The organism is Neobacillus sp. plas4, assembly GCF_057221695.1.
This window is the reverse complement of sequence record NZ_CM170152.1, coordinates 4,294,094-4,524,779: the sequence shown is the minus strand read 5'-3', so window position 1 is coordinate 4,524,779 and position 230,686 is coordinate 4,294,094. Positions and strand designations below refer to the sequence as shown.

General features: G+C 38.1%; 249 protein-coding genes, 3 pseudogenes, 1 riboswitch and 2 other annotated features (2 of these 255 cut by a window edge). Of the genes and pseudogenes, 203 read left to right on the top strand and 49 right to left on the bottom strand.

What is annotated here, in order from left to right:
* A protein-coding gene (locus AC2TFD_RS22890) for a replication-associated recombination protein A (RefSeq protein ID WP_335511908.1) crosses the window boundary here: on the bottom strand, positions 1-1,220 show its 5' portion. 52 nt of this gene lie to the left of the window's left edge; only the first 1,220 of its 1,272 coding nucleotides appear in the window; its start codon is at positions 1,218-1,220; its stop codon lies off the left edge, out of view.
* A gap of 151 nt (positions 1,221-1,371) precedes the next feature.
* Between AC2TFD_RS22890 and cymR the strand changes: the two genes are divergently transcribed.
* The 6 genes from cymR to AC2TFD_RS22860 all read left to right on the top strand — a co-directional run bounded on the left by cymR (position 1,372) and on the right by AC2TFD_RS22860 (position 7,817).
* A complete protein-coding gene (cymR, locus tag AC2TFD_RS22885; protein WP_335568504.1) occupies positions 1,372-1,791 on the top strand; it encodes a cysteine metabolism transcriptional regulator CymR in 420 nt (139 codons plus the stop codon).
* Between the two features lie 193 nt (positions 1,792-1,984).
* Positions 1,985-3,127 (top strand): cysteine desulfurase family protein, encoded by a 1,143-nt coding sequence (locus AC2TFD_RS22880; protein ID WP_335568526.1) that lies wholly within the window; start codon positions 1,985-1,987, stop codon positions 3,125-3,127.
* 36 nt (positions 3,128-3,163) lie between these two features.
* Positions 3,164-4,282 carry a tRNA 2-thiouridine(34) synthase MnmA gene (mnmA, locus tag AC2TFD_RS22875; RefSeq protein ID WP_335510447.1) on the top strand — a complete coding sequence of 373 codons (1,119 nt, stop codon included), beginning with the start codon at positions 3,164-3,166 and terminating at the stop codon, positions 4,280-4,282.
* A 249-nt stretch (positions 4,283-4,531) separates the two neighbouring features.
* Positions 4,532-5,185, top strand: a complete 654-nt coding sequence (locus AC2TFD_RS22870) for a tetratricopeptide repeat protein (protein ID WP_335568503.1) — start codon at positions 4,532-4,534, stop codon at positions 5,183-5,185.
* Between the two features lie 33 nt (positions 5,186-5,218).
* Positions 5,219-7,618, top strand: coding sequence for an SF1B family DNA helicase RecD2 (recD2, locus tag AC2TFD_RS22865; protein WP_335510451.1), 2,400 nt, complete (start codon positions 5,219-5,221; stop codon positions 7,616-7,618).
* Between the two features lie 52 nt (positions 7,619-7,670).
* Entirely contained in the window at positions 7,671-7,817 is a 147-nt protein-coding gene (locus tag AC2TFD_RS22860; protein ID WP_335510453.1) for a hypothetical protein, read from the top strand.
* A gap of 87 nt (positions 7,818-7,904) precedes the next feature.
* On the opposite strand, the gene AC2TFD_RS22855 is transcribed toward AC2TFD_RS22860, so the two are convergent.
* From AC2TFD_RS22855 to AC2TFD_RS22820, 8 genes are all read right to left on the bottom strand, one after another.
* A complete protein-coding gene (locus AC2TFD_RS22855) occupies positions 7,905-8,102 on the bottom strand; it encodes a cysteine-rich CWC family protein (RefSeq protein ID WP_335510455.1) in 198 nt (65 codons plus the stop codon).
* A 447-nt stretch (positions 8,103-8,549) separates the two neighbouring features.
* Positions 8,550-9,104 (bottom strand): hypothetical protein, encoded by a 555-nt coding sequence (locus tag AC2TFD_RS22850; protein WP_484674027.1) that lies wholly within the window; start codon positions 9,102-9,104, stop codon positions 8,550-8,552.
* 166 nt (positions 9,105-9,270) lie between these two features.
* Entirely contained in the window at positions 9,271-9,381 is a 111-nt protein-coding gene (locus AC2TFD_RS22845) for a YjcZ family sporulation protein (protein ID WP_335510461.1), read from the bottom strand.
* Positions 9,382-9,899: 518 nt separating this feature from the next.
* On the bottom strand, positions 9,900-10,073 hold the full coding sequence (locus AC2TFD_RS22840) for a hypothetical protein (RefSeq protein WP_335568501.1): 174 nt from the start codon (positions 10,071-10,073) through the stop codon (positions 9,900-9,902).
* 81 nt (positions 10,074-10,154) lie between these two features.
* On the bottom strand, positions 10,155-10,271 hold the full coding sequence (locus AC2TFD_RS22835) for a YjcZ family sporulation protein (protein ID WP_335510463.1): 117 nt from the start codon (positions 10,269-10,271) through the stop codon (positions 10,155-10,157).
* Between the two features lie 64 nt (positions 10,272-10,335).
* Positions 10,336-10,464, bottom strand: coding sequence for a YjcZ family sporulation protein (locus AC2TFD_RS22830; RefSeq protein ID WP_335568500.1), 129 nt, complete (start codon positions 10,462-10,464; stop codon positions 10,336-10,338).
* A 512-nt stretch (positions 10,465-10,976) separates the two neighbouring features.
* Entirely contained in the window at positions 10,977-11,267 is a 291-nt protein-coding gene (locus tag AC2TFD_RS22825) for a hypothetical protein (RefSeq protein WP_335568499.1), read from the bottom strand.
* Positions 11,268-11,518: 251 nt separating this feature from the next.
* The gene (locus tag AC2TFD_RS22820; RefSeq protein ID WP_335568498.1) at positions 11,519-11,617 is read right to left on the bottom strand and encodes a YjcZ family sporulation protein; all 99 of its coding nucleotides are present in this window, start codon (positions 11,615-11,617) and stop codon (positions 11,519-11,521) included.
* 229 nt (positions 11,618-11,846) lie between these two features.
* Between AC2TFD_RS22820 and AC2TFD_RS22815 the strand changes: the two genes are divergently transcribed.
* Positions 11,847-12,086: a hypothetical protein gene (locus tag AC2TFD_RS22815; RefSeq protein WP_484674026.1), complete on the top strand. Its 240-nt coding sequence runs from the start codon at positions 11,847-11,849 to the stop codon at positions 12,084-12,086.
* Between the two features lie 169 nt (positions 12,087-12,255).
* Here AC2TFD_RS22815 and AC2TFD_RS22810 read toward each other — a convergent pair whose 3' ends face one another.
* On the bottom strand, positions 12,256-12,846 hold the full coding sequence (locus tag AC2TFD_RS22810) for a DedA family protein (protein WP_484674025.1): 591 nt from the start codon (positions 12,844-12,846) through the stop codon (positions 12,256-12,258).
* A gap of 360 nt (positions 12,847-13,206) precedes the next feature.
* Here AC2TFD_RS22810 and AC2TFD_RS22805 point away from each other — a divergent pair, with 360 nt between their 5' ends.
* The 16 genes from AC2TFD_RS22805 (at position 13,207) to AC2TFD_RS22730 (ending at position 27,702) form a co-directional block, all read left to right on the top strand.
* Positions 13,207-13,683, top strand: a complete 477-nt coding sequence (locus AC2TFD_RS22805) for a PRC-barrel domain-containing protein (protein WP_335568497.1) — start codon at positions 13,207-13,209, stop codon at positions 13,681-13,683.
* An 11-nt stretch (positions 13,684-13,694) separates the two neighbouring features.
* Entirely contained in the window at positions 13,695-13,886 is a 192-nt protein-coding gene (locus tag AC2TFD_RS22800) for a hypothetical protein (RefSeq protein WP_289343267.1), read from the top strand.
* A 79-nt stretch (positions 13,887-13,965) separates the two neighbouring features.
* Positions 13,966-14,100: a YrzQ family protein gene (locus tag AC2TFD_RS22795; protein WP_335509846.1), complete on the top strand. Its 135-nt coding sequence runs from the start codon at positions 13,966-13,968 to the stop codon at positions 14,098-14,100.
* Positions 14,101-14,190: 90 nt separating this feature from the next.
* Complete coding sequence (locus AC2TFD_RS22790) at positions 14,191-15,270, top strand: AI-2E family transporter (protein ID WP_335568496.1); 1,080 nt, start codon at positions 14,191-14,193, stop codon at positions 15,268-15,270.
* Positions 15,271-15,332: 62 nt separating this feature from the next.
* Positions 15,333-15,549, top strand: a binding site (T-box leader).
* 84 nt (positions 15,550-15,633) lie between these two features.
* Entirely contained in the window at positions 15,634-18,267 is a 2,634-nt protein-coding gene (gene alaS, locus AC2TFD_RS22785; RefSeq protein ID WP_484674024.1) for an alanine--tRNA ligase, read from the top strand.
* An 84-nt stretch (positions 18,268-18,351) separates the two neighbouring features.
* A complete protein-coding gene (locus AC2TFD_RS22780) occupies positions 18,352-18,618 on the top strand; it encodes an IreB family regulatory phosphoprotein (protein ID WP_045517822.1) in 267 nt (88 codons plus the stop codon).
* Positions 18,619-18,621: 3 nt separating this feature from the next.
* The gene (gene ruvX, locus AC2TFD_RS22775; protein ID WP_335509838.1) at positions 18,622-19,038 is read left to right on the top strand and encodes a Holliday junction resolvase RuvX; all 417 of its coding nucleotides are present in this window, start codon (positions 18,622-18,624) and stop codon (positions 19,036-19,038) included.
* Positions 19,039-19,051: 13 nt separating this feature from the next.
* On the top strand, positions 19,052-19,342 hold the full coding sequence (locus AC2TFD_RS22770) for a DUF1292 domain-containing protein (RefSeq protein ID WP_335509836.1): 291 nt from the start codon (positions 19,052-19,054) through the stop codon (positions 19,340-19,342).
* A gap of 188 nt (positions 19,343-19,530) precedes the next feature.
* The gene (mltG, locus tag AC2TFD_RS22765) at positions 19,531-20,664 is read left to right on the top strand and encodes an endolytic transglycosylase MltG (protein WP_335568494.1); all 1,134 of its coding nucleotides are present in this window, start codon (positions 19,531-19,533) and stop codon (positions 20,662-20,664) included.
* A gap of 164 nt (positions 20,665-20,828) precedes the next feature.
* Positions 20,829-21,476 (top strand): O-methyltransferase, encoded by a 648-nt coding sequence (locus AC2TFD_RS22760; protein ID WP_335568493.1) that lies wholly within the window; start codon positions 20,829-20,831, stop codon positions 21,474-21,476.
* Between the two features lie 6 nt (positions 21,477-21,482).
* The gene (locus AC2TFD_RS22755) at positions 21,483-22,412 is read left to right on the top strand and encodes a peptidase U32 family protein (protein ID WP_484674023.1); all 930 of its coding nucleotides are present in this window, start codon (positions 21,483-21,485) and stop codon (positions 22,410-22,412) included.
* A gap of 146 nt (positions 22,413-22,558) precedes the next feature.
* Complete coding sequence (locus AC2TFD_RS22750; protein WP_484674022.1) at positions 22,559-23,830, top strand: peptidase U32 family protein; 1,272 nt, start codon at positions 22,559-22,561, stop codon at positions 23,828-23,830.
* 1 nt (position 23,831) lies between these two features.
* Positions 23,832-24,467, top strand: coding sequence for a uridine kinase (udk, locus tag AC2TFD_RS22745; protein WP_484674021.1), 636 nt, complete (start codon positions 23,832-23,834; stop codon positions 24,465-24,467).
* A 161-nt stretch (positions 24,468-24,628) separates the two neighbouring features.
* On the top strand, positions 24,629-25,105 hold the full coding sequence (greA, locus tag AC2TFD_RS22740) for a transcription elongation factor GreA (protein ID WP_335509824.1): 477 nt from the start codon (positions 24,629-24,631) through the stop codon (positions 25,103-25,105).
* Between the two features lie 68 nt (positions 25,106-25,173).
* Positions 25,174-26,946: a peptidoglycan D,D-transpeptidase FtsI family protein gene (locus AC2TFD_RS22735; protein WP_484674020.1), complete on the top strand. Its 1,773-nt coding sequence runs from the start codon at positions 25,174-25,176 to the stop codon at positions 26,944-26,946.
* 66 nt (positions 26,947-27,012) lie between these two features.
* On the top strand, positions 27,013-27,702 hold the full coding sequence (locus AC2TFD_RS22730; protein ID WP_484674019.1) for a YrrS family protein: 690 nt from the start codon (positions 27,013-27,015) through the stop codon (positions 27,700-27,702).
* 22 nt (positions 27,703-27,724) lie between these two features.
* Here AC2TFD_RS22730 and AC2TFD_RS22725 read toward each other — a convergent pair whose 3' ends face one another.
* Positions 27,725-27,934, bottom strand: coding sequence for a DUF2536 family protein (locus tag AC2TFD_RS22725; protein ID WP_335509818.1), 210 nt, complete (start codon positions 27,932-27,934; stop codon positions 27,725-27,727).
* Between the two features lie 162 nt (positions 27,935-28,096).
* Here AC2TFD_RS22725 and mtnN point away from each other — a divergent pair, with 162 nt between their 5' ends.
* The 8 genes from mtnN to AC2TFD_RS22685 all read left to right on the top strand — a co-directional run bounded on the left by mtnN (position 28,097) and on the right by AC2TFD_RS22685 (position 33,511).
* The gene (gene mtnN, locus AC2TFD_RS22720) at positions 28,097-28,792 is read left to right on the top strand and encodes a 5'-methylthioadenosine/S-adenosylhomocysteine nucleosidase (RefSeq protein ID WP_335509815.1); all 696 of its coding nucleotides are present in this window, start codon (positions 28,097-28,099) and stop codon (positions 28,790-28,792) included.
* Between the two features lie 144 nt (positions 28,793-28,936).
* Complete coding sequence (locus tag AC2TFD_RS22715) at positions 28,937-29,185, top strand: YrhC family protein (protein ID WP_335509814.1); 249 nt, start codon at positions 28,937-28,939, stop codon at positions 29,183-29,185.
* Between the two features lie 421 nt (positions 29,186-29,606).
* Complete coding sequence (locus AC2TFD_RS22710; RefSeq protein ID WP_335509812.1) at positions 29,607-29,747, top strand: YrzI family small protein; 141 nt, start codon at positions 29,607-29,609, stop codon at positions 29,745-29,747.
* 24 nt (positions 29,748-29,771) lie between these two features.
* A complete protein-coding gene (locus tag AC2TFD_RS22705) occupies positions 29,772-29,912 on the top strand; it encodes a YrzI family small protein (protein WP_484674018.1) in 141 nt (46 codons plus the stop codon).
* Between the two features lie 23 nt (positions 29,913-29,935).
* Positions 29,936-30,079: a YrzI family small protein gene (locus tag AC2TFD_RS22700; protein WP_335509808.1), complete on the top strand. Its 144-nt coding sequence runs from the start codon at positions 29,936-29,938 to the stop codon at positions 30,077-30,079.
* 538 nt (positions 30,080-30,617) lie between these two features.
* Positions 30,618-31,334 carry an RNA polymerase sporulation sigma factor SigK gene (gene sigK, locus AC2TFD_RS22695; RefSeq protein WP_335509806.1) on the top strand — a complete coding sequence of 239 codons (717 nt, stop codon included), beginning with the start codon at positions 30,618-30,620 and terminating at the stop codon, positions 31,332-31,334.
* A gap of 109 nt (positions 31,335-31,443) precedes the next feature.
* Positions 31,444-31,605 carry a hypothetical protein gene (locus AC2TFD_RS22690; protein WP_335509804.1) on the top strand — a complete coding sequence of 54 codons (162 nt, stop codon included), beginning with the start codon at positions 31,444-31,446 and terminating at the stop codon, positions 31,603-31,605.
* A gap of 115 nt (positions 31,606-31,720) precedes the next feature.
* Positions 31,721-33,511 carry a M3 family oligoendopeptidase gene (locus AC2TFD_RS22685; protein WP_484674017.1) on the top strand — a complete coding sequence of 597 codons (1,791 nt, stop codon included), beginning with the start codon at positions 31,721-31,723 and terminating at the stop codon, positions 33,509-33,511.
* Between the two features lie 446 nt (positions 33,512-33,957).
* Here AC2TFD_RS22685 and pssA read toward each other — a convergent pair whose 3' ends face one another.
* A complete protein-coding gene (gene pssA / locus AC2TFD_RS22680; RefSeq protein ID WP_335509800.1) occupies positions 33,958-34,497 on the bottom strand; it encodes a CDP-diacylglycerol--serine O-phosphatidyltransferase in 540 nt (179 codons plus the stop codon).
* Between the two features lie 131 nt (positions 34,498-34,628).
* Here pssA and AC2TFD_RS22675 point away from each other — a divergent pair, with 131 nt between their 5' ends.
* Positions 34,629-35,426 (top strand): phosphatidylserine decarboxylase, encoded by a 798-nt coding sequence (locus tag AC2TFD_RS22675; RefSeq protein ID WP_484674016.1) that lies wholly within the window; start codon positions 34,629-34,631, stop codon positions 35,424-35,426.
* Positions 35,427-35,477: 51 nt separating this feature from the next.
* Here AC2TFD_RS22675 and sda read toward each other — a convergent pair whose 3' ends face one another.
* The gene (sda, locus tag AC2TFD_RS22670) at positions 35,478-35,618 is read right to left on the bottom strand and encodes a sporulation histidine kinase inhibitor Sda (RefSeq protein ID WP_335509795.1); all 141 of its coding nucleotides are present in this window, start codon (positions 35,616-35,618) and stop codon (positions 35,478-35,480) included.
* A gap of 427 nt (positions 35,619-36,045) precedes the next feature.
* On the opposite strand from sda, the gene AC2TFD_RS22665 reads away from it, so the two are divergent.
* From AC2TFD_RS22665 to AC2TFD_RS22630, 8 genes are read left to right on the top strand one after another with little or no spacing between them, the layout of a single operon-like run.
* Positions 36,046-36,561, top strand: coding sequence for a YqeG family HAD IIIA-type phosphatase (locus AC2TFD_RS22665; protein ID WP_335509793.1), 516 nt, complete (start codon positions 36,046-36,048; stop codon positions 36,559-36,561).
* A 30-nt stretch (positions 36,562-36,591) separates the two neighbouring features.
* Complete coding sequence (yqeH, locus tag AC2TFD_RS22660) at positions 36,592-37,674, top strand: ribosome biogenesis GTPase YqeH (RefSeq protein WP_335568524.1); 1,083 nt, start codon at positions 36,592-36,594, stop codon at positions 37,672-37,674.
* A gap of 26 nt (positions 37,675-37,700) precedes the next feature.
* On the top strand, positions 37,701-38,540 hold the full coding sequence (gene aroE, locus AC2TFD_RS22655; RefSeq protein ID WP_335509791.1) for a shikimate dehydrogenase: 840 nt from the start codon (positions 37,701-37,703) through the stop codon (positions 38,538-38,540).
* Positions 38,534-38,824, top strand: coding sequence for a ribosome assembly RNA-binding protein YhbY (gene yhbY / locus AC2TFD_RS22650; RefSeq protein ID WP_335509789.1), 291 nt, complete (start codon positions 38,534-38,536; stop codon positions 38,822-38,824). Before aroE ends, yhbY begins: the two co-directional genes overlap by 7 nt.
* A 16-nt stretch (positions 38,825-38,840) precedes the next feature.
* On the top strand, positions 38,841-39,410 hold the full coding sequence (locus tag AC2TFD_RS22645) for a nicotinate-nucleotide adenylyltransferase (protein WP_484674015.1): 570 nt from the start codon (positions 38,841-38,843) through the stop codon (positions 39,408-39,410).
* The gene (gene yqeK / locus AC2TFD_RS22640) at positions 39,400-39,969 is read left to right on the top strand and encodes a bis(5'-nucleosyl)-tetraphosphatase (symmetrical) YqeK (RefSeq protein ID WP_484674014.1); all 570 of its coding nucleotides are present in this window, start codon (positions 39,400-39,402) and stop codon (positions 39,967-39,969) included. Before AC2TFD_RS22645 ends, yqeK begins: the two co-directional genes overlap by 11 nt.
* A gap of 3 nt (positions 39,970-39,972) precedes the next feature.
* Positions 39,973-40,329: a ribosome silencing factor gene (gene rsfS, locus AC2TFD_RS22635; RefSeq protein WP_335509782.1), complete on the top strand. Its 357-nt coding sequence runs from the start codon at positions 39,973-39,975 to the stop codon at positions 40,327-40,329.
* Positions 40,326-41,084, top strand: a complete 759-nt coding sequence (locus AC2TFD_RS22630) for a class I SAM-dependent DNA methyltransferase (RefSeq protein ID WP_335509781.1) — start codon at positions 40,326-40,328, stop codon at positions 41,082-41,084. Before rsfS ends, AC2TFD_RS22630 begins: the two co-directional genes overlap by 4 nt.
* Before the next feature lie 52 nt (positions 41,085-41,136).
* On the opposite strand, the gene comER is transcribed toward AC2TFD_RS22630, so the two are convergent.
* Entirely contained in the window at positions 41,137-41,961 is an 825-nt protein-coding gene (comER, locus tag AC2TFD_RS22625; protein WP_335509779.1) for a late competence protein ComER, read from the bottom strand.
* Positions 41,962-42,048: 87 nt separating this feature from the next.
* Between comER and AC2TFD_RS22620 the strand changes: the two genes are divergently transcribed.
* The 3 genes and pseudogenes from AC2TFD_RS22620 to AC2TFD_RS22610 all read left to right on the top strand — a co-directional run bounded on the left by AC2TFD_RS22620 (position 42,049) and on the right by AC2TFD_RS22610 (position 45,611).
* A complete protein-coding gene (locus AC2TFD_RS22620; protein ID WP_484674013.1) occupies positions 42,049-42,678 on the top strand; it encodes a helix-hairpin-helix domain-containing protein in 630 nt (209 codons plus the stop codon).
* A gap of 78 nt (positions 42,679-42,756) precedes the next feature.
* Positions 42,757-43,203, top strand: a pseudogene (locus AC2TFD_RS22615) (ComE operon protein 2); the annotation flags it as partial.
* Positions 43,204-43,280: 77 nt separating this feature from the next.
* Positions 43,281-45,611 (top strand): DNA internalization-related competence protein ComEC/Rec2, encoded by a 2,331-nt coding sequence (locus AC2TFD_RS22610; protein WP_484674012.1) that lies wholly within the window; start codon positions 43,281-43,283, stop codon positions 45,609-45,611.
* 68 nt (positions 45,612-45,679) lie between these two features.
* Here AC2TFD_RS22610 and AC2TFD_RS22605 read toward each other — a convergent pair whose 3' ends face one another.
* Positions 45,680-45,814 carry a YqzM family protein gene (locus AC2TFD_RS22605; RefSeq protein WP_045517769.1) on the bottom strand — a complete coding sequence of 45 codons (135 nt, stop codon included), beginning with the start codon at positions 45,812-45,814 and terminating at the stop codon, positions 45,680-45,682.
* Between the two features lie 310 nt (positions 45,815-46,124).
* Here AC2TFD_RS22605 and holA point away from each other — a divergent pair, with 310 nt between their 5' ends.
* Positions 46,125-47,141: a DNA polymerase III subunit delta gene (gene holA / locus AC2TFD_RS22600; RefSeq protein ID WP_484674011.1), complete on the top strand. Its 1,017-nt coding sequence runs from the start codon at positions 46,125-46,127 to the stop codon at positions 47,139-47,141.
* Between the two features lie 176 nt (positions 47,142-47,317).
* Here the strand turns inward: holA and rpsT are convergent, their stop codons facing one another.
* The gene (rpsT, locus tag AC2TFD_RS22595; protein ID WP_335510439.1) at positions 47,318-47,578 is read right to left on the bottom strand and encodes a 30S ribosomal protein S20; all 261 of its coding nucleotides are present in this window, start codon (positions 47,576-47,578) and stop codon (positions 47,318-47,320) included.
* Positions 47,579-48,087: 509 nt separating this feature from the next.
* Between rpsT and gpr the strand changes: the two genes are divergently transcribed.
* The 13 genes from gpr (at position 48,088) to deoC (ending at position 63,347) form a co-directional block, all read left to right on the top strand.
* Positions 48,088-49,224 (top strand): GPR endopeptidase, encoded by a 1,137-nt coding sequence (gpr, locus tag AC2TFD_RS22590; RefSeq protein WP_335510437.1) that lies wholly within the window; start codon positions 48,088-48,090, stop codon positions 49,222-49,224.
* A gap of 94 nt (positions 49,225-49,318) precedes the next feature.
* Positions 49,319-50,512 (top strand): stage II sporulation protein P, encoded by a 1,194-nt coding sequence (gene spoIIP / locus AC2TFD_RS22585; protein WP_484674010.1) that lies wholly within the window; start codon positions 49,319-49,321, stop codon positions 50,510-50,512.
* A gap of 19 nt (positions 50,513-50,531) precedes the next feature.
* On the top strand, positions 50,532-50,858 hold the full coding sequence (locus AC2TFD_RS22580; RefSeq protein WP_335510433.1) for a DUF3679 domain-containing protein: 327 nt from the start codon (positions 50,532-50,534) through the stop codon (positions 50,856-50,858).
* A gap of 141 nt (positions 50,859-50,999) precedes the next feature.
* Entirely contained in the window at positions 51,000-52,835 is a 1,836-nt protein-coding gene (lepA, locus tag AC2TFD_RS22575) for a translation elongation factor 4 (RefSeq protein WP_335510432.1), read from the top strand.
* Between the two features lie 147 nt (positions 52,836-52,982).
* Positions 52,983-54,125 carry a radical SAM family heme chaperone HemW gene (hemW, locus tag AC2TFD_RS22570; protein WP_484674009.1) on the top strand — a complete coding sequence of 381 codons (1,143 nt, stop codon included), beginning with the start codon at positions 52,983-52,985 and terminating at the stop codon, positions 54,123-54,125.
* A 123-nt stretch (positions 54,126-54,248) separates the two neighbouring features.
* Positions 54,249-55,277, top strand: a complete 1,029-nt coding sequence (gene hrcA / locus AC2TFD_RS22565) for a heat-inducible transcriptional repressor HrcA (protein WP_335510427.1) — start codon at positions 54,249-54,251, stop codon at positions 55,275-55,277.
* Between the two features lie 160 nt (positions 55,278-55,437).
* A complete protein-coding gene (grpE, locus tag AC2TFD_RS22560) occupies positions 55,438-56,028 on the top strand; it encodes a nucleotide exchange factor GrpE (RefSeq protein WP_484674008.1) in 591 nt (196 codons plus the stop codon).
* Between the two features lie 33 nt (positions 56,029-56,061).
* Positions 56,062-57,894: a molecular chaperone DnaK gene (gene dnaK, locus AC2TFD_RS22555; RefSeq protein WP_484674007.1), complete on the top strand. Its 1,833-nt coding sequence runs from the start codon at positions 56,062-56,064 to the stop codon at positions 57,892-57,894.
* A gap of 383 nt (positions 57,895-58,277) precedes the next feature.
* A complete protein-coding gene (gene dnaJ / locus AC2TFD_RS22550; RefSeq protein ID WP_335516773.1) occupies positions 58,278-59,402 on the top strand; it encodes a molecular chaperone DnaJ in 1,125 nt (374 codons plus the stop codon).
* A gap of 17 nt (positions 59,403-59,419) precedes the next feature.
* Positions 59,420-60,361, top strand: a complete 942-nt coding sequence (gene prmA / locus AC2TFD_RS22545) for a 50S ribosomal protein L11 methyltransferase (RefSeq protein ID WP_335516780.1) — start codon at positions 59,420-59,422, stop codon at positions 60,359-60,361.
* A 107-nt stretch (positions 60,362-60,468) separates the two neighbouring features.
* Positions 60,469-61,221 carry a 16S rRNA (uracil(1498)-N(3))-methyltransferase gene (locus AC2TFD_RS22540; RefSeq protein WP_484674006.1) on the top strand — a complete coding sequence of 251 codons (753 nt, stop codon included), beginning with the start codon at positions 60,469-60,471 and terminating at the stop codon, positions 61,219-61,221.
* Between the two features lie 5 nt (positions 61,222-61,226).
* Complete coding sequence (mtaB, locus tag AC2TFD_RS22535; RefSeq protein ID WP_484674005.1) at positions 61,227-62,585, top strand: tRNA (N(6)-L-threonylcarbamoyladenosine(37)-C(2))-methylthiotransferase MtaB; 1,359 nt, start codon at positions 61,227-61,229, stop codon at positions 62,583-62,585.
* 87 nt (positions 62,586-62,672) lie between these two features.
* Entirely contained in the window at positions 62,673-63,347 is a 675-nt protein-coding gene (gene deoC, locus AC2TFD_RS22530) for a deoxyribose-phosphate aldolase (RefSeq protein WP_484674004.1), read from the top strand.
* Between the two features lie 425 nt (positions 63,348-63,772).
* Here deoC and AC2TFD_RS22525 read toward each other — a convergent pair whose 3' ends face one another.
* Entirely contained in the window at positions 63,773-64,699 is a 927-nt protein-coding gene (locus AC2TFD_RS22525; protein ID WP_335568470.1) for a Na/Pi symporter, read from the bottom strand.
* Positions 64,700-64,913: 214 nt separating this feature from the next.
* Between AC2TFD_RS22525 and rpsU the strand changes: the two genes are divergently transcribed.
* From rpsU to AC2TFD_RS22405, 24 genes are all read left to right on the top strand, one after another.
* A complete protein-coding gene (rpsU, locus tag AC2TFD_RS22520; RefSeq protein ID WP_075686208.1) occupies positions 64,914-65,087 on the top strand; it encodes a 30S ribosomal protein S21 in 174 nt (57 codons plus the stop codon).
* 15 nt (positions 65,088-65,102) lie between these two features.
* Positions 65,103-65,549: a GatB/YqeY domain-containing protein gene (locus AC2TFD_RS22515; RefSeq protein WP_335517993.1), complete on the top strand. Its 447-nt coding sequence runs from the start codon at positions 65,103-65,105 to the stop codon at positions 65,547-65,549.
* Between the two features lie 113 nt (positions 65,550-65,662).
* Complete coding sequence (locus tag AC2TFD_RS22510) at positions 65,663-66,298, top strand: NfeD family protein (protein WP_335517994.1); 636 nt, start codon at positions 65,663-65,665, stop codon at positions 66,296-66,298.
* A 46-nt stretch (positions 66,299-66,344) separates the two neighbouring features.
* Positions 66,345-67,310 (top strand): flotillin-like protein FloA, encoded by a 966-nt coding sequence (gene floA, locus AC2TFD_RS22505; RefSeq protein ID WP_335518026.1) that lies wholly within the window; start codon positions 66,345-66,347, stop codon positions 67,308-67,310.
* Between the two features lie 24 nt (positions 67,311-67,334).
* Positions 67,335-67,751, top strand: coding sequence for a hypothetical protein (locus tag AC2TFD_RS22500; RefSeq protein ID WP_335568469.1), 417 nt, complete (start codon positions 67,335-67,337; stop codon positions 67,749-67,751).
* Positions 67,752-67,845: 94 nt separating this feature from the next.
* Positions 67,846-68,148: a sporulation protein YqfC gene (gene yqfC / locus AC2TFD_RS22495; RefSeq protein WP_335518001.1), complete on the top strand. Its 303-nt coding sequence runs from the start codon at positions 67,846-67,848 to the stop codon at positions 68,146-68,148.
* Positions 68,145-69,338 (top strand): sporulation protein YqfD, encoded by a 1,194-nt coding sequence (gene yqfD / locus AC2TFD_RS22490; protein ID WP_335568468.1) that lies wholly within the window; start codon positions 68,145-68,147, stop codon positions 69,336-69,338. Before yqfC ends, yqfD begins: the two co-directional genes overlap by 4 nt.
* Positions 69,335-70,303: a PhoH family protein gene (locus AC2TFD_RS22485; RefSeq protein WP_335518007.1), complete on the top strand. Its 969-nt coding sequence runs from the start codon at positions 69,335-69,337 to the stop codon at positions 70,301-70,303. The genes yqfD and AC2TFD_RS22485 overlap by 4 nt, the downstream gene beginning before the upstream one ends.
* Before the next feature lie 186 nt (positions 70,304-70,489).
* Positions 70,490-72,655: an HD family phosphohydrolase gene (locus AC2TFD_RS22480; RefSeq protein ID WP_335518010.1), complete on the top strand. Its 2,166-nt coding sequence runs from the start codon at positions 70,490-70,492 to the stop codon at positions 72,653-72,655.
* On the top strand, positions 72,652-73,125 hold the full coding sequence (gene ybeY / locus AC2TFD_RS22475; RefSeq protein WP_335518013.1) for an rRNA maturation RNase YbeY: 474 nt from the start codon (positions 72,652-72,654) through the stop codon (positions 73,123-73,125). The genes AC2TFD_RS22480 and ybeY overlap by 4 nt, the downstream gene beginning before the upstream one ends.
* A complete protein-coding gene (locus AC2TFD_RS22470) occupies positions 73,103-73,507 on the top strand; it encodes a diacylglycerol kinase family protein (RefSeq protein ID WP_335518017.1) in 405 nt (134 codons plus the stop codon). Before ybeY ends, AC2TFD_RS22470 begins: the two co-directional genes overlap by 23 nt.
* A 182-nt stretch (positions 73,508-73,689) precedes the next feature.
* Positions 73,690-74,091, top strand: a complete 402-nt coding sequence (locus AC2TFD_RS22465) for a cytidine deaminase (protein ID WP_335518020.1) — start codon at positions 73,690-73,692, stop codon at positions 74,089-74,091.
* Positions 74,081-74,998 carry a GTPase Era gene (era, locus tag AC2TFD_RS22460; protein ID WP_335568467.1) on the top strand — a complete coding sequence of 306 codons (918 nt, stop codon included), beginning with the start codon at positions 74,081-74,083 and terminating at the stop codon, positions 74,996-74,998. The genes AC2TFD_RS22465 and era overlap by 11 nt, the downstream gene beginning before the upstream one ends.
* Before the next feature lie 350 nt (positions 74,999-75,348).
* A complete protein-coding gene (locus AC2TFD_RS22455) occupies positions 75,349-75,492 on the top strand; it encodes a YqzL family protein (protein WP_075686228.1) in 144 nt (47 codons plus the stop codon).
* 31 nt (positions 75,493-75,523) lie between these two features.
* The gene (gene recO, locus AC2TFD_RS22450) at positions 75,524-76,276 is read left to right on the top strand and encodes a DNA repair protein RecO (protein ID WP_484674003.1); all 753 of its coding nucleotides are present in this window, start codon (positions 75,524-75,526) and stop codon (positions 76,274-76,276) included.
* A gap of 49 nt (positions 76,277-76,325) precedes the next feature.
* Positions 76,326-76,509 (top strand) — a binding site (T-box leader).
* Between the two features lie 56 nt (positions 76,510-76,565).
* Positions 76,566-77,948, top strand: a complete 1,383-nt coding sequence (locus tag AC2TFD_RS22445; RefSeq protein WP_335520202.1) for a glycine--tRNA ligase — start codon at positions 76,566-76,568, stop codon at positions 77,946-77,948.
* Positions 77,949-78,003: 55 nt separating this feature from the next.
* Positions 78,004-78,639 (top strand): transcriptional regulator CcpN, encoded by a 636-nt coding sequence (ccpN, locus tag AC2TFD_RS22440; protein ID WP_335520199.1) that lies wholly within the window; start codon positions 78,004-78,006, stop codon positions 78,637-78,639.
* Between the two features lie 71 nt (positions 78,640-78,710).
* Positions 78,711-79,520, top strand: coding sequence for a pyruvate, water dikinase regulatory protein (locus AC2TFD_RS22435; protein ID WP_335520196.1), 810 nt, complete (start codon positions 78,711-78,713; stop codon positions 79,518-79,520).
* 218 nt (positions 79,521-79,738) lie between these two features.
* A complete protein-coding gene (locus AC2TFD_RS22430; protein WP_420489015.1) occupies positions 79,739-80,023 on the top strand; it encodes a DUF188 domain-containing protein in 285 nt (94 codons plus the stop codon).
* A gap of 98 nt (positions 80,024-80,121) precedes the next feature.
* Positions 80,122-81,930 carry a DNA primase gene (gene dnaG / locus AC2TFD_RS22425; RefSeq protein ID WP_335568463.1) on the top strand — a complete coding sequence of 603 codons (1,809 nt, stop codon included), beginning with the start codon at positions 80,122-80,124 and terminating at the stop codon, positions 81,928-81,930.
* A 41-nt stretch (positions 81,931-81,971) separates the two neighbouring features.
* On the top strand, positions 81,972-83,099 hold the full coding sequence (gene rpoD, locus AC2TFD_RS22420) for an RNA polymerase sigma factor RpoD (protein ID WP_335510533.1): 1,128 nt from the start codon (positions 81,972-81,974) through the stop codon (positions 83,097-83,099).
* Positions 83,100-83,673: 574 nt separating this feature from the next.
* On the top strand, positions 83,674-84,030 hold the full coding sequence (gene cccA / locus AC2TFD_RS22415; RefSeq protein WP_335568462.1) for a cytochrome c550: 357 nt from the start codon (positions 83,674-83,676) through the stop codon (positions 84,028-84,030).
* A gap of 266 nt (positions 84,031-84,296) precedes the next feature.
* Complete coding sequence (locus tag AC2TFD_RS22410; RefSeq protein WP_335510529.1) at positions 84,297-85,028, top strand: tRNA (adenine(22)-N(1))-methyltransferase; 732 nt, start codon at positions 84,297-84,299, stop codon at positions 85,026-85,028.
* A complete protein-coding gene (locus tag AC2TFD_RS22405; protein WP_484674002.1) occupies positions 85,006-86,121 on the top strand; it encodes a Nif3-like dinuclear metal center hexameric protein in 1,116 nt (371 codons plus the stop codon). The genes AC2TFD_RS22410 and AC2TFD_RS22405 overlap by 23 nt, the downstream gene beginning before the upstream one ends.
* Positions 86,122-86,143: 22 nt before the next feature.
* On the opposite strand, the gene AC2TFD_RS22400 is transcribed toward AC2TFD_RS22405, so the two are convergent.
* Entirely contained in the window at positions 86,144-87,082 is a 939-nt protein-coding gene (locus AC2TFD_RS22400) for a 4-hydroxy-3-methylbut-2-enyl diphosphate reductase (RefSeq protein ID WP_484674001.1), read from the bottom strand.
* A gap of 156 nt (positions 87,083-87,238) precedes the next feature.
* Positions 87,239-87,892 (bottom strand): VrrA/YqfQ family protein, encoded by a 654-nt coding sequence (gene vrrA / locus AC2TFD_RS22395; protein WP_335510525.1) that lies wholly within the window; start codon positions 87,890-87,892, stop codon positions 87,239-87,241.
* 250 nt (positions 87,893-88,142) lie between these two features.
* Between vrrA and AC2TFD_RS22390 the strand changes: the two genes are divergently transcribed.
* Together AC2TFD_RS22390 and AC2TFD_RS22385 are read left to right on the top strand one after the other, a co-directional pair.
* Positions 88,143-89,453 carry a DEAD/DEAH box helicase gene (locus AC2TFD_RS22390; RefSeq protein ID WP_484674000.1) on the top strand — a complete coding sequence of 437 codons (1,311 nt, stop codon included), beginning with the start codon at positions 88,143-88,145 and terminating at the stop codon, positions 89,451-89,453.
* 22 nt (positions 89,454-89,475) lie between these two features.
* The gene (locus AC2TFD_RS22385) at positions 89,476-90,369 is read left to right on the top strand and encodes a deoxyribonuclease IV (RefSeq protein WP_484673999.1); all 894 of its coding nucleotides are present in this window, start codon (positions 89,476-89,478) and stop codon (positions 90,367-90,369) included.
* A 62-nt stretch (positions 90,370-90,431) separates the two neighbouring features.
* Here AC2TFD_RS22385 and AC2TFD_RS22380 read toward each other — a convergent pair whose 3' ends face one another.
* The gene (locus tag AC2TFD_RS22380; RefSeq protein ID WP_484673998.1) at positions 90,432-90,686 is read right to left on the bottom strand and encodes a DUF2624 domain-containing protein; all 255 of its coding nucleotides are present in this window, start codon (positions 90,684-90,686) and stop codon (positions 90,432-90,434) included.
* Between the two features lie 159 nt (positions 90,687-90,845).
* On the opposite strand from AC2TFD_RS22380, the gene AC2TFD_RS22375 reads away from it, so the two are divergent.
* From AC2TFD_RS22375 to zur, 3 genes are read left to right on the top strand one after another with little or no spacing between them, the layout of a single operon-like run.
* Complete coding sequence (locus AC2TFD_RS22375) at positions 90,846-91,625, top strand: metal ABC transporter ATP-binding protein (protein ID WP_484673997.1); 780 nt, start codon at positions 90,846-90,848, stop codon at positions 91,623-91,625.
* Positions 91,622-92,485 (top strand): metal ABC transporter permease, encoded by an 864-nt coding sequence (locus AC2TFD_RS22370; RefSeq protein WP_335510515.1) that lies wholly within the window; start codon positions 91,622-91,624, stop codon positions 92,483-92,485. The genes AC2TFD_RS22375 and AC2TFD_RS22370 overlap by 4 nt, the downstream gene beginning before the upstream one ends.
* On the top strand, positions 92,482-92,892 hold the full coding sequence (gene zur / locus AC2TFD_RS22365) for a zinc uptake transcriptional repressor Zur (RefSeq protein ID WP_335510513.1): 411 nt from the start codon (positions 92,482-92,484) through the stop codon (positions 92,890-92,892). The genes AC2TFD_RS22370 and zur overlap by 4 nt, the downstream gene beginning before the upstream one ends.
* A 55-nt stretch (positions 92,893-92,947) precedes the next feature.
* Here zur and AC2TFD_RS22360 read toward each other — a convergent pair whose 3' ends face one another.
* Entirely contained in the window at positions 92,948-93,511 is a 564-nt protein-coding gene (locus tag AC2TFD_RS22360; protein WP_335510511.1) for a hypothetical protein, read from the bottom strand.
* A gap of 108 nt (positions 93,512-93,619) precedes the next feature.
* Here AC2TFD_RS22360 and AC2TFD_RS22355 point away from each other — a divergent pair, with 108 nt between their 5' ends.
* A complete protein-coding gene (locus AC2TFD_RS22355) occupies positions 93,620-94,000 on the top strand; it encodes a hypothetical protein (RefSeq protein ID WP_484673996.1) in 381 nt (126 codons plus the stop codon).
* A 215-nt stretch (positions 94,001-94,215) separates the two neighbouring features.
* Here AC2TFD_RS22355 and ispG read toward each other — a convergent pair whose 3' ends face one another.
* The 3 genes from ispG to AC2TFD_RS22340 all read right to left on the bottom strand — a co-directional run bounded on the left by ispG (position 94,216) and on the right by AC2TFD_RS22340 (position 96,633).
* Entirely contained in the window at positions 94,216-95,319 is a 1,104-nt protein-coding gene (gene ispG / locus AC2TFD_RS22350) for a flavodoxin-dependent (E)-4-hydroxy-3-methylbut-2-enyl-diphosphate synthase (RefSeq protein WP_484676359.1), read from the bottom strand.
* Positions 95,320-95,435: 116 nt separating this feature from the next.
* A complete protein-coding gene (locus AC2TFD_RS22345; protein WP_484673995.1) occupies positions 95,436-95,765 on the bottom strand; it encodes a hypothetical protein in 330 nt (109 codons plus the stop codon).
* Between the two features lie 88 nt (positions 95,766-95,853).
* A complete protein-coding gene (locus tag AC2TFD_RS22340) occupies positions 95,854-96,633 on the bottom strand; it encodes a DUF1189 domain-containing protein (protein WP_484673994.1) in 780 nt (259 codons plus the stop codon).
* Between the two features lie 137 nt (positions 96,634-96,770).
* Between AC2TFD_RS22340 and AC2TFD_RS22335 the strand changes: the two genes are divergently transcribed.
* Positions 96,771-97,253 (top strand): DUF456 domain-containing protein, encoded by a 483-nt coding sequence (locus tag AC2TFD_RS22335; protein WP_335510503.1) that lies wholly within the window; start codon positions 96,771-96,773, stop codon positions 97,251-97,253.
* Positions 97,254-97,298: 45 nt separating this feature from the next.
* Here AC2TFD_RS22335 and AC2TFD_RS22330 read toward each other — a convergent pair whose 3' ends face one another.
* The gene (locus tag AC2TFD_RS22330; protein ID WP_484673993.1) at positions 97,299-97,994 is read right to left on the bottom strand and encodes a Crp/Fnr family transcriptional regulator; all 696 of its coding nucleotides are present in this window, start codon (positions 97,992-97,994) and stop codon (positions 97,299-97,301) included.
* 300 nt (positions 97,995-98,294) lie between these two features.
* Between AC2TFD_RS22330 and AC2TFD_RS22325 the strand changes: the two genes are divergently transcribed.
* The 20 genes from AC2TFD_RS22325 to AC2TFD_RS22230 all read left to right on the top strand — a co-directional run bounded on the left by AC2TFD_RS22325 (position 98,295) and on the right by AC2TFD_RS22230 (position 118,360).
* Positions 98,295-98,903 (top strand): superoxide dismutase, encoded by a 609-nt coding sequence (locus AC2TFD_RS22325; RefSeq protein ID WP_484673992.1) that lies wholly within the window; start codon positions 98,295-98,297, stop codon positions 98,901-98,903.
* Between the two features lie 104 nt (positions 98,904-99,007).
* Complete coding sequence (locus AC2TFD_RS22320; protein WP_335510497.1) at positions 99,008-100,225, top strand: MFS transporter; 1,218 nt, start codon at positions 99,008-99,010, stop codon at positions 100,223-100,225.
* Positions 100,226-100,386: 161 nt separating this feature from the next.
* Positions 100,387-102,534 carry a peptidoglycan D,D-transpeptidase FtsI family protein gene (locus AC2TFD_RS22315; protein WP_484673991.1) on the top strand — a complete coding sequence of 716 codons (2,148 nt, stop codon included), beginning with the start codon at positions 100,387-100,389 and terminating at the stop codon, positions 102,532-102,534.
* A gap of 222 nt (positions 102,535-102,756) precedes the next feature.
* A complete protein-coding gene (locus tag AC2TFD_RS22310) occupies positions 102,757-103,719 on the top strand; it encodes a PstS family phosphate ABC transporter substrate-binding protein (protein WP_484673990.1) in 963 nt (320 codons plus the stop codon).
* 61 nt (positions 103,720-103,780) lie between these two features.
* Positions 103,781-104,746: a phosphate ABC transporter permease subunit PstC gene (pstC, locus tag AC2TFD_RS22305; RefSeq protein WP_335568452.1), complete on the top strand. Its 966-nt coding sequence runs from the start codon at positions 103,781-103,783 to the stop codon at positions 104,744-104,746.
* Positions 104,746-105,624 (top strand): phosphate ABC transporter permease PstA, encoded by an 879-nt coding sequence (gene pstA / locus AC2TFD_RS22300; protein WP_335513701.1) that lies wholly within the window; start codon positions 104,746-104,748, stop codon positions 105,622-105,624. Before pstC ends, pstA begins: the two co-directional genes overlap by 1 nt.
* A gap of 28 nt (positions 105,625-105,652) precedes the next feature.
* Entirely contained in the window at positions 105,653-106,450 is a 798-nt protein-coding gene (gene pstB / locus AC2TFD_RS22295; protein ID WP_420489191.1) for a phosphate ABC transporter ATP-binding protein PstB, read from the top strand.
* 12 nt (positions 106,451-106,462) lie between these two features.
* Positions 106,463-107,122 (top strand): phosphate signaling complex protein PhoU, encoded by a 660-nt coding sequence (gene phoU / locus AC2TFD_RS22290; protein WP_335513705.1) that lies wholly within the window; start codon positions 106,463-106,465, stop codon positions 107,120-107,122.
* A gap of 395 nt (positions 107,123-107,517) precedes the next feature.
* On the top strand, positions 107,518-108,192 hold the full coding sequence (locus AC2TFD_RS22285; protein WP_484673989.1) for a DUF4912 domain-containing protein: 675 nt from the start codon (positions 107,518-107,520) through the stop codon (positions 108,190-108,192).
* Positions 108,185-109,414, top strand: a complete 1,230-nt coding sequence (locus tag AC2TFD_RS22280; RefSeq protein ID WP_484673988.1) for a glycosyltransferase family 4 protein — start codon at positions 108,185-108,187, stop codon at positions 109,412-109,414. Before AC2TFD_RS22285 ends, AC2TFD_RS22280 begins: the two co-directional genes overlap by 8 nt.
* Positions 109,415-109,843: 429 nt before the next feature.
* The gene (gene rpmG, locus AC2TFD_RS22275) at positions 109,844-109,993 is read left to right on the top strand and encodes a 50S ribosomal protein L33 (RefSeq protein WP_015594975.1); all 150 of its coding nucleotides are present in this window, start codon (positions 109,844-109,846) and stop codon (positions 109,991-109,993) included.
* Positions 109,994-110,051: 58 nt separating this feature from the next.
* Positions 110,052-110,618 carry a 5-formyltetrahydrofolate cyclo-ligase gene (locus AC2TFD_RS22270; RefSeq protein ID WP_484673987.1) on the top strand — a complete coding sequence of 189 codons (567 nt, stop codon included), beginning with the start codon at positions 110,052-110,054 and terminating at the stop codon, positions 110,616-110,618.
* Positions 110,615-111,406, top strand: a complete 792-nt coding sequence (locus AC2TFD_RS22265) for a DUF92 domain-containing protein (protein ID WP_484673986.1) — start codon at positions 110,615-110,617, stop codon at positions 111,404-111,406. The genes AC2TFD_RS22270 and AC2TFD_RS22265 overlap by 4 nt, the downstream gene beginning before the upstream one ends.
* Before the next feature lie 126 nt (positions 111,407-111,532).
* Positions 111,533-112,483: an L-lactate dehydrogenase gene (locus AC2TFD_RS22260; RefSeq protein ID WP_484676358.1), complete on the top strand. Its 951-nt coding sequence runs from the start codon at positions 111,533-111,535 to the stop codon at positions 112,481-112,483.
* Positions 112,484-112,539: 56 nt separating this feature from the next.
* Positions 112,540-112,746: a hypothetical protein gene (locus tag AC2TFD_RS22255; protein ID WP_335513714.1), complete on the top strand. Its 207-nt coding sequence runs from the start codon at positions 112,540-112,542 to the stop codon at positions 112,744-112,746.
* Between the two features lie 130 nt (positions 112,747-112,876).
* Positions 112,877-114,442, top strand: a complete 1,566-nt coding sequence (locus AC2TFD_RS22250; RefSeq protein WP_484673985.1) for a rhomboid family intramembrane serine protease — start codon at positions 112,877-112,879, stop codon at positions 114,440-114,442.
* 111 nt (positions 114,443-114,553) lie between these two features.
* A complete protein-coding gene (locus AC2TFD_RS22245; RefSeq protein WP_484673984.1) occupies positions 114,554-114,766 on the top strand; it encodes a YqgQ family protein in 213 nt (70 codons plus the stop codon).
* A gap of 5 nt (positions 114,767-114,771) precedes the next feature.
* Positions 114,772-115,746, top strand: a complete 975-nt coding sequence (locus tag AC2TFD_RS22240) for an ROK family glucokinase (RefSeq protein ID WP_335513721.1) — start codon at positions 114,772-114,774, stop codon at positions 115,744-115,746.
* 102 nt (positions 115,747-115,848) lie between these two features.
* Positions 115,849-117,036 (top strand): M14 family metallopeptidase, encoded by a 1,188-nt coding sequence (locus AC2TFD_RS22235; RefSeq protein ID WP_484673983.1) that lies wholly within the window; start codon positions 115,849-115,851, stop codon positions 117,034-117,036.
* Positions 117,037-117,226: 190 nt separating this feature from the next.
* Positions 117,227-118,360, top strand: a complete 1,134-nt coding sequence (locus tag AC2TFD_RS22230; protein ID WP_484673982.1) for a YqgU-like beta propeller domain-containing protein — start codon at positions 117,227-117,229, stop codon at positions 118,358-118,360.
* A gap of 251 nt (positions 118,361-118,611) precedes the next feature.
* Here AC2TFD_RS22230 and AC2TFD_RS22225 read toward each other — a convergent pair whose 3' ends face one another.
* A complete protein-coding gene (locus AC2TFD_RS22225) occupies positions 118,612-118,788 on the bottom strand; it encodes a DUF2759 domain-containing protein (protein WP_335513728.1) in 177 nt (58 codons plus the stop codon).
* A 197-nt stretch (positions 118,789-118,985) separates the two neighbouring features.
* Here AC2TFD_RS22225 and AC2TFD_RS22220 point away from each other — a divergent pair, with 197 nt between their 5' ends.
* Complete coding sequence (locus AC2TFD_RS22220; RefSeq protein WP_335513730.1) at positions 118,986-119,621, top strand: MBL fold metallo-hydrolase; 636 nt, start codon at positions 118,986-118,988, stop codon at positions 119,619-119,621.
* A 2-nt stretch (positions 119,622-119,623) separates the two neighbouring features.
* Complete coding sequence (locus tag AC2TFD_RS22215; RefSeq protein WP_484673981.1) at positions 119,624-120,709, top strand: class I SAM-dependent methyltransferase; 1,086 nt, start codon at positions 119,624-119,626, stop codon at positions 120,707-120,709.
* Positions 120,710-120,758: 49 nt separating this feature from the next.
* Here the strand turns inward: AC2TFD_RS22215 and AC2TFD_RS22210 are convergent, their stop codons facing one another.
* Together AC2TFD_RS22210 and AC2TFD_RS22205 are read right to left on the bottom strand one after the other, a co-directional pair.
* Positions 120,759-121,001, bottom strand: a complete 243-nt coding sequence (locus AC2TFD_RS22210) for a DUF2626 domain-containing protein (protein WP_335513733.1) — start codon at positions 120,999-121,001, stop codon at positions 120,759-120,761.
* A gap of 80 nt (positions 121,002-121,081) precedes the next feature.
* The gene (locus AC2TFD_RS22205) at positions 121,082-121,777 is read right to left on the bottom strand and encodes a helix-turn-helix transcriptional regulator (protein WP_335513735.1); all 696 of its coding nucleotides are present in this window, start codon (positions 121,775-121,777) and stop codon (positions 121,082-121,084) included.
* Between the two features lie 292 nt (positions 121,778-122,069).
* Between AC2TFD_RS22205 and comGA the strand changes: the two genes are divergently transcribed.
* From comGA to AC2TFD_RS22165, 8 genes are all read left to right on the top strand, one after another.
* Positions 122,070-123,155, top strand: a complete 1,086-nt coding sequence (gene comGA / locus AC2TFD_RS22200) for a competence type IV pilus ATPase ComGA (RefSeq protein ID WP_484673980.1) — start codon at positions 122,070-122,072, stop codon at positions 123,153-123,155.
* Positions 123,142-124,173, top strand: coding sequence for a competence type IV pilus assembly protein ComGB (gene comGB, locus AC2TFD_RS22195; protein ID WP_484673979.1), 1,032 nt, complete (start codon positions 123,142-123,144; stop codon positions 124,171-124,173). The genes comGA and comGB overlap by 14 nt, the downstream gene beginning before the upstream one ends.
* 40 nt (positions 124,174-124,213) lie before the next feature.
* The gene (gene comGC, locus AC2TFD_RS22190) at positions 124,214-124,528 is read left to right on the top strand and encodes a competence type IV pilus major pilin ComGC (protein ID WP_335513741.1); all 315 of its coding nucleotides are present in this window, start codon (positions 124,214-124,216) and stop codon (positions 124,526-124,528) included.
* Positions 124,528-124,962 carry a competence type IV pilus minor pilin ComGD gene (gene comGD, locus AC2TFD_RS22185; protein WP_484673978.1) on the top strand — a complete coding sequence of 145 codons (435 nt, stop codon included), beginning with the start codon at positions 124,528-124,530 and terminating at the stop codon, positions 124,960-124,962. The genes comGC and comGD overlap by 1 nt, the downstream gene beginning before the upstream one ends.
* Positions 124,946-125,284 (top strand): competence type IV pilus minor pilin ComGE, encoded by a 339-nt coding sequence (comGE, locus tag AC2TFD_RS22180; RefSeq protein WP_484673977.1) that lies wholly within the window; start codon positions 124,946-124,948, stop codon positions 125,282-125,284. The genes comGD and comGE overlap by 17 nt, the downstream gene beginning before the upstream one ends.
* Positions 125,232-125,708 carry a competence type IV pilus minor pilin ComGF gene (gene comGF, locus AC2TFD_RS22175; RefSeq protein ID WP_484673976.1) on the top strand — a complete coding sequence of 159 codons (477 nt, stop codon included), beginning with the start codon at positions 125,232-125,234 and terminating at the stop codon, positions 125,706-125,708. Before comGE ends, comGF begins: the two co-directional genes overlap by 53 nt.
* Positions 125,705-126,088: a competence type IV pilus minor pilin ComGG gene (comGG, locus tag AC2TFD_RS22170; protein ID WP_335513749.1), complete on the top strand. Its 384-nt coding sequence runs from the start codon at positions 125,705-125,707 to the stop codon at positions 126,086-126,088. The genes comGF and comGG overlap by 4 nt, the downstream gene beginning before the upstream one ends.
* A 69-nt stretch (positions 126,089-126,157) precedes the next feature.
* Positions 126,158-126,343 carry a YqzE family protein gene (locus AC2TFD_RS22165; RefSeq protein WP_335513751.1) on the top strand — a complete coding sequence of 62 codons (186 nt, stop codon included), beginning with the start codon at positions 126,158-126,160 and terminating at the stop codon, positions 126,341-126,343.
* A gap of 305 nt (positions 126,344-126,648) precedes the next feature.
* Here AC2TFD_RS22165 and AC2TFD_RS22160 read toward each other — a convergent pair whose 3' ends face one another.
* A complete protein-coding gene (locus AC2TFD_RS22160) occupies positions 126,649-127,440 on the bottom strand; it encodes a YqhG family protein (protein WP_335513752.1) in 792 nt (263 codons plus the stop codon).
* Positions 127,418-129,106, bottom strand: a complete 1,689-nt coding sequence (locus AC2TFD_RS22155; protein ID WP_335568448.1) for a DEAD/DEAH box helicase — start codon at positions 129,104-129,106, stop codon at positions 127,418-127,420. The genes AC2TFD_RS22160 and AC2TFD_RS22155 overlap by 23 nt, the downstream gene beginning before the upstream one ends.
* 161 nt (positions 129,107-129,267) lie before the next feature.
* Positions 129,268-129,356, top strand: a riboswitch (glycine riboswitch).
* A gap of 166 nt (positions 129,357-129,522) precedes the next feature.
* Between AC2TFD_RS22155 and gcvT the strand changes: the two genes are divergently transcribed.
* From gcvT to gcvPB, 3 genes are read left to right on the top strand one after another with little or no spacing between them, the layout of a single operon-like run.
* The gene (gene gcvT, locus AC2TFD_RS22150; protein WP_484673975.1) at positions 129,523-130,626 is read left to right on the top strand and encodes a glycine cleavage system aminomethyltransferase GcvT; all 1,104 of its coding nucleotides are present in this window, start codon (positions 129,523-129,525) and stop codon (positions 130,624-130,626) included.
* A gap of 21 nt (positions 130,627-130,647) precedes the next feature.
* Positions 130,648-131,994, top strand: a complete 1,347-nt coding sequence (gene gcvPA / locus AC2TFD_RS22145; protein ID WP_484673974.1) for an aminomethyl-transferring glycine dehydrogenase subunit GcvPA — start codon at positions 130,648-130,650, stop codon at positions 131,992-131,994.
* Positions 131,987-133,447, top strand: a complete 1,461-nt coding sequence (gcvPB, locus tag AC2TFD_RS22140; RefSeq protein ID WP_484673973.1) for an aminomethyl-transferring glycine dehydrogenase subunit GcvPB — start codon at positions 131,987-131,989, stop codon at positions 133,445-133,447. Before gcvPA ends, gcvPB begins: the two co-directional genes overlap by 8 nt.
* A gap of 251 nt (positions 133,448-133,698) precedes the next feature.
* On the opposite strand, the gene AC2TFD_RS22135 is transcribed toward gcvPB, so the two are convergent.
* Entirely contained in the window at positions 133,699-134,082 is a 384-nt protein-coding gene (locus tag AC2TFD_RS22135; RefSeq protein WP_335518310.1) for a rhodanese-like domain-containing protein, read from the bottom strand.
* Positions 134,083-134,263: 181 nt separating this feature from the next.
* Between AC2TFD_RS22135 and AC2TFD_RS22130 the strand changes: the two genes are divergently transcribed.
* A complete protein-coding gene (locus AC2TFD_RS22130) occupies positions 134,264-135,100 on the top strand; it encodes a lipoate--protein ligase family protein (RefSeq protein WP_335568445.1) in 837 nt (278 codons plus the stop codon).
* Positions 135,101-135,376: 276 nt separating this feature from the next.
* Here AC2TFD_RS22130 and AC2TFD_RS22125 read toward each other — a convergent pair whose 3' ends face one another.
* A complete protein-coding gene (locus AC2TFD_RS22125) occupies positions 135,377-135,856 on the bottom strand; it encodes an SRPBCC family protein (RefSeq protein WP_484673972.1) in 480 nt (159 codons plus the stop codon).
* A gap of 390 nt (positions 135,857-136,246) precedes the next feature.
* On the opposite strand from AC2TFD_RS22125, the pseudogene AC2TFD_RS22120 reads away from it, so the two are divergent.
* Both AC2TFD_RS22120 and AC2TFD_RS22115 read left to right on the top strand, forming a co-directional pair.
* Positions 136,247-137,686: pseudogene (locus AC2TFD_RS22120) on the top strand (vitamin B12-dependent ribonucleotide reductase); the annotation flags it as partial.
* A gap of 176 nt (positions 137,687-137,862) precedes the next feature.
* Positions 137,863-138,972: pseudogene (locus AC2TFD_RS22115) on the top strand (vitamin B12-dependent ribonucleotide reductase); the annotation flags it as partial.
* A gap of 50 nt (positions 138,973-139,022) precedes the next feature.
* Here AC2TFD_RS22115 and AC2TFD_RS22110 read toward each other — a convergent pair.
* Entirely contained in the window at positions 139,023-140,204 is a 1,182-nt protein-coding gene (locus AC2TFD_RS22110; protein WP_484673971.1) for a chromate transporter, read from the bottom strand.
* A 215-nt stretch (positions 140,205-140,419) separates the two neighbouring features.
* Between AC2TFD_RS22110 and AC2TFD_RS22105 the strand changes: the two genes are divergently transcribed.
* From AC2TFD_RS22105 to AC2TFD_RS22085, 5 genes are all read left to right on the top strand, one after another.
* Positions 140,420-141,154, top strand: a complete 735-nt coding sequence (locus AC2TFD_RS22105) for an urease accessory protein UreH domain-containing protein (protein WP_484673970.1) — start codon at positions 140,420-140,422, stop codon at positions 141,152-141,154.
* A gap of 166 nt (positions 141,155-141,320) precedes the next feature.
* Positions 141,321-141,527, top strand: a complete 207-nt coding sequence (gene copZ, locus AC2TFD_RS22100) for a copper chaperone CopZ (RefSeq protein ID WP_335511744.1) — start codon at positions 141,321-141,323, stop codon at positions 141,525-141,527.
* Between the two features lie 88 nt (positions 141,528-141,615).
* Positions 141,616-144,030: a heavy metal translocating P-type ATPase gene (locus tag AC2TFD_RS22095; protein ID WP_484673969.1), complete on the top strand. Its 2,415-nt coding sequence runs from the start codon at positions 141,616-141,618 to the stop codon at positions 144,028-144,030.
* Between the two features lie 116 nt (positions 144,031-144,146).
* A complete protein-coding gene (locus tag AC2TFD_RS22090; protein ID WP_335568440.1) occupies positions 144,147-144,833 on the top strand; it encodes a response regulator transcription factor in 687 nt (228 codons plus the stop codon).
* A complete protein-coding gene (locus tag AC2TFD_RS22085) occupies positions 144,834-146,204 on the top strand; it encodes a sensor histidine kinase (protein ID WP_484673968.1) in 1,371 nt (456 codons plus the stop codon).
* Between the two features lie 43 nt (positions 146,205-146,247).
* Here the strand turns inward: AC2TFD_RS22085 and AC2TFD_RS22080 are convergent, their stop codons facing one another.
* Entirely contained in the window at positions 146,248-148,038 is a 1,791-nt protein-coding gene (locus AC2TFD_RS22080; protein ID WP_484673967.1) for an urease accessory protein UreH domain-containing protein, read from the bottom strand.
* 194 nt (positions 148,039-148,232) lie between these two features.
* Between AC2TFD_RS22080 and splB the strand changes: the two genes are divergently transcribed.
* Together splB and AC2TFD_RS22070 are read left to right on the top strand one after the other, a co-directional pair.
* Positions 148,233-149,258, top strand: coding sequence for a spore photoproduct lyase (gene splB, locus AC2TFD_RS22075; protein WP_335511734.1), 1,026 nt, complete (start codon positions 148,233-148,235; stop codon positions 149,256-149,258).
* Between the two features lie 89 nt (positions 149,259-149,347).
* Positions 149,348-150,232, top strand: a complete 885-nt coding sequence (locus AC2TFD_RS22070) for a patatin-like phospholipase family protein (protein WP_335511732.1) — start codon at positions 149,348-149,350, stop codon at positions 150,230-150,232.
* Positions 150,233-150,255: 23 nt separating this feature from the next.
* Here AC2TFD_RS22070 and AC2TFD_RS22065 read toward each other — a convergent pair whose 3' ends face one another.
* Positions 150,256-150,648 (bottom strand): SA1362 family protein, encoded by a 393-nt coding sequence (locus tag AC2TFD_RS22065; RefSeq protein WP_335511730.1) that lies wholly within the window; start codon positions 150,646-150,648, stop codon positions 150,256-150,258.
* A 332-nt stretch (positions 150,649-150,980) separates the two neighbouring features.
* Here AC2TFD_RS22065 and AC2TFD_RS22060 point away from each other — a divergent pair, with 332 nt between their 5' ends.
* The 7 genes from AC2TFD_RS22060 to AC2TFD_RS22030 all read left to right on the top strand — a co-directional run bounded on the left by AC2TFD_RS22060 (position 150,981) and on the right by AC2TFD_RS22030 (position 156,061).
* On the top strand, positions 150,981-151,478 hold the full coding sequence (locus AC2TFD_RS22060; protein WP_335568436.1) for a YqhR family membrane protein: 498 nt from the start codon (positions 150,981-150,983) through the stop codon (positions 151,476-151,478).
* Positions 151,479-151,584: 106 nt separating this feature from the next.
* Positions 151,585-152,646, top strand: coding sequence for a M24 family metallopeptidase (locus AC2TFD_RS22055; protein WP_335518622.1), 1,062 nt, complete (start codon positions 151,585-151,587; stop codon positions 152,644-152,646).
* A 20-nt stretch (positions 152,647-152,666) separates the two neighbouring features.
* Positions 152,667-153,227: an elongation factor P gene (gene efp, locus AC2TFD_RS22050; RefSeq protein WP_335518619.1), complete on the top strand. Its 561-nt coding sequence runs from the start codon at positions 152,667-152,669 to the stop codon at positions 153,225-153,227.
* Positions 153,228-153,402: 175 nt separating this feature from the next.
* The gene (locus AC2TFD_RS22045; protein ID WP_484673966.1) at positions 153,403-153,852 is read left to right on the top strand and encodes a PCYCGC motif-containing (lipo)protein; all 450 of its coding nucleotides are present in this window, start codon (positions 153,403-153,405) and stop codon (positions 153,850-153,852) included.
* 10 nt (positions 153,853-153,862) lie between these two features.
* Complete coding sequence (locus tag AC2TFD_RS22040) at positions 153,863-154,546, top strand: c-type cytochrome (protein WP_484673965.1); 684 nt, start codon at positions 153,863-153,865, stop codon at positions 154,544-154,546.
* Between the two features lie 205 nt (positions 154,547-154,751).
* Entirely contained in the window at positions 154,752-155,339 is a 588-nt protein-coding gene (locus tag AC2TFD_RS22035) for a YdhK family protein (RefSeq protein ID WP_484673964.1), read from the top strand.
* Between the two features lie 107 nt (positions 155,340-155,446).
* The gene (locus AC2TFD_RS22030) at positions 155,447-156,061 is read left to right on the top strand and encodes a nitrite reductase (protein WP_484673963.1); all 615 of its coding nucleotides are present in this window, start codon (positions 155,447-155,449) and stop codon (positions 156,059-156,061) included.
* Positions 156,062-156,118: 57 nt separating this feature from the next.
* Here the strand turns inward: AC2TFD_RS22030 and AC2TFD_RS22025 are convergent, their stop codons facing one another.
* Positions 156,119-157,234 (bottom strand): YncE family protein, encoded by a 1,116-nt coding sequence (locus tag AC2TFD_RS22025; RefSeq protein ID WP_484673962.1) that lies wholly within the window; start codon positions 157,232-157,234, stop codon positions 156,119-156,121.
* Positions 157,235-157,556: 322 nt separating this feature from the next.
* Between AC2TFD_RS22025 and AC2TFD_RS22020 the strand changes: the two genes are divergently transcribed.
* Complete coding sequence (locus AC2TFD_RS22020) at positions 157,557-158,930, top strand: sensor histidine kinase (protein ID WP_484673961.1); 1,374 nt, start codon at positions 157,557-157,559, stop codon at positions 158,928-158,930.
* Between the two features lie 31 nt (positions 158,931-158,961).
* Complete coding sequence (locus AC2TFD_RS22015; RefSeq protein ID WP_484673960.1) at positions 158,962-159,636, top strand: response regulator transcription factor; 675 nt, start codon at positions 158,962-158,964, stop codon at positions 159,634-159,636.
* 462 nt (positions 159,637-160,098) lie between these two features.
* Here AC2TFD_RS22015 and AC2TFD_RS22010 read toward each other — a convergent pair whose 3' ends face one another.
* On the bottom strand, positions 160,099-160,614 hold the full coding sequence (locus AC2TFD_RS22010; RefSeq protein WP_484673959.1) for a DoxX family protein: 516 nt from the start codon (positions 160,612-160,614) through the stop codon (positions 160,099-160,101).
* Positions 160,615-161,014: 400 nt separating this feature from the next.
* On the opposite strand from AC2TFD_RS22010, the gene AC2TFD_RS22005 reads away from it, so the two are divergent.
* Entirely contained in the window at positions 161,015-161,329 is a 315-nt protein-coding gene (locus AC2TFD_RS22005; protein ID WP_484673958.1) for a QcrA and Rieske domain-containing protein, read from the top strand.
* 259 nt (positions 161,330-161,588) lie between these two features.
* On the opposite strand, the gene AC2TFD_RS22000 is transcribed toward AC2TFD_RS22005, so the two are convergent.
* On the bottom strand, positions 161,589-161,846 hold the full coding sequence (locus AC2TFD_RS22000; RefSeq protein ID WP_484673957.1) for a hypothetical protein: 258 nt from the start codon (positions 161,844-161,846) through the stop codon (positions 161,589-161,591).
* Positions 161,847-162,112: 266 nt separating this feature from the next.
* Between AC2TFD_RS22000 and AC2TFD_RS21995 the strand changes: the two genes are divergently transcribed.
* Both AC2TFD_RS21995 and AC2TFD_RS21990 read left to right on the top strand, forming a co-directional pair.
* Positions 162,113-162,316, top strand: coding sequence for a hypothetical protein (locus tag AC2TFD_RS21995; protein WP_484673956.1), 204 nt, complete (start codon positions 162,113-162,115; stop codon positions 162,314-162,316).
* A 389-nt stretch (positions 162,317-162,705) separates the two neighbouring features.
* A complete protein-coding gene (locus AC2TFD_RS21990) occupies positions 162,706-163,032 on the top strand; it encodes a hypothetical protein (protein ID WP_484673955.1) in 327 nt (108 codons plus the stop codon).
* Positions 163,033-163,099: 67 nt separating this feature from the next.
* Here the strand turns inward: AC2TFD_RS21990 and AC2TFD_RS21985 are convergent, their stop codons facing one another.
* On the bottom strand, positions 163,100-163,459 hold the full coding sequence (locus AC2TFD_RS21985) for a rhodanese-like domain-containing protein (protein WP_484673954.1): 360 nt from the start codon (positions 163,457-163,459) through the stop codon (positions 163,100-163,102).
* A gap of 373 nt (positions 163,460-163,832) precedes the next feature.
* Here AC2TFD_RS21985 and AC2TFD_RS21980 point away from each other — a divergent pair, with 373 nt between their 5' ends.
* From AC2TFD_RS21980 to AC2TFD_RS21930, 11 genes are read left to right on the top strand one after another with little or no spacing between them, the layout of a single operon-like run.
* The gene (locus AC2TFD_RS21980) at positions 163,833-164,906 is read left to right on the top strand and encodes a hypothetical protein (RefSeq protein ID WP_484673953.1); all 1,074 of its coding nucleotides are present in this window, start codon (positions 163,833-163,835) and stop codon (positions 164,904-164,906) included.
* Between the two features lie 13 nt (positions 164,907-164,919).
* Complete coding sequence (locus AC2TFD_RS21975) at positions 164,920-165,384, top strand: cytochrome c maturation protein CcmE (RefSeq protein WP_484673952.1); 465 nt, start codon at positions 164,920-164,922, stop codon at positions 165,382-165,384.
* A gap of 15 nt (positions 165,385-165,399) precedes the next feature.
* Positions 165,400-167,382, top strand: a complete 1,983-nt coding sequence (locus tag AC2TFD_RS21970) for a heme lyase CcmF/NrfE family subunit (protein ID WP_335511301.1) — start codon at positions 165,400-165,402, stop codon at positions 167,380-167,382.
* A 1-nt stretch (position 167,383) separates the two neighbouring features.
* Positions 167,384-167,887, top strand: a complete 504-nt coding sequence (locus tag AC2TFD_RS21965) for a cytochrome c-type biogenesis protein (protein WP_335511299.1) — start codon at positions 167,384-167,386, stop codon at positions 167,885-167,887.
* 12 nt (positions 167,888-167,899) lie between these two features.
* Positions 167,900-168,277 (top strand): hypothetical protein, encoded by a 378-nt coding sequence (locus AC2TFD_RS21960; RefSeq protein WP_335568432.1) that lies wholly within the window; start codon positions 167,900-167,902, stop codon positions 168,275-168,277.
* Positions 168,274-169,269, top strand: a complete 996-nt coding sequence (locus AC2TFD_RS21955; RefSeq protein ID WP_484673951.1) for a hypothetical protein — start codon at positions 168,274-168,276, stop codon at positions 169,267-169,269. The genes AC2TFD_RS21960 and AC2TFD_RS21955 overlap by 4 nt, the downstream gene beginning before the upstream one ends.
* Before the next feature lie 24 nt (positions 169,270-169,293).
* Complete coding sequence (locus AC2TFD_RS21950; protein ID WP_335568430.1) at positions 169,294-169,998, top strand: ABC transporter ATP-binding protein; 705 nt, start codon at positions 169,294-169,296, stop codon at positions 169,996-169,998.
* On the top strand, positions 169,998-170,672 hold the full coding sequence (locus AC2TFD_RS21945) for a heme exporter protein CcmB (protein WP_484676357.1): 675 nt from the start codon (positions 169,998-170,000) through the stop codon (positions 170,670-170,672). Before AC2TFD_RS21950 ends, AC2TFD_RS21945 begins: the two co-directional genes overlap by 1 nt.
* 3 nt (positions 170,673-170,675) lie before the next feature.
* Positions 170,676-171,443, top strand: coding sequence for a cytochrome c biogenesis protein (locus tag AC2TFD_RS21940; RefSeq protein ID WP_335511289.1), 768 nt, complete (start codon positions 170,676-170,678; stop codon positions 171,441-171,443).
* Positions 171,444-171,455: 12 nt separating this feature from the next.
* A complete protein-coding gene (locus AC2TFD_RS21935; protein ID WP_335511287.1) occupies positions 171,456-171,581 on the top strand; it encodes a CcmD family protein in 126 nt (41 codons plus the stop codon).
* 22 nt (positions 171,582-171,603) lie between these two features.
* Positions 171,604-172,113 (top strand): TlpA family protein disulfide reductase, encoded by a 510-nt coding sequence (locus tag AC2TFD_RS21930; RefSeq protein ID WP_335511286.1) that lies wholly within the window; start codon positions 171,604-171,606, stop codon positions 172,111-172,113.
* Between the two features lie 46 nt (positions 172,114-172,159).
* On the opposite strand, the gene AC2TFD_RS21925 is transcribed toward AC2TFD_RS21930, so the two are convergent.
* Positions 172,160-172,834 (bottom strand): SIMPL domain-containing protein, encoded by a 675-nt coding sequence (locus AC2TFD_RS21925; RefSeq protein ID WP_335511284.1) that lies wholly within the window; start codon positions 172,832-172,834, stop codon positions 172,160-172,162.
* Positions 172,835-172,994: 160 nt separating this feature from the next.
* Here AC2TFD_RS21925 and spoIIIAA point away from each other — a divergent pair, with 160 nt between their 5' ends.
* From spoIIIAA to AC2TFD_RS21870, 11 genes are all read left to right on the top strand, one after another.
* Positions 172,995-173,918, top strand: a complete 924-nt coding sequence (gene spoIIIAA, locus AC2TFD_RS21920; protein ID WP_484673950.1) for a stage III sporulation protein AA — start codon at positions 172,995-172,997, stop codon at positions 173,916-173,918.
* Positions 173,919-174,434 carry a stage III sporulation protein SpoIIIAB gene (gene spoIIIAB, locus AC2TFD_RS21915; RefSeq protein ID WP_335568427.1) on the top strand — a complete coding sequence of 172 codons (516 nt, stop codon included), beginning with the start codon at positions 173,919-173,921 and terminating at the stop codon, positions 174,432-174,434.
* 11 nt (positions 174,435-174,445) lie between these two features.
* Positions 174,446-174,649 (top strand): stage III sporulation protein AC, encoded by a 204-nt coding sequence (gene spoIIIAC, locus AC2TFD_RS21910; protein ID WP_007084610.1) that lies wholly within the window; start codon positions 174,446-174,448, stop codon positions 174,647-174,649.
* A 16-nt stretch (positions 174,650-174,665) separates the two neighbouring features.
* The gene (gene spoIIIAD / locus AC2TFD_RS21905) at positions 174,666-175,055 is read left to right on the top strand and encodes a stage III sporulation protein AD (protein WP_095247152.1); all 390 of its coding nucleotides are present in this window, start codon (positions 174,666-174,668) and stop codon (positions 175,053-175,055) included.
* A 27-nt stretch (positions 175,056-175,082) separates the two neighbouring features.
* Complete coding sequence (gene spoIIIAE / locus AC2TFD_RS21900; RefSeq protein ID WP_335511280.1) at positions 175,083-176,282, top strand: stage III sporulation protein AE; 1,200 nt, start codon at positions 175,083-175,085, stop codon at positions 176,280-176,282.
* 11 nt (positions 176,283-176,293) lie between these two features.
* Positions 176,294-176,926: a stage III sporulation protein AF gene (gene spoIIIAF / locus AC2TFD_RS21895; RefSeq protein WP_335511278.1), complete on the top strand. Its 633-nt coding sequence runs from the start codon at positions 176,294-176,296 to the stop codon at positions 176,924-176,926.
* The gene (gene spoIIIAG, locus AC2TFD_RS21890) at positions 176,916-177,566 is read left to right on the top strand and encodes a stage III sporulation protein AG (RefSeq protein ID WP_335511276.1); all 651 of its coding nucleotides are present in this window, start codon (positions 176,916-176,918) and stop codon (positions 177,564-177,566) included. Before spoIIIAF ends, spoIIIAG begins: the two co-directional genes overlap by 11 nt.
* Positions 177,567-177,581: 15 nt before the next feature.
* Complete coding sequence (locus AC2TFD_RS21885; protein WP_484673949.1) at positions 177,582-178,184, top strand: SpoIIIAH-like family protein; 603 nt, start codon at positions 177,582-177,584, stop codon at positions 178,182-178,184.
* A gap of 131 nt (positions 178,185-178,315) precedes the next feature.
* Positions 178,316-178,828 carry an acetyl-CoA carboxylase biotin carboxyl carrier protein gene (gene accB, locus AC2TFD_RS21880; RefSeq protein ID WP_335511273.1) on the top strand — a complete coding sequence of 171 codons (513 nt, stop codon included), beginning with the start codon at positions 178,316-178,318 and terminating at the stop codon, positions 178,826-178,828.
* Between the two features lie 14 nt (positions 178,829-178,842).
* Positions 178,843-180,198 carry an acetyl-CoA carboxylase biotin carboxylase subunit gene (gene accC / locus AC2TFD_RS21875; protein WP_335511271.1) on the top strand — a complete coding sequence of 452 codons (1,356 nt, stop codon included), beginning with the start codon at positions 178,843-178,845 and terminating at the stop codon, positions 180,196-180,198.
* An 18-nt stretch (positions 180,199-180,216) separates the two neighbouring features.
* Positions 180,217-180,624: an Asp23/Gls24 family envelope stress response protein gene (locus tag AC2TFD_RS21870; RefSeq protein WP_335511269.1), complete on the top strand. Its 408-nt coding sequence runs from the start codon at positions 180,217-180,219 to the stop codon at positions 180,622-180,624.
* A gap of 641 nt (positions 180,625-181,265) precedes the next feature.
* Here AC2TFD_RS21870 and AC2TFD_RS21865 read toward each other — a convergent pair.
* On the bottom strand, positions 181,266-182,177 hold the full coding sequence (locus AC2TFD_RS21865; RefSeq protein ID WP_484673948.1) for a nuclease-related domain-containing protein: 912 nt from the start codon (positions 182,175-182,177) through the stop codon (positions 181,266-181,268).
* Positions 182,178-182,437: 260 nt separating this feature from the next.
* Here AC2TFD_RS21865 and nusB point away from each other — a divergent pair, with 260 nt between their 5' ends.
* The 11 genes from nusB to spo0A all read left to right on the top strand — a co-directional run bounded on the left by nusB (position 182,438) and on the right by spo0A (position 194,050).
* A complete protein-coding gene (gene nusB / locus AC2TFD_RS21860) occupies positions 182,438-182,827 on the top strand; it encodes a transcription antitermination factor NusB (RefSeq protein WP_335511265.1) in 390 nt (129 codons plus the stop codon).
* Positions 182,828-182,856: 29 nt separating this feature from the next.
* Positions 182,857-183,711 carry a bifunctional methylenetetrahydrofolate dehydrogenase/methenyltetrahydrofolate cyclohydrolase FolD gene (gene folD, locus AC2TFD_RS21855; protein ID WP_335511264.1) on the top strand — a complete coding sequence of 285 codons (855 nt, stop codon included), beginning with the start codon at positions 182,857-182,859 and terminating at the stop codon, positions 183,709-183,711.
* Between the two features lie 13 nt (positions 183,712-183,724).
* Positions 183,725-185,083, top strand: coding sequence for an exodeoxyribonuclease VII large subunit (gene xseA, locus AC2TFD_RS21850; RefSeq protein ID WP_335511262.1), 1,359 nt, complete (start codon positions 183,725-183,727; stop codon positions 185,081-185,083).
* Entirely contained in the window at positions 185,073-185,306 is a 234-nt protein-coding gene (locus tag AC2TFD_RS21845; RefSeq protein WP_335511261.1) for an exodeoxyribonuclease VII small subunit, read from the top strand. The genes xseA and AC2TFD_RS21845 overlap by 11 nt, the downstream gene beginning before the upstream one ends.
* Before the next feature lie 3 nt (positions 185,307-185,309).
* Positions 185,310-186,203: a polyprenyl synthetase family protein gene (locus AC2TFD_RS21840; protein ID WP_484673947.1), complete on the top strand. Its 894-nt coding sequence runs from the start codon at positions 185,310-185,312 to the stop codon at positions 186,201-186,203.
* Between the two features lie 324 nt (positions 186,204-186,527).
* Positions 186,528-188,423, top strand: coding sequence for a 1-deoxy-D-xylulose-5-phosphate synthase (gene dxs, locus AC2TFD_RS21835; protein ID WP_335568425.1), 1,896 nt, complete (start codon positions 186,528-186,530; stop codon positions 188,421-188,423).
* A gap of 7 nt (positions 188,424-188,430) precedes the next feature.
* A complete protein-coding gene (locus AC2TFD_RS21830; protein WP_335511254.1) occupies positions 188,431-189,270 on the top strand; it encodes a TlyA family RNA methyltransferase in 840 nt (279 codons plus the stop codon).
* Between the two features lie 147 nt (positions 189,271-189,417).
* A complete protein-coding gene (ahrC, locus tag AC2TFD_RS21825; RefSeq protein ID WP_335511253.1) occupies positions 189,418-189,867 on the top strand; it encodes a transcriptional regulator AhrC/ArgR in 450 nt (149 codons plus the stop codon).
* 14 nt (positions 189,868-189,881) lie between these two features.
* Positions 189,882-191,582, top strand: a complete 1,701-nt coding sequence (gene recN, locus AC2TFD_RS21820; protein ID WP_335511251.1) for a DNA repair protein RecN — start codon at positions 189,882-189,884, stop codon at positions 191,580-191,582.
* Between the two features lie 104 nt (positions 191,583-191,686).
* Complete coding sequence (gene spoIVB, locus AC2TFD_RS21815; RefSeq protein ID WP_420489190.1) at positions 191,687-192,985, top strand: SpoIVB peptidase; 1,299 nt, start codon at positions 191,687-191,689, stop codon at positions 192,983-192,985.
* A gap of 273 nt (positions 192,986-193,258) precedes the next feature.
* Positions 193,259-194,050, top strand: coding sequence for a sporulation transcription factor Spo0A (gene spo0A / locus AC2TFD_RS21810; RefSeq protein WP_335511250.1), 792 nt, complete (start codon positions 193,259-193,261; stop codon positions 194,048-194,050).
* Between the two features lie 59 nt (positions 194,051-194,109).
* Here spo0A and AC2TFD_RS21805 read toward each other — a convergent pair whose 3' ends face one another.
* A complete protein-coding gene (locus AC2TFD_RS21805) occupies positions 194,110-194,244 on the bottom strand; it encodes a YycC family protein (RefSeq protein ID WP_335511247.1) in 135 nt (44 codons plus the stop codon).
* A gap of 44 nt (positions 194,245-194,288) precedes the next feature.
* Between AC2TFD_RS21805 and AC2TFD_RS21800 the strand changes: the two genes are divergently transcribed.
* Positions 194,289-195,017: a glycerophosphodiester phosphodiesterase gene (locus AC2TFD_RS21800; protein ID WP_335511245.1), complete on the top strand. Its 729-nt coding sequence runs from the start codon at positions 194,289-194,291 to the stop codon at positions 195,015-195,017.
* 9 nt (positions 195,018-195,026) lie between these two features.
* Here the strand turns inward: AC2TFD_RS21800 and AC2TFD_RS21795 are convergent, their stop codons facing one another.
* On the bottom strand, positions 195,027-195,263 hold the full coding sequence (locus tag AC2TFD_RS21795) for a DUF2627 domain-containing protein (protein ID WP_335511307.1): 237 nt from the start codon (positions 195,261-195,263) through the stop codon (positions 195,027-195,029).
* A 185-nt stretch (positions 195,264-195,448) separates the two neighbouring features.
* On the opposite strand from AC2TFD_RS21795, the gene AC2TFD_RS21790 reads away from it, so the two are divergent.
* From AC2TFD_RS21790 to AC2TFD_RS21710, 17 genes are all read left to right on the top strand, one after another.
* Positions 195,449-197,524 carry a sigma-54 interaction domain-containing protein gene (locus tag AC2TFD_RS21790; RefSeq protein ID WP_484673946.1) on the top strand — a complete coding sequence of 692 codons (2,076 nt, stop codon included), beginning with the start codon at positions 195,449-195,451 and terminating at the stop codon, positions 197,522-197,524.
* Between the two features lie 135 nt (positions 197,525-197,659).
* On the top strand, positions 197,660-198,568 hold the full coding sequence (gene yqiS, locus AC2TFD_RS21785) for a phosphate butyryltransferase (RefSeq protein WP_484673945.1): 909 nt from the start codon (positions 197,660-197,662) through the stop codon (positions 198,566-198,568).
* Positions 198,569-198,610: 42 nt separating this feature from the next.
* Positions 198,611-199,705: a branched-chain amino acid dehydrogenase gene (bcd, locus tag AC2TFD_RS21780; protein WP_335511239.1), complete on the top strand. Its 1,095-nt coding sequence runs from the start codon at positions 198,611-198,613 to the stop codon at positions 199,703-199,705.
* Between the two features lie 100 nt (positions 199,706-199,805).
* A complete protein-coding gene (gene buk / locus AC2TFD_RS21775; RefSeq protein WP_335568420.1) occupies positions 199,806-200,909 on the top strand; it encodes a butyrate kinase in 1,104 nt (367 codons plus the stop codon).
* A 20-nt stretch (positions 200,910-200,929) separates the two neighbouring features.
* Positions 200,930-202,351, top strand: a complete 1,422-nt coding sequence (lpdA, locus tag AC2TFD_RS21770) for a dihydrolipoyl dehydrogenase (RefSeq protein ID WP_335568419.1) — start codon at positions 200,930-200,932, stop codon at positions 202,349-202,351.
* Between the two features lie 208 nt (positions 202,352-202,559).
* A complete protein-coding gene (locus AC2TFD_RS21765; RefSeq protein WP_335568418.1) occupies positions 202,560-203,555 on the top strand; it encodes a thiamine pyrophosphate-dependent dehydrogenase E1 component subunit alpha in 996 nt (331 codons plus the stop codon).
* Positions 203,556-203,567: 12 nt separating this feature from the next.
* Entirely contained in the window at positions 203,568-204,551 is a 984-nt protein-coding gene (locus AC2TFD_RS21760) for an alpha-ketoacid dehydrogenase subunit beta (RefSeq protein ID WP_335511231.1), read from the top strand.
* Between the two features lie 167 nt (positions 204,552-204,718).
* On the top strand, positions 204,719-206,029 hold the full coding sequence (locus tag AC2TFD_RS21755; protein WP_484673944.1) for a dihydrolipoamide acetyltransferase family protein: 1,311 nt from the start codon (positions 204,719-204,721) through the stop codon (positions 206,027-206,029).
* 110 nt (positions 206,030-206,139) lie between these two features.
* On the top strand, positions 206,140-208,023 hold the full coding sequence (locus AC2TFD_RS21750; protein ID WP_484673943.1) for a methylmalonyl-CoA mutase subunit beta: 1,884 nt from the start codon (positions 206,140-206,142) through the stop codon (positions 208,021-208,023).
* The gene (gene scpA / locus AC2TFD_RS21745; RefSeq protein WP_484673942.1) at positions 208,004-210,202 is read left to right on the top strand and encodes a methylmalonyl-CoA mutase; all 2,199 of its coding nucleotides are present in this window, start codon (positions 208,004-208,006) and stop codon (positions 210,200-210,202) included. The genes AC2TFD_RS21750 and scpA overlap by 20 nt, the downstream gene beginning before the upstream one ends.
* Positions 210,203-211,327: a methylmalonyl Co-A mutase-associated GTPase MeaB gene (gene meaB, locus AC2TFD_RS21740; RefSeq protein WP_484673941.1), complete on the top strand. Its 1,125-nt coding sequence runs from the start codon at positions 210,203-210,205 to the stop codon at positions 211,325-211,327.
* A 70-nt stretch (positions 211,328-211,397) separates the two neighbouring features.
* Positions 211,398-211,835: a BrxA/BrxB family bacilliredoxin gene (locus AC2TFD_RS21735; RefSeq protein ID WP_335509891.1), complete on the top strand. Its 438-nt coding sequence runs from the start codon at positions 211,398-211,400 to the stop codon at positions 211,833-211,835.
* Positions 211,836-212,058: 223 nt separating this feature from the next.
* Entirely contained in the window at positions 212,059-212,835 is a 777-nt protein-coding gene (locus AC2TFD_RS21730) for a transporter substrate-binding domain-containing protein (RefSeq protein ID WP_484673940.1), read from the top strand.
* A 74-nt stretch (positions 212,836-212,909) separates the two neighbouring features.
* On the top strand, positions 212,910-213,569 hold the full coding sequence (locus AC2TFD_RS21725; RefSeq protein ID WP_335568412.1) for an amino acid ABC transporter permease: 660 nt from the start codon (positions 212,910-212,912) through the stop codon (positions 213,567-213,569).
* Positions 213,562-214,284 (top strand): amino acid ABC transporter ATP-binding protein, encoded by a 723-nt coding sequence (locus AC2TFD_RS21720; protein ID WP_335568411.1) that lies wholly within the window; start codon positions 213,562-213,564, stop codon positions 214,282-214,284. Before AC2TFD_RS21725 ends, AC2TFD_RS21720 begins: the two co-directional genes overlap by 8 nt.
* Before the next feature lie 244 nt (positions 214,285-214,528).
* Positions 214,529-215,512 (top strand): aromatic acid exporter family protein, encoded by a 984-nt coding sequence (locus AC2TFD_RS21715; protein WP_484673939.1) that lies wholly within the window; start codon positions 214,529-214,531, stop codon positions 215,510-215,512.
* Between the two features lie 23 nt (positions 215,513-215,535).
* The gene (locus tag AC2TFD_RS21710; RefSeq protein WP_484673938.1) at positions 215,536-216,048 is read left to right on the top strand and encodes a L,D-transpeptidase; all 513 of its coding nucleotides are present in this window, start codon (positions 215,536-215,538) and stop codon (positions 216,046-216,048) included.
* A 48-nt stretch (positions 216,049-216,096) separates the two neighbouring features.
* Here the strand turns inward: AC2TFD_RS21710 and prli42 are convergent, their stop codons facing one another.
* The gene (gene prli42, locus AC2TFD_RS21705; protein ID WP_335519958.1) at positions 216,097-216,192 is read right to left on the bottom strand and encodes a stressosome-associated protein Prli42; all 96 of its coding nucleotides are present in this window, start codon (positions 216,190-216,192) and stop codon (positions 216,097-216,099) included.
* Positions 216,193-216,352: 160 nt separating this feature from the next.
* Between prli42 and mce the strand changes: the two genes are divergently transcribed.
* The 4 genes from mce to AC2TFD_RS21685 all read left to right on the top strand — a co-directional run bounded on the left by mce (position 216,353) and on the right by AC2TFD_RS21685 (position 220,870).
* On the top strand, positions 216,353-216,757 hold the full coding sequence (gene mce / locus AC2TFD_RS21700; RefSeq protein WP_484673937.1) for a methylmalonyl-CoA epimerase: 405 nt from the start codon (positions 216,353-216,355) through the stop codon (positions 216,755-216,757).
* Between the two features lie 6 nt (positions 216,758-216,763).
* A complete protein-coding gene (locus tag AC2TFD_RS21695; protein WP_484673936.1) occupies positions 216,764-218,314 on the top strand; it encodes an acyl-CoA carboxylase subunit beta in 1,551 nt (516 codons plus the stop codon).
* A gap of 72 nt (positions 218,315-218,386) precedes the next feature.
* Positions 218,387-219,508 (top strand): M20/M25/M40 family metallo-hydrolase, encoded by a 1,122-nt coding sequence (locus AC2TFD_RS21690; RefSeq protein ID WP_335510610.1) that lies wholly within the window; start codon positions 218,387-218,389, stop codon positions 219,506-219,508.
* 81 nt (positions 219,509-219,589) lie between these two features.
* Positions 219,590-220,870, top strand: a complete 1,281-nt coding sequence (locus AC2TFD_RS21685) for a DNA polymerase IV (protein ID WP_484673935.1) — start codon at positions 219,590-219,592, stop codon at positions 220,868-220,870.
* A 42-nt stretch (positions 220,871-220,912) separates the two neighbouring features.
* Here the strand turns inward: AC2TFD_RS21685 and zwf are convergent, their stop codons facing one another.
* Positions 220,913-222,382, bottom strand: a complete 1,470-nt coding sequence (gene zwf / locus AC2TFD_RS21680) for a glucose-6-phosphate dehydrogenase (protein WP_484676356.1) — start codon at positions 222,380-222,382, stop codon at positions 220,913-220,915.
* A 199-nt stretch (positions 222,383-222,581) separates the two neighbouring features.
* Between zwf and rnz the strand changes: the two genes are divergently transcribed.
* On the top strand, positions 222,582-223,505 hold the full coding sequence (gene rnz / locus AC2TFD_RS21675) for a ribonuclease Z (RefSeq protein ID WP_335568404.1): 924 nt from the start codon (positions 222,582-222,584) through the stop codon (positions 223,503-223,505).
* 221 nt (positions 223,506-223,726) lie between these two features.
* On the opposite strand, the gene AC2TFD_RS21670 is transcribed toward rnz, so the two are convergent.
* Both AC2TFD_RS21670 and proC read right to left on the bottom strand, forming a co-directional pair.
* On the bottom strand, positions 223,727-224,875 hold the full coding sequence (locus AC2TFD_RS21670) for a glycosyltransferase family 2 protein (protein WP_484673934.1): 1,149 nt from the start codon (positions 224,873-224,875) through the stop codon (positions 223,727-223,729).
* A gap of 60 nt (positions 224,876-224,935) precedes the next feature.
* On the bottom strand, positions 224,936-225,781 hold the full coding sequence (gene proC / locus AC2TFD_RS21665) for a pyrroline-5-carboxylate reductase (protein ID WP_335510618.1): 846 nt from the start codon (positions 225,779-225,781) through the stop codon (positions 224,936-224,938).
* Between the two features lie 190 nt (positions 225,782-225,971).
* On the opposite strand from proC, the gene AC2TFD_RS21660 reads away from it, so the two are divergent.
* Entirely contained in the window at positions 225,972-226,934 is a 963-nt protein-coding gene (locus AC2TFD_RS21660; RefSeq protein ID WP_484673933.1) for an MBL fold metallo-hydrolase, read from the top strand.
* A 10-nt stretch (positions 226,935-226,944) separates the two neighbouring features.
* Positions 226,945-227,742, top strand: a complete 798-nt coding sequence (locus AC2TFD_RS21655; protein WP_484673932.1) for an SDR family NAD(P)-dependent oxidoreductase — start codon at positions 226,945-226,947, stop codon at positions 227,740-227,742.
* Between the two features lie 33 nt (positions 227,743-227,775).
* Here AC2TFD_RS21655 and AC2TFD_RS21650 read toward each other — a convergent pair whose 3' ends face one another.
* Positions 227,776-227,970, bottom strand: a complete 195-nt coding sequence (locus tag AC2TFD_RS21650) for a YqzH family protein (protein ID WP_335510624.1) — start codon at positions 227,968-227,970, stop codon at positions 227,776-227,778.
* A gap of 212 nt (positions 227,971-228,182) precedes the next feature.
* Between AC2TFD_RS21650 and AC2TFD_RS21645 the strand changes: the two genes are divergently transcribed.
* Together AC2TFD_RS21645 and AC2TFD_RS21640 are read left to right on the top strand one after the other, a co-directional pair.
* On the top strand, positions 228,183-229,442 hold the full coding sequence (locus tag AC2TFD_RS21645) for a Y-family DNA polymerase (protein ID WP_335510625.1): 1,260 nt from the start codon (positions 228,183-228,185) through the stop codon (positions 229,440-229,442).
* Between the two features lie 16 nt (positions 229,443-229,458).
* Positions 229,459-229,794 carry a YolD-like family protein gene (locus AC2TFD_RS21640; RefSeq protein WP_335510627.1) on the top strand — a complete coding sequence of 112 codons (336 nt, stop codon included), beginning with the start codon at positions 229,459-229,461 and terminating at the stop codon, positions 229,792-229,794.
* A gap of 53 nt (positions 229,795-229,847) precedes the next feature.
* Here the strand turns inward: AC2TFD_RS21640 and AC2TFD_RS21635 are convergent, their stop codons facing one another.
* Positions 229,848-230,686: the 3' portion of a cupin domain-containing protein gene (locus tag AC2TFD_RS21635; protein ID WP_484673931.1), read on the bottom strand. The gene runs 286 nt beyond the window's last position; the window shows 839 of its 1,125 coding nt (coding positions 287-1,125); the start codon falls outside the window, past its right edge — the gene reads right to left on this strand; the stop codon is at positions 229,848-229,850.

The window sequence follows — 230,686 nt, the reverse complement described above, 5'->3', positions numbered from 1 at the left end:
TTACCTGTTTTCTTTGGCTTGTAATATTGTTTGTTCTTCAATTTGTTCGGCAAATACTGCTGTGGAACCCAGCCTGATTCATAATCATGCGGGTATAAATAGCCGATTCCTCTGCCAAGCTCTTTTGCGCCTTTGTAATGAGCATCACGTAAATGATCGGGTACCTCACCAATGATCCCCTTTTGGATATCAGCAATTGCCTCACCTATTGCGATGACCGCTGAATTGGATTTGGGTGACAAACAAAGCTCAATCACAGCGTTTGCCAGCGGAATCCTTGCTTCAGGAAAACCAATTCTTTCTGCGGTTTCAATCGCTGCCAGCGTTCTAGCACCTGCCTGCGGGCTGGCTAGACCTATATCCTCGTAGGCAATCACGAGTAACCGTCTGCTAATGCTTTGAAGGTCTCCAGCTTCAATTAATCTTCCTAGATAATGGAGTGCAGCATTCACATCGCTGCCGCGTATCGATTTTTGAAAGGCAGATAATACATCATAATGCCCATCACCATCTTTATCTGAACCAAAGCTTTTTTTCTGCATGCATTCTTCTGCTGTTTTTATTTCAATATGGATAACTTCTTCCTCATCTTTGTCGGTTGAAAGAACAGCAAGTTCAAGTGCATTTAAAGAACTACGAACGTCTCCATTTGAAGCTGTAGCAAAATGAATTAATGCTTCTTCCGAAATATTGATTTTCAGATTTCCAAACCCACGTTCTTCATCTTCAATGGCACGGGTTAGAGCATGCTTAATTTCATCTGGAGTTAACGGCTTTAGTTCGAAAATTTGACACCTGCTGCGGATAGCAGGATTAATGGCATGATACGGGTTACTTGTTGTTGCACCAATGAGCGTGATCATTCCATTTTCTAAAAAAGGTAATAGGAAATCTTGTTTACCTTTATCGAGGCGATGGACTTCATCAAGGAGCAGAATCACTTTCCCAGACATTTTCGCCTCCGCAGCAACGATTTCCATGTCTTTCTTATTACTTGTGACAGCGTTAAGTGTTCGAAAGGCATATTTTGTACTTCCGGCAATCGCACTGGCTATGGATGTTTTACCAATACCAGGCGGTCCATATAAAATCATCGATGTCAGCTGTTTAGCTTTCACCATTCTGGCAATAATCTTATCATCGGCCACTAGGTGCTGCTGTCCAACGACTTCTTCAATTGTTCTAGGCCGCATTCGAAATGCTAGTGGCTTTTGCTGCATCATCATCTCTCCAACTAAATATAAACTTATGGTATAACTCTACCATTTTTTCGCGAAAAAGCATATTAAAGTACAATATGATATAATAGCTAATGCCTATCAAATTACTTAGAATTTAAAGATATAAAATATAAATAGAGGTGCATAAAAAATGAGAATTTCTACTAAAGGCCGGTATGGTTTAACGATTATGATTGAACTGGCAAAAAATCAAGGGGAGGGGCCAACATCCCTAAAATCGATCGCCCAAGCCAACGACTTATCCGAACATTATCTTGAACAATTAATAGCTCCCCTAAGAAACGCAGGATTGGTTAAAAGTATAAGAGGTGCTTATGGTGGATATATATTAGCAAATTCACCTTCAAAAATTACTGCCGGTGATGTCATACGTGTACTAGAAGGACCCATAACTTTGGTTGAAGGGATTGAGGATGAAGGACAAGCTCAACGGGAGCTTTGGATTCGTATCCGCGATGCCATAAAGTCTGTTCTCGATCATACTACTCTCGAAGATCTTGCAAGTCATAGTGATGATGCGGAAGTCGACGGTTATATGTTTTACATTTAGGCTGTTTTCCTGAAGATTGTTGTTAAAATCTTAAAGCCGATTTTAACGCGGAAAAAGCTATTTTGTGCTTATGAATTTTGTTTGCAGTCTCTTTTCTTATAAATTTTGTTCCATAAAGCAATACTGGTAAAGAAAAGAGCCTTTTTTAATGTTAACAGTAGAAAAGAGAATTATTTTGAATGAAGGTGTAATGATGGAACGAATCTATCTTGACCATGCTGCGACAACTCCGATGCACCCCCAGGTAATTGAAAAAATGATGGAGATTATGAATACGAACTTTGGTAATCCATCGAGTATTCATTCTTTTGGCAGGGAAGCACGTCACTATATTGACTTAGCACGAGAAACGCTGGCTAAGAGTATTGGTGCAAGGGAAAATGAGATTATATTTACAAGCGGCGGTACGGAATCCGATAATATGGCATTATTTGGTGTGGCTGAAAACTATCAGGATAAAGGCAAACACATAATAACAACTGAGGTTGAACACCATGCTGTCCTGCATGCATGTCAACGATTAGAAAAAATGGGCTATGATGTAACCTATTTACAGGTGGATCAAACAGGTAGAATTTCAGTTGAAGATCTTCAAAGGGAATTAAGGGAAGATACCATCTTGGTTTCTATTATGTACGGGAATAATGAAGTGGGAGCCATCCAGCCTATTAAGGAGATTGGCGAGCTGTTAAAATCTCATCAGGCTCTGTTTCACAGCGACGCTGTTCAAGCCTATGGAATCGAAGAAATCAACGTGGATGAACTCCAAGTGGATCTATTATCTGTTTCCGCTCATAAAGTCAATGGACCAAAAGGAACGGGTTTTCTTTATGTGCGTGACAAGGTTAAATTGGTACCTCGTGCCTACGGCGGGGAGCAGGAACGAAAAAGACGGGCGGGAACGGAAAATGTTGCTGCCATCGTTGGTTTTCAAGAAGCTGCAAAAATCGCTTCAGAAGACCGGGTAGTGAAGCGAGAAAAGTATCAAGAATTTAAGAATATCTTTTTAGAGGTTTTGACTGAAAAAAATGTAGACTTTTCCATAAACGGATTACTTGAACAATCATTGCCTCATGTATTAAACTTAAGCTTTCCGGGAACGAACGTGGAGGCGATGCTGGTAAATCTTGATTTAGCTGGAATTGCTGTTTCAAGTGGATCTGCCTGCACCGCTGGTTCGATTGAACCTTCACACGTCCTGGTTGCCATGTATGGTAAAGAATCAGAGCGATTAATCAATTCAATCCGTTTTAGCTTTGGTTTTAATACAACAGAAAACCAAATCATCAAAACAGCTGAAGAGATTGCAAGAATTGTTTCTCGTCTGAAAAAATAAATGTACCTTATTTTTATAGGGAAGAGGGGTGAAAAAATGGAAAAGAAGGATCCGAAAGATATACGAGTGGTGGTCGGTATGTCAGGAGGCGTTGACTCCTCCGTCGCGGCGCTGTTGTTAAAACAGCAAGGATATGATGTCATCGGGATTTTCATGAAAAACTGGGATGATACCGATGACACTGGATTTTGTACCGCAACAGAGGATTATAACGACGTTATCCGTGTCTGCAATCAAATTGGTATCCCATATTATGCCGTTAATTTCGAAAAGCAATATTGGGATAAGGTATTTACTTATTTTCTAGAAGAGTATAAGGCTGGACGGACGCCGAACCCAGACGTTATGTGTAATAAAGAAATAAAATTCAAAGCCTTCCTTGAGCATGCTGTAAATTTAGGGGCTGATTATCTAGCAACAGGCCACTATGCTCAAGTAGAATACCGTGACGGCGAATATAAAATGCTTCGTGGTAAAGATGAAAATAAGGACCAAACGTATTTCTTAAACCAATTAACGCAAGAGCAGTTAAGTAAAGTAATGTTCCCTATTGGTAATCTTGAGAAATCAAGAGTGCGTGAAATTGCCAAAGAGGCAAACCTCGCTACGGCGACGAAAAAAGACAGCACGGGTATTTGCTTCATTGGCGAGCGCAACTTTAAAGAGTTCCTTGGCCAATACTTACCAGCGCAGCCAGGAAACATGGAAACGATGGATGGCGAAGTAAAAGGGAAGCATGAAGGCTTGATGTACCATACCATCGGTCAGCGCCATGGTTTAGGAATCGGTGGTTCAGGTGAACCGTGGTTTGCGATTGGAAAAGACTTGAAAAGAAACATCCTTTATGTGGGACAAGGTTTTCATAATGAAAAGCTTTATTCCGACTCCATCATTGCTGATAATGTAAGCTGGGTTTCAAATCGGGAAAAACCAGCAGAGTTTAGCTGTACCGCTAAATTCCGCTATCGTCAGGAAGATAGTAAAGTAAGTGTGCAAATTTTAGAAGATAATAAAGTCAAAGTCATCTTTGACGAACCAATTCGTGCAGTTACTCCTGGACAAGCAGTAGTATTCTACAATGATGACGAATGTCTCGGCGGCGGTACCATCGATGAAGTCTATAAAAATGGGCAACGATTGACATATGTTGGATAATAAATGCCCTGATTCCTGCTGGAATCAGGGTTTTTTTGATTGAAAAATAGTTCCTTTAAGGATGTTTTTGGATTTTGGACAATTTTCAATAAGTTATGGATAAAATTCAGAGGGTTTTGGACAATTTCCAATAGGTTTTGGACAATTAGAAAAAAATTCCATAAAATCAATCCGAACAAGCTACCCAATCATATCCCAAATCTCACTAAAAAATGTTATACTCTACAATTAGAACGGAGTGATTTTAACATGGATAAAAACCAATTAGGTGTTCAATACATGCAAGAAGGCAAATGGGAAGATGCAGCAAAAATCTTTAATGAAGTAATTGAAGAAAACCCCAACGACCCAATTGCCTACATAAATTTTGGTAACGTGCTTTCCGCTGTCGGCGATGACGACAAAGCGTTGAAATTTTATGAAAAAGCGATTCAGCTGGATGAAAATGCAGCAGCGGCTTACTATAGTACTGGTACAATTTATTTTAGTAACGATCAGTTTGAAAAAGCCAAAAAAATGTTTGAAATGGCTATGAAAAAAGGGCTGCACTCTAGTGATAATTATTTCATGCTGGGACTAACCCTTTTACAAATGGATCAGGGGAAATTTGCACTTCCTTATTTACAAAGAAGCGTCGAGCTAAATGAAGACGATGTAGAAGCGCGTTTTCAATATGGTTTATGTCTGGCGCAGTTAGAATTAATTGATGAGGCGATTGTGCAATTAGAAAAATGCATTGAATTAGATGAGAACCATTCAGATGCCTATTATAATTTAGGTGTTTCCTATGCCTTTAAAGAGAATGGAAAAAAAGCAATTGACATGTTTAATAAAGCACTTGAGATCCAACCTGATCATCTTTTAGCAGGACATGCGAAAAAATTAATAGAAGCAGCAAAATAAACCTTCACAAAATAAAGAAAGGAGGAAGCACCCATGGATAAACAAAGCTCGCTTGATTTGTTTGCTGAACAAGGTAAGTTCGTAAAAGGGAAGCATCTTGTTACGATTTTTCATAACGAGCAAAATCTTTACACGGTATTACGAATTCGTGTGGAAGAGACGAATCATGAGTATGAGGATAAGGAAGCGGTTATCACCGGATATTTCCCAAAAATTCATGAGCATGAAACCTATATATTCTTTGGTGAATTTAAAGATCATCCGAAATTTGGCATGCAATTTCAAACAAAGCATTTTCGGAAAGATATCCCACAAACGAAGCAAGGGGTAGCGGCTTATTTATCAAGTGAATTGTTCAAGGGGATTGGGAAGAAAACCGCGGAAAACATTGTGGAAACACTAGGAGAAAATGCGATTACAAAAATTCTAAATCAACCCTCCTTACTTGATTCTGTCCCAAAGCTTCCTCCTGATAAAGCAAAAATGCTCTATGATACCTTAATGGAGCACCAAGGTTTAGAGCAGGTTATGGTTGCTTTAAACCAATACGGCTTTGGTCCGCAGCTTTCAATGAGAATGTATCAAACCTATAAGGATGAAACCCTGGATATTATCCAAAAGAATCCTTATAAGCTTGTAGAGGATATCGAGGGAATTGGATTTGGCCGGGCGGACGAGCTTGGCTATCAGCTTGGGATATCAGGAAATCATCCCGATCGGATAAAAGCTGCATGCCTTTATACACTCGAGAACGAAAGTATGCAGACTGGTCATGTTTATGTGCACGTCGAAGACCTGCTTGTACAGGTGAAGAATCTGTTAGAGGAAAATAAACGCGACCAAATTGAATTTACCGACATCTCAACTGAAATCTTAAAGCTAGAAGAAGAAGGGAAATTAGTCGGTGAGGAAAAGCGTGTTTATTTGCCATCCTTGTATTTTGCAGAAAAAGGACTTGTCACGAGTATAAACAAAATCTTGAAGCAAACAGAATATAACGAACAATTTCCTGAATCCGAATTTTTGCTAGCGTTAGGAAATCTTGAAGAAAGATTAAAGGTACAATATGCCCCTACGCAAAGGGAAGCGATTCAAACTGCTTTAATGTCTCCAATGCTTATCTTAACAGGTGGTCCTGGGACAGGGAAAACTACGGTTATAAAAGGAATTGTTGAGCTTTATGCGGAACTGCATGGATGCTCTTTAGAGCCGAAAGACTACGATAAAAAGGGTGAGCCCTTTCCTTTTTTACTTGCTGCTCCAACAGGAAGAGCAGCAAAAAGAATGAGTGAATCCACCGGTCTGCCTGCTGTAACGATTCATCGTTTACTTGGCTTTAATGGTATGGAAGAATTTGATCAAAGTGAGGCTAGTCCGCTAGAGGGGAAGATTCTGATTGTGGATGAAACCTCAATGCTTGATATATGGCTGGCAAATCAATTATTTAAAGCCTTGCCTGATACTATTCAAGTAATTCTTGTTGGGGACGAGGATCAGCTGCCGTCTGTGGGACCTGGTCAAGTGCTTAAGGATTTATTGAGATCAGAGGTAGTTCCTACGGTTAGATTAACAGATATCTACCGTCAGGCTGAAGGTTCTTCGATTATTGAACTCGCACATGATATTAAAAAGGGGTATTTGCCTCCGAATGTAACCATGAAGCAGCCAGACCGTTCGTTTATCAAATGTTCAACTGCTCAAATTCCTCAAGTTATTGAAAAGGTTGCTTTGAATGCGAAAGGTAAAGGATACTCAGCCAGGGATATTCAAGTCCTTGCACCCATGTATAGAGGACCAGCGGGTATTGACCGATTAAATGTATTATTACAAGAAATTTTTAATCCTAACCCGGATGGCACTCGTAAGGAACTTATATTTGGGGAAGTAAAATATCGTATTGGTGATAAAGTACTTCAGCTCGTCAACCAGCCCGAAAGTAATGTCTTTAACGGTGATATTGGAGAAATTATTTCAATTATTTATGCAAAGGAAAATACAGAGAAACAGGATATGGTATACATTTCCTTCGAAGGAAATGAAGTCGAATATTCAAGACAGGATTTAAATCAAATTACGCATGCTTATTGCTGTTCTGTACATAAGTCTCAGGGAAGTGAATTTCCGATCGTCATTCTGCCCATCACAAGAAGCTATTATCGGATGCTGCGAAGAAATCTCATCTATACAGCCATTACAAGGAGTAAACAGTCATTGATCCTATGCGGTGAAGAAGAAGCATTAAGGATGGGAATTGAACGAGCTGATGAACAAAGCAGACAAACCACTTTATCTCTAAAGCTTCAAGAAATGATTTCGGTGGAAAATTCCAATGAAGAACACGAGGACGAACTGACGTTATCGGCTGAGGAAAAGTTAATGCAGGTTCATCCAATGATTGGCATGGAAAACATTACACCTTATGATTTTTTGTAGGAGGGTAGAAAAATCAGCATATAGAGCATAAAGAATAGCTAGGAAGAAACATTTGGGCAATTCGAAGATTAAGGATATCGATGTCTTGGACAAACGCTTAGATTTGATCGGTGAAGAAATAGATCAGGAAAGAACCTTATATATTCAAGGCAAAAAAGGACCCAATGGCGTAACTAACTGGTTCTGTTACCTATCGTAAACATTAAAATGTAACTTAAAATGAGTGCCAAATTGTATATGAATTTGGCACTTATTTTTTATTGATATAAAGCAATTTGTGCGGAAATTACGCTAAAATTTGTTCTTCCTGAAATTTAATTAAACATTTTTTACATATGCAATCTATTCTTATATTTTCGAAAGGAACTAATTCAAAGATTTCTTTAGGGAATTCCTCCATATCACACCAACAATTGCCGTGTTCTCCAGCACCAGACATACATCCATTAACTTCCCCGCATATAGGGCAATATTTATTTGCCAATTAAATTCCCCTCCAATTGTGACACAATAATAGTCTTTTGTTATATTCTATTTCTTCTTTATACTACCTCATTTTTACTTTTTTGGATAAAAAACTTAACAAAACTAGTATAAAAATGCTGTAAGCACGATTATTGGCAAAATGTCATTATTGTGCTAAACAACCCTTACCTATCTGTATGAACATCTTCTTCTTGTTTGAAAAAAATCAGCGATTTCCTTAAACAATTTCTAAAAATAAAAAGCGTCTGCAATACATGCAAACGCCTCTTAGGAGGTTTATATATAGAGCTGGAGGGCTTACTAATAGCATATGCAATCAGAATAAATCTGAATGGGACAAGTGCTGATTAAAGTAATTTAAGATTTTGGCACTACGACTTGTCGAAAATCAACAAAAAATTTAACATATCCAATAACTAAATAACTCAATTCTTAAAGAAAGAAACTACTTTTTAAATTTTTTATACATTTTACTAAAAAAAGGTGCTGCTTCTTTAATTAAGGGTTTAAATTGTTTAGATGTTGCAACTATGGTATCAAAGGTTTCCATAAGCAGTCCAATATCAACATTGTTAATGAAATGTTCTATTTTATTCTGAGTGTTTTGAGTCTGTTTCTGTCTGTTTTGATGACCCGATACAGATTCCTTTCTTCTACGACCAAAAAACCAATCATCAACATTAAAATTTGATCTGGTATCAAGATTTGATCTGGTATCAAGATTTGATCTGGTATCAAGATTTGATCCGGTATCAAGATTTGATCTGGTATCAAGATTTGATCTGGTATCAAGATTTGATCTGGTATCAAGATTTGATCTGGTATTAAGATTTGATCTGGTATCGAAAGATAATTGTTCTTTTTGTTCCAGAATTTCTTGTGAAATATTTTCGCTTTCTTTGTAAGTTTCTCTTGATTTACGGTTTCCAAACATTAATCTTGAAAAAGGGTCCATTTCTCTATTGGACTTATGTTTTTGATTATGATCATTACCCTCCAACAACTTCTTCCTCCCCTCTTTAATACTCTGTTAGGTAAGCTATGATTAGTTGTGTATTCTTGTGTGGATGCAGCCCATTAATAAAATAAAAAAGAAAATAGAAGCGTCGGTTGACGCTTCATACACTAAAGAAGTAGTGTGTTTTGTTATGTGATCCTTTTACAGGTTAGTACCCGCTCATGAAACTCGCACCAACAATAATTAAAAGAATGAATAAAACCACGATTAGTGCGAAGTTGTTTCTAGATCCACCATCATATCCGCCTTCGTAAGACATAATGTATCACCACCTCTTTATAGAATCTATATATATTATGGAACGATGGTAAATCTGAAATGGACAAACATGGAATTTTGAATATATTAGTTCAATCATTTAAAGAAACACCTTTAAAACTACGGAATATGATTAAAGCAGTAGATAATGAGCCGAGCGCTGCTGAAAAATGTCTAATTATTTTCTTATTCAAGAAACGGGGCAGGATTGGTAAATAAAATCTTAAAGGAGATTTGCTAATGTTAAAGAATTTTACAACATAAGCTATTTTGTAAAAAGAAAAAAGGAGAAAGATGGAGTTATTATGGTGATAAAGGGAAGATTTATCTGTATGAACAAGATAATATTCCATTCAAAGAATATTTAATTATAAATCCACAGGATAAAACGGGAGTTTCATGCAATAAACAATTTGCAAAAAATTAAATGTGGATTTTTTATTTAACAACAGATGTTCTTTCTCTATAAAAAAAATGGCCCGTAGGCCTATGGAAACACTGTTTAAATTATTTGCTTAATTAGAATCCGCGTCTTCTTCTTCTCTCGATTTCAAACCGTCTTCTTCTCTCGATTTCGATTTCGATTTCAATAGGGAAAAACCGTCTCCGTCTCCGTCTCCGTCTTCTTCTCTCGATTTCGATTTCAATTTCAATGGGGAAAAACCTTCTTCGTCTAAATCCAAAAAATGGCATTTAATTCACCCTCCTTTCATTTTAGAATTCTCTATATAACAAAGGGCAGTTTAACTTAACCTGCCCTTTGTTCCGTACAATTTAGTAGCCACTCATAAAAGAAACTCCTACAATGATCAGTAGAATGAACAATACAACGACTAACGTCTTACCGTCACCATGTTCGTGTCTATGTTCGTGTCCATGCCTTTCACTCATTAATAACACCTCCAGTCAATGCTTAAATAGGATTTTACTTAGCCAAAATCTGCCGTTTGGTTTATTAAACCACGGCAAGAACGATAATCAATAGAATGAACAATACAACGATTAATACAAAGCTGCTGCCGCCATAACCACCGCCGTAGTCACCACCATCGTAGCCACCGCCGTATCCACATGATCCCCACATATTCTCTCACCACCTATTTATTGGAATATTCATTGAGAAAATACTTCTCTATGTATATATATTTTCTTAGGACAAGGGTTGATTGGACAAACATCTTCCTGTCTGAAAAAAATCAGCGATTTCCTTAAACAATTTCTAAAAATAAAAAAGCGTCTGCAATACATGCAAACGCCTCTTCGGAGGTATTTAAATAGGCTGGCGGGCTTAATAATATCATATGCACCCAGAATAAATCTGAATGGGACAAGTGCTGATTGTTAAAGCCAAGCCCCTAAAAAGGGCTTTTATTTTTATCTTTTGAAAAACGTCTGCAATACATCTAAATTATTAAAGAAAGAAACTATTTTTTAAATTTTTTTAAAATTTTACTAAAAAAAGTGTTGCTTCTTAATTAATGGTTTAAATTGTTTAGATGTTGCAACTATGGTATCAAAGGTTTCCATAAGCAGTCCAATATCAACATTGTTAATGAAATGTTCTATTTTATTCTGAGTGTTTTGAGTCTGTTTCCGTCAGTTTTGATAACCCGATACAGATTCCTTTCTTCTACGTCCAAAAAACCAGTCATCAACATTAAAATTTGATCTGGTATCAAGATTTGATCTGGTATCAAGATTTGATCTGGTATCAAGAGTTGATCTGGTATCAAAAGATAATTGTTCTTTTTGTTCCGGGATTTCTTGTGAAATATTTTCACTTTCTTTGTAAGTTTCCCTGGGTTTACGGTTTCCAAACATTAATCTTGAAAAAGGGTCCATTTCTTTATTGGACTTATGTGTTTGATTATTATCAATACCCTCCAACAACTTCTTCCTCCTCTCTTTAATACTCTTTTAGATAAGCTATGATTAGTTGTGTATTCTTGTGTGGATGCAGCCCATTAATAGTGTATGAAGTAATCTAAACAAGGCAAAAATCAGCATGGGTCTCTTTTTTCTTCGTAATAAAAAATCTAATGTGGATTACTAAATAAAAAAGAAAATAGAAGCGTCGGTTGACGCTTCTATACACTAAAGAAGAAGTAGTGTGTTTTGTTATGTGTTCCTTTTACAGGTTAGTACCCGCTCATGAAACTCGCACCAACAATAATTAAAAGAATGAATAGAACCACGATTAGTACGAAGTTGTTTCTAGATCCACCATCATATGACATAATGTATCACCACCTCTTTATAGAATCTATATATTTTATGGAAATATGGTAAATCTGAAATGGACAAACATGGAATTTTGAAAGTTAATCATTCCTTCGTTATGATTTTGGTGTAATGCTGTTGGTAGGTATTTAGCATATTTTTAAACCACCTTCCTTAATGTCTAATCAATTGAAAAACACTAGTCATATGTTAGTTTGGAAAGAACTAATAGGAGGTGAATAAAATATGCCATTTTTTTCTCCCAATCCGGGAAGAAGACGATTCCCTTCAGGATCTAGGCAAAGGTTTGGACCACCTAATCATATGGGACAACAGCCTCGTCGTTTTTTTGCTCCAAATCAAAATCAACAAGCACCAACTTCTAAATTTAATGGATTAGGAACGATGATGGGACACGTGGGAAAAGTTACAAACGGAATTAATACGTTAAGGCAAATGGGATCAATTCTTAAGTTTTTTAAATAATTTTAAGTTGTCTTAGAAGCTGTTTTAAAGAAATCCTTGAATAACGGCTTCTTTTTTTATTTAAAAAATTTGGTTTAAAGGGATTCTTTTTACTTAAAGACGATCAATTATTAACCTTGAAGAGTCCGCTATTCAACACATAATGTGGGCAGCCATTTTTCTCCGCCTCTTAATTCTGCTTTTTTCTCCAATATAGATAAACCAATATCGCAATAATAATTACCAACAAAACTAAATACATGCTGTATTTTGATACATAAAGTCCAACTACATCCCATCTTTTTCCAAGTTCTCTACCTAATGTGATAAAAGTATAACTCCAAAGGATAGCACCAATGTAAGCATAAACAACGAATTTTCTAAAAGGGAACTTATTTAGCGTGGCAACATATGCAGTAAGGTGCCGTACGCCGGGAATAAAATAACCGAACAATATGAGTGGAGGCCCAATCTTTTCGAATAATTTATGTGTCTTATTGACCTTTTCTTCTGTAATGTAAATTTTCGGACCATACTTTTTTAATAAAGGTAATCCAAATCTATAACCAATGTAGTAACTGATAGAAATCCCTGCGGCAGAACCCACTACAGCGCTTATCAGAGAAATGATATAGGATAATTTGCCGTGGTATACGTTATAGCCAACATAGGTTAAAAGGACTTCATCAGGTATAGGAAGCCCAATAATTCCTCCGATTAACATGATAATGATGCCGAAGTAACCAAAATGCTCGATAAGATAATCAATGTGTTGTTCCACTTCAAAACCTCCTGAAGCAGTTCGCCAAAAATGAGAAGTCAAAATTCAGGTGACATTTTGTATATTTGCCAAAGCAAACGCTACTTTTAATATGACCAAAATAATGATTTCTTCTTTAGATAATACTGGCTAAACCAAAAGGATGTAAAGCAGAGGAACGTTCTACCCTATTTTTTTACATCTTACTTTTCTTTGTTAATCGCTTATACAGCAAAATAATAACTTGTTTAATCTTTCATTCATCTACACAAATTATGATTGGGTAGTTATCATTATTTCTACCCAATGGAAAACCTTTCTCCTTATGATTTTATGGTAAGTGAGTGAAACTATAAATGTTCACAGGAGGTGAGGCACTCTTTGCGAACATTTTCGTTATTAAAAGGTCAGCCAGTTTTTGATTCGAAGTCTGGGGCTAGAATTGGTGAAGTCACGGATTTATGTATCACGAATGAAGGGGTCGTAAAGGGCCTGATGGTTAAAAAAGGCGTTTTCTTCAAACAATCCTATTTTCTGGACATACAAGATGTAACATCGTTTGGCGGGGATGGGATCATGGTTGAAGATGATGATCACCTCAAAAAACGTAAAACAACTCCAGAATATACCCTTCACCATCAACACTCTTTAAATGGAAAAATGCTTATTTCTAAAAGCGGAGAGTCCCTTGGGTTGCTTAAGGATGTATATTTTCATGAAGAATTGGGCACAATCGTAGGGTACGAAATTACGGATGGTTTCTTTTCAGATATTACGGAAGGGAAGCAGATTATACAATCCGAGAAGCCCCCTGCAATCGGAAAGGATGCCATCATCGTAGACGTAAATCATACGTGAGGTGTCTTTTCATGCTTAAGTGTCCCAATTGTCAGAGCAAGGATATCGGGAAAATTGGAATAAACCAATACTATTGCTGGAATTGTTTTATTGAATTGTCTCTAGCCAAAGGCGTAATAAATACCCATCAAGTCGAAGAAGATGGTACACTCAGTTCATTAGATGACTTGTTTGAAGAAGAAGAACGTCGTTACACCATATAAAGTGGAAACACTTATGTACTGAAGGTAGACAGTAAGCACGTAACAAAAGCACTGTCAAACTACAGAAGAGGTGAGACGTATGAATAAAGTGATGACTTCCGTTGTGGCATTTGGGGTAGGCATGGCAGCATATAATCTTGCACAAAGAAACAACCTTATGTCTGAGCGTCAAATGAAAAGAATGTCAAGAAAAGTAAAGCGTGCTTTATTCTAAAAATTTATCCCCCTTATGATAGGGGGATTTTTGGTGTATAAATCCGATAACTGTCTCTAAGAATAAGTATGATAAGGAGGCAGTTTATCGGTGGAAATTCGTATTAAATGGTTTTATCGAATCGGATTTTTGCTTCTTTTACTTATTGCAATTTACGTTTTTTTAATTATTAGGTTTGTATGGTTACCCATTTTAAAAGCTGCATTGATAATCCTGCTCCCATTTCTTATTGGCGGGTTTATCACATATTTGCTTCATCCAATTGTTGAAAAGCTGAATGAAAAAGGCTTACATCGCGGGCTAGCAATTTTTTTAATCTATTTTCTTTTTTTTGGCGGGATTGGCTTTGGTATCTATAAAGGAATACCTGCATTTATTTCACAAGTCAGGGATCTTGCAGAAAGTGCTCCCATCCTTGCTGAACAATACCGAAACTGGATAAAGGAACTTCAAACACATACACGTGAATGGCCGGATGGTCTTCAAGAGCAAATTAATGAGGGAATCATGGGTTTTGAAAGGCGATTAGAATCTCTCTTGACTGTTATTGTAGATTCTTTATTAAACTTTTTGAATTTTGCTTTTGCGATCATGATTATCCCTTTTATTGCATTCTACATGTTAAAGGATTTTACGGTGATTAAAAGAGCCGTGTGGTATTTGACACCAAAATCATGGCGAAGAAAGGGAACTCGATTTCTTAGAGATATTGATGAATCGCTTGGAAGCTACATCAGAGGTCAGCTCCTAGTCTGTCTTATTATCGGCGGTCTTTCATCCCTGTTATTTTGGATTTTTCACTTAAAATATCCGTTACTATTAGGTCTAATCATTGGAGTCACGAACGTGATCCCTTATTTTGGACCGGTAATAGGTGCTGTACCCGCAGTCATTATTGCAGCAACCAGCTCCGTTAAATTAGTAATCATAACCATTGTCATTGTTTTTGGATTGCAATTTTTAGAAGGAAATATCTTGTCCCCCTATATAGTCGGAAAGAGTCTGCATATGCACCCGTTAATGATTATGGTTGCCTTAACGGCGGGTGGAGAAATTGGCGGGATACTTGGCATGATTCTAGCTGTCCCTGTTCTTGTAGTGCTGAAGGTCAGTATTCTTCATGCCAAAAATCATTTCATTCGTGAAAAGGTAAAGGAACCCGCACCATAATGCCTTTTCCGGATTGACAAACGTTTTTTGTGTAGCTATAATCCCTTTATAGAATATTTTGGATTAACATGTTGAAGGACCCTAGTATGTTGTAGTCCATCTTTAAGAGAGGAGCTTCCTTGGCTGTGAGAAGCTCTAGATGAAGGATAACAGAAGCTAGTCCAGAGTGCAGCTAACCACTGCCGTTTTTGCCGCGTTAAGGCAATTATTGAGAGATGAACACAGTCTTTTTGTGTTCATAATCAGGGTGGTACCGCGAGTAGAGCTCTCGTCCCTGTTCCGGTGAAGTTCCGCAAAAAGAAACTTCACCATGGGATGAGGGCTTTTTTGTGTTCTTTTTTAATAAGAGGGAGGTAGTAAAATATGAAATACCTAACAGGTTCAGAAATTCGTAAAATGTTTTTAGATTTTTTCCAGGAAAAAGGTCATGCTGTTGAGCCAAGTGCACCGCTTGTTCCACATGACGATCCATCTTTATTATGGATCAATAGTGGTGTTGCCACCTTGAAAAAATATTTCGACGGGCGCGTTATTCCAGATAATCCAAGGATTACCAATGCGCAAAAATCAATTCGTACCAACGATATTGAAAATGTCGGAAAAACGGCACGCCACCATACCTTCTTTGAAATGCTTGGAAACTTTTCCATTGGTGAATATTTTAAAGAAGAAGCGATTGAATGGGCTTGGGAATTTTTAACACATAAAAAATGGATTGGCTGGGACCCAGAACTTCTTTCCGTAACCATTCATCCAGAAGACCATGAAGCGTTTGACCTGTGGAATAAAAAAATCGGTATCCCCGAGGAGCGTATTATCCGTCTTGAAGGAAACTTCTGGGACATTGGCGAAGGTCCAAGTGGTCCGAATACCGAAATTTTCTATGATCGCGGTCCGGAGTATGGGGATGATCCCACAGATCCAGAATTATATCCTGGCGGTGAAAATGAGCGCTATTTAGAGGTGTGGAATCTTGTGTTTTCCCAGTTTAACCATAACCCGGATGGTACCTATACACCACTGCCAAAGAAAAACATTGATACTGGAATGGGTCTAGAAAGAATGGCCTCCGTGGTTCAAAATGTTCCTACAAACTTTGATACGGATTTATTTATTCCAATCATCAGGGCAACAGAAGAGCTTTCTGCCGTGAAGTATGGCACGGATAAAGAAAAGGATACGGCGTTTAAAGTGATCGCGGACCACATTCGTACTGTTGCCTTTGCAGTTGGAGACGGTGCATTACCTTCGAATGAAGGACGTGGGTATGTATTACGCCGGTTACTTCGCAGGGCCGTTCGTTATGCAAAGCAAATCAATATTAACCGTCCATTTATGTATGAGTTAGTTCCGGTTGTAGGAGAAATTATGCATGACTTCTATCCGGAGGTAAAGGACAAGACCGAGTTTATTCAAAAAGTCATTAAAAACGAAGAAGAGCGTTTCCACGAAACCTTACATGAAGGTTTATCAATCCTAGGAAATGTAATCAAAAAAGAAAAAGAAAAAGGCAGCAATACCATTTCTGGAAGTGATGTCTTCCGTCTTTATGATACGTATGGTTTCCCTGTTGAATTAACAGAGGAGTATGCAGAAGAAGAAGGAATGAAGCTGGATCACGCTGGTTTTGAAACAGAAATGGAATCGCAGCGTGAGCGTGCCCGTGCAGCTCGTCATGATGTCGGCAGCATGCAGGTACAAGGCGGAGTGCTTGGAGACATTAAAGCAGCAAGTGAGTTTGTTGGTTATGACCAGCTTCAAACAAACTCTAGCGTTGTTGCCATCATTAAAAATGGTGAGATAATCGATGAAGCATTTAGTGGAGATGAGGTCCAGCTTATTCTTGATGTAACACCATTTTATGCAGAAAGCGGCGGACAAATTGCTGACCGTGGAATGATTTATGGAGACGGTGTTGCTGCTAGCGTAAAAGATGTACAAAAAGCACCTAATGGTCAAAATCTTCATAAAGCATTCGTGGAGTCTGGGATTTTAAAGACAGACGCTAAAGTGACGGCAGAGGTTAATCAGGAAAATCGGGTACAAATTATTAAGAATCACACCGCTACTCACTTGCTTCATCAAGCATTAAAGGATGTACTGGGAACGCATGTTAACCAAGCAGGATCACTCGTGGAACCTGATCGTCTCCGTTTCGATTTCTCTCACTTTGGTCAAATAAAGCCAGAGGAATTGGAAGAAATTGAGAAGATTGTTAACGAACAAATTTGGAAGAATATCGAAGTGAATATTAGTTTAAAGCCAATTGCAGAAGCAAAAGCAATGGGTGCGATGGCTCTCTTTGGTGAAAAATACGGTGATATCGTTCGTGTGGTTAAAGTGGGCGATTACAGCCTAGAGCTTTGCGGCGGCTGTCATGTACCGAATACATCTGTTATCGGGCTGTTTAAAATTGTGTCTGAAAGCGGTATTGGTGCTGGTACAAGGAGAATTGAAGCTGTTACAGGTGAATCAGCTTATCAGCTGTTAAATGACCAAGTTGGTTCATTAAAGGACGCTGCAGACAAGTTAAAAACAAACCCTAAAGAAGTGGTAAACAGAATTGAAGCCCTAATGGCTGAAATAAAACAACTTCAACGTGAGAACGAATCACTTGCAGCTAAATTAGGCAATATTGAAGCAGGGAATCTCGTTTCGAAAGCAAAGCAAATCGACGGTGTCACGGTCTTGGCGGCGAAGGTTCAAGCAACTGACATGAATAACCTGCGAAATATGGCAGATGACTTGAAACAGAAAATTGGATCAGCTGTTATTCTTCTTGGAAGTGTGAATGAGGGGAAAGTCAATTTAATCGCAGCTGTGACGAAGGATTTAATGGATAAGGGATACCATGCTGGTAAATTAATTAAAGAGGTTGCAACACGATGCGGCGGGGGCGGCGGAGGTCGTCCAGATATGGCTCAGGCAGGTGGTAAAGATCCAGAAAAACTCGACTCTGCACTAAGATTCGTAGACGAATGGGTGAAATCGATTTGATAATGAGACAAAGTAGTGTAAAATGTAGATAAAATAGGTAATATTGGTAGATCTCTCCTCTACCAAAGATGCGAGGTGCGTTTGATGAGCTCATTTGATAAAACGATGAGGTTCAATTTTCCTGAAGAGCCTTTTGAACATGATGTAAACGATGTTCTTCTTCAAGTTTATGAAGCCTTACAGGAAAAAGGGTATAACCCAATTAATCAAATCGTCGGATACTTACTGTCTGGAGATCCTGCTTATATTCCCCGTCATCGAGACGCTAGGAATATCATTCGAAAGCTTGAGCGGGACGAAATTATTGAAGAATTGGTTAAATCCTATTTAAAACAACGACGTGAGGGTTAAGCAATGCGGATTATGGGATTAGATGTTGGCTCTAAGACAGTTGGTATTGCCATAAGCGACGAACTTGGCTGGACTGCACAGGGCCTCAAAACCCTCAAAATCGACGAAGAAAAAAATAAGTTTGGTTTTGATGAAATTGGTCAATTAATAAAAGAGTATGAAATTAGTCAGGTAGTCATCGGTCTGCCGAAAAACATGAATGGTTCTATTGGCCCGCGTGGTGAAGCAAGTAAACGATATGCTGAGGAAATTGAGAATCAGTTTTCAGTTTCAACGATTTTATGGGACGAGCGTTTAACCACAATGGCTGCAGAACGGGTTTTACTTGAAGCAGATGTCAGCCGTAAAAAGCGAAAAAAGGTCATTGATAAAATGGCTGCAATGATGATTTTACAAGGCTATCTTGATAGCAAAAATTAATGAGGTGACGTTAATGGAACACGGAGAAAATCAAATTACAATCGTAGATGAAAAAGGTAACGAACAATTATGTGAGGTACTTTTTACATTTGAATCAGAAGATTTTGGCAAGTCTTATGTTTTATTTCAACAGGTAGGGGAAGCGGAAAATGATGAAGAGGGTCCTGAGATTCATGCTTATGCTTTCAATCCAAATGATGAAGACGGAGAAGGCGAACTAATCCCAATCGAAACGGAAGAAGAATGGGATATGGTGGAAGAGATGCTCAATACCTTCTTTGATGAACAAGAAGACGAAGAATAAAATGTTGTGAAAACGATCCTGAAGAGGGATCGTTTTTTTATTTTTTTTGACTCTATTGAATGCGCTTTCGCAGAAAAATTGACATTTTTCGCTATTTATGCTGAAATAATATCTGATACGCATTTTATTAATTTGTAAAGAGAGTTTAAAAGATATATGTTTCACCGGCATATGGGAGGGGCAATTAGATGTCAACAGAAGAAACAAACTCGAAAAAAGAGATAATTCGAAAAAAAATGATTGAGCACCAAAGTGAAGCAAGAATTGTTCGTAAAATAGTTTTAACCATAACAATTTTAACCCTTTTAACCCTGGTGTTTATTGGTGGAGGGGGTTATCTCTATATCAAGTCAGCACTTCAGCCTGTTGACAAGGACAGTAAAGTACAAAAAAAGGTAGAAATTCCAATCGGTTCATCTGTTACCGGAATTTCTCAAAGATTAGAAGACAATGGGATCATTAAAAATGCTAAAGTCTTTAAGTACTATGTGAAATTTAAAAATGAAGCAGGTTTTATGGCTGGAGAATATGAACTGAGTCCCTCAATGGAGATTCCAGAAATTATTAATCGCTTAAAAACCGGTAAGGTACTGCAAAAAGCAGCGTTCCAGTTAACGATACCAGAGGGGAAACAGTTAAAGGAAATTGCTCAAATTATGGCAAAGGCTGTGAATTTACCAGAAGAGGAAGTTTTTAATCAATTAAATGATCAAACATTTATTCAAAAGATGATGGGGAAATATCCTGACTTATTAACATCAGACATTTTGAATCCTAACATAAAATATCCTCTTGAAGGATATTTATTTCCCGCCACCTATCCGTTTTATAAACAGAATCCAACTGTAGAAGAAATGGTTGTTACTATGCTAGATCAAACAAAAAAGGTGATAACACCCCTGCTTGCAGAATCTAGTAACGAGGAGTTGACGGCTCACCAGCTATTGACTATGTCCTCCTTAATAGAAGAGGAGGCAACGGAGCAAGCGGATCGTAAAAATATTTCGAGTGTATTTTATAACCGCATAGAACAGGGGATGCCTTTGCAAACAGACCCTACCGTTCTTTATGCACAAGGAAAACACAAGGAAAGAGTTTTATATGAGGATTTAGAAGTGAATTCGCCTTACAATACTTACAAAAATAAAGGTCTGCCGCCTGGACCGATCGCGAATGCAGGAAAAGAATCAATCGAAGCAGCAATGAGTCCTGCAGACACGAAATATTTATATTTCCTTGCTACGGGTGAAGGAAATGTACTTTTCAATACGACCTTGGATGAGCATAATGCCGATAAGGCGAAGTATATCACGAATAATTAATTTACCATGAAAGGAGAATGGTTTTCTTTCTTTCTCTTTTGTGGTAAAATAATTCAGTGTTTTATGAGCGAAAAAATAGCGTTTCTACGAACGCTATTTTTTCATGTCTAAAGAGCAGCATTATGGTTAGAATGTTTTAAAAGCTAGAGGCAGGTGATGGCAGTTTGTTGAATGATAAACTGCATTCTTATATTGAGGAATTAATTCCAGGACGTGAACCATTGTTGGTCGAAATGGAAAATTATGCGAAAGAAAATAAAGTACCGATTATGGAGCTCGTGGGAATTGAAGCTTTGCTGCAATTATTAAGGGTTCACAACTCAGAAAAAGTTCTTGAGGTAGGTACGGCAATTGGTTATTCTGCATTAAGGATGGCTCGTGCCCTTCCGAATGCATCGATTGTGACGATCGAAAGAGATTTAGATAGAATTCAGGTTGCGGAAGACTATATTGAGCGTTCTAAGCTTGGGGACCAAATTACTTTAATAAAAGGTGACGCGCTTGAAGTGGAGGAGCTTGTCCGTAATCAAGCACCATATGATGCTATCTTTGTTGACGCAGCAAAAGGACAATATCAAAAATTCTTTGAGATGTATTCGAAGTACTTAAAGGATGATGGAATCATCATAACCGATAATGTCCTATTCAAAGGACTCGTTACACTTACAGAATCTGATATTGAATCGAAGCGGATTCGTAACCTTGTGAAAAAAATAGATGGTTTTAACAAATGGCTGATGAAACACCCGGATTATCATACTGTCATTCTCCCTGTTGGAGATGGGATTGCCATTAGTAAAATGAAGAGGTGAATAGTGTTGAAAAAAACCGAATTATTAGTTACTCCATTAACAATCGACGATATTTCACCGCTGGCTGCTGCTGGTGCCGATGCATTTGTGATTGGTGAGCAGAGATATGGATTACGTTTAGCAGGTGAATTTGACCGTGATCAAGTTAGACAAGCTATTGAATTAGCACATGCACAGGGAAAGAAAGTGTATGTGGCAATCAATGCTATTTTTCATAATGAAAAAATGCCCGAGTTAAGTGATTATATTAAATTTGTTGATGAGGCAAAGGCTGATGGTATTGTTTTTGGGGACCCTGCAGTATTAATGACTGCTCGTGAAGTAGCACCAGATATGAAGCTTCATTGGAGCACGGAAACACTGGGGACGAATTGGTTTTCATGTAACTATTGGGGTCAAAAAGGCGCAAAAAGGGCTGTCCTTGCACGTGAAATTAATATGGATTCAATCGTTGAAATCAAAGAAAAAGCGGAAGTAGAAATAGAAGTACAGGTTCATGGTATGAGCTGTATGTTCCAATCAAAACGCTCCCTCTTAGGTAACTATTATGAGTTCCAGGGGAAAGCGATGGAGATTGAAAACCGCAAAATGGAAAAAAATATGTTTTTACATGATAAAGAAAGAGAAAATAAATATCCAATCTTTGAAGATGAGAATGGAACCCATATCATGAGTCCGAATGATATTTGTATCATCGATGAACTCCAGGAAATGTTAGAAGCTGGTGTCGACTCGTTTAAAATTGATGGGATCTTAAAGTCTTCAGACTATCTTCTTGCAGTAACAAAGGCGTATCGTGAAGCGATTGATTTATACTTTGAGGATCCAGAGCTATACGAGGACAAAAAAGATGAGCTGTTAGAGGCGATTGAAGAAATTCAGCCAGCTCACCGTAAACTAGATACAGGATTCTTTTTTAAAGAAACAGTTTATTAATAGAAAAGCGGAAGCGCCTTGCCCAAGGAAAAATGCAGTTGAATTTTTCCTTGGGGCGACAGGCATAAGACGAACCTTATTTATGGATTTGCTTATGACCCCAAGTCCCCTAGGCGCTGCAGCTAGACAATTAGGAGGGGTTCATTATGAATATTGTTAAAGATAATATTTCAGAAATCATCGATGGAAAACGCGTGATTGTGAAGAAGCCTGAACTCCTTGCGCCGGCAGGAAATCTTGAAAAATTAAAAATTGCTGTACAATATGGAGCAGATGCCGTATTTATTGGCGGACAGGAATATGGTCTTCGTTCAAATGCAGATAACTTTACATTTGAAGAAATGAAAGAGGGCGTAGAATTCGCAAAAAAATACGGAGCAAAAATATACGTTACTACAAATATCTTTGCTCACAATGAGAATATTGATGGTTTAGAAGAGTATATCCTCGGCTTAAAAGAAACAGGTATTGCCGGGATTATTGTTGCCGATCCATTAATTATTGAAACATGCCGCAGACTTGCACCAGAAATTGAAATTCATATTAGTACACAGCAATCCATTTCGAACTGGAAAACTGCTCAGTTCTGGAAAGAAAGCGGCGCAGAGCGTGTTGTTTTAGCGCGGGAGACAAGTGCAGAAGAAATTAGGGAAATGAAAGAAAAGGTCGATGTGGAAATTGAGATCTTTATTCATGGTGCGATGTGTATTGCTTATTCTGGACGTTGTACATTAAGTAATCATATGACAGCTAGGGACTCTAACCGAGGCGGCTGCTGCCAATCTTGCCGCTGGGATTATGACCTCTACCAATTAGAGGGAAGTACCGCAGAAATTCCACTTTACGGTGATAACGATGCACCTTTTGCCATGAGTCCTAAGGACCTTAATCTTATTCAAGCGATTCCTCAAATGGTTGAGCTCGGAATTGACAGCTTGAAAATTGAAGGACGTATGAAGTCCATTCACTATATTGCAACGGTAGTAAGTGTATATCGAAAAGTTATTGACGCCTATTGTTCAGACCCAGATAACTTTATAATTAAGCGTGAGTGGTTAGAAGAGCTGGATAAATGTGCAAACCGTGAAACGGCACCAGCATTTTTTGAAGGTGTTCCAGGGTATAAAGAGCAAATGTTTGGTAATCATAGCAACAAGACAAAGTTTGAATTTGTTGGTCTTGTGTTGGATTACAACGAAGAAACACAAATGGTTACACTTCAACAACGAAACCACTTTAAACCGGGACAGGAAGTTGAGTTCTTTGGTCCGGAAATTCAGAACTTTACACATGTGATTGATAAAATCTGGGATGAAAAAGGTAATGAATTGGATGCGGCTAGACATCCGCTTCAAATTGTACAATTTAAATTGGACAAACCGGTTTACCCTAACAACATGATGCGAAAGGAGAACTAGGTTGATGCGCAAACCGGTTGTTATTGGTGTTGCCGGAGGTTCCGGCTCTGGAAAAACGAGCGTTACAAAAGCAATTTATGAAAGCTTTAAGGGCCATTCTATAACCATGCTTCAGCAAGATTATTATTATAAAGACCAAAGCAATGTACCCTATGAAGAACGTTTGAAGACGAATTATGATCATCCGCTTGCGTTTGACAATGATTTGCTCATCGAACATATTCAGAAGCTGTTACGGTACGAGCCAATTGAAAAGCCTGTATATGATTACTCACTTCATACCCGCTCAAAAGAAGTTATTGAAGTTGCACCGAAAGATGTTATTATTTTAGAAGGTATTCTGGTTCTTGAGGATGAGCGGTTAAGGGATTTAATGGATATCAAGCTTTTTGTTGATACAGACGCTGATATTCGAATCATTAGGAGATTGTCTCGAGATATTAAAGAGCGTGGACGTACATTGGATTCTGTGATTGAACAATATACGAATGTTGTTCGTCCGATGCACAACCAATTTATCGAGCCAACCAAGAGATATGCAGATGTCATTATCCCTGAAGGCGGCCAAAATCATGTAGCCATTGATTTAATGGTCACAAAAATTCAAACAATTCTTGAACAAAAGTCATTTTTATGACACAATAGCGTAAAGATTAGTGTAATATGTATCAATAGTGGATGAATACAAGCTGCGCGCCCTTCTAAAAGGACGCGCTCCTATGTATTTATGTGATACCTACATAACATCAATAAACACAATCTATGGGGGATTGTGAAGACTAGAAGGAGTGAGAAGTTTTGGCGATAGATAAAGTATTTCCAATGACACAGGCAGGTAAGGACAAACTGATTCAAGAGCTTGAACATTTAAAATCAGTGAAACGTAAAGAAGTGGTAGAAAGAATTAAAATAGCAAGAAGTTTTGGGGATTTATCTGAAAACTCCGAATACGATTCTGCGAAGGAAGAACAAGCATTTGTAGAAGGCCGTATTACAACGTTAGAAAATATGATCCGCAATGCAAAAATTATTGAAGAAGGCGATATTGCTGGTGATTCCGTTACTCTAGGAAGCTCCGTTACTTTCGTTGAACTTCCTGATGGTGACGAGGAAACGTATACAATCGTTGGTAGTGCAGAAGCAGATCCGTTTGAAGGAAAAATTTCAAATGATTCTCCAATCGCAAAAAGCTTACTTGGTAAAAAAGTAGGCGATCAAGTCAATGTTCAAACACCAGGCGGCGATATGAGCGTCCGTATTGTGTCCATTAAGTAAGTAAGATTTTTCAACTTTATGTTTGAAATGGGAACACCTCGTCAAAACTCTTGACGAGGTGTTTTTTTATGATACGTATTCATAGACGAATAAAAGGATTACTCATCCTTTGTATGGCTGGACTTCTGCTTCTGACGGCAAGGTTAATTCAGATTCAGTTAGTCCAGACTGAAAGCTTTTCGAAGCACAATGTAAATCTATTAGAAGAAAGCGTAAAACAAAGAACACAGGAATTAGTGATTGATAATGGCCGAGGTAATTTTCTTGATCGAAATGGGGATTTGCTAACCCATAATAAGGTATCCGTCCTTGTCCTTTTTCCTTTCTTAAAAAATATAGAATGGGATATTGCAGCAGTTTCAGACATTACTGATATCTCAGAAGAAAGAATAACAGAGGCAGTGGAAGCTGCAAAAAAACCGTTTGCTTATGGAGAACCCCAGCCATTGGAGCTAACACCGTCACAAATGGAGAAAATTAATAAACTAGAGATACCTGGTGTATTTGCGATAGAAAAGAAATTCGAACGTAAGGTAATCCCCGCAGAGCAATTACTTGGTTTAACAGGAGAAAATGCAAAAATCCTAAAAAAACGGTATCCCGATAAGGAGTTATCAGAGAAAACACTTATTGGTGTTTCAGGTCTTGAAGAAAGCTTTGATGAATTCTTACTGCCTGAAGGAAACTCAAAACTTGTGTATCATGTTGATGGGGATGGAGCTCCGTTATTTGGAATAAATGTAAAGTATGTCGATCCTGCTAATCCGTTTTATCCTGTCAATGTAAGAACAACCATTGATAAAGGTTTACAACAAAAGTCTGAAGATTTAGTGGATAAGCACGGTGTCAAGAAGGGCGGATTAGTGCTCCTTGATATTGAAAGCAATAGTATCCTAGCCTCTGTTTCTCGTCCGGCTATTAATCAAAAGGATCCTTATAGCGGCTCAGGAATTACCAACCGAATGTTAAAGCAAGAAATTATGGGTTCTATTTTTAAAACAGTGGTTGCGGCGGCTGCCATCGATCAAAATCTTGATGTCCCCACTCGGGCTTTTAATTGCAGTCAGAAAATTAACGGGGAACCTGAATTAAAATATAACTACGGCATGCTTTCTTTTACTGAAAGCTTTGCGCGGAGCTGTAATCGGACTTTTGGGGAATTGGCAAAGGAACTGCAAAAGATTGATAAGGATTTATTGGAGGATTACGCTGAAAAATTGTCGTTAACAGGAACTGTCGGCTGGCAGGGAGAAGTCTATCATACCGATAATTTTAAACAGTTTGTTGACGAGGATAAAGGCAGAGTATTTTTGACAGATGAGGCTAAAAAAGATCCAAACTTCGCTGCGATGTCAGGTATTGGGCAGCATGAGGTGCGGGCAACCCCTTTGGCGATTGCCAATATGATGGCAACCATTGCGAGAGGTGGTAAGAAAGAAATGGTACGGATAGCTTCTAAAATAGAATATAAAAACGGAACGACAATGGTTACCTTTGAAAAAGAAGAATTACCTGGTGACACGATTTCCCCTTACAGTGCGATGAAACTTCAGAAAATGTTACGCGAGGTTGTGGTAAATCCAAATGGGACAGGCAGGTGGTTTCAGGATCTACCCTACGAAGTGGCTGGTAAATCTGGAACGGCCGAGACGGGAAAATATGAAAATGATAAACAACTTCATAATAAATGGTTCGCAGGCTATTTCCCGTATCAAAATCCTAAATATGCTCTTGTCGCAGTGAATCTGGATGTACTAGACACAGAAGGTGGTGTAAATATATTATTTGCCGATATGGTTAAAATGTTATACGAAAATGACAATGGATTACAAAACAATTAAAATCCTTCAAGTTCGACTCATTTCATGATAAGATGTTGACAGCCATATTTAATGGAGGGATAGTAAATGAGTAACGATTTCCAATCTGGCTCACGTTCTGGTTATAGGGCTAAAAGAAAGAAAACGAACCTCATCTTGAATAGTCTAATTGTTATTGTGCTAGCACTCATTTTCTTTGTAGCCTACACGATTTTTTTATCAGGTGACGATCAAGCAGCTTCAGAAAAGGAAGAAACAAAAACAGCAGCCAATCAAGCCTCAGAGAAAAAGGATAAAGCTGCTGACGATAAAGCTGCAAGTGATAAAGCAAATAAAGCTGCAAGTGATAAAGCTAAGGAAGAGACTGAATCAGAGGGAAGCACGGATGAAGAAAGTCAAGAAGCCGCAGCCCCAGAAAAGGAAGATGATTCCCAGGCAGTTGTGACGGAAGGGGATGGGTCTTCGAACGTAGTAAGGACGATTGAAAACCCTGCTTGGAAGCCTGTAGGGACCGTGCAAACAGGTGAACATTCACCAGTATACGAAAAGTCTTCTGTTGATTGGCAAGAAATGCTGAAGGCGATATCCTATGCCACTGGTTTGGAAGAAAGCAATATGACCGTATATTGGTTAGGACGAGATAAAGCATCCGGCAGCGGCTCCTTTAGTACGGTCGCGTCGAAGGATAAAACGCAAAAATACAATGTCTACCTTCAATGGGTGGATGGAGAAGGCTGGACGCCAACGAAAGTTGAAGAACTTTCCACAATAGAATAAAAAATAGGATGGAATCCCCATCCTATTTTTTTCGTTTAAAGTGTACCACAGCAGTATAAAACGTTTGCCCTTTTTCACTCACATACATTTGATGGGAAACTGAATGTACCCCTAATAGAATTGCTTTATTTTCCTCAATTTTTGCTTCGATTTTCTTTTCTAAAACTTTTAAATCCGCTGCGTCAAAAAATTCTACTTTATCCTCAATAAAATCAAGTTTAAAATTCAACATTGTATCATCCTTTCCCTATGTACATTTTAGTTAATTCCTGCGAATGAATCAATGTAATAATACCAACATCATGATAGGGAAAAACTCCTAACGTTGGAAGAATCCTGTCGAATGGTGGTAGAATACTTAAAGGTGCAAAAAAATAAAGAAAGAGGTTTAACTATGACAATTGCGATCATTGGAGCAATGGAAGAAGAAGTAAAACTATTAAGAGATCATATTAAGGGGCAAACCCAAGAAACCATTGCCGGCTGTGAGTTTACTTTTGGACAAATGAATGGCACAGATGTCATCCTGCTCCGGTCAGGAATAGGGAAAGTAAATGCAGCGATGTCTACAACGATTCTACTTGAAAAATATAAGCCTGATTGCATTATTAATACTGGGTCTGCTGGTGGCTTTAACCCTGATTTAAATGTAGGTGATGCGGTAATCTCAACAGAAGTACGTCATCATGACGTGGATGTAACAGCGTTCGGTTATGAATATGGGCAGGTACCACAGTTACCCGCAGCTTTTTTAGCGAATGAAAAATTAGTTCAAGCAGCTGAAAATGCCGCAAAGGAACTTGATAAATTCAAAATTGTTAAAGGGCTGATTGTTACAGGTGATTCTTTCATGGAAGATCCTGAACGTGTTAAATTTGTCCAATCTAAGTTCGAAAAATTACAAGCGGTTGAAATGGAGGCAGCTGCGATTGCGCAAGTGGCACATCGCTTTGGAGTACCTTTCGTAATCATTCGCTCATTATCTGACATCGCAGGAAAGGAATCAGAAATTTCTTTTGATCAATTTATCGACCAGGCAGCAACACATTCAGCAACATTGGTCATGAAAATAGTAGATGCATTAGGGTAAGGAGTTTATGATAGGGCAGCCAAAAGGTCCGGCGGAAACATCGCCGGATTTTTTGCCCTGTGTTTCTAGAATTTACATCCACATGAGAGCTCGCCTTTATGATAAACTAGCTTAGTAGATTCTAAGAAAAGCAGGTGACCAACAGTGGATAAACAAACAAAAAAGATTTATGAAAAAATGGTTGATTTAAAACACTTTGCTGTCGTATTACTCGCTGTCGGTGTATTTTTCTATTTAGGTGTTATCATTCCATCAGATTTAAAAACTGAAATGGATTTAAATATAATGATGATCTCTTGCATGTCCTTTTTAGCCTTTTCCCTTTTCCTTTTTATCAAAGCAAAACAATGCCAGTTAAAACTTATGGATATGGAAGATCACAAACAGAGATAAGTGTTCCTTTTGGGACGCTTATTTTTTTCATTCTGAATATCCAGGCAATTTCACTATTTTCAAAAAAATTCTAAAAAGTGGTTTACAAAGGGGAGGTTGATGGATATAATTACCGTAGTTAGTAAAAAATTCCGAAGGAGGTCGAAGAAAATGATGAAGTTAATGATGAAGTTAATGGTTGCTTACACATGGAGTGCTATTGGTATGACAACTGGATATTTGAATAAATTGCATTCGACCGATAGGAATGGATTGCTTAACTAATTTTTAGTTATCTTACATATCCATGCCGCAGGGAGTATGCTGCCCTGCGGTATTTTTGTGCTTAAAATTTGGCCGCAAGGGGGTAATTTCTTGCGGCCTTTTTGTGTCTTTAAAATGGATATATTTTACAAATTTACCTTTAAAAGGAAGTGATAGTATGACCTTAAATATTTTATTCTTTTCGATTACGTTCTCAAGACGCAATGAAAGTCTTCAACAAGCAGCACGCAATGAAATCGTTGAAAAGCTCTATGAACAGAACAAAGACCGCAATATGTCAGTCCATCAGTTATTATAAAAAAATCAAAGGAAGTGTATTGAAATGATTCTCAATATCTTATTTTTCTCGATTACTTTGAGAAAGCATAAAGTAAGTCTTGAAGAAGCAACACGCAATGAAACAGTTGAAAAGCTTTATGCGCAGCATAAAGATCGTCAACTTTCCATGTATCATTTACTTTAAACCCCTGGGTGGGAGGTGATCGTATGACCTTAAATCTAATATTTTTATCCATTACCATTAAAAAACGTGAGATGAGTTCTGAAGAAGCAGCGCACCAAGCGCAAATTAAGAAAATATATGAAGAAACAAAGGATCGGCAAATATCCGTTCATCGCATTATGTACTAATGATTTAACATGACAAAAAATGAAAGGTGGTTTTATAAATGATTTATTTAGTTCAAAAACAAGGAGCAATCATATGGAGTATGAAAGATACAACCTAGTTAAACTCGTTAAGGAGGCAGGAGATAATGCCAGTGCATAACTTTTTATTGTTTCTTTTCATAAAAGTAAAAAAGAAAAAATGATGTTATAATTAGTGATAAAAGATTGTTAACAAAACGTTCACATACCCCTAAGTTAGATACTGTGAAAATATGATAAATTCGAAGTAGTTAAAAGTATCTATCTAAAGGGGTGGATAATATGTTTATGATGGTGATGGCTTTAGTCATAACTGGAGCGATTGGTTGTGTAATCACTGCAGAATTGAGTGTTGAATAGTCAAAAAAGCATTGATCCTGCAAAGGTCAATGCTTTTTTTAGACATAAGCTATTAGACTCCATTTACAAATAAAATCTTTTGGACAGACACAATCCTCCTATTTCTAACATAGGAATTAGTTATAGGCAAAGCCCTAAAAAAGCACGGGGGTGGATGTGCATGGCAGGGATTTTTACAGCACTGGGTTATCTCATTAAGGAATTTTTATTTCTTGTCTCTTATGTAAAAAACAATGCTTTTCCGCAGCCCCTATCTGCTGCAGACGAAAGGAAATACCTACGATTGATGGCGGAAGGGGACTCACATGCCCGTAATATGTTAATTGAGCATAATTTGCGGCTTGTAGCTCATATTGTAAAAAAGTTTGAAAATACCGGTGAAGATTCAGAGGATTTAATTTCAATAGGAACAATCGGTTTAATTAAGGCGATTGAAAGCTTTTCAGAGGGGAAAGGAACAAAGCTGGCTACTTATGCCGCTCGATGTATTGAAAATGAAATTCTGATGCATTTAAGAGCTTTAAAGAAGACGAAAAAGGATGTCTCATTACATGACCCGATTGGACAGGATAAAGAAGGAAATGAAATCTCACTTATTGATGTTCTAAAGTCGGAATCAGAAGATGTTATTGATACCATTCAGTTAAATATGGAGCTCGAAAAAATTCGCAAATATATCGATGTCCTTGATGACAGGGAAAAAGAGGTAATTGTGGGTCGTTTTGGTCTAGACCTTCAAAAAGAAAAGACTCAGAGAGAAATAGCTAAGGAATTAGGAATTTCGAGAAGCTATGTTTCTAGGATTGAAAAAAGAGCATTAATGAAAATGTTCCATGAGTTTTATCGTGCAGAAAAAGAGCGTAAAAAGAGGAATTAGGTAAGAGTCGGTATTTTTCCGACTCTTTTTTTGTTTTTAAACGGCTTGTGCCTATACGGGAAGGGAGATAGGGACATAACCTATTATAAAAGGGAAAGGGGGTATTTATGTGTCATATGGTTATCTTAGTCCCTATTGCTGTTCAGCCCCTTATCCAGTATATCCTGTTCCTTACACAGCTGGCGGAGGAGGATGGTACGCGCTGTTTATCGTTTTATTGATATTAGTGCTTATCTTTGGCGGATGGTGGTATTATACGACGTGCTGTTAAACTAGTTCAAAACTTGTGCACCTTGAGCACAAGCTTTTTTTTATGAAATGCTAATAATAGAATTTTTTAACAAATATATTATAATGAAATGGTACATAGAAAAGGGGGTAACAAATTGACAGCTGCTACATATTCAGATGTTTGGAATCTTGAGGTATTTTTTAAGGGTGGAAGCAATTCAGCTGAACTGGCGGACCATCTAAAGGTTACGAAGGAATTAATTGAACAATTTGCAATAAAGGTACAGAATTGGAATCCAATCAATACTTCCGAGGATAAGGTCTATCTAAAAGAATTACTATCAGACTTCGAGCGGGCAGGTAAAAAGCTTCGTCAGGCATCCGCATTTGTTGGCTGCTTACAGGCGCAAAATACAGAAGATAAAAAGGCTTATGCCCTTGAGGCAACCGTTACAGGACTTAGTGCCACTTTCCAATCTGCACTAAGTGCATTTGACAATCTATTATCATCGATCCATGATGAGGCCTGGAATCAAGTGTTAGAGGATGAGTACCTGAAGGAACTGACGTTTTCGCTTAGCGAAAGGCGAGAACGAGCAAAAGATAAGTTATCAATTGAAGAAGAAGGATTAATTAGTGCTCTGGGCGTTGATGGCTATCATAGCTGGGGACAATTGTATGATCTAATTGTTAGTAAAATAAAGATACCAGTTGAAGAAAATGGAGAAATAAAGCAGCTTTCTATTGGGCAGGCAGCTAATAAGTTTTCCAGTTCGGACAGGAATGTGCGTGCATCCGTTTTTAAAAGCTGGGAGAAATCATGGAATGAACAAGCAGATTACTTATCAAAAACATTAAATCACCTATCAGGATTTCGCTTAAATGTTTATAAAAAACGTGGTTGGGACGATGTTTTGAAAGAACCGTTAAGTATTAATCGAATGAAAAAAGAAACATTGGAAACGATGTGGACAGTCATTTCAGATAATAAACAGCCGCTTGTTGAATATTTGAACCGAAAGGCCAGACTATTAGGGATTGAAAAATTAAGCTGGTTTGATTTAGACGCTCCATTTGGAAAAGCAGAGTCAAAGGTTTCCTACCAAGAGGGTGCTGAATTTATCGAACAAAATTTTGCTCTTTTTGGTGAAAAGATGTCTGCGTTCGCAAAGAAAGCATTTGAAGATCAATGGATTGAAGCTGAAGACCGCCCTGGCAAAGCACCCGGTGGCTTCTGTACTGGATTCCCTGAAAGTGAAGAATCTCGTATTTTCATGACGTATTCTGGTACACCTTCGAATGTCTCGACACTTGCCCATGAGCTGGGTCATGGATTCCATTCCTATGCCATGAGAGGGGTGCATTATCTAAATCGCGGGTATGCAATGAATGTTGCAGAAACGGCATCAACATTTGCTGAAATGATTGTTGCAGATGCAGCTGTAAAAAATGCTAAGGATGAAGAGGAAAAGCTTGCTCTGCTTGACGATAAAATTCAAAGAACGGTTGCTCTATTAATGAACATCCATGCTCGCTTTTTGTTTGAAACTCGTTTTTATGAGGAAAGAAAGCTTGGTCCTGTCTCTGTTGAATCCTTAAATGAATTAATGGAGAAAGCTCAGAAAGAAGCCTATTGTGATGCCTTGGATCAATATCATCCATTATTCTGGGCGTCTAAGCTTCATTTTTTCATTACCGGGGTACCGTTTTATAACTTTCCTTATACATTTGGCTATTTGTTCTCTCTTGGGATTTATGCACAGGCACTAGAGGAAGGTAAGGGGTACGAAGAAAAGTATATCTCATTATTAAGAGATACAGCTTCTATGACAGTTGAGGATTTGGCTTCTAAGCATTTGCAGGTTGATTTAAGTCAAAGAGATTTCTGGGAAAAGGCGGTTCGAATCTGTATTGACGATATCGATGAGTTCCTGAAATTAACGTGAAAATAAATAAAAATAAGGCCCAGCAGGATACCTGCTGGGCCTTACTATATGATATGATAAATTCTTTTGAACTTAGTTTACTGTTCAGCTCCACAAGAGTAAGCTTCGGAAGCGTTACTTCGCACGAAAGAAAAGCGTTAGCTTTTCTGAGGAGCGCCCTAGCGGCTAGTGTCCTTCGCTCTCCGCGAGTAAAAATCCCTTCAGGATTTTTACCTACCTACGATAAGTCAAGCACGAATGCGCCTCTGGCTCTTCGTGTTTCCTTTATCTCAGTTGGAGCGCTCCACAAGGGATGCTTCGACAGCATAGGGCTTCGCACGAAGGAAAAGCGTTAGCTTTTACGAGGAGGCCATACGCCGCTGACCACTAAGGAAAGCTCCTTCGAATAATCATCGCAGGACCAAGCTGCACTTTGGCTTGGTCCGAGGGCGCTTCCGCTTTTCGTTTTACATTTTTCTGAGTTTGAATGGACTAACCATTAGGAATGATAAAATGATGATGATAAATAGGAATGTCTGAGCTGGTAAATATGGAATAGCCAAAAAGCTCAAGGTTGCTAAGCAGCCTGCGGCTGTAATGGGAAGACCAGTAAAGTAACCATTGCTTTCCGTAATATTAAATCTAGCCAATCTAAACGCACCGCAGCCAATAAAGAAAACGGTAAAAAAGGAACCGGGTCCGCCAAATTCATTTAAAATTCCCTGATATAGTAATAGTGCAGGCGCTACTCCAAATGATATAATATCACTCATGGAATCTAATTGTTTGCCTAGATCTGATTCAATATTAAACTTTCTTGCAACCATTCCATCAAAGCGATCCGCTAATGCAGCGATAAAAATTAATAGTAAACTTAAACGTAAATTACCTTCCATAGCAAAAATAATGGCAAATCCACCAAAAGATAAATTTGTTAACGTAATGACGTTAGCAGTTTGGGACTTAAGTTTCTTAATTGTAGAATCAAAAACGTCTAATAAAAACATTTTGCTCCACCACTCCTTTTCAACAAAAGCCGGAAGAGAACTTTGTTTATTATACTTATTGTATGTATTTAATATTAAGCTTTTTAGTCGGTTTCGTAAAGAGTATTTTTACACTTTTTGGGGGTAATACGATGTTGAAGCATGTATATCGTTTCATGATAGAATTAACAAATGGAAAATGGTCATCTGTGATTTTAAAGGTATTTGCACGTTCTAGACTTAGCAAATTGGTTGTCCCTTCGTTCGCGAAGATTTATCACCTAAATCAGAGTGAAATGGATAAAGCAATACATGAATATCCTACCCTTCATGATTTATTTATTCGAACATTAAAGAAAGAAGTACGAAAAGTCGATACAAGTACTAAAACAGTGGTAAGCCCTGTAGATGCCGTCATTGAGGATGTGGGGACTATCAATCAAACGAGTGAAATGGTTGTAAAGGGTAAAACCTATTCCATTCAAGAAATGCTTGGAAGTCAGGAGTCTGCAAATAAATATTTACAAGGTACATATATGATACTCTATTTAAGCCCGAGTCATTATCATCGGATACATAGTCCTGTAAAGGGAACTATTGTTAAACAATGGACACTCGGATCAAAATCTTATCCTGTTAATAAAATGGGATTAAAATATGGAGTTCGAACTTTAGCAAAAAATTACCGAATGATTACAGAAGTAGATACATCCTATGGGTATACGGCTATTGTGAAAGTTGGAGCCATGTTTGTAAATTCAATTGAAAGAACGCATACAGGAACAGAGCTTGAAAAAGGTGACGAAATGGCCTATTTCAGTTTCGGCTCAACGGTTGTATTGTTGTTTGAAAAGGGGATCATTCAGCTGGATTCCTCTATTGAAACACCAAAGGATATTAGAATCGGTGAAAAAATTGGACTGCTGATTAAGGAAAATGGCGGTGATTAAATAACATCTCTTAAAAAAGAAAAAGCCCTCTAGGGGCATAGTATAAGATTCTTATGAAGAAATCTGCAATTTTTTAAATAGGGAACGGCGATGTATTTCTGTTTCAATAAGTTGAATAAACTCTGGACATAAATTTAATTCTCTTGCTTTAAAGTAGGATTCGATTAGTAACTCATCTGACAGTTTACGCAAGCCAGAATGCACCTCCATATAAAAAATAAATGGTACTAAAAATTTTAAAAGAAGCATAAAATGGTAGGTTCAATTGGTGTACCCTAAATCTACCAAATTAACTTGAATCGGACAACCTTTCCAATTATTCACAATTAGCCGTGGATAACTTGTGACTAATTTGTTTATAAATTATTAAAAAGTGACTGAAACAATGGGTATAATGTTAATAACTTTATCCACAGGAGTGGAAAGACTGGGGTTTTGTCGAAAAATATTTTTTAAATTTAGGATTTAAGGCAATATGTTTTCAATTCTCTGTAAAAAAAGTCCGGCTATGACAAATAATAAATCATACTATAATTAATTCGTTTTATTTTGATACAAAGGTTAAAATTGGTTATGATGGTACAGATAAACAGAAGTTAATTAATGAGGTGTAAGCTTAGTGTTAAAGAATTTTTTACCTAATGAACATGTTAAGAGCATATTAGATATTGATCCTGTAGAATTGAAAAAAAGAGGAATTAAGGGAATTATAACGGATTTGGATAATACGCTTGTGGAATGGGATCGACCAAATGCGACACCTGAGCTAATAAACTGGTTCGAACAAATTAAAAAACACAATATTCTCGTGACTATTGTTTCTAATAATAATGAAATGCGAGTAAAAGAATTCTCGGATCCTTTGCAAATACCATTTATCTTTCGAGCGAGGAAACCGACTGTACGTGCGTTTAATAAGGCTCTTTCTCAAATGGGTATTAGAAAGGAAAATGCTGTTGTTATTGGAGATCAATTATTAACGGATGTCTTTGGTGGAAACCGAAGCGGATTTCACACCATTCTGGTGGTCCCTGTTGCACAAACAGATGGTTTTTTTACAAAATTTAACCGATTTGCTGAACGAAGAATTTTGAATTGGTTCAGAAGAAAAGGCTTGATTCAATGGGAGGATTAAAGTGTGAGTGAACAAGAGCAAAATTTATGTATGGGGTGCGGTGTAAAGGTCCAAACTGAGAACCCGGCGGAGTTAGGATATGCACCGTCATCAGCACTTGAAAAAGAAGCGATTATTTGTCAACGCTGTTTTCGGCTTAAGCATTATAACGAGGTTCAGGATGTTAGTTTAACCGATGATGACTTTCTCAAAATTTTAAATGGGATTGGTCAGACGGATGCATTAATTGTGATGATTGTGGACATTTTTGATTTTAATGGTAGCTGGCTGCCTGGTTTACACCGATTTGTAGGAAAGAACAAAATCGTCCTGGTGGGGAACAAAGTTGACCTTCTGCCCAAATCAGTAAAACATAACAAATTGATTAATTGGATGAAACAAGAATCAAAAGAGCTGGGGTTAAGGCCAGAAGAGGTTTTCTTAGTCAGTGCAGAGAAAGGCAAGTTCATCAATGAAACGGCTGCTGCCATTGACGAATTGCGAAATGGAAAAGATGTCTATGTCGTAGGATGTACAAATGTAGGGAAATCTACATTTATAAATAGAATCATTAAGGAAGTTACGGGTGAAGAGGATATTATTACTACATCGCACTTTCCCGGCACTACTTTAGACATTATAAAAATCCCGCTTGAGGATGGAAAATCTCTGATTGATTCACCTGGAATTATCAATCATCATCAAATGGCTCACTTTGTAGATAAGAGAGATTTAAAAGTGATTACTCCCAAAAAGGAAATAAAACCAAAGGTATTCCAATTAAATGAAGGTCAAACTTTATTTTTTGGAGGATTGGCGAGATTTGACTTTATAAGCGGAGACAGAGCCTCATTTGTCTGTCACGTATCTAATGAACTGAACATTCATCGCACAAAAACAGAAAATGCAGATGAACTATATAGAACCCACATAGGGGAAATGCTAGCTCCACCGCGAAAAGATGAAGTAGATTCATTTCCTGAGCTAGTAAAACAAGAATTTGTGATTAAGGATGCCAAGACGGATGTTGTGTTTTCGGGTTTAGGGTGGATAACCGTTAACGATCCAGGGGTAAAGGTTGCGGCATACGTTCCTAAAGGTGTTCAAACACTAATACGTAAATCCTTAATCTAAAATAGAGTAAATGGGGGGAGAAACAGGTGGAAAAACTTTTAGCGGTTCTTGGAAATCCAATTGGTCACTCAATGTCGCCAGTTATGCTTAATGATGTAATAAAGGTAAATAATATTGAAGCTTATTATCTCCCATTTCATGTGAAAAATGACGATCTTCCAGCTGCTATCCGTGGCTTAAGAGCAATTGGCGTATTAGGTTTTAATGTGACAATTCCACATAAAACTGCCATCATTCCTTTGTTAGATGAAGTGGATAAACTGGCTTTAAGCATAGGGGCCGTCAACACGGTTGTAAATGAAAATGGAAGGTTAATTGGCTATAATACGGATGGATATGGATTTTTAAAGGGGCTAAACGCATATATTACTTCCTTATCGGATAAAAAAGTATTAGTCATTGGGGCGGGTGGAGCAGCAAGAGCTATTTATTTTACTATGGCAAAAATGAAGCCCTTAGCAATTGACATCGCTAATCGGACTATCGGCAAGGCAGAGGAGCTCATTGCGGCTTGTCCATTTGATACATCTTCCAAAGCTTTATCTTTAGTTGAGGCAGGAGATCAATTGGCGGAATATGATGTGATAATACAAACCACGATGATTGGGATGCACCCGAAAATTGAAGAGATACCGATTAGTCTCGAACATTTAAATCAACAGTCACTGGTTTGTGATATAATTTACAACCCGCTTGAAACCCAGTTTTTAAAAGAAGCTCGGGAAAAAGGGGCAACCATTCAGAATGGAATCGATATGTTTGTTTATCAAGGGGCACTTGCTTTTGAAAAATGGACTGGAATTTTCCCTGATGTAAATCGAATGAGAGAGAATGTATTACTACAGCTTGGAGGCGTGAAATGTTAACAGGTAAACAAAAAAGGTTTTTGAGATCAAAAGCTCATCATTTAGATCCCATCTTTCAAGTAGGAAAAGGTGGAGTAAATGAAAATATGATCAAGCAGGTAGCGGATGCTTTGGAAGCAAGAGAGCTATTTAAAATCAGTGTTCTGCAAAATTGTGAAGAAGATAAAAATGTTGTTGCAGAGCAATTGGCAGAAGGTACAGGAGCGGATATTGTCCAGATTATTGGAAATACTATAGTACTTTACAAAGAATCGGTGGAAAAGAAACAAATTTCGCTTCCATAGTAAAGGAGCTGTCATCATGACAAGGGTTGGGATTTTGGGAGGGACATTTGACCCGCCTCATTACGGACATTTATTAATTGCAAATGAGGTACTCTCTGAACTTAATCTTGATGAAATTTGGTTTATGCCAAACCAAGAGCCTCCTCACAAGCAAAAATCAGAATCTGTTGAAAATATCGACCGTTTGCAAATGCTAGAGCTTTCGATTGAAGGGAACCCTGCATTTAAAATTGAAAAGATTGAACTTGAGAGGTTAGGTCCTTCATTTACGGTCGATACCATGAAAATCTTAAATGAGCGATTTCCTGAACATCAATTTTACTTCATCATTGGTGCCGATATGATCGAATATCTGCCTAAATGGCATATGATTGATGAATTGATTGAGCTTGTACAATTTGTTGGTGTTGAAAGACCAAAATATAGCTCAGAAACAGAATATCCTATTACTTATGTGGACATACCTGCATTTGAAGTTTCGTCCAGTATGATCAGAAAGAGAGTCGAACAAGGCAGGAGTGTTCGCTATTTATTACCCGACCGGGTCATTGATTTTATTAGGGAGAACCATTTATATGGAACGTGAAGCAGCATTAAAAATTGTCAAAGAACAGTTAACAGACCATCGATACCAGCATACATTAGGCGTCATGGAAACAGCTATTGCTTTAGCGAAACAATATGGTGCCGATGAAAAAAAAGCGGAACTAGCGGCGATTTTTCATGATTATGCAAAGTTTCGTAATAAGGATGAAATGAGGCAAATCATTTTATCGGAAAAGTTTCCTGAAGACTTACTTCACTATCACTCAGAATTGTGGCATGCTCCCGTGGGTGCCTATTTGGTCGAAAAGGAAGCAGGAATCAAGGACAAAGAAGTACTGAATGCCATCCGCTTTCATACATCAGGAAGACCAGGAATGACGCTGTTGGAAAAAGTAATCTATTTAGCCGATTATATTGAACCAGGTCGACATTTTCCAGGTGTTGAGGATGTAAGAGCCTTAGCAAAACAAGATTTAGACAATGCTTTAATACAAGCAGTTAAAAACACCATCCTATTCTTAATGGAAAAGAATCAATCGGTTTACCCCGATAGCTATCAAACATATAATGATCTCGTAATGAAGAGACAGGAGGACTGATTAATGACTAATCAGGAGTTATTAAAAATTGCGGTAAAAGCAGCAGATGATAAAAGAGCAGAAGATATTCTAGCACTGAATATGCAGGGGATTTCCTTAATTGCCGATTATTTTATTATTTGTCATGGAAACTCTGACAAACAAGTACAGGCAATTGCTAGAGAAATCAAAGAGAAGGCAGAAGAAAACGGATATAATGTGAAAAGAATGGAAGGCTTCGATGAGGCAACGTGGATCTTAATTGACCTTGGAGATGTGGTTGCACACGTTTTCCACCGTGATGAAAGAAGTTATTATAAATTAGAGCGGTTATGGGGAGATGCTCCTCTAGAGGATATTCACAGTGAGTTGACCACATGAGTTATGAACAGTTCGCCTATCTTTATGACGAGCTCATGCAAGATGCTCCCTATGATGAATGGGTTCGATTTGTTAAAGATAAATTGAAAAAATATCAGGTTGATGGTAAAAATCTGCTTGATTTGGCCTGTGGCACAGGAGAGCTCTCCGTTCGCTTTGCTAAGGAGGGCTTTTCCGTTGTTGGAATAGACTTATCAGGTGATATGCTTGCCGTTGCCCAGGCAAAAGCACAGGAGGAAGGCCTGCAAATACCTTTTTTTGAGCAGGACATGGTAAGTATTGAAGGTCATGGAGAATTCGATATTATTGGGATTTTTTGCGATTCTTTAAACTACTTGGAATCAGATCATGATGTCATACATACTTTTTCTAGTGCTTTACATCATCTAAAGGATGACGGGATATTCTTTTTTGATGTTCACTCCACTTATAAAATTGCTGAGGTTTTTCTCAATCAAACCTTTGTATCTACAGAAGATCAAGTATCTTATATTTGGAATAGCTTTCCCGGTGAAAATCCGAATAGTGTTGAACATGAACTAAGTTTCTTTGTACTAGATGAGCAAACCGGCAAATACAATCGTTACGATGAGCTTCATATCCAAAGAACCTACCCAGTTGAACAGTATTCAGAATGGTTAGCAGAAGTTGGATTTGAACTCCTCGAAGTCTGTGCTGATTTCGACAATATCCAACCACAGCCGAATTCAGAGCGAATATTTTTTATTGCAAAAAAAAAGCCATCTTTTAAATAAAAAAGATGGCTTTTTTTGAAAAAAATAAAGGATTTTGTTAAATCTTAGCGAATTAATGTTTATAGAACTGCGTATTTACCTTTTCTATGTCTTCATTAAACTTTGAATGTGTCGCATGGAAAAGATGTTCAAAGACATCTCCAAGCTCTTCCTCCATCACTTTAATGCCCTCACCTGTAATACCGCCCTTAACACAAACTTTTTCTTGCAAGGAAGGTAATGTATAATGCCCTTGTTTTATTAGCTCCCCGAGACCTATAATCATTTCACTTGCCATAACAGTAGCCGTTTCTTCATCAATCTCCGTTTCTTTTACCGCCGCAAGAATAAATCGCTGCAGCAGGTAACTGAAAAATGCTGGACCACAGCTAACGATATCGGATGCCACTCTTGTGATTGTCTCATCAATAGTTACTGGTACCGAAATCTTCGTAAACAAACTCTCCACTTTTGTTTTCCAATTTTCACTACAATTTTCACCATAGGTTATGAGAGACACTCCCGCTAATGCCCTGTTTGTAATACTTGGAATAACCCTGGCAACAGAACAAGCTGTTAACGCTTCAAGTTGGTTTGTGTCAATAGGACTGGTAATGGAAATGACACATTTTCTGGTACCTAAATGGGGATTAATTTCAGTTAGAATAGAATGAACATCCAACGGTTTGACACAAACGAATACTAAATCGGATTGAGATGCTACCTCAGCAGCATTTTCTCCAACTCTTATATTTTTATATTTATCTTTAAGCAGCATCGCTTTAGTTTTTGTCCTATTCGTAATGACCATTGAAGAAGGGGATACTGCCTTTCCATCGATCAAAGCCTCGATCAAAATTGTCCCCATATTACCGGTACCGATGATACCAATTTTCATTATTCCGACCCTCCTTCGAATGCAGATTCTCTAATAACAATATGAGATTTAGTTGTGAAATATACCACTTGAAAGGATGGATTCATGTTGAAGGACTGGATTATAGAGCATAAGAAGTATGTAATGATTGCCGCGGTAATCGCTTTTGCTGCCATTTTTTATTTCTTAGAGGAAAGTAAATCATCTGTAAGTAATCTAGAAAATATCGTTCCACAAAGTATCACGGAGGAGAAAGAAACCGAGCTTTCGCCAGAACAAATAACTGAACCTCAAAGCATTATTGTAGATGTTAAAGGTCAAGTGAAAATGCCGGGTGTGTATTCATCAGCTGAGGGTGAACGCGTAATAGATGTGATAAATCGTGCTGGAGGATTAACGGAGAACGGTGATGAAAGTCAGGTGAACTTTGCTGAGCATGTACAAGATGCGATGGTTATTTATATTCCTGCGAAGGGAGAGGAGGGCATTGCTGGTGATGGGGGAACTGCCGGGTCTGTTATGAATATCGGTGGTGACAAACAGGCAAAAATAAATTTAAATAAAGCAGATGAAAATGAATTGCAAAACCTTCCTGGAATTGGTCCTTCAAAGGCTGCAGCGATATTGGAATACAGAGAGACAAATGGCGTATTTAAAAGTGTGGAAGATTTGAAAAATATTAGTGGAATCGGTGAAAAAACATTCGAAAAACTTAAAGATCTTATAACTGTTAAATAAGAATTACAATTGACCTTTTAAAGCCGCAGATATTACACTAAAAGAGAGAAAAAAATCGAATTTTGGGGAGTTGAGGAAGTGGAACGCATTTCATGGGATCAGTATTTTATGGCACAAAGCCATTTGCTGGCATTAAGAAGTACATGTACAAGGCTAACGGTAGGCGCAACCATAGTCAGAGACAAGCGAATCATTGCCGGAGGTTACAATGGATCAATTGCCGGGGGAGACCATTGTATTGATAAAGGTTGTTATGTTATTGATAACCATTGTGTTAGAACGATCCATGCTGAAATGAATGCACTTTTACAATGTGCTAAGTTCGGTGTGCCTACAGCGGACTCCGAAATTTATGTTACTCATTTCCCATGTCTCCAATGCTGCAAAGCTATTATTCAAGCTGGGATTAAAACAGTTTATTATGCCGAGGATTATAAAAACCACCCTCACGCTATTGAATTATTTCAGCAAGCAAATGTTAAGACGGAAAAAGTAGAATTAAAAGAATCAGTTATTGATTTCCGGAAAATGGGACAATAAAAGCAAATTTAACGCCGGCAGCCCCGGCGTTAAATACACCCTCTAAAATATGGAGAAAACATATGAATGGTAAATACTTTTATTATGCGATTGCAGCTTTATTAGGCGTATTAACCTCGATTTTCAATTTTTTACTCTTCTTATTTATTTCCATCGTTTATCTCTGCCTCCTCTTTCGCTATAAAAAATACTCAAAACTACAGTTAATAATCGTTATCTGCCTCTTTATCACTTTTTTATTTACCAGTCATGCAGTTGTAACAAATAATAAAACCACCCTGTCAGATTCAACCACTACCTTTTATGTCGAGTATATGGAGAACACCAAAGTGGATGGTGATTTACTGCAAGTTACTGCGTTTGATATAAAGCATAAAGAAAAGCTATTAATTCGCTATAAAATTAAATCAGAATCAGAGAAATGGTCCTTAAAAGATACCAATTTTTACGGGCGCTTATGCCAAATAAAAGGAAAGTTAAGCGATCCTTCTATTGCTAAAAACCCGAATGCTTTCAACTATCGAAACTATTTAGCCAATAAACAAATATATAAGATCGTTGAATTAAATGGACATCCGCTTCAAAGATGTGCTGTTGTGAAATCAACGCCGATAACCATGATTAAAGAATGGCGTTTTATGGGCATCAATTATCTTGAAAAGAACTTTCCAACTGAAATTGCAGCCCTTTCAGCAGCATTGATTTTTGGGGATAGGAGTATGTTCGATCCGCAGGTTTTAATCGATTATCAAAAGACTGGTATTGTTCATTTATTAGCAATATCTGGACTTCATGTTTCATTGTTAATAGGGATGGTCTTTTATTTAGGAATTAGAATCGGGTTGACTCGGCAATTTATGTTTAATTTTCTTCTCATTCTTTTACCGATTTATGCAATTTTAACTGGTGCCTCACCATCCGTGATTCGGGCTGTCTTAACGCTATTCCTCGTATTGTCGGCAGTAAGATGGAAAAAACAAATAAGGATGTCACCTGTTGATGCCATAAGCCTTACATTTATGATTTATGTATTCTTTACACCTTTAATTATATTCGATGTAGGTTTTCAACTATCATTTTCAGTTAGTTTTGCCATTATTTTATCTGCCTCCAGCATTTTGCCTCGGTACCAACGAAGTATTTCATCGATGATTGTTATATCCATAATTGCCCAACTCGGTGCACTTCCAATATTACTGTACCATTTCTTTGAAATTTCCTTTATTAGTATTGCAGCAAACCTCCTCTACATTCCGCTATTTTCGTTTGTGTTTGTTCCAGGCTTATATTTTTTGTATTTCATTCAGCTCATTTTTGGAGCGACACCCTCATTTTTAATAAATTTACTCATGAACATCATTATCCTAGCTAATGGGCTTATTCATCGGCTTGCAGATATATCCACTCTGCAGCTCATTACAGGGAGACCCAATTTGATTAACTTCTTCCTTTATTTATTGATTATTCTCGCTATTTTTATATTATGGGAGGCAGGTTTACAGAAAAAAAGAAAACAAATGGCCATGCTCTTAGCCATCGTTTTGTTTACCTTTCAAAACGTTTGGAATTGGGTTAACCCATTTGGGGAAGTCACCATGATTGATGTTGGGCAGGGCGACAGTATTTTAATACATCATCCATTCGGGGAAGGTACTTATTTAATCGATACGGGGGGAACGATTGTCTTCGAAGAGGACGAATGGAAGAAACCTGCAAAACCCTTTGAGGTTGGGAGAGATGTGGTGGTACCTTTTTTGAAAGGAAAGGGCATTAAACAACTAGATAAACTTATTCTTACACATGGTGATGCAGACCATATTGGCGGAGCCCTTGCTGTTTTGGAAGAGATAAAAGTAAAACAAATCATTTTGCCTTCCGTTATAGAGTTATCTCCCTCAGTGCAGCGTATTATTAAGGAAGCTCAAGAAAGAAGAGTTCAGGTAGTCGTGGTAGCGGAAGGGAGTCAATGGGAGAATAAAAACAGCGCATTCTATGTTTTAAGTCCAGAAAAAAATTACCAAGGTAGTACAAATGGTGGATCGATTGCTCTATTAGCATACATTGGCGGACTGAATTGGTTTTTTGGAGGTGATCTCGATCAAGAAGGGGAAGAAAGGATCGTTAGGAAATATCCCGATTTGAATATGGATGTACTAAAGGCTGGGCACCATGGCAGTAAAACCTCTAGCGGTGAGATGTTTATCAACAAGATTACCCCAGCCATTGCATGGATTTCAGTTGGTGAAAGAAATCGCTATGGTCACCCGCATAGTGAGGTGCTAGAGCGCTTATCTAACTCAGCTGTATACAGGACCGATCAAGATGGTGCGATTACCTACAGGTTTTATCAGAACACTGGAACCTTTTCATCCTTTTTACATACGATAAAGTAATAACTCATCACAAAATGAAAAAGAGACTGCATGGCTGCAGCCTCTAAAACTAATTATGTAGCCTAACATTAGGATCCGATGATTTTAATAACGGTAGCAATAATAAACATTGTAGCAAAAAAACCAAAAGAAACGATAAACCCTACCCCAGAATCAATTGCGTCGTTACGTTTACTTTGCACATTCTTTTCAAATTCATTCACAATTTACCCCTCCTATTTCACAATATAGTATAAGCGATTTATTTTAAAAAATCCAGTATACATTCAATATCTGCTTCCTTTATTGACAAGAGTTGACACAAATACTTTAAACCAAAAAGGTGACACTAAATTTACACAAGGAACTCCGCCAAGCGATTAAAAGATCCTAGGGCTTTAATTGCAGGCGTTCATCATAGATCGGGAATTGGCGCTTATTCTCTAAGACGTCAATTCCCTTTTAACACTTGTCAAATTGTCCAAGCTTCATTACGATAGATAATGGAATGTGAATTGAAGGGGAGCTTGGATAATGGTATTAGATATTTGGAAACAAATTAAACAAAGGGAAATTGCTCCCATTTATGTATTATATGGTACTGAGGCGTTTTTAATCAATGAAACGAAACAAATGCTGCTTAACCAGGTTTTAAACGAAGACGAAATGGACTTTAATTTTACTGCATATGATTTAGAAGAAACTCCGATTGAAACGGCTTTAGAAGACGCAGAAACCTTTCCGTTTTTAGGCGAAAAAAAAGTGATTTTTTTACATAATCCTAAATTTTTAACAGCTGAAAAACAAAAAGAAAAAATTGATCATAATCTCTCACGACTAGAAGCATATATAAAAGAACCAGCACCATACACCGTTCTTGTTATCTCGGCGCCATATGAAAAGCTGGACGAACGAAAGAAAATTACCAAAGAGCTAAAACGAACAGCAGTCACTGTCGAAGCAAAGAAATTAAATGAATTTGAATTAAAAAATTGGGTGAAGGAAAGAGCAAAAGCAAATGGAATCATTTTCGAGTCTGATGCACTTGAACGATTACTTACCCTTGTAGGAACGAACATGTTTATGATCACGAGTGAAGTTGATAAATTAGCTTTATATGCTTCTGACGATAAAAAAATAAATGCTTCAATGGTGGAAAAGTTAGTCTCAAGGTCACTGGAACAAAATATTTTTACACTTATAGAAAAAGTTGTTCAACGGAAACCAGAAGATGCCCTTCGCATTTATTATGATTTATTAAAGCAAAATGAAGAGCCAATAAAAATATTAGCATTGCTTGCAGGGCAATTTAGATTGATTTATCAGGTGAAGGAGCTGTCTAGAAGAGGATATGGACAACAGCAAATGGCTGGATTTTTAAAAGCTCACCCTTTTCGGGTAAAGCTTGCGGCTGGTCAAGCCAACCAATTTACGGATGAGGATTTGACCAATCTGATGACGATGCTTGCAAATGCTGATCACCAGATGAAAACGGGCGGAATGAATAAGTCATTATTGATTGAGATGCTATTATTTAAAATAAGACGCTAAAGCAACAACAAAAAAACGATTCCAGATGGGAATCGTTTTTTTATGCACTCTTATTGTCTAGCTACAGGCGCCATCGGCTCGAGGTCAGAAGCCAATCCGTCCGGAAGGTTAAAGAACAACCTTCCAGCCGGCTCGTCTTCTGCTTGTCGCCGATGGGCGGGCGCCTTACGCTTTTCTTATAAAGAGTTAGCTTTTTTAGCAAGACGTGATTTTTTACGAGCAGCAGCATTTTTATGGATAAGTCCTTTAGCAGCAGCCTTGTCTAGTTTGCTAGCAGCACTTGAGAATGCTTCTTTAGCTGCAGGAGCATCGTTAAGAGTAACAGCAGCTTCTACTTTCTTAACAGCCGTACGCATAGCAGATTTAGCAGTTGTATTTTGAGCATTACGAGCTTCGCTTGTTTTTACACGCTTAATAGCAGATTTAATGTTAGGCATTACTTTCACCTCCTACAAAGAATCGAGACTATATGAACTCGACTTTACCTTCATTCACAATTAATCAGAACAAAAGATATTTTATCAAACCAAACCCTAGATTGCAATACTAGATTCTTTACATATCACAATAAACTTGAATGTTTTCGCGGAAAAGGGGCAAAAATAGGAAATAGTTTCTAAGGAAAAAAGCGGAAGCGACTTCGGAACAAGCACAGCTTGTTCCTGCGAGGTAAATCTAAGGAGCTTTCCTTAGTGCCCAGGGGCGACAGGCATAAGACGAGCCGGCGAGAAGGTTGCTCTTTACCTTCTTGACGGATTGTAAGAAAAGTGGAGGCGACTGCTCTGGGACGAAGGCGTAAGACGCACACTGCAAGAAGGCGCTTTTTGCCTTCTTCAGGGGGGGGCTTACGACTCGAGTCCCAAGGAGCCGGAACTAGACATGCTTATGACCCCGAGCCCCTAGTCGCTGGAGCTGGAATAAGAAATTGGAGATGGGAGCGATATATATGAAAGACAACATTAGCAGCAATATCGACTTAAGCCAATACTCAATTCGAACGGATTTAGCAATTGAATCTAGAGAAATGGTCATTGCCAGCAGGGAGGGAACTGTTGATCAAGAGAAGGACCTTTCACAAATTGAAGGGGTCATCATTAAAGAAAAAGATGTTGATGATATAAAAATTTCATTGGTGGAGGTCACTGCAGAAGGTGCAAAACAATTAGGTAAAAAACCAGGACGTTATTTAACCCTCGAAGTACAAGGAATTCGACAGCAGGATACGCCGTTACAGCAAAAGGTTGAGGAAATTTTTGCTAAAGAATTTGCTCACTTCTTAGAAGGCGCCGGGATTAAAAAAGACGCGTCCTGTCTTATTGTTGGATTGGGAAATTGGAATGTTACCCCTGATGCACTTGGGCCCATGGTGTGTGAGAATCTATTAATCACCAGACACTTATTCCAATTACAGCCTGAAAACGTAGAGGAAGGCTATCGTCCGGTTAGTTCCTTAGTTCCTGGGGTAATGGGATTAACAGGGATTGAGACCAGCGATATTATTTTTGGAGTAGTAGAAAAAACAAAACCTGACTTTGTCATTGCAATCGACGCTTTAGCCGCAAGATCGATAGAAAGAGTCAATTCGACGATACAAGTTTCTGACACAGGGATTCACCCGGGGTCGGGAGTTGGAAATAAAAGAAAAGAGTTAAGTAAGGAAACGTTGGGAGTTCCAGTTATTGCTATTGGTGTACCAACTGTAGTGGATGCCGTTTCCATCACTAGTGACACCATTGACTATATCCTTAAACATTTTGGCAAGGAGTTAAAGGAAGGGAATCGTCCGTCCAGAGCACTTGCACCAGCCGGTATGACATTCGGAAAGAGAAAAAAACTTACCGATGATGACCTGCCAGAAGAAAAACATCGTCAGACCTTCCTTGGAATGATTGGGACATTGGAAGAGGAAGAAAAACGTAAATTAATATACGAAGTGCTTGCTCCTTTGGGACACAATTTAATGGTAACTCCAAAGGAAGTGGATGTATTTATAGAAGACATGGCAAACCTGATTGCAAGCGGGTTGAATGCTGCGCTTCACAGTAATGTCGACCAAGGAAATGCAGGATACTATACAAGATAATATGATTTGACCACCTCTCAACCTAAGAATAATGGTTCTAGTAATTCTAGTGGAGTCATAAGTATTTACTAGAATCAAATTGAGAGGTGGAACCATGAAATCTACTAAACATTCCGGATTGTTTTTGACCGTACATGCGACAAATTTAATTAAAGTAACCTCTATTGTCTTATTGTTTATGATTTTGGTCTTTTCTATCAGCGGGCTTCTAACATCTTTAAAGCCCCAATATAGACTTATGTCAGATTCGGTTAATACAGCCACAAATCAAATAAATGGTAAAATGCTCTACCAACTGATGGCTTGGGAGAATCATCATTTTTTAACTATTGAGGATAATTTAACAGCTAGCCCAAAATTAACCAATGTAATTTTTAAGCTTTCAAGCAATATTAATTTAAATGACCCAAGAAGTCTTTTAGGCAGAGAGCTTCCAGGATTTTATCAGTTTGATGGACAAATTGTTGTTGCTGGTCAAGGTTCAAATTATACCAATATGCCGATGGAGTCTGCACCTCCAATAGAAATAATGTTGGCTGAGCGGGAGGCTTCCTTGCAAAATATAGAGGGAATAGAGGAAGGTACAGGTAACGTAACGCCTTCACAGCCACCTAACACAACCACAGGTGATAAAAAGGTTGTACATCTCTACTTTACACATAATCGCGAATCCTATTTACCTTATTTACAAGGGGTTACCGATCCCAACCTTGCCTATCACTCTCAGTTAAATGTCACTAAAATAGGTGATCAATTAAAAGCAGGCCTTGAGGCGAGGGGAATTGGAACTTCTATTGATAAATCTGATGTAATGGGTCAGGTAAAGATGGCTGGTGCATATTCGAAGTCAGGAGAATTGGTTAGGACGGCAATGGCTTCAAATCGTGAAATACAATATTTAATTGATATCCATCGAGATGCACGCCGAAAAGATAAAACGACCCCGATTGTAAATGGACAACTATATGCACAGCTTGTTTTTGTTATAGGTGGTAAAAATCCAAATTACGAAAAAAATCTAAAATTGGCGACAGACCTCCATAATCTTTTGGAGAAAAAATACAAAGGTTTAAGCTATGGGGTTATGAAAAACCAAGGTGCTGGTCAGAATGGAGTCTACAATCAAAATTTATCTGAGAATGCTTTATTAATTGAATTTGGCGGTGTTGATAATACGATGGAAGAGTTAAACCGTTCTGCGGAGGCACTTGCAGATGTCTTTAGTGAATACTTTTGGCAGGCTGAAAAGGTAAATCAAGATGTTGAGGAGTCTACGGATAAACAATAGGGATAAAGGAGCATGTCCTATGAAAATGTTCATGCTGAAATTTTTCGGTGTCTTGGCGATAATGTTCATTTCGGTGTTAGCTGGAATGCAGCTCGCTAATGACGGGATTCATAAAATGAAGGGCTATGACGACCCGAATTTTCAAAATGCTGTAGCGATAGATGACGATGGTGAGCATGTGAAGGCAACTTTTTTGGGAAATAACATATCGAGTCACGATCTAAATGAAAAGAAAAAGAAACTTGAAGAAATAAGTGCCTTTAATCTTTTCTCATCTATGGGAAAGAAGATTTCTGAAGGTGTTACCAGTGCATCAGAAAAACTAATTAACCTACTAACTCAATAATATTCTTAGAGCGGTTCCGTAATGGTCCCCGCTCTTTTATTTGTAAAGACCACGTTCATTCAGTTTTAATTGAATCTTATTTCCCGTACTGATATAATCAAAAATAGTCTACAGGTCCGAGTTATAGTAGGAGTGGAATACATGAATAGAGAAGAAAAACTAAAAAGACAATCAAAAATAAGAAATTTTTCAATTATTGCCCATATTGACCACGGGAAATCAACATTAGCAGACCGTATTTTAGAAAAAACCAATGCATTAACTTCGCGTGAAATGAAGGCCCAGCTTCTAGATTCGATGGATTTAGAGAGAGAACGCGGGATTACGATTAAGTTAAATGCTGTACAATTAAAATACAAAGCAAAAGATGGGGAAGAGTACACCTTCCATCTTATCGATACGCCGGGACACGTCGATTTTACCTATGAGGTATCACGTTCCCTTGCTGCTTGTGAAGGTGCTGTTTTGGTTGTTGACGCGGCGCAGGGGATTGAAGCACAAACCTTGGCGAATGTTTACCTTGCACTAGATAATAACCTTGAAATCTTACCTGTTATTAATAAAATCGACTTACCTAGTGCTGAGCCTGAAAGAGTCCGTAATGAAATTGAAGAGGTTATAGGACTTGATGCCTCTGAAGCGGTTTTAGCATCTGCTAAAGCTGGAATTGGGATTGAGGATATCCTTGAACAGGTTGTTAAGTCTGTTCCTGCCCCAACTGGTGACCCTGATGCTCCATTAAAAGCATTGATTTTTGATTCCCTTTATGATGCTTATAGAGGTGTAGTAGCCTATATTCGAGTTGTCGATGGCAGTGTAAAAGTAGGCGATAAAATTAAAATGATGGCAACCGGTGCAGAATTTGAAGTAAATGAAGTAGGGGTATTTACACCAAAAGCTACACTTCAAGACGAGTTAACAGTTGGTGATGTTGGATTCCTGTCCGCTTCTATTAAAAATGTAGGCGATACTCGTGTCGGTGATACGATTACAAATGCAAAAAATGGAGCAACTGAACCGCTGCCAGGATATCGAAAATTAAATCCAATGGTGTATTGCGGATTGTATCCAATCGATACAGCGAAATTTAATGATTTACGTGAAGCACTCGAAAAGCTGCAGTTAAATGATTCTGCGCTTCAATTCGAGCCTGAAACTTCCCAAGCACTAGGCTTTGGATTTCGCTGTGGGTTCTTAGGTCTGCTTCATATGGAGATTATTCAGGAACGGATAGAACGTGAATTTAAGATTGATTTGATTACAACGGCTCCGAGTGTTATCTATGATGTACACTTGACAGATGGCACTCAAATAAAAGTGGATAACCCTTCCAATCTTCCGGATCCACAGAAAATTGACCATGTTGAAGAGCCTTACGTAAAAGCAACGATGATGGCTCCAAATGAATATGTCGGTGCGATTATGGAGTTGTGTCAGCAAAAGCGTGGTATTTTTATTAATATGGAATACCAAGGTGAAAACCGTGTAAGCATCATCTATGAAGTTCCTTTAGCAGAAATTGTTTATGACTTCTTTGATCAACTTAAGTCCAGCACGCGAGGCTATGCGTCATTTGATTATGAATTAATTGGCTACAAACCGTCTAGCTTGGTTAAAATGGATATATTGTTAAACGCTGAAAAGGTGGATGCCTTAAGCTTTATCGTTCATAAAGATTTTGCCTACGAACGCGGCAAAGTCATTGTTGAGAAGCTAAAGGAATTAATCCCAAGGCAGCAATTCGAAGTTCCTGTCCAAGCTGCTATTGGTCAAAAAATTGTTGCTCGTTCAACCATTAAATCTATGGGTAAAAACGTATTGGCTAAATGTTATGGGGGAGATATTTCCCGTAAACGAAAGCTGCTTGAGAAACAAAAAGAAGGTAAAAAACGGATGAAACAGGTTGGGTCTGTCGAAGTCCCACAAGAAGCCTTCATGGCTGTCCTAAAAATGGATGATAACAATTCAAAAAAATAAAAAACAAAACGGGAGGTTAGGACAAGTCTATTAATAGGCCAAATCCAGCCTCTTTTCTTTCTATGAAGCCCAAACTCATAAAGAAATTTAGAAAAGCGGCCTCATAAGTGATACATGAAGCCAGAACCGAAATAAGAAGGTGAAAGTATGATTAAAGCTGCCTATCTCCATATCCCTTTTTGTGAACATATTTGCCATTACTGTGATTTCAATAAAGTTTTCCTGAAAGGGCAGCCGGTAGACCAATATTTAGAGGCACTTGAGCAGGAAATGATTCTTACGTTACAACAATATCCAACTAATCAACTGGATACCATATTTGTGGGCGGCGGTACACCCACCTCCTTAAATGAGAGGCAGCTCGAGAAATTTTGTGAAAGTATTAACAGAAACTTGCCGATGAGTCATCAACATGAATTTACCTTTGAAGCGAATCCGGGAGATTTAAGTAAGGAAAAGTTACAAATATTAAAGAATGCAGGTGTAAACCGACTCAGTCTAGGTGTTCAAACCTTTAATGACGAATTATTAAAAAAGATTGGACGTGTTCACCGAGCAAAGGACGTTTACCAAACAGTAGAAAGTGCAAAGTCTATTGGCTTCAAAAATATTAGCATTGATTTAATCTTCAGTCTGCCGACCCAAACCCTAACAGACTTTAAAGAGTCATTGACAGAAGCTTTTTCACTAGACATTCAACATTATTCGGCGTACTCGTTAATCATTGAACCTAAGACCGTTTTTTACAATCTCATGCAAAAAGGGAAACTTCCGACAACGGGTGAAGATACGGAAGCAGAGATGTATGTACTGCTAATGGAACAGATGGAAAACTATGGATTTAATCAATATGAAATTAGTAATTTTTCAAAGCCTGGCTATGAAAGCAAACATAACCTAACATACTGGAATAACGATTACTATTATGGGTTTGGTGCAGGAGCGCACAGCTATGTGAATGGCTGGAGACGCTCCAATGCAGGACCATTGAAGAAATATATGGAACAAATTGCTGACGGAAAACTCCCAATATTCCAGGAACACCAAACTACAAAAGCAGAACAAATAGAAGAAGAAATGTTTTTAGGTCTGCGTAAAACAGATGGCGTATCTATATCCCATTTCATCGAAAAGTTTGATATGGACCCACTGAAAATTTTTGAAAATGAGATATCTGATTTGATTGCTAAAAAATGGATAGAAGTAAAAAAGGATAATATATATTTAACAAAAAGAGGGCGGCTGTTAGGAAATGAAGTTTTTCAATCATTCTTAGGTGTCACAAATTGATGTTTTGGAAAGCTGCTTTTGTATTTCCTGATAGCAAATGATTGACACCCTCCCCCTATTTTTGATAATTTATTAATAGAATTAGCACTCGACTCTAATGAGTGCTAACAGAGGTGATGAAAGGTGTTAACAGATCGTCAATTATTGATTCTTCAGGTTATTGTTGATGATTTTATTCGGTCTGCACAACCTGTCGGCTCAAGGAGTTTGTCGAAAAAGGAAGAAATATCATTTAGTTCAGCGACTATACGGAATGAAATGTCTGATCTCGAAGAACTAGGCTATATTGAGAAAACACACACTTCTTCAGGTCGTGTACCTTCTGAAAAAGGTTATCGCTATTATGTTGACCATTTATTGTCGCCTCAAGCATTAGATAAACAGGATATAACGATCATACAGTCTATTTTTGCTGAGAAGATTTTTGAATTTGAAAAAATTATTCAAAAATCCGCCAAGATTTTATCAGATTTAACCAATTATACGTCCATCGTGTTAGGTCCTGCTGCAAGTTTAAATAAACTTAAAAGGATCCAAATCATTCCATTGAATAAGGAAACAGCCGTGGCAATCTTTGTAACCGATTCGGGGCATGTTGAGAATCGAACATTTTATTTGCCGCCAACTGTGGACGCAAGTGATTTGGAAAAAACGGTTAACATTTTAAACGAACGATTAACGGGTGTAGCGCTAGAAGACCTAAACGATAAAATCTACAAAGAAGTTGCCACACTTTTAAGGCAGCATATTAGAAATTACGATTTAATGCTGTATACGATTGCTGAATCCTTAAAAATGCCGGCAAATGAAAAACTATTCTTTGGTGGAAAGACCAATATGTTAAGTCAGCCCGAGTTTCATGATATCAGCAAAATCCGAGATCTGCTGCAAATGATTGACCATGAGGAATGGATTTACCCATTGATCAAACATAATTCAGCTGGTATTAACGTGAAGATCGGAACAGAAAACAAGAATAGTGCAATGGAAAATTGCAGCCTTATTACGGCAACCTATTCGGTTGGGACAGAAAGTTTAGGAACAATTGCCATTCTTGGTCCAACGAGAATGGAATATTCTCGGGTTATTAGCCTGTTAAAGTTTTTAAGTAAGGATTTAACCTCAGTATTAACAAACTTGTATCAAAAATAATAGTGGTGGAAATATTGAGTAAGGGTGAATTACTACGTAATGCACCTAGGTGAAATACTGCGTATTACTCTTAGGTGAAATGGTTTAGTTTTCCCCTCCTCCCACTTTTTAAAAATTTAATTCTTAGATAGAAAGCTAATCCTTTAAGGAGGTGAGTAAGTTGACAGAAGAAAAGAACAACACGATTAGTGAAGAATTTGAATCTCAAACAAATGAACAAGCAGAACTTACCGATGTGGAAGTTGAAACTGTTTTTGGTGAAGATGAGAACTCAACTGACCAATCAACTACAGTGGACTATGCTGCTGAAATTCAAGCCCTTACTAGTAAGCTAGAGGAAGCGGACAATCGTTATTTGCGTCTTCAAGCTGATTTTGATAACTTCCGCCGTCGAACTCGATTAGATATCGAGGCCGGTGAAAAATATAAAGCACAAAAATTGGTCACTGAATTGCTGCCAGTTCTAGATAACTTTGAACGAGGCCTAAAAGTAGAAGCAGATAATGAGCAAACTAAATCTTTGCTTCAAGGAATGGAAATGGTATATCGCAGTTTAGTTGATGCCTTGAAAAAAGAAGGTGTCGAGCCAATTGAAGTTGTTGGTAAAGAATTTGATCCAAACTTCCATCAAGCCGTTATGCAAGGGGAAGATGAGAATTTTGGTTCCAACATTGTGACTGATGAATTCCAAAAAGGTTACATGTTAAAGGATCGTTTGATCCGCCCATCAATGGTTAAGGTAAACCAATAAAACCTACATATTGTTATCTAGGAGGAAAAGGTTATGAGTAAAATTATCGGTATTGACCTTGGAACAACAAACTCATGTGTCTCCGTCCTTGAAGGCGGCGAACCAAAGGTTATTCCAAATCCAGAAGGAAACCGCACAACGCCATCTGTTGTAGCATTTAAAAACGGTGAACGTCAAATAGGTGAAGTAGCTAAGCGTCAGGCTGTTACGAATCCAAATACCATAATGTCCATTAAAAGACATATGGGAACAGATTACAAAGTTGAAGTAGAAGGTAAGAATTATACTCCTCAAGAAATGTCAGCTATAATCCTTCAATATTTAAAATCTTATGCTGAAGATTATCTAGGAGAGCCAGTTACAAAGGCAGTTATTACTGTACCAGCTTACTTTAACGATGCTGAGCGTCAAGCAACAAAGGATGCAGGTAGAATCGCTGGTTTAGAAGTAGAGCGTATCATCAATGAACCTACTGCTGCTGCTCTTGCATATGGCTTAGATAAAACAGATCAAGATCAAACGATTCTAGTATATGACCTTGGCGGCGGTACGTTTGACGTATCCATCCTTGAACTAGGGGATGGCGTATTTGAAGTAAAAGCAACTGCAGGTGATAACCGTCTTGGTGGGGATGACTTTGACCAAGTTATCATCGATTACCTTGTTGAACAATTCAAAAAGGAAAATGGTATTGATCTATCTCAAGATAAAATGGCATTACAACGCTTAAAAGATGCAGCAGAAAAAGCGAAAAAGGATTTATCTGGTGTAGCTTCAACGCAAATTTCTTTACCGTTTATCACTGCAGGTCCAGCTGGTCCACTTCACCTTGAAGTGACAATGACTAGAGCAAAATTTGATGAGTTGTCTGCTCATCTTGTAGAACGTACAATGGGACCAACTCGCCAAGCATTAAGTGATGCTGGTATTTCACCATCAGAGCTTGATAAGGTTATTCTTGTTGGAGGTTCAACTCGTATTCCTGCTGTTCAAGAAGCGATTAAAAAAGCTACTGGTCAGGAACCTCACCGCGGAGTTAACCCAGATGAAGTTGTTGCGATGGGTGCTGCGGTTCAAGGCGGCGTTATCACAGGTGATGTAAAGGATGTAGTGTTGCTTGACGTTACACCATTATCACTTGGTATCGAAACAATGGGCGGCGTGTTTACAAAATTGATTGACCGTAACACAACGATTCCAACATCAAAATCACAAGTTTTCTCGACTGCTGCTGATAACCAAACAGCTGTTGATATCCACGTTCTTCAAGGGGAACGTCCAATGGCGAATCTAAATAAAACATTAGGACGCTTCCAATTATCAGATATTCCACCAGCACCACGTGGAATCCCTCAAATTGAAGTAACGTTTGATATCGATAAAAACGGTATCGTAAATGTACGAGCAAAAGATCTTGGTACAAATAAAGAACAACAAATTACGATCAAATCTTCTACAGGACTTTCTGATGAAGAAATTCAAAAAATGGTCAGAGAAGCAGAAGAAAACGCTGAAGCTGACAAGCAGCGTAAAGAAGAAGTGGAATTACGCAATGAAGCTGACCAACTAGTCTTCACGACTGAAAAAACATTAAAAGACTTAGAAGGTAAAGTAGACGCTGCAGAAGTTGCAAATGCTAATGAAGCAAAAGATGCTTTAAAAGCTGCAATCGAAAGCAATGATCTAGCTGAAATCCGTGCTAAGAAAGACGCTTTACAAGAAATTGTTCAAGCGTTAACAGTTAAGCTTTATGAACAAGCGGCTCAGGCAGCCCAAGGTGCACAAGGTGCAGAAGGCGGAGCTGCGGGTCCTAAAGATGACAACGTAGTCGACGCTGAATTTGAAGAAATCAAGGAAGAAAAATAGAATTCGTCATACTAACTAATGAAAAAGTCAAAGTCAGCATCGGCTTTGGCTTTTTCTTTGGTTAAGGATATTATATTTCCAGCTATAGGCGCTATCGGCTCGAGGCATAATCTTGTCTAGTTGGGGCTCCTAGGGACTCGAGTCATAAGCCATCCACTGAAGAATGCAAAAGTGCCTTCTTTCATGGTTCGTCTTATGCCTTCGTCCCAGAGCAGTCGCCTCCACATTTCAGACAATCCGTCAAGAAGGTTAAAGAGCAACCTTCATGCCGGCTCATCTTATGCTAGTCGCCGATAAACAAGCGCCTTAAGCATTTCGTATTGCAATTAACTTCTCATAGATGTTAGAATAATCTTTATGTGAAAGATTCGGGAGTGGTAATCATGAGTAAACGGGATTACTATGAGGTGCTTGGTGTAAGTAAGAGCGCTTCTAAGGATGAAATAAAAAAGGCGTATCGGAAGCTCTCTAAACAATATCATCCAGATATTAATAAAGAGCCTGATGCTGCGGATAAATTTAAAGAACTCGCTGAAGCTTATGAGGTTTTAAGCGATGATCAAAAAAAGGCACACTATGATCAATTTGGTCATACTGACCCAAATCAAGGCTTTGGCGGCGGAGACTTCGGCGGCGGTTTCGGTGGGTTTGAAGATATTTTTAATACTTTCTTTGGTGGCGGTGGATCGCGCCGACGTGACCCTAATGCCCCTAGACAAGGTGCAGATTTACAGTACACGATGACGATTTCTTTTGAAGAGGCTGCTTTTGGGAAAGAAACTGATATTGAAATACCTCGTGAAGAATCATGTGGTACATGTAATGGTTCAGGTGCGAAAAAGGGAACAAAACCTGAAACCTGTCAACATTGTCATGGAACTGGCCAGATAAATATTGAGCAAAATACACCGTTTGGCAGAGTTGTTAATCGCCGTACTTGTCACCACTGTAATGGAACAGGTAAAGAAATTAAACATAAATGTTCAACTTGCGGCGGCTCCGGTAAAGTGAAAAAGCGCAAAAAAATCCATGTGAAAATTCCTGCAGGTATCGATGATGGGCAACAGTTAAGGATTTCCGGACAAGGTGAGGGCGGTATTAACGGCGGCCCATCTGGAGATTTATATATCGTATTCCATGTAAGAGAACATGAGTTTTTTGAAAGAGATGGCGATGATGTTTATTGTGAAATGCCTATCACATTTGTTCAAGCCTCGCTGGGGGATGATATTGAAGTCCCAACCTTACATGGTAAAGTAAAACTTAAGGTTCCAGCCGGAACACAAACAGGAACGAAATTCCGACTCAAAGGAAAAGGGATTCCTAATGTTCGTGGTTATGGTGTGGGGGATCAACACATCATAGTTCGTATTATTACACCTACAAAGTTAACTGATAAACAAAAGCAACTTCTTCGCGAGTTTGCAGACCTTAGTGGTAATTCACCAATAGGGGAGCATGAAGAAGGCTTTTTCTCAAAAGTAAAAAGAGCCTTTAAGGGCGAGTAAAGATTGGAGTTGGTAGAATGAAATGGTCTGAACTTAGTATTCACACTACAAACGAAGCGATTGAACCAATATCACATATTTTACACGAGGCGGGAGCCAGCGGTGTTGTTATTGAGGACCCTTTTGAACTAACAAAGGAAAGGGAAGATCAATTCGGGGAAATCTACCAACTCAATCCAGATGATTACCCTGAAGAAGGAGTTATTGTAAAAGCTTATCTTCAAGTAAACAGTTTCTTAGGTGAAACGGTAGATGCAATAAAAGATTCAATAAATAACCTCATTATTCACAATATCGATATAGGTTTAAATAAGGTAACCATTAGTGAAGTAAACGAAGAAGAATGGGCAACAGCATGGAAGAAATATTATCATCCTGTGAAAATTTCAGAGAAGTTTACGATTGTTCCTACTTGGGAGACCTACAATCCAGTAAGCAGTGATGAATTAATCATTGAACTGGACCCAGGAATGGCGTTCGGTACCGGAACACATCCGACTACGGTTATGTGTATACAGGCGCTAGAAAGGTCTGTCAGGCCGGGTGATAGGGTAATTGATGTCGGTACAGGCTCTGGTGTCCTTAGCATTGCAGCTGCGATGTTAGGAGCAGAAGATGTTCGTGCCTTCGACTTAGATGAAGTTGCTGTAACCTCAGCACGATTAAATATAAAGCTTAACAAAGTAAGTGAAAAAGTAACGACTAAGCAAAATAATCTCTTAGATGGTGTAGATGAAAATTCTGCGGATGTTATCGTTGCGAATATTTTAGCTGAGGTTATCTTACGTTTTACAGAGGATGTTGCACGTGTTGTTAAACCTGGTGGATATTTTATCGCTTCTGGAATCATTCAACAGAAGAAGGATGAAGTAAAAGAAGGACTTATTCAGTCAGGCTTTGAAATCACAGAAACAATCTTGATGGAAGATTGGGTTGCCATCATTGCAAAGAGGACATAATGCTTATAAAAAGGGGATTAACCCCCTTTTTTGTATTTTCTATGCTTTAACTATAGTCTTTATTTGAGTAAAATAAAGAGTAAATGTTTTTTAGAGGGGTGCATCGTGTGCAACGGTACTTTGTTAAACAACGAGCAAGTGATAACCGTTTTCAGATTGATGGTGATGACCGTCATCATTTGTTAAAAGTTATGCGTATGACAATCGGAGACAAAATCATATGTGTAGATCCCAATGGGGATACGGCGATTTGTGAAATTGCAAAAATTACCGATGAACATGTCGTTGCAGACGTTGTACAATGGATAGATGAGAAGTCAGAGCTTCCGATTTTCGTTACGATTGCAAGTGGACTGCCAAAAGGTGACAAACTTGAATGGATTATTCAAAAAGGGACCGAGCTGGGTGTCCGTGAATTCATTCCATTCTCTGCCCGCCGTTCGGTAGTAAAGTGGGACGATAAAAAGTCCGCAAAAAAAATAGACAGATGGCAAAAAATTGCGAAAGAAGCTGCAGAGCAATCTCATCGTGGAATGGTACCTGAAATTATCAGCCCGATGAATTTTAAAGCTTTGATTGCAAATAGTAAAGACTTTGATTATAAATTAGCTGCTTATGAGGAAAAGAGCAGAAGCGGTGAAACATCTATTTTCTCAGCAACTTTACAGAGAATGAAACCAGGCGATTCGCTATTAATCGTATTTGGTCCTGAGGGTGGACTAGCTGAAGAAGAGGTTCAACTTTTACAGGCTAATGATTTTGTCCTATGCGGATTAGGTCCGCGGATTTTAAGAACGGAAACGGCGCCTTTATATGCTTTAGCGGCGGTTTCCTACCATTTTGAATTATTGAGGAGATGAATAAAATGCCGACAGTCGCTTTTCATACACTTGGTTGTAAGGTGAATCATTATGAGACTGAAGCAATCTGGCAATTGTTCAAGCAAGAAGGCTATGATCGAGTTGATTTTGAATCAATCTCTGATGTATATATTATCAATACGTGTACGGTAACAAATACGGGGGATAAAAAAAGCCGCCAAGTTATTCGGCGTGCAGTCCGAAAAAATCCGGACGCGGTCATTTGTGTGACGGGATGTTATGCACAAACATCCCCTGCAGAGATCATGGCGATACCTGGAGTTGATATTGTCGTTGGCACCCAGGATCGAGTGAAAATGCTTGAATACATTGAACAATATAAAACAGAACGTCAGCCGATTAACGGTGTAGGCAATATCATGAAAAACCGTGTTTACGAGGAGCTTGATGTTCCGGCCTTTACGGATCGAACACGAGCATCACTTAAAATCCAAGAAGGCTGCAACAATTTCTGTACATTCTGTATTATCCCTTGGGCTCGTGGTTTAATGAGATCTCGTGAACCAAAGGAAGTTATTCGTCAAGCACAGCAGCTTGTTGACGCTGGTTATAAGGAAATTGTCTTAACAGGAATTCACACAGGTGGATATGGAGAAGACATGAAGGATTATAATCTTGCATTGCTGCTTCGTGACTTAGAAGCACAAGTCAAGGGGCTTGAACGTCTTCGAATTTCCTCAATAGAAGCAAGCCAAATTACCGATGAAGTGATTGAAGTAATTAAGCACTCTAACATCATTGTTCGTCACTTGCATATTCCAATTCAATCTGGTTCTAATACGGTACTAAAAAGAATGCGCCGCAAATATACGATGGAATTCTTTGGCGAGCGGTTAGACCGGTTAAAAGAAGTGCTGCCTGGTCTTGCTGTTACATCTGATGTTATTGTTGGTTTTCCTGGCGAAACGGAAGAAGAGTTTATGGAAACATATAATTTTATTAATGAACATAAATTTTCTGAACTCCATGTGTTCCCTTATTCTAAGCGCACTGGAACGCCAGCAGCCCGTATGGAAGATCAAGTTGATGAGGAGATCAAGAATGAGCGGGTACACCGCTTAATCACTCTCTCTGATCAGTTGGCAAAGGAATACTCATCACGATTTGAAAATGACGTGTTAGAGGTAATCCCTGAAGAAGAATTCAGCACAGGTATGTATGTGGGTTACAGTGATAATTATTTAAAAGTGGTATTCCCTGCAACAGAAGATATGATTGGTAAAATTGTTAAAGTGAAAATCACTAAAGCTGGATATCCACACAATGAAGGCCAATTTGTTCGTATTGTCGAAGATAATCGTATAAAATCTGATGTATTTGCAGAAGAAGAAGCTGCCATTTAAGGGACCAATATTGGTCCCTTTTTTCAGTCTATCTGGGTATCCTAGTGTTAGAAGTGAATGCTTGAAAAATTGAAAGGGGCTTATATCATGACGACGACTAATATTGCTTCAATGATTGATCATACACTGTTAAAGGCGGATGCAACCCGTCAACAAATTGAAACCCTTTGCCAAGAGGCAAAAGAACATAAATTCTTTTCAGTTTGTGTGAACCCTACATGGGTAAGTACAGCAAGGGATTTATTAAGTGGCAGTGGTGTCAAGGTTTGTACCGTAATTGGATTTCCATTAGGTGCGACAACGCCTGAAACAAAGGCGTTTGAAACTAACAATGCAATTGAAAATGGCGCAGATGAAGTTGATATGGTCATTAACATCGGTGCTTTAAAGGATAAAAATGATGAGCTAGTTGAAAAAGATATTCGTGCTGTCGTAGAGGCAGCAAAGGGCAGGGCATTAACAAAGGTGATTATTGAGACGAGCTTATTATCAGAGGAAGAAAAAGTTCGTGCCTGCAATCTAGCAGCTAAGGCAGGAACTGATTACGTGAAAACATCCACTGGATTCTCGACAGGCGGTGCAACGGTTGAAGATATCAAGCTCATGAGGGAAACAGTAGGACCAAATATTGGTGTAAAAGCTTCCGGGGGGGTCCGCAATACCGAGGATACACAGAAAATGATTCAAGCGGGAGCAACGAGAATAGGTGCAAGCGCCGGGGTGGCGATCCTTCAAGGATTAACTGTAAATTCAGATTACTAAAAAGACTGCCCTTGGCCGTCTTTTTCAGTTTTGAACATAAGATGTCTTGTCCTTAATCGAGTAACTAGCAATAGTAAAAATAAGCGGAGATTTTCCGGTTATGCAAAGAAAAATCTCCTAAATTTGCTTTTTTCGAGTCAATAGTCGGAATTTCTCCGCCTATTTGGGCCTTTTTAAATAGTAATTACCAATTAAGCGGAATTTTTCCGTCTATTTATCATAGCGTGTGCTTAACCTGATTCCCCAACCAATAAGTAGGGGTACTCTTGGTCCTCTAAGTTCGGGAATCGGCAGTTTTTTATCGGCCAGGTTATTCAGATATAAAATTGTACTGAAAAAGACGTATTCCAATTCATACGTCTTTTCATGTGTCTTTTAATAATAAAGCCAAAGCCCCGAAAACGGAACCTTTTAGGCCATCTTTACTATGTTTTTCTGCCATGTACCTTCAAAATTAACTCTCCAAATTTCGTAGCAAACGGCAGGACCATAACCGAGGATACCACATTAAAAATAACACTAATATGTGCAAGCTGGATCATTTTTTCCTCAGCTAATAAATGGGCATTTTCGGATAATAGCGGAATAAAGGGAGAAAAGAGTAATACGCCAGCTACATTGAGCCAAACATGCGCAAATGCCGCCAATCTGGATTCTTTACCTCCTCCAATTGAAGCAATAAGAGCAGTAATACATGTTCCGATATTGGCACCAAATACGATGGCAATACCTGCATCTAGATGGAGCAGACCAGCTGTTAGAAATCCCATGGTGATACCAGTCATAGCGGTACTCGATTGAATAATAGCAGTAATGAAGGCTCCGGTTAAAATACTTAAGAGGATATTATCGTTGATGGAGAGAATATAGTTATTAATAAAAGGAAGAGCAGTTAATGGTTTGGCTAAAAGCTCAAAACCTTTCATTGCTGTAAACACAGAGGCGATTCCAAAGGTGACCATGCCGATACTTCTTAGCTTGATTGATTTAAAAAAGGTAAGAAATGCTCCGATTATGGCAAGTGGAACTAATACTTTATCAAGGTTGAACGTGATTAGTTCCGTTTTAAAGGTTGTTCCAATATTAGTACCCAAGATGATTCCAATTGATTGGGGAAACGTCATAATTTTAGTTGAAATCAGCCCGATTGTAATAACCATTACGGCAGAACTGCTCTGTAACAATGCAGTTACAAAGGTGCCTGTCACCATTCCTTTTAGTGGTGTACTTGTTAATTTTGTCAACCAGCCTTTCAATTTATTCCCAGATAAATTAAATAACCCGAACCTTATTATCGTCATGCCAAAAATAAATAATAAAATAAATAAAATAAATAAAACTATGTATAGCATGTCCTTACCCCCTCTCTTCATTGTATGTCCTTCGAGGGCGGACATGCCAAATTTAAGTGAGTCGTTCAAAAATTTGTAGTATTTACGAATAAAAATTTCAAAAGCTTAAATATCTCATAAGAAATACAGTTGACCTTGTTTCTTTGATATATTATAATTGCAAGGTACATGGATTGAATGTAAGTGTGTTGTGTTTCGGAGGGAGGGAAAGAGAATGTCTAAAACCGTCGTTAAGAAAAACGAATCGCTTGAAGATGCTCTTCGTCGCTTCAAACGTACAGTATCAAAAACTGGTACTTTACAAGAGGCAAGAAAGCGCGAATTCTACGAAAAGCCAAGTGTAAAGCGTAAGAAAAAGTCTGAAGCTGCAAGAAAACGTAAGTTCTAAGAGAGGGTGTAATTGATGAGTCTTCTCGAGCGTTTAAATAGTGACATGAAACAAGCGATGAAAAATAAGGAAAAAGACAAACTCACAACGATTCGGATGGTAAAAGCTTCATTGCAAAATGAAGCGATTAAGCTTGGAACAAAAGAACTTTCCGAAGATACTGAGTTAACAATCCTTTCTCGCGAAGTAAAGCAACGCAAAGATTCCCTCCATGAATTTGATAAAGCAGGTCGTCAAGATCTTGTTGATAAATTGCGTACAGAATTGGCTATCGTCGAACTGTATTTACCGAAGCAGCTTTCCGAAGAAGAGTTGTCAGAAATTGTTAAAGAAACAATCTCTGAAGTCGGTGCAAAATCAAAAGCGGATATGGGAAAAGTGATGGCTGCGATTATGCCTAAAGTAAAAGGTAAAGCAGACGGTTCACTTGTAAATAAATTTGTACAACAACACCTTTCATAATTATTCTGACAACCAAAACCGCGAGCGTATGCTTGCGGTTTTTAATTTTGTTGGGATTGAAACTTATATGGAAATGAAACGTATTACTGGTGTTAGAGGAAGGGAGGGTAACCATGATTGAGTTTCTCACAGACCCAATCGTTGTAACATTGTTATTAACCATTGCAGGGGCAGCAATTGTTTATGAGCTTTTTTCATCAAGGTTTGGTATATCAGGATTTATAGGATTGTTTGCATTACTTCTATTCTTTTATGGACATTTTCAAGCTGGTCTTGCTGGTTTCGGTACGATTATGTTATTTGCGCTTGGAATTATGCTTATTTTCTTGGAATTTTTTCTTCCAGGAGCCATTTCGGGTACACTGGGATTAGCTGCACTAATTGCTAGCCTGTTTTTAGCAGGAGAAAATCCATTGAGTATCGGAATATCCATTTTTATTTCTATATGCGTTTCAATTGCTTTGTTAATAGTTATGGTAAAGGTATTAGGTAAAAAAATCGTCTTATTTAATCGGATGATTCTGTTTGATGCAGCGAAGAAAGAGGATGGTTATGTCTCTAATGTGAATCGAACGGATTTAATAGGGAAACAAGGAATCGCATTGACAGTCTTAAGACCGTCAGGAACAGCAGTTATAAATAATGAAAGAATCGATGTTGTAACCGAAGGCGATTTCATTGACAAAAATGCTAAAATCAATGTGATCAAGGTTGAAGGAGTACGGATCGTAGTCAGAAAAGTAAATTAGTTATTAGGAGGTAAGTGCTGTGGAATTAACGAGTGGAAGTTTATTTATGATTGGAATAATCGTGGTAGCGTTAATTTTCCTTGGAATATTATTATCCTTTGTTCCGGTAATGCTTTGGATTTCAGCATTGGCTGCAGGGGTTAGAATTAGTATCTTTACATTAGTAGGGATGAGACTTAGACGGGTTACTCCGAGCAGAGTGGTGAATCCGCTTATTAAAGCGCATAAGGCTGGAATAAATGTAACAACGAACCAGCTTGAGAGTCACTACCTAGCAGGCGGGAACGTGGATCGAGTGGTCAATGCTTTAATTGCTGCCCATCGTGCAAACATAGAGTTATCATTTGAACGCTGTGCTGCAATTGATTTGGCTGGCCGTGATGTATTAGAAGCTGTACAAATGAGTGTTAACCCTAAAGTCATTGAAACACCCTTTATTGCAGGTGTTGCCATGAATGGTATTGAAGTAAAAGCCAAAGCGAGAATTACGGTAAGAGCAAACATTGATCGCCTAGTTGGTGGTGCCGGTGAAGATACTGTTGTCGCTCGTGTTGGGGAAGGGGTCATTTCAACGATTGGTTCATCTGAAGACCATAGTAAAGTACTCGAGAGCCCTGAACTGATTTCGCAAACAGTCTTAGCTAAAGGATTAGATTCTGGTACCGCCTTTGAAATTCTATCAATTGATATTGCCGATGTTGATTTAGGTAGAAATATCGGTGCTGAACTGCAAACGGAACAAGCGGAAGCAGATAAGAAAATTGCCCAAGCAAAAGCGGAAGAGCGCAGGGCTATGGCTGTTGCTTCGGAGCAGGAAATGAAGGCAAGAGTAGAAGAAATGAGAGCTAAGGTTGTTGAGGCAGAGGCAGAGGTGCCGCTAGCCCTAGCAGAAGCATTGAAATCCGGCAATATTAGTGTCATGGAATATATGAACTATAAAAATATTTCGGCAGATACGGATATGCGTGGATCGATAGGAAAGATGACGGGTGAGAAAAAAGATGACCAGTAATCTTCCTTAGAAGGAGGTTGAGGCATGGAAACCATATTATTTTTAATTATCGCTGGTATTCTTTCAACCCTTTTCGGGAAATCGAAGGGTAAAGGTAACGGGCCGACAAAACCTTTCACGGCAAAAGGATTTGATGATTTTCGCACTAGGGTTGAACAACAAATGGGGGGATTCCCCAGAAAAACAGAACCAATTTCTACTGGTGAGCCCGTGTTGCAGAAACTTCAAAATATAGAGGAAACATATCAACAAATGAAATCTGTTTCACCAAGCAGGCCTGTAGAGCCTGTTAAGCCCATTACAGCCTCAAGATTGGAAGTTAAAACAGAGGATAACACATTAGAAAAACCAGATGAAAAAACGATCATTAATGGGATTATTTGGGCGGAAATCTTAGGTGAGCCGCGAGCTAAAAAACCGTACATTCCAAGAAAAGGCTAAATTAATTATTTCAAATCGTACGCATTAAAAGAAAAAGAAGTGCTAGAACCTTCCTTCATTTCATAAAATTGAGATGAAAGGGGGTTCTTTTTTTATGGCAAAAAAATGGGGCCTGCGTGTCCGGAACTGGATGGCACAAAAAATGGATCTTCCTCAAGATGTCATGATGGATTTACCCCGTATTACAATGATAGGGCAAATCCATATATATATAGAGAATCACAGGGGTTTGATTACCTTTACAGATAAAGAATTACGTCTCTTGTTAAAACAGGGCCAATTGCAAATAAAAGGGAAATCTTTCGTGATAAAGACCATTTTACCTGAAGAGATTTTGCTTGAAGGAAAAATTGATCAGGTCCTTTATATAAATGAAAATCCAGGAGGAGCAAAATGAAAAACCAATGGATCGAATTTTTAACTGGCAGGGTAACTGTTAAAGTATCTGGAAGAGGTATAGAAAGATTTTTAAATGTCCTAACTCGTAATGGCTTAATGATTTGGAATGTGAAAAGACATGGGACGGAAACGATCACCTTTACGATGAGACTTGCTGACGCGTTGAAAATAAGACATTACGCAAGAGAGAGGGAATGCTCCATTTCGTTTTTAAAAAGGGCAGGAATGCCTTTTTTATTTAAGCGATTATTGAAAAATAGCGGGTTTATTGCTGGAGCCCTCTTATTTTTCTTACTTATCATGTTCTTATCCAACGTTATTTGGGGAATCGATATCAAAGGAGCAAAGCCTGCAACGGAGTATCAGATTCGCAAAGAATTGGACAAGATGGGGGTAAAGGTAGGTAAAATTCAATTTTTTGTTGATAATGTAGAAGGAATTCAAAGGGAATTGACCAATAAAATCGGCAGCCTCACCTGGGTTGGTGTGGAATTAAAAGGGACAACCTACCAGCTTCAAGTGGTTGAGAAGAAGGAGCCCGAAAAGCCTGAACAACTGGAGCCTAGAAACCTTGTTGCAAAAAAGAAGGCCATTATTGCTTCCATGTTTGTAGAAACGGGACAGAAGGTTGTCGATATTAATGACCATGTGGAGGCAGGGCAATTACTCGTTTCGGGTGTCATAGGTCAGGAAGGGCAAACACAGCAAGTAGCAGCAGTGGGTGAGGTTTGGGGGGAAACATGGTATAAAAGCCATGTGGAATTGCCGCTAATAACCAATTTCTTTGTATTCAACGGTCAAGAAAAGCAAAAACATTCTCTCATTATCGGCAATCTAGAGATTCCAATTTGGGGATTTGGAGATCCGGAATTTAAAGAATATGAGGCAGAAAAGAATATAAAGAAGATAAATTTTCTTAAATGGGAGCTGCCAATATCATTTAGCAATGAAACATTACGGGCCCGTGAAGAGACAACTCGGACATATAGTACCAAGGAAGCTGAAAAAATTGCTTTGGAATTAGCAAAAAATAAAATAAAAACCGGATTGGATGAAGAAGCTATAATCAAAGATGAAAAAATTTTACACAAAGAGTTGAAAAATGGTAAAGTTATCCTAGATATTCATTTTAAGATAATCGAAAATATTGCGGTTGGACAACCAATACCTAAGGAGACTCCTGAATGACAGTTAAGCTTAAAACAATAAATGTGCAACTAGAAAATCCAAACGAGGCGATTGCTCTCCTGGGCAACGCAGATGCCAATATAAAAATAATAGAAGAAGAGCTTGAAGTATCTATTGTCACCCGTGGCGAATCGGTCAGTTTATCAGGTGAAGAGGAAAAGGTAGTACTTGCTAGTCAAATTCTTGATAAGCTTATTTTTGTAATCCGAAAGGGTGTAACCATCAGCCAAAGGGATGTCTTGTCAGCGATTCAAATGGCTCAAAAAGGAACACTTGATTACTTTACGAATCTTTATGACGAAGAAATTGCAAAAAACGTAAAAGGAAAAACTATTCGAATTAAAACACTTGGACAAAGACAATATGTGATGGCCATCCGCCAAAATGACTTGGTATTTGGAATTGGGCCGGCCGGAACAGGCAAAACATATTTAGCCGTTGTAATGGCGGTCAATGCGTTAAAAAACGGACAAGTAAATAAGATTATTTTAACCAGGCCGGCAGTCGAGGCAGGAGAAAGCCTTGGTTTTTTACCGGGTGATCTAAAAGAGAAGGTGGATCCTTATTTACGCCCTCTATATGATGCACTGAACGATATACTCGGTTCAGAACACACTCAAAGATTAATTGAGCGCGGAACAATTGAAATTGCGCCGCTTGCCTATATGAGGGGCCGGACATTAGACGATGCCTTTGTAATATTAGATGAGGCACAAAATACTACCCATGCGCAAATGAAGATGTTTCTAACACGCCTTGGCTTTGGTTCAAAAATGGTTATTACTGGGGACCAAACGCAAATTGATTTACCGAAAGGTGCAAAGTCAGGCCTAATAGCAGCAGAAAAAATATTATTGGGTGTCAATGGAATTTCCTTTATTTTCTTAGAACAAAGTGACGTTGTCAGACATCCATTAGTGGGCAGAATCATTGAGGCATATGAAAAGAAACCACTCCCAAATTAAAGCTAATAAATGAGGGATAAACCGCTAATCGGTTTATCCCTTTGCCATGTATTCCTATTAAATACTTTGAAAAAGTCCGCTCTGCTAATAGAAGGTGAAACTTCAGGAAAAAACTGTTATCATTTTACTAAGCAGATTTACATAAGTGACAAAGGTTTATTTTTGGTGCTTTTGGGGGGAATAGGGTTGAAAAAAATACAGCAGTATTTAATGCAAATAAAAAAGCTTCTCGATTATACCTTCTTCAGAGTGGTAGTTTTTGTGGTTCTAGGAGTCATATTATTTTCCTCATTGTATGGGAATGTAAAGCCCGAGAAGCTTGATATAAGTCTGTTAACAGTAGCGGAGAAGACCATTCGTTCACCGGCAACCGTTGAAGATAAAATTAGTACCGAAAAAAAGCGGCAAGAAGCATTGGATCATGTGCAGGACGTTTATACATTAAAAAAAGAATATTCCTCCAATCAGGTAGATTTAATAACCTCTATTTTTGACTCTGCTTCTGAAGTGAATAAAGAAATAAAGGATACTGCGGAAAAACAGAGCCCAATCGATGAAGACCCTTTAGGGTTTGTCGTACCAACGGTTGAAGAAGAAGTAACCATGCTTAAAGAGAAATTAACGGATCGTGTCACAAAGGACCTATCTGAACGTGTGTTTACCGCACTTGTACAAGCCAGTAATGATGAATTATCAATTGCTAAAGACTTAACGGTAACGGCTATTAACAATGTAATGAACAAACGAATTTCAGCGGATGATGTTGAAAATGCAAAAAAGACTTTAGAAGAAGAATTAAAGTTTACCACATTGAATGGTGATTTAAAGAATGCCTCCATTGAATTAGGCCGATACGCTGTCATTCAAAATGAGTTTTATGATCCGGAAGCAACGGAAGAACTGCGAAAACAAGCAGGTGAATCAGTTGAACCAGTAAAAATTCTACAAGGTCAAATTATTGTCGAAGAAGGTAAATTAATCCGACAAGAAGAATATCGACAACTTGAATTAGTTGGTTTATTGGATAATAAACAATCTTATAAACCTTTTATTGGATTGATAATCCTGCTAGCAATTATATTGAGCTCTATTTATTTTTATTTTTATCAGGTAAAGGAGCAGCCAGAGAAGAGGCAGACGAATTTTCTATTGTTTGTAATTATTTTTCTCCTGACGTTTTTTATCCTGAAAATCATCAGTATGCTGCAAATTTTTAATTACTCGGGTATTGGTTACTTATTTCCTGCGGCTATGGGCGGGATGTTGTTAAAAATATTAATAGATGAGAAACTAGCGATTCTTTCATCGATCATTTTATCTATTTTTGGAAGTGTACTATTTAATGAAGGGGTTTCTGGTACGCTTAACTTTTCTGTCGGAATTTATATTCTGTTTAGTGCTCTTGCAGGTGTACTCTTTTTAAGCAATCAGAATCAGCGATCAAAAATCCTGCAGGCAGGCTCTTTTACTGCGGCTGTGAATCTATTTACAATTTGGGCACTTATGTTTTTGCCAAATGGACAATTTTCTGGGTTGGAATATGGGTATTATATCTTAACAGCCATCTTCTCAGGAATCAGTTCTGCTGTACTGACGATGGGGCTATTACCATTATTTGAAACAAGCTTTGGTATTCTATCCACAATGAAATTGATAGAGCTGTCGAGTCCTAATCATCCACTTCTAAGGAAAATTCTAATGGAAGCACCAGGAACCTACCACCATAGTGTGATGGTGGCCAATCTTGCGGAGGCTGCCTGCGAGGCAATTGGGGCAAATGGATTGTTAGCAAGAGTAGGGTGTTATTACCACGATATTGGTAAAACAAAACGACCAAACTTTTTTATCGAAAATCAAATGCATCTTGAAAATCCACATGATCGTATACAGCCTGATAAAAGTGCTAATATTATTATTTCACATGTAACCGATGGGGCCGCTATCTTAAAGAAATACAATATGCCAAAGGAAATCATCCATATTGCCGAGCAGCACCATGGTACTACCTTGCTGAAATACTTTTATCATAAGGCTGCACAAGCTGGAGAAGAGGTTAAGGAAGAGGATTACCGGTATCCGGGTCCGAAGGCACAATCGAAAGAATCAGCCATTGTTGGTATTGCTGACAGTGTGGAGGCTGCTGTAAGATCCCTTAGTCAGCCAACTCCTGAAACCATTGAGACACTGGTAAAAAAGATTGTTGCGGATCGTCTTCAGGATGGGCAATTAAATGAATGTGACTTAACTTTGAAAGAATTAGAGACTGTCACCCACTCTTTTTGTGAAACCTTAAAAGGAATATTCCACTCCAGGATTGAATATCCAGAAATGACAAAGAAGGTGCAAGAATGAACAAATTGATGATTGATTTAGTTGATGAAACCAATCAGCTGTCGAATGAACAAATGGAAGAAATTGAAAAGCTGTTAAACTTTGCTGCAGATCAAGAACAAGTGGATGATCAAAGTGAAGTATCTGTGACGTTTGTTTCTAATGAAAGAATTCATGAAATTAACCGTGAATACAGAGATAAAGACGCTCCTACGGATGTTATTTCATTTGCAATGGAAGAGCTGGGAGAGGGAGAAATTGAATTGATAGGAGCTGAGATTCCTCGAATATTGGGGGATATAATCGTTTCCATACCGAAGGCAGAAGAACAGGCAAAAGAGTATGGACATTCATTTAATCGAGAGCTGGGCTTTTTGTGTGTGCATGGTTTCCTCCATCTTTTAGGATATGACCATATGGAAAAAGCGGAGGAAGAAAAAATGTTTTCGCGACAGAAGGAAATTTTAGATGAATATGGACTCACACGATAAAGCAGTTTCATTATTGAAATCTTTTTCTTATGCTCTGACAGGCATAAAGACTGCCCTTTGGACAGAAAGAAATATGCGTATCCATTTATTGGTTTCGATAGGTGTAATTTGCTGCTCGTATTTTTTTTCAATAAGTAAACTAGAATGGTTATTTGTCATTGTTGCAATTGGCGGAATTTTTTCTTTAGAATTACTAAATACAGCAATCGAGCGAGTGGTGGATTTGATTACAGAAGAGTATCATCCCCTTGCTAAACAAGCAAAAGATTTAGCTGCCGGTGCTGTTTTTATTTACGCGCTCACTGCAGTAATCATTGGGGTAATCATCTTTGTACCTCATATTCTAAGATGGGTATTAACAGTTTATTTTATTGCAATTTGAAATGGAATTGTAAATCCGGTACAATAATTTATCAACTAGTAGCTGAAAAAGGTAAATTAGTTGACTTTTGAGAAAATTCAAATTTATTTATTACTTTTTCGCTACAAGTGATGATTTTGTGACATTTTTAGGGTAAAATAAAGAAAGCGGCAGAATAATTGCTGGAAGGGAAGATTGAACTTTTGAACATCGAGAAATTAATCGAAGAATCAAAGAAAGCAAGAGAAAAAGCATATATTCCATATTCTAAATTTGGGGTAGGAGCAGCTTTATTAACAACAGATGGAAAAGTATATCATGGATGTAATATAGAAAATGCCGCTTATAGCATGTGCAATTGCGCGGAACGTACTGCAATATTTAGTGCGTATTCTCAAGGTGATCGAGATTTTAAAATGCTTGCCGTTGTCGCTGATACCGATCGTCCCTGCTCACCATGTGGAGCATGCCGTCAGGTAATCTCGGAACTGTGTCCTGGGGACATGAAGGTCGTTCTAACCAACTTAAAAGGTGAAACATTAGAAACTACTGTTGCTGAGTTACTTCCAGGTGCCTTTACTATGGAGGATTTACATGCTGAGTAATGAAAATAAAGGATTTAAATCTGGTTTTATTTCAATTATAGGACGCCCAAATGTAGGAAAGTCAACATTTCTAAACCGAGTTATTGGTCAGAAAATTGCTATTATGAGCGATAAACCTCAGACAACTCGTAATAAAATTCAGGGTGTATTAACATTAAACGATACCCAAATGGTTTTTATAGATACACCAGGGATTCATAAGCCGAAGCATAAACTTGGCGATTTTATGATGAAGGTTGCCCAAAACACATTAAAAGAAGTTGATTTAATCCTATTTATGGTAAATGCTGAGGAAGGCTTTGGGCGTGGAGAAGAATTTATTCTGGAAAAATTTCAAACCGTTAACACACCAATCTTTCTTGTTATAAATAAAATTGACCAAATACACCCAGATGAATTATTACCGCTTATTGAATCTTATAAAGATAAATATCACTTTAAAGAAATTGTTCCTATATCCGCACTTGAGGGGAATAATGTTGAGAGATTACTTGAACAAATTAAAGTCTATTTACCGGAGGGACCCCAGTATTATCCGGCAGATCAGGTAACCGATCACCCAGAAAGATTTATTATCACCGAGTTAATTCGAGAAAAAGCGCTGCACTTAACACGTGAAGAAATTCCTCACTCGCTTGCCGTAGTACTTGATAAAATGGAACGGCAAAAGGGAAAGGATATCATCCATGTTATGGCTACAGTTATTGTGGAGAGAGACTCTCAAAAAGGCATCATTATTGGAAAACAAGGAAGTATGCTCAAAGAAATCGGGAAGCGCGCCCGAGTGGATATTGAGAATCTTCTAGGATCAAAAGTTTTCTTAGAACTTTGGGTTAAAGTTCAAAAGGATTGGCGAAATAAAATGTCCCAACTGCGCGATTTTGGCTTTAACGAAGATGAATACTAATACGTGCTGTCTAGCTACAGCGCCTAGCCCCTCTATGGTCTACAGCCAATCCGTCATGAAGGTTAAAAAGCAACCTTCCTGCCGGCTCGTCTTATGCTTGTCGGGGCTGTACACTAAGGAAAGCTCGTTAGGATAATCATCGCAGGAACAAGCTGCTTTTTGCTTGTTCCGAAGGCGCTTCCGCTTTTCTATATACACCCTAAATAACCTATTAACTTTCTTATAAAATTATGCATGGACAACATTAACAATATTTTCGTCTTATGATTTTTGCTTAGGCAGGCTATGATAATTGTAAGGTTTGGGATTCTTAAAATGGCTAGTCTAAATCATGAAAGGTGGGGTTTTCGATGATGGATTTTACGTGGAAAGTATTCCTACAGACAGGCAATATTGACACTTATCTTCTCTTTAAAGAGCTCGAGAAGGAAAACCAAGAAATACCCGGAAATCAGAATGAAGATCTAGCGCAAATGGATTTTCCCGTTTCATAAGTTTGTCTAATGTATCGGGATGGTGACAGCTATGCTTCAAAAATGCGAAGGCATCGTCATTAGGACTACAGATTATGGTGAAACCAATAAAATTATTACTCTTTATACAAGAGAGTGGGGAAAGATCGGCGTTATGGCAAGAGGGGCTAAAAAGCCAACCAGCCGTCTTTCCTCCATTACCCAGCTTTTTACTCACGGGTATTTTTTAGTCCAAAGAAGCAGTGGACTAGGCAGTGTTCAACAGGGAGAAATGATTACCAGCTTTCGGGCAATAGGTGAAGATATATTTTTAACTGCCTATGCTAGTTATATCGTTGAATTAACAGATAAATCTACTGACGATAAAAAACCAAACCCATTTCATTTCGAACTGCTTTTTCAAACTCTTAATTATATGAATGAAGGATATGATCCAGATATCCTGACTAATATTTATGAAATGAAAATGCTAAATGTGCTGGGATTGTATCCCACATTAAACCAATGTTCCGTTTGCGGCAGCACAGACGGACTTTTTTCTTTTTCCATCCGTGAAGGTGGGTTTATATGTCAACGGTGTTTGGGCAAAGATCCATACCATTATAAATTATCGCCATCATCTGTAAAATTATTACGTTTATTTTATTATTTTGATCTGTCGAGATTAGGTAATATCTCCGTAAAACAGGAAACCAAGGATGAATTAAAAACCATCATTGCTGCTTACTATGAAGAATATTCAGGACTTTATTTAAAATCTAAAAAATTTCTTCAGTCAATGGAAAAATTTCGAAATCAATTTTAGGAGTTTATTGACTTTTATTTTAGATTTCGATAATATGTGATGTAATAATATAGTTGCTATGATGGAAAAGAGTACTTAGCAAGTTACTATAAAAGCGAACCTAGGATGGTGTAAGCTAGGGTATAGGGCACTAAGGAAGGCGTTCTTGAGCAAATTAATGTGTTTAACACATAAAAGAGGCTGCTTTTAGAGCGGCAAATAGGGTGGAACCGCGGGTAACTCTCGTCCCTATGCTTAATTTAAGCATAGGGATGGGAGTTTTTTATTTTATTAAGGAGGAGTTACAGAAATGAAAGTATCAATGGAGCAAATAGTTTCTCATGCAAAACACAGAGGTTTTATTTTTCCAGGATCAGAAATCTACGGTGGTCTGGCTAATACATGGGACTACGGCCCTTTAGGAGTCGAATTTAAAAACAACATAAAGCAAGCTTGGTGGAAGAAGTTTGTGCAAGAGTCACCATACAATGTTGGACTAGATGCAAGTATCTTAATGAATCCAAGGACATGGGAAGCATCCGGACATATCGGTAACTTCAATGATCCAATGATGGATTGTAAAAACTGTAAAGCTAGACATCGTGCCGATAAGCTGATCGAAAATGCTTTAGATGAAAAGGGAGTAGAGATGATTGTTGATGGGCTTCCATTTGATAAGATGGAAGAGCTGGTAAAAGAACATAATATTGCCTGTCCTGACTGTGGCAGTCATGATTTTACCGGCATTCGTCAGTTCAATTTAATGTTCAAAACGTTCCAAGGAGTAACGGAGTCTAGTGCCAATGAAATTTTCCTGCGCCCTGAAACAGCACAAGGTATTTTTGTAAACTTTAAAAATGTGCAACGTACAATGAGAAAGAAATTACCTTTTGGTATTGCGCAAATCGGAAAAAGTTTCCGTAATGAAATCACTCCTGGAAATTTCACTTTCCGTACCCGTGAATTTGAACAAATGGAGCTTGAGTTTTTCTGTAAGCCGGGCGAAGAGCTTACATGGTTTGATTACTGGAAGAACTTTGCTGAGAAATGGCTTCATTCATTAGGGTTAAATAAGGAGAATTTAAGATTACGCGATCATTCAGAAGATGAACTTTCTCATTATAGTAATGCAACTACTGACTTTGAATATAAATTCCCATTTGGATGGGGAGAACTTTGGGGAGTAGCTTCACGGACAGACTATGATTTGAAGCAGCATATGCAATTCTCTGGAGAAGATTTCAACTACATCGACCCAGAGACAAATGAAAGATATATACCTTACTGTATCGAGCCTTCACTTGGTGCTGACCGGGTAACATTGGCATTTTTAATTGATGCATATGACGAAGAACAACTTGAAGATGGAACTTCTAGAACCGTTATGCACTTCCATCCTGCACTGGCACCATTTAAAGCAGCAATTCTGCCATTATCGAAAAAACTTTCTGAAGAAGCTAGAGAAGTTTATGAAACATTGGCAAAGCATTTTTCTGTAGACTATGATGAAGCAGGATCAATCGGAAAACGTTACCGCAGGCATGATGAAATCGGGACACCATTCTGTATTACCTTTGATTTTGATTCTAAAGAAGATAAAATGGTAACAATTAGAGACCGTGACACCATGGAACAAACTCGAGTTCCAATCGCCGAATTAGTTTCCTTTATTCAAGAAAAGATCATGTTTTAAAGTTTAAAATCAGAGGTGCGGCGGATCGAACCGCATCTCTAACAAATGTTTAAATATGGTGGTGAGAAAAATAGAACTGACCAAACGCCAAGAACATATCATTGAGATTGTGAAGGAGCATGGACCAATTACTGGGGAGAGTATTGCTGAACAACTTAACCTAACTAGAGCTACTTTGAGACCGGATTTATCGATCTTAACAATGGCTGGATTTTTAGATGCAAGGCCTCGGGTCGGGTATTTTTATACTGGGAAATCAGGGACTGCGCTTTTAACTGAAAGCCTTCAGAAGATACTTGTGAGAGATTATAATTCCATTCCTATCATTGTGAAGGAAAATGTTTCGGTATATGACGCAATTTGTACAATGTTCCTTGAGGATGTGGGAACATTATTTGTTGTAGACCAAAACTCACTTTTGGTTGGTGTGTTATCACGAAAGGATTTGCTCCGAGCGAGCATTGGAAAACAAGAACTAACTGCACTGCCAATCAACATTATTATGACGAGAATGCCGAATATAACAATGTGTGAAATGGATGACTCATTAATTGATGTTGCAAAATTATTAATTGAAAAACAAATCGATGCCTTACCAGTTGTAAGACAATCAGAAAATGGATATGAAGTAATTGGCAGAATAACTAAAACAAATATCACAAAAGCATTTGTTGCCTTGGGGAATGAGTGATAGGACAACATCCCAAGGACTCCGACGTAGACATTAATAAAAGTATTTTCCAGAGGAGCTGTTGAGGAAGAATGATTACGCCTGTCATATATGTGGTATCTGATTCAGTGGGGGAAACAGCTGAATTAGTTACAAAAGCGGCAATCAGCCAGTTTAATGGGTCAGGGATGACGTTGAAAAGATTTCCTTATGTGGAGGATAAAGAACACATTGATGAAGTTATTTCGCTCGTTACGATGGACCATGCGATGATTGCTTTTACATTAGTAAAACCAGATATGCGTGTTTACATGAAGGAAAAAGCAGATGAAGCAGGAATATATGCAGTTGATTTAATCGGTCCAATTATGGATCAAATTCAAATCTTCAGCGGGAAAACCCCTTTGTGCGAACCCGGATTGGTAAGAAAACTAGATGAGGATTATTTTAAAAAAGTAGAGGCCATTGAGTTTGCAGTTAAATATGATGATGGTCGTGACCCCAGAGGAATATTAAAAGCGGATATTGTCCTAATTGGAGTATCTAGAACCTCAAAAACTCCTTTGTCACAATACCTAGCTTTAAAACGTTTAAAAGTTGCCAATGTACCTCTTGTACCAGAAGTGGATCCACCTGAGGAATTATACAAAGTTCCTGCAGAAAAATGCTTTGGACTAAAAATCAGCCCTCAAAAACTAAATAACATAAGAAGAGAACGGTTGATTTCCTTAGGGTTAAATGATCAGGCCAGCTATGCAAATATAGAAAGAATTCGTGATGAGTTAACCTTCTTTGAAAAAATAGTAAATAAAATTCATTGTCCGGTTATAGATGTAACCAATAAGGCAGTAGAAGAAACAGCCAATGTTATCTTAAATTACGTTCATAAAAGAAGAGCTTAGCACATAATCTTAGATTATGTGTTTTCTAATGAATGAAAAAAGTATGGAAATGTCTAAAAGAATGTACTATAATAAAAAATTGTGATAAAAATGAATCTTTTAGGTTTAGACTTGCATGTATACGAATAAACTATTTATTGTTAGATGTCAAGGGAACCTTAAGAAAAAAATTCGACAATTACCTTTACTTTGAAAAGTTATCACTTTAAAGAAGGAATATGCGGAGTGATGTAGAATTATTACTATACAAAAGGCATTCCAACTATTTTTGTCGATGGTGTTTCATACCAGTTAAAGAGGAAAATGTCGAATTTCCTACTACATTTTCCTTGAAAGTTCTTTTTATCGCTTCTTGTGATCACCATGGAAACAATAAAACTACATATGCGAATGCAACATGGAAAAATGTTGATTCCAGAAAAGAAGCTTTGGACTTATTCATCATGAACCATACTACAAAGGGGGATATTACTGTTACACAGAATATTGGACTTGCTTTCTGATGATTAAAGAAAATTAGTGAGGAAATCAACAAAATTTTTGTCGAAAAATGCAGGAATTTAGATTTCTTTGAAGAATAAGTACAATTGGAGATGTTTTCATGGCAGAACGGATTGCCGAAGAAAAAATCAATCAAATTCGTCAGTCTGTTGATATAGTTGAATTAATTAGTGAATATGTTCAACTAAAAAAGCAAGGACGAAATTACTTCGGATTATGTCCTTTCCATGGAGAAAACTCCCCATCTTTTTCCGTCTCTATCGATAAACAAATTTACCATTGCTTTGGCTGTGGAGCGGGAGGAAATGTTTTCTCATTTTTAATGGAGCTAGAAGGAATTTCCTTTCTAGAAGCTGCCGTTAAATTAGCTGAAAAGGCTAATATTGATTTACAAGTAAACTTCTCAAGTAATGGGAAGGGGAAGAGTGTTTCTCCAGAAATACAGTCTATGCTTGACGCGCATGAGCTCTTACAGAAATTTTACCATCACTTATTAGTAAACACAAAAGATGGCCAACATGCTCTAGAGTATTTGCTGAACAGAGGATTTACCCGAGAATCGATTGATAAATTTCAGATTGGTTATTCATTAAATTCATGGGATTTTGTATACAAATTTCTTACCAAGAGAGACTTTTCTCCAGAATTGATGGAACAAGCGGGCCTAATTATCAAACGAGAAAGGGATGGAACTTATTTTGATCGATTTCGAGATCGAATTATGTTCCCAATTTTTGACCGAAATGGAAAAACGATTGCTTTTTCAGGGAGAGCGCTAGGGGCAGATGAGCCCAAATATTTAAATAGTCCTGAAACGGTTATCTTTAATAAAAGTAAAATTTTATATAATTTTCATTTGGCCAAACCGAATATTCGAAAATTGCAGCAAGCTGTTCTTTTTGAAGGTTTTGCTGATGTTATTGCTGCTGATCGATCTGGTGTGGAAAATGGGATTGCTACAATGGGTACTTCCTTGACAGAAGAGCATATAACCTTAATCCGGCAAAATACCCAGTCCATAACAATCTGTTTTGATTCAGACAAGGCGGGAATAGAAGCCGCTTATAGAGCTGGTAATATGCTAATGGAAGCTGGATGTACCATTAAAGTTGCCATGATGTCAGATGGACTTGATCCAGACGAATATATAAAAAAAAATGGCCCAGAAAAGTTTCGTAATGAAGTTATAAGTGCAAGTCTTACCTGGATGGCATTCAAATTTCTTTATTTTCGTAGAGGAAAAAATCTTCAAATTGAAGGAGATCGGCTTGCCTATATCGAAACTATACTTAGAGAAATAAGTAAATTGACAAAAGCTGTAGAAAAAGATCATTATTTGCGTCAGCTTGCATCAGAGTTTTCTATTTCATTAGAAGCATTACAGCAACAGCTAAAACAAATTTTCTTTACAGAAAAAAGAAAATCAAGTGGTCAAACACAGCCGGTCAAACAGCCAAGTATGATTGTAAAACCGGAGAAAAGATTACCAAAGGCACATTTTACAGCTGAACGGTGTTTAATTGCCCATATGTTAAAAGATAGGGATACAGCTTATAAGGTTCAGGACTTATTACAGGGGAACATGTTTAACACTGATGAACATCAGGCAATAATAACATATCTAATTGGTTTTTACGAAGAGCATATGAATCCTGATACTAGTGCATTTTTAACCTATATTCAAGATAGCAATCTTAGAAGAATAGTCGCTGATATTGAAATGATGTCAGTAAATGACGAATTGAGCAATCAAGAATTAAATGATTATATCAAACAGGTGTTGAATTATCAAAAAATGTTAAAGATAAAAGAAAAAGAAGTGGAACTGAAAGAAGCAGAGCGGCAAAGTGATTATAGCAAAGCAGCTGCAATTGCTACTGAAATCAATCAATTGCGTAAATCGCTATAGATTCCATTTTAATGTCTTTGATTCTGGAAGGAGGGGGACATATGGCTGAAAAATCAGCCCGTTCAAAAGAGGCCGAGAACGAATTGACCTTTGAACAAGTAAAAGAACAGTTAACGGTACTGGGTAAAAAAACCGGAGTCCTTGCCTACGATGATATTGCGGAAAGAATGGCAAATTTTGATTTAGAATCCGATCAAATGGATGAATTTTATGAATTTCTAGGTGATCAAGGAATTGAATTAGTAGGAGAAAGTGACGAGGAAGATCCAAATCCTAAGCAATTAGCAAAAGGCGATGACGATGAGTTTGATTTAAACGATCTTAGCGTTCCTCCTGGAGTTAAGATAAACGATCCTGTTCGTATGTATTTAAAAGAAATTGGGCGTGTAGATTTACTTTCTGCTGAAGAAGAAATAAAACTGGCTAACCGAATTGAGGAAGGCGATGAAGAAGCAAAACGACGTCTTGCTGAAGCAAACCTCAGGCTTGTAGTTAGTATTGCCAAACGATATGTTGGCCGCGGTATGTTATTTCTTGATCTCATTCAAGAAGGTAATATGGGACTCATCAAAGCTGTTGAAAAATTTGATTATCGTAAAGGCTTTAAATTTAGTACGTATGCTACTTGGTGGATACGTCAAGCTATCACTAGAGCTATTGCTGACCAAGCTAGAACCATTCGTATTCCAGTGCATATGGTCGAAACCATTAATAAACTTATCCGTGTACAGAGACAATTACTTCAGGACCTAGGCCGCGAACCTACACCAGAAGAAATTGGCGAAGATATGGATTTAACACCAGATAAGGTTAGAGAAATTCTAAAAATCGCGCAAGAGCCTGTCTCTCTTGAAACTCCTATAGGAGAAGAAGATGATTCGCACCTTGGTGATTTTATCGAGGACCAAGACGCAACCTCGCCTTCTGAGCATGCTGCCTATGAATTATTAAAAGAGCAGTTGGAAGATGTCCTAGATACCCTAACAGACCGTGAAGAAAACGTTCTTCGCTTACGCTTTGGATTGGATGACGGACGTACCCGTACTCTAGAAGAGGTTGGAAAAGTATTTGGTGTTACCCGTGAACGTATCAGACAAATTGAAGCAAAGGCACTGCGTAAATTACGCCATCCAAGTCGCAGCAAACGCCTAAAAGACTTCTTAGAATAAAAAAACGAAAGATGGTTTACTTCTTACGAGAGGTAAACTATTTTTTTGTCTAGCCCCGGATGAGCTCCTTGTACTCCAACTGGAAATGAAAGCACTTTCGGTATTTGTATTTATTTTACTGAATTGTTTTACAGTTTGCAAATAGGTAAAAGTATTCTTTTTGTTTTTTATCACAAATTACTTTGGGAATAAAGCGTTATTTCTTTGGAAATCCACAATCTTTCATATGTGGCAGCTGGAAATTTGTATTCAAAAATAACTAAAAATATTTATAAGTATTTTTATGAAGGAAGCTTGTTGAAAGATGTGCTTTTTTATGCTTTCGGAATTTTTGAGAATGTCCCTTGAAATCACAGAAAGGTTTTTGCCAGTTAAATTGGTTGTAAAGGGATGATTAGGGAAGAATACAAAGGCTGACTCCTTATATGATTTAGTCTTTTTAGGCATTTTTCTAAATATTATCGCGACAAAATAAGTTTAGGGCTTTTCCTTCTTACGTTTTTAAAGTAAAATAGTAATTGTTTGTAGAAGACTATTTCATTTACAGTTGTACGTACATAAGGGAGGTTAAATCATGAATCGAAATCCGGTAATGGGGTACATCCTAATCTTTGTATTTGGTATCGGACTAATGTTCTTATTGTCTTTTAAAGGCCTCGGGGATATGGATGAGCTTGCCAAGGAAAAAGAAGGCGGTACAGAGACAGAACAGGTTGTAAGGGCACCTGAAGATATTTACAAGTCATGTGTAAGCTGCCACGGTGACGCATATCAAGGTGGAATGGGTCCTGCTCTAAAAGGTGTTGGAGATAGGTTATCCAAAGATGAAATCATTGAAGTCGTTACAAAGGGCAGAGGAGCTATGCCAGGCGGCATGGTTAAACCTGAAGAATCAGAAGCCATGGCTGAATGGTTAGCAAATATTAAATAATTTTTTTCTGAAAAGGTCCTTTGCTTCTGTAAAGGACTTTTTTTATACTGGATGTAATTATATAGGCTCATTTCTTAAACTTTGTTGCTATTTGGAAACAAAATTTAATAATTATGCCAGCTTATGCAGGAAAGAGATAATTTTATTAGAAAAGAGCAGCAAACTAAATTTTAACGTGCAAAATAACTATTTCCACGTTAAAATCGGCTTTAGGATTTTAACAATAAACATTACATAACAACCAAAATAAAAAAGTGGTGAAAGATGTGAATACGGATAAATTATCAGTTCGGTTACAAACGGTAGCAAAATATGTCCCTAAAGAATCTAGACTTGCGGACATAGGCTCCGATCATGCATATTTACCAAGTTATCTAGTAAAAAACGGACAAATCTCCTTTGGAATCGCTGGAGAAGTTGCAAAAGGTCCCTTCCAGTCTGCTGAAAAAAATGTACAGGCAGAAGGTCTAACAGGAAGGATATCAGTACGAATGGGAGATGGCCTGGAAGTAATTCAGCCTGGCGAAGTGGACTGTATTACTATTGCTGGAATGGGTGGGAGTCTTATTGCCAGTATATTAGAAAGTGGAAATGAAAAGCTAGGTTCGGTAAAACGTCTTGTGTTACAGCCCAATATTAACGCAATTGCGATTCGCAGTTGGTTAGTCGAACATAATTGGGAACTGATTGCAGAGGAAATCATTGAAGAAGATAACAAGATTTATGAAATTTTAGTGGCAGAAAAGGGAGATCCTTTAAAACCTTATCGTGACATACGATTCGAAACTGGTCTTCTGGTTGGACCTTTCCTTCTTCACAGAAAAGAAGAGGCATTTAACAAGAAATGGAGTTTAGAAAAGAAAAATTGGAATCGGATTTATAAGCAGCTTGAAAGTGCGGCTCCGTCAGCTGAAACGGAGGAGAAAAAACAGGAGCTGTTGCAGAAAATTACTCTTATCGAGGGGGTATTGGTAAATGAAGACAGCCAATGGACATGAGATCATCCAGCTATTCGAACAGTTTTCACCAAAAGGTCTTGCAATGGAAGGCGATAAAATAGGCTTACAAATTGGAAGGCTGAATAAGAAGATTGAAAAAGTTATGATTGCTTTAGATGTTTTGGAAGAGGTCATAGATGAAGCGATTGAAAAGCAAGTACAGTTAATTATTGCCCACCATCCTCCAATCTTTCGCCCACTAAAAAATGTCCTGACAGATACTGTGCAGGGGAGAATGATTGAGAAACTGATAAAGCATGATATAGCGGTTTATGCAGCACATACTAACCTTGATGTGGCAACAGGTGGAGTGAATGACCTCTTAGCTGAGGCATTAGGATTAGCGAATCCAGAAGTACTGGTGCCTACATTTGAAACAAACCTGAAGAAGGTAGTCATCTATACACCAGAAAGTCACGCAGAAGCCATTAGACAGGCTCTGGGCAAGTCTGGTGCAGGCTTCATCGGCAATTATAGCCATTGTACTTTTTCTGCCGAAGGAACGGGAAGGTTTTTACCAGAGGCAAGGACAAACCCATATATCGGAGAGCAAGGACAACTAGAAGCGGTGGATGAGGTCAGAATTGAAACAATCGTACCAGAGCACCTTATAAAAAAGGTTGTTTCTGCCATGATTAAGGCACATCCATACGAAGAAGTTGCCTATGATGTTTACCCTATTGAAAATAAAGGCGAGGTTCTTGGACTTGGTAAAATTGGAACTGTGGATGAAATGACTTTAGGTGAGTTTGTTGAGAAAGTAAAAATGGCTCTGGAAGTTGATAAGGTCCGCGTGGTTGGCGATTTGACTTCAAAGGTAAAGAAGGTTGCTGTATTAGGCGGGGATGGGAATAAATATTTCAAGCATGCTAAATTTAGAGGTGCTGATGTTTATGTTACTGGAGATATTTATTATCATACAGCACATGATGCTATGATGGAGGGATTAAATATCATTGATCCAGGTCATAATGTTGAAAAAATCATGAAAAAGGGCGTAACCAAAACCCTTACAAAAATGTGCAAGGAATCAGGGTATGAAGTAGAAATCTTCCCTTCTGAAGTGAATACAGATCCGTTTCAGTATATTTAAAAAAACCGGTCGAAATGACCGGTTATCTTTTTACTTTTGGCAGTATTCGATTTAACGGTACCTTTTTGCGGCGTTCCCATGTTGCTTCATTATTTGGATCAAATTGCTCTAAGAATGAAATAACTTCCTTGGTAATCGGTGTTGGAGTGGAAGCCCCTGATGTAACGGCAACATTCTTAGCGTCTTTAATCCAATCAATTTCTAACTCTGAAATATCTGCAATCCGATAAGCCCTGGTGCCGGCAATTTGTTCTGAGACCTGTGCGAGGCGATTAGAGTTATTACTCATTGGATCTCCAACCACAATGGTTACATCCGCCTCAGTAGCTTGCCCAGCAACTGCTTCCTGCCGCACTTGTGTGGCGTTGCATATTTCATTATAAGCCTCAGCATGTGGATATTTCTCATGAACCTTTTTCATGGTATCAGCCACGTCCCATTGACTCATAGTGGTTTGATTGGTAACAATCAATTTTTCACTATTAATGCTTAAAACTTCTACATCGCTTGGTGTCTCTACAAGATGTACTGCACCAGGAGCTACCCCAATAGCTCCCTCAGGCTCAGGATGTCCTTTTTTCCCTATATAAATGACTTGATATCCCTGCTTTGTTTTCTCTTCAATTAAATCATGGGTTCTCGTTACATCTGGACAAGTCGCGTCAATTGTTACGAGTCCTTTCTGCTTGGCAAGCTCCCTTACCTCTGGTGAGATACCGTGGGCTGTAAAAATGACTGTACCGGTATCTACTTTATCTAGAATGTCCTTACGGTCTTTACCATCAAGGGTAATAATCCCTTCCTCAGCAAAGGCATCAGTAACGTGTTTATTGTGAACAATCATTCCTAAAATGTAGATAGGTCGCGGTAATGATTTATCTAAAGCAGCATTTCTTGCTATGACCATGGCGTCAACAACGCCATAACAGTACCCGCGTGGTGAAATCTTTATAATTTGCATATGATTAAGTCCTCCTAGGGAACATTTGACTTTGAATCTATGTAATTATTATATAAAACTAATAGAAATAATACAAAGATACATTTTTCCTTTTAAATTTTTGTTAAAATTTCCTTATCAAAAAAACAAAAAGATGCCTTTTTCAGCATCTTTTCTTTAAATGTATAGTTTTGGCATTGAGGTACCGGTTTGCTTCTTTACTACCTCAACTGATTCAGTATGATTTTTTTTGCTTCTTTTAACGCGGTCCAATTTTGTTGTATCAGCCTCTTCCGCCAAAATTGGAGCTTCTGTGGTCTTTTTATCTGATTTATCCTCGGAAGGCAAGTCTTTAAACCCCTTATATAATCTCCACATCATTGGGAGATTCTTGACCATAGGTCCATATTGTTGAATCATTGGCCCAAACGATTGAACAGATTTTAAAACTTGTTGGGTATTGTTGAGAAACCCTGTTAGACCGTCTGGATTACTTAGGGTTTGCAGGATTGATCCAATTCCCCCAGAACCACCTTGAACAGCCCGGCCAGCTCCTGCTATACCCCGTAGACCTGCAGCTTGTTTGCCTTGTTTATTCCCGCCAAGAATTTTGGAAAGTAAACCGCCGCCATTTCTTCTTCCTTGCCCTCTTCCCATCGGTTGTCCCATCATGGGTCTTGCGCTATTAAGCTGACGCTGAGGATGAAAACCCATCATCGATCCACTGTGACCAAAGGGAGGCATCATTTGCTGGCGGCCTCCAAAGTGCCCTTGACCCATCATATTAGCTCCCATATGCCCATGCTGGGGATATCTCTGCCTAGAATACATACGTTAGCCCTCCTCTCAAAATAAGCCTTATAATTTAAGGTATGCTCATAATTAAATTTGGTTTAGGTTTAAACTGCAGGATAAACGATTTTTTTTTGATTAAAAGTACTTCTAAGGTAAAAGATGATAATAACTGGTTATTTAGATGAATTTTGACTATAATTACATGATGGAATTAAAAGTGGGAGCTCTTCTTAGAGTAAAAAACTAATCCATGATCGGTAAACATTAATATATAAGGAGCAATTACATGAATCAAAATCGTTTTGAACGTTTTAATTTTCAACCGTTTATTATAGAAGCTATGAAGGACCAAGGTTTTTATACGCCGACTGAAATTCAGGAACGGATGATACCCTTGGTTTTAAAAAATGAAAGTGCGATTGGTCAATCTCAAACTGGGACAGGGAAAACACTTGCGTTTGTCTTACCTATTCTTGAAAGAATTAATCCTGAGCGTCAAGAGGTACAAGCAGTTATCACTGCTCCAACGAGAGAACTTGCTTCGCAGATTTATCATCAAATATTAAAAGTAACAGAGCACTGCAGTCCTGACCAAGCTATTATGACTCGATGCTACATTGGTGGAACAGACAAGCAAAGAACGATTGATAAATTAAAAGTACAGCCGCACATTGTTGTAGGTACACCTGGCAGAATTAAAGACCTAATGGTAGAACAAGCACTTTTCGTTCATACTTCAGGCGTACTTGTAGTCGATGAAGCCGATATGATGCTTGATATGGGCTTTATAGAGGATTTGGATAAAGTTGCAGCAAAAATGCCAGAGAAATTACAAATGCTCGTATTCTCTGCCACGATTCCAGAAAAGCTTAAGCCGTTTCTTAAAAAGTATATGGAGAATCCAAAAACTATTCATATTGATGCAAAAAGAAAAACAGCAGAAAATTTGACCCATTATCTATTACCGTCAAGGCACCGAAATAAAAAGCAGCTAGTTCACGATGCTCTCATTCAGTACAATCCTTATTTAGCCATCGTTTTTACGAATACAAAGAAAATGGCAGAAGAAGTTGCTAACTTCTTAATTGCGAAAGGGTTGAAGGTTGCTCGTGTACATGGTGATCTTAATCCGCGTGAACGTAAAAAAATGATGAAACAAATACAAGATTTGGAATTCCAATATATTGTTGCGACAGACCTTGCTTCAAGAGGAATTGATATTGAAGGAATCAGTCATGTGATAAATTATGAATTACCTACAGACTTAGATTTTTATGTTCACAGAGTCGGACGTACTGCAAGAGCTGGAAATACAGGAATTGCTCTCACAGTTTATGACATTTCTGATGAAGATGCGTTAAATCGTCTTGAAAAAATGGGAATTCAATTTAAGTACGTGGACTTAAAGAAAGAAGAGTTTGTTGACTTAGAGGATCGTAATAGAAGAAAGACACGTGTAAAGAAAGAAGACGAGGCAGAAAAGACTGCAAAATCAATGGTTAAGAAACCTCAAAAAGTAAAGCCGGGCTATAAAAAGAAAATGCAGTGGGAAATGGATAAAATAAAAAAGAGGCAGCGAAGATTAAAAAAGAAGTAATATTCGAAGGGAGAGAGAAGGTTTGTTGAAAATTGGTTCACATGTTTCAATGAGCGGTGCGAAAATGCTGCTGGCAGCGAGTGAGGAAGCAGTTTCATATGGTGCAAATACGTTTATGATTTATACAGGGGCACCACAAAATACAAGACGAAAAAAAATAGAAGATCTGAATATTGAAGAAGGCAGGAGACACATGGAAGAGAACGGTATTTCTGATATCGTAGTCCACGCTCCCTATATCATCAATATTGGTAACACCACCAATCCAGATACATTTGAATTGGGTGTTAGATTTCTTCGCACAGAAATTGAAAGAACTGAAGCACTTGGTGCAAAGCAAATTGTTTTACACCCTGGTGCGCATGTTGGTGCTGGTACAGAAGAGGGGATCAAAAAAATTATTGAAGGCTTAAATGAAGTGCTAACCGGAAAAGAACAGGTCCAAATTGCTTTAGAAACAATGGCAGGAAAGGGCTCTGAATGTGGCAAATCATTTGAAGAATTGGCGATGATTATTGAAGGTGTACACTATAGTGATAAGCTTTCAGTTTGTTTTGATACCTGTCATACTCACGATGCCGGATACAACATTGTTGAAGATTTTGATGGTGTATTGAATGAATTTGATAAAATTGTTGGCATCGATAAATTAAAAGTTCTTCATATTAACGATAGTAAAAATGCTTTAGGCGCGAGAAAAGACCGGCACGAAAATATCGGATTTGGTCATATTGGGTTCAAAGCATTAAATTATATTGTGCACCATCCGCAGTTAACGGATGTCCCAAAGATTCTCGAGACACCATTTGTTGGAGAAGATAAGAAGAATAAGAAACCACCATATTTATTTGAAATCGAAATGCTTCGGGGGCAGGAGTTCAACGAAAATCTGCTTGATAAAATTCTACAAAATTAACAAAAAGCTGTGCCTGCGAGGCGCAGCTTTTTGTTTACTTTCCAGCTCCAGCGCTTTTCTAATTACTTCGTAAATTTTACAAACAGTTTATTCACTTCTCTGGCCGTTTCAGGTCCTGCAATTTTTGCAATTTCTTTAATTAATGACGCTCTTTCGCGGTCATCAAAAATATTTACATTTTTTCCTCTTAAGTACTGAGCTACTTTATAAGCTTGCTGCCGATTTACCTTAATATTAAATTGTTCTGCGTATTTAAATAGTTCGTCACCAGTAATGGTATTCATTTTATGATTAATTACGTTCTCAAAAATTTTCACACTCATCACTCCTTCATCTAATGTATGAAGGGGAAATATAGAATGTTACACACGAAACCTGAAATACTGTAAAGGTAAAAGCTTTACATTAAGAATTTCATATTGTATACTACAAAAGTTAAATCGGAATCATTCTTATAATTAAAGGTGTGATGGTATATGGTATCGCAGTCTATTATTGAAATTAAACAACTATTTTATCGATATGAAAAGGATACAGTACTTGAAAATATAAATTTGACCGTTCCTAATGGTTCATTTTTAGCCATTGTCGGTCCCAACGGTTCTGGAAAATCGACGTTGTTAAAATTAATTTTGGGACTTCTGAAACCTCAAAAAGGTGAAATTCGCTTGTTTGAACAAGATATTAATAAATTTTCTGACTGGCAGCAAATCGGGTATGTTTCACAAAAGGCTAACTCCTTTAATACTGGGTTTCCAGCTACCGTGTTTGAAGTGGTTTCTAGTGGATTAACGAAGAAAATTGGTTTGTTTCACTTTTTTAAGAAAGTACATAACCAAAAAGTACACGATGCATTGGAGTCTGTAGGTATGGGGAAGTATAGCAATCGAAATATTGGTGAGCTTTCTGGAGGACAGCAGCAAAGAGTTTTCATTGCCAGGGCACTTGTGAGTGAGCCGAAGTTATTGATATTAGATGAGCCAACCGTCGGTGTCGATGTGGAAAATGTGAATGCTTTTTATCATATGCTTGCAGATTTAAATCAAAAACGGGGAATTACGCTTCTATTGGTGACACATGATATCGGAACCATTTCAGATAAAGTAACACATGTGGCTTGTTTAAATAAACGATTACATTTTCATGGGGATACGAGTGAATTTGAAAAGCATCAAATGGAGGGAATGTCTGAATTATATGGAACAGATGTCCATCTTCTAGCTCATCATCATGACCACGGAGGAGCATTTGAATGATTCAAGCAATATTTCAATATGAATTTTTACAAAATGCCTTTCTAACAGGAATCCTAATAGGTTTTCTTGCACCTTTACTAGGTGTCTTCATCGTTGTTAGAAGACTTTCATTAATTGCTGATGCCCTAAGTCATGTTACCCTTGCTGGAATTGCTGCCAGTCTTCTTCTTGAGAAATATGTTCTAGCCCTTAGTGGACTAAATCCATTGTATATGGGAATGGTTTTTTCAGTCGGTGGCTCGTTATTCATTGAAAAGCTTAGAGGAGTTTATAAGCATTATCAAGAGCTGGCTATCCCCATTATATTATCCGGCGGTATTGGCCTTGGGGTCATCTTTATTTCTCTTGCTGACGGTTTTAACACCGATTTATATAGCTATTTGTTTGGTAGTGTCGCTGCTGTAAGCCGTACCGATTTATTGGTGATTTTCGTTATTAGTATCATGGTTGTCCTAACGGTTATTTTGTTATATAAAGAATTGTTTTTATTATCGTTTGACGAGGAACATGCCAAGGCTTCTGGAATTGCTGCCAAAAGCATTCATTTTATCTTTATTGTCATGGTTGCACTTGTGATTGCAGCGTCAATGAGAATTGTTGGAATCCTGCTTGTTTCCTCACTCATAACGTTACCAGTTGCTGCAAGTATTCGCATTGCCAAAGGATTTAAACAAACCATCTTTTTGTCGATTCTTTTTGGAGAAATAGCCGTCCTGGGCGGGTTATTCACCTCTTATTATATAGACCTTGCTCCCGGTGGTACGATTGTTATGATTGCTGTAGCTATTCTGGTTTTTACCATTGTTTACAAAAAATTATTGATTAAAAGACAGGTCTCAAAAGGGGGGGCAGCAGGATGAATGTAAATGAAGCCATTCAATTCTTAAAGGAAAATGGATTTAAACAAACGGGAAAAAGAGAAGATATGCTTCAATTGTTTGCGGATAGTGATAAATACTTAACAGCAAAGGATGTTTTAGATGAGCTAAAAGAAGACTATCCAGGGTTAAGTTTTGATACTATCTATCGGAATCTTTCCCTTTTTGTCAAAATGGGGATTCTTGAAATGACGGAACTCTCAGGTGAAAAACATTTTCGCTTTTCCTGTTCACGTCATCAACACCATCATCACTTCATTTGTTTGGATTGTGGAAAAACGAAAGAAATTGAAACCTGCCCAATGAACAGTTTAAGTGAAGATTTAAAAGGATACGATGTCTCAGGGCACAAATTTGAAATTTACGGACGATGCCCGGAATGCAATTAGAGTGCTATTAATAGGAAAACAGCATGGGTTATAAAAACCCATGCTGTTTTTTCTTTTACTCAAGCCAATTTTTAACCCAATGGTTGGCTTCATGCCAATTATTTACACGAACAACACCTTTAGGGATAGGATCCTGATTATAGGGGGTATTAAACAGTAGGACAGGAATGTCGCACTCTTCGTGAATCATGACAGCATTGTCGTGTTTATCTTCCAGAAATATATCAACTCCATGAAGCTTTGCTGTTGAAACTTTATCATGAGATCCAATTAATTCGATATGGTCGTAGGATAAACCTTTTTTCTTAAACCACTCCTTCGTATTCTCTAAAAGGTGTGAACCACGGGCACTGATAAAAAATAATTCATGTTTCTTTTGCCATATGGGTAGAATCTTTTCTGCACCTTCAGCAAGGGGAGATGCCTCGTAAATAATCGGTTCTTTTTCAATAAACCACTTTGAAAATTTTTCCTCTGGTACGTTAACGACTTTCGTTAAGTCATATTCTTTCACGTCCGCCAAAGTGATATTTAATCCAAATCCTTCATTAATAAAGGGTATAAGTGCGGATGGACAGGTTACAGTTCCATCAATATCAATTCCAAATCTCTTCTTCATATGTAGTCACCTTCAACATCCAGTTTTTTAACTTTATTTTACCATACTAAAAAGCTGAAAGTTACAAACAATAATAAATGCTCCTATTACTGAAAGTGAGGGATTCTGATGGAAGATAAAAAAGACACGAAAGTGGCTGGGTATCTCCCAAGTCCAAACACTGAAGTAAAAAGTACCACTTCAGAATACAGAGAAGAAACAGCTGCTGAAATAGCCGCACCTGTTTCTATTACTCGACCAGTTTTCCAGGAAAGGTTAAAAGATAACACCGGAACTGGCACAGGAACAAATGCAGGTACAGGAATGGGATGGGCAGCTTTAGTCCTATCTATTTTATCACTGTTTGTCATGCCGATTCTTTTTGGTGCAGCAGGTATTGTGTTAGGGTTCGTTGCCAGACGCCGTGGGGCCGAGGGTCTAGGGGCGTGGGCAATCGGGATTGGTGTATTATCGATTGTTGTCGGTATTTTTATCCTCCCGTTCTTTTAACAGCAGCTTGCGAATATAGGGGCAAATGAAAAGTGTAAGCGCCTTGACCAAGGAAAAAAGCAGTTCATTTTTTCCCAGGGGCGACTGGCATAAGACGAGCCGACTGGGAGGTTGTTCTTTAACCTCCTAGTCGGATTGACTTATGACCCCGAGCCCCTAGGCGCTGAAACTAGACAAAAAAGAAACTCGGCAGCTTTGCCGGGTTTCTTGATGTATTAATTGGTTGCTTCCGCTTCCTCTAACGCTTTCTTCTGGAAATACTCCTCAGCAAGCAGATCGATTTCCTTTTTTAATTCATCGACTAATTGATCTTCTGGTACTTTACGAACGATTTCACCCTTGCGGAATAGTAACCCTTCACCACGAGCGCCAGCAATTCCAATATCAGCTTCTCTCGCTTCACCAGGACCGTTAACGGCACAGCCCAGGACAGCTACTTTAATAGGAGCTTTTATTTTGGAAATGTATTCTTCCACATCATTTGCAATGCTGATTAAATCAATCTCAATCCTTCCGCAGGTTGGACATGAAATTAATGTTGCTGCATTTGACGACAGTCCAAAATCCTTTAGGAGTTCTCTAGCTACCTTAACTTCTTCAACGGGATCGGCGCTTAAAGAAACACGTAGTGTATTTCCGATGCCTTTACTTATAATCGCTCCTAGTCCGGCAGCACTTTTAACGGTACCTGCAAAAAGGGTTCCTGATTCCGTTATACCCAAATGCAAAGGATAATCAAATGCTTTTGCGGCTTTTTCATATGCTTCAATTGCAAGGTTTACATCTGATGCCTTCATGGAAACGATAATATCGTGAAAATCCAAATCTTCAAGGATCTTGATATGATGGAGAGCACTTTCCACCATTCCATCGGCTGTTGGATAGCCATATTTCTCGAGGATTCGTTTTTCAAGTGAGCCGGCATTTACCCCAATACGAATTGGAATACCACGCTCTTTAGCTGCATTCACGACTGCCTCTACCTTTTCTCTTTTCCCGATATTTCCTGGATTAATTCGGATTTTATCAGCGCCGCCTTCAATTGCCTTAAGCGCTAATTTATAATCAAAATGGATATCAACTACTAATGGTATGTTAATTCTTTTCTTGATTTCAGGAATTGCATTTGCTGCCCGTTCGTCTGGACATGCAACACGGACAATTTGGCAGCCTGCTTCTTCAAGGCGTTTGATTTCAGCAACAGTTGCCTCAACGTCATGTGTTTTTGTCGTTGTCATACTTTGTATAAATAATTCGTTACTCCCGCCAATGGTTAAATTACCAACTTTAACGGGACGTGTTTTGGTACGATGTGTAATTTCACTCAAGGAAATTCGCTCCTTCAAATTGGATTCGAATACTAGTTAGTTTAAACTCGCACCTTTTATTTTATCAGTCCTTTATGAATCTTGACAAGGAAGATGTTTTTGTCCATCTATTTTGAGTAATCAGGAAACTGGTAAGAGGAGCCAATTTGAATCTTTTCTGGAGCCAGCCCTGGGTTTAAGTTTTGGAAATCCTCAACCAGCTGGTCGATTGAGACGGGTAAAGGTTTTTTAATATGGTTTTCGACAATAGAAATTAACGTATCACCAGGTTCCACCTCGGCTTCGAATGCTTCTATTGTACTTTCAAAACTAGACATGGTTACCGCTGTTTTTATTGCTGTGTGGGTTTTGTCCATAGGCAGAGTACCTGCTGTTAAATCGATATATATAACATAAATCGTAAGAAGTCCAAATAAAAAAAAGAAAATTCTTTTCATGTGTCACACGCCTCCAAAATGGAATGTTTGTACATTCCTATGCTTGTCCACATCTAAGTAGAACAAAAAAACGCATCCGGTGGATGCGTTAGTTCTCGATTGTTGTTTTTTTACTTGGAATTTCTTTTATCGCTAAAAATAAAATGATGATTTCTACAAACCAATTGATGATAAAGCTATTTGGTACGGTTGTATTAAGGGCAGCCATAATGGTAAAGAATACCGTTGGCAGCGTTACACTGTAGGCAGCCATTCGCCATAAATGACGGTAACTGATACTTCTGCCTGTGAAATTTTTTAAGGCCAAACCAATCAAAGCTAAAATCGAAACTTCTATAAAGCTTATTGCACTTGAAAAAAGGAAGATAAAGGCCGACATAATAGGAATAATAATTCCCTTCATTCCATCAACAGTATTGACCATTTCTTTAAAGTCATCTTTTGTCAGAGTTAAGCCTTCTAGCATGGAATAGGAATATGTATCGATTCGTCCTCCTGAAGAAACTGCAAATTCATTCTTAAGCAATGCTATGGCATTACCTTCGTCTTCTACCTCTTCGTTTGTAATAACCCCGGTGGGATCGACAATAATGGTAAAATCACCTTTATCGATGGTAATAGGTACATCACTGTCTGCAGATAGGACCCCATTATCAATCGTAAAGGAGGGGATATCTTCTGTAATAACTGATTTTGTACTTTCTATTCCAGCAGTAAGCAATGTGCTTAAGTAATAGATGGTAGGCAAAATAGATATGAAGGTGAGAAAAAATACAAATAAAATCGTTTTTCCGATACCCTGAAATCGAAATGAAGCTATGTCACTTGGAGAATGTGTACTTTTATAAAATTGTTTGAAAATATTCATGATTACCACCCTAATAAAGATTCACCATTCTATTGTAGCTTGAGGAGTTAATATTAACAAGAATGTTGATTCCTGAAACTATTTAGGGAACTTATACGTATAAGTACAAAATAAATTTTCTAAAGGATGGATAAATCATGGAAATCGTTTATTGGTCAATCATATCAATACTCTTTATCATCGGGTTTATTGGTCTCGTTTATCCAATTATTCCAAGTGTGTTGTTCCTTTTAGCTGGGTATTTATTATATGGTGTCTTTTTTTCCTTTGAAGCTTTTGGATGGTTTTTTTGGACTGTGCAAGGTTTCTTTATCATTCTTTTGTTTGTTGCGGATTATATTGCAAATATGATCGGGATTCAAAAATATGGCGGGTCGAAAGCAGGGGTATGGGGAAGTACGATTGGTCTATTGGTGGGGCCGTTTGTCATCCCGTTTTTAGGGATTCTCATCGGGCCCTTTATCGGAGCAGTCGGTGCGGAGCTTTTAGTAAATAAAAGAAACTTTAAAGAGAGTATAAAAATTGGATTTGGATCTGTTGTCGGATTTGTTAGCAGCGTTATAACAAAAACGATTATTCAAATACTGATGATTGCCTACTTCCTATCAGTAGTGCTGTAATAAATGAAAAGACCTCTTCACATTAATTGTGAGGAGGTCTTTTTGTTAATTTACTCCGCATATCTCATGGGCACAATTTTGGCAATCAACTTCTTCTTTTAAGTATCTTATTTTTTTTACGGTGAATTTTTGATGATTGTAGGTTAGGACATCTTTTTCCCGTAATTCTTTTAGAGCACGTTGAATGACTTCTCTCGTACCAAACGTTAAGTTAGCGAGTTCCTGGTGGGTTAATGGTAAATCGATAAGAATACCATCCTCTGTCATTACACCATACGTATTGCAAAGTCGGATTAGTATTGAGTATAAGCCGCCTTTTTTGCCATTCATAATGAGGTCCTGGCATTTCATTTGCGCTTTAAGGTAACTGGTGCTCAACCAAGAAACAAAAGCATTCATGGCATCAGGGTCATTCATGATGAATGTTTCAAATTGATCTTTTTTTATAGCAAGAATATCACTATCAGCTAGCACCTTCGCATACGACTGATAAAGGGGATTATGTTTAAATAGTTGATATTCAACGATTAATTCACCGCTGTTTAGAATTTTTAAAATAAAATCTTTTCCCCGCATGTGAACTCTCCCTAGAGTAACTGTTCCAGTGAGCAATAGGTATACATATTCAACTGAATCCTTCTCTTGAAATAAAACCGTTCCCGCTTTGAGCCTTTGGATAGGTTCAGTCTTTTGGAAAAATTGATTCAATAAACTATAAATAGAAAAACTGCTTCTATGCATATATCCCCACTCCTTTTATCCCTTAATTTGATTTAATCATTAATTAACATCATTTCAACAAGTGAAACATGACAATTTATTGAAAACATTAAGAAATGTTTTTCCTCAAATCAGAAAATGTATAAAATACCAGCAAGAAGGAAATTGTAAATTTGTTAGGTAAATGAAAGCATTTTATTTGAAACAACTGGTTATCTTTGTTAATCTTAAGCTACGAAGCTTTAGGAATATTCAAAAAAAGTTTTGAATTTTAACAAAACTAAGGCTGAAAAATTTTTTATTACATAGGAGGAAATTATAATGGCATTTGAATTACCACAATTACCTTACGCTTATGATGCGCTTGAACCACACATTGACAAAGAAACAATGAATATTCATCACACAAAACATCACAACACATATGTGACAAACTTAAATAATGCATTACAAGGCAATGAAGAATTATTATCTAAATCTGTTGAAGAAGTTATTGCTAATTTAGACGCAGTTCCAGAAGCGGCTCGTACAGCTGTTCGTAATAACGGCGGCGGTCATGCTAACCACTCTTTATTCTGGCAAATTCTAGCTCCAAATGGCGGCGGTGCTCCATCTGGTGAATTAGCTGACGCTATCAACAGCAAGTTTGGCAGCTTTGAAGGCTTCAAAGAAGAGTTTGCGAAAGCAGCAACTACTCGCTTTGGATCAGGCTGGGCATGGCTTTCTGTAAATAATGGTGAATTAGAAGTTTCAAGCACACCTAACCAAGACTCTCCATTAATGGAAGGTAAAACACCTATTCTTGGCCTTGATGTTTGGGAGCATGCTTATTACTTAAATTATCAAAACCGTCGTCCTGATTACATTGCTTCTTTCTGGAACGTTGTAAACTGGGATGAAGTTTCAAAAAGATATACTGCAGCAAAATAATATCATTCGTTAAAAAGGCAGCTGAATTCAGCTGTCTTTTTATTTTTTCGTATAATCGCCTTCTGATTGTTAAAGACTAACCCTTATCACAAAGGGGAGTTACTATGGCGAAAAAGTTTAAGTTCTTAGGTGAAGTCGAATTAACAAAAGATTTAACGTTGTTATTGTTTATTGGCGGGTTATATTCTTTAAGTGTTGCACTATCCAATACGTTTGTGAATATTTACTTATGGAAACAAACGGGAGAATTCTCTGATCTTGCACTATATAACCTTTCGATTGTCATTTTACAGCCTTTAACCTTTATTTTAGCGGGGAGATGGGCAAAAAAAGTAGATCGGGTAAAAGTGTTAAGGATTGGAGTCATTGCATTAGCTGTATTTTACTTGATGGTTTTAATCACCGGCAAAAATGCCTCCACCTATTTACTCCTATTAGGGAGCCTTCTCGGTATTGGATATGGATTTTATTGGCTTGCCTATAATGTATTGACGTTTGAAATAACTGAACCAGAAACAAGGGATTTTTTTAATGGCTTTTTAGGAATTTTGTCCTCAACAGGCGGGATGATTGGACCCATTGCTGCAGGTATCATAATTACACGTTTTGAGAAATTCACAGGATATTCAATTGTATTTGGGATTTCTTTGTCACTGTTTGCACTTGCTGTTTTCTTGAGCTTTTCATTGAAGCCGCGTCCTGCCAATGGGAAGTATTGTTTTAAACGAATCTTAGAAGAACGAAAACATAATGAGAACTGGCGTCTGATCACCAATGCCCATTTTTTTCAAGGTCTTAGAGAAGGTACGTTTTTATTTATTATTTCAGTATTTGTCTACATCTCAACTGAAAGTGAACTGGCTTTAGGAACATTTGGACTAATTAATTCAGGCATTTCCTTTATAGCCTATTTTGCTGCATCCCGATTAATTAAGAAAAACAAGCGAAAAAAGGCCATCCTTATTGGTGGCATTATCCTTTATTTAGCTGTTTTATTAATCGTCTGGGATGTTAATTATGTAAAACTTCTTATTTACGCAGCGATGATTGCAGTGGCCTATCCAATCTTGCTAGTGCCATATGTGTCAATGACATATGATGTAATAGGTACGTCTTGGAAAGCAGCAGAAATGAGAATAGAGTATATTGTTGTCCGAGAAATATTTATTAATTTAGGAAGAATTATTTCGATATTGTCATTCCTGGCAGCTGTAACATGGTTTAATGAAAAGGAGAGTATCCCTATCCTGCTTTTATTTTTGGGTGCAGGACATTCAATCATTTACTTTTTTGTCAGAAGGGTTCAAATACCTACAGCATAATGCGATGAGTAATTCATATTACTCATTGCTTTTTTTTATTTAGAAGGTCTTCTGGTGTTTTTGTCGGACCTTGTCAATTGGTAAGTGTTTTTCCTAGAAAGAAGTGTGATTTTCTATTAAAATAAAATGTATTATGTCTAAATGGCAAGGATGTGAAAAGCTTGAATACTAAGAAGAAAAAGAAGGAACATGTTACCTTTCGTTTAAATATTGTATTTTTGGTTGTCTTTTTGTTGTTTTCTGTTCTTATTCTTCGTTTAGGTCTAGTCCAAATCGTCTATGGTGAGGATTTTAAACGTGAAATTGAGCGGACAGAAGATATAACTGTTAATAACCCAGTACCAAGAGGAAAAATGTTTGACCGTAACGGCAAAATTATTGTGGATAATACTCCTTTAAATGCCATTACGTATACAAAGTTTCAAGACACAAGTCAAGAGGAAATGATTGAAACGGCCGAAGTCTTGGCAAAAATGATTGATAAAGATATTTCAAAAGTTCGTGAACGTGATAAACAGGATTTCTGGATATTAAAAAATCCCGAGAAAGCAAAAGAAAAAATTACTGAAAAAGAATGGGACTTATACGATCAGAAAGAATTAGATGATAAAGAAATTTATAATCTCCAGTTAAAAAGAATTACACCTGAGGACCTAGCTAGTTTATCCAACCAAGATTTAGAAACCCTGGCGATATTTAGAGAATTTAACAGTGGTTATGCTTTAACGCAACAAATTGTTAAAAATGAAAATGTCACTCCCGAAGAATTTGCAGTTGTCAGTGAAAATCTAGAGTCTTTACCTGGTGTGGATACAACAACGGATTGGGAACGGTATTATGCATTTGGCAGCACATTAAAGACCGTCCTTGGAAATGTTTCGTCATCAGATGAAGGGCTGCCAAAAGATAAACTAGACGAATATCTTGCTCGTGACTATAACCGGAATGATCGGGTCGGTAAAAGCTATATTGAACTGCAATATGAGGATGTACTGCATGGACAAAAAGGCAAAGTGAAAAATATAACGGATAAAGCCGGTAAAATTTTATCCACTGAAGTGATTTCAGAAGGTCAGCGTGGAAAAGATCTTGTCTTAACCATTGATATGAATCTTCAGCTTGAGATTGAAAAAATTATAGAAGAGGAACTTTGGAATGCAAAGCAAAATTCTAAGTCTGCTCTTTTAGACCGTGCATTTGTTGTCCTAATGGACCCGCATACGGGTGAAATATTAACCATGGCTGGAAAGCAAATTGCAAAAAATTCTGAGACAAACAAACAAGAAATGCGTGATTTTGCTCTTGGAAATATAACTACCTCTTATGAAGTTGGCTCTGTTGTCAAAGGGGCGACGATCTTAACAGGTTATAATACAGGTGCCATTAGACCAGGCTCAACTCACTATGATTCACCTTTATTGATAAAAAATACACAACCAAAGTCTTCTTGGAAGAACTTTGGGATGATCAATGATTTAAGAGCATTACAAGTATCATCAAACGTATATATGTGGAAGACAGTGATTGAAATGGCCAATGGACAATATTCACCGAATAGGCCGCTGCCATTAGACTTAACTGCTTTTGACACAATGCGTCAATCGTTTAGTCAATTTGGTCTTGGAACAAAAACAGGAATTGACCTTCCAAATGAGAGTACCGGTTATACTGGACCGACGAAACAGTCGGGTTTACTTCTTGACTTAGCAATTGGTCAGTATGATACCTATACTGTTATGCAATTAGCACAATATATATCAACGATTGCAAATGGCGGGTATCGTGTCCAGCCGCATATCGTAAAGGAAATTCGTGAACCTGTTCTCGAGAATAATGAATTGGGTCCGATAGTACAAGAGATCGAACCAAATATATTAAATCGAATTGATGGCAAGGACGAATGGATAGACCGTGTACAGGAAGGCTTTAGAATGGTTATGCAGGTAGGGGATGGTACTGGTGTTAGTACCTTTAAGGGTGCGGAGTACAGTCCTGCAGGTAAAACAGGGACTGCCCAAGCTTACTATGATGGTCCAGAGCGAAAGAAGTTTGGAAAAGAACCGCCTAAAGTAATGAATCTGAGTCTAGTAAACTATGCACCATCTAATAATCCAGAGGTTGCTATGGCTGTTATGGTTCCATGGGCATACCAAGGAAACAGCGGTCCGGCTACAGCAAATATTATTGGTAAGAGAGTAATGGACACTTATTTTAATCTAAAAAAACAAGATCAAACAGAAACCAATCAAGAGGTACAAACTAACGAAGTTAACAATGAAAGCACGAACACACAAGAAACAAATGAATAAAAGATTATTTACAGCTTGGCTCAATTGAGTCAGGTTTTTTTTTTTTATAAAAGTGCACAATATAACTGTAAGCAAAATTCTTTGTGATTTACAAAAGACATACATGCTTTTACAAAACCTTTACAATTCATTAAAACAAGCTTTACAGAAGGGGTATATTATTAGTCTTGTAAGCAAAACGAACACAATTCGACAAACCAAACTCTTAGGGGGAATAAAGCAATGAAAAGCTTTAAAAAATTAGCATTAACAGCAATGATGACTGGAGTTCTTGCGGTAACCGCAGCTTGTGGCGCACAAGGAACTGAAGACAACAAAGAACAAGCTGGTGAAGAAGTAAAGCAACTTCAAGGTGAGATTAAAATAGACGGTTCATCTACAGTTTTCCCAATTATGGAAGCTATTGTTGAAGAATATGGTGCAGTACAGCCTGGTGTAAAAGTTCCTGTTGGTTCATCTGGAACTGGTGGCGGATTTAAGGCTATGATCGCAGGTGAAACGGACCTTGCTAATGCTTCTCGTCCAATTAAAGATGAAGAGCAATCTGCACTTACTGAAAAAGGAATTGATGTTACTGAATTTAAATTAGCTTATGATGGACTTTCAGTAGTAGTAAATAAAGACAATGACTGGGTTGAAAGCTTAACAATTGATGATTTAAAGAAAATTTGGATCGAAGATGGAACAGTAAAAAAATGGTCCGACGTTAACCCAGAGTGGCCGGATGAAGAGATTAAATTATACTCTCCTGGTGCAGACTCAGGTACGTTTGATTATTTCGATGAAGTAATTCTTGAAGAAGCTCCAATCGTTCAAAAAGCTACACTTTCTGAAGATGATAATGTATTAGTGCAAGGTGTTAAAGGCGACAAGAACGCAATCGGTTACTTCGGATATGCTTATTATGCAGAGAATAAAGATTCATTGAAAGTTGTTAAAATCGATGGAGGCGAAGGTCCTGTTGAGCCTAACAATAAAACAATCGAATCAGGCGAATATGCACCCCTTTCACGTCCGTTATTCACATATGTAAATAACGCAGCTGTTAAGGATAACGAAGCAGTATATGATTTTGTTAAATTTGCTATTGAAAATTCAGGAACATTATCAGAGGATGTTGGTTACGTGAAATTACCTGAAGAAGAGTACAAAAAAGATTTAGAAAAACTAGAAGCTCTTAAATAAGAATTAGAATAATTCTATAGATGAGAAGCGCGAAAAATGTGCTTCTCATCTTGTCATTGGAATGAAAGGGGTTTTCATTTTGAGTACTCAAAATACAAAAACATTCTCTGTTCAGAAAATGATTCAAGAGAAGAAAAAAAGAAAGAGCGCCGGAGGAATTACCGAAAAAATTATGCCTTATATTTTGTTCCTTACGGCGGCGGTATCTGTATTAACAACAATTGGTATTGTTCTTACACTCATTTTTGAAACGTTCTTATTTTTTGATGTTGTATCGATTAAAGATTTTCTGACTGGCAAAAAATGGTATCCGTTTTCCGAAACCAATGGTTCATTCGGAATTCTACCGTTAGTGATGGGTACGCTAAAGGTATCACTTATTGCAGCAATTGTTGCTGTTCCAATCGGATTAGCAGCAGCCATTTATTTGAGTGAATATGCAACAGATCGAATTCGCAGAATTATTAAACCGATATTAGAAGTATTAGCGGGAATCCCAACGATTGTTTATGGTTTTTTTGCATTAACCTTTGTTACTCCCATTTTACGTGAGATTATACCATCCCTTGAAATTTTTAATGCATTAAGCCCTGGAATTGTAATTGGAATCATGATCACACCGATGATTGCTTCTCTCTCAGAGGATGCGATGACTTCGGTTCCTAATGCAATGCGTGAAGGTGCCCTTGCACTGGGGTCAACTAAGTTTGAAGTAGCCATTAAAGTTGTATTACCTGCTGCTGTTTCAGGGATAGTTGCCTCCATTGTATTGGCTATATCACGGGCGATTGGTGAGACAATGATTGTGGCTGTTGCGGGTGGTTCTACTCCAAATCTGGAATGGAATTTGACAGGCTCCATTCAAACGATGACTGCTTATATTGTCCAAGTTAGTCAAGGTGATGTAGGTTATGGTACGACAATCTACTATAGCATTTACGCAGTTGGTATGACACTTTTCGTATTTACGTTAGTGATGAATTTATTAGCTCAATACATCACCCGTCGTTTTAGGGAGGAATATTAATGAATTTAATTAATCATGATTCCGTTGTAAAGCGGATGAAACCAAGATTATCTAAAAATACATTTTCAAAATGGATATTTTTTGCATTAACCATGTTTGTTTTATTAATATTAGGAATACTATTATATCGGATATTCTCTCAAGGACTTGGCTATTTAGATTTGCAATTTTTACAAAGTCTTCCTTCAAGGAAGCCTGAGAGAGCAGGTGTTTATGCTGCATTAATCGGGACCCTGTGGCTTATGGCTGTTGTTGCACCTGTTTCAATATTGCTAGGGGTGGGGACTGCCATTTATCTCGAAGAGTATGCTAAAGATAACCTAATTACAAATTTCATTAAAGTTAATATTTCTAATTTAGCAGGAGTCCCTTCCATCGTATTTGGATTACTTGGATTAACTGTATTTGTACGTGCATTAGCATTAGGGACAAGCGTTTTAGCTGCAGGTCTAACTATGAGCTTACTTATTTTGCCTGTCATTATTGTGGCATCGCAGGAGGCAATTCGCGCAGTACCTAGTCAATTAAGAGAGGCGTCATTTGGGTTAGGAGCTACTAAATGGCAGACCATTGTTCGTATTGTTCTACCAGCCGCTATTCCAGGAATACTTACTGGGGCGATTCTTGCACTTTCACGTGCAATCGGAGAAACAGCACCACTTGTTGTCCTCGGTATGCCATTATTCCTTGCGTTTTTACCAAGAACAGTATTAGATAGCATGACCGTGTTGCCATTGCAAATTTACAATTGGACCAGTCGTCCTCAAGTAGAGTTTCATGCATTAGCGGCTGCAGGTATTATCGTATTACTGTTTATGTTAATCGTTATGAACTCAATTGCTGTATTGATTCGAAATAAATTTCAAAAGAGATATTAAATGGATATGATTAGGGAGGCAAACAATGATGGAAACTACAGCTAGTGCAAAAATTGTCAATCCAGTGGAAAAACAAGTTGTTTATAGAACAAAAGACTTAGATTTATGGTACGGTGATAATCAAGCCCTAAAGAAAATAAATCTAGATATTATGGAGAATGAAGTTACGGCAATTATTGGACCATCAGGATGTGGAAAATCAACTTATATTAAGACCTTGAATCGAATGATTGAATTAGTTCCCGGTGTAAGAACAGACGGTGAAATTCTTTATAGAGGAAAAAATATCCTTGATAAATCTTATCAGGTAGAAGAATTGCGGACAAAAGTAGGCATGGTATTTCAAAAGCCAAATCCATTCCCAAAATCTATTTATGAAAATGTTGCATATGGCCCTAAAATCCACGGTATTCGTGACAAGAAAATTTTAGATCAGATTGTTGAAAAAAGCTTAAGAGGTGCCGCTATTTGGGATGAGGTAAAAGACCGTCTTAATCAAAATGCTTATGGATTATCAGGAGGTCAGCAACAGCGCCTATGTATTGCTCGCTGCCTGGCCATTGAGCCAGATGTAATTTTAATGGATGAGCCTACCTCCGCATTAGATCCTATCTCGACATTAAAAGTTGAGGAGCTTGTTCAGGAATTAAAAAGGGAATTTAGTATTATAATCGTTACCCATAACATGCAGCAAGCTGCACGTATATCAAAGAAAACTGCTTTCTTTTTAAGTGGAGAAGTGATAGAATTTTCAGAAACCAGTAAAATCTTCTCCACTCCAAAAGATAAGAGGACCGAAGACTATATTACAGGAAGATTTGGATAATGAGGTGATGGAATGAGTACAAGATCAAAATTTGATAGTAAATTAGTTGATTTAAAAGAAAAGCTTTTAGAAATGGAAAATTTAGCTGAAACAGCAGTTCGCAATTCACTCAGTGCCCTTATTAATCATGATATTGAAATGGCTAATCAGGTAATTGCCGGTGATGATAAAATTGATGCATTAGAAGATGAAATTCATGATAAAGCTTTGATGCTGATAGCCCGGGAATCACCTGTTGCCAAAGATTTACGAACACTGAATGTAGCCTTAAAGGTTTCATCTGAAGTTGAAAGAATGGCAGATATGGCAGTGAATATAGCAAAAGCTGCTATCCATATTGGTAATGAAAAGCACTTTAAAGAAATCTTGGATATTCCGAAAATGATGGACCGTGCACTTGAAATGGTATCTATGGCAGTAAAGGCATATATTGATGAAGATGTGATGCTAGCACAGAAATGTGCAGAAAAAGATGATGATGTGGATAAAATGTTTGGCAGTTTGGTTCATGAACTTATTGGAATGGTTCCAGACAATCCGAACGCTACGAACCAGATTATTCAACTATCATTTGTTTGCCGCTTTATTGAAAGAATTGCCGATCATTCAACCAATATTTCAGAAAATGTAATCTATTTAGTAACGGGAAAACGATTTAACTTAAATGAATAAAAAATAATACACCAAAAAGATGAGACTATTGTAAAATGTCTCATCTTTTTGCGTTTGAAGAATAATGTCGAAAAAACAAAAAGCAAAATAAGACAAAATGCGTTTATTGACAGTTTGGCTACTGATGTTACCATTAATGTTATCTATGAAGGAATATTTAGATTATTTTTGCATAAGGCTGTTTTCGTAACGATGTTGTTAAAATCTTAAAGCCGATTTTAACGTGACAATAGTTATTTTGCACCTTTGAATTTAGTGTGCAAGCTCTTTTCTTATTAAAGTTTTGCTGTTTTCTATAATAGCACAGTACAATCATTAACTTTTTGTTCAAAAAGCAACAAAGTTTAAGAAAAGAGCCTTGCATAGAATATGAGTTTGCAGAATGGAGGATCACAATGATAGAAGAAATTATCAAATTAAGAGAGGATGGTTTATCTTTCCGAAAAATCGCCTCGCAATTAAATACGACAGTAGGAAAAGTCCAATATAGATGGAATAAATATATTACTGCTCAGGAAGATGAAATAGAAGATTTAGCGGCAGGAAGTGAGGAGCAAAAAGAAAGCAGTGTATCAAAACAGGAAACAATCGAAGAAGGGCCATTAAAAGGTGAACTATCGATTAAACTAGTTTCACCAAGAAAAGTAATCGTATATTGGGAGGCCTCAAAAATACCTGAAAAAGTCTTTACATTATTTTTTAATCAACAATTTGAGGAGCTCGTCCATATTGTTAGATTATATGATGTAACAGACATTAATTTCACTGGTAATAATGCACATCATTACTATGATATTGTGGTTCCTTATGAGAAGGGGTATTGGTTTGTTAAAGGATTAACTGCCAGCAGGAGCTATGTTGCAGAATTAGGTGTTAGAATGAATGATAAAGAATTCTTCCCTATCCTTCGATCAAGTGCAATTCAAACAGCGAATATGGGAGGGACTGAGGTCTACAATCAATTAGTCCTCAATCAACATCTTGAACATTATTCGCCAAAATGGATTGATCATGTAAGTACCTACAGCTATTACGAGGAATCAAAAAAGTTGGAACAAAAAAATGGATAATGAAATGAATCTAAAACATTCCTTTGACCGGAAATTAAAAATACTAATTCTAACTTGGGAATACCCACCGAATGAAGTTGGCGGTCTCTCTAGGCATGTAAATGGTCTCTCTGTACATTTATCCCAACTTGGTCATGAGGTTCACGTAATTACTGCTGGGAATGGCGGTCTCCCTGTTTATGAACGTATGAAGGGGGTTTATGTCCATCGTGTTACACCACTAAACAACCAAGACGATGATTTTCTCGCTTGGATTGCAGGCTTGAATTTAGCCATGAGTTTTCAAGGTGAAAAAATGGCAGAAAAGATGAAGTTTGATATCATTCATGCCCATGATTGGTTAGTAGGAACAGCTGCCATTACATTGAAAGAAGTTCTATCAATTCCATTACTAACGACAATTCATGCCACGGAGCAGGGCAGAAATAATGGAATTTACACAGAAATGCAGCGTTTTATTCATGAAAAGGAACTGAGACTAATTAAGGAATCCGATCAAATTATTGTTTGCAGTCATTATATGAGAGAAGAACTAGTAAATCATTTTCATTTATCCGATAAAAAAATGACCATCGTTCCAAATGGTATTGAACAAGAGGATGTAAAGGTTGTTCCCGATGCGATTTTTCCATCCCTGAAAGGCAGGAAATATATTTTTTCTGTTGGCAGAATTGTACAGGAAAAGGGATTTGAGACGATTATTGAGGCTGCACAAGTGGCAAAGGACAGCGGGAAAGAAATCTATTTTGTTATAGCAGGTAAGGGACCGATGCTTGAAAGATATCGTAAGATGGTATCTGAAAAACAATTAGATCATTACGTTGCTTTTATTGGCTATGTTTCCGACGAACAAAGAAATACTTTGCTAGTTAACAGTGAAATTGCCGTCTTTCCAAGCTTGTATGAGCCCTTTGGAATTGTGGCTCTAGAAGCAATGATTCTAGGTATACCCACGATTGTTTCAGAAACTGGCGGGCTAAAAGGAATTGTTAAGCATTCAAAGTCTGGTTTGCTTATGATTCCAGGAAATGCGGACAGCCTCCTAACAAATATTGACTTTTTGCTGCAAAATCCAGAAAATGCAAAAGAGATTGGTGCAAAAGGTAAACAAATTGTTAAAAGTTTATATGGCTGGAAACGAATTGCTTCGCAAACCGTTACCGTGATGGAAGACACTCTTATAAATAAGCGGGCAAATTTGAATGAAACGACAAGAAAATAAGATTTATGCAAGTATTAAATAATCTATAACTGTACTTTTAATGTCTAGCTCCAGCGCCTAGGGTCTCGGGCCATCAGCTTGTCTAGTTACGGCTCCTTGGGACTCGAGTCATAAGCCACCCCCTGAAGAAGGCAAAGAGCGCCTTCTTGCAGGGTTCGTCTTATGCCTTCGTCCCAGGACAGTCGCCTCCACATTTCAGACAATCCGTCAAGAAGGTTAAAGAGCAACCTTCTCGCCGGCTCGGCTTATGCCTGTCGCCCCTGTGCACTAAGGAAAGCTCCTTAGAATAATCCTCGCAGGAACAAGCTGCGCTTGTTCCGAAGGCACTTTTGCTTTTCTTTAAAAACACACTAGCATTTCCCTTTGAAAAGTGATATTATAGAAAAGTCGTATGAACGAACTAGCTTAATCGTTTGGAGGGAAATTGACATGCGTGTAAATATTACGTTAGCTTGCACTGAGTGTGGAGATCGTAACTATATTTCAACAAAAAATAAAAGAAACAATCCTGACCGTCTTGAGCTTAAGAAATATTGCCCAAGAGAAAAGCGTACAACAGCACATCGCGAAACAAAATAAGCAGTAGGGCTTCCTGCTGCTTTTTTTGTTGTGAAAAAATAGGGAGAATACGATTATTATGAATGAAAAAAATAGGATCCGAAAAAAAATGAAGGATAAACTTTCCTCACTTTCAAAACCATTTTATGAACATTATTCGTATGAAATTGCCAAAACTCTATTTAAACATGAAGACTGGACCGAGGCCAAAGTAATTGGGATTACAGTTTCGAAGGAACCAGAAGTCGATACCTATCAAATTATCCGAAGAGCTTGGGAGACAGGCAAAGAGGTTGTTGCTCCGAAGTGTGATCCTAAGGAAAAGGGATTATCCTTCCACAAAATAACGGAATTTTCGCAACTAGAATCTATTTTTTATGGGCTATTTGAACCCAAAATAGAACAGACGATAGAAGTGAAACCTGAGGATATCGATCTTCTATTCGTGCCTGGCTTAGCGTATACCAGAGAAGGATTTCGGCTGGGTTTTGGCGGTGGTTACTATGATCGGTTTTTAACCCGATATGATGGGAAAACAATTTCTCTCGCTTTTCATTTTCAAGTTATTCCGCAAATTCCAACCGAAAAGCATGATATACCAGTCTCAAAAATTATCACAAATAATGAGGTAATTCATATAAAATGACTCAAACGATTATTCTTGTCGCAATCATTGTTTTAGGTGGTTTTGCAGGTTATAAAGAAAGGTCATTAAGTGGTAATGGTGCTATTGCTGCTGTTATGGTTGGAATAGCAGTCTATTTTGGATTTGGTATAAAAGGACTTTTCATTCTGGGAGTTTTCTTTGCCACATCTAGCTTTTGGTCAAAATATAAAAGTTCCGCAAAAAAAGAAATTGAAGAAAAATTAGCAAAAGGGTCGACACGAGATTGGCGCCAGGTTATGGCCAATGGCGGTGGTGCTGCATTGTTAAGTGTTTTTTACTACTTCCAGCAAGACATAATTTGGCTGATTGGATTTCTTGTTTGTCTAGCTAGTTCTAATTCAGATACATGGGCCTCGGAAATTGGCACCCTTAGTAAAAGTAAGCCTATTTACATACGTACATTAAAAAGAATTGAAAAAGGAACCTCTGGTGCAGTCAGCTGGCTGGGCACTACGGCGGCGATACTAGGGTCAATGCTAATAGCTTTGACAGGCACACTGCTGTTTCATTTGGAGTTTTTCCATTTCCTTCTTATTTTCCTGTTTGGTTTCTTTGGTAATATCATTGATACGATATTTGGAGCCTTTTATCAACAAGTATATAGTTGCAGGAATTGTGGAATCGAAACAGAGAAGAGGATCCATTGTGGTATACCTGCAAAAAGAATAAAAGGCTATCAATTAGTGGATAATGATATGGTAAATTTATTATCTGGATTAATCGCTGCTCTGTTCGCAATGATAGTTATTTATTTAGTAACAAAATAGATGTAAGATAACGATTTCACTGGGAATTATATACTGATAAAAGCTTGTAAAGTAATGTACAATTAAATTGTAATCAGGTTAACCTTTATTAAATAGTAAAAACACTACTCTTTCTGAGGAGGCATTATCATCGTAAAAGTGAATAGAGTTGTCCTTGTTGGAACAGGTTTTGTAGGCTCAAGTTACGCCTTTGCATTATTAAATCAGGGAATAACAGAAGAACTGGTATTAGTGGATTTAAACGAATCAAAAGCTGAAGGAGATGCGATGGATTTAAATCACGGCCTGCCTTTTGCTCCTTCTAGAACAAAGATTTGGTATGGCAGCTATGCAGATTGTGACCAAGCTGATCTTGTTGTCATTACGGCAGGTGCAAACCAAAAACCAGGGGAAACACGTCTCGACCTAGTTGAAAAGAACACCGTTATATTTAAGGGTATCGTTGAACAAATCATGGCTAGTGGCTTTGATGGGATATTCCTAGTCGCAACAAATCCAGTTGATATTTTAACTTATGCAGTCTGGAAATTTTCAGGGTTGCCAAAAGAGAGGGTAATTGGTTCAGGGACCATTTTAGATACGGCGCGTTTCCGCTTTTTACTTGGGCAATATTATGATGTCGACACCCGGAATGTTCATGCCTATATTATTGGGGAACACGGTGACACGGAACTTCCAGTTTGGAGCCATGCTGACATTGCTGGAATGAAAATATCCGAATGGACCAATAAACATGAAACAAACCAAGAAGATTTAGACCAAATATTTATTAATGTACGAGATGCAGCTTATCATATTATCGAGCGAAAAGGTGCCACGTATTATGGAATTGCAATGGGTCTCGTTCGTTTAACAAAAGCAATTTTACGAAATGAAAATTCAGTTTTAACCGTTTCAGCCTATTTAGATGGAGAATATGGTCATAAGGATGTTTATATAGGTGTACCTGCAGTGGTCAATCGCAGTGGTATCAGAGAAGTAGTTGAACTTGATTTGAACAAAAAAGAAAAGGAAAAATTCACTCACTCAGTCAATGTACTGAAAGAAATAATGGACCCTGTGTTAAGCAAGTACTAAAAAAGTAGGGATAAAAAATGACTCCTATTCACAGAATATGGATAGGAGGGATGATAATGTCTCGTATGTTGACATCCATATTTATGATAGGGTCAATTGGATATTTTGCCTACCGTTTCAGATATCGGATTATTAATCTTTTACTCAGGTCTGGCTGGATGCGCCGCCTTGCAGTAAGTTCGGTCATGAGTTTTCCAGGTGTAAAAGGTAAAATGATGCAGACGGTATTTGGAAGACCTGCAGAAAGACCATCTGAATGGTGAAAGCCTCAGATGGTCTTTTTTTATTGGAAATATGCGCTTGTTCGTAACATGTTATCCTTTATTAGGATTGATTATCGTTTATAATGTAATAAACTAGTGAGAATATTGACTAGCAGTTTAAAAGAAAGTAGTGGGGGTATTGAACGTTAAAGAGGATTATTTATTTTGGAAATTAGCTCATTTCTTTATTTCGGGGCAAGGCTACCGAATTATTCAATTATTTGAAAATCAAAAAGAATTATGGCTGGAAAAACTCGAGAATAAAAAAGCCCCAATCATTCGTTTGTTACGACAGGATTTAGACTGGAGCAATTCCATGCAGCGAGATATAGAATTTACAGCCTCGAATGGTGAAAAGGTTCGAAAACAGATTGGCCGGAGTGAACTTTCAGTTGTGAATATTTATATCAGTCAATTTCCTCCTGTAGATGATTACGAGTTTCGGCTGCAACATCCATTTATCTTTCCACAGGGAAAAAAAACGATTGTAAACTCTGTCTTGTTGACGCGTGAACAATACGAGGCGGGGCTTGAAGTTCTATCTGAAAGAATAGGAACAGCAGTCACCTTTTCAGTCCCTAATGAGTATTCGGAGCATGAGGTGGACCTTCAAAAGAAAGCTGCGTTAGATTCTGCGCTCCAAGTGGTAAAAGAAGAAAAAGAAATTTTTACGAATGGCAGGCCGTTTTATACATACTTCTTTATGGTTATACAGGTTGCGGTTTTTTTATTGTTAGAGATTCAAGGAGGAAGTACCAATACATCGACATTGATTAAGTATGGGGCAAAATTTAATCCTTTAATCTTCGCGGGAGAGTGGTGGAGATTTATTACGCCAATTTTCTTACATATAGGGTTTTTACATTTGGCAATGAATTCCTTGGCTTTGTATTTCTTAGGACCAGCAGTTGAAAGGATATTTGGGAGTACTAGATTTTTATTTATTTATCTATTCGCAGGTATATCAGGGGTTATTGCCAGTTTTATCTTTAGCCCTAATATTTCTGCGGGAGCAAGTGGGGCTATATTTGGTTGTTTTGGAGCATTGCTTTATTTTGCACTCATTTACCCGAAGCTTTTTTTCCGGACAATGGGTCCGAGTGTTATAACCATTTTGATTTTTAATTTAATATTTGGATTCACGGTTTCAATCGTAGATAATGCTGGACATCTTGGTGGGTTAGCTGGTGGTTTTCTTGCTGCTGGTATCATGCATTTCCCGAATAAGAAAAAACCTTTCTTACAATTGTTGTTTACCCTTGTTTCGGCAGCGATTATTTATGGCTCTTTATTCTATGGGTTTCAGAATTCTGAATCGGGTGGCAACGAAAGATCGACCATGATGTTAGCCCAAGAATATATTAAGCAGGAAAATTATCAACAGGCATACGAGGTTATAACAAAATATGTGGATAACGCTAGTAATATATCACCTGAGGTATATTTCGCATTATCTTTTATTGAAATTAAGTTGGATAGGCTTGATGAGGCTAAACTACATCTACACCAGGTTATAAAATTAGATCCTGATTTACCTGAAGCCTATTACAATCTTTCATTAATTTATTTAGAGGAAAATGACCTAACTAGTTCCAAGGAAAATGCTGAAAAAGCCGCAGAATTAAAACCAAGCCAAAAAGAATACACTGAATTGGTGCAGGAGCTTAATCGATTACTCCCTGCAGAAGGTCATTAGAGGTATTGACAGCTGACTTGTAATCACTGAAAGAACAGCTTGAGGGAGTTAAAACAAAAGGGTATACTTTTATTAATGTTTTTCATTCTTTATATAAGAGGTCTAAATAAAATGAAATCAATTTATGATATTCAGCAATTTTTGAAACAATATGGAACGATTATTTATATTGGTGATCGAATTGCTGACTTAGAATTAATGGAGTCAGAAGTAAAAGAGCTATATCAAGCTCAGCTGATAGATCCGAAGGATTACTCGACAGCACTGTTAATATTAAGACACGAAATAAGATTTTTAAAAGAAAAGGAAGAAAAAGATAGGTGATGACAATGACGGAAAAATGGATTGTTGGCGTTGACCTTGGCGGGACAACAATTAAATTAGCATTTATTAATATGAACGGCGAAATCCTTCATAAGTGGGAAATTCCTACTGATAACTCTAATGAGGGACAAAATATTACCAGGAATATTGCAAATACGATCAATCAAAAACTAGAACAGTTAAAAGAGCAAAAATCAAAATTAGTTGGACTTGGTATGGGAGCACCTGGTCCAGTAGATTATAATACTGGTATTATTAGAAACGTTGTAAACTTAGGTTGGAAGGATAACTTTCCATTACAGGAAAGCCTGCAAACACTAACAGAACTGCCAGTGGCAATCGAAAATGATGCGAACTGTGCAGCATTAGGTGAAATGTGGAATGGTGCAGGTAAGGGTACAAGTGACCTAGTATGTGTGACCTTGGGAACGGGTGTAGGCGGTGGAGTTATTGCTAATGGTAATATTGTGAGAGGGATTAGTGGCGCAGCTGGTGAAATTGGTCATATCACATCCATTCCTGTTGGAGGAGCACCTTGTAACTGTGGCAAAACAGGCTGTCTTGAAACAATTGCTTCTGCCACTGGAATTGTTCGATTAGCTGAAATTGAACTTTCAAATGCTGGGGCAAAGGGACAGCTGGCTAAGATTCATCAAGATAACGGGAAAGTTACGGCTAAGGATGTTTTTGATTGTGCGCGGGTTCAAGACGAATTGGCGACAAAGATACTGGATGAAGTCGCTTTGCATTTAGGGTTTGCTCTAGCTAATATTGCAAATACTTTGAACCCGGAATTAATTGTTCTTGGCGGAGGAGTCTCTCGTGCTGGAGATATTTTATTAAACAAAGTTAAGGAAAACTTTTCACAGTATGCTTTTACTTCTGTAAGAGAGTCTACAAATCTAGCGCTTGCCACACTTGGGAATGATGCAGGAGCAATTGGTGCGGCCTGGCTAATAAAAAATAAGCTAGCTAAATAAAATAGCATTTAACAAAACCTGCCTTCACAAGCAGGTTTTGTTTTGTTCATTTTCCTCCATCTCACATCATATGATTCTTATGATGGAAGGGGGGAGAAAAATATGGAGGTTCGGGTCCGTGAAGGAGACTCGTTATCGTATTTTGGCCGATTATTTATGATTCCACTTGAACTTATTGTCGATTCGAACGAGAATATAGATCCATCGAGTTTAAAACCGGGTATGAAAATAATGATTCCAGGGTATGTGTCCATTCCATATACCGTAAAAGAAGAAGATACGTTATGGAAAATAGCTAATGCAAAAAATTTAGTTATGGATTCCATAATGGTCCTTAATCAAATGAAAAATCCCAATAAATTAGTACCCGGAGAAATTCTTTATTTACCAGAACGTATTACACAGCAGCATGTTCGTTCAAAATTACCATTTAGTTCAAAGATTCTAATGAAGCAAATTACTACTCTTAAAAGGTTTTACCCATTTATAAATGTGCAAACAATAGGTAAAAGTGTTTTAGGCAATCCGATTCAAGAAATTAGAATTGGAAAGGGGTTAAAAAAAGTTCATATGAATGCCTCTTTTCATGCGAATGAATGGATTACTACAATGGTATTAATGAACCTCGTCAATCATTACCTCATTTCATTAACGAATCGAAGTGCAATTAGAGGAATAAATACGATAAATTTATATAATGAAACAGAATTATCACTGGTCCCAATGGTTAACCCAGATGGTGTAGACCTGGTATTAAATGGTCCGCCTGCAAGCCGTCATGATGATGTGATGAACATAAATGAAGGAAGTAATGAATTTGTCCATTGGAAAGCAAATATTAGAGGGGTGGACCTAAACAATCAGTTTCCAGCAAATTGGGAGATTGAGCAAGCTAGAAAGGAGCCCAAGTCACCTGCACCTAGGGATTACCCAGGAAAGTCGCCTCTATCTGAACCAGAGGCAATAGCTATGGCTGATATGATCAAAGGTAATCCATTTGACCGCATTCTAGCCTTGCATACGCAAGGGGAGGAATTTTATTGGGGATATGAAGGATTTGAACCACTCGAATCTGAAATACTGGCAAAAGAATTCGAGCAAGTCAGTGGATACAAGTCCATTCGAAATATTGATAGTCATGCGGGATTTAAGGATTGGTATATTCAAGAGTATAAACGACCTGGTTTCACGATAGAACTTGGAAGGGGAATAAATCCATTACCCTTATCTCAATTTGATGACATTCTTAAAAAAGTCGAGGGGATTTTTTTAGCTTCACTTTATTTATAAATAGTTAGATTGATGACTTGTAAAATGAAACCAATGACATTAAAATTAACTATTGTGTTGGTTATTTATAGATAGGAAAAAGTCGTGTATGCGACTTTTTTCTTATTTTTGGAATAATTCTGTTAAAATTGAAACATTTTTGTAAAGGAAACGTACTAATCTATGATGAGAAAAAGGAGGGAGGGGGAAAATGCAGTTTAAAAAGGTAATAAAATTTATTTTTCATATTTCGCTTTTGCTCGTTTTTTCCTCTATCATTAGTGCCTGCACACATCTACAAGATGCCAAGCCCAGCCCTTCGAAAGACGACGACAAGAAAAATGACCCGTCAACACAGGTAAAAGAAGAATGGAAACTCCCAATTAATATTACTGAGGGTGATTTTTATAAAATTGGCGGCTGGCTTTCCGACAACCAATTACTATACATAACAAATCTGGGACAATCATCTTCCATATACCTCTATGATCTACTAACTGGTAATAGTGAATTACTTTATACAAGTGACGTACCGATTGTCACCATCCAAATTAGCCCTGCCAAACAATATATTCTTATACAATCATCACCATCTACTTATGAAGGACAGGTTACGATTGTAACGTCTGAAGGTTCTGAACTCTTTAAACAATCAATCCCTTCGTATGAATTAGACTTTGAATGGAACCCATATAATGAGTCGCAAATTTTAATCTCTGCATTCGATGAGGATTGGACTTTTCAAATGTTGCTCTTAGATATCGAAAAAAGTAACACAACTGAACTATCGATTCCTCAACCATTTGTAAAATGGCTGGGAGAAGAAGAAATTGCTTTCTTGAACTGGGATGATAGCAGTCCTGCTCTTTTTGCTCCATTAATAAGAAAGAATTTAGGAACGAAAGTGGAGGAAACTGTTTTTCCGGAGGTTCTTCATTATTCAAGCTACCATAACATGCTCATGACAGTTACCGTTAACGATGAGGAAAAGGTACAGGCAACGTATACCTTTTATAACCAAGACCAAAAACAGCTTTCTGCTTTTTCAATCCCTCATTTAACCATGTTTTCGAGTTGGTTAGTTCCTTATTATGATTTTAATGAAAGTAAAGGGACGTTTATTACTCTTAAGCCACTCAAAAGTACTGAGGCAGATTCTTATACCGAAGGGTTCGAGCTTGTAAGCTATGATATTCATGAAGGCAGCAGCAGCCTGATTTTAAAAGGTCTTAAAAATGAACCTATACTTCAATCCCCTTCGGGTGATTCCGTCTTGTATGGAAATCGATATGAGAAAATCATTCATCTCCCTACAAAAGAAATATATGAACTAGTAAAAAAATAAAAGACTGCCGTTGAGGCAGTCTTTTGATTTTAAGTATTATAAGGTATAAGTTTTGAACTTAGATTACTGTCCAGCTCCAGCGCCCTAGCGGCTAGTGTCCTTCGCTCTCCGCGAGTAAAAATCCCTTCAGGATTTTTACCTACCTACGATAAGTCAACATCGAATCGCCTCCGGCTCTTCGTGTTTCCTTTATCTCAGTTGGAGCGCTCCAGGCCATACGCAGCTGAACAGGGCGCTTGCGCTTTTCTTATTTAGTGTGTTCCAGTTGGGAAACCACTTTCAATTAGGGTCATGACTGTAAACCAGCCAAACACAGCCAATGTTGCTACTGCAAAAAACGCTCCTAATACATTTTTATTCTTTAGGGCGGTGAATGCACCATATGCAGCAAGTAAAGATACTAAAGCGAAAATAATAACTAGTCCCATTAATAAAGCCCCCTTTATTAGATAATACTTGAGCTTAGCCCAACACATTTCTAAGATAGTTATGTAAGAATATTATATACATTCGATTCTTATTTTATATTCTTTTTATTCATTTGTCGAGGGCTAAAAAAGTTAGCATTGCAGCTTCCATAGTGTACAATGATATTAATGTAAAAATAGTTGGAGGTATGTACTAAATGAAGTGGTCTCAAATACCCCTAGGGGTTCTGCAAACAAATTGTTACATCGTTGAAAGCCCTGATAAATCCTGCTTGATATTTGACCCTGGCAGTGAAGGGAAAAAGCTAATAAAGTGGTTAACAAAAAGAGAACTCAACCCAATTGCCATTTTTTTAACTCATGCACATTTTGACCATATTGGTGCCGTTGATGAAGTGAGAGATTATTACAAAATTCCAGTTTATATCCATGAAGAGGAAGAAGACTGGCTAGTAAACCCGGCATTAAATGGATCTAAGTTTTTTGCCATGCAAGAGTTAATTAAATCAAGACAAGCAGACTACCTTATTAAAAAAGAAGAATCGATAACGGTAGAAAATTTCACCTTCTCGATCTTTGAAACACCGGGGCATTCACCTGGAAGTGTGTCGTATTATTTTGAGACAGATGGTTTTGTTATTTCTGGTGATGCTCTATTTCAAAACAGTATTGGCCGAACAGATCTTCCCGGGGGAAATCATAAACAACTAATAAAAAGCATTCATGAGAAGTTATTATTTTTACCTGAAGAAACAGCAGTTTTATCAGGTCATGGACCAATAACGACCATCGGTGAAGAGATGGATAGTAATCCGTTTTTAAATGGGTTTTAAGTATGATTTCGTATTTAAGGAGTTTCATTACAAACTCACCAACAGGTTTAATTTCTTATGCTGATTATATCAACGCAGTTTTGTATCATCCAGATTTAGGTTATTATATGAAAAATAAACAGAAAATTGGCGGCAAAGGTGATTTTATTACTACTAGCAATATTTCTGATATTTACGGTCGAATGGTTGCGAAATGGTTCGCTGCCATTTGTAAAAAGAATAATCTAGAACCAAATTTTTGCGAGATTGGTGCTGGTAATGGACGCTTTGCCTATGCATTTTTACAGGAATGGGAGACTTCTTTTCAAACTCCGATCAAATACATGATCGTAGAAAGCAGTCCCTATCATTTGAGGTTACAAAGCGAATTACTTGAACCACATTATCCTATCATACAAGTAAATAAACTAGATGATCTTCAGTCCTTTAATGGGATGGTGTTTTCAAATGAACTGTTTGACGCCTTGCCTGTTCATGTAATCGAGAAACAAAAGGGTCAATTATATGAGGTTATGATAGGAATGAAAAATGATACTTTGTATGAGGTCAATATGCCATTAACACATCCTGCTATTCTCTCCTTTATAGAAGAAACTGGATTTGAACTAACCAACGAGCAGCGCATAGAAGTACCTTTGTTAATGGCGGGAATGGTTGAGGATATCTCGCGGGTATTAAAAAAGGGTATTGTGGTCACCGCAGATTATGGTTACACCAAAGAAGATTGGAAGCATCCTTCTAGAAGAAAGGGAAGCTTAAGAGGATATTATCAACATAAAATGGTGGAGAATGTCCTGGAGAATCCCGGAGAAATGGACATAACATCACATATACATTTTGATTGGCTCATCAAAAAAGGTGAACAAACCGGCTTAATGTTTGAGTCGAAACTCAGACAGGATGAGTTTTTATTAAAAGCGGGTATTTTAAAAGAATTAGAAAACCATTATGATCCAAATCCATTTTCAGAGGTTAGCAAACGTAATCGTGCTATAAGAAGTCTAATTATGCCTGCTGGTATTAGTTCGTTTTTTCATTTGGTTATTCAGCAAAAAGGATTAAATGATTGTAGTCTTTTTGAAGCATAAAAAACACCGGAGGAAAACTCCGGTGTTTTTTATGTAAGTTCAAATCTTCTTAATGTCCTCCACCAAGCGGCATCATAAATGTTGTCCAATAAGTGAAGCCTGCGAAGAATACGGTTAAATATGCTCCGAAAACATACATATACATACGTTCGGAAAGTTTTAGATAGCTCAACAAAACGAAGAATCCAGTTTGGGCTAAGAAAAGCATTGCAGTTTTATCCATATCACCAAGATAGAACATTACAGTAAAAATACCTGTCCAGAAACCCATTACTCTGAACATACGATCCATATGTATCCCTCCTTTTCCCCTACGGTACCATCATGCAATATTATAAAGAAAAGGAGTTCAAAAGTAAATAAGCTTTCAAATTAGTTTGTAATTAAGGCCTGATATGAGCAGGTTTCACAGCCTGAGATGATATTTTCTTTTTCAATTAATTCTACGGAATCAAATAATGCTTCAAACATTCCTATTAAGAACTCATGATGCATGGCACAAACACTTTCGTGTTCCTCTGCAACTTCTTTAAATGGACAATTATAAATCTGGAAGAAAATTTTGGTTTGATCTCCATTTGCTTCAAATTCCGGATAAAATCCTGCCAATGTTGCAGCACTTTTTAGTATAGATAATTTCTGTTCAAAATCAATTTCTTCACCAAAGGATCTTCCAGCCATTTCCTGTTCGATTATTTCTGCACCAAATCGCTTTCCAGTTAGGTAAAGTGCTTGTTTACCTGCTTCACCCAATGTAATCATTGTAGAAATCGCTACCTTGGAAAGAAGCATGTAATCACGGAAAGGGAAGTGCAATTGGATGACATCGTCTGATAGACGATACAATCTACTTGGCCTGCCGCCTTTACCTGTCTTCTTTGTTTCTGATGCTAGCATGTTAACATCTTCTAACTTAGATAAATGTAATCTTGCGACATTGGGATGGATATTAAAACTTTCCGCCACTTCTTGTACCGTAACTTCTTGGTGGCGTTTCGTAATGTATTGATAGATGTAGTACCTTGTTGGATCTGATAAAACATTTGTTATCTTTAATGTTTGTTCCATCTCTGTTCACCTCGGACCCCCATAATTTAATCCCATTATAATATAGCAATTTACACATGGGAATGAGGTTAACAATGTTAACACTATATGTTTAGAAATTGTTCACAATTAAAGAATAGACTGAGAGGTTACGTTATACAAATGTTATACAAAAGGTGAACGAACTGTATGTCAATAGTTATTTTCGGAGATAACACAAGTAAAGAAAATAAAAAAAATTTTTTAAATAAAAGAAGAATCTTGAAGGAAAAGCTTGAAAGATGTCGAATTACTACAAAGATAAAATAAAAAGGTGGTGTTACTCATTGTAAGTGCAATCGAAATACTCGCAAATCGGATTATCACAGATGCTGCCAGGAACCAAGCAACAGATATTCACATTGTTCCACGGAAGAAAGACACACTGATTCAAATTCGCTTAACAAACAAATTAATTCCCCGATTATCACTTCCAAAAGATGAATGTGACAAATTAATTTCTCATTTTAAGTTTACTGCTAATATGGATATCGGAGAACGAAGACGCCCTCAAAGCGGAGCGATTTTTTGTGAAGTGGACGGAAAGTTAATGGGTCTTAGGCTATCAACCCTTCCATCCAACAACCGAGAAAGTCTTGTTATTAGACTACTGCCTCAACAAGAACAGATTCCTTTTCACCAACTCTCACTTTTCCCAGGTATGACCAGAAAATTACTTGCTCTCCTTAAACATGCACATGGACTTATTATTTTTACAGGTCCGACTGGATCAGGTAAGACAACCACTTTATATTCCCTTTTAAATGAAACTGCCCATCTTTTTCATCGAAATGTTATTACCCTTGAAGACCCCATCGAAAAAAACTACGACTCAGTTTTACAAATTCAAGTAAATGAAAAAGCGGGTGTGACTTATGCTGCCGGTTTAAAGGCGATTCTTCGCCATGATCCAGACATTATTATGGTTGGAGAAATTCGTGATGCGGAAACCGCGAAGATAGCAGTACGAGCTGCGCTGACAGGGCATTTAGTACTTTCTACGATGCATACAAGAGATGCAAAGGGCGCTGTTTATCGCCTTCGCGAGTTTGGGGTAAATTGGTTAGAGGTCGAACAAACCTTGATTGCAGTAACCGCTCAGCGATTAGTTGAACTTACATGTCCATATTGTGAAGGGGAATGTACTCCTTATTGCTATTCATATGGAAGCTGGAAAAGGGCAAGTGTCTTTGAACTGTTAGCAGGGAGAAATTTAAATGCTGCGATGAGGGAAGCCAAAGGGGAAAATATTAAATCTGATTACCGGACAATAAAGGAAGTAATAAAAAAAGGGATTGTTCTAGGTTATATTAAAGAGTCTGAATACGATCGCTTGGTGTATGACCATGAAGCGCCATAAATGGACGGTCGATGAGCAGGCTAAGTTTTTAAAACGAATTGGAGAATTACTGGCAAGAGGGTACCCCATTGCCGAAGCGATTGAATCGATTTCTTTACATTTACCTAAGAATCGAAAGGAGGAGTTGTATAAATGTTTGGTTGATTTAAAAAATGGAGGTTCATTCCATGATGTATTAGGTAATTTAGGCTTTCATAAAGATCTAATTGGTTATGTTTATTTTGCAGAGCAGCATGGAAGCTTTGCTGAAGCGATCTTGGAAGGCAGCAGTCTTGCATTAGTGAAGGAGAATGATCGAAGAAAACTTATTAAACTATTACAGTATCCTGCTTTGCTTATCTTTATTACTGGATTATTATTTGTTTTTGTACAAAAATCCTTACTGCCCAAATTTACTAGCCTCTTTCAATCTATGGGACTAGAAGCAAATTTCTTTATGAAATTACTTTATTCTTTTGACACTTATTTTCCTATTATTGGTGGTACATTCGTGTTAATCACAGCAATTGCTGTCCTCTATTATGCTTTTGTATTCCGCAAAGTTTCCATCTTACATCAAAGGTCACAACTCGTAAGAATTCCAATTGTAGGAAGCCTCCTCAAATTATTGTTTACCCAATATTTTTCTGTTCAATTAAGTTTCCTTTTAGCTAGTGGAATATCCGTTTTTGAAGCTCTCCAATTATTCGAGAAGAATCTCAAGCAGCCTTTTTATAGTCAGTTAGGAATGGAAATAAAGAAAAAACTGTTAACTGGTGAAAAACTTGAGTTTATTTTGGCTAGTTTTCCTTTTTTCGAAAAAGAATTTCCAATGATTATTAAACATGGACAAGAAAATGGAAAGTTGGAGCAAGAATTACTATTTTTTAGCCAGCACTGTGTAGTAAATATGGAAGAAAAAATTGAGAAAAGCTTAAAAATGATTCAGCCTGTACTGTATCTTTTTATTGGATTATTAGTTGTTTCAATGTACTTAGCCATACTATTGCCAATGTTTAATCTATTAGATGGCATTTAAAGAAACGGAAGCAAAATAAAAAAACTTGGAGGAATATAAAATGAAAAATGAAAAAGGATTTACACTTGTTGAGATGATGATTGTTATGTTAGTTATTTCGGTTTTATTAATAATTACCATTCCAAATGTAGCAAAACATAATACGAATATTAACACCAAGGGCTGCGAAGCTTATGTGAAAATGGTACAGGCACAGGTTCAGTCGTATATCATGGACAAGAATAAGGTACCGACAATGGCTGAACTTATTTCTGCAGAATATCTAGTTGAAAATACCGGCTGTCCAAATGGAACTAAGGTTGTATCGATTGATTCTGAAGGAAAAGTAACCGCCGTAGCCAAAACTACTCCCTAATGCCCCACAATCAAAAAGGATTTACTTTAATTGAATCTCTGATTGTACTCTCTATCTTTATGTTAATCTCCTCAATCACTGCCTTTAGCTTTAAGCCGCAGTTCACTTCTGCAAATGACAAGGCCTTTATTTCCCAATTTAAAGCAGATTTATATTACGGTCAGCAATACGCGATATCACATCAAATGGACGTTAAAGTCATCTTCTATGAAAATGATCATTTATATGCCCTTGTTGCTGGCACTGCTAGAATCCTGGAGAGGGATTATTCACCAAAGATTACTGTAAATCAAGGCACCATCCCCTTATATTTTAAGTTTACTCCGAATGGGAATGTAGACAGATTCGGTACAATGTTTATTACCACACCGATAAAAAGTTACCGATTAACCGTTTTGATTGGAAAGGGACGGTTTTATGTTATCGAAGAATGATGGATTTTTTTTACTAGAACTCTTATTATCATTGTCTACTTTGTTTATGTTGTGCACGTTTTTTATCCCTTTATTACAAGATCTAAACAATCAATCTCATCAGCTGCTCCGTAATAAAAAGGCCAAACAACTTTTGTTTGAGGAACTTCAGGCCAATTTAATTGAAGACAGGACTGGTGCTAGCTACTCAAAATTTCATAATGGAACAGAGTATAAGATTTACTGGCTGCCATCCCCGTTGGATGGTCAAAAGGAGGTGTGTGTAAAAGTTGTTGAACAAACATTTCTTCCAGGAAATGAAATCTGTGCTAAACCCGAATGAAAAAGCTTTTACACTCCTTGAAGTACTGTTCGCGTTTTCAATTTTTACCACGATTGTATTTTTTATCATTCCATTATTGCCAATTATTGCAGACACAAAAGATTCGAATGAGAGACTACAGGAAATGGAATGGGAAGTATTTTGCAGCCAGGCAAAAAAGGAAATCCGTATCGGCTCTAAAGCGGAGGTACTATCAGGCAGGTTGGTACTAACAAATAATAATGAAACCATTTATTACGAGAAATATGGCAGTACGCTAAGAAGACGTGTAAATTCAACTGGCCATGAGACATTACTGCAAAATGTAGCTGTGGTCACTTTTACTAAAATTAAAAACACAGTGGAAATTAATGTTGTTGATATTTGGGGAAAGGAATACAGTGTTGCGGTGCATTCCTATATTAAATGGGTTGCCGCAATATGAGGAAAAACGAAAAAGGATTTACATACCCATTGACTTTAGTGGTGCTCATCCTATTTCTGTCCTTCTTTTCCTTTCGTGTCGATCAACTTTTAATTGAAAGGATGTTGTTTCGTGAAACAGCTGCAATTCTTCAGGAGGAGTATTATTTTCATTCTTCATTCAAAAAAATAGAAAAACTAATGCAATCGGGAGGTGCAGTTCCAGCCAAAGGCTCATTTCCTTATGCAAAAGGAAGAATGGAGTTTCAAGCGGACAGTCCAATTGGAACTGTACAAAAAATTAACTTTACTCTTAAACTGCATACAGGTGAAATCGTGGGGGGACGCGGGTTTTTCGATATTACATTAAAAAGGATGATTAAATGGACTGAAATAAATTAGGATTGACCCTCGTTTGAAATTTATAAACATGGATATACTTTTAGTGAAGAAATCAAAGCAGGTGTGCCCATGAAAACGAATGATTATGTAAAATATATGACTCAGACTCTTGTTAAATATGCGGACCAGCCAAAAGATGAGCGAAAACGACTGCGTGAAGAGCGAAAGCAAGCAAAAGCATCCTTTTGGTATCGCTGGTTTGGAATACTTCCTTATATCTTTTATATTGAATTGAAGAATAGAAGAAAAAGGTAAAGAGGCAGATTTTGTCTGCTTCTTTATTTTTTTGTCTAGCTCCAGTGCCTAGTGGCTCGGGTCATAAGCTTGTCTAGTTGCGGCTCATTGGGACTCGAGTCATAAGCCGTCCCCTGAAGAAGGCAAAAAGCGCCTTCTTGCAGGGTTCGTCTTATGCCTTCGTCCCAGGACAGTCTCCTCCACCTTTCAGACAATCCGTCAAAAAGGTTAAAAAGCAACCTTTCCGCCGGCTCGTCTTAAGCCTGTCGCCCCTAGGAAAAATTGAACTGCATTTTTCCCTGGTCAAGGCACTTCCGCTTTTCGTATTAAACTGCCTTATCGGTTAAATAAAACAAACCACCATTAATAAATGAGATATTTATTTTTGGTTCATATTGATCCTGTAATGCCTTTTTCTCGGTTTCGTAACTTTCATTTTCTTCTTCTACATCCTCGTAAAAATGGTCAAGAAGCTGTAAATCCTTCTCCCAACGCTTCCGGGCATCTTCTGCCCAGGAATGATCCTCGCCTTCAATGATTGCTTTCAGATAGTTTTCAATCCTTGATAAACCACTTTTGGGTTTAACAAGCGGTGATAAGGTAAAGGAATAGTCTGGTATTTTCGGTGTTAGCTGCACAGTTTGCAGGCGATCGTCAAAATCTTCGACCATTTGTCCATTTATGAGCTGCAAGCCGATTGACTTATAAATATCCCGTTTCCGGTCGCATTGGTACGATATTTTAACATTCATGCACAGCCATGGCATAAGCGGAGTTTGTTGACTGCTATTTTGATGATTCTCATAAAGTCGAATATAGCTTGAAAGCTTTTTGGTTGATTGGAATATTTGGTGCAGGCGCGGAGAACCAAAATGGATGGTTTCCCCCTTAATATGTTCAGGAACAATCTGTGGGTTCGTAATAAAAGTAAGCTTCATCGGATTTGCTATCCCACCGGTTTTTTCTAAGTAATGCCAATAAAAGGGCCGATTCATTAATTCCTTATCGAGTTCAATCGTTAACTGTACGGTTAAGTATCCGGGACCATTTTCTGTTATTTCACATTCATTCGCTTGAAAATAGCGAATGAGAAAGTTATGAATTTCCAGCTGCTGCATGTGAATCCCCCTTTTGCATATCTTTTGCTAAATCAATCATCGATGTTAAGTTTTCCATCTTAATTCTCATTTCACCCTCAGAGCAGGATTGTCCAAATATATCAATTAAATGGTCTTCAATATTACCAAAGTCCAGCTTCGTAAGAATGTCGTCTAAATCCCCGATTACTTTTTCAAATAGTTCAATTTTTTCATATAATAGCTTAAGAATATGTTCTTCAACCGTGTTTTTGATGGCAAAATTATAAATCATCACATCTTTTTCCTGTCCAAGACGATGAATCCTTCCAATTCTTTGCTCAAGTCTCATTGGGTTCCAAGGTAAATCAAAATTAATAATATGATTACAAAATTGAAGGTTAATCCCTTCTCCGCCAGCTTCAGTCGCAATTAGTACCTGAGCATGCTTTTGAAAAAGTTCGCGCATCCAGTCTTTTTTGCCGCGTTTAAAGCCGCCGCGGAAGGGAACAGATGAAATTCCATTTTGCTTTAAAAACCATTGAAGGTACATTTGGGTTGCTCTATATTCAGTAAAAATAATCACTTTATCATTAATTTTTTGGATTAACTCCAATGTTTTTTCTGCCTTTGAGTTTGTTTGAACGGTTTCTACCTTCTTAATTAACGACTGGATTTGATCTTCAAATGCTTGAGTAGGATTTTCTTTTTTTTGCAGCATATTTTTAAGAGTATAAAAGACTGACTCCCTGCTGCTGCAGGCTTCCCGCTGTAATGTCATTACCGAGAATGCGCTGGTTTGAACCCAATCGCCTTCACTTTTTAGGTCGGTGATGGCATCGTACAAATTTCTCTCTTCAGGGGTAAACTCAATTGCAATCGTTTCAACATGTCTTTTGGTCCATTCAATACCAGTATCAGCGCGACGGTTACGAATCATTACCTTGTTCACTAGCTCTTTTAGGTGCTCATTGTCATTTAATGAGCGGGCGTCACGTTTGTATTTCTCATAAAATGCAGTCTCACTGCCTAAATGTCCAGGCTTTAATAGGGAAACAAGGTTAAAAATTTCTTCTATTCGATTTTGAATTGGAGTTGCCGTAAGCAACAGACAAAACTTCTTCTTTAAATTTTGAACAAATTCATAGTTTTTTGTTTTATTGTTTTTTAACTTGTGAGCTTCATCAATAATAATTAGATCGTAATCCTGCTTATAGATGATCTCACGGTGTGGCTCGCGCTTTGCTGTATCGATCGACGAGACGACGACATCGCATTGCTCCCATACATAGCTTTTCCGTTGGGAGACAGCAGGAATAAAAAATTTACTATTCAATTCATAAGACCACTGGGTTACTAAGGAAGCAGGTACAAGAATTAGGACTTTTTTTACAAGTCCGCGAATCATGTATTCTTTTAAAATAAGCCCGGCTTCTATCGTTTTCCCAAGCCCAACTTCATCTGCAAGAATAGCTTTTCCGTTCATATTCTCAATTACTTGCTTAGCGGTTTCAAGCTGGTGTGGAAGAGGCGTTAGATTAGGTAAATGCTTGGGTGCCTGTAATCCTTCAAATTCAGGGATAATCAGATTTTTTTCGACTCCAACCGCCAGCTTAAAAAGTTCCTTATTTCCCCATGGTCCATCATTTTCAATCCTATGTAAAAATTCATCCTGCCAAGAGGAATCAAATTCGATTTGAACATTCATGATGATTTCAGCTCCTTATTTGCACAAATATTTATTGCTCAACATTATGCTTTAATGGTAGGATGGAAATAGCTTTGAAAGTTTTAAATATTGTAATAAAATAATTTTTTTAATAAGTATATTTTTTAGTATGACCCGATTGTAAAATTATTATAATGCGGATGATGATAAGGGGAGAGACTACAAATGTAGCGCCGAAGGAGCAAGCACAATGTGTGAATCTCTCAGGCAAAAGTACTCTTATTTGACGCAGCTCTGGAGAGTGCTGACTAATAGGGCAGCCACCAAAGGGGAAAGCCGGCTAAGGTAAACTTTCAGGTGCAAGGACAGAGACCCTCTTTTTGATAAAGGGGGCTTTCTGTCCTTTTTTGTTGTTTTTTGCGCTGAAATCGTAACTAGTTTAAGGGGGATTATTGATGACTGAATTAAAACGCACACCGCTATATGAAGTCTATAAGGAATATGGTGGAAAGACGATTGATTTTGGCGGCTGGGAACTGCCTGTTCAATTCTCAAGCATTAAGGAAGAACATGAAGCTGTCCGTACTAAGGCTGGTTTATTCGATGTTTCTCATATGGGAGAAGTAGAGGTAAAGGGATCAGATAGCCTGAATTACTTACAAAAAATGTTAACAAACGACATTTCTAAAATAAAAAATGGCGGAGCACAGTACAATGCTATGTGCTATGAAAATGGCGGTACTGTAGATGATCTTCTTGTCTATAAAATAGAGGATGATCACTACCTATTGGTTGTTAACGCCTCAAATATTGATAAGGATTATAAATGGCTAGAAGAGCATTTGGAAGGGGATGTATCGATAGATAACCTATCCGAAAAGATGGCGCTATTGGCTCTTCAAGGCCCCTTAGCAGATAAAGTGCTTCAAAAGCTTGTTGATGATATCAATATAAACGAAATAGGCTTCTTTAAGTTTCAACAAGAAGTGACAGTAAACGGTAAAAATGCACTTGTGTCTCGAACTGGTTATACCGGAGAAGATGGTTTTGAAATTTATTGTGATTCTTCAGACGCGGTTGAACTTTGGAAGGCCATTCTTTCAGCGGGAGAAGAGGAAGGTGTTGTACCATGTGGCTTAGGCGCAAGGGATACACTGAGGTTTGAAGCGACATTGGCTCTTTATGGTCAAGAGTTATCACCTGAAATCTCTCCACTTGAAGCAGGTATTGGCTTTGCTGTTAAGTTAAATAAAGAAGCAGATTTTATTGGAAAAGAAGCACTTAAGAAGCAAAAAGAAGCAGGTGCTGCTAGAAAGTCAGTAGGAATTGAAATGATTGACCGCGGTATACCACGTCATGGGTACCCAGTCTATAAAGGCGAGGAATTAATTGGTGAAGTAACATCAGGAACTCAATCACCTTCCTTAAAAAAGAATATTGGATTAGTCCTAATTAAGAGCGAATATGCAGGGCTCGAGTCAGAAGTTGCAATTGAAATTCGCGGAAAACGCCTCAAGGCGAAAGTCGTACCAACACCTTTTTATAAACGAGAAAAGTAGACACGAAGGGAGATTAGGTTTATGAAACATCGTTATTTACCTATGACTGAAGAAGATAAAAAGGCAATGCTTGAAACCATTGGCGTTAGCTCCGTTGATGATTTATTCAGTGATATTCCAGAAAAAGTAAGGTTTAAAGGTGAATATAACATTAAAGCTGCAAAATCTGAGACGGCTTTAATGAAGGAATTAATCAAAATGGCTTCTAGGAATGCCGATTTAAAACAAAATGTATCTTTTTTAGGTGCAGGAGTGTATGACCATTACATGCCGGTCATTGTTGATCATGTTATTTCTCGCTCTGAATTTTATACTGCCTATACACCCTATCAGCCTGAGATCTCACAAGGTGAGCTTCAAGCCATCTTTGAATTCCAAACCATGATTTGTGAGTTAACAGGGATGGATGTTGCGAATTCCTCTATGTACGATGGAGGTACAGCACTTGCTGAAGCTGCTATGTTAAGTGCAGGGCATACAAAACGAAAGAAAATCCTTGTTTCAAGTGCAGTTCACCCTGAATCAAAGGAAGTACTTAAAACCTATGCAAAAGGTCAGTATATCGAAGTTATTGAAGTACCCGTTAACAATGGTATTACAGATATTGAAGCGTTAAAAGGACTGGCAAATGAAGAGATTGCAGCAGTGATTGTTCAGTATCCGAACTTCTTCGGACGAATTGAGCCATTAAAAGAATTAGAGGAAATCGTTCACGCCAACAAGTCATTGTTTGTTGTTTCCTCAAACCCGCTTTCTCTTGGAGTCCTAACACCTCCTGGTAAATTTGGCGCTGACATTGTAATCGGTGACGCTCAGCCGTTTGGAATCCCGACTGCATTTGGCGGTCCACATTGCGGTTATTTTGCCGTAACGAATAAGTTAATGCGGAAGGTACCTGGACGACTTGTCGGTCAAACTAAGGATGACCAAGGACGCCGTGGGTTCGTATTAACACTGCAGGCTCGTGAACAGCACATCCGTCGTGATAAAGCGACTTCTAATATTTGTTCGAACCAAGCGTTAAATGCTTTGGCTGCATCGGTTGCTATGACAGCTCTTGGTAAAAAAGGCGTACGTGAAATGGCAGCAGCAAACTTGCAGAAGGCGCACTATGCAAAAAATACTTTTAAAGAAGCAGGCTTTGAAGTTGTCTACGAAGGACACTCCTTTAATGAATTTGTCGTAAAATTAAATAAACCAGTAAAAGAAATCAATCAAGAGTTATTACAAAAAGGAATCATTGGCGGTTACGATTTAGGACGTGATTATCCTGAGCTTGCAAACCATATGCTGGTTGCTGTAACTGAGCAAAGATCTAAGGAAGAAATTGATACTCTTGTGAAAGAAGTGGGGGATTTGAATGCATAACCAAGACCAGGCACTCATCTTTGAATCTAGTACACCAGGAAGAATTGGATACAGCCTCCCGGAAATGGATGTACCTGAAATAGACCTTAGCGGCCTTCTGCCTGAAGGATATCTGCGCAGCGAAGAGCCGGAGCTTCCTGAGGTTTCAGAGCTTGATATTATGCGTCATTACACTGCTCTATCAAGAAGAAATCATGGCGTAGATTCTGGTTTCTATCCATTAGGGTCTTGTACAATGAAATACAATCCGAAAATTAATGAAAATGTAGCCCGATTTAATGGGTTTGCTCATGTTCATCCATTGCAGGATGAAAGCTCTGTTCAAGGCGCTCTTGAGTTGTTGTATGATCTTCAGCAGCATTTAATTGAAATTACAGGAATGGATGAAGTTACCTTACAACCAGCTGCTGGTGCTCATGGAGAATGGACTGGTTTGATGATGATTCGTGCCTACCATGAAGCCAATGGAGATTTGAAACGTACAAAGGTTATTGTTCCAGACTCTGCTCATGGAACAAACCCAGCTTCTGCAACTGTTGCAGGTCTTGAAACGATTACAGTAAAATCAAATGAATTTGGTCTAGTGGACCTTGATGATTTGAGAAGAGTGGTCGGTGAAGATACAGCTGCTTTAATGTTAACGAATCCAAATACCCTTGGACTTTTTGAAGAAAATATCGTGGAAATGGCTGAAATCGTTCATGCTGCAGGCGGAAAGCTTTATTATGATGGTGCAAACTTAAATGCCGTACTATCAAAAGCTAGACCTGGAGATATGGGATTTGACGTGGTTCACTTAAATCTTCATAAAACCTTTACGGGTCCACATGGCGGCGGAGGTCCTGGTTCAGGTCCTGTGGGTGTAAAAGCTGATTTGATTCCGTTTTTACCGAAGCCGATTATTACGAAACGCGGCGAGGAGTATGTATTTGACTACGACCGTCCACAGTCCATCGGCCGTGTGAAGCCTTTCTATGGTAACTTTGGTATCAATGTTCGTGCATATACTTACATCCGTTCAATGGGTCCTGATGGCTTAAAAGCGGTAACTGAATATGCTGTACTAAATGCAAATTATATGATGAGAAGACTTGCTGAGTATTATGATCTTCCATTTGATAAACATTGCAAGCACGAATTCGTATTGAGCGGAAGACGTCAGAAGAAATTAGGGGTCCGTACCTTGGATATTGCGAAACGCCTGCTTGATTTTGGCTATCATCCGCCAACTATCTACTTCCCATTAAATGTGGAAGAATGTATCATGATTGAGCCAACAGAAACAGAATCAAAAGAGACGTTAGATTCGTTCGTTGACATCATGATTCAAATTGCCAAAGAGGTTGAAGAGAATCCAGAAATTGTCCAAGAAGCACCGCATACAACCGTAGTCGGTCGTATGGACGAAGCAACAGCGGCTCGTAAGCCTATTTTAAGGTATCAAAAAGCATAATATTATTTTGGTCAGGTTCAGGGTGCTGAATCTGACCTTTTTGCTTCTCGGGGTATGGGAATTGTGCCCATAAATCACGTGCGACGAAAAATAGGGGAAGAATCAGAGGGGTATTATGCTTGTAAATTACATGAGACGTAAATAGGGGAAGAATCAGAGGGGGATATTGCCCGTAAATCACTAAGTCAAGAGAGTTAGGTAACAATCTAAGGTAATAAAAGGACTTCCGTACATAGGAAGTCCTCTTCGATCTATTTCTTTGCTTTTATTTTACCGCCCCATTTTTTAAAGCCGCCTTGCAGCTGGGTAAGGTCTTTATAACCTTTTCGATATAACATTTGGGCTGCTCGAGCACTGCGCAAACCATTTTGGTCATATAGATATACAGGCAGGTCAGGACGAAGTTCCTTCATTCTCATTCTTAACTGAGACATTGGAATATTACGAGCTCCCAAAATGTGACCTGCATCGAATTCGTTTGCTTCACGAACATCGATTAACTGTGCCTTTCTATAACCGGCACGAAACTCCTCTTCCGTTACCGTTTTAACAATCCTTTTTTGATAAAAATAGGTGAAAACGGAATAAGCCGCAACTGCAATAATGATAACAAGTAGGACATAAAGTGAATTCAATTTCTATTGCTCCTTTCAAGCATGGTACACTATGTTTTATTATATAAGTCAAACCAATAAAGATAAAGAATAAACGACAAAAAACTTCATAATAAATTATATCAGAACATCTCGGTTTGAATTCAAAACAGAATTTGGTAGACTTAAACTCGGGTAAACTACATAAAGATGAGGTTTTTATATGAAGAAAGAAGTTTGGCGTTTTATAGACTCTGGGAATTGTTCTCCCTCTTTTAATATGGCATTAGATGAGGCATTACTTGATTGGCACAGCGAGGGAAAAATACCTCCTGTGATTCGTTTCTATGGTTGGGACCCTGCAACACTATCGATTGGTTATTTTCAAAAGGTGGAAAAGGAAATTGACTTAGAAGCTGTAAAAGACCTAGGATTAGGTTTTGTTAGACGTCCGACTGGCGGACGAGGAGTACTTCATGAGCATGAACTTACTTATAGTGTCATTGTTTCAGAAGAGCACCCAGAAATGCCCAAGACTGTCACAGAGGCTTACCGTGTGATTTCTGAAGGAATACTTAAAGGGTTTCATCAACTAGGACTAGAAGCTTATTTTGCAGTACCTAGAACGGATGAAGAACGAAGTGCTTTAAAAAATCCTCGGTCTGCTGTTTGTTTCGATGCACCGAGCTGGTATGAGCTTGTGGTTGAAGGGCGAAAGGTTGCTGGGAGTGCACAAACAAGACAAAAAGGAGTCATTCTACAACACGGCTCAATCTTATTAGATATTGATGAAGACAAGTTGTTTCGCTTATTTAAATATCCAAATGAGAGAGTAAAGGAACGGATGAAATCAGCATTTAAAAATAAAGCTGTGGCGATTAATGAAATTAGTTCTAGAAGAATTACATTAGACGAGGCAAAAGAAGCTTTTTATAAAGGCTTTGCAGAGGGACTTAATATCGAATTGGAAACCTATCAATTAACTGAAGAAGAACTTGCATACGTTAATAAAATCGCAAAAGAGCGTTACGAAAATGATGAGTGGAATTATAAAAGGTAATTCCATTCATGAGGTCCAAAAAGAAGAGTAATGGAGAGAGAACGGGCCACATGAAGGGTTCATGAAGCCCGAAAGAAGAGTAATGAGAGAAACGGGCCACATGAAGGGTTCATGAAGCCCGAAAGAAGAGTAATGAGAGAAAACGGGCCTCATAGAGGGTTCATGAAGCCCGAAAATAAGGGTAAGAGAGATACAAGGCCTCATGAACTACTTTTGATTAAATTTATAGCAAACAAAAAAGTGGCGGACACAAAAGTATTGGGTCCGCCTAAGCTGTTATTGTAGAGTCACTTTCTCGATTTCTTTCACATATTTTTCATACCAGATTTCCCATTCATCTTTCCGTTCGATTGTCCTGCCATCTAGCAATGCAGAAATTACGTCTAAACATACATGCCAGCCTGCAAGGTCTCTTGGGGTATGATCGGTTAATTTATTTATTTTTTCAATCAAGACTAATGAACAGCCATCTGGTTCCTCAGACAATTCGAACCGAACAGTGTCTGGCCACCAAGTAAATTCTAAAACAGAATGCAATTTTAATTCTTGGATTGTTAGTTCCTCGAACGTTCCATCCCCCATATCAAATTTAATTACTCCGCCTTCGCGAAGTTCGTCTACACGTAATTCTGAAAACCATTTTGGAAGTTTTTCGTTATCGGTTAAATAAGACCATACCTCTGCAACTGAATGTTTAAGATGGCGTTTATATATTGCAGAATAGCCGTTTTCCACTTTTTCAATCCGTGCTATCATCTATTTTTTCCTCCTTAATATTTCACTTTCCTAAAGTATACCTTTTTTAATATTCTTGGTAATCAATTTATCTCCTCTTATATCGGGAATTTTCTTATAAGTAGAAATCGCAACCTGCGAAATTTGTTAAATTACCCTGTTTTTTGCCGAAATTTAATAGATATCTTATTTATTCTCCTGTTTCTAGTTTATTTTGAGTTTGACAAACTTGTGTTTTTCTGCCTGAACACAATATGTAGTATTGTCGAAAATATTTTCGGTACTATATATTGATTTGTTCCTCCTATCTGTGTTAATTTATTTATATTAAGTCAACAAGTGAATACAAGATATAGTTTTCATACTAGAATCTTACACAATATATAGAATTATTTTGAAGGAGTTGTTCTCATGTCTATAGTTTTTAGACAAAAAATGAATATTGATTTTGAAAGGTTGAATGAGGATATCCACTTATTCCCTCAGGTGCACCCAGTAACCCCAGATATGAAAATAACTCATAAGGGTGTTTCACGTTTGGTCATGTTGGACCGCTACACCTTCAAAGATACTGCAAAAATAACCCTAACAAATGGCGACTTTGTTGTTCTTACTATTAAAGAAGATCCAAAATTCCCTGCACGTGGTCTTGGATACATTATGGAAATAGATTGGGAGCGTAAAAAAGCAAAGGTTTTAGTAGAAGAGGAATTTAGAGGTGTCCTTGATGACCCTGAAGAAAGCACAACAGGATTAATATGGCGTTCACTGGATGTGATTGAGAAACCTCTTGAATTGTTTTATGAGCAAATTGCCAAGCGAAATGCAACTGGACTTGCCTCAGTTGAAGAGACGGAAGAGAAGCGAATTGAGTGGTTTGAGAAGTTTTACAATGAGCTTGTATCGATGAACTTCATCCCAGCGGGTCGTGTCCTTTATGGAGCAGGAGCTGAAACAGACGTAACTTTCTTTAACTGTTATGTAATGCCATTCGTTCCAGATTCACGTGAAGGGATTTCTGATCATCGTAAGCAGGTAATGGAAATCATGAGCCGCGGCGGCGGTGTAGGAACAAATGGTTCAACATTACGCCCAAGAAACACTTTAGCAAGAGGCGTTAATGGAAAATCATCTGGTTCGGTTTCGTGGTTAGATGATATTGCGAAATTGACGCATTTAGTTGAACAAGGTGGGTCGCGCAGGGGTGCTCAGATGATCATGCTTTCGGACTGGCACCCAGACGTAATTGAATTTATTATCTCAAAAATGCAGAATCCAAGAATTCTACGATTCTTAATTGATAATACAAACGATGAAACTATAAAGAAACATGCAAAGGATAAACTTAAATTCACTCCCTTAACAGCTCAAGAGAAGGCAATGTACCAGGGAATCGTCAATTACAAACACATTCCTGGATTAGGTGGTTTCGGTGAGGAAGTCATCGCTGAGGCTGAAGAGAAGCTTCAAACTGGCGGTAACTATACAGTTCACAATCCAGATTTCCTAACAGGTGCTAATATTTCTATTTGTTTGACGAAAGAATTCATGGAAGCAGTTGAAAATGATAGTGAGTACGAGCTTCGTTTCCCATATGTTGAACATTATAGTAAAGAGGAAATGAAGATTTACAATGAAGAATGGCATAATGTTGGAGACGTACGCGAATGGGAGAGACTCGGTCACAAAATACGAGTTTATAAAAAAATTCAAGCAAAAGAGCTTTGGAATCTTATAAACATTTGTGCTACTTACTCTGCTGAGCCAGGAATTTTCTTCATCGATAATGCTAACGACATGACCAATGCTAAAGCATATGGGCAGCAAGTAGTGGCAACAAATCCGTGTGGTAAAGTGCTTGCCTCACGTTAAAAACTCGACCTAATTGACTTGGAACCTGACCACGTAATGGTGAAGGCAACAGGGCGGAACCCAATAGGGACCGTGAGAGACTAAAGCGGTTGAGCCAGTATTTCGATACTGTAAGCGATAGTCCAATCCTCTTAGAAATAAGAGAGCGAGAATTGGAGCAGCCTCTCGCACCATTTTCTGTATGTAATCTTGCAGCTGTAAACCTTGCAGAAATGGCTGATAAGGAAACGAAAACAGTAGACTTTGAAAAGTTAAAGAAAACAGTAGCAATTGGCGTTAGGATGCAGGATAACGTTATTAATGCTACGCCATACTTCCTTGAGGAAAATAAAAAGCAAGCTCTTGGAGAACGCCGTGTAGGTCTTGGCGTAATGGGTTTGCATGATATGCTAATCTATTGTGAAACGGTATATGGCTCAGAAGAAGGAGATAAACTTGTTGATCAAGTTTTTGAAGCAATTGCAACCACAGCGTATAAAACATCAGTGGAATTAGCCAAAGAAAAGGGAAGCTTCCCATTCTTAAACGGTGAAACACGCGAAGAAACAAATCGTTTACGTCAAGCATTTATTGATACAGGATATATGAAAAAAATGCCTGAGGACGTTCGTCAATCTATATTAGAAAATGGAATAAGGAATTCCCATTTGCTAACTGTTGCTCCTACTGGATCCACTGGTACCATGGTTGGGGTTTCCACAGGACTAGAACCTTATTTCTCATTCTCATATTTCAGAAGCGGACGTTTAGGTAAATTTATTGAAGTAAAAGCTGATATCGTTCAAGAATATTTAGATAAGAATCCGGAAGCTGACCCAGAGAATCTTCCAAGCTGGTTTGTGTCAGCGATGGAATTGGCACCTGAAGCGCATGCAGATGTTCAATGTGTGATTCAGCGCTGGATTGACAGCTCAATCAGTAAAACTGTAAATGCTCCACAAGGATATAGTGTTGAACAAGTGGAAAAAGTGTATGAGCGTCTTTACAAAGGCGGAGCTAAGGGTGGTACAGTCTATGTGGATGGATCACGTGATTCACAAGTCCTTACCCTTAAAGCAGAAGAAAACGAGATTCCAACATTCAAAGAAAAGACTAAACAACATGTGGTACTTGTTGATACCATTAGTGACCTTCGTTCAACTGATGTTACAATCGGTTCAGAAGTTGGAAACACATGCCCAGTCTGTCGAAAAGGAAAAGTAAAAGAAATCGGCGGATGTAATACATGTTCCAACTGTGGTACACAGCTTAAGTGTGGTTTATAAAAATGAAAAACGAGGATTCCTGTTTAAGGCGTCCTCGTTTTTTCATATATTCAAATTAGACTCAACACATACCCACCAATGCTCCCGGTAATCACAATTACCCAAGGCGGCAGCTTCCAATATGCCAACATAAAAAACAAAACGGCTGCAAGTGCAAAGTCAATAGGTGTTAAAATTGAACTTGTCCAGATTGGATTGTAAAAAGCTGCAATTAATATTCCAACAACTGCCGCATTTACCCCCATTACTGCTCCTTTTATTTTTGGATTAGCGCTTAAACTGGTCCAAAATGGTAATGTACCTAAAACCAGCAAAAACGCAGGGAGAAAGATTGCAAAGGTGGCCAGTAATCCTCCAGCCCAGCCATCCACAACCGCACCAATATAGGCAGCAAATGTAAACAATGGTCCAGGTACAGCCTGTGCTGCTCCATATCCTGCTAAGAATGCTTCTTTACTGAGCCAGCCGCTTGGAACAAATTCCCGTTCCAATAATGGCAAAACCACATGCCCGCCGCCAAAGACCAAAGAGCCAGAACGATAAAAACTATCAAACATCGCCACCCAGCTAGAAGCTGTCAACTCTCTTAAAATTGGCAGGCCGATCAATAATCCAAAAAACAAACCTAAACAAACAACTGCAACTATACGTGATAGTGGAAAATCTATAGCAGAAGGGTGATTTTCCTTTTGCCCTTTATAGATGAAATATCCCACCACAGCAGCAACCACAATCACACCAACCTGTGAAAAAGCAGTTTGCCATATAAGTGTGCCTATTAAAGCAAACAAAGCAATCGATTTTCGAGTAAGATCGGGCGTTAACTTTTGCGACATACCTAAAATGGCGTGAGCGACAACCGCAACAGCGACAACTTTCAAACCGTGAATCCATCCTGTATTTCCAGCATCCGTGCCTTGTAGGAAAAGGGCAAAAAGGATAAGGGCAATGACTGAAGGAACCGTGAAACCAAGAAATGCAAAAATCCCGCCTAATAATCCTCCACGAAATACCCCAACGCCAATTCCAACCTGACTGCTGGCAGGTCCAGGCAAGAATTGGCATAGGGCTACTAAATTAGCATAGCCCTGTTCATCGAGCCATTTTCTCCTGCGGACATACTCTTCATGAAAATACCCTAAATGAGCGATTGGACCCCCAAATGAGGTAAGACCAAGCTTGGTCGAAACGATAAGAATTTCAAATAGTAATGAAAGTTTTTTTTGGTTCATAAAGTCCCCTTTTTTGAGCTGAAATATATATAATTATATTTTAAATGGTTTCATGAAAGTTTTATGTTAATTGTTTGTAAAGCTTTATTAACGTTATATTCCCTATGGTGTCGCAAATTTGTCGAAATCTCTACATACCATCTTCATATAATCTGAGTACTATTGATATAGTAGTAATTAACAAAAACAGTATTTACTAGAATACAGGTGATCCTATGTATACCGTATTAAGCCAGTTTAGTTCGTTTATCAGCAAACCGTTTTTTATCATTGCCAATAACTTGGAATCATGGCCGATTGTTTTTGCTTTAATATTGGGACTAGTGGGTGCACTGGCACCATGTCAACTAACTGGAAACATCAGTGCATTAACACTATACGGTAACCGATCCTTCCAGGATAAAGTCGTCTGGAAAGATGTTATCTTTTTCACTTTAGGTAAAATCGCTGCATTCTCGTTGTTAGGTGCCCTTGTCTGGATTTTAGGAAGAGAAATCCAAGATAACCTCATCTCTTATTTTCCTTGGATTCGCAAAATAATGGGGCCGCTACTAATCATTGTTGGGATATACATGTTAGGAATAATAAAAATCAAAGGGACAATTAATTTATTTAAAAGCACCAAAGTGTACAAACAGGAAACCCCATTTGGTTCATTTATGTTAGGATTTAGTTTTTCCCTTGCATTCTGTCCGACCATGTTTATCTTATTCTTTGTTACCCTTATGCCAGTTGTTTTGTCCAACTCATATGGGTTTATTCTGCCGTCTATATTTGCATTTGGAACTGCTCTGCCGCTGCTCCTATTTATTTTTATTATTTGGTACCTAGGCGGTGGTGGTGTATTAATGAAAAAAGGAAGAAAATTCGGTGTCATCATCCAAAGGATATCAGGATTCATTATGTTACTGCTCGGTATAATGGACTCCATTACTTATTGGTCACTTTAAAGGTTAAAAAACAGAAGTATGAACAAAATGTGAAAGTTGGTAAATAATAAAATAAATAGATAAAAAGGACTTTACATAGGGTAGGGGGGTATGGTTAAATAAAGATAAGAACTTTACCTTAATACAAGGTTAATAAAATGGCTAATTAGGAAAGGGAGTATAAAATATGGAAAAAGTAACATTAAACGTTCAAGGTATGTCATGCAATCATTGCGTAAAAGCTGTTGAAGGCAGTGTCGGTGAACTTAACGGTGTCAGCTCTGTAACAGTTAATTTAAAAGCTAATACAGTAGATGTTGAATTTAACAATCAAGAGGTAACCCTCGATAAAATCAAAGAAACGATTGATGATCAAGGTTATGATGTAAAGTAAAAAAAATTGAAAGACACGTGCTATATAAGAATAGCACGTTCTTTTTACAATTTATTATACCCTAAAGGGGTATAAAGGGGTGGATTTTATGGCTCAAAGTTTAAAAGAAACCAATTTGCAAATCTCTGGAATGACCTGTGCTGCTTGTGCAACAAGAATTGAAAAGGGACTAAATAAATTAGAAGGTGTAGTAACAGCAAACGTCAATTTAGCTCTAGAAAAATCCGCTGTTAAATACGATCCAGAAAAATTAAAGGTTGAAGACATTGAGAAAAAAATCAGAGATCTTGGGTATGACGTAGTTACCGAAAAAGCTGAGTTTGATATAACCGGGATGACCTGTGCAGCTTGCTCAACCAGAATTGAAAAAGGTTTAAATAAACTAGAGGGTGTTATGAAGGCAAATGTGAACCTAGCCCTTGAAAAAGCGACGGTTGAGTATAACGGTACGGCTATATCACCGACTGACATTATTAAGAAAGTTGAAAACCTTGGATATGGAGCCCATATAAAAGAGGACGCAAAAGAAACAAGCGATTATCGTCAAAAAGAAATTAATAAACAAACAAAAAAGTTTATATTTTCGGCGATTCTATCTCTCCCACTATTATGGGCTATGGTTGGCCATTTTTCATTTACATCCTTTATCTGGGTTCCTGAAGCCTTTATGAATCCGTGGGTTCAGCTTGCATTGGCAACACCCGTTCAATTTATAATCGGTGCCCAGTTCTATATCGGAGCCTATAAGGCGTTGAAAAATAAAAGTGCCAATATGGATGTTCTTGTTGCTTTAGGTACATCCGCAGCTTACTTTTACAGTTTATATTTATCGATTATGTCGATTTCCATGGGTACTCACACCATTGAACTTTATTATGAAACCAGTGCAGTCCTTATTACATTAATTATCCTTGGTAAGCTTTTTGAAGCAAAAGCAAAAGGTCGTTCGTCAGAAGCGATTAAGAAATTAATGGGGCTTCAAGCTAAGACGGCATCGGTTGAAAGAAATGGGCTAGAACAAGAAATTCCGCTTGAAGAAGTTATCGTGGGTGATATCCTTTATATCAAGCCTGGAGAAAAAATACCGGTGGACGGAAAAATTATCGAAGGAAATTCAGCCATTGATGAATCCATGCTTACAGGAGAAAGTGTCCCTGTTGATAAGAGTATCGGTGATGAAGTGATCGGTGCAACTCTTAACAAAAATGGCTTTATAAAGGTTGAGGCAAAGAAGGTTGGAAGGGACACTGCGCTGGCACAAATCATTAAGGTGGTCGAAGAGGCACAAGGTTCGAAGGCTCCTATTCAGCGCCTAGCTGATAAAATATCTGGCATATTTGTTCCAATCGTTGTAGGTATTGCTGTTATTGCTTTTATTATTTGGTATGTGTGGGTTGCACCTGGTGATTTTGCAGAAGCTTTAGAAAAAATGATTGCGATCCTCGTGATTGCCTGCCCATGTGCATTAGGTTTAGCAACACCAACCTCCATCATGGCTGGTTCAGGAAGAGCAGCTGAATATGGCATTCTGTTTAAAGGTGGAGAACATTTGGAAATGACCCACCGAATTTCTACAGTTGTATTGGATAAAACCGGGACAGTTACAAATGGAACCCCTGTTTTAACTGATGTTTTCACCAATCAATTCTTTGATGAAAATGAATTTTTATCCTTAGTTGCTTCAGCTGAAAAACAATCTGAGCATCCTCTTGCACAGGCAATCGTTGAAGGAATAAATGAGAAAGGAATTCCTTTGAAGAATGTGACTGAATTCGAAGCTATTCCTGGATTCGGAATCAAAGCAATGGTCGATGGTAAAGAATTATTAGTTGGTACTAGAAAATTAATGAATAAGTACAATGTGCAGGTTGATGGTGTACTTGCACAAATGGATGAATTAGAAAAAGTAGGGAAAACAGCAATGCTAGCAGCTATTAATGGTCAATATGCAGGTACTGTTGCTGTTGCAGATACGATTAAGGAAACCTCAAAAATGGCGATTAGCCGCCTCAAAAACATGGGGCTTGATGTCATTATGATCACGGGCGATAATCACCAAACTGCATTAGCGATTGCAAAGCAAGCAGGTATTGACCAGGTAATTGCTGAGGTTCTTCCAGAAGGTAAGGCAGATGAAATTAAGAAACTGCAGGCTCAAGGCAAGAAAGTAGCCATGGTTGGAGATGGAATCAACGATGCGCCTGCTCTTGCGGTTGCAGACATTGGTATGGCTATAGGAACAGGAACAGATGTAGCGATGGAAGCAGCCGATATTACGCTTATTCGCGGGGATTTAAATAGTATTGCTGACGCAATCTTCATGAGTAAGAAGACGATTACGAACATAAAGCAAAATCTTTTCTGGGCACTCGCCTATAATTCGCTTGGTATCCCAGTAGCTGCACTTGGTTTCTTAGCCCCTTGGCTTGCCGGCGCTGCCATGGCATTTAGTTCCGTTTCAGTTGTCCTGAATGCATTACGATTACAAAAAGTTAAACTATAAAGTTCTTATCCAAAGGCTGACACATAATTGTCAGCCTTTTTCACATTTATCACTATCCTCAGCTAGTATACTTAGTTTATATAGGGTTGAAATAATAGTGAGCAGGGTGAATCGTTATGAATCATATTTTACTAATTGAAGATGAGGAAAGTGTATCAACTGTTATTAAAGGTTATTTAGAAAAAGAAGGTTATAAAGTTCATCGAACTGCCACCGGATTAAATGGGCTAGACCTTTTTAAAACAGTAGATTTTAAACTAATTATCTTAGATTTAATGCTTCCAGATATAAGTGGTGAAGAGGTCTGCAAAATTATCCGCCAATCCTCTGATGTTCATATTTTTATGCTAACGGCTAAAGGATCTTTAAATGATAAAATTGAAGGTTTCAATATTGGTGCCGATGAGTATTTGATTAAACCGTTCAGTCCAAGGGAGCTAACTGCAAGAGTGAATGCTTTGTTTAGAAGATTAAGCGCGAAATTTCCGTCATCAAAGGTAATTTTTGATGATGGTTATTTACTGATTGATTGTGATAAAAGAGCTGTAAAAGTGAACAAACAAGAAATTCCATTTACGCCAAATGAGTTTGATATATTATGTGGACTTGTAAGCGTAAAAGGGAATGTTTTATCAAGAGAACAGTTAATAGATAAAATCTTTGGTGCAGATTTTAGCGGCTATGATCGAACAATTGATGTGCACATAAAAAATATTCGAAAAAAAATAGAAACAGATACCAAGAATCCTAAATATATTGTAACGGTAATGAAGGCAGGATATAAATTTGGCGGTGAGAGATAAGTGCAATCAATCAGCAAACGATTAAGCATATTATTTGTGTTATGTGCGATTTCAGCTATTCTGCTTGTTACACTATTCGTTAATCTTACCGTCTCCAATAAATTTAACCAGTACATGATTGATATACAAAACAAAAGGTATGAGAGAATCGTTTCCTATTTTGTAGAGGCTTATAAGAGAGAAGGGAAATGGAGCAAAGATACGGGCATTGAACTAATGCACGAGGCGTATATGGGAAATTATTGTTTGACACTAATGGATAGTAATAAACAGCCTGTCTGGGGAATGGACCCGAATGATTTATTAACTCAAATCCATATTGGTGATATGTCAGTCCAAAACAATGGTATTTACACAACTAAGACGTTTGGAATAACAGTTGGTGGAAAAATTGTGGGCTATGTAGATATAGGCCAATACTCGTCTGTACTGTTATCAGAAGAGGATGTAAACTTTAAGAATTCTATCAATAAAAGTATTGTTGCCAGTGGAGTTATTACACTAGTGATTATCAGTATAGTAAGTCTTTATTTTTCAAAACAATTCTCTACCCCAATTCGGGAGGTAGCAAATCTGTCTGTTAGCTTATCCCAAGGGAATTTTGAAGCAAAATCAAATAGTAAAAGTAATATTGAAGAGCTTGAGAATTTAAGAAATAGTGTGAATATCCTCGCCGATAAATTAAAACATCAGGACACGCTAAGAAAGAGATTAGTATCGGATATAACACATGAGATTAGAACCCCTCTGAATGTGCTGCAAAATAATCTTGAAGCCATGATTGACGGAGTGTTCCCGGTAACAAATGAGGGATTAATATATTTAAATGAGGAAATCATTCGATTTGGCAAATTAATAAATGGCCTAAACGTATTAAAGGAGTTTGAATCGGAAAGTATCAAGCCAAATTATGAACCCATCCACTTGGATGATTTAATAATAGAAATGAGTAAAGATTTCTTTGTTGGTGTGGAAAAAAAGGGTATCCCTATTGTGTATGAAATACTGCCTAATGAAAAATATCTAATTATTGGAGATATAGATAAGATAAAACAAGTAATTATTAACTTACTATCAAATGCTATTAAATTTACTGAAAATAATGGGGAAATTACGATTAAACTATATAAAGAAATGAATCAGATCGTAATAGAAGTGATTGATAACGGCATTGGTATTAAGCAAGAAGATTTACCTTTTATCTTTGAAAGGCTTTACAGAGGGGATAAGAGCAGAAGTCAAATTGAAGGAAATGGTATCGGGTTAACGATTGTTAAGAATATCCTAGAGCTTCATAATGCAAAGATTGAGGTCAACAGTAGAGAAGGAATAGGAACCAAAGTGAAAGTCTATTTTACTTCAGCAAATTAATAGAAAGAGCTTTGTAATCAATTGATTATAAAGCTCTTTGTTATTACTGAATATACTTCGCTCTAACCTTTTCAACGTCCACTGTATTTATATCTTCAACAACCTCAATGATTCCAAGCAATTCTTGTTCATTTAAGAAGATACCATATGATCCTACGTCACTAATAGAGAATTCAATATTATTTATCCCATTGCTGCCTGTAAAATCAGTTGCGATTTGCTTTGTTGTCGAATTCAATATCATAAAATAGCCATCTGCACTATCAAAGGCAGTTAAATCTAATGCCATTTTTGTCTGTATCCCCTTATTCACTACCATGATTAATGGCTCAAACTCATATCCAGTTCCTTTAATGGTAATACTCTGCACGGTAGCAGCCACATCAGCTATCTTAACTAAACGATCCGTCGCTACCTTACTAAAGTCATTTCCGTAGATACTAGGCTTTACAGGTTCCGCAGGAGGTGCAGTAACTGCTGAATCAACACCCTCACCGTCACTGCTTGAAGCCGTGATCGCTTCAAGATCATCTACCACCTTAATGACCCCACGTTTCATTCCCATCCAACAGCTAAAATTAAGATCTTCATCCCCAGGTGTGAATTCAATAAGGTTATTACCGCTTTGCAGTTTCTGTTGAATATTCATGTCAGGAACTACAATCGTATTATTACAGCCAGTAATTTCTTCACCTTCTACCACCCATTTAACCGGCATTCCTTTTTGGACATAAAGGGTTTTTGGAGTGTAGCCATAAACATTAGCAGTCATATTTAAAACCTGAACACCATCTTGAATGGTTGCTTTAGTGGCATTCGATGGGTCTGAAGAGGCACTTGCGTCACCGAAGGCACCAATATTAGCCATAATTGCCATTGGGCTAACATTCATACCTGCAAGAGCAAGCCCTCTATTACTCATAATAAGGCCAAGCATAATAATTAATACACCACTAAATTTAAGTATTTTCTTCGTATACCCTTTACTTAATAATCCAGACAAAGCTCCAAAAGTCAGCATTAGAGGGACAGTACCGATTGAAAACATAAACATCGATAGTGCACCAGCTGCTGCACTGCTTGTTCCCAGAGCAAATATTTGCATCGTTTGTAACGGACCACATGGCATTAACCCGTTTAGAAGACCGACAAAAAATGGGGCCTTTGGTTTACTCATTGCTTTGCAGGCAACATTAGGTAACTTAATTTGGAATTTCCTAAAAGCCTTGAACCCTGACATATTAAAGCCCAACATAATCATGAAAATACCAGCAAATAACTGTAATCCGGCTTTAGCATTAAGAGATAGAGCAAAAACAGAACCAATTGCACCAATGACGCCGCCAAGAATGGTATAAGCAACAACTCTCCCAGCGTTATATAAGAGAGCTGGTTTTATTGCTTCAAATTTATTCTTGCTCTCTTTTCCAATGCTTTGTGAAAGCATAATCCCGCCGCACATCCCTACACAATGAATAGAGGTAATGACTCCTACAACAAATAAGACAGCATAAGAAGCATTATTAAGTTGTGATTCCATATCATAGTTCCCAGTATTAATTCCAAGCAGCACTACGGCTGCTACAGCGATTAAAATGCCGATAAATTTAATGTCATTAGACTTTTCAGTACAATATCCAACACTTTGAATGGCTGCTTTAATTTTTTTTACATCGCATAGTTTGTCATCATATTCAATATCCGCAAATTGACCGCTAAAACTTGCATTTACATTCACTACTCCTTCTAATTTTTTAACTGTTCGTTCAACCCGCTTCTCACAGGAGGTACAGGTCATTTCATATACCTTTATACTTTCCCTAGTCATGCTCATAAAAAGTTCCCTGCCTTTACTTGTTTGATTAACTGACTAAATGATAGGTAAAGTATAGGAAATTTTTGTGTTGATGATATGAAGAAAAAGAGTAGTAAGGTGAACAATTTGTAGACAAAATATAAACAAATGATGAACCATGTTAATAAAAAAATTGATCATCCTATAAAATTGATTGAAAAGAGGAAAACAATTTGGAACCGTTCATGCCTCAATTAGTATACTTTGAACCAAAAGCATTAGAATACCCGCTTGGAAGAGAACTGAAAGAGAAATTTGAAAAGTTAAATCTAGAGATAAGAGAGACTACCTCTCATAACCAGATTCGAGATTTACCAGGAGAAAATGAAAATCAGAAATACCGAAATGCAAAATCAACCTTGGTAGTTGGAATTAGAAAGACACTTAAATTCGATACTTCAAAGCCATCAGCAGAATATGCCATACCTTTGGCTACTGGCTGTATGGGACATTGCCATTATTGCTACCTGCAAACTACACTTGGCAGTAAACCATACATTCGCACCTACGTAAACTTAGACGATATTTTTGACCAAGCCCAAAAGTACATGGATGAGCGTCAGCCAGAAATAACAAGGTTTGAAGCTGCATGTACCTCAGATATTGTTGGTTTGGATCATTTAACACACTCGCTAAAGAAGACAATTGAATTTATTGGACAGTCAGAGTTTGGAAGGCTCCGATTTGTTACGAAATTCCATCATGTCGACCATCTCTTAGATGCCAATCATAATGGGAAAACAAGGTTCAGGTTTAGTGTAAATTCACGCTATGTAATTAAAAACTTTGAGCCAGGAACTTCTTCCTTTGAAGATCGATTATCTGCTGCTAGGAAGGTCGCCAAGGCAAACTATCCTTTGGGTTTTATTGTCGCTCCCATTTATTTGCATGAAGATTGGAAAGAAGGGTACCGTGAACTATTCGAACGCTTAAGCGGTGAACTTGCGGGAATTGATATACCTGATTTAACGTTTGAGCTCATTCAACACCGGTTTACAAAACCTGCAAAAAATGTGATTGCCAAGCGGTATCCAAAAACCAAACTAGAAATGGATGAGGAAAAGCGAAAATACAAATGGGGTCGTTATGGAATTGGTAAATATGTTTATCCGACAGAAGAGGCAAATGAATTAGAATCCACGATTCGTAATTATATAGCAGAATATTTTCCAAATGCCACTGTTGAATATTTTACTTAAAAAAATTATTTTTTTACTTGTACACCGTACTATTTCTTTCAGCCGCCGCTTAAAGTGTAACAATGAGTTCACCTTTAGGAGTGGCTGCCATGAGAATAGACGGTGTTTTTTCTGGAGGAGGAATTAAAGGTTTTGCCCTTATCGGGGCTATTCAAGAGATTGAAAAAAGAGGTTTTCAATTTGAACGTGTTGCAGGAACGAGTGCTGGATCAATTGTTGCGGCTTTAATCGCGGCTGGCTATGGCAGTGGTGAGATTGAACAGCAACTGGATGAGCTTGATTTAACTAAGTTTCTTGACGCCCGGAAAATGATCATTCCATTTCCATTGGCTAAATGGCTGTTTGTTTATTGGAGACTAGGATTGTATAAAGGAAATGAGTTAGAAAAGTGGATTGAACAAAAACTAGCTGCTAAAGGAGTTAGAACATTTTCGGATTTGCCGCCGCAAAGCCTAAGAATTATCGCTTCCGACCTCTCAAATGGAAGGTTGATGGTACTGCCGGATGATTTGGTGAATTATGGTTTATCACCTGGATCATTTTCTGTTGCAAAAGCGGTAAGAATGAGCTGCAGTATTCCGTATTTTTTTGAACCTGTAAAATTAAAATCGATGGATGGAATAAATGTGATTGTTGATGGTGGAGTATTAAGTAATTTTCCAATGTGGCTTTTTGACCGGGAAAATATACAAAAGGTGAGGCCAGTAATCGGAATTAAGTTAAGTGCAGATGAATATGAGCACGAAAAACATAAAATAAAAAATGCAATTCAATTGTTCGGAGCCCTGTTTGAAACGATGAAGGACGCACATGATTCACGTTATGTATCTAGAAAACATGCCCAAAACATCATTTTTATTCCCTCTGAGGGGGCATTGTCAATAGAGTTCCATCTGACAGATGAAAAGAAACAGGAATTGTTTGAATTAGGAAGAGAAGCTGCCAAAAAGTTCTTTAAGTCTTGGTGTTATTAAGGAGGCAAAAAAAAGTCGAGCGTTTATAAGGACGCTCGATTTTTCTTTTTGCCTTTTTTACCATCGATGACAGTTAAATGAACTGGAGATTTCTTTTTTATCTTCTTGCTTTTCTTTAAAGAAGCTAGCGAGCCAAAAGAAGAACTTTTTGTCTGTAGTTCCCCTGTTTTCGATTGTAATCTCTTTTTTGATTTCTTAGCTGCTTTAATAAACCTTTGCTGCTCTTTTTTCTGAGGATTTGCTCTCACAATTAGACGGAAAACAAAGAATATGGCTAAGCCGACTAATGCAAAGACTGCTACACTCTGAAGAAAACCAATAGGATCGCTAGTAAATGCTCCAATAAGGCCAATGATACCTAGAACAATAACACTACCAACCAAAGGAACGGAAACTCGATTTTTCAAGAACGCCACCTCCCTAAGAGCATCATAATCATTATCTTAATTTTTTAAACACATAAACAATAATGTTTTAAACAATTTCTTCAGCGATAGCTGCTATTTAAAGGTCCCTCCCAAGGTGGGAAGACCGGTTCATAAGACGTAAATCGAAATACATAGTAAAAATGTATGTACTTAACTTTATTCTACTTCAAGTAAGAAAAAACCTCTAGGATGACCTCATATTTCCAATTAAAAGTTTTATTAAATGCAAGTGAAGCCCAAGGTAAGGGCATAATATAGTGGAATCTAATGGATTGTAATATTTTAGAGCACAAAAACACCCTTATAGGAGGTCAATAATTATGGCTAACGAGCCAAATAAATCAAATTACCCCAAACCAATGTCTTTTACTGCTATTGTTTTCTGGACGGGATTATTTGGAGGTCTTTTTTGGGGGACTCTCGGTTTTATTGCCTATTACTTTAATTTTACTGAGATTCGTCCAAATGTTATCCTAGAACCGTGGGCGTTAGGAAAATGGAAAAATGAATGGTTGGGAACGGTAATTTCAATTATCTTGTTAGGTCTTTTTTCAGTTGGAGCAGCATTTGTTTATTCCCTGGCATTAAAAAAATTTAACGGAGTATGGCTGGGATTAGCTTATGGGATTGGACTGTTCTTAATCGTATACCTAATCCTAAATCCAATATTTCCTGGAATAAAGCCTTTCTTATCCTTAGGCCGCGACACATTGATAACAACGATCTGTTTATATATGGTTTATGGATTATTTATTGGATATTCCATTAACTATGAATATGAAATTAATCATATGGCAGAAAATGAGTCAGCTACTTAATCGATATTAGTCTTTAATGAATATTATATGGTAAAATATTGTTGATATATTACTGAAAATGGCAGAAATATTCTGTCGTGGGATGACATAGTGAGGAGTGGGAGAAATGGGAAGGATAGAAAAGTTACGATCAAGTTTTTCTACATATGGTTTGGACGGTTTTTTAATTACAAGCCAATTTAACCGTCGATATATGACAAACTTTACTGGCTCTGCTGGAGTGGTTTTGATAAGTGCTGACAAGGCACAATTCATTACAGATTTCAGATATGTAGAACAAGCTTCTAATCAATGCGAAGGATATGAAATTGTAAAAATGACAGGAACGCTTGTTGAAGAAGTGGCAAGACAAGCAAAAAAACTAGGCATAAAAAAGCTGGGTTTTGAAGAAGATCATTTAACTTTTTCCACCTATAAAGCATATGAAAAAGAAGTTGAAGCAGAACTTATTCCGATTTCAGGAGTTATTGAAAAGTTACGCTTGATTAAGACGGAATCAGAGATTAAGATATTAAAGGTAGCAGCGGATATTGCTGACGCTGCGTTTAAACATATATTGGATTTTATTCGTCCGGGAGTAACGGAACTAGATATATCCAATGAACTTGAGTTCTTTATGCGTAAGGCAGGAGCAACTTCTTCTTCTTTTGATATTATTGTTGCTTCAGGTCATCGATCAGCTCTCCCACATGGAGTGGCAAGTGATAAAGTGATTGAAACCGGAGATTTTGTTACACTCGACTTCGGTGCTTATTACAACGGCTATGTATCAGATATTACAAGAACCGTTGCAGTGGGTGAACCTGAAGCAAAGTTGAAAGAAATTTACGAAATCGTCCTTGAAGCACAAGCTAGAGGCATGGCAGGAATTAAACCTGGGATGACTGGGAAAGAAGCAGACGCTCTGACGCGTGATTACATAACGGAAAAAGGTTATGGTAATTACTTTGGACATTCAACCGGTCATGGAATTGGTCTTGAAGTCCATGAAGGGCCGACACTTTCTTTCCGTTCTGATATCGTACTTGAACCAGGTATGATCGTTACGGTTGAACCAGGTATTTACATACCGGGTCTTGGCGGGGTACGAATTGAGGATGATACGCTCGTAACGAAGGATCTGAACGAAGCTTTGACTCATTCAACAAAAGAACTTATTATTTTGTAATGGACTTAGGAGGATAAAACATGAGTATTTCTGTTAATGATTTTAAAACTGGGCTAACCATCGAAGTGGACGGCGGCCTATGGCGCGTTCTTGATTTCCAACATGTAAAACCAGGAAAAGGTGCGGCATTTGTTCGTTCCAAGCTTCGTAATCTTCGTAATGGAGCGATCCAGGAGAAAACTTTCCGCGCTGGTGAAAAAGTAGAAAAAGCACAGATTGATAATCGTAAAATGCAATATCTTTATGCCAGCGGTGACCAGCATGTGTTCATGGATATGGAATCTTACGAACAAGTAGAGCTTCCTGCAAGCAATATTGAATATGAATTGAAGTTTTTAAAAGAAAACATGGAAGTTCATATCATGATGTTCGGTCATGAAACGCTAGGTGTAGAGCTGCCAAATACTGTTGTATTAGAAGTGACAGAAACCGAGCCCGGAATAAAAGGCGATACTTCTTCAGGGGGCACTAAGTCTGCTACACTGGAAACAGGACTTCATGTTCAAGTTCCATTCTTCGTCAATCAAGGCGATAAATTAATTATTAACACAACAGAAGCTTCTTACGTTTCCCGCGCATAACATAAAAACCTTAGGCCGTTATAACCCGGTCTAAGGTTTTTTTATTTTTAATGTTACTATCACACATATTGTGAAAACTTCACTAAATAGTAATAATTGATTCCTATTGCAAGGATAGGTTTTTGCTAAAATAAAGATAGAATTACATAATAATTGCAAAGGGGTGACACAGATAATGAAAAAACTTCTATCTCTCTTGTTTTTCTGCACAGCTATAGCCCTGCTATTAGCAGCCTGCAGCAGTTCCAAAGATATAAATGAAACTTTAGATAAAAAACATGAGCCATTTCCAGATTATGTTCTAAATTCTTCAGAGTTAGTTCAGGATACATATGCGATGGTATCGAACTATCCTGAAGTTGTCGCAGGTGTTCCATGTTATTGTGGATGTTTTGCTTCTGACGGCCATAAAAGTAATCTAGATTGTTTTATTGATCAATTTGGAGAAGGAAATGCTGTTCAAGCTTGGGATTCAATGGGTATAGCCTGAGACGTTTGTATCGATATCGCCCGGGAGGCGGTAGAAATGAACCTTAGCGGTAAAAGCCCTAAGAAAATATATGACTTAATCACAACGAAATATCAGGATTATGGAGAGCCAACTCCAACGCCAGAACCTAAGTAAGGGATAACTTATGAAAAAAGTTTTATACGGTCTCTACATTATTATTATAATTGGGATTATTATTAGTATTGCAAATAGTGATATCTTTAGTAGTGAGAATTCTAAAGCTGTTGCAGCCGGTGAAAAGATTTATAACAAGCAATGCCTAATATGCCATGGTGAAAATGGTAAGGGTGAAGGCAAAAATGCCGGAACCGCCATAAATAATCAAAACTATTTAAATACTGTAAGTGACAAGGATATTTTCAATAGTGTAAAATTTGGCAGAGAAGGAACAGCAATGCCCAGCTACGGTCCAAGACTGACGGATGAGGATTTAAAAAATGTTGTTGCCTTTGTAAGGAATTGGCAATCTGAGGAAATCCAGTTCGAAGTTCCGAAGACGATTGCCGGTGATGTTGTTAACGGTGAAAAACTATATAATGTTTATTGCATTAACTGTCATGGAGAAGCAGGTGCAGGTAAAGTAAAAATGGGGACAGCTCTTTCAAATCCACAATACTTGAAGTATACCACTGATAAGCAAATTTGGATTACTACAGCTTATGGACGTGAAGGAACAAGAATGGCCCCGACCCTGAAAGGCCTTGACGGAGTTAGACAGCTTAAAGAAGATGAGATAACGGATATTGTAAGTTATATTCGTACAATTAAACCAAAAGAAGAAATTCAAAATGACTATCTTGAACCTTGAAACCATTAAGTTGGTTTCAAGGTTCTTTTACCTTAAGGCTCCTTTATCAATGAACTTAATGATTTATGGAAATATCTCTATTCATAAAGAACCTGATTATTTTACATCTTGGAAGTTTCATAGTATTGGGCTGCCTCCATATTTTCTGCACATATTTTTGCTAGTATATAGTTTGTTAAATAAGTGAAAAGGAGTAGTTAATAAAATGGTTAAAAAAAGAATAAAAAAACCAGCTTTTTTACTATTGTTAGCAGCATTGTTCTTGGTTTTAGGAGCGTGCTCAAATGGTAATGAAGAAACAGGAGAAAAAACAGAAGAGATTAAATCAAATGAAAGCACACAAGGTTCTCACTCTAATATGAATCACTCTGGCTCAAGTGAAATCCCTGAAGGATTAATGGCAGCTGAAAATCCAAAATATGAAGTTGGCAGTCAGGCTATTATTGAATCGGATCATATGGAAGGTATGAAGGATGCAGAGGCAACAATTGTGGGTGCGTATGACACCACTGTTTATACTATTTCGTATTCTCCTACAGATGGCGGAGAAAGAGTAGAAAACCATAAATGGGTTATTCACGAGGAAATTCAAGATGCAGGTGATGAACCTTTTAAACCAGGATCAGAGGTTACCATAAATGCTGAACATATGGAAGGTATGGATGGAGTGACAGCAGAAATAGATTCTGCAGAAGCAACAACCGTGTATATGGTTAATTTTACAACCACTGACGGTGAAAAAGTAACAAATCATAAATGGGTAACGGAAAGTGAACTATCTCAAGCTAAATAATAATGATGAGCTTATCCTTTTTAGGGATTAAGCTCTTTTTCTGTGTGATAAAAAAAGGCATGTTAAAATATTCATGTATAGAGAAACGATATGGGGGAGGAAAAAATATGGCTGCTGATGGTAAGAAAATAAAGATTGCCGTTAATGCTGGTATCGGATTTGGAGCTAGGTTGAATCCAAAACAATTAATAACCATTGCAAAATATTTAAATGAAGATGAAGAAATAGAGCTAACAACCTTTCAACAACTTTATATAGATATACCTAAAAAAAACAAAGAAGAAATATTAGAGGAATTTAACAGCGTCGGCTTGGCATGTTATCCAGTTGGTAATTTTGTGAAGAGCCTAAGAACCTGTAACTTTTGTAAGGGGGAGGAAGAAGAGGGAATGCCGGTTGCTAAGGAATTAAACCGACGTATCGCTGGTAAGGCTGTTCCTTTTACCCTAAAGGTTGCATATACAGGCTGTCCTGTTGGATGCGGGGAGCCAATGCTAAGTGATATAGGTGTCATGAAAGTAAGGGATCATTATAACCTGTATGCAGGTGGTAAAGCGAAGGGGAACGATGCGCAAGTAGGTACCCTCCTTGCTGAAAATTTAACACCCGAGAAATTGTATTCGATAGTTGAAAAGATTATCAACCTTTACGCCCAGGAGGGTAAAAAACGCGAATCCTTCTTCAAATTTCTCAAACGGATAGACAAAGGTTTGTTAATTTAATTAATTTGAAACCCCTGATATAGGTGGAGAGCAGGGGTTTCTCACGGAGATGAAATTTTAAGGCATAATACTAATACCGTTTGGTATTTTTCCAACGTTTAAAGTTTTAATCACGGTATTTTGAGAGTTATCAATGATACTAAGAGTATTTTCAAACATATTTGTTACATAGGTAAATTTATTATCTGGACTTGTTATCACTCCATGTGAACCTTTGCCAGTCTCAATAGTTGCTACTACTTGTTTAGATTGTAAATCGACCTTTGATATAGAATTAGAAGGGGAATCTTCTGTTCCTTGATTTGCAACATATGCAAATTGATCGTCCTGCTGTATGTAAACTTGAGCGGGTCCTGTCCCGACTGTAATATTATCTATTTTTCCTGATTCTAAGTCTACAATGGCTAAGGCATTTTCTTTATTTAAAGTAACAACTAGGGTTTTATTATCAGTTGTAACTCCTGTTGTAACTGGTGTTTCTCCAACTTTAATTTTTTTCTCCTCTTTTAAGCTTATAAGATTCAAGACACTAACTGTGTCTTCTCCCATATTTGCCACATACGCAAACTGATTATCCTGAGAAACTCTGAACCCATGAGGCCCTTTTCCAGTCGGAATCGTTTCAACAACAGAGTAATCTTTAGAATTTATAACAGAAACATTATTATCCCCATTGTTGGTCACTAAAATATATTTTCCATCATTCGTAAAGACGATATGGGCAGGATGATTTCCCACTTCTACTTCTTTAATTAACTTATCGGTAGCAGAGTCAAAAAATAAGGCCTTTCCATTCATCTTCATTGAATCATCATGACCATCTTCAGAAGATTCATCATGAGTATCTCCTGAAGATTCACCGTGATCATTCATTTCCGGAACAACCGTTGCTGCAACTACTTTACCATCTGGTGAAACCTGTATGTTATGAACTACCCCATCAACGTCTATAGTTGAAATCACTTTTTGCTCTTTTACACTAATTTTCGTAATACTTCCACCCTCATCTGCGGTAAATAGAAATTTGTCTTCCTGAGCTGTTGTAGAAACATCACTCTTTTCTGTCTCCTCACTTGCCCTTTCAGTTTCCTTATCAATTGAATTTCCACACCCGGCAAGAACTAGGGACACCATTAAAATAGTGGAGAAGGGTAAAGCTAAATATTTTTTCATTAAATTACCTCCTTTATGTTTTCAGTGTCATCATAGTTTTTTGAAAACTGTCATGTAGTGATTATCATCACTCCCTAAAAAACAATATTTAATTTCTTTAAACTTTTGTGAAATCCATATTTACTGCAAACTTTTACGTTAAAATGAATAATTTTCAAATGAATAAAAGCTGGCTAAAAAATACAATGTGAAGCTGGAAAAATTTTAAAACGAATTTACTAGATTTAATAATTTGGCAAACTGCATACTTTCTTCATCATTTCACGATAAGATAATAGTAATAGTACCAATCCTAACAAGGCGAAAGGGGCAATCACCTAGAATGAAGATTAATTTCAAAAGTATCTCCTTCAAGCTTGGTTTATTATTTAGCGGGGTTTTTATCGCACTGCTACTAATATTAGGGATTGTTTTATATGGAGTGTTTACCAATTTATTCGTCGACTATATCAAACAGGACCTGCTAGCAAGAGGAATAAATCACGCAAAAATTCTAGAGAAAAAGTTTGATCAACAGACCATAAATCATGTTATTGCAATGGAAAGAGATGTTGTCACAAAAGTAGTAATTACGAATAACCAACAAAGTATTCTTGCTTCATCTATTAACCCTGATCAAGATATGAAAGAACATCTCCTTTCAGATGAAAGTGAAAAATTAAGTGGTATTATCGAAGATGATTGGAGAAATCACGCATATATAATATCTGCATCTCCGATAGCAAACGGTAAAGGCTTTGTATACATGTATTATCCTGCCAATATATTAAGGGACATTGTTTTTGTAATGAATATCTTAATTCTTTTAACAAGCATTGGGATTATTTTGTTAGCACTGGGATTAATCGGGATACTCTCTCGAAGATTGACTAAGCCGCTAGTAAACATGAAGGAAGCTACAAATAGGATGTCATTAGGGAAGTATAAACAGATAATACCAATAAAGGGAGACGATGAAATTTCACAACTCGGAAATTCAATTCAAATGTTAGGTGAAAAGCTCCAAGAATATGAAGACAACAGGAATGACTTCCTCGCAGCCGTTTCCCATGAACTTCGAACCCCATTAACTTATATTAAGGGATATAGCGATATTTTAACAAAGGGAATCATAAAAGATAGTCAGGAACAAGTAGAGTACTTAAAGATTATAAATAAAGAAACAAAGCGGATTTCTTTTCTTGTTAATGATTTATTCGAGATGAGCAAACTCCAGGTCGGTACATTTAAATTAAATAAGGAAAGTGCATTTATTGATTCCATCATTGAAAAGGTAACATCTAGCCTTAAACCTGCTGCAATAAATAAAGGTTTAAAAATAAATAGAAATCTTGAATTGGAAAATTATACAGTCAATATTGATATTCACAGAATGGAACAAGTCCTTTATAACCTTATTGAAAACGCAATAAAATACACAAATAAAGGAGAAATAACTGTTCGCTCTTATAAAAAAAAGGAGTTCATTATAATTGAAATAGAAGATAGTGGTATAGGGATTCCTCCAGAGGATTTACCTAAAATCTGGGATAGATTTTATAGAGTGGATCACTCTAGGACAAGAAAAGCTGGTGGCACAGGATTGGGTTTATATGTTGTGAAAAATATTATTGAATCTCATGATGGTCAAATAAGAGTAACCAGTAAGGAAAATGAAGGTTCAACTTTTACCATTTTTCTAAGTAACAAGCATTAATAATCTATTACTTTTAAACAGGTGAAAATCGATGAAAAAAATATTAATTGTAGATGATGAATTTGAAATGAGGCATTTGTTAAGGTTGTACCTACAACAAGAAAGTTACCTTGTTGAGGATGCCGCGGATGGAAGGCAAGCGTCAGATAAAATTGCAAAAGACGACTATGATTTAATCATACTCGACGTGATGATGCCGTTAATGGATGGCTGGGAAACTCTAAAACATATTAGGGGAATATCTGAAGTTCCTGTTATTATGCTAACTGCAAAGGGATCTGTTCAAGATAAAGTTACGGGTCTAACCATGGGAGCAGATGATTATCTCGTAAAGCCATTTGAAGAAGAAGAATTAATGGCAAGGATTAAAGCTTTACTTCGTAGAACTCAACCCAATCATAAAAATGAAGGGGTCTTAAAATATAAAGGACTTGTTTTGGACATATCTGCTCGGGAATTAAGTTATCAGGGAAAAACCATTAATTTAACACAGACTGAATTTGACCTGCTTAAAGTTCTTATTGAACATAAGGGGAAGGCTTTTACGAGAGAGCAGCTGGTTGAGTTAATTTGGGGAATTGAATTTATGGGAGAGGATCGGACCGTTGACTCTCATATTAAAAATCTCAGGGAAAAATTAAAAGTCGCTGGAATTGATCGTTCATTCGTTAAAACTGTCTGGGGTATAGGATATAAAGTTGAATAGGGTGAGAAGATGAAACGATTATTACCAGTATTGATACTCTCATTTTTTATCATACTCGGAATCTCTTTTTTAATAATGGTTTTAAGAATGGTCTGGTTTCCCCCTAGTTCGATGGGGATGATGATGGGAAGAGACATGATGTTCCATCACATGTTTTTTATGGTTGGTCAAACCCTTTGGGTTTTTGTGTTAATAATAAGTTTGCTAATAATCCTCTGGTTTATTAAAAGGAAAAAGAAGTAATTAACTTGTAATAAATTAGTTATTAAATACCAACTACTAGAAAAATCCAGATTACAAAAAAGCACAACTATACAAAAGAACGCATTCCTGCTTGCAGAATATTAACATCTCCCTAAAATTAAGCTGTCGAGAAATCGGCAGCTTAATTGTGTTTAAAGCGAAGAGTCCTAAGTTATTATAAGATTCGTTTAAGTTTAAGTTTAATTTCAGCATCAACCTTTAGTGGTCGTATGCGGTTGTCTTTGTATTTTGCTTGAAAACTCTTTTTCGGAAAAAGGGAACAATCCAATTATCTAATCCGTATCGCCCAGCGTTATAACCCGCAAACAAGATTATCGCGCCTAGGAAAATATCAACCGGGTTAGAAGAAACTGTACCCGCAAGAAAGAAAGCATAATTCATTACCAGTGCAAAGAAAGCAGCAGCGGTTGTAAGCCCCCCAACGATTAGTCCTAAACCAATGAGGAATTCTCCGACAGGAACGATCACGTTAAACAATTCTACATTTGGCAGAGCGAAGGATTCAAGGAATGAGACGTACCATTCATATAAAACATCTCCTTCGGGGCCCTTGACTGGGTTTGCAATAGCATTTTTCAAGTATCCTGATGCATCAAAACCTGGTCCAGTTAGTTTACCAAACCCAGCTGTTATCCAGGTGTATCCAAGGTACAAACGCAACAATGTTAATATCACCGCGGCACTCTTTTTCTCACGCAACCATTTTACTAACATTTCCATTCACTCCTTAAATTGTATTATTTACAAGCTAAGGATACCAATAATTTAATAAAATAGGGGCTTCTTGATAGATTTTCAAGGCATTGTAAAAAAGGTTTGAACATATTTCAAAAAAACAGTATTGGAGGTTTTCTCCATAGTTTCTTGATATTTCTATGTTATTTTCAGATTATAAGATTTGGAATTAGAAGGGATTGACGATGGTAAAATCGAGCAGGCGAAAGTTCTTAGGAAATACATTAAAAGGTACAGCCGGGTTGTTAACAGTTTCAATCCTACCTCTTGGATTGGTGGCGTGTAATAAAGACAATGAACCAAAAGATGTTAGTTCCATGGCGAATTTGGGACCATTGAGCTGGAGAAGGGGGAGTTTCCGAAGAAGGTCAATTATAAGGTGACCTATAAGGACGCATGGGTGACCCAAGAAGAGGAGGGTTTTGTTTATATAAATAAGAATAAAGATGATAATACTCTGTTAATTATGGCGCCTATTTGTACCCATCTTGGCTGTACAGTTCCTGGGGCAGGGGAAGAATTAAAGCAGCAAAATGTGTACTTTCAATGTCCGTGTCATGACGGGCGCTATGATAAATATGGAATTAATGTAGGCGGTCCACCGCCACGCCCATTTGATGTTTATGAGGCACACATTCAAGAAGGAAATGTGTACATTTCAATTTTTGATCGTATCAAACGCGAAGAGAGCTAGAATGAGGTGAATTTTAATGGGGTGCTGTGGAAATAAAGAAAACAAAAACAAAATCTCTAATAAGTGGTTTGCCTTTTTTTGGGTTTCAACAATTGTAATTGCTATGGCAATTGGCTACTTTCTACAATAAAAATATTAAAAATTACTATATTTTAATTATAGAAATAATCTAGGCTGGCTCCCTTATGGATCCAGCCTTTACAGTTTTATTTAAAAAAGGCTTGGTAACCACCAAACCTTTTAGAAGAGTTCTAAAATATTAAAATCGATTCATCATATTTTCACTACCCATTCCCTCTGTACCTGTTCCTTCCATCATCCCGCCATCTTTATGGCAAGCATTGTACATTTCTTGCAGGTCTTCATTTGAAGAATCTGGGTGCATTTCTTGCATAAATGGTAGCATTTTTTCAAAGGTATTACCTTCTCCAGAGTTGTTGGTTCCTGCTGCAAGTACAGCTGTTCCTGCTCCAAGGATTAAAGCCGAACTTAAAACTCCTATTGCCCATTTTTTCATTTTCGACGACTCCTTTCTTTTATTACCTTAATGATATAGCAGAAATATGAAGAAAGAATGGAGAAGTTCAGGATAGGTTTATATTAAGAAGGCATTTCCGGGCGGTAATATGATGAATTTAGAATCTGAGAACGAACAGCTTCGGAAAGAAATAAACGCACTTTCCACTCTGGTAAAAAAAGAATCATAAACAATTTGAAGCAATTGGAACTGTTACCAGAACAGATAGCTACATACCAAACTTTACAGTTGCCTACATCATTGCCATGGCACTACCGAATCTACTATTATTAGGGACAGCTAAGATTGCATCTTTCTTTGGAATGGAAGGTACTGTTAAAAAGAACTTTACCCGATTTGGATATGCGATTATTCCATTAGACCTTGCTGGCCATTTAGGTCATAACCTTTTCCATATTTTTACGGAAGGAAAGGCAACTGGTACAATTCGATTGGGTTATTTGGAGTAGAATCCAATCCAGAAAATTTAAGTCTTACTTCCACTCCAACCGTTCAGTTAATCCAGTATGCCATAATTGTTATTGGTTAATTGGTACAGTTTATGTAACATACAGAATGGGTAAAAAATCATCCTTCAAGGCCTTGCTTCCATATTATATTCTTATGATTGCACTTGCAGTTACGAATATTTACTTATTCTCACTGCCTATGAGTCACAGGGTTTAATTTTATTTGGGGATAATGAAAATAGTACCCAAAGAGGAGCAGTTGGTTCCTCTTTGTTTATTTTTGTTGTCAAACCTAAAAAATCATCATACAATATAATAAAATTTGCATTAGGGAAAAATAGTGGAATATAGGAAAACTTAAATCACACCTTACAAATGAGGTGAAAAGTGTGTGTACATCAAATCACTTTATCGAGAAACAAGCATATGGTATGAGTGAAAAGATTAAAAAAGATTCAATATACAAATTTATAAAAGTAGTTTACTCTGACGGTGAAGCTGGATACATTACCAAAGTAGTTTTAGGAGATAAGGACGGTACTGTGTATTTTGTTGAACCAAATCCTTTTGGTGTAAAATTTGCCAAGGGAGAAATTACATTTAAAGAGTACAAAAAACTTCAAAAAAAAGATACATTAAATGGAATTGCTACTTTCTTTGGGATCATAGTTTTTTTTAGTGGTGTGATGTTTATGTTAATGAAATACTTAGCTTGATTGGCTAATATGTTCTTCAACGATATAAAAACCCTGAGTCTTCGGATTCAGGGTTATTTGTATTTGTTTATTTTTCGATTTCATATGTCCATTCGTTCATTCCCCCGGTCATGTTATAAACGTTATTAAACCCTTTTGACGTTAGGATTTCAGCCGCTTGTTGTGAACGATTCCCGCTGCGGCAAACTAATAAGTAATTTTTGTCTTTTTCAAGATCTTCGCTCATCCCTTCAAACACCTGTAATGGTACAAGTTCAGAGTCTGGTATATGTCCACTGTTATATTCTTCGGGAGTTCGAACATCCAGAACGATCACTTTTTCCTCATCAATTAATTCTTTTGCCTTCTCAGTTGTAACATTTTCAAAAGTTGAACCACTACATCCAGTAAGCAGAAAAACTACTAACAAAGTAAATAATTTCCTCATGTGTTATACCTCAATTTCAAAATTAATTTTAACGTAATAGTCTTAAAAAATTTTAAGTGGTAATACCGGTACTTTACCACAAAATTTGTCAAATGGGATGAAATTAACAAAACGTTCATTTTCACGTCATCTAGGAAAATAGAATAGGGTTTATAGTACTAGATGGGAAATAAAAAAACAGGGTGTTTATGAATGGTAGATAGGCAAATGTGAACAATTTGTGGTGAATTATTGACGAAAACGTAACGTTTCTCCTCCTTTTACAAAATGTTCAAAAGTGAATCAACTATACATAGATGATTAATATTATATTTATTTCAAAGAGGGCTATAGTAAAAAATAGTATTTTTATAGGGGCTCAAGGAGGATCATTATGCTTAAAAAAAAGTTGTTGGCTTTATTTGTTATCACATTGTTTCTAATGGGTTTTATTGTTCCAAATGCATATGCAGAAACAACTTTTCAACCAGAAAAGTTTCCGTATACGGATATGCAAATCCAGGTGATGCCTGAGTTTGACTACCCTGAGAACTGGCCGAAAGATACACCATCATTACTTATAGGACAGTATGGTACTTTTACAAATAAAAGCGGGCAGGATTTTAATGGAAAAATAGAAATTGCAGTACCTGCAAATGAAAAAGGATTCCAAGCCTACTTAGTTGCAGAATTTCCTGAAGACAATAAACCTGAAGTACAACGTCCTTTTGATATAGACAAGGATAAGGTAGTTATTACCTGGAAGCCTTCTAAACCGATCAAGAATAATGAATCTTATAGATTCGTAGTTGAGTATTATACCAGTTCGGTTGAAGTTAAAGATAAAAGAAGTTTTACTTACGAATTTACTAACCCAACTGAAATTGGAACATTAGATGTAATCTTCTATGCGCCAATGGATGCAAAAGAAATAACACTAGAGCCAAAGGCACCAAACAATACAAAGAGTGAGTATGGAGAAGAGCTGTTCTACTATCAATACAAAGATGTAAAAGTAGGAGAAAACTATACATATTCTTTTTCCTATCAAAAGGATGGTTTTAAATCAACTTTAGACGCTATTAATGACAAACAGCCACCGAATGATGAAAACCATGAAGGTGTTAATGGAACTGCAACCGATCAAATTACTGGGGGGGCAAGTGGCTCAGGTGGAACTAGCGGTTCAGGAGGCGATCGACCTCTAATTGGTATTGGCGGTGCAATCGTCATTGGTATCGCAATCATCCTTGCTGGTGTTTTTGTTTATTTAGGATTAAAGGGGAAATCACAGTCTGCACCTAAAACTGCAACTTCTAAAACAGTAAACCATCACCCTAAAAAGCAACAAATTAAAAAAGAAAATAAATCAATTAGTGTCGATGAGAAAAAGGAATTACGTAAGAAACTTTTAACAGGAAAGATTGGCCAAGAAACGTACGATGAGGAAATGAAAAAATTAATTTAATGGGGTGAATGGGATGAAAAAGAACACGATTGTAATGTTAGGTGGTTTCATTATTGCGGGGGCAATTGTTTTCTTGCTTATGGCTGCTACACCAGGGTCAAGCGGTATTGAATTAACCATGAAAGAACTTTTGTCGAATCAAGAGAAACATAAGGATGATTTTGTAACAGTTGAAGGCTTGCTAATCGAGGAATCGATTAAATGGAACCCAGATAAAATTGAGTTGAAATTTGATTTAAAAGATAACGATGGTAACCTGATGCATGTTATTCATAATGGAACAAGACCAGACAACTTCTCTGAAGGTGTTATTGTTATCCTTCAAGGCGCACCTACAAAGAGAGATACATTTGTTGCTGAAACCGTTAAAACAAGATGTCCTTCCAAATACGAGGGTGAAGACGTAGAAAACTATGATCCTGAAGCACATAAAAAGTTATTAGATCAGCCACCAACAGAAACTGATGAGGCAAAATAATAAGAAGGTGACGATATGTACTTATTTGCTAACGCAACAATCTATGTAGGCTTAGCGCTTGCGATTTACTCACTCCTCATCATTACATTGGGGATTAGCACGAAGAATCAAAAATTAGTCAATAGTGGGAAAGGCGGCTTAATTGCTATCCTAGTATGTGCTTCGATGGCCATGCTTTCCTTATTCTACTTACTAGCAACATCTCAATTTCAATATGAATACGTAAATGATTATACGAGCAGTGAACTGCCAGTTATTTATAAGCTTACAGCATTATGGGCTGGGAATTCGGGGTCATTGTTATTATGGACTTTCTTCTTAGTTCTTTACACGTTAATGGTGGCCTTCTCCAGAAAAATGAGAGGGAATCCAATGGTTCCTTACATTTCTGCTATTCTATTAGGAAATATCGTATTCTTCTTCCTAATCCTTGGGTTCGTTGCTAAACCATTTATCCTCATGGATCAAGTTCCAATTGAAGGTCGTGGTTTAAACCCAATGCTGCAAAATCCAGGGATGATTATTCATCCAGTTACTCTATACCTTGGTTATGTAGGTCTTGCAATACCATTTGCGTATGCAATGGCTGCACTTTTATTGAAAAACATGGATGATTTCTGGATTAAAATGACTAGACGCTGGACGATTATTGCTTGGTTGTTTTTAAGCCTTGGTAACATTTTCGGCGGCCAATGGGCATATGTAGAGTTAGGTTGGGGCGGCTACTGGGCATGGGATCCTGTTGAAAATGCTTCCTTCATGCCTTGGTTAACAGCAACAGCGTTCTTGCACTCAGTGATGATTCAAGAACGGAAAAACATGTTGAAGGTTTGGAACATTAGCTTAATCATAACGTCTTATGCGTTAACTTTATTTGGAACATTCCTTGTTCGAAGCGGAGTTCTTACTTCCGTTCACGCATTTGCAAATTCAAATCTAGGATTATATTTCCTAATCTTTATGGGTGTAATGGTAATTGGTGCCCTATACGTACTAATGAGCCGTTATAATCTGCTTAAACGCAGTGCAGGAGAATTCAATTCATACATTTCAAAAGAAAGCAGCTTCTTAATTAATAACCTATTGTTGGTAGGATCAGCTTTTGGTGTATTCTGGGGAACAGTTTTCCCGCTAGTATCTGAAGCAGTACGCGGTACAAAAGTAACAGTAGGTATGCCATTCTTTAATACCGTTCAGGCACCAATTTTGTTGTCTATGATGTTTGTAATGGCGGTTTGTCCACTGCTCGCTTGGCAAAGATCTTCGATTAAAAATTTAAAGAAAAACTTTTTAATACCAGCAATCCTTGCGGTTGTTGCAATGGCTTTAATGGTTGTTCTCGGTATACAAAAAGCCTGGGCGGTAATTGGATTTGGAGTTATAGTTCTCCTGTTTATTACACACTTCTTAGAGTTTTACCGTGGTGTAAAAGCTCGTAGAAAAATGACGAAAGAAAAGGTCTATCTTTCCCTTTATCGATTGATGGTTAAAAATCGCCGCCGCTATGGTGGTTATATCGTCCATATTGGGATTGCTTTTATCGCAATGGGTATTATCGGTTCACAGAACTATGACGTACAAACGATGAAAACGATGAAATTAGGAGATTCAATTGAAGTGAAGGATTATCGTATAAACTACGAACGTCTGGATCAAAAACGAGAAGGAATAAATGACATAGTTTATGCAGAATTGACAGTTTTCAAGAATGGTAAGCGAATTGGAACGATTCAGCCTGAAAAGGTCTTCTACGGCAACTGGGATCAACCATCATCTGAAGTAGGTTTAATCTCTTCCTTAAAAGAAGATTTATACATTGTATTAAGTGATTGGGAAAATGATGGAAAAGCAACTTTTATTGTCAAAGTTAACCCGATGATTGCATGGCTATGGATTGGCTCTTTCATGATTATAATCGGATCACTATTTGCAGTTTGGAACGGAAAATATCAAAATATTACTCCACGATACACAGGAGTACGCAAAGAGGTGTCTTAATGTGAAAAGTAAAATATCTATTGGACTCCTTGTGATTGCTTTTATTTTTCAAGCTTCTATCTTCCAGGTGCAAGCGAAAGAGTTTGACTATAAATCAAAGGAATTCGAAGCGGCAGCCTCTCAATTCATGTGTACATGCGGCTGTGGACAGGACCATTTTGAGTGTGACCCTAAGACTTGTAATCTAACTATTGGCTTTAAGGAAGACATTGTTGAAATGATGAACAAGGGCTGGGATAAGGACAAAATTCGTGAATACTATGTCAATATTTATGGTGAAGAAATTTTAACTGCTCCTGAAAAAAGCGGGTTCAGTTTGGTTGCTTGGGTATTGCCTTTTGCAGCTTTAGGAATTGCAGGGGTGGCGTTGTTCTTCATCATTCGTAAATGGGTGAAGAAAAAAGGACCGGATGAAGTTACCCCAGAAAACGACATCATTCAGGATGAAGTAGAAGAGGAAATCCTCTCGTCCATGATTGAAGAAGAACGCAAAAAGTACCTTTAGGATGTGAACATAATGCAAGAAATCTCGATCATTTCAATGATTTTTACAGCCGCTCTTGTGCTAATTTCTTTGTTTCTCGTTCTGGCACCATTCTTTTCTTTTGATTCATATTTAAGCTTTGTAAGTAAGGGGCAAGATTCTTCGACAAACAAGGAAGTGCTTTTATCCACTCTTAACGAATTAGAATTTGAATATAAGATGGACAAAATCTCCCATGCTGATTACAAAAATCTAAAAAAACAATATGAAGCACAAGTGGTTAGTATCATGAAGGATGAAGAAGAACAATTGACAGGACAGAAAGTTGATTCGGATTTAATGGCTGAAATAGAAAGTGAAATTGAAGCAACGATGAAGAATTATAAAAATAAAAAGGGGGAAGGAAAGTGATCAAGAAAATCACCGTTTTCCTCCTAGTGCTGCTGCTGCTCATCCCATTAAATGGAATGGCGGCGGCTGAATCACCGATATCAGTTGATATGCATTACCTAGTCGTTAGCCCAGCAGAAGACGGTTCCACCAATATGATGAATATGGTGAACTATACCAATACTAGCGCAGAGGAATTTATAGGCGACGGCACGGGTGAGGCAGTTCTGAATGTCACTATACCGACAGGAGCAACAGGGTTTACTTTTTTAGATAACAAAATTGCTCAGCAACAGGTAGATACAGGATTTATCACAACGGATCCTATTCCTGCTAATCAGACAGTGGTTTTACCATATAGCTATAGAATCGGTAAGGGTGAGGAAATTACTTTAAACTTTGACTATGCTGTTCAAATGATGCAAATTCTTGTTCCAGAGGGAATGGGAAGCATTGAGTTTAAGAATGTTACTGCTACCAATCAAGGTCTTTTTAAAATGGATGATCAAAATTATCAGGGATACAGCGTTGAAGGTGTAGAGGCCAAACAATCGTTTACCATGATTTATGACAAAGATAAACAACCCTCAGCTAATGAAGCCCAAAGTTCTATAGAACAAGGAGCAGGGAAAACGGGTACGAATGTAACAAAAACGGCGCCAGCTTTTCATAACCCTGGTCACCTTCGGATGTGGGCACAATCTCCGCTTCGAACCTTTGATCCTCATGTTTTCTTAATCGTCATGGCGGCCATTATAATTGCTGCACTATCTTATTTTACTTATTTTAGGATGAAGGCTAGGGCGGAAGAAAGAAGACTAGGCGCGGATAAGGAAGAAAGTGCCTTTAAAAATCTAATGGCGAAGCAAAAGGCAATTATGGATAAAATACTCGAGCTAGAAGAAAACTTCGGTGATGGAAATTTATCAGAAGATGATTATCAAGCTAAATTGGCTGCGTATAAACAGCATTTAGTGCAGGTAAAAATGAATTTACGCCAATTCATAGAGTAACAGTCGGAATGCGAGGGATAGTCGATGATTGAAATAAAAAAGCTTACAAAGCAAGCCGACAATAAGTTAATTCTTAGAGGTGTAGACCTTTCAATCAAACAAGGTGAAACCGTCGCCATCCTTGGACCAAATGGTGCAGGAAAGAGTACATTGCTAAAAGTGCTAGCGACATTAATTAAGCCGACATCAGGTCTTGTAAAGATTAACGGATTGGACTTGAAAAAGAATCATATTGAAATTAAAAAAATGTTCGGTTACCTGCCTCATTCCAGCTTGCTTTACGACCACTACACCCCATTTGAGAACCTGGTTTTCTTTGGGAATTTATACGGAGTCAATGATGTTGAAAATAAAGCAAGAAAACTAGTTAAAGAGGTTGGCTTATCATTTTTTATCAATGAACCTGTAAAGAATTTCTCACGCGGGATGATTCAGAGAATTGCGATTGCAAGAGCAATTATTCACGAACCGAAAATCATGATGCTAGACGAGCCGCATACTGGTTTAGACCAAGGTGCAATCAATATCCTAAATAATGTAGTCCTTTCAATGAAAGCGAAAGGATGTACAACATTAATGGTCACGCATGATTTTAAACAAGCAGCAGAAATATGTGATCGAATTATTATTGTGAAAAACGGAAAGGTAGCCGATGATTTTAAAATCATCAATAAATCATTGGAAACAGTCATTGAAAAATATCAGGTCTTAGTGGAGGGAGTTTCGTGATGTTTAAAGCAGCCCTCACAATTGCCAAAAAAGATATTTATTCAGAATTAAGAACAAAGCAAGTTTTAGGGACAATGATTATTTTTGCTGGTTTAGTCATTCTCGTTCTGAGCTTTGCGTTTGACCCTGCAAACAATACGACAAAAGCAGTGATTCCCGGTGCTGTTTGGATTATCATTGTTTTCTCAGGAATATTAGGACTAAATCGTTCTTTGGTTTCAGAACAACGAAATGATACGATGCATGGTTTACTCGTTGCACCAATGGAAGCCTCTAGCATCTATTTAGGCAAGTTCATGGCAAACTTCTCGATGATTCTAATCGTTGAAATTGTTTCGATACCTTTTCTATTTCTGTTATTTGATTTTAAAATGAATGGCAGCATTTTATATTTCTTCTTAGTGCTGTTTGTTGGCAGTTTCGGATTCATTGCAATTGGGACCTTTTTGGCAGCACTTGCTTCCAATTCTAAAAGCAGTGAAATGTTATTACCACTATTGCTTTTCCCAATGACAAGTCCAGTCTTAATTGGTGTAACGCAAGCGACGAAAATTATCTTAACGAATATGGAAAAATTACCGAGTGCCATTGCATGGCTGCAATTGGTTGCAGCCTATGACGTAATCTTCTTTGTTCTATGCTTTTTACTAATTGAGTATGTCCTGGAGGTTTAAAAGATGAGTATGAATCTCGAAAGAGAAAGAGCGGCCCTTCCAATTGAAGAAGTGGCCGAGATCAAAACTTCAATGCTTACCAAAGTTTTATACGCTGGAATGGTAGTATCCATGCTAGCAGCATTCTACTTTATTTTTATGTATGCAGAGATTGAAAAGACAATGGGTGTTGTTCAAAAGATATTTTATATGCATGTTCCATCAGCTTGGGTTGCTTTTCTAGCATTCTTTGTAACATTTGTCTTTAGTATTTTATATTTAGTAAAGCGTAAACGGATTTATGACACCTATGCCTATGTATCTGCAGAAATCGGGGTAGTATTTACAGCTATTGTCTTAACAACAGGACCGATTTGGGCAAAATCTTCTTGGAATACTTGGTGGGCATGGGAACCACGCTTAACCACGACTTTAATTCTATTCTTCCTCTATATGGCTTACCTAATGGTTCGCCAGATGGATGGAGTTTGGGACAAAAAAGCAAGACTCGCAGCTGTCTTCGGGATTATTGGATTTGCCGATGTACCGATCGTATTCTTTGCCATTCGCTGGTGGCAATCAAAGTTCCATCCGATTGTTTTTGGAGATGGTCCATCGCAGCAAGGAGGAGGAATTGCACCAAGTATGCTTGTTGCATTGTTAGTAACGATTGCAGCATTTACCTTCCTCTATGCCTATCTTCTTCATAAGGGCGTATCCTTAGAAAATATGAAAATTAAAGTTGGCCACTACAAAGAAAAATTACGTGAAAGAATAGATAACTATAACTAGGAGGAATTTATTATGGGATTCATGTTTGGTGCATATTCAGTCGTGTGGGTAATTATTTTTGGTTATATGCTTATAATCGGTAAACGTCATAACAGCCTAAAAAAGGATATCGAGTTTTTAAAACAACTGGATAAATAAGGGGTTGTCAGGAGGAAACGGAATGAGCAGACGAGTCATTAACTTACTCGTATTGTTTCTATTGATTGGTATGTTTGGTTTTTTTGGATATAGTTTAGCGAGTAAAGGTGACAATACGGATGTTGGAGACCAAGCCTATAATTTTGAGCTGCCTAACTTAGATGGGACCAATACGAAGCTCTCCGATTACAAAGGCGAGATTATCATTTTGAATTACTTTGCCTCTTGGTGTAAACCATGTGTGGATGAAGCTCCAGAGCTAGAGGCATTTGCAAAAGATTACGGTGATCAGTACAGATTAATTATGATTAACAAGGGCGAAACAAAGGAGCGGGTCAAGAAATTCCTTAAAAAATATAATACGCCAGCGGTATATGTATTTGATTATAATTCTAAAGTTGCAAAAAAATATAATGTAACCGGACAGCCTGAAACATTTGTCATCGATAGACAAGGTGTAATAAGAGAACACTACAATGGACCACTAACTTCCGCACAACTTTATGCAATGGTTAAAAAATATAATCAATAATATTTAAAAAGGATTGAATCCACGTATCATGGTTCAATCCTTTTTTTTATCCATTTATTGAATGATATCGATACTCAGTTGAAATACTTGCTCGGATTAGCAGCTGACCCGGTTGAATAGGTGTTGAGCTGGCTCCTTTAGCAAACGCAACGTGCTGGCTCTCAAATGGTTGGATACTTTCTCCGCCTTCCACGACGAGAATAGGCACAGGATTTAATGTCACTCCTAAAGTATCGGCAATGGTTTTCGCCTTGTTACTTGCATTGTTTAATGCCATGGCAAGTGCTTGTTGGTAAAAAGCATCCTTATATCTAGAGGTGAAATGAACATTTGCAGCATGGTTGGCTCCGTTATCTATTGCCGTATCGACTACCTTTCCAATAAGGGATAAATCATCTATTTTCACCTGCAGAATATGTGTTATTTTATAGCCTTGAAAAATTTGTTTGCCAGAAGAAAAATCATATTCAGGTTCAATTCGAAAATCAACTGTCTTTATCTGATTTTTATCAATCCCTAAGGCAATAAGGGCATGAATTACCTGAGTCGCAATGATCGAATTCTGCTGCTGTGCCTCCATAAGTTCTTTACTATGCGTCACAACTCCAAGATTAACGGTTGCTGTGTCAGGCTGAACAGCAATTTCCCCTTCGCCATACACTTTTATTATATTATTCCTTTTCCGCAGGTTATTACGGTCCCCAGCGTTCGGCATGTACATGATCTTTCCTCCTTCATTATAATGATTATTTTATTCTACTAACTCTCTTATAAAAATAGAATAGAAGAGAATTTTAAAAGAATTGAAATTTTCAAAGTCATAATGCGTTTCGAAAGGCATACATTTTAAATAATGAGACAAGCAACAAGGAGGAACGAATGTGGAAACGATCCTAAAATTCTTACCAAAAAACATTGCAGACATAATCAGTAAAATCCCTCCTAATCAAAAAGATGAATTGGAAGAAATCCGAATTCGTATCGACCGTCCCATCGAAATTATGCTGAAAGGGGCCCCTAAGTTTCTAGCGTATATTATACGACAGGACGATGCTTTCCATTTAATGAATAGGATTAGCCAATTCTCCATCTATACACTTGAGGAAGAATTGAAACGGGGATATATCACTGTTTCAGGAGGTCATCGAATTGGACTTGCAGGGAAGGTAATTCTTGAACAAGGAAGGGTAAAAGCAATAAGGGATATTTCTTCTTTTAACATCCGAATTGCAAAAGAAAAGATCGGAATAGGAGAAAAGATTATACCCTATATTTACAATGGTTCATGGATGCATACAATGATTGTTGGTCCGCCACAAACAGGTAAAACAACATTATTACGGGATATTGCCAGAATTATTTCAACTGGAAGTCATGAAAAAGGCATACAGGCATATAAGGTAGGCATTGTTGATGAACGTTCCGAAATAGCAGGATGTGTAAATGGGATTCCTCAAATGTCGTTCGGCCACCGAATAGACGTGCTGGATGCATGCCCAAAAGCCGAGGGGATGATGATGATGATCCGTTCAATGAGTCCAGATGTGTTAGTGGTTGATGAAATTGGTCGAATTGAGGACGCGGAAGCGATTCAAGAAGCAGTCCATGCTGGTATTAAGCTAATTATGACAACTCATGGGTCTAGTTTGGGAGAGGTTAGGAACAGACCTTCATTGATGAACATTATAGATCAAAAGATTTTCCAACGATTTATTATCCTGAGCAGGTCACACGGTCCCGGAACCATTACACAGATTTTGGATGGTACTGGAAAAGCATTGAGCCAAAAAGTGAGTGTGACCTAAATGGTTAAATTACTTGGGGCCATTTTTATTATTCTGGCTACTACATGGACAGGATTTGAGGCAGCAAAACATTTAAGTGAGCGTCCAAAACAGCTCAGGCAATTAAAATCGGCACTTCAATCGCTTGAGGCCGAAATTATGTACGGGCATACCCCCCTGCATGAAGCAGCAAGAAGATTGGCGGCACAATTATCAAAACCATTATCCTCATTTTTTGAGGGCTTTGCAAAAAAGCTGACAGACACTGAAACAACTGTAAAGGAAGCCTGGGAAGACAGTTTAAAGGAGGTTTGGAAGCAGACAGCCCTTAAACAAGGTGAATTTGAAATTATGAAGCAATTTGGTGAAACCCTGGGTCGGCACGATCGCTTTTCCCAGCAAAAACATATTATGCTAACTCTTTCCCATCTCGAAAGAGAAGAAGCGGATGCGATAGAAAGCCAAGCAAAATACGAAAAAATGGTAAAGAGTTTAGGTTTCTTTTCGGGATTATTATTGATTATCTTATTAATTTAGGGGGAAAAGCAATGGGCTTAGAGGTAGATATTATTTTTAAAATTGCCGGAGTGGGAATTGTCGTTGCGTTTTTGCATACAGTGCTGGATCAAGTTGGGAAAAAGGAATATGCCCAGTGGGTTACTTTATTCGGTTTTATCTATATTTTGTTTCAAGTCGCATCGATTGTAGATGACCTCTTCCAGAAAATAAAATCTGTCTTCTTGTTTCAATAGAAGGGAGGGATCGGCCATTGAAATTATTAAAATAGTTGGAGTAGCTCTTGTCGCAACCTTCCTTGCTTTAATTATAAAAGAGCAAAAACCTAATTTCGCCTTTTTGTTAATCGTTTTTGTAGGCTGCAGCATTTTTCTTTTTTTGGTCGATAAAATTTATGAAATTATTCATATGCTTGAAAAGCTTGCTGTCAATGCAAATGTGAACTTGGTTTACGTTGAAACCATACTAAAGATTATTGGAATTGCTTATATTGCGGAGTTTGCTTCACAAATAACGAAGGACGCAGGTCAGGGTGCGGTGGCTTCCAAAATTGAACTTGCAGGTAAAGTATTAATTCTTGCGATGGCTATTCCGATTTTAACCGTTATGATCGAAACGATTATTAAGCTAATTCCAAGCTAGAAAGGTCAAAACATGAGGTGAAAAATGATGAAGCAAAGGCTGCAGATTATTCCCATTATGATTCTATTATTTTTATTATTTACTTCGACAAGTGTACAAGCTAACGAAGGAGAGGATGTTGGCTCGACACCTCTTTCACCTCAGGAATTAGTAGACGCACAGCTTAAAAATATGGATTTAACAGAGCTAAAACAGTATTGGGAGGATGTCCAAACGAAATATGGCGGCTTCCTCCCAGAAAGCCAAAAAGGGAGTTTGTATGATTTTGTAAGTGGAGATAAGAAGTTTTCCTTTAAGGAATGGACACAAGGAGTCCTAAAGTTCTTGTTTCATGAATTTGTTGCCAATGGAAAATTGCTTGGATCATTAATCCTCCTAACTATATTCAGTATGTTTTTACAATCGATGCAAAATGCATTCGAAAGCAGCACGATTAGTAAAGTTGCTTATTCAATAGTCTATATGGTTCTCGTAATACTTGCACTTAATAGTTTTCATATCGTTATCAAGTATACCAATGAGGCAATTGGGAGTATGATTTCCTTCGTTCTCGCCCTAATTCCTCTCTTATTAGCTTTAATTGCTTCTTCTGGTGGAATCATTTCAGCTGCTTTCTTCCATCCAGTTATTTTGTTTTTAATGAATATTAGTGGAACATTCATGCAATATGTTATTCTCCCTTTGCTCTTTCTAGCAACTCTATTGAGCATTGTGAGTACAATGTCAGAGCAGTATAAAGTGACTCAGCTGGCACAGCTGATTAGAACTTGGAGCATAGGGTTAATGGGCCTCTTTTTAACCGTTTTCCTTGGGGTTATTTCTGTGCAGGGTGCTTCTACTGCGATAACAGACGGGGTAGCAATACGAACAGCGAAATTTGTTACGGGTAACTTTATCCCTGTCATTGGACGGATATTTACGGATGCCGCAGACACTGTTGTCAGTGCCTCTGGATTGTTGAAAAATTCTGTTGGAATTGCGGGTGTAGCGATTTTGCTGATAATTGTCGCTTTCCCTGCTATTAAAATCTTAATGATTGCGTTTATTTATAAATTTGCTGCGGCTATTTTACAGCCATTAGGCGGTGGTCCGGTAATTAAATGTTTAGATATTATTAGCAAAAGTGTCATTTATGTTTTTGCTGCATTGGGTATTGTCTCTCTCATGTTCTTTTTAAGTATCACAGTAATTGTCGCAGCCGGGAACCTCACGATGATGATGAGATAGGAGAGAAAGTGATGGAGTTTTTAATAGAATGGGTTACCAATATTATTCTTTTTATTCTTCTGGCAACCGTTATAGATATGTTGCTTCCAAATACAAGTATGCAGAAATATACAAAAATGGTTACAGGGCTTCTGCTAATTGCCATTATATTAACACCAATTTTTAAGTTAATCTCAAAAGATTTTGAAACAGCGATGGCTCAGATCCCCAGCTTTGAAGGTATAGGAAAAAAAAATATGGAAAATTTAATAGAATTGCAGAAAAAAGAAATACAAGCCTCCAATCATGCATATATTTTAGAAACGATGGCTGTCCAGCTTGAAAAGGGAGTAGAAGAGGAGTTGATGGAACAATTTGGTTTGGAAATTGCACAAATAAAACTAACAACCAAGGATGAAAGTCAAGAATCATTCCCTGAAAATCTTGAAATGGTTACCGTCCGCCTTCAGCAGCCGGAAACAGTCGTTTCGACAGTCGAAGCAATACAACCAGTAAGTATTAATACAGGAACACCTCTTCCATCTAACGATCCAACAGAGGAATCAGAAAAAATCGCCGCATTTCTTTCGCAGCAATGGAATGTAACCGAAAATGCAATTGAAGTCTCGGTTGAAGGGGGGATAAATAAACAGAATGGAAAATAACAACAAAGGACCATTTTCTTGGCTTAAAAACATAGTTTCAAAAGGAGAGAATACAGATAAAAAAGCAGGAAAATATCAATATATGATTCTCGTTCTTTGTATCGGTGCTGCTTTCATGATTGTCGGAAATGTATTGTTTTCTGACAAAACAACTCCTATTGAAAGTCAGGAGGTCAGCAGCCAAGCTCAAACGGAAGATGTGGAAACATTCGGTCTAAAAAAGGATTCAAAAAATAAGACTATCGCTGGTTATGAAGAATCATTCGAGAAGGAGCTGACGACAGCACTGGAAGAAATGCTGGGTGTAGACGATGTAACCGTAGTGGTGAACATTGATTCTACGGACAAGAAGGTGCTTGAGAAAAATACAGTTACAAAATCACAGACAACAGAAGAAAAAGACAACGAGGGTGGGGAGAGAAAGGTTCAAGATACCTCAACAGATCAACAAGTCGTAATCATTCGTGATGGGGAAAAAGAAGTTCCGATTATAGTTGGAGAGATTAAACCAGAAATTCGCGGAGTACTAGTAGTAGCCAAAGGTGCAGAAAACATTCATGTCAAAAAATCAATTATTGAAGCTGTAACAAGATCGCTTGATGTCCCGAGTCATCGTGTTGCTGTTATGCCTAAAAAATAAAAGGAGGATTTACAAATGCTATTGAAAAAACAAACAGTTTGGTTATTAACAATGTTAAGTTTGGTGGTCGTATTATCCGTTTATTACATTACCTCTCCTGAACAAAAAAGCAATGAACTTGCAGCAGTGAAACAAGAAGAAAAAGCTGATCAAAAGGAAATGAAAACAGACACGAAAGCAGGTGCGAAAACAGATACAAAAACAGATACAAAAACAGGTACTGAAGCCAAGGATGGGGATACTGTTATTTCTCAGGTTGCTGGTGATGAAGAATTTGAGGCACTTCGTTTGAAGCTTCAAGATGAGCGCAGTGAATTAAAGGAACAATTAAATACTGTTGTTGCTTCTACGGACCTGCCAGCTGATGAAAGAAGCGAAGCAGTTGACCAAATGAAAAAATTAAATGAAATTGCCCAAAAGGAACAAATGCTTGAAACACTAATTAAAGCAAGGGATTATGAAGATGTCCTCGTTAGAGCTGATGGATCGACTGTTAAAATTATTGTAAAGTCTAAAAAGGAATCTTCTAAATCAGAGGCAAATGCGATTATTCAAATGGTAAAGAAGGAAATTGGTGAAACGAATTATGTAGCGGTTGAATTCCAGCCTACTAAATAAGTTTTAAAAAAGGAGAGCCGGCTGGCTTTCCTTTTTTTACTGAACTACGAGAAGAATATTGAACTTTAATAAGGTATTAGCGTATAGTATTAGTAGTTAGTCTTAATCTTGCGACACAAGGAGTGTTTAGATTGTTAAAAGTACAAGAAATTCGCGAATTAATAAAATTAGTTGACCAATCCAGCATTGATGAATTCGTATATGAAAATGAAGGTTCAAAAATTAAAATGAAAAAAAATGCTGGGACGACGGTTGCTGCCATACAACCCGTTTCGCAATCGGCGGCTCAAGCGGTACCAGTAATCCAGCCGGCTGCACCAGCAGCACCTGCTGCTGCACCTGTCCAAGAAGCAGTGCAGGCACCGGCAGATAATGCTGCAGCTGTTCAAGTCGATACATCGAATTTACACAAAATAACTTCCCCAATGGTTGGTACTTTTTATGCTTCACCAACACCAGAGGATGATGTGTATGTAAAGACTGGTTCCGTGGTAACAAAAGATTCCATTGTATGTATTGTTGAAGCAATGAAACTTTTCAATGAAATTGAAGCTGAAGTAAATGGTGAAATTGTTGAAGTTCTTGTTAAGAATGGTCAATTAGTAGAATACGGACAGCCTTTATTTTTAGTGAAGCCGGAATAAGGAGCGATAACTTGATGATAAAGAAACTGTTAATTGCCAATAGAGGAGAAATCGCGGTAAGAATTATTCGTGCCTGTCGGGAAATGGGAATAGAATCTGTTGCTGTATTCTCCGAAGCAGACCGTGAAGCGCTCCATGTACAACTTGCAGACGAGGCATATTGCATTGGGCCAACATTATCAAAAGAAAGTTACCTAAATGTAACCAATATCATTAGTGTAGCAAAACTAACAGGCTGTGATGCTGTGCACCCTGGTTATGGGTTTCTAGCTGAAAATGCAGACTTTGCTGAACTTTGCCGTGAATGTAATATTATCTTCGTAGGACCAAGTCCAGAAGCAATTACAAAAATGGGAACAAAGGATATTGCAAGGGAAACCATGCGCCAAGCAGGTGTTCCGATTGTACCCGGTTCAACAGGTATCATTCATGATATCGACGAGGCTCTTGAACTTGTGAAAGAGATCCAATACCCTGTAATCATTAAAGCTACAGCTGGCGGAGGCGGTAAGGGTATCCGTGTAGCGAAAAATGAACAGGAACTCATCAAGGGTATTTCGATTACACAGCAGGAGGCTTTAACTGCATTTGGTAATCCTGGGGTGTACATAGAAAAGTATATTGAGGATTTCCGTCATGTTGAAATACAAGTTGTAGCTGATACCTATGGAAATACGATCCATTTAGGAGAAAGAGACTGTTCTATTCAACGAAGACTTCAAAAGCTACTGGAGGAGACACCGTCACCTGCATTAGATGGAGAAATTCGTGCGGAAATGGGAAATGCTGCTGTAAAAGCTGCAAAAGCAGTTGATTATTCAGGTGCAGGAACTGTAGAATTTATATATGACTACCGCAATCGTAAATATTATTTTATGGAAATGAACACAAGGATACAGGTGGAGCACCCTGTAACTGAAATGGTCACAGGAATTGATCTTATAAAAGAGCAAATCAAAGTTGCCTCAGGTGAGAAACTATCGGTAAATCAACAGGACGTTACGTTTACGGGCTGGGCAATGGAGTGCCGAATCAATGCAGAAAATCCGGAAAAGAATTTCATGCCTTCAGCTGGGAAGATTCAAATGTATTTACCTCCAGGCGGCTTTGGTGTTCGAATTGATTCAGCTGCATATCCTGGTTATACGATTCCTCCTTATTATGATTCCATGATTGCGAAGGTCATCACATATGGGAATAGCAGGGAAGAGGCAATCTCACGGATGAAACGGGCACTTGGTGAATTTGTGATCGAGGGTGTTCATACGACCATCCCGTTCCATTTAAAATTACTTGAGCACGAGAATTTCGTTGAGGGACAATTCAATACAAAGTTTCTTGAATTACATGATGTGATGAAGTCTAGCTAAAATCAGGAGGTGTACTTTATGAGCGAGTATAATGTATTGGAAATGAATCAAGAAAACAATGGTCATGGAAAAGTGGAAATTGCACCTGAAGTAATAGAAGTAATTGCTGGTATCGCTGCTTCCGAAGTTGAAGGGGTAGCACAAATGCGCGGGAATTTCGCGACTGGTGTGGTTGAACGGTTAGGAAAGAAAAACCACGGTAAAGGTGTTAAGGTTGAATTGTCGGAAGAAGGAATTAAAGTAGACGTATACTGCTTAATGAAATTCGGCGTTTCAATCCCTACAGTAGCGGGAAAAATACAGGATAACATTCGCCAAGCCTTACTAAATATGACAGCATTAGAGGCTGAGGCAGTGAACATACACGTTGTCGGTATCACGTTTGAACACCAAAAACCAGAGCCAGAAGTGGAAGAAGAAATTTAAAAATTAGACCAAAGGAGCTGATCCTTTGGTTTTTTTTATTTGTGAAGGACAAAACTGGTTAAGGGTGCAATCGAAATGTCCTTCATCCTGGGCATGAAGGACAAAACTGATTAAGGGTGCGATCGAAATGTCCTTCATCCTAGGCATGAAGGACAAAACTAATTAAGGAACCAGTCGAAATGTCCTTCATACCAGCCATGAAGGACAAAACTGATTAAGGAACCAATCGAAATGTCCTTCATACCAGCCATGAAGGACAAAACTGATTGCAGGAACCAATTGAAATGTCCTTCATACTAGGCATGAGGGACAAAACTGATTAAGGAACCAGTCGAAATGTCCTTCATACCAGCCATGAAGGACAAAACTGATTAAGGAACCAATTGAAATGTCCTTCATACCAGCTATGAAGGACAAAACTGATTAAGGAACCAGTCGGAATGTCCTTCATCCTAGGCATAAAGGACAAAACTGATTAAGGAACCGGTCGAAATGTCCTTCATACCAGCAATGAAGAACAAAACTGATTAAGAAACCAATCGAAATGTCCTACATCCAGCTAATGAAGGACAAAACCGATCAAGAAACCGAAAGAAATGTCCTTCATCCCCGGTATGAAGTAAAAATCGCACAAATTTTGCTCATTCGTAATATGTCCACTGGTGTACACCTGTAATTTTTAAATTCTTCCCCAATATCCTGCTTATTCTTTTCCTAGAATCCACTATGCCACACCAATCACGAATAACATTTGTCGTGATTTTCTGCTCCGGAAACAGAAGCTTGAATTCCTCTACATGGCGCATAACGGCAACCGTTACTAGCTCTTGGCATCCACATCTATCACAGATTAATTTATGTCCAACTATCGTCACTGAAAATGAGTCACATTTGCAGCAGGTCATCCCTTTTTTCATCGTCTCAAACTTATAGGCGGGCAGCTGGAATTTTGGCGGATCTAATTGGTGCAATGAAATGAGCTTGTCCGCCAGGTTTTTATGTGACTGATTAAGCCGAGATGACTTCTGATCTAATTTTTTCATAAACTGGTCAAGCTGGGTAGGAAGTATACAAGGCAGATTAGGTGGAGTTTGGAACAATGTAAACTGGGGATTAATGAAAATAACATACGCCTCAACAGTAATTTTACTTCCGAGAGATTGAAGAAGCTGGCTCAGCAATAACTTACTGCGTTTTAGTTGGTCTAGCGGATTCTGGAATTCCTTTCCTGAGAGTGTTTTAAAATATTCAGAGTCATAAACGTATTCTCCTTCAAAATTTTTAATATCGAAAAGGGAATAGGTCTCTTGAAAAATTAGAGATGAATCAAGTTGGAAACGGGATTTGTTGCTCTCAAGCTGCAGATCATTCAAAATATGACAGTCACGTTGGAGTTTCTCTGTTAATACATCAAACTGCACTTCCCCTTGAAACCCTTTCTCTTGGTTTAAATAATACCTATGCTCATCTTCAGTTAATTTTATCCGTTTGTTCAAAATTCGTAATTTCTTTAATACCACTGGTTCAACTCTCGCTTTATATGCATTTTCCACATCACACCTCCTTTCACCCCCCCATCATATCGAAAAATTAGAATAAAAAGAGTATGAAAATGTTATCAAATTCCGAAAATTTTAGGCTCTTCTTTTAATTTTAGGGTTTTAGTATACTTCATCTAGGTAAAAATAAGTTCTTACAGTGCGAATCGTTTTGAGTTATGCTATTATCTTTTTATGTACAAAACAGTAATATGACATGGTTGTATAAAATTTGACAAAAATTAATTACTACCTCTAAAGGAGTTAACGGTATAATGAAAAGAAGAACAGCAAGGGAAAAAGCGTTGCAAGCCCTTTTTCAAATCGATGTAAGTAACACAGATCCAAAATCTGCAATTGAACATGTTTTGGAAGGGGAACAAGGGGACGACTATTTAGCGAATCTTGTTCTGGGAGTTGTCGAACAAAAAAATGAAATAGATCCGTTAATTATAGAACATCTTGAAAAATGGACACTTGATCGTTTAGCAACGGTAGACAGGAATTTATTAAGAATCGCTGTGTATGAATTAAAATATTCCCAAAATGAAATTCCTACAAATGTCATTTTAGATGAAGCAATTGAAATTGCTAAAATATACGGTGATGAACAATCAAGCCGATTTATTAATGGTGTACTTTCGAAAGTGAAAGAAAAACTTTAATTGCTTTAATTTGAATAGGGGGAAACAAAATGACCGCTACGATTATTGATGGTAAGGAAATTGCTTCAAAGAAAAAGAAAGAAATTGCACAGGAAGTCCAAAAGTTAAAGGAAGCAGGGGTTACTCCAGGGCTAGCTGTTGTGCTTGTTGGAAATAATCATGCCTCTAGAACCTATGTAACAAATAAAGAAAAAACCTGTCGAGACCTCGGCATGCACTCAGTGCTAATTGAATTGCCAGAAGAGGCTTCACAGGAAGAATTACTTTCTAAAATAGAGGAACTAAACGGAGATTCAGCCATTCACGGTATTCTTGTTCAGCTCCCTCTTCCAAAGCATATCGATGAGATAAAAGTAATTGAATCAATTTCACCACACAAGGATGTAGACGGGTTCCATCCTATAAATATCGGGAGAATGATAACAGGTCAAGATGCTTTCTTACCATGTACACCCTATGGAATTATGGTCCTGCTAGAAGAAACTGGAATATCTGTGGCAGGTAAACATGTAGTAGTAGTGGGAAGAAGTAATATTGTTGGCAAGCCAGTAGGTCAATTATTCCTTAACCAGCATGCAACTGTAACGTATTGTCATTCTAGGACAAAGGATTTGCAATACCATACATCACAAGCCGATATCGTTGTTGCAGCGGTAGGTATAGCCAACTTTATTAAAGCGGATCATGTAAAAGAAGGTGCAGTCGTAATTGATGTAGGAATTAACCGAAATGAAGCAGGTAAGCTTTGCGGCGATGTGGCTTTCGATGAAGTAAAGGAGAAAGCGGGATTTATTACCCCTGTTCCAAAGGGAGTAGGTCCAATGACCATTACGATGCTTATGTATAACACGCTTAAATCAGCAAAAAATACGCTGCGGTTCTAATAAGGAGTTTGTAATGCAGGAAAAAAAGTATTTAACTGTGCTGGCATTAACGAAATACATAAAAAGAAAATTTGATGCTGACCCTCATTTACAGGATGTCCATGTTCGAGGCGAAATTTCAAACTTTAAACAGCATTCGAGCGGCCATATGTATTTTACATTAAAGGATGAAAAAGCGCGCATTCTTGCTGTTATGTTCTCGAGCCAATCACGGATGATGAAATTTTTGCCGGAAAATGGCATGAAAGTGGTTGTTAAAGGGGATATTTCTGTCTATGAACCAAGTGGTCAATACCAAATCTATATAAAAGAAATGCAGCCAGATGGAATCGGAGAATTATTCTTAGCCTATGAGCAGTTAAGAAAAAGACTTGAAGCAGAAGGTTTATTTGCGATAGAACAAAAAAAGCCCATTCCTAGTTACCCTAAAACTGTTGGGGTGATTACTTCACCAACAGGAGCAGCCATACGTGATATTATCACGACAATTAAAAGACGCTATCCCATTGCTAATATTCTTGTTTTTCCAGCACTTGTGCAAGGCGAAAATGCAGCAGCCTCGATTGCACGTGCGATAGAAAAAGCAAATAAGACGAGTGAGCTAGATACTCTTATAGTTGGGCGTGGAGGCGGCTCGATTGAAGAGCTATGGGCATTCAATGAAGAACTAGTTGCCAGAGCGATTCATCAATCTGCACTTCCAATCATTTCAGCTGTTGGGCATGAAACAGATTTTACAATTGCAGATTTTGTGGCCGATATGCGGGCACCGACACCTACTGCTGCGGCGGAGCTGGCCGTTCCACATATTGATGAATTGATGGAAAGACTCATGCAACGGAAAACTCGATTACTTCAGTCTATGAATGGAAGAGTTCGCTTTGAAAAGCAGCGATTAGACCGTGTACGCCGATCCTATGCTTTTCGGTATCCGCACCGTCTTTATGAACAAAAGCTTGAACAGGTAGATAAATTAACGGAAATGCTTGTTCGAGGTGCTTCAAGATTGACAGATGTAAAGAAATCACAACATGAAACTGTTCATAATCGTCTAATTCGAAACCATCCTAGAGTAGCACTAAGAGAAGCAGAGAGCAGTTTGAGCCGCTCGCAAAGAGATTTGCAGCGTGCAATGGAACAAATTCTTTTAAAGAAAAGTACCGAATTTAAAAGAGTCATATCAACTCTTTCCGCTCTAAGTCCATTGAAAATAATGGAACGTGGATACAGTCTCGTTTATTCACAAGAGAATGTGCTAATTAAAAGTATTAAACAAGTTAATGAGAACGAACCAATTCAAATTCAATTAACAGATGGCAGCCTTCTCTGTAATGTACAGAACATAAAGGAGAGCGAAAACCGTGACGAATGAACAAAAGGTTTCCTTTGAGGAAGCAATGAATAAGCTGGAGCAAATTGTGGATAAGCTTGAAGAAGGAGATGTCCCATTAGAAAAGGCCATTGCCTTTTATAAAGAAGGGATGGAGCTGTCCAAGCTTTGTCATGATAAGTTAAAAAATGTTGAGGAACAATTAACACAGATTATTACGGAGGATGGCCGTAAACAAAACTTTACGATCGAGGAGGAGGCATAGGCTTTGAATACGAACGTTCTCAATGCTTTTATACAAGAACATAAACAACTGCTTGAATCAGAGCTTCAAACCTTGGTGGAAAAGCTGAAAGCACCTCCTAATATTAAAAAAGCCATGCATTATTCTCTTGACGCAGGCGGGAAGAGAATCAGGCCCTTATTGGTGTTTGCTACCCTTGCCGCCTTTGGGAAAGATCCTAAGATCGGACTTAAGGCTGCCTCAGCAATAGAAATGATTCACACCTATTCATTAATTCATGATGATTTACCAAGCATGGATAATGATGACCTTAGAAGAGGTAAGCCCACGAATCACAAAGTGTTTGGTGAAGCAGTCGCTATTTTAGCAGGTGATGCATTATTAACTTTTAGCTTCGAGGTAATTGGAACAATTCCCAACGAAATTGCTTCGAATGAAACCAAACTAAAATTAGTAATGGAGATGGCCAAAGCAGCTGGCAGTGAAGGAATGGTTGGCGGGCAGGTGGCAGATATGGAAGGCGAGGGAAAAAATCTTACTTTAGATGAGCTTGAGTACATCCATATCCATAAAACAGGAGCGCTTTTAAAATACAGCGTCATTGCAGGTGCATTGTTAGCAGAGGCAAATCAATTCCAACTTGAAAATCTATCTGCTTTTGCCCATCATCTTGGTCTGGCTTTTCAAATCCAGGATGATATCCTTGATATAGAAGGAAATCCAGAATTACTGGGTAAACCAGTTGGAAGTGATACCACTAATTATAAAAGCACCTACCCTCAGCTTTTATCACTAGAGGGTGCCAAGCAGGCTTTACAAAAACAATTAGAACTGGCTAAGCAATACTTAGAAAAAACAGGCCTTACAACTAATCTGCTCCATGAAATTGCAGATTTAGTCGCTTCGAGAGACCACTAGAATAACTGGTATTTGAACAACAACGTAATTGTGTTATAATTGTTGTCAATGTAAAGAACGTTGTCAATGCCGTTACCACTTCTTGTGTTAGCGGCTATTTTTTACTATAGATTGTTTTGTTAAGATTGTTGTTAAAATCTTAAAGCCGATTTTAACTTATAAAAAGTTATTTTGAGCTTATGAACTAAGTTTCATGCTCTTTTCTCATAAATTATCGCTATTCTGAAATTAATTCTCATTCAACTGATTTTACCTCAAAAAACAAATACATTTGAGAAAAGAGCGTTACTTTGTGAAAACCGAAAGAAAGTGAGTGGTCCAAACATGGATCTGTTATCAATAAAAGACCCTTCCTTTTTAAAAGGGATGTCAAATCAAGAATTGGAGGTTTTAAGTCAAGAAGTACGCCAATTCTTGATTGAAAAGCTGTCTGTAACTGGAGGCCATATTGGACCGAACTTAGGTGTCGTCGAATTAACAATTGCCTTACACAAATGTTTTGACAGCCCCAAAGATAAACTGATTTGGGATGTAGGGCATCAGTCATATGTTCATAAAATACTAACAGGCAGGGCTTGTGAATTTGATACATTGCGTCAATTCAAAGGATTGTGCGGCTTCCCGAAGAGAAACGAAAGTGAACATGATGTTTGGGAGACTGGTCATAGCTCTACTTCACTTTCAGCAGCAATGGGGATGGCAATCGCAAGAGATCTGAAAAAGGAAAATTCCTTTGTTATACCAATCATTGGTGATGGTGCGTTAACAGGTGGAATGGCCTTAGAAGCATTAAACCATATTGGTCATGAAAAGAAGAACATGATTGTGATTCTTAATGATAATGAAATGTCGATTGCCCCAAATGTTGGTGCAATCAATAATATACTCGGTCAATTAAGAACAGCTGGAAAATATCAATGGGTGAAAGATGAATTAGAACTGCTCTTGAAAAAGGTACCTGCTGTTGGAGGTAAACTTGCAGCAACGGCCGAACGTATAAAAGACAGTTTGAAATATTTATTTGTTTCCGGCATGTTCTTTGAGGAAATGGGCTTTACTTACTTAGGTCCCGTTGATGGACACGATTATGAAGCATTATTTGAAAACTTCCGTTATGCCAAAAAAACGGAAGGTCCAGTCCTTCTTCATGTTATCACGAAAAAGGGGAAAGGTTTCCGCCCTGCTGAGACTGATACAACAGGCACTTGGCATGGAACTGGTCCTTATAAAATGGATACTGGCGATTTTGTTAAACCGGCAAAGAAAATGCCGCCAGCTTGGAGCAGCTTAGTAAGTGAAACGGTTCGCAAACTTGCTCGACAGGATGAGCGGATTGTGGCAATTACACCTGCTATGCCAGTTGGGTCAAAGTTAGAGGGATTTGCAAGCGAGTTTCCGGAGAGAATGTATGATGTTGGGATCGCTGAACAGCACGCTGCTACGGTTGCTGCTGGATTGGCGACTCAAGATATGAAGCCGTTTTTAGCGATTTACTCAACATTCTTACAAAGGGCTTATGATCAGGTTGTTCATGATATTTGCCGTCAAAATCTAAATGTTTTTATTGGTATCGATCGTGCCGGATTAGTGGGAGCAGACGGTGAAACACATCAAGGCGTGTTTGATATTGCCTTTTTAAGACATGTACCTAATCTTGTTTTAATGATGCCTAAAGATGAAAATGAAGGACAACATATGGTGAACACTGCCATTCAATATGATAACGGTCCTATTGCGATGAGATATCCACGTGGAAATGGTTTAGGGGTTCCAATGGATGAGAAGCTTATGAGTATTCCAATTGGTACATGGGAGGTCTTAAAAGAAGGCGAGGATGCCGCTATTTTAACTTTTGGTACAACAATACCAATGGCTCTTGAAGCGTCAGAAATTCTTGAGAAACAAGGGATTTCTGTAAAAGTTGTGAATGCTCGCTTTATTAAGCCTTTGGATGAAAATATGCTTAACCAAATATTCTTAAAAAATATCCCTGTCCTGACCATTGAGGAGGCTGTACTACAGGGGGGCTTTGGAAGTTCTGTCCTTGAATACGCACATGACCAGGGGTATTATCATCAAGCAATTGACAGAATGGGAATCCCTGACCAATTTATTGAACATGGAGATGTGAATTCACTTCTTGAAGAGATTGGGATGACTACTTCTGAGGTTGTTAATAGGATAACCATACTTGCACGAAAAAAACAAAAAAGGGCATAACCAACCTATGAAGAACAAAGAACGATTAGATGTGTTATTAGTAGAAAGAGGATTAGCCGAAACCAGGGAAAAAGCAAAACGGTCGATTATGGCTGGACTCGTTTATTCAAACGAAGAGCGTTTAGATAAACCTGGAGAGAAAGTAAAAATAGATATACCTCTTATGATTAAAGGAAATGCACTTCCTTATGTCAGCCGCGGTGGTCTTAAGCTGGAAAAGGCTTTAAAAGTTTTTGATGTGTCGGTTAAGGATAAGACTATGCTTGATATCGGTGCTTCTACAGGTGGATTTACGGACTGTGCCCTGCAAAATGGTGCTAAAATGTCTTACGCTCTGGATGTTGGCTATAATCAGTTAGCGTGGAAGCTCCGTCAAGATGAACGCGTAGTGGTAATGGAAAGAACGAACTTTCGATATGTAACACCCACAGATTTAACAGGAGAAATGCCTAATTTTGCAACTATCGATGTATCTTTTATTTCTTTAAAGTTAATTTTACCTGTCTTAAAGACACTTCTTGTACCTGACAGTGATATTGTTGCACTTGTTAAGCCGCAGTTTGAAGCTGGTCGTGAGCAAGTTGGGAAAAAGGGAATCGTTAGGGATGAGAAGGTACATTTACAGGTTGTTAATAAAATTGTCAATTTTTCCGTTGAACAAGGATATAACGCGGTTAATTTATCTTTTTCCCCTATAACTGGCGGAGATGGGAATATTGAGTTTCTCCTCCATCTTAAATGGACAGGAGAGCAGGAACAAGGTCAAAATTTACTACCAATCGAGCCTTCTCAAATTGTAAAGGACTCACACCAAGAATTTAAATCTAAACAAGATGTGGAAGGATAAGCCTATGTGCTTATCCTTCATTTTGTTATGAGTATTTTTTCCAAAATAATAATTGTACATCCTCGGTAAAATGGGCTAACATATGGTTAGAAGCGACATTTTTGTACAAAATACGAAGATGTTTTTTATGATTACGGGGTGAATAGTTTGAATAAAGGGCAGCGCCATATAAAAATAAGAGAAATTATCGCTAGTAATGATATCGAAACACAGGATGAACTAGTTGATGAGTTAAAAAGTGCAGGTTTTAATGTGACCCAAGCAACTGTTTCAAGAGATATTAAAGAATTACACTTAGTTAAAGTACCTTTATTGGATGGGAGATACAAATATAGCCTTCCAGCAGATCAACGCTTTAATCCTTTGCAAAAATTAAAAAGGTCATTAATCGATGCATTTGTTCGAATAGACTCTGCTGGTCATTTGCTTGTGATGAAATGTCTGCCTGGGAATGCTATGGCGATAGGGGCACTCTTAGATAATCTTGATTGGGAAGAAATCTTAGGAACCATCTGTGGTGACGATACCATCTTAATCATCTGTCGTACACCTGAAGATACAGAGACCATCACAAACCGGTTCCTTGATATGCTTTAAGGGGGGAGTGTACGTTGTTATCAGAACTATCAATTAAAAATTTTGCCATTATTGAGGCTCTTTCCGTATCGTTTGACAAAGGTTTGACGGTGTTAACTGGAGAAACCGGAGCAGGGAAATCGATTATTATCGATGCGATCCATCTGCTTGTGGGAGGAAGGGGCTCAGCCGAATTTGTCAGACATGGGGAGGAAAAGGCTGAAATTGAAGGTCTTTTCCAAATAGATGAGCATCATCCTGTGTTTTCAAAAGCTTTTGAGTTTGGAATTGACATCGAAGAAGGCATGATTATATTACGAAGAGATATTTCACGGACTGGCAAAAGTGTGTGCCGGATCAATGGAAAGCTAGTGACGATTTCAACACTGAGGGAGGTTGGTTCGGCTCTAGTTGATATACATAGTCAGCATGAACACCAAGATTTAATGGATGAAACCCGGCATTTACATCTGCTTGATCAATTTGGGTCAGAAGAAATTTCTCTTTCCCATGCGGAATATCACGAAGTATTTCATCGTTATGAACAAACACTTCAAAAACTTAAATCTTTAACGGAGAATGAACAAAAAACCGCACATCGCTTAGATTTGATTCAATTTCAATTCGATGAGATTCAAAATGCCCAATTAAAGCTGAATGAAGATGAGGAGCTTTTTGAAGAAAAAAGAAAGCTTGCAAATTTTGAACGAGTGTTTGAGGCCGTTCAATCTAGTTATAATGCCTTATCAGGAGAACAAAAGGGTCTTGATTGGATTAGTATGGTGATGGGTCAGCTTGAAGAAGCCGCAGCTTTAGATTCTTCTTTTAAAGATGTATATGAAACCGTTATGAATTGCTTTTATCAATTAGAAGATGCTTCGCGCGCTCTAAGAAATGAACTTGATGGTTTGGAATACGATCCGCAACGTTTAAATCAAATCGAAGAAAGATTAAATGAAATTAATCAATTAAAACGTAAATATGGAAAATCAATCGAAGAGATTTTAGAATATGCTGCAAAAATTGAGGAAGAAATTGAAACCTTGCAAAATAAGGAAACCCATATAGATCAACTTGAGAAGCAGCTAGCTTCCATTAGAAAGGATTTAAGTCTGGAGGCCAAACAGCTAACAGAGCTACGAAAACAATGGGCAAAGAAACTAACAAAATTAATACATAATGAGTTAAAAGGGCTATATATGGCCAAAACAGTTTTTGAAATTCGCTTTGAATCCATATTGCCGCACTTTTCAAAAAATGGCGTTGATCATGTCGAGTTCTTTATTTCAACCAATCCGGGCGAACCTTTAAAGCCGCTATCGAAGATCGCCTCCGGCGGGGAGTTATCAAGGATTATGTTAGCACTAAAGAGTATTTTTTCCAAACACCAAGGTATTACATCAATTATATTTGATGAGGTGGACACTGGCGTTAGCGGAAGAGTTGCACAAGCGATTGCTGAAAAAATTTATAAAGTGGCTGTAGATTCCCAAGTATTATGTATATCTCACTTACCACAAGTGGCCGCGATGGCAGATACTCATTTGTTTATCTCGAAACTGACGGAAGGCGGCCGTACAAGAACCTCTGTAAACCCTCTTAGTAAGAAAGAAAAAATAAAAGAAATTGGCCGAATGATTTCTGGTGCTGAAATTACTGACTTAACTAAAAAACATGCTGAAGAATTGTTGTTTTTAGCTTCTGAAAATAAAAAAATTGAAAAGCTTCCCAAATAGGGGAGCTTTTTTATGTTGTAACCGGTTATAAATGCCGCAGATGCAGGCAAAATTAAAGATGTAGCCATTTCGATATAGAGTGAAGTGAAACAGAAGCGAGGAGAGTGAAGATTTTGAAGTTAGAAATAATCAGAAAGATCATTGGTGGAATTCTCCTTGTTTCATTAATCAGCGTGCTTTTTTTTCAGCCATTTCAACAGTACCTTGATATACCAAAGACCATTACAGTCTTTGAAGGACAGGATTATACGTTCCAAAAGGCTGTACCGGTTTCAGCCTCTTTAGTATCTCACAATTCAACTATCACACTTGAACAAGATAAAAATGACGTTTCCTTTAATGCAAAGAAAAACGGAAGAGAAGAAATGTTATTAGAATTTGCAGGAATACCCGTAAAAAAGGTCGATGTAAATGTTTTAAAGGATTTCAAAGTCCAGCCAGGTGGACAATCCATTGGTGTTAAATTAAATACGGTTGGCGTATTGGTCGTAGGCCACCACTTAGTTAATACCGAGGATGGCAAAAAATCACCTGGAGAAATTGCAGGAATAAAAATCGGTGATATCATTACGGAAATCAATGGAAGTAAGATAGAAAAAATGACAGATGTAGCACCTTTTGTACAAAGTGCAGGACAAAGCGGGAAAGCACTTGATTTGGTTATTAGCAGAGAAAGTGGTAAATTTAACACAAAATTAACTCCACTGAAAGACAAGGGAGAAAACTCCTATAAACTTGGATTATATATTCGTGATTCAGCAGCAGGAATTGGAACCATGACATTTTTTGATCCTCAATCAAAAAAGTATGGTGCCTTAGGTCATGTAATATCTGATATGGATACCAAAAAGCCAATAGTCGTTGAGGATGGTCAAATCGTCCGCTCAACAGTAACATCAATTGAAAAAGGAAGTAACGGTGATCCTGGTGAAAAGCTTGCACGTTTCTCATCGGACCGTGAAATTGTTGGTAACATACAGAAAAATAGCCCTTTTGGAATCTTTGGGGTGTTGAATAAAGATTTAAAGAATGGAATTATGGATAAACCGCTGCCAATTGCCTTATCTCACCAAGTAAAGGAAGGGAAGGCAAAAATCTTAACAGTCGTTAATGATGACAAGGTGGAAGAATTTGAAATTGAAATTGTCAGCACAATCCCGCAGAAATTTCCAGCAACAAAAGGCATGGTAATAAAAGTTACAGATCCAAGACTCTTGGAAAAAACGGGAGGAATCGTTCAGGGGATGAGCGGAAGCCCAATCATCCAAGATGGAAAGTTAATTGGTGCTGTAACACATGTCTTTGTCAATGACCCAACCTCCGGTTACGGAGTACACATTGAGTGGATGTTAAATGAAGCAGGAATTAACATATATGAAAAACCGCAGGAAAAGGCAAGCTAAAAATTGATTTTAAACAAAATAGGCGATTTCGCCTATTTTGTTTTACATAAGATTATTCGACAAAAGAATGGGATAATAAGGAATATATGCGAATTTAGTCGAATTTTAAAGGAAAACAAAGAAAAGATAAGATTATATCACTATTTTAAGAAATATAAAAAAAACTAGAGGAATTTTAGTTGCATTGTCGAATTTCTAATTTAGAATAGAATTAAGAGAATATAACTGAATGTAAAATAGATATGACCATTTGGACTTGAGGAGGAAATAAAGGTGAAAAAGATTAAAGTATGTGTAGTAGATGACAATCGGGAGTTAGTGGGGTTATTAGAGGACTATATTTCTTCCCAAGATGACATGGAAATTGCAGGTATTGCACATAATGGTCAGGATTGTTTAGAGCTTCTTGAATCAACAGATACCGACGTACTCGTCTTAGATATTATTATGCCTCATCTTGATGGTTTGGCTGTCCTAGAACGTTTAAGAGAACTGAAAAAAGGCGCGATTCCTAATGTTATTATGCTGACTGCATTTGGTCAAGAAGACGTAACGAAAAAGGCTGTTGAGCTTGGTGCTTCATATTTTATTTTGAAGCCTTTTGATATGGAGAATTTAGGAAGCCATATCCGTCAAGTAAGCGGGAAGAGCAGTCAGGTCAGCCGCAAGGCTCCAACAGGGAATTATCGTCAGCATACTGAAAATAAACCAAGAAACTTGGATGCAAGCATTACAAGCATTATCCATGAAATTGGTGTTCCGGCACATATAAAGGGGTATTTATATTTGCGCGAAGCCATTTCAATGGTTTACAACGATATTGAATTGCTTGGCTCAATTACCAAGGTGTTATACCCTGATATCGCGAAGAAATATAACACTACAGCGAGTCGTGTTGAACGTGCAATTCGCCATGCGATTGAAGTTGCTTGGAGTCGTGGAAACATTGATTCCATATCCTCTCTATTTGGATATACCGTAAGCATGTCCAAGGCGAAGCCAACGAACTCAGAGTTTATCGCTATGGTAGCAGATAAGCTGCGATTAGAGCATAAGGCATCTTGAAAGGATCAATAATAGCAAAAAACCCTTCATTTCAAATGAAGGTTTTTTTATGTATTAATTTATTTATCTTTTTCTAGTTCCATTAATTTTTGAATAAGTATATGCTGAGGCATATGCATAAGCTGTTCTAATGGAACATTTAATTTTTCGGCAAGCTTAATGGCAGTTTCAGGCGATAATTGTAAGGGCTTCACTATAAATTCATACCTCCATATTTTTTTAGTTAGGATGTGAAGAAATGACACAAATTTTTGCACACCGGGGTTATTCTGCGGCATTTGCTGAAAATACCATGAGTGCTTTTGTTGCAGCGGAGAAGTCAGGTGCAGATGGTTTAGAACTTGATGTCCAGTTAACAAAAGATGGTGAAGTGGTTGTCATTCATGACGAGAAGGTAGACCGGACAACAAGCGGTAAGGGCTATGTGAAAAATTTGACATTTAATGAAGTTCGAAAGTTGAATGCCAATAAAAAAGGTTCAAAAAAGGAGCCAATACCGTCTTTAATTGAGGTTCTAGAATGGATGCAAACCAACCAATTAATTTGTAATATAGAGCTGAAAAACGGAATATTTCCATACGAGGGTATGGAAGAAAAAGTGATTCACCTTATCCGTAAATATAATTTGAGCGATAGAATAATTATTTCATCTTTTAATCATTATAGTATCGTATTAAGCTATCGGATGGCCCCAGAAATCGAAACAGCACCCTTATTTAATGAGCAGATTTATATGCCTTGGGTTTACGCCCAATCAATCCGGGCGAAAGGAATCCATCCGAAGCTAGCTTCGATAACAGATAAAATTATCAAAGATGCAATCGAAAATGGAGTTGCAGTTAGACCTTATACAGTTAATAAAGATACTGACATGCATAGGCTTTTTAAAATAAATTGTACTTCGATTATTACAGATGATCCAGTAAAAGCCATAAAGATTAAGAAGGAATATGAAACGAGACCTTAATGGTCTCGTTTATTTTTTTGTAAACCTCGTTTGTACTTTGTTTCTCTTTCGGTCTCGATGAAATATGAAACCAGCAACAAAACCGAGGCCGCCAAGGAAAAGTATTAGTCCAATAAGAAATTGCAACCATAAAAATGGGATAGGGCTTTGTAGAATGCCAAATGTCATATCCCGCATGAGTTTTATCCCATAACCTGCTAAAAAACCAGGAATTACTAAGATAAGTAGAGCAATAATCCGCTTCATAATTAAATCCTTCCAAATATTTAGTCCATCCACCCAAGTTACTTCCTACAAGAAATATTAGTACAAAGATAAAATTTGTCAAGATAACGAAAAAAATATAGAATTAGTAATGAAAAATATTGCATGTTTTCGATTATGTTAGAATGAAAATAATTTCTCTTCAAATATAATTAAGGGGCGAAAAAATGCAAAACGTTATGATTGTTGGGGCCGGAAAGGGCGGAACAGCTATCCTTAATTTACTCAACGAAACAGAAGTTCTAAACGTTCAAGTTGTAATTGACAGAAATTTGGACGCGCCGGGCATTATAGTGGCACACCGGGAGGGTATCCAGACAGGGACCCATTGGAAGCCCTTTTTAAATGAAAATATTGATATAATTATTGAGGTAACTGGGGATGAACATGTATTTCAAGAATTAAGGAACACCAAAAACAAGAAAACGGTATTAATACCTGGCAGTGTAGCATTTCTACTTGCAAAGCTCCTTGAAGAAAAAGAAGAGTTAATTGTTAAGCATCAGAATGCTTCCTATCAACAGGAACTGATCTTTAATGCTACAAACGATGGAATGCTTGTGATTGACGCAAAGGGTTATGTAATCTTATTTAATAGCACTGCTGAAGAAATGACAGGTGTACCACGTGATCAAGCCATTGGGAAATATGTTGTTGAAGTGATACCTCAAAGCAGACTCCCGCTAATCCTTGCAACGAGAAAAGTTGAAACCAACCAAGAAATGATTTTAGGAAACGGCAGAAAAATTATTACCACCCGTATTCCTATAATTGAAGAGAATGGAACGTTAATTGGGGCATTTGCAGTTTTTAAAGATATTACAGAAGTAGTGAACCTTGCAGAAGAAATTACAAATTTAAAAGAAATTCAAACGATGCTTCAGGCAATCATCCATTCTAGTGATGATGCGATTTCAGTAGTGGATGAAAACGGCAGGGGAATTCTTATAAATCCAGCATATACCCGTCTTACCGGGCTTACCCAGGAACAAGTAATTGGGCACCCAGCCACAGCCGATATATCTGAAGGTGACAGCATGCATATGAAGGTGCTTCAAACGCGAAGAGCAGTCCGAGGAGTACCAATGCGGGTAGGGGCCAATAAACGAGAAGTAATTGTCAACGTAGCCCCGATTATTGTAGATGGGAAATTAAAAGGCAGTGTCGGTGTTATTCATGATATGTCAGAAATAATGACGCTTAATCGGGAATTGAGCCGTGCTAGACAAATCATTCGTACACTAGAAGCGAAATATACTTTTGAGGATATCATTGGAAGTTCAGAAGAAATGAAGCTAGCGATTGAGCAGGCAAAGCTTGGTGCAAAAACGCCTGCAACCGTCCTTTTACGCGGAGAATCTGGGACTGGAAAGGAACTGTTCGCACACGCTATACATAATGCAAGTGACCGAAAATACAACAAGTTTATTCGGGTTAATTGCGCCGCTATCTCTGAGTCACTTCTAGAAAGTGAATTATTTGGTTATGAAGAAGGTGCATTTTCTGGGGCAAAACGAGGAGGAAAAAGAGGCTTTTTTGAAGAGGCGCATAACGGAAGTATCTTTCTAGATGAAATAGGAGAACTTTCAGCCAATACTCAGGCGAAATTACTCAGGGTATTACAAGAGAATGAAATTATCCGAGTTGGCGGGACTAAGCCTATTCCGATAAATGTGAGAATCATTGCAGCAACCCATGTGAATCTTGAAAAAGGAATTGCAAAAGGCTCTTTTAGGGAAGACTTATACTATCGTTTAAACCGCATGCCAATACATATACCACCATTAAGAAATCGTAAAGAAGAGATTCCTGTATTATGTGAGATGCTTATTCAAAAAATAAATCGTGATTACGGCAGGAATGTCGAGGGTGTCACTCAAACTGCACTGCTTAAGTTAATGAATTATGATTGGCCGGGAAATGTAAGGGAACTAGAGAATATACTTGGCAGGGCTATGATTTTTATGAATTATTATGAAACATTGATCAATGTACATCACTTGCCGGAATTGAGGCCTAAAAATCCAGGCAACGAACCTTCTTTAGATAATAAATATGAATTCATTCAGCAGGATCGTACCTTAACGTCCATGGTGGAAGAGTATGAAGCAGAAATAATCTCACAAACACTTCACCGCTTGAATGGGAATAAAACCGCAACTGCTAAAACTCTTGGGTTATCGGTAAGAAATCTTTATTATAAATTAGAAAAATATAAGCTTGAAAATAACGGCATGCAATAATCTTCACGGTATGAAAATTATTGCAGATTAAAATTATTACTTTTGAAGCGCTTACAGCGAATGTGAACTTGGCACGGATATTGCATATTAAAACGATGGAATTTGCAGCAGAAGAGAGAAAGGGTTGATGAAAACTTGTTGCTTGAATCGCTGATAGACAAAGCAACCCAACTTGAAGGTAACACTGTAGCAGTGGCAGTGGCAGAAGATGAAGAAGTCATTGAAGCTGTTATTGAAGCAATAAATCGTAATATCGCCAATTTTATTTTATTTGGTAATAAAGAAAAAATTAATACGATATTGAATCAAAACATCCAATATCCAATTACAAGCGACAAAAACCTTACCGTGGTTCATGCTGATTCAAATGCGCTGGCTGCAGAACAAGCAGTAAGGGCTGTATCCAATAAAGAAGCCACCGTGTTAATGAAAGGGAATATCCCCACGAATGTCCTGTTAAAAGCAGTTTTAAATAAGGAATATGGTCTACGGACAGGAAATATTCTTTCACACGCAGCGGTCTTTGCTATCCCAGGTTTTGAGCGGTTTACGATCGTAACTGATGCTGGTATGAACATATCTCCGGATTTAGAGGAAAAGGCTCAAATCATTCGAAATGCCACGGCACTGGCAAAGGCAATTGGAATAGAATATCCCAAGGTAGCACCATTAGCTGCTGTTGAAGTTGTGAATCCGTCAATGCAGGCGACTGTTGACGCTGCTGCATTAACGGTAATGAATAAGCGGGGGCAAATCTCTGGATGTATTATAGATGGACCATTAGCATTAGATAATGCTGTTTCTGTTTTAGCTGCTGAACATAAAGGAATTCAAAGTGAAGTTGCTGGAAGAGCTGATATTTTAGTAGTTCCTACTATCGAGGTGGGAAACGTCTTATATAAGTCATTAATTTATTTTGCAAAAGCAAAAGTAGGAGCTATTATTACTGGTGCGAGAGCTCCTATCGTCTTAACTTCTAGAGCGGATTCTGCTGAAAGCAAGCTATACTCACTTGCACTTGCCATCTGCTCTGCAGCCGAATAGATCACATATTTTTGCTTTCATAATTAAAGGAGGATTTTTTCAATGGAAATTTTTAAGTACTTAGAACAATATGATTACGAGCAAGTTGTATTTTGCCAAGATAAACAATCTGGACTAAAAGCGATTATTGCCATTCATGACACAACATTGGGTCCTGCATTAGGCGGTACCCGTATGTGGACATATGAATCTGAGGAAGCAGCCATCATCGATGCCTTACGTTTAGCAAAAGGAATGACTTATAAAAACGCTGCAGCAGGATTGAACCTTGGCGGTGGGAAAACAGTTATCATTGGTGACCCTCGTAAAGATAAGAGTGAAGAAATGTTCCGTGCATTCGGCCGTTATATCCAAGGATTAAATGGCAGATACATTACTGCTGAGGATGTTGGAACTACAGTTGCAGATATGGACATCATTCATGAAGAAACGGATTATGTTACAGGCATTTCACCAGCATTCGGCTCCTCTGGTAATCCTTCACCTGTTACAGCTTATGGTGTGTATGTGGGAATGAAGGCAGCTGCAAAAGAAGCTTTTGGTACGGATTCTTTAGAAGGTAAAGTGGTTGCGATTCAAGGGGTAGGGAATGTTGCGTATACGCTTTGTAAGTACTTGCACGAAGAAGGAGCGCAATTAATTGTTACAGATATTAATAAAGAAGCAGTTCAGCGTGCAGTAGATGATTTCGGGGCTCGTGCAGTGGATCCAAATGAAATTTATGGCGTTGAATGTGACATCTATGCTCCATGTGCTCTTGGCGCGACGATTAATGATGATACAATTCCACAACTTAAGGCAAAAGTGATTGCAGGCTCCGCAAACAATCAGTTAAAAGATACCCGTCATGGTGATATTATCCATGAAATGGGGATTGTTTATGCTCCTGATTACGTAATTAACGCTGGCGGGGTAATCAATGTTGCAGATGAACTTTATGGTTACAACCACGACCGTGCAATGAAAAAGGTAGATCAAATTTATGCAAGTATCGAAAAGGTAATTGCTATCTCAAAACGTGATGGTATCCCAACGTATGTTGCAGCAGACCGAATGGCTGAAGAGAGAATTGAGAAAATGCGCAATTCCCGCAGCCAATTCCTGCAGAATGGCCACCATATTTTAAGCCGCCGCTAGGAAAATAGATGATAAAAGTAGTAAGGGGTGAGCGCTGAATGGGAAATTCAGCGTCTTTCCCTTTAATATATACGAAATGTAAAAATGGAGGTAAAAAACCTTGCCTGAAAATAAATATCGAATTCTCGCCATCAACCCAGGTTCTACTTCCACTAAGATTGGAGTCTTCGATAATGAAATTTCCATTTTAGAAAAAACAATCCGGCATGATTCAGAAGTTATTAATTCATTTACCAATATTATTGATCAATATGAATTTAGAAAGAGTACCATTTTGGAAATACTGGATCTTGAAGGAATCAATCTTTCCAAGCTGAGTGCTGTTTGTGGCCGGGGAGGACTGCTTCGGCCTATTGAAGGTGGAACCTATGCAGTCAATGAAACCATGCTCGATGATCTTCGGACTGGTTTTGCCGGGCAGCACGCTTCAAATCTGGGTGGAATTATTGCTTATGAAATTGCTTCAGGATTAAATATCCCATCCTTTATTGTTGATCCTGTTGTTGTTGATGAACTTGAACCGATTGCAAGAATCTCCGGTTTTTCCTTAATTGAAAGAGTGAGTATTTTCCATGCTTTAAATCAAAAAGCAGTAGCTCGAAGAGTTGCAAAAGAACTTGGTAAAAAATATACCGAGTTAAACCTTATTGTTACACATATGGGCGGCGGAATTACTGTTGGGGTACATAAAGAAGGCAGAGTCATTGATGTAAACAATGGCCTCCATGGTGATGGTCCTTTTAGCCCGGAACGTGCAGGAACGGTTCCTGTTGGGGATTTAGTGGCACTTTGCTATTCAGGTCAATATTACCGGGATGAAGTCATGAAAAAGCTTGTTGGTCAAGGTGGACTTGTCGGCTATTTAGGAACCAACGATGCTGTGGAAGTTGAAAGGAGAATTAAAGCTGGTGATGAACAGGCAGCCCTTGTTTTTGAAGCAATGGCCTATCAGGTTGCAAAGGAAATTGGAGCCGCCAGTACAGTTTTATCAGGAAAGGTAGATGCGATCGTGTTGACAGGCGGTCTTGCCTACGGAAAGAGTTTTGTGAAATCCATCACTGATAGAATTAATTGGATAGCAGACACCATTGTCCATCCGGGTGAGAATGAACTTCAAGCACTAGCTGAAGGGGCACTAAGGGTCTTGCGTGGAGACGAAATGGTTAAAGAATATCCGGGTACGTTCAAAACAGCAAAAATCTAACATTTTGGGGAGGGAATACTGTGTCACAAGAATATGATTTAGTCATTCTTGGCGGTGGTACCGGTGGTTATGTGGCTGCCATTCGTGCCTCTCAGCTTGGTTTAAAAACAGCAATCGTAGAAAAAGGAAAACTTGGTGGAACATGCCTTCATAAAGGGTGTATTCCTAGTAAGGCACTTCTCAGAAGTGCAGAAGTTTATGCAACAACTAAGCGCAGTGAAGATTTTGGTGTTACGACAAGCGAAGTATCCTATAACTTTGGCAAAGTACAAGAAAGAAAAAATAAGATAATTGATTCTCTGCATAAAGGTGTACAGCATCTCATGAAGCAAGGGAAAATTGATGTATATGAGGGGCTGGGCAGGATTTTAGGTCCGTCGATTTTCTCACCAATGCCAGGGACGATTTCAGTTGAAATGAATAATGGTGAAGAAAATGAAATGCTTATTCCTAAAAATGTTGTCATTGCGACAGGTTCAAGACCAAGAACCCTTCCCGGACTTGAAATTGATGGCGAGTTTGTCGTTACCTCTGATGAGGCATTGGAGCTTGAATCATTACCTGCTTCAATCATTATCGTTGGCGGTGGTGTCATCGGGATAGAGTGGGCATCTATGCTTTCTGATTTCGGTGTTGAAGTTACCGTCATTGAGTATGCAGATCGGATTATTCCAACTGAGGACAAGGAAATATCTAAGGAAATGCAGCGTCTCATGAAGAAAAAGGGGATAAAGCTTGTAACCGGTGCAAAGGTGCTTCCTGAAACCTTAGTAAAAGGTGAAGGTGTTACGATTTCTGCAGAAGTAAAAACAGGATTGAAAGAATTTAAGGCAGAGAAGATTCTTGTATCTGTAGGACGTCAAGCAAATGTCGAGGGTATTGGCTTGGAGAACACAGAAATCCAGGTTGAAAAGGGATTTATCGCAGCTAATGAATTTTACCAAACAAAAGAATCTCATATTTATGCTATTGGTGATGTGAACGGCGGCTTACAGCTTGCACACGTTGCTTCTCATGAAGGCATTATTGCAGTGGAGCATATTGCAGGAAAAGATCCATCTGTTCTAGATTACAATCTGGTTTCTAGATGTATTTATAGCAATCCAGAGGTTTCAAGTGTTGGGATTACTGAAGAACAGGCAAGTGAAAAGGGTCATAAAGTAAAAGTGGGGAAGTTTTCATTCCGGGCAATCGGCAAAGCACTTGTATTTGGAGAATCCGATGGTTTTGTCAAAATTGTTGCTGACGAAGAAACCAATGATATTCTAGGTGTGCATATGATTGGTCCGCATGTCACTGACATGATCACAGAAGCAGGTTTGGCAATGGTATTGGATGCTACTCCGTGGGAAATTGCTCATACGATTCATCCTCATCCAACACTTTCTGAAGCGATTGGAGAAGCTGCACTTGCAGTAGATGGCAGGGCAATCCATTCATAAGAATATTTGTATATGTCTAGCTTCAGCGCCTAGGGGCTCGGGTCATAGGCCAATCACTTCGGAAGGCAAAAGCCTTCTGTCAGTGCTTGTCTTATGCCGGTCGCCCCTGACCGCTAAGGAAAGCTCCTAAGAGTAATCCTCGCAGGAACAAGCAGTGCTTGTTCCGAAGGCGCTTCCGCTTTTCTATGAACAAACGGGAGGTATAAAAATGGCTGAAAATCGTCATCATGCATTAGGGTTAAGTGATGAAAAGGTTTTGGAAATGTATGAAACTATGCTTTTAGCCCGCCGGATTGATGAACGGATGTGGTTATTGAATCGTGCGGGTAAAATACCATTTGTTATTTCGTGTCAAGGGCAGGAGGCCGCACAAGTAGGGGCTGCATTTGCACTCGATAAGGATAAGGATTATGTCCTTCCTTATTACCGTGATATGGGAGTGGTGTTGACTTTCGGCATGACGCCAAAGGAATTAATGTTATCAGGATTTGCAAAGGCTGAGGATCCAAACTCAGGTGGACGCCAAATGCCAGGACACTTTGGGCAAAAAAGAAATCGCATTGTTACTGGGTCATCCCCAGTGACAACTCAGGTTCCACATGCTGTTGGTGTTGCGTTAGCAGGAAAAATGGAAAGAAAAGACCTTGTCACCTTTGTAACCTTTGGTGAAGGTTCCTCTAACCAAGGGGATTTCCATGAAGGAGCTAACTTTGCGGGAGTTCATAAATTACCGGTTATTTTCATGTGTGAGAATAATAAGTATGCGATCTCGGTTCCAATTGAAAAACAATTGGGATGCGAAAAAGTCTCAGATCGTGCAATTGGATATGGTATGCCGGGATTTACGGTTGATGGGAATGACCCATTAGAAGTATATCAAGTAGTAAAAGAAGCTGCTGACCGTGGACGTCGAGGAGAAGGACCTTCATTAATAGAAACAATCTCTTACAGACTGACACCACATTCATCTGATGATGATGACCGTTCGTATCGTGCTCCGGATGAAGTGGCTAAAGCAAAAACAAAGGATCCAATTATTACATTCGGTGCCTATTTAAAAGAAACTGGTGTAATGAGCGATGAGTTAGAAAAAGAAATCAACGACCGTGTGATGAAGCAAGTGAATGAAGCCACTGAATATGCTGAAAATGCACCGTATGCAGCACCTGAACACGCGCTGAAATATGTTTATGGTGATAAGTAGGGGGGATAAAATATGCCAGTAATATCTTATATTGACGCGGTCACAATGGCCATCCGTGAAGAGATGGAAAGAGACTCAAAGGTTTTTGTTCTTGGTGAAGATGTTGGGGTAAAGGGCGGAGTTTTTAAGGCAACGCAAGGTTTATATGAACAATTTGGTGAGGAGCGTGTGATTGATACACCGCTGGCTGAATCTGCGATTGCCGGTGTAGGAATTGGTGCAGCGATGTATGGAATGAGACCAATTGCTGAAATGCAGTTTGCTGATTTTATTATGCCTGCTGTGAACCAAATTATTTCAGAAGCCGCCAAAATTCGTTATCGCTCCAATAACGATTGGAGCTGTCCGATGGTTATTCGTGCACCATATGGCGGTGGTGTGCACGGCGCACTTTATCATTCTCAATCTGTTGAGGCAATATTTGCAAATACACCCGGTTTGAAAATTGTAATGCCATCTACCCCTTATGATGTAAAAGGGCTTTTAAAAGCAGCTATTCGAGATAACGACCCAGTATTATTCTTTGAACATAAGCGGGCGTACCGTTTAATCAAAGGAGAAGTACCCACTGATGATTATACATTGCCAATTGGAAAAGCAGATGTGAAGCGTGAAGGAGATGACATTACAGTTATCACCTATGGACTATGTGTTCATTTTGCCCTTCAGGCAGCAGAAAAATTAGCTAAGGATGGTATCTCAGCACATATTCTTGATTTGCGAACAGTTTATCCATTAGATAAAGACGCCATTATCGAAGCGGTTAAAAAGACGGGGAAAGTCTTACTCGTTACAGAGGCTAATAAAGAAGGAAGCATTATCAGTGAAGTATCAGCGATTATAGCTGAAAATTGTTTATTCGAATTAGACGCTCCAATTATGCGCTTAGCTGGACCAGATGTACCAGCCATGCCATATGCTCCGACAATGGAAAAATTCTTCATGGTAAACCCTGAGAAAGTCGAAAAAGCAATGCGTGAGCTAGCAGAGTATTAAAACGAAAAGCGAAGGTGCCTTGGGCAGACCCGACAAGCATAAGACGAGCCGGCATGAAGGTTGCTCTTTAACCTTCTTGATGGATTGGCAGATGACCGAGGAAAAAATGGTTGTCTTTTTCCTTCAAGGGTCTAGGCGCCGCAGCTAGACAGTAGGAGGTTGGGATTTTGGTAATTGAACAAATTAAGATGCCTCAGTTGGGGGAAAGCGTAACCGAAGGAACCATCTCAAAGTGGCTAGTTTCTGTCGGAGATAAAGTAAACAAGTACGATCCATTAGCTGAAGTAATGACAGATAAGGTAAATGCAGAAATTCCATCTTCCTTTGCAGGTACGATTAAAGAATTAATTGCTGAAGATGGTGATACACTTGCAGTCGGAGAAATCATATGTACGATTGAAGTTGAAGGCGGGAATGCAGAAGCAGCGGCAGTTAGTGAAACAAAGACTGAAGCAGCTGAAACAGTGGCAATTACGCCAGTAGAGCAAGGAAACAAAGCCCGGTATTCCCCTGCTGTATTAAAGATTTCTCAAGAACATGGGATTGATTTAACACAGGTGGCAGGCACTGGGGCTGGCGGCCGCATCACAAGAAAAGATTTATTGAAATTGATTGAATCCGGGAATATCCCGATTGAGCATTCACGTAAAGAAGTACCAAAACAGCCTGAGGTACGACTAACAGCTGTCCAAGAAACAGTACCAGCAGCTTCCACTCAATCTGCAGCCCCTGTTAATAAACAAGCCGCAGCTGATGTAAATATCCCTGTTGAAGTTGGAGATATTGAAATTCCTGTTACAGGAATTCGTAAAGCTATTGCGGCCAATATGCTTCGCAGTAAGCATGAGGCACCGCATGCCTGGACGATGATCGAAGTCGATGCAACAAACCTTGTGGAATACCGGAATTCTTTAAAGGATGAATTTAAGAAAAAAGAAGGTTTTAATTTAACATTCTTTGCATTTTTTGTAAAAGCTGTTGCGCTTGCCTTAAAGGAATTCCCGCAGATTAATTCCATGTGGGCTGGAGATAAAATAATCCAGAAGAAAGATATCAATATTTCAATTGCTGTTGCAACAGATGATGCATTGTTTGTTCCCGTTATTAAGCAGGCGGATGAGAAAACCATTAAAGGGATTGCCCGTGAAATATCGGAGCTTGCTGTAAAAGTAAGAAGTGGTAAACTTCGTGCTGAAGATATGCAGGGTGGAACCTTTACAGTGAACAATACTGGATCGTTTGGCTCGGTACAATCACAAGGAATCATTAACTATCCGCAAGCTGCTATTCTCCAGGTTGAATCCATCATCAAGCGCCCAGTTGTCATGAACAACAACATGATCGCCATTCGTGATATGGTAAACCTTTGTATGTCACTCGACCACAGAGTATTAGACGGACTCATCTGCGGACGATTCCTGCAACGAGTAAAAGAAATCCTTGAAAATACATCTAAATCCACCACATCCATTTATTAAATAAAAACCGCTGCCTGATTGGCGGCGGTTTTTTTCGTTGCTTGTATGGGCTTCGTACTCTAAAATAGAATTTAAAGAATATTATGTACTTAAACGTTAGGGGGAAGCATATGAGTTTAGATAATTTGCGAGATCAATCTTTTCCTTTAAAGAAACTAGATGATTGGAAAAGGAAAGCAGAAGAAACCTTAAAAGGCAAAAGTATTGAATCACTTACTAGTAGTACATATGAGAACATTGATTTGAAACCGCTTTATTCCCAACTGGATGAAATAAATGTACCTAATTACCCTGGAAGCTCTGATTTTCGCAGAGGGGTATATCCATTAGGTTATGTTACCAATGGCTGGAGGTCCGCACAGCGAATATCGTACAAAACAGCAGGAGAGTTAAAAGCCAAGCTCCATCAAGCTGTTGAAAAAGGACAGACTGCTTTATCCTTTGAAGTATCAAAGAACCTTTTTGAAACAAACGGTACCTTAAATGATGTACTGGGGGATTTTTCCGCAACAATTCCCTTTGCAATTAATAGCAGAGGCTTATCTTCAGCTATACTAGCGGAGTTAGCAGAACTGCAAGAAGGTAAGGATAAAATTACTGGATATATTGGCAGTGATCCTATTTCTATGTTTGCAGAGGAAGGATTACTTGTAGAAGAGTATCTTCATGGTTGGATTGAAGAAATAATACTTGCTAACGAGAAACTCCCAAATGTACGGACAGTGTTGATCGATACCACTACTTATCAAAATGGGGGAGCAAATGCGGTTCAGGAGCTTGGAATTGCAGCTGCAACCGGTGCTTTCTATCTTCAACAGTTACTTGATAGTGGTATGAAGCTTAAGGAAGCCTTATCGAAAATGATTTTTCAATTCTCAATCGGCAGCAATTTCTTTATGGAACTGGCAAAATTGAGAGCTGCCCGGATTCTTTGGGATAAAATTACCAAAGTATACGGAGCAGAAGTCGAAGACAGAGGAATGCAGATTGCAGCAGAAACTTCCTCTTTTACCAAAACGTTATATGACCCTCATGTTAATATTCTTCGAGCCGGTAATGAGGCATTTGCGGCCGTTGTCGGGGGAGTGCAATATTTACACGTAACAACTTTTGATGATATTTCGGGCAGTTCCAGCCTATCTGAACGAATTGCACTAAACACACAAAATATTTTAAGAGAAGAAGCCCATTTAAAAAATGTGGTAGATCCTGCGGGCGGCTCCTGGTATATAGAAGCATTGACAACAGAGCTTGCAGAAAAAGCATGGCAATATTTTCAGCAAATTGAAGCAAACGGCGGCATGCTGGAAGTATTAAAATCTGGCTGGTTACAGGGCGAAATAGAAAATGTTCATACAAAACGGAAACAGGATGTTTTTTCGAGAAAACGAAGTATTGTCGGGACAAATGTATATGCCAATCTCATAGAGGCAGCTGCTCCTGTGAAAGAAAAAGTCACGGGGGGCTATTTCGAAAATGCTTTTTCAAAAATTGAGATAAAGTCGATTCCAAATAGGAGATTATCCGAGCCTTTCGAGGAACTTCGAAACATTAGCGAACGAATTGAAGGGATTATTGGTTCTAAACCTGAGGTTGGATTGATTTGTCTTGGTGAGCTTAAACAATACAAACCTCGAATGGATTTCATGAAAGGATTCCTAGCTGCTGGAGGTTTGAAAGCAGTCGAAAGTGAGTCAATTACTTCTTTGGAAAAGGCAAAACAATTTATTTTAAATCAGAATACAAAGTACTACTGCCTATGCAGCAGCAATGACCAATACGAAGTGTTAGGACATGAAGTTCTTACTGGCTTAAATCAGGAATTTTCAGACACAATCTTTTTTCTAGCTGGTTCACCAGAAAAAGAGCAGCAGCCTAAATGGCTGAATGAGGGAATTAAACAATTTATTCATCTAAAAAGCAACTGTTACGAAACGCTCTCTGCAATTTTAATAGAAATGGAGGCGGCACTTGATGAGTACACAAAAGCCTGATTTTCAATCTATACCATTGTTCATTGACCAGGACTTCATTACAAAAGAGAAATGGCAGGAACAAGTCGAAAAACAACTAAACACCTCCATTGATGATTTATTATATGAAACCAATGAACAAATTAAACTCAAACCACTTTATACATCGGAGGACCGTGTAGGAATAGAGCATTTAGAAGACCTGCCCGGCATTGCTCCTTATACCCGAGGTCCCTATCCAACTATGTATGTAAATCGTCCATGGACTGTAAGACAATATGCAGGATTTTCGACAGCTGAGGAGAGTAATGCATTCTATCGTCGTAATCTAGCGATGGGGCAAAAAGGGTTATCAGTAGCCTTTGATTTGGCCACACATAGAGGGTATGATTCTGACCATCCCCGCGTTGTGGGTGACGTCGGTAAAGCCGGGGTTGCAATTGATTCTGTTTTGGACATGAAAACACTTTTTGATGGAATTCCACTAGACCAGATGTCCGTTTCTATGACGATGAACGGCGCAGTTTTACCGATCCTAGCCTTTTTTATCGTTACGGCAGAAGAACAAGGAGTTACCCAGGAAAAACTGGCCGGAACGATTCAAAATGATATTTTAAAAGAGTACATGGTACGTAACACTTATATCTATCCACCTGAGATGTCAATGAAAATCATTGCCGATATCTTTGAGTATACTTCCAAATATATGCCAAAGTTTAATAGTATCAGTATTTCTGGCTATCATATGCAGGAAGCAGGGGCTCCGGCTGATTTGGAATTGGCATATACACTTGCAGACGGATTAGAGTATGTAAAGACAGGACTTAAAGCTGGAATTGATATTGATAAATTCGCACCGCGATTGTCCTTTTTTTGGGCAGTCGGGATGAATTATTTTATGGAAGTTGCTAAAATGCGTGCTGCCCGCTTAATCTGGGCAAAAATGATGAAATCATTTAAGCCGAAAAACGAGAAATCAATGGCACTTAGAACCCATTCTCAAACTTCGGGATGGAGTTTAACGGAACAAGATCCATTTAATAATGTTATTCGGACTATGCTTGAGGCACATGCTGCGGCTATGGGGCATACACAGTCACTGCACACCAATGCTTTGGATGAAGCGATTGCCCTTCCAACTGACTTCTCCGCTCGTATTGCCCGAAATACGCAATTGTTTTTACAAGAAGAAACAGGAATCACCAACGTAATCGATCCTTGGGCTGGATCTTTTTATGTAGAAAAGCTAACACTTGAATTGGTAGAAAGAGCATGGACTCACATAGAAGAAATTGAAAAGCTTGGAGGAATGGCAAAAGCGATTGAAACGGGTCTTCCTAAAATGAGAATTGAAGAGGCATCCGCAAGAAGGCAAGCGCAAATCGACTCCGGAAAAGAAACAATCATTGGTGTAAACAAATATCGTCTAGAGAAAGAGGAAGCCATTGATATTTTGGATATCGATAATACAGCCGTTCGTTTAAAGCAAATTGAAAAATTATCCAGCTTAAAAGCTAGCCGTGATGAGGAAAGGGTAAGCGATGCTTTAGCAGCCTTAACAAAGGGAGCAGAAACAGGGGATAGCAACCTGTTGGAACTGGCAGTTCAAGCGGCAAGGGTTAGGGCCACTCTAGGTGAAATTTCGGATGCAATTGAGAAGGTTGCCAATAGACATAAAGCAGTTATTCGTTCTATTAGCGGAGTGTACAGTACGGCTTTTTCAAATGAAGAGGAAATTTCTGAAGTGAAAAATATGACCGATGATTTTCTTGAGAACGAGGGAAGAAGACCGCGAATTCTAATTGCCAAAATGGGGCAGGACGGGCATGATCGTGGTGCAAAGGTTATTGCCACAGCGTTTGCAGACCTCGGGTTTGACGTCGATATTGGTCCATTATTCCAAACACCTGAAGAAACCGCGATACAGGCGGTAGAAAATGATGTGCATGTCATTGGAATGAGTTCGCTGGCTGCAGGTCACAAAACGTTATTGCCACAGCTAGCATCTGAGTTAAAAAAGCTTGGCCGAGAAGATATATTAATTGTTATCGGCGGCGTTATCCCAGCACAGGATTATCAATTTTTATATGACAATGGTGCTAGTGCCATCTTTGGCCCAGGAACGATTATCCCAGTTGCTGCTCAAAAGGTTGTTAAGGAAATTTATAAACAGCTTGGCTATGAGGAAGTGGAGAGGTAGATGACGGAGAATATGAAACCGGAATGGAGCGACCCGAACGAGCCGGAAAAATTCTCGAGTGTTATTAGAAAGGGACAAGAGCTTAAAGGGCTGCCCGCTTCTACTGAAAAAAATATCATTTTTAAAAAGCGGTCCTCTAAGGAGCCGGCCGTTGAAGAATTAGTTGCTGGAGTATTATCAGGAAACAGAGGGCAGCTTGCCCGAGCTATTACTCTAGTGGAAAGTAACGCAGAACAACATTTCGTTAAGGCACAGGAGCTTCTGCAAAAGCTACTGTCAAATAGCGGTAATGCAATCCGGATCGGGATAACGGGTGTTCCTGGTGCCGGGAAAAGTACTTTTATTGAAGCGTTTGGCACGTACCTTTGTAACCTCGGTCTGCAGGTCGCGGTACTGGCAATTGATCCGAGCTCTAGTCTCTCGGGTGGAAGTATCCTAGGTGATAAAACCCGGATGGAGCAATTATCGCGGAATCCTAGGGCCTTTATCCGTCCTTCGCCAACAGCAGGAAAGCTTGGCGGTGTACACCGGAAAACAAGGGAAGCGATGTTAATTTGTGAAGCAGCAGGTTTTGATGTAATTTTAATCGAAACGGTCGGAGTGGGACAAAGTGAAGTTATTATCAGGGATATGGTCGACTTTTTCATGCTGCTCGTTCTAACTGGTGCCGGTGATGAATTACAGGGGATGAAAAAGGGGATTATGGAGTTAGCAGATGCAGTCCTTATCCATAAAGCTGATGGGGATAATAAAATAAAAGCAGAACAGACGAGAAAAGAGTATAGCCGTATCCTTCACTTTTTACAGCCGGCAACGAAAGGGTGGTCCTCCAAGGCCTATACCTGCTCGTCTTTAACAGGGGAAGGGATTAGAGAAGTATGGGAAGTTATTATGGATTTTGAGTGTAAAGGAAAATCCTCTGGAGTGTTTGCTGATAGACGAAAAGGACAACAGCGCGAATGGATTTATTCGTTAATTACGGATCAGCTCCATTACAGCTTTTTCCACCATCCAGAGGTAAAGCTTAAACTGCCACAATTGGAAAATGAAGTAATGGCAGGAAAAAAAACAGCTGCCACTGCAGTAGAAATCCTTTTTAACACGTTCGTCTCTAATAAAGAGTAATGATTTATTGAAATAAATACATTTTTATTGTTATCATGTAGTTATATCGACATAAATTAGGAGTGATAGAATGAGCATGGATTTCAATTTTTTCATGAATGACGTTGTGACACAAGCGCGTAAAGAAATCACAGCTGCTGGTTATAAAGAACTAAGAACACCTGAGGATGTAGAAGAAGCGTTAGGACAAAAAGGTACAACTTTAGTTATGATAAACTCTGTATGTGGTTGTGCGGGCGGTATTGCACGTCCAGCAGCCTCCCATGCCCTTCATTATGATAAGCGTCCTGACCAACTGGTTACCGTTTTTGCTGGACAGGATAAAGAAGCAACAGAAAAGGCTCGCAGCTATTTTACCGGCTATCCGCCATCCTCTCCGTCCTTTGCCTTGCTAAAAGACGGAAAGATTGTTTCAATGGTTGAAAGACACCAAATTGAAGGCCACGATCCCGCTGCAGTCGTAGCAAGACTACAAAAAGAATTCGAAGAAAACTGCGAAGAACTTTAAAGAAATGTGCGTTGTCTAAAGAGCTAATCTCCTATTTGGAGATTGGCTTTTTTACTATGTTTAAAAAGTATTAATAATTTTTATAAATATACTTGCATAATTATTTTACTCTGTGTTAAAATTCATTACGTTGCATAAATATTAAACTTTAATTCTATAAAGTTAGTAAACAACTTTATAAAAACTTAATTAATATTCAGAAAATTATAGGAGGAAAACAAAAATGAAAAAAGCAATTATATTATTCATAACTACTTTAGTATTTGCAGCAGTACTTGCAGGCTGTGGTAAAAGTGAAAGTGATAACGCAGGAGATAAAAAGACACTCGTTATGGCAACCTCAGCGGATTATGCGCCGTTTGAATATATTGAATCAGATAAGAGTGACGAAATTATTGGTTTTGATGTTGATTTAGCAAAAGCACTTGCAGGAAAACTTGGATATGAAGTTGAAGTAAAAGATATGGATTTTGGTGGATTGATTCAGTCACTTAAATCTGGTCAAGCAGACTTTGTATTAGCAGGAATGACTCCAACGGAAAAAAGAAAGAAAAATGTAGATTTCAGTGATATCTACTATACAGCGCAGCACATGATTATCTCTAAAAAAGACAGTAATATTGCAACAGTAGAAGATTTAGAAGGTAAAACAGTTGGTGTTCAGTTAGGTTCGATTCAAGAAGGTAAAGCAGAGGAAATTAATAAAACTGTAGCAATAAAAGTAGAAAATCGTAACCGTATCCCAGAGCTTATTCAAGAATTGAAAGCCGGCCGTTTTGACGCTATCATTATCGAAGACACAGTAGCGAAGGGATATCTTGAGAAAGAAGCGGATTTAACGAACTTCACAATGAGCGATGACCCTGAAGAAGCAGGATCTGCGATTGCATTTCCAAAGGATAGCGAGTTAACTGAGAAATTTAACACAGAGCTTCAAAAAATGAAAGAAAACGGCGAACTACAAGAATTGATTGTTAAGTGGTTTGGTGGGGAAAACTAATTCTACTACTAAGACGTTCAGAAGTCTTCTGGACGTCTTACTCATTTTATTAAATTAGAGAGGACGGCAGTTGAATGAACTTAGATTTCACACAATTTATTCCTTCAATGCCCTACATATTAGAGGGAATACTCGTTACACTTAGAATTGTTATTCTAGCAGGTATAATAGGTTTTATTTTAGGAATAATCCTTTCCTTGTTTAAAATTAGCAAATTCAAATTTCTCGGTTGGTTTGCGGATGCATATACCTCGATTTTTCGCGGTACTCCATTAGTGTTACAGCTGATGTTAATTTATTATGGTTCGCCCCAGTTGCTTGGATATCAAATTGAACCTTACGCAGCTGCTATTTTATCCTTTGCACTTAATTCTGCTGCTTACATATCAGAAATTATCAGGGCAGGAATTCAGGCAATTGATAAAGGTCAGCAGGAAGCCGCAATGGCTCTTGGTGTGCCTTACACAAAAATGATGTGGGACATTATCCTTCCACAAGCGCTTAAAAATATCCTGCCCGCATTAATGAATGAATTTATTACATTAACGAAAGAATCTGCAATTGTCACAACCATTGGGGTAATGGATATTATGCGTCGTTCCTACCAAGTTGGAGCTGAAAATTACTCGTTTTTTGAACCGCTCTTAATTGCCGGGATGATTTATTACGTAATGGTCATAACCTTAACCTTCCTAGGAAAAGCGGTTGAAAGGAGAATGAAACGCAGTGATTAAGGTAGAAAATTTACACAAAAATTTTGGTAAGCTTGAAGTATTAAAAGGGATTTCCACAACAATCGAAGCAGGAGAAGTGGTTGCAATTATTGGTCCGTCTGGTTCCGGGAAGTCTACCTTTTTACGCTGTATGAACCTTCTTGAAAACCCGAGCAGCGGTCGAATTCTAGTGGCGGGCCAGGATGTTACCGATAAAAAAACGAATATTATGAAGGTAAGGCAGAACGTCGGGATGGTTTTTCAGCACTTTAATCTATTTCCGCATAAAACCGTTTTACAAAATCTTACCTATGCACCTATAAAGGTAAAAGGATTGTCAAAGGCTGAAGCGGAAAAGATTGCTTTGGACTTGTTAGAAAGAGTTGGATTAGCAGAAAAAGCAAATGAGTATCCAACAAGATTATCTGGCGGGCAAAAGCAGCGGGTTGCCATTGCAAGGGCACTGGCAATGGAACCAAAGGTTATGCTGTTTGATGAACCAACCTCAGCACTTGACCCAGAGATGGTAAAGGAAGTATTAGAAGTAATGAAGTCATTAGCCGACACTGGAATGACGATGGCGATTGTGACACATGAAATGGGCTTTGCACGAGAAGTAGCAGACCGCGTTCTTTTTCTTGATGGCGGTGTTCTTGTAGAGGACGCTAATCCACAAGAATTTTTCACGAATCCAAAAAGTCAGCGGGCACAAGATTTCTTGCAAAAAGTCCTCTAATCAGGATAAGCTAAAGATGATCAGTCATGATCATCTTTTTTTTATGGATCTTATCTTAAACTTTGTTACATGGAACAAAATTTAATGATTATGTTAAGTTTCCGCTGAAAACAGAATAATCCAATAAAGAAAAGAGCATCCCAACTAATTCTAAAGCGGGAAAATAGCTATTTCCACGTTAAAATCGGCTTTAAGATTTTAACAACAATCTTACAAATACAGCCTTTTTTTTGAGGAGAATAGTATGAAATTTAGAATTGGGTATCGAACGATAAAAACAGCGCTTGGAACCGCCATTTCCATCTTAATTGCTCAACAATTGGGATTAGAAAACTTTGCATCGGCAGGTATACTTACAATTTTGTGTATCAAAGTAACGAAAAGAAAGTCTTTAAGAGCGTCTTGGGATCGATTTTTAGCCTGCTCTTTGGCTATGCCATTTTCAAGTTTATTTTTTGAAGTCTTCGGCTATCATCCAATTGTCATCGGGGTTATGCTATTATTTTTTATCCCAACTGTTGTATTGTTTAAAGCGAACGATGGAATCGTTACGAGCAGTGTCATTATCTTACATATTTATATGGCAAACAAATTATCGCCAGCTCTTTTTCTTAATGAACTAGGGGTTATTATTATCGGAATTGGCGTTGCGCTTCTGATTAATTTATATATGCCTAGTGCAGATGATAAATTAAAACACTATCAATTGAGAATCGAGGGAAATTTTAAAGTTATTTTCTCTGAAATGGTTACTTTTCTTCGAACGGGCGAAAGTAACTGGACTGGAAGAGAAATTACCGAAACGGCAAATTTACTTGAAGAAGCAAGGTCTTTCGCTTATCGAGATGTAGAAAATAATTTTTTAAGAGAAGAAAATGACTTTTTTCATTATTTTAAAATGAGAGAAAAGCAATTTGAAATTATCGAGAGGGTATTACCGATTGTGACTTCACTTACAGTGACACTTCCTCAAGGAAAAATGATTGCCGATTTTCTTGAGGAATTATCTGAAAATATTCGCCCAGGAAACACAGCGAATATTTATCTTGGAAAATTAAAAGAAATGAAAAAGGATTTTGTAGATATGGAACTCCCGAAAACGAGGGAGGAATTTGAAGTCCGTGCTGCACTGCTGCAATTAGTGAAAGAGATGAATGAATATCTAATTATTAAAAGTTCCTTTAAATTATCAAAATGGAATAAGCGGAGGAAGATCGAAGCAAACTAAGGTAAAAATGGCAGGTGGATTTTATGATTAAAATGCTAACGCCAATCTTGTTTGCTTTTTTTATTTCCCCTCTTTGGCCATTAGGGGCAAATCCTTTTCCAGGTGACACTTTTGTAATTGTAAATAAAACAACGAATGAATTGGCTTTGATTGACGATAATAAGGTCCAAACCGTAGTGAGTGTTGGGACAGGGAAAACCAAAGACTTAACTCCTGAGGGGCTTTTTACGATTACCGTAAAGGCAAAAGACCCATATTATCGCAAGAAGGATATTCCTGGCGGCGACCCAAACAACCCTCTTGGTTCAAGGTGGATCGGCTTTAATGCGGAGGAAACGGATGGAAGGATTTTTGGAATTCATGGAACCAATCAGCCAGCTTCAATTGGAAAATACGTATCACAAGGCTGTATTCGGGCACAGAACGAAGTAATTTCTTCTTTATATCCTTTGATTCCATTGGGGACAAAAATACTAGTTACCTCTGTTAAAAAACCATTTGACATCCTTGCAAAAGAATATGGAGCAATGAATTAAACATCAAAAGGGACTGTTCTCGGAACAGTCCCTTTTGTCTATTTTTTATTAAATAAATTGTGCAATCCCGATTAAGAGAGTTGAAGCTAACATCGCAAATAGCATCAAATATACGATTAATTTTCTCGTTTTTTTCTTAGACATAGTGGGTTCCCCCTTTTAATAATATGCTTTATCTCTATTCTACAGGGAAAAACCTAATTGAACAATGGAACAACCTTTCAATTTGGGAAGGAATTATGAATTTTTTAGCGAATATGGTAATTGTCGAAACTATTAAAATTTTGGAAACAGAGGGGTAAAGATGATTAAAAAAGTAGACCACATCGGTATCGCCGTTCGATCACTTGAAACGACACTTCCCTTTTATACTGAAGTGTTGAATCTTCCTTTAGTGGGGATTGAAGTGGTGGAAAGTCAAAAGGTAAAGGTTGCGTTTCTGAAAGCTGGGGAAACGAAGCTTGAACTTCTAGAGCCAACGTCGGAGGAAAGTACAATTGCAAAATATATCGAGAAACGTGGTGAGGGGATACACCATGTTGCACTGGCGGTTGATTCTATTGAAGAAAGAATTCATGAAATGAATACAAAAGGAATCACAATGATAGATAAAGAACCAAGAATTGGTGCCGGAGGGGCTCACATTGCCTTTATGCATCCAAAGTCAGCATCAGGTGTTCTTTTGGAACTATGCGAAAAGAAGGGATGAGGGGTAATGATTGACATTTATGAAAAAATTAATGAATTATATGATAAGCGCCGGGAAGTTGAACTTGGGGGCGGAGACGAAAGAATTGAAAAACAGCATGAAAAAGGAAAATTAACGGCTAGAGAAAGAATAGAACTTTTAGTCGATAAAGGGACATTCATAGAATTAAGTCCATTTATCGAGCACAGAACAAACGACTTTGGTCTTGATGAACAGAAGGGACCTGGTGACGGTGTTGTTACTGGTTATGGCAAAGTAAACGGCAGACCGATTTACTTATTTTCACAAGATTTTACGGTATTTGGCGGAGCGCTTGGGGAAATGCATGCCCAAAAAATTGCCAATGTCATGGATTTAGCGGCTAAAAATGGAACGCCATTTGTTGGCTTAAATGATTCGGGCGGGGCTCGAATCCAAGAAGGTGTTGTTTCGCTAGATGGTTACGGTCATATTTTTTATCGAAATGCAATATATTCGGGAGTGATTCCACAGATATCCGTTATCATGGGACCTTGCGCCGGTGGTGCCGTTTATTCACCAGCCATTACAGATTTCGTTTTTATGGTTGAGAAAACAAGTCAAATGTTTATTACAGGTCCAAAAGTAATTGAAACCGTAACGGGTGAAAAGATTTCAGCTGAGGATCTTGGTGGAGCTCATGTTCATAATAGCATTAGCGGAAATGCACATTTTGAAGCTCCTTCCGAGCAGGAAGTTATAGAAGAGGTTCGAAAACTTCTAAGTTATCTTCCTCAAAATAATGAAGAAAAGCCTCCAAGACTTCCAGTTGAAGAAGAAAATGATTATCGTCCGGATTTAACGGATGTTATTCCATTTGACGCCGTTCGTCCTTATGATGTCCGGTTAGTTATTGAACAATTAGCCGATGCGGATTCTTTTATGGAAATTCAAAAAAGCTTTGCAAAAAACATTGTTGTTGGCTTTGCACGAATTAAAGGTGAAAGTGTCGGATTTGTTTGCAATCAGCCAAAGGTAATGGCGGGTGGACTTGACATTAATTCATCTGACAAAGCCGCAAGATTCATTCGTACCTGTGATTCCTTTAATATCCCAATTATTACACTAGAAGATGTAACAGGTTTCTTTCCGGGTGTTAAACAGGAGCATGGGGGGATTATTCGCCATGGAGCGAAGATACTATATGCTTATTCAGAGGCAACTGTACCCAAGCTGACGGTTATTTTAAGAAAAGCTTATGGGGGTGCCTATGTTGCACTCAATAGCAAGTCTATTGGTGCTGATTTAGTCTTTGCGTGGCCCAATGCTGAGATAGCCGTAATGGGTCCACAGGGTGCAGCCAATATCATTTTTGCAAGGGAAATTCAAAATAGCAATAATCCAGAACAGGTAAGGCAGCAAAAAATTGAAGAATATCGTGAAAAATTTGCCAATCCATATGTAGCGGCAAGCCGTGGGATGGTGGATGATGTGATTGATCCGCGTGAAACGAGAATAAAAATTATTCAAGCTTTAGAAATGCTGCGAAACAAAAAAGAGTCTAGGCCATTCAAAAAACACGGGAATATCCCACTCTAAGCAATCATTTGATGACAAGTATCCGAAGGGGTATACTTATACAGTGAGTATATAAAACGGAGGGTTATTCTAATGATTAATCATGAACGTCTTTTGAATGAATTCTTGGAGCTTGTCCAAATTGATTCGGAAACAAAATACGAAACTAAAATTGCAAAAGTATTAAAACAAAAGTTTACCGACTTAGGTCTGGATGTAATTGAAGATGACACAACAGCTATTACAGGGCATGGTGCCGGAAATTTAATTTGTACCTTGGCCGCAACAAAAGAAGGTGTTGATCCTATCTACTTTACATCACATATGGATACAGTCGTTCCAGCAAAAGGTGTAAAGCCGTCGATAAAAGATGGCTATGTAGTTTCCGATGGTACAACGATTTTAGGCGCAGATGATAAAACCGGTTTATCGGTTATGCTTGAAACCATCCGTGTTCTAAAAGAACAGAATATTCCACACGGGATGATTCAATTTGTTATCACGGTTGGAGAAGAATCTGGACTTGTTGGGGCGAAAGCACTTGACTCTTCCTTATTAAAAGCAAAATATGGTTATGCGTTAGACAGTGATGGTTTAGTAGGAAATATCGTCGTTGCAGCTCCAACACAGGCTAAGATAAAAGCTGTTATCTATGGAAAAACAGCTCATGCAGGTGTAGCACCAGAAAAAGGAGTCTCTGCTATTACGATTGCTGCAAAATCGATTGCAAAAATGTCATTAGGTAGAATTGATTCCGAGACTACTGCGAACATTGGCAGGTTTGAAGGCGGTTCAGCTACAAATATTGTATGTGACCGTGTTGATATATTAGCAGAAGCGCGTTCACTAATTGCTGAAAAGATGGAAGCACAAGCGGCCAAAATGAAAGAAGCTTTTGAAACAACAGCGGCTGACATGGGTGGAAGAGCAGAAGTTGAAATTGTGGTTATGTACCCAGGCTTTAAATTTGGTGAAGGTGACCAAGTCGTAGAAATCGCTCGTAAAGCAGCAGCGAAAATCGGCCGCAGCTGTGAATTACAGCATAGCGGCGGTGGAAGCGATGCAAACGTTATTGCTGGATTTAACATTCCAACCGTAAACCTGGCTGTTGGTTATGAAGACATTCATACAACGAACGAGCGCATGTCAATTGAAGAATTAAACAAGTTAGCAGAAATGACAATCGCGATTATTGAAGAAGTTGCAAACCAATAAGGATAGAATAGAGGAGAGCCATCTGGTTCTCCTTTTTGTTATACTATAATACATACCCATTTGATTAGGAGTCGATTCTACGTGAAGGAAATGTATCCGAAAAAGGGAAGAGTGATACTGCATGTGGATATGAATAGCTTTTATGCCTCCGTGGAGATGGCGTATGACCCGGAGCTTAAGGGTAAGCCGCTTGCCGTAGCGGGAAACGTTGAGGAGCGACGTGGAATCATTATTACTTGCAGCTACGAAGCGAGAAAATTTGGGGTCAAGACGACGATGCCACTATGGGAAGCAAAGAAGCTCTGTCCGCAGTTAATTGTAAGGAAGCCCAATTTTGAACGATACCGAACTGCGTCGATTGCTATGTTTGAAATTCTAAGAAATTATTCCGAACTGGTGGAACCGGTATCAATTGATGAAGGGTATTTAGATATAACCGATTCCTATGAGCTCGGCAGTCCAATCGAAATCGCCCAAAGTATTCAAACAAGGGTCCTTGAACAACTGGATTTGCCATGCAGTATTGGAATCGCACCCAATAAATTTTTAGCTAAAACAGCTTCAGATATGAAAAAACCAATGGGAATAACAATCCTTCGCAAGCGGGATATCCCCTCTGTGTTGTGGCCATTAAATACGAATGAAATGCATGGAGTTGGTAAAAAAACAGCAGAGAAGTTAACGACCATTGGTATTCACACGATTGGAGAGTTAGCTGCTGGAAATGAGATACAACTAAAATCACTGCTCGGTATTAATGGTATTCGAATAAAGGAAAGGGCAAATGGAATTGATCCTCGGCCTGTTGACCCTGATGCGGTTTCGGAGTTTAAGAGTATTGGGAATTCAACCACCTTGCCGAAGGATACTAGCAATCAACAAGAGCTGAATAGGGTACTGGAATCTTTGGCTGAAACTGTTTCAATAAGGCTTAAACGTAAAAATGTCCTAACAGCCACAGTGGGGATCACAATCCGTTTTAAAGACCGCAAAACGATTACACGAAGTAAAAAGCTTTCAAATCCCATTCAACATAAAGAGGACATCGCAACCCTTGCAAAGCATATTTTTCTGAAAGCTTGGAATGGAGATCCTGTCCGTTTGTTAGGCATAACTGGATATGATTTAGTTGAGCAAGATTTGGCTTTTAAGCAGCTTGATTTGTTTTCTTTTGAAAAAGATGCAAAAAAAGAGCCGTTACTCAAAACACTTTCTACTCTACGTGATAAATACGGGAAACATATTATTGAAAATGCCGGCACAAAAAAAATCAAACATGCTGATAATGTGGGAACCGGAACCAGTTTTAATAAAGATTTTCTACGAACCTTCCCTCAAAAAAATAAAGAAGAAGATGATTAAAGGCCCCGCTCTTGTTTAATGACAAAAGCGGAGCCTTTTATTTTATTTACAAATATCAACATCTAATGCATTAACAGGCCACCAGAAAAATCCGTCTTTTTCTAATAGCTTATCTGCTGCCTCCGGCCCCATTGATCCGGAAGGATAGTTTGGATAGTAATCCGCTTTGTTATTCTCCCATACTTCAGAAATATTATCTACAAACGCCCAAGAGTAGGCAACTTCATCCCAATGAGTAAAGTTCGTCGCGTCCCCTCTCATACAGTCATAAAGGAGCTTTTCATATCCTTCAGGGGTATTCATCGCATGAATTCCAGTATTGGCAAAACTTAGTTTAACTTCTTGGGCATCAAGATGGCCGCCAGCTTTTTTAGCATTAAGATGTAATGTAATGCCTTCTTCTGGCTGGATATGAATGACAAGCAGGTTCGGATTTAACAGTTTTTCCGGCTGATAATAAAGGTTCATCGGAATGTCTTTAAATTGAACAACGATTTTCGTTGATTTAGTTGCCATTCTTTTTCCTGTACGAATATAAAATGGAACGCCTGCCCAGCGGAAATTATCAATCATAATCTTTCCAGCCACGAACGTTTCTGTATTTGATTCTTTGTTCACCATTGGCTCAGCACGGTACTCAGGCACCTGCTCATCCTCGACCATTCCTGCACCATATTGTCCGCGGACAAAATATTTATCTACCTTTTCTCCCTTAATCATACGTAATGACCGAAACACTCTGACCTTTTCAGAGCGGACCTCATCGGTCGTTAACTTAATTGGCGGTTCCATTGCAAGCAATGCTACCATCTGCATCATATGGTTTTGCACCATATCCCGGAGTGCACCGCTTGTTTCATAATAACGGCCGCGTTCTTCTACTCCGAGTACCTCACTGGACGTAATTTGAATATTGGAGATATAACGGTTATTCCATAATGGTTCAAATATCGCATTGGCAAAACGAATAACTTCAATATTCCGAACCATTTCTTTCCCTAAATAGTGATCAATTCGGTAAACTTCTTCCTCTGAAAAAGCAGTTCGAATTTGCTTATTCAACTCTTTTGCCGATTCTAAATTATGCCCGAATGGTTTTTCAATGACCAGGCGTTTGTAGCCTTTTACATCGGTCAATCCATCGGATTTTAAATGGAGGGCAATTGGACCGAAGAATTCAGGTGCCATAGCAAGATAAAAAATTCGATTTCCTTCTAACTCATATTGCTCATCAATCTGCTCTGCCAAATCTTTTAGAGCTAAATAAGAGCTGGAATCCGCTACATCATGTGACTGATAGTAGAAATGAGACACAAACTCATCGATTTTATCTTTCTTACCTAGAGCGTTTAAAACGGAGTCCTTCACAGAATTTTGAAAATCTTCGGTTGATAATGGTCTCCTGGCCACGCCAACGACCGCAAATTTATCTAACTTTCCTTTTTGAAACAAGCGGTAAAGGGAGGGAAAGAGCTTTCGAATAGCTAAATCTCCTGTTGCACCGAAAATCATGATTAATGATGTCATATTTCTTGATTGTTCCACTGTCATTACCTCTCCTTAATATGTATTCAATTTAGATTTAGCCAAAATTGATTGAAGCATGTATGAAATCTAAATCCCTTTAAAAGAGAATACCACGGATATAGGGCATTTGTGCAAGTGATATGCTATATTATTTGTAACATTATATCGAAAAGGAGGAGTTGGGTTGGATATCCTTTTTTTAGGAACGGGTGCTGGTGTTCCGGCAAAGCTTCGCAATGTTACTTCAATTGCCTTAAAATTACTCGAAGAGCGAGGCGCGATTTGGTTATTTGATGCCGGTGAAGCAACCCAGCATCAAATCTTACATACATCCATAAAACCTCGCAGAATCGAGAAAGTTTTCGTTACCCATCTTCATGGCGATCATATCTATGGTATTCCCGGTTTATTAGCGAGTCGTTCTTTTCAAGGCGGTGAATCAGAAGTAATCGTCTACGGTCCCAAAGGTATAAAGGAATTTATAACGATAAGTCTTTCTGTCAGTCAAACCTACTTAAAATACCCGTTAAAGATTATAGAAATTGATGAGGGAATTATTTTTGAAGATGAACAGTTTCGTGTAGAAGCACGGCTGCTTGAGCACGGCATTCCCTCATATGGGTATCGCATTGTCGAAAAAGACAAACCTGGGACTCTTTTGGCCGATAAGCTTGTTGAAGACGGAGTACAGCCCGGTCCTATTTTCCGAAAAATAAAAGAAGGTGAAAGTGTGACGCTTGAAAATGGCAGAGTCATCATCCCTGAAGATTACCTAGGGCCAAATCAAAAGGGACGGATTGTGACTATTCTTGGCGATACAAGATATTGCGATAATGCTATTTCATTGGCAAGGGATGCTGATTTGTTAATACATGAAGCTACTTTTTCAAAAGGGGAAGAGCAGTTGGCCTTTGATTATTTTCACTCGACCACTCACCAGGCCGCAGAAGCGGCTAGACGCTCTGGCAGCAAGCAGCTCTGTTTAACCCATATCAGCTCACGTTACGACCGTCAGGCATGGCGTGAACTCGTAATGGAAGCACAGGAAATCTTTACGAATACAGACATTGCCGAAGACTTTAAAGAAATCAACATACCGAGTAAATAGTGATATTAGGGTTAATTTAAATTTATCTGCGATAAAACGGATATATCAGCGTTAAATGAAATATATCTGCGATAAAACGGATATATCAGCGTTAAATGAAATATATCTGCGATAAAACGGATATATCAGCGTTAATTGAATTATATCCGCGATGCCCGTCAGTTATGGTCACTATTTGCCATCTCTATAGTGACCGTAACTGTTCATAAAACCATTCCTGCTTAATGCTCCCTATCCTTTTCCCGTAACTCGCTTAACTTGTACAGTGTTCCTCTCCACATAATGCCGCCGCGTCTATAGGTTAGCCAGCTGGCACGGATGATTGAATAGATAAACAAGAGAGCAGTCACAGGCAATACGAGAAACATTGCAGGAGAGAAGATGGTCATTTTTTTGATGACCATTATGTAGTGAATCCCGCTTAACACAATAATTCCTAAGCTTAATAGTGCGACTATTTTATTAGAAGAAAATATTGTTATGAAGGGCAGAACATTCGTAATAAAAACCCCGAATATCGCAAAAAATACCATACTTACCCGGTAATGTAATCCGGCAAATGTATTTTTTTCGAGTCCGACAAATGCTTCCTGCAAACTTCCATACCATTCAACCTCAATGAGCTTCAACGCGGTGACAATTCTTTGACGATATCCAGATCGTTTCATTCTCATTCCTAGCTGTAGATCGTCGTCCGGTCGCATTTTCACCATTTCATGCGTTCCAAAGCTTTCATATGCTTTTCTTGAAACAAGATTAAAAGCCCCAATCCCAGTCCCGATTTTTGACTTTGGATTATTAGCTGCCCAAGGTCTTTTAAAATAGGAAAAACCAAATAGAAAAAAGGCAACAAATGATTTAAGCCAAAAGTTTTTTGCGCTCAAGTTTGGGGAAGCTGTTAAATGGTCCAGCTCATTTCTTTCAAAATAATGAAGTGCCTTTGCAAATGCCTCTCTTTCAAATCTTACATCCGCATCCGTAAATAAAATCCAGTTCCCAGAAGCTCCAAGGAATCCTCTATATAAGGCGTTATTTTTTCCAAGCCAGCCTTCTGGTAATTCATCTATATGAAGAACTGAAATCCGCCGGTCTTTTAGCCGCAACTCCTCCATCATAAGCCCAGTATCATCCGTTGACCGATCGTTGACGAGAATCCATTCAACGTTTTGATAAGTTTGATTTAACTGACTGAGAACACTGGGTTGTATTTGCTTTTCCTCATTACGGGCCGCAACAATGACCGATAACAGTGGTCCGTTTTCCAAGCTTTGTTCAATTTCTAAAGCGTCTATTTTTCGTAAACCTATTAAACCGTCTAGGAGAAAAACAATCCAGACAAAAATTTCTAAAGCAAATAGAATGGTTAACATCGCGTACACTTCCCAAAACCTTTTAATGCTAGTTTAAATGAATAGAACCAAACATCCAAATTAAGTAGTTGGTTCGGTCACTTCCAGCTGTTCACGTAAGGCCGCCCCCATTTTTTTTGATTGGGCAGTTGCAGCCTTAATACAAGAAATAAATGCTTGTTGGACTTGATGATCTTCAAGTACTTTGACACCAGCCTCTGTGGTTCCTCCAGGACTTGTAACATCTCTGCGCAGCTGCTCAGATGACTTTGTTGAATTTTTCACCATTTCAGCAGCCCCAATTAAGGTTTGCACGATTAATTCACTCGCCATTTCCTTGTCGAGTCCAACCTCTACAGCACTTTTTTCCATTGCCTCAATAAGGTAATAAATATAAGCAGGACCGCTTCCAGAAAGTCCTGTTACGGCGTCCAGCTGTTCCTCCTCAACAAAAGTTGTCAAGCCAACGGTTCCAAACAAATTTTTCATTGCCTCAATTTGTTGGGAAGTAACACGGTCATTTACCGCAACGGCGGTGGCAGATTTTCCAACCGCCGCCGATGTATTGGGCATTGCCCTAACAATGGCGATTGGCAATCCTGCTAATGCTTCAATGGTGTTAATGGACACTCCTGCTAAGACTGAGACGACGAGCATTTCTTCGGTTAAATATTCCCGAATAGATTGTATCGCTGGTGCAACATCCTTTGGTTTCATCGATAATATGACCATGTCTGCACCTGTGAGCAATTCGTTTAAATCATAGCTTCCACTGATACCATAAGTATCACTTAGCTTTTTCAACCTTTCTGAATTGGAATTGTTCGTTACCCAAATATTCTTGCTATCCATTAAACTTTTTTCAAGAATCCCTGAAATTAGTGCTTCTGCCATTGAGCCTGCACCGATAAACGCTAGTTTTTTCAACGTTAAGCCCCCTAAAGATTTTTCAGTGATTATGCTTGATAAACCCTTATCTGTCAAGAAATAAAGTTACATAATTTTTCAACTATTTAAATAAACCATGCAGAAAAAATGACAATGCAGAAGAAAATCGTTACACTTTATCTTAAATATAAATTGTCAAAAAATGTTTACATCGATAGGAGCTTTTTGAATGACTCAATGGAAAGACGGAATTGCGAAAATTATTTTGCCGACTCCTTTTGCGGTCGGCGATGTTAATGTATTTTTAATTAAAGGAGAGCGTTTGACACTTGTCGATTGTGGGGTCAAAACAAAAGCGTCATGGGCGGCATTTAAGCAGCAGCTGACTGAATTACATTTAACCCCTGATGATATTGAACAAGTCATTATTACCCATCATCATCCGGATCATGTTGGAATGCTGGATTTTTTATCCGATAAGATTGAGGTATATGGTCACCCGCTTAATGAAAGATGGATTCATCCAACCGATGCTTTTTTTGAAGAACAAGAGAAATTTTTTGGTGCAGAATTTCTTGACTATGGTTTACCACAAGAACTTCTTCCATCTCGTTCCATGTTAATGGATACCCTGAAGTACTCCTGTAATCGCTCCTTAACTGGAGAGCTGGTTGAAGGAATGAGCCCGCCTGGACTTACGGAGTGGACGGTATTGGAGACCCCTGGACATGCCCAGAGCCATATTGCTCTTTTTCGTGAAAAAGATGGCGTACTGATCGGAGGGGATTTAATTCTTGCACATATTTCACCCAACCCATTCCTTGAAACGCCGGCGCCTGGTGAAAAAGAAAGACCGAAGCCACAGCTGCAACATAATCACTCGATGAAGAAACTATTGTCTTATCCCATTCAGTTTGTCTATACGGGTCACGGTGCTGAAGTGTTTCAACTAAAAGAGTTAATCGAAAAAAGGCTGATTCATCAACATGAAAGGGCGATGAAGGTCAATGATTGGCTTAAAGAAGAACGGCAAACGGTATTTGAACTTTGCAAACGTCTTTTTCCTTCCGCTTATAAGCGTGAATTAATGCTGACACTATCGGAAACAGTGGGTCAGCTTGACTATTTAGCCTCAATCGGCGAGATTATTAGTAATAAGGATCAACAACCTGTCCTTTATCAGGCTAGATGAGGTGTAATATATGGCGAGAGAACAACTTAAGGGAAAAAATATTGTTATTACCGGTGCATCCGGGGGAATCGGTGCTGAAATTGCCAAGCTTTGTGGAGCGAGTGGTGCTAATCTTGTCCTTATAGCACGCAGCATTGAAAAGCTCAATCAGCTGCAAAAAGAATTGGAGCAGAAGCATCACGTAAAGGTAGACGTCTACCAATTGGATGTCTCGGATACGGATAAAGTAAAGGAAGTTTTTTACGAGATTCTCGAGAAAATTGATCATATTGATATTCTTGTAAACAATGCAGGATTCGGTGTTTTCCGTGCAGCTCATGAAGCAACGATGACTGAAATCAAAGGGATGTTCGATGTCAATGTGGTTGGGCTTATGGCGTGTACCAGCATGGTTCTGCCAAAAATGCGCGAACGCCAATTTGGGCATATTATTAACATTGCGTCTCAGGCAGGGAAAATCGCTACGCCAAAATCAAGTGTTTACTCTGCCACTAAGCATGCTGTTCTAGGTTACACCAATTCCCTTAGGATGGAGCTTAGTGATTACAATGTGTTGGTCACATCTGTGAATCCTGGACCGATTGCAACGAATTTCTTTAACATTGCCGACGAAAAAGGCACGTATGTTAAAAATGTTCAAAGATTCATGCTGCAGCCAGAATATGTAGCAAGGAAAGTTGTTGAGAGTATGCTGACAAAAACGAGGGAAATTAACCTGCCCCGGTGGATGAATATGGGCAGTGTCGTATATGTTCTCTTCCCGCGACTTTTTGAACGAATTGGAAAAAAGGCATTTAACAAAAAGTAAAACCGCAATCGCGGTTTTTTTGATTTGAAAAGATTACCCTGTTAAAAATTCATATACCGTATCATTTATCGCCTCGTATAATTCTATAGCTGGTTGTTCTTCTTTTATTTTAATAATCTTAACAGCAAGCTCCTCTAAATCTCCACTGCTCAGTGGGAGGGAATCCACTTCAGCATAATATTGTTTAAAGCAATTCTTTATCATTTTTATGATCAGTTTTTTCTCCATTTACCTGCACCTCATCACAATTATACCGCTTTTTCCTACAATAGCTATTTGCGAAAAATAACCATAACCATGAAATCCCTCAAAAAATTTCCATTGAATACGAACGCATATTCGCGTAAGATATGTATATAATATAAAGAACAAACGTTCGATAATTTTAGAGTCTAGCTTTGGGCGGGAGCCCTGCGCTTTTCAAATTGGGAGGAAAAGTCATGGTTGATTACAGCACGTTACCACACAATCAGATTTTATGCGTAGACATGAAGAGTTTTTATGCAAGCTGTGCTGCTGTCATGCTTGGTCTTGATCCCTTGACTTGCTATCTAGCTGTGGCCGGTAACAAAGAACGAAATGGAAGTGTTGTGCTTGCTGCATCACCGCGTTTAAAGAAAGAATTTGGAATTAAAACAGGTTCGAGGCTATTTGAGATTCCTGATGATCCCCGGATTCAAGTTGTTGAGCCAAAAATGGCAACCTATTTGCGTATTTCTACTGAAATTACCCGTCTGTTTAATCGGTATGTTCCAAAGGAAGCCATTCACACGTACAGCGTTGATGAAAGTTTTATTAAGGTGGATGGAGTACTTCATATGTGGGGGGATGCCTTTACCATTGCAGCAAAAATTAAGGATGATATTGAACGTGAATTCCAGCTCCCCTGTGCGGTCGGAATTGGCCCTAATATGTTATTATCGAAGCTTTGCCTCGATCTTGAAGCAAAGAAGCATGGAATTGCTGAATGGAAGTATGAGGACGTCCAAACAAAGCTATGGAAGGTTTCACCACTCAGAGAAATGTGGGGGATTGGCAGGCGTGTTGAAAAAACATTAAATGGGATGGGCATTTTCACAGTTGGTCAGCTGGCTCGCTATGATTTACAAGCGCTGGAAAAGAAATTTGGAATCATGGGTAACCAGCTTTATCATCACGCCTGGGGAGTTGACCTTTCAGACCTGGGAGCACCTCTTATTGAGGGGCAAATCAGCTTTGGCAAAAGCCAAATTCTTTTAAGAGATTATAAAGACGAAGAAGAAATAAAGCATGTGATTTTAGAAATCTGTGAAGAGGTAGCCCGAAGAGCGCGCTCCCGCCGCAAAGCTGGGAGGACGGTCAGCCTCAGTATCGGTTATAGCCAAGATGAACTTGGCGGCGGTTTTCATCGTTCAAGAACAATCATGCAGCCAACAAATGTAACGATGGACCTGTACCGTGTCTGTCTCGAATTATTTTACGAACATTATACAGGAAAGACAGTAAGGCAAATTGCGATTAGCATCGGAAATATCGTCGATGACCACGAGTTTCAGCTCGATCTTTTTGATATGGGTGCGGTAAAGCGGCGAGAACTTGGTTACGTGGTTGATTCTGTTCGAAGACGATTTGGATCGGGTGCCTTATTACGAGCTGTTTCCTATACTGCTGCCGGAACGGCAAGACACCGGGCTACATTGGTTGGCGGGCACAAAAGATAAGAGAGGGGGGAATGTGATGATTCGTGACCGCGGAAGGATCAAATGGGTTTCGATGATGCTTCCTGAGCACATCAAATTGCTCAGGGATTGGGTAAAGGAAGATCAGTATGAAGAGCAAAAAATAATAGATGAACAGCAGCTCGAACTCATGAATGAGACCTTATCTGAAGCCATCGAATTTGACCAATTTGTTACCATTACCCATTATCGAAAGAGTAATTATGAACTTGTTATTGGAAAAATTCATTATTGGGACGAAATGACTGGGAGGCTTCATATCGTTGATCACTTCGAAGAAATACACCGCATTCCGATTACTGCAATAGCGGATATCAGAATAACGGGTGTGTAAACATGCAACAAGAGCGGCCCATTTCGGGATCCGCTCTTGTTTGGATTATTGTATTAACGGAAATCCGCTTTAAATTCACCAGTAATTTTTTGGTGGCCATTATACTCTTCAAACAATTGCTCTTGTTCCAAGTCGAAACGGTTCATAATTGGCAAGTCGTTTACTGAGAATAGGTAAGAGTCTTCGGAGGCAGTATGTTCATACCATGCCCAGTTCGGAACAACGAAGTAATCACCTTTTTTCCAATCGAAACGGATGCCATTGATAACTGTGTGACCTGAACCTTTGTGTACTTGGTAAACAGTTGAGTGCGTATGGCGTAATGCCTTTGTTTGGAAGCCATGTGGTAAATGCTGCATTCTAGTGCCAAGCGTAGGGTTTGCTGATTTACCTGTAGATGGGTTGATGTACTCTACTGCGTATCCATGGTGTGGATCTGGATCGAATTCCATTAACCCTTTAATTCCTTCTACCGTGCGATCCCATTTATAATTTGCAAGTGGAGCAACTGTATATTTATCATCACCAACAGGACGAACCATGCCGCCGCGATAACGTCTCTCTGAGAAATTATCTGGAATATCTGGCTGTTGTAAACCATCTTCATAAGGTTCAAAGAATGTACCGCCGATTGCATAAATGGTAGGAATATCTAAAGCATCCATCCAATACATAGGCTCTGTTCCTAAGTGGGCGTGCCCATGCCATAAATTCTTTGGAGTAATTAAAAAGTCACCTTCCTCCATGAAAATACGCTCACCCTGCACGATCGTATATGCACCAGAACCTTCAGAAATAAAGCGCAATGCACTTTGTGAGTGACGGTGGGATGGTGCTTTTTCACCAGGTAATAACATTTGAACAGCTGCATAAATCGTTTGGGTAGTAGATC

What these genes read in the sequence shown, in the direction of transcription:
- AC2TFD_RS22225 (WP_335513728.1), bottom strand. Translation starts at nt 118,788, where the DNA reads ATGGGACTAGTTATTATTTTCGCTTTAGTATCTTTACTTGCTGCATAT.
- lepA (WP_335510432.1), top strand. Translation starts at nt 51,000, where the DNA reads ATGAATAGAGAAGAAAAACTAAAAAGACAATCAAAAATAAGAAATTTT.
- pstB (WP_420489191.1), top strand. Translation starts at nt 105,653, where the DNA reads ATGGAAACTACAGCTAGTGCAAAAATTGTCAATCCAGTGGAAAAACAA.
- AC2TFD_RS22795 (WP_335509846.1), top strand. Translation starts at nt 13,966, where the DNA reads ATGAATAAAGTGATGACTTCCGTTGTGGCATTTGGGGTAGGCATGGCA.
- AC2TFD_RS21670 (WP_484673934.1), bottom strand. Translation starts at nt 224,875, where the DNA reads ATGTTAACCATTCTATTTGCTTTAGAAATTTTTGTCTGGATTGTTTTT.
- copZ (WP_335511744.1), top strand. Translation starts at nt 141,321, where the DNA reads ATGGAAAAAGTAACATTAAACGTTCAAGGTATGTCATGCAATCATTGC.
- AC2TFD_RS22030 (WP_484673963.1), top strand. Translation starts at nt 155,447, where the DNA reads ATGGCTGCTGATGGTAAGAAAATAAAGATTGCCGTTAATGCTGGTATC.
- comGC (WP_335513741.1), top strand. Translation starts at nt 124,214, where the DNA reads ATGAAAAATGAAAAAGGATTTACACTTGTTGAGATGATGATTGTTATG.
- AC2TFD_RS22610 (WP_484674012.1), top strand. Translation starts at nt 43,281, where the DNA reads ATGAATGGTAAATACTTTTATTATGCGATTGCAGCTTTATTAGGCGTA.
- cymR (WP_335568504.1), top strand. Translation starts at nt 1,372, where the DNA reads ATGAGAATTTCTACTAAAGGCCGGTATGGTTTAACGATTATGATTGAA.
- AC2TFD_RS21925 (WP_335511284.1), bottom strand. Translation starts at nt 172,834, where the DNA reads ATGTACATGCCGAACGCTGGGGACCGTAATAACCTGCGGAAAAGGAAT.
- gcvT (WP_484673975.1), top strand. Translation starts at nt 129,523, where the DNA reads ATGACTGAATTAAAACGCACACCGCTATATGAAGTCTATAAGGAATAT.
- gcvPB (WP_484673973.1), top strand. Translation starts at nt 131,987, where the DNA reads ATGCATAACCAAGACCAGGCACTCATCTTTGAATCTAGTACACCAGGA.
- AC2TFD_RS22840 (WP_335568501.1), bottom strand. Translation starts at nt 10,073, where the DNA reads ATGCCATTTTTTGGATTTAGACGAAGAAGGTTTTTCCCCATTGAAATT.
- AC2TFD_RS22470 (WP_335518017.1), top strand. Translation starts at nt 73,103, where the DNA reads ATGAATATGGACTCACACGATAAAGCAGTTTCATTATTGAAATCTTTT.
- gcvPA (WP_484673974.1), top strand. Translation starts at nt 130,648, where the DNA reads ATGAAACATCGTTATTTACCTATGACTGAAGAAGATAAAAAGGCAATG.
- AC2TFD_RS22265 (WP_484673986.1), top strand. Translation starts at nt 110,615, where the DNA reads ATGACTCAAACGATTATTCTTGTCGCAATCATTGTTTTAGGTGGTTTT.
- AC2TFD_RS22510 (WP_335517994.1), top strand. Translation starts at nt 65,663, where the DNA reads ATGATTGAGTTTCTCACAGACCCAATCGTTGTAACATTGTTATTAACC.
- AC2TFD_RS22160 (WP_335513752.1), bottom strand. Translation starts at nt 127,440, where the DNA reads ATGCAGCAGCTGGAAATTCATAACTTTCTCATTCGCTATTTTCAAGCG.
- AC2TFD_RS21695 (WP_484673936.1), top strand. Translation starts at nt 216,764, where the DNA reads ATGATTGACATTTATGAAAAAATTAATGAATTATATGATAAGCGCCGG.
- AC2TFD_RS21725 (WP_335568412.1), top strand. Translation starts at nt 212,910, where the DNA reads ATGAACTTAGATTTCACACAATTTATTCCTTCAATGCCCTACATATTA.
- yhbY (WP_335509789.1), top strand. Translation starts at nt 38,534, where the DNA reads ATGTTAACAGGTAAACAAAAAAGGTTTTTGAGATCAAAAGCTCATCAT.
- AC2TFD_RS22205 (WP_335513735.1), bottom strand. Translation starts at nt 121,777, where the DNA reads ATGGAACAAACATTAAAGATAACAAATGTTTTATCAGATCCAACAAGG.
- AC2TFD_RS21730 (WP_484673940.1), top strand. Translation starts at nt 212,059, where the DNA reads ATGAAAAAAGCAATTATATTATTCATAACTACTTTAGTATTTGCAGCA.
- meaB (WP_484673941.1), top strand. Translation starts at nt 210,203, where the DNA reads ATGACGGAGAATATGAAACCGGAATGGAGCGACCCGAACGAGCCGGAA.
- mce (WP_484673937.1), top strand. Translation starts at nt 216,353, where the DNA reads ATGATTAAAAAAGTAGACCACATCGGTATCGCCGTTCGATCACTTGAA.
- yqeH (WP_335568524.1), top strand. Translation starts at nt 36,592, where the DNA reads ATGGGGTGCGGTGTAAAGGTCCAAACTGAGAACCCGGCGGAGTTAGGA.
- AC2TFD_RS21790 (WP_484673946.1), top strand. Translation starts at nt 195,449, where the DNA reads ATGCAAAACGTTATGATTGTTGGGGCCGGAAAGGGCGGAACAGCTATC.
- AC2TFD_RS22310 (WP_484673990.1), top strand. Translation starts at nt 102,757, where the DNA reads ATGAAAAGCTTTAAAAAATTAGCATTAACAGCAATGATGACTGGAGTT.
- AC2TFD_RS22000 (WP_484673957.1), bottom strand. Translation starts at nt 161,846, where the DNA reads ATGAAAAAATGGGCAATAGGAGTTTTAAGTTCGGCTTTAATCCTTGGA.
- AC2TFD_RS22220 (WP_335513730.1), top strand. Translation starts at nt 118,986, where the DNA reads ATGAAGTGGTCTCAAATACCCCTAGGGGTTCTGCAAACAAATTGTTAC.
- AC2TFD_RS22445 (WP_335520202.1), top strand. Translation starts at nt 76,566, where the DNA reads ATGAAAGTATCAATGGAGCAAATAGTTTCTCATGCAAAACACAGAGGT.
- nusB (WP_335511265.1), top strand. Translation starts at nt 182,438, where the DNA reads ATGAAAAGAAGAACAGCAAGGGAAAAAGCGTTGCAAGCCCTTTTTCAA.
- AC2TFD_RS22330 (WP_484673993.1), bottom strand. Translation starts at nt 97,994, where the DNA reads ATGCATAGAAGCAGTTTTTCTATTTATAGTTTATTGAATCAATTTTTC.
- dxs (WP_335568425.1), top strand. Translation starts at nt 186,528, where the DNA reads ATGGATCTGTTATCAATAAAAGACCCTTCCTTTTTAAAAGGGATGTCA.
- alaS (WP_484674024.1), top strand. Translation starts at nt 15,634, where the DNA reads ATGAAATACCTAACAGGTTCAGAAATTCGTAAAATGTTTTTAGATTTT.
- AC2TFD_RS22580 (WP_335510433.1), top strand. Translation starts at nt 50,532, where the DNA reads ATGAAAATGTTCATGCTGAAATTTTTCGGTGTCTTGGCGATAATGTTC.
- AC2TFD_RS22040 (WP_484673965.1), top strand. Translation starts at nt 153,863, where the DNA reads ATGAAAAAAGTTTTATACGGTCTCTACATTATTATTATAATTGGGATT.
- AC2TFD_RS22320 (WP_335510497.1), top strand. Translation starts at nt 99,008, where the DNA reads ATGGCGAAAAAGTTTAAGTTCTTAGGTGAAGTCGAATTAACAAAAGAT.
- AC2TFD_RS21800 (WP_335511245.1), top strand. Translation starts at nt 194,289, where the DNA reads ATGACACAAATTTTTGCACACCGGGGTTATTCTGCGGCATTTGCTGAA.
- rpmG (WP_015594975.1), top strand. Translation starts at nt 109,844, where the DNA reads ATGCGTGTAAATATTACGTTAGCTTGCACTGAGTGTGGAGATCGTAAC.
- spoIIIAC (WP_007084610.1), top strand. Translation starts at nt 174,446, where the DNA reads ATGGGCTTAGAGGTAGATATTATTTTTAAAATTGCCGGAGTGGGAATT.
- AC2TFD_RS21995 (WP_484673956.1), top strand. Translation starts at nt 162,113, where the DNA reads ATGGCACTACCGAATCTACTATTATTAGGGACAGCTAAGATTGCATCT.
- hemW (WP_484674009.1), top strand. Translation starts at nt 52,983, where the DNA reads ATGATTAAAGCTGCCTATCTCCATATCCCTTTTTGTGAACATATTTGC.
- AC2TFD_RS21750 (WP_484673943.1), top strand. Translation starts at nt 206,140, where the DNA reads ATGAGTTTAGATAATTTGCGAGATCAATCTTTTCCTTTAAAGAAACTA.
- AC2TFD_RS21650 (WP_335510624.1), bottom strand. Translation starts at nt 227,970, where the DNA reads ATGGAGAAAAAACTGATCATAAAAATGATAAAGAATTGCTTTAAACAA.
- AC2TFD_RS22675 (WP_484674016.1), top strand. Translation starts at nt 34,629, where the DNA reads ATGTTGAAGCATGTATATCGTTTCATGATAGAATTAACAAATGGAAAA.
- AC2TFD_RS22095 (WP_484673969.1), top strand. Translation starts at nt 141,616, where the DNA reads ATGGCTCAAAGTTTAAAAGAAACCAATTTGCAAATCTCTGGAATGACC.
- spoIIIAB (WP_335568427.1), top strand. Translation starts at nt 173,919, where the DNA reads ATGGTTAAATTACTTGGGGCCATTTTTATTATTCTGGCTACTACATGG.
- AC2TFD_RS22230 (WP_484673982.1), top strand. Translation starts at nt 117,227, where the DNA reads ATGCAGTTTAAAAAGGTAATAAAATTTATTTTTCATATTTCGCTTTTG.
- AC2TFD_RS21960 (WP_335568432.1), top strand. Translation starts at nt 167,900, where the DNA reads ATGCAAGAAATCTCGATCATTTCAATGATTTTTACAGCCGCTCTTGTG.
- AC2TFD_RS22700 (WP_335509808.1), top strand. Translation starts at nt 29,936, where the DNA reads ATGACCTTAAATCTAATATTTTTATCCATTACCATTAAAAAACGTGAG.
- AC2TFD_RS21715 (WP_484673939.1), top strand. Translation starts at nt 214,529, where the DNA reads ATGAAATTTAGAATTGGGTATCGAACGATAAAAACAGCGCTTGGAACC.
- AC2TFD_RS22015 (WP_484673960.1), top strand. Translation starts at nt 158,962, where the DNA reads ATGAAAAAAATATTAATTGTAGATGATGAATTTGAAATGAGGCATTTG.
- AC2TFD_RS22215 (WP_484673981.1), top strand. Translation starts at nt 119,624, where the DNA reads ATGATTTCGTATTTAAGGAGTTTCATTACAAACTCACCAACAGGTTTA.
- rpsU (WP_075686208.1), top strand. Translation starts at nt 64,914, where the DNA reads ATGTCTAAAACCGTCGTTAAGAAAAACGAATCGCTTGAAGATGCTCTT.
- AC2TFD_RS22730 (WP_484674019.1), top strand. Translation starts at nt 27,013, where the DNA reads ATGAGTAACGATTTCCAATCTGGCTCACGTTCTGGTTATAGGGCTAAA.
- AC2TFD_RS21870 (WP_335511269.1), top strand. Translation starts at nt 180,217, where the DNA reads ATGAGCGAGTATAATGTATTGGAAATGAATCAAGAAAACAATGGTCAT.
- rsfS (WP_335509782.1), top strand. Translation starts at nt 39,973, where the DNA reads ATGACTAATCAGGAGTTATTAAAAATTGCGGTAAAAGCAGCAGATGAT.
- dnaK (WP_484674007.1), top strand. Translation starts at nt 56,062, where the DNA reads ATGAGTAAAATTATCGGTATTGACCTTGGAACAACAAACTCATGTGTC.
- AC2TFD_RS22025 (WP_484673962.1), bottom strand. Translation starts at nt 157,234, where the DNA reads ATGAAAAAATATTTAGCTTTACCCTTCTCCACTATTTTAATGGTGTCC.
- ybeY (WP_335518013.1), top strand. Translation starts at nt 72,652, where the DNA reads ATGAACAAATTGATGATTGATTTAGTTGATGAAACCAATCAGCTGTCG.
- AC2TFD_RS21830 (WP_335511254.1), top strand. Translation starts at nt 188,431, where the DNA reads ATGAAGAACAAAGAACGATTAGATGTGTTATTAGTAGAAAGAGGATTA.
- AC2TFD_RS21690 (WP_335510610.1), top strand. Translation starts at nt 218,387, where the DNA reads ATGATTAATCATGAACGTCTTTTGAATGAATTCTTGGAGCTTGTCCAA.
- AC2TFD_RS22800 (WP_289343267.1), top strand. Translation starts at nt 13,695, where the DNA reads ATGCTTAAGTGTCCCAATTGTCAGAGCAAGGATATCGGGAAAATTGGA.
- AC2TFD_RS22735 (WP_484674020.1), top strand. Translation starts at nt 25,174, where the DNA reads ATGATACGTATTCATAGACGAATAAAAGGATTACTCATCCTTTGTATG.
- prmA (WP_335516780.1), top strand. Translation starts at nt 59,420, where the DNA reads ATGAAATGGTCTGAACTTAGTATTCACACTACAAACGAAGCGATTGAA.
- AC2TFD_RS21970 (WP_335511301.1), top strand. Translation starts at nt 165,400, where the DNA reads ATGTACTTATTTGCTAACGCAACAATCTATGTAGGCTTAGCGCTTGCG.
- AC2TFD_RS22165 (WP_335513751.1), top strand. Translation starts at nt 126,158, where the DNA reads ATGAAAACGAATGATTATGTAAAATATATGACTCAGACTCTTGTTAAA.
- AC2TFD_RS22500 (WP_335568469.1), top strand. Translation starts at nt 67,335, where the DNA reads ATGGAAACCATATTATTTTTAATTATCGCTGGTATTCTTTCAACCCTT.
- AC2TFD_RS22270 (WP_484673987.1), top strand. Translation starts at nt 110,052, where the DNA reads ATGAATGAAAAAAATAGGATCCGAAAAAAAATGAAGGATAAACTTTCC.
- comGD (WP_484673978.1), top strand. Translation starts at nt 124,528, where the DNA reads ATGCCCCACAATCAAAAAGGATTTACTTTAATTGAATCTCTGATTGTA.
- AC2TFD_RS21710 (WP_484673938.1), top strand. Translation starts at nt 215,536, where the DNA reads ATGATTAAAATGCTAACGCCAATCTTGTTTGCTTTTTTTATTTCCCCT.
- AC2TFD_RS21760 (WP_335511231.1), top strand. Translation starts at nt 203,568, where the DNA reads ATGCCAGTAATATCTTATATTGACGCGGTCACAATGGCCATCCGTGAA.
- AC2TFD_RS21645 (WP_335510625.1), top strand. Translation starts at nt 228,183, where the DNA reads ATGGTTGATTACAGCACGTTACCACACAATCAGATTTTATGCGTAGAC.
- AC2TFD_RS22335 (WP_335510503.1), top strand. Translation starts at nt 96,771, where the DNA reads ATGGAAATCGTTTATTGGTCAATCATATCAATACTCTTTATCATCGGG.
- AC2TFD_RS21950 (WP_335568430.1), top strand. Translation starts at nt 169,294, where the DNA reads ATGATTGAAATAAAAAAGCTTACAAAGCAAGCCGACAATAAGTTAATT.
- AC2TFD_RS22345 (WP_484673995.1), bottom strand. Translation starts at nt 95,765, where the DNA reads ATGAAAAGAATTTTCTTTTTTTTATTTGGACTTCTTACGATTTATGTT.
- AC2TFD_RS22340 (WP_484673994.1), bottom strand. Translation starts at nt 96,633, where the DNA reads ATGAATATTTTCAAACAATTTTATAAAAGTACACATTCTCCAAGTGAC.
- spoIIIAG (WP_335511276.1), top strand. Translation starts at nt 176,916, where the DNA reads ATGGAAAATAACAACAAAGGACCATTTTCTTGGCTTAAAAACATAGTT.
- AC2TFD_RS22645 (WP_484674015.1), top strand. Translation starts at nt 38,841, where the DNA reads ATGACAAGGGTTGGGATTTTGGGAGGGACATTTGACCCGCCTCATTAC.
- AC2TFD_RS22070 (WP_335511732.1), top strand. Translation starts at nt 149,348, where the DNA reads ATGAGAATAGACGGTGTTTTTTCTGGAGGAGGAATTAAAGGTTTTGCC.
- cccA (WP_335568462.1), top strand. Translation starts at nt 83,674, where the DNA reads ATGAATCGAAATCCGGTAATGGGGTACATCCTAATCTTTGTATTTGGT.
- AC2TFD_RS22280 (WP_484673988.1), top strand. Translation starts at nt 108,185, where the DNA reads ATGGATAATGAAATGAATCTAAAACATTCCTTTGACCGGAAATTAAAA.
- AC2TFD_RS22125 (WP_484673972.1), bottom strand. Translation starts at nt 135,856, where the DNA reads ATGATAGCACGGATTGAAAAAGTGGAAAACGGCTATTCTGCAATATAT.
- AC2TFD_RS22485 (WP_335518007.1), top strand. Translation starts at nt 69,335, where the DNA reads ATGACAGTTAAGCTTAAAACAATAAATGTGCAACTAGAAAATCCAAAC.
- AC2TFD_RS22010 (WP_484673959.1), bottom strand. Translation starts at nt 160,614, where the DNA reads ATGTTAGTAAAATGGTTGCGTGAGAAAAAGAGTGCCGCGGTGATATTA.
- pssA (WP_335509800.1), bottom strand. Translation starts at nt 34,497, where the DNA reads ATGTTTTTATTAGACGTTTTTGATTCTACAATTAAGAAACTTAAGTCC.
- mltG (WP_335568494.1), top strand. Translation starts at nt 19,531, where the DNA reads ATGTCAACAGAAGAAACAAACTCGAAAAAAGAGATAATTCGAAAAAAA.
- AC2TFD_RS22820 (WP_335568498.1), bottom strand. Translation starts at nt 11,617, where the DNA reads ATGTCATATGATGGTGGATCTAGAAACAACTTCGTACTAATCGTGGTT.
- AC2TFD_RS22360 (WP_335510511.1), bottom strand. Translation starts at nt 93,511, where the DNA reads ATGAAGAAGAGATTTGGAATTGATATTGATGGAACTGTAACCTGTCCA.
- AC2TFD_RS22110 (WP_484673971.1), bottom strand. Translation starts at nt 140,204, where the DNA reads ATGAACCAAAAAAAACTTTCATTACTATTTGAAATTCTTATCGTTTCG.
- AC2TFD_RS22285 (WP_484673989.1), top strand. Translation starts at nt 107,518, where the DNA reads ATGATAGAAGAAATTATCAAATTAAGAGAGGATGGTTTATCTTTCCGA.
- AC2TFD_RS22430 (WP_420489015.1), top strand. Translation starts at nt 79,739, where the DNA reads ATGCGGAGTGATGTAGAATTATTACTATACAAAAGGCATTCCAACTAT.
- prli42 (WP_335519958.1), bottom strand. Translation starts at nt 216,192, where the DNA reads ATGTCTAAGAAAAAAACGAGAAAATTAATCGTATATTTGATGCTATTT.
- zur (WP_335510513.1), top strand. Translation starts at nt 92,482, where the DNA reads ATGAATGTAAATGAAGCCATTCAATTCTTAAAGGAAAATGGATTTAAA.
- AC2TFD_RS22245 (WP_484673984.1), top strand. Translation starts at nt 114,554, where the DNA reads ATGAAATCAATTTATGATATTCAGCAATTTTTGAAACAATATGGAACG.
- AC2TFD_RS22705 (WP_484674018.1), top strand. Translation starts at nt 29,772, where the DNA reads ATGATTCTCAATATCTTATTTTTCTCGATTACTTTGAGAAAGCATAAA.
- AC2TFD_RS22725 (WP_335509818.1), bottom strand. Translation starts at nt 27,934, where the DNA reads ATGTTGAATTTTAAACTTGATTTTATTGAGGATAAAGTAGAATTTTTT.
- AC2TFD_RS21930 (WP_335511286.1), top strand. Translation starts at nt 171,604, where the DNA reads ATGAGCAGACGAGTCATTAACTTACTCGTATTGTTTCTATTGATTGGT.
- AC2TFD_RS22780 (WP_045517822.1), top strand. Translation starts at nt 18,352, where the DNA reads ATGAGCTCATTTGATAAAACGATGAGGTTCAATTTTCCTGAAGAGCCT.
- AC2TFD_RS22845 (WP_335510461.1), bottom strand. Translation starts at nt 9,381, where the DNA reads ATGTCTTACGAAGGCGGATATGATGGTGGATCTAGAAACAACTTCGCA.
- AC2TFD_RS21935 (WP_335511287.1), top strand. Translation starts at nt 171,456, where the DNA reads ATGGGATTCATGTTTGGTGCATATTCAGTCGTGTGGGTAATTATTTTT.
- AC2TFD_RS21885 (WP_484673949.1), top strand. Translation starts at nt 177,582, where the DNA reads ATGCTATTGAAAAAACAAACAGTTTGGTTATTAACAATGTTAAGTTTG.
- AC2TFD_RS21735 (WP_335509891.1), top strand. Translation starts at nt 211,398, where the DNA reads ATGAGCATGGATTTCAATTTTTTCATGAATGACGTTGTGACACAAGCG.
- AC2TFD_RS22880 (WP_335568526.1), top strand. Translation starts at nt 1,985, where the DNA reads ATGGAACGAATCTATCTTGACCATGCTGCGACAACTCCGATGCACCCC.
- spoIIP (WP_484674010.1), top strand. Translation starts at nt 49,319, where the DNA reads ATGAAATCTACTAAACATTCCGGATTGTTTTTGACCGTACATGCGACA.
- AC2TFD_RS22105 (WP_484673970.1), top strand. Translation starts at nt 140,420, where the DNA reads ATGTATACCGTATTAAGCCAGTTTAGTTCGTTTATCAGCAAACCGTTT.
- yqeK (WP_484674014.1), top strand. Translation starts at nt 39,400, where the DNA reads ATGGAACGTGAAGCAGCATTAAAAATTGTCAAAGAACAGTTAACAGAC.
- dnaG (WP_335568463.1), top strand. Translation starts at nt 80,122, where the DNA reads ATGGCAGAACGGATTGCCGAAGAAAAAATCAATCAAATTCGTCAGTCT.
- AC2TFD_RS21975 (WP_484673952.1), top strand. Translation starts at nt 164,920, where the DNA reads ATGAAAAAGAACACGATTGTAATGTTAGGTGGTTTCATTATTGCGGGG.
- AC2TFD_RS22710 (WP_335509812.1), top strand. Translation starts at nt 29,607, where the DNA reads ATGACCTTAAATATTTTATTCTTTTCGATTACGTTCTCAAGACGCAAT.
- phoU (WP_335513705.1), top strand. Translation starts at nt 106,463, where the DNA reads ATGAGTACAAGATCAAAATTTGATAGTAAATTAGTTGATTTAAAAGAA.
- recD2 (WP_335510451.1), top strand. Translation starts at nt 5,219, where the DNA reads ATGGATAAACAAAGCTCGCTTGATTTGTTTGCTGAACAAGGTAAGTTC.
- mtaB (WP_484674005.1), top strand. Translation starts at nt 61,227, where the DNA reads ATGCCGACAGTCGCTTTTCATACACTTGGTTGTAAGGTGAATCATTAT.
- mtnN (WP_335509815.1), top strand. Translation starts at nt 28,097, where the DNA reads ATGACAATTGCGATCATTGGAGCAATGGAAGAAGAAGTAAAACTATTA.
- deoC (WP_484674004.1), top strand. Translation starts at nt 62,673, where the DNA reads ATGACGACGACTAATATTGCTTCAATGATTGATCATACACTGTTAAAG.
- AC2TFD_RS22390 (WP_484674000.1), top strand. Translation starts at nt 88,143, where the DNA reads ATGAATCAAAATCGTTTTGAACGTTTTAATTTTCAACCGTTTATTATA.
- vrrA (WP_335510525.1), bottom strand. Translation starts at nt 87,892, where the DNA reads ATGTATTCTAGGCAGAGATATCCCCAGCATGGGCATATGGGAGCTAAT.
- AC2TFD_RS22155 (WP_335568448.1), bottom strand. Translation starts at nt 129,106, where the DNA reads ATGAATGTTCAAATCGAATTTGATTCCTCTTGGCAGGATGAATTTTTA.
- yqfD (WP_335568468.1), top strand. Translation starts at nt 68,145, where the DNA reads ATGAAAAACCAATGGATCGAATTTTTAACTGGCAGGGTAACTGTTAAA.
- efp (WP_335518619.1), top strand. Translation starts at nt 152,667, where the DNA reads ATGAGTATTTCTGTTAATGATTTTAAAACTGGGCTAACCATCGAAGTG.
- comGB (WP_484673979.1), top strand. Translation starts at nt 123,142, where the DNA reads ATGAAGCGCCATAAATGGACGGTCGATGAGCAGGCTAAGTTTTTAAAA.
- pstC (WP_335568452.1), top strand. Translation starts at nt 103,781, where the DNA reads ATGAAAGGGGTTTTCATTTTGAGTACTCAAAATACAAAAACATTCTCT.
- sigK (WP_335509806.1), top strand. Translation starts at nt 30,618, where the DNA reads ATGGCAGGGATTTTTACAGCACTGGGTTATCTCATTAAGGAATTTTTA.
- ruvX (WP_335509838.1), top strand. Translation starts at nt 18,622, where the DNA reads ATGCGGATTATGGGATTAGATGTTGGCTCTAAGACAGTTGGTATTGCC.
- AC2TFD_RS22400 (WP_484674001.1), bottom strand. Translation starts at nt 87,082, where the DNA reads ATGCAAATTATAAAGATTTCACCACGCGGGTACTGTTATGGCGTTGTT.
- AC2TFD_RS22630 (WP_335509781.1), top strand. Translation starts at nt 40,326, where the DNA reads ATGAGTTATGAACAGTTCGCCTATCTTTATGACGAGCTCATGCAAGAT.
- AC2TFD_RS21795 (WP_335511307.1), bottom strand. Translation starts at nt 195,263, where the DNA reads ATGAAGCGGATTATTGCTCTACTTATCTTAGTAATTCCTGGTTTTTTA.
- rpoD (WP_335510533.1), top strand. Translation starts at nt 81,972, where the DNA reads ATGGCTGAAAAATCAGCCCGTTCAAAAGAGGCCGAGAACGAATTGACC.
- AC2TFD_RS21980 (WP_484673953.1), top strand. Translation starts at nt 163,833, where the DNA reads ATGCTTAAAAAAAAGTTGTTGGCTTTATTTGTTATCACATTGTTTCTA.
- AC2TFD_RS22240 (WP_335513721.1), top strand. Translation starts at nt 114,772, where the DNA reads ATGACGGAAAAATGGATTGTTGGCGTTGACCTTGGCGGGACAACAATT.
- folD (WP_335511264.1), top strand. Translation starts at nt 182,857, where the DNA reads ATGACCGCTACGATTATTGATGGTAAGGAAATTGCTTCAAAGAAAAAG.
- comER (WP_335509779.1), bottom strand. Translation starts at nt 41,961, where the DNA reads ATGAAAATTGGTATCATCGGTACCGGTAATATGGGGACAATTTTGATC.
- AC2TFD_RS22130 (WP_335568445.1), top strand. Translation starts at nt 134,264, where the DNA reads ATGAAGAAAGAAGTTTGGCGTTTTATAGACTCTGGGAATTGTTCTCCC.
- AC2TFD_RS22035 (WP_484673964.1), top strand. Translation starts at nt 154,752, where the DNA reads ATGGTTAAAAAAAGAATAAAAAAACCAGCTTTTTTACTATTGTTAGCA.
- AC2TFD_RS22090 (WP_335568440.1), top strand. Translation starts at nt 144,147, where the DNA reads ATGAATCATATTTTACTAATTGAAGATGAGGAAAGTGTATCAACTGTT.
- AC2TFD_RS21945 (WP_484676357.1), top strand. Translation starts at nt 169,998, where the DNA reads ATGTTTAAAGCAGCCCTCACAATTGCCAAAAAAGATATTTATTCAGAA.
- AC2TFD_RS21940 (WP_335511289.1), top strand. Translation starts at nt 170,676, where the DNA reads ATGAGTATGAATCTCGAAAGAGAAAGAGCGGCCCTTCCAATTGAAGAA.
- AC2TFD_RS21660 (WP_484673933.1), top strand. Translation starts at nt 225,972, where the DNA reads ATGACTCAATGGAAAGACGGAATTGCGAAAATTATTTTGCCGACTCCT.
- AC2TFD_RS22405 (WP_484674002.1), top strand. Translation starts at nt 85,006, where the DNA reads ATGAAGACAGCCAATGGACATGAGATCATCCAGCTATTCGAACAGTTT.
- AC2TFD_RS22020 (WP_484673961.1), top strand. Translation starts at nt 157,557, where the DNA reads ATGAAGATTAATTTCAAAAGTATCTCCTTCAAGCTTGGTTTATTATTT.
- AC2TFD_RS22255 (WP_335513714.1), top strand. Translation starts at nt 112,540, where the DNA reads ATGTCTCGTATGTTGACATCCATATTTATGATAGGGTCAATTGGATAT.
- AC2TFD_RS22515 (WP_335517993.1), top strand. Translation starts at nt 65,103, where the DNA reads ATGAGTCTTCTCGAGCGTTTAAATAGTGACATGAAACAAGCGATGAAA.
- holA (WP_484674011.1), top strand. Translation starts at nt 46,125, where the DNA reads ATGGTATTAGATATTTGGAAACAAATTAAACAAAGGGAAATTGCTCCC.
- AC2TFD_RS22525 (WP_335568470.1), bottom strand. Translation starts at nt 64,699, where the DNA reads ATGCTATACATAGTTTTATTTATTTTATTTATTTTATTATTTATTTTT.
- AC2TFD_RS22455 (WP_075686228.1), top strand. Translation starts at nt 75,349, where the DNA reads ATGATGGATTTTACGTGGAAAGTATTCCTACAGACAGGCAATATTGAC.
- dnaJ (WP_335516773.1), top strand. Translation starts at nt 58,278, where the DNA reads ATGAGTAAACGGGATTACTATGAGGTGCTTGGTGTAAGTAAGAGCGCT.
- yqfC (WP_335518001.1), top strand. Translation starts at nt 67,846, where the DNA reads ATGGCAAAAAAATGGGGCCTGCGTGTCCGGAACTGGATGGCACAAAAA.
- comGG (WP_335513749.1), top strand. Translation starts at nt 125,705, where the DNA reads ATGAGGAAAAACGAAAAAGGATTTACATACCCATTGACTTTAGTGGTG.
- AC2TFD_RS22375 (WP_484673997.1), top strand. Translation starts at nt 90,846, where the DNA reads ATGGTATCGCAGTCTATTATTGAAATTAAACAACTATTTTATCGATAT.
- AC2TFD_RS22210 (WP_335513733.1), bottom strand. Translation starts at nt 121,001, where the DNA reads ATGGATCGTATGTTCAGAGTAATGGGTTTCTGGACAGGTATTTTTACT.
- era (WP_335568467.1), top strand. Translation starts at nt 74,081, where the DNA reads ATGCTGAGTAATGAAAATAAAGGATTTAAATCTGGTTTTATTTCAATT.
- AC2TFD_RS22325 (WP_484673992.1), top strand. Translation starts at nt 98,295, where the DNA reads ATGGCATTTGAATTACCACAATTACCTTACGCTTATGATGCGCTTGAA.
- ccpN (WP_335520199.1), top strand. Translation starts at nt 78,004, where the DNA reads ATGGTGGTGAGAAAAATAGAACTGACCAAACGCCAAGAACATATCATT.
- recO (WP_484674003.1), top strand. Translation starts at nt 75,524, where the DNA reads ATGCTTCAAAAATGCGAAGGCATCGTCATTAGGACTACAGATTATGGT.
- floA (WP_335518026.1), top strand. Translation starts at nt 66,345, where the DNA reads ATGATTGGAATAATCGTGGTAGCGTTAATTTTCCTTGGAATATTATTA.
- xseA (WP_335511262.1), top strand. Translation starts at nt 183,725, where the DNA reads ATGCAGGAAAAAAAGTATTTAACTGTGCTGGCATTAACGAAATACATA.
- AC2TFD_RS22370 (WP_335510515.1), top strand. Translation starts at nt 91,622, where the DNA reads ATGATTCAAGCAATATTTCAATATGAATTTTTACAAAATGCCTTTCTA.
- zwf (WP_484676356.1), bottom strand. Translation starts at nt 222,382, where the DNA reads ATGATTTTCGGTGCAACAGGAGATTTAGCTATTCGAAAGCTCTTTCCC.
- AC2TFD_RS22080 (WP_484673967.1), bottom strand. Translation starts at nt 148,038, where the DNA reads ATGAGCATGACTAGGGAAAGTATAAAGGTATATGAAATGACCTGTACC.
- mnmA (WP_335510447.1), top strand. Translation starts at nt 3,164, where the DNA reads ATGGAAAAGAAGGATCCGAAAGATATACGAGTGGTGGTCGGTATGTCA.
- AC2TFD_RS22055 (WP_335518622.1), top strand. Translation starts at nt 151,585, where the DNA reads ATGGGAAGGATAGAAAAGTTACGATCAAGTTTTTCTACATATGGTTTG.
- AC2TFD_RS21640 (WP_335510627.1), top strand. Translation starts at nt 229,459, where the DNA reads ATGATTCGTGACCGCGGAAGGATCAAATGGGTTTCGATGATGCTTCCT.
- AC2TFD_RS22750 (WP_484674022.1), top strand. Translation starts at nt 22,559, where the DNA reads ATGAATATTGTTAAAGATAATATTTCAGAAATCATCGATGGAAAACGC.
- AC2TFD_RS22835 (WP_335510463.1), bottom strand. Translation starts at nt 10,271, where the DNA reads ATGAGTGAAAGGCATGGACACGAACATAGACACGAACATGGTGACGGT.
- rpsT (WP_335510439.1), bottom strand. Translation starts at nt 47,578, where the DNA reads ATGCCTAACATTAAATCTGCTATTAAGCGTGTAAAAACAAGCGAAGCT.
- AC2TFD_RS21985 (WP_484673954.1), bottom strand. Translation starts at nt 163,459, where the DNA reads ATGAGGAAATTATTTACTTTGTTAGTAGTTTTTCTGCTTACTGGATGT.
- AC2TFD_RS22235 (WP_484673983.1), top strand. Translation starts at nt 115,849, where the DNA reads ATGGAGGTTCGGGTCCGTGAAGGAGACTCGTTATCGTATTTTGGCCGA.
- AC2TFD_RS22060 (WP_335568436.1), top strand. Translation starts at nt 150,981, where the DNA reads ATGGCTAACGAGCCAAATAAATCAAATTACCCCAAACCAATGTCTTTT.
- AC2TFD_RS22830 (WP_335568500.1), bottom strand. Translation starts at nt 10,464, where the DNA reads ATGTGGGGATCATGTGGATACGGCGGTGGCTACGATGGTGGTGACTAC.
- AC2TFD_RS21655 (WP_484673932.1), top strand. Translation starts at nt 226,945, where the DNA reads ATGGCGAGAGAACAACTTAAGGGAAAAAATATTGTTATTACCGGTGCA.
- accC (WP_335511271.1), top strand. Translation starts at nt 178,843, where the DNA reads ATGATAAAGAAACTGTTAATTGCCAATAGAGGAGAAATCGCGGTAAGA.
- AC2TFD_RS22770 (WP_335509836.1), top strand. Translation starts at nt 19,052, where the DNA reads ATGGAACACGGAGAAAATCAAATTACAATCGTAGATGAAAAAGGTAAC.
- comGE (WP_484673977.1), top strand. Translation starts at nt 124,946, where the DNA reads ATGTTATCGAAGAATGATGGATTTTTTTTACTAGAACTCTTATTATCA.
- AC2TFD_RS22815 (WP_484674026.1), top strand. Translation starts at nt 11,847, where the DNA reads ATGCCATTTTTTTCTCCCAATCCGGGAAGAAGACGATTCCCTTCAGGA.
- AC2TFD_RS22355 (WP_484673996.1), top strand. Translation starts at nt 93,620, where the DNA reads ATGGAAGATAAAAAAGACACGAAAGTGGCTGGGTATCTCCCAAGTCCA.
- bcd (WP_335511239.1), top strand. Translation starts at nt 198,611, where the DNA reads ATGGAAATTTTTAAGTACTTAGAACAATATGATTACGAGCAAGTTGTA.
- AC2TFD_RS21765 (WP_335568418.1), top strand. Translation starts at nt 202,560, where the DNA reads ATGGCTGAAAATCGTCATCATGCATTAGGGTTAAGTGATGAAAAGGTT.
- pstA (WP_335513701.1), top strand. Translation starts at nt 104,746, where the DNA reads ATGAATTTAATTAATCATGATTCCGTTGTAAAGCGGATGAAACCAAGA.
- gpr (WP_335510437.1), top strand. Translation starts at nt 48,088, where the DNA reads ATGAAAGACAACATTAGCAGCAATATCGACTTAAGCCAATACTCAATT.
- spoIIIAF (WP_335511278.1), top strand. Translation starts at nt 176,294, where the DNA reads ATGGAGTTTTTAATAGAATGGGTTACCAATATTATTCTTTTTATTCTT.
- AC2TFD_RS22435 (WP_335520196.1), top strand. Translation starts at nt 78,711, where the DNA reads ATGATTACGCCTGTCATATATGTGGTATCTGATTCAGTGGGGGAAACA.
- AC2TFD_RS22870 (WP_335568503.1), top strand. Translation starts at nt 4,532, where the DNA reads ATGGATAAAAACCAATTAGGTGTTCAATACATGCAAGAAGGCAAATGG.
- scpA (WP_484673942.1), top strand. Translation starts at nt 208,004, where the DNA reads ATGAGTACACAAAAGCCTGATTTTCAATCTATACCATTGTTCATTGAC.
- spoIIIAE (WP_335511280.1), top strand. Translation starts at nt 175,083, where the DNA reads ATGAAGCAAAGGCTGCAGATTATTCCCATTATGATTCTATTATTTTTA.